Origin of the sequence: Pseudooceanicola antarcticus, assembly GCF_900215355.1 — a bacterium.
Classification (GTDB): Bacteria; Pseudomonadota; Alphaproteobacteria; order Rhodobacterales; family Rhodobacteraceae; genus Pseudooceanicola; species Pseudooceanicola antarcticus.
In genome coordinates this window covers 113240-336796 of the sequence record NZ_OBEA01000003.1, presented here as the reverse complement: position 1 = coordinate 336796, position 223557 = coordinate 113240, and the positions used below count along the sequence as shown (strand labels likewise).

General features: G+C 66.6%; 225 protein-coding genes, 1 tRNA gene, 1 pseudogene and 1 riboswitch (2 of these 228 only partly in view). Of the genes and pseudogenes, 90 read left to right on the top strand and 137 right to left on the bottom strand.

Annotated features, from left to right (window positions below; translation table 11 throughout):
* The 3 genes from CRO50_RS09560 to CRO50_RS09550 all read right to left on the bottom strand — a co-directional run.
* On the bottom strand, positions 1 to 204 hold the start of the coding sequence (locus CRO50_RS09560) for a YadA family autotransporter adhesin (protein WP_097145674.1). Its footprint begins 1407 nt before the window's first position; the window shows 204 of its 1611 coding nt (coding positions 1-204); the start codon lies at positions 202 to 204; its stop codon lies beyond the left edge, outside the window.
* A 169-nt stretch (positions 205 to 373) separates the two neighbouring features.
* The gene (locus tag CRO50_RS09555) at positions 374 to 655 is read right to left on the bottom strand and encodes an FAD assembly factor SdhE (protein WP_097145673.1); all 282 of its coding nucleotides are present in this window, start codon (positions 653 to 655) and stop codon (positions 374 to 376) included.
* On the bottom strand, positions 652 to 1047 hold the full coding sequence (locus tag CRO50_RS09550; RefSeq protein ID WP_097145672.1) for a helix-turn-helix domain-containing protein: 396 nt from the start codon (positions 1045 to 1047) through the stop codon (positions 652 to 654). The genes CRO50_RS09555 and CRO50_RS09550 overlap by 4 nt, the downstream gene beginning before the upstream one ends.
* Before the next feature lie 116 nt (positions 1048 to 1163).
* Between CRO50_RS09550 and CRO50_RS09545 the strand changes: the two genes are divergently transcribed.
* Positions 1164 to 2366 (top strand): pyridoxal phosphate-dependent aminotransferase, encoded by a 1203-nt coding sequence (locus CRO50_RS09545; RefSeq protein ID WP_097145671.1) that lies wholly within the window; start codon positions 1164 to 1166, stop codon positions 2364 to 2366.
* 25 nt (positions 2367 to 2391) lie between these two features.
* On the top strand, positions 2392 to 2805 hold the full coding sequence (locus tag CRO50_RS09540) for a hypothetical protein (protein ID WP_097145670.1): 414 nt from the start codon (positions 2392 to 2394) through the stop codon (positions 2803 to 2805).
* Positions 2806 to 2899: 94 nt separating this feature from the next.
* On the opposite strand, the gene CRO50_RS09535 is transcribed toward CRO50_RS09540, so the two are convergent.
* On the bottom strand, positions 2900 to 4303 hold the full coding sequence (locus CRO50_RS09535) for an MATE family efflux transporter (protein ID WP_097145901.1): 1404 nt from the start codon (positions 4301 to 4303) through the stop codon (positions 2900 to 2902).
* Positions 4304 to 4444: 141 nt separating this feature from the next.
* On the opposite strand from CRO50_RS09535, the gene parE reads away from it, so the two are divergent.
* Genes parE through CRO50_RS09520 form a run of 3 tightly spaced genes read left to right on the top strand, consistent with a single transcriptional unit; the run spans position 4445 to position 7561 of the window.
* Positions 4445 to 6403 (top strand): DNA topoisomerase IV subunit B, encoded by a 1959-nt coding sequence (parE, locus tag CRO50_RS09530; RefSeq protein ID WP_097145669.1) that lies wholly within the window; start codon positions 4445 to 4447, stop codon positions 6401 to 6403.
* Positions 6396 to 7181: a hypothetical protein gene (locus CRO50_RS09525; RefSeq protein ID WP_097145668.1), complete on the top strand. Its 786-nt coding sequence runs from the start codon at positions 6396 to 6398 to the stop codon at positions 7179 to 7181. Before parE ends, CRO50_RS09525 begins: the two co-directional genes overlap by 8 nt.
* A gap of 47 nt (positions 7182 to 7228) precedes the next feature.
* A complete protein-coding gene (locus CRO50_RS09520) occupies positions 7229 to 7561 on the top strand; it encodes an RcnB family protein (protein ID WP_097145667.1) in 333 nt (110 codons plus the stop codon).
* Between the two features lie 100 nt (positions 7562 to 7661).
* Here the strand turns inward: CRO50_RS09520 and CRO50_RS09515 are convergent, their stop codons facing one another.
* The 4 genes from CRO50_RS09515 to CRO50_RS09500 form a co-directional block, all read right to left on the bottom strand.
* The gene (locus CRO50_RS09515; protein ID WP_097145666.1) at positions 7662 to 8345 is read right to left on the bottom strand and encodes an ABC transporter ATP-binding protein; all 684 of its coding nucleotides are present in this window, start codon (positions 8343 to 8345) and stop codon (positions 7662 to 7664) included.
* Positions 8338 to 9624 carry a lipoprotein-releasing ABC transporter permease subunit gene (locus CRO50_RS09510; protein WP_097145665.1) on the bottom strand — a complete coding sequence of 429 codons (1287 nt, stop codon included), beginning with the start codon at positions 9622 to 9624 and terminating at the stop codon, positions 8338 to 8340. The genes CRO50_RS09515 and CRO50_RS09510 overlap by 8 nt, the downstream gene beginning before the upstream one ends.
* A 310-nt stretch (positions 9625 to 9934) precedes the next feature.
* Positions 9935 to 10723, bottom strand: a complete 789-nt coding sequence (locus tag CRO50_RS09505; protein ID WP_097145664.1) for an SseB family protein — start codon at positions 10721 to 10723, stop codon at positions 9935 to 9937.
* Complete coding sequence (locus CRO50_RS09500) at positions 10723 to 11328, bottom strand: uracil-DNA glycosylase family protein (protein WP_232617670.1); 606 nt, start codon at positions 11326 to 11328, stop codon at positions 10723 to 10725. The genes CRO50_RS09505 and CRO50_RS09500 overlap by 1 nt, the downstream gene beginning before the upstream one ends.
* Positions 11329 to 11422: 94 nt before the next feature.
* On the opposite strand from CRO50_RS09500, the gene CRO50_RS09495 reads away from it, so the two are divergent.
* From CRO50_RS09495 to CRO50_RS09475, 5 genes are all read left to right on the top strand, one after another.
* Entirely contained in the window at positions 11423 to 11779 is a 357-nt protein-coding gene (locus CRO50_RS09495; protein ID WP_097145900.1) for an ArsR/SmtB family transcription factor, read from the top strand.
* Positions 11772 to 12803 (top strand): permease, encoded by a 1032-nt coding sequence (locus CRO50_RS09490; RefSeq protein WP_097145662.1) that lies wholly within the window; start codon positions 11772 to 11774, stop codon positions 12801 to 12803. The genes CRO50_RS09495 and CRO50_RS09490 overlap by 8 nt, the downstream gene beginning before the upstream one ends.
* A 274-nt stretch (positions 12804 to 13077) precedes the next feature.
* Entirely contained in the window at positions 13078 to 14343 is a 1266-nt protein-coding gene (locus CRO50_RS09485) for a Na+/H+ antiporter NhaA (RefSeq protein ID WP_097145661.1), read from the top strand.
* Positions 14344 to 14553: 210 nt separating this feature from the next.
* A complete protein-coding gene (locus CRO50_RS09480) occupies positions 14554 to 15213 on the top strand; it encodes an ABC transporter ATP-binding protein (protein WP_097145660.1) in 660 nt (219 codons plus the stop codon).
* Positions 15191 to 17188 carry a KpsE/RkpR family capsule polysaccharide export protein gene (locus CRO50_RS09475; RefSeq protein WP_232617657.1) on the top strand — a complete coding sequence of 666 codons (1998 nt, stop codon included), beginning with the start codon at positions 15191 to 15193 and terminating at the stop codon, positions 17186 to 17188. The genes CRO50_RS09480 and CRO50_RS09475 overlap by 23 nt, the downstream gene beginning before the upstream one ends.
* Positions 17189 to 17338: 150 nt before the next feature.
* Here the strand turns inward: CRO50_RS09475 and CRO50_RS09470 are convergent, their stop codons facing one another.
* The 5 genes from CRO50_RS09470 to CRO50_RS09450 all read right to left on the bottom strand — a co-directional run bounded on the left by CRO50_RS09470 (position 17339) and on the right by CRO50_RS09450 (position 23168).
* On the bottom strand, positions 17339 to 19363 hold the full coding sequence (locus tag CRO50_RS09470; RefSeq protein ID WP_097145659.1) for a M3 family metallopeptidase: 2025 nt from the start codon (positions 19361 to 19363) through the stop codon (positions 17339 to 17341).
* Complete coding sequence (locus CRO50_RS09465; protein WP_097145658.1) at positions 19360 to 20409, bottom strand: HesA/MoeB/ThiF family protein; 1050 nt, start codon at positions 20407 to 20409, stop codon at positions 19360 to 19362. The genes CRO50_RS09470 and CRO50_RS09465 overlap by 4 nt, the downstream gene beginning before the upstream one ends.
* A gap of 2 nt (positions 20410 to 20411) precedes the next feature.
* Complete coding sequence (gene dut / locus CRO50_RS09460) at positions 20412 to 20873, bottom strand: dUTP diphosphatase (RefSeq protein WP_097145657.1); 462 nt, start codon at positions 20871 to 20873, stop codon at positions 20412 to 20414.
* Positions 20874 to 20907: 34 nt separating this feature from the next.
* Positions 20908 to 22107: a bifunctional phosphopantothenoylcysteine decarboxylase/phosphopantothenate--cysteine ligase CoaBC gene (coaBC, locus tag CRO50_RS09455; RefSeq protein WP_097145898.1), complete on the bottom strand. Its 1200-nt coding sequence runs from the start codon at positions 22105 to 22107 to the stop codon at positions 20908 to 20910.
* 182 nt (positions 22108 to 22289) lie between these two features.
* Positions 22290 to 23168, bottom strand: coding sequence for an RNA polymerase factor sigma-32 (locus CRO50_RS09450; RefSeq protein WP_097145656.1), 879 nt, complete (start codon positions 23166 to 23168; stop codon positions 22290 to 22292).
* 145 nt (positions 23169 to 23313) lie between these two features.
* Between CRO50_RS09450 and CRO50_RS09445 the strand changes: the two genes are divergently transcribed.
* The 4 genes from CRO50_RS09445 to CRO50_RS09430 all read left to right on the top strand — a co-directional run bounded on the left by CRO50_RS09445 (position 23314) and on the right by CRO50_RS09430 (position 26948).
* Positions 23314 to 23841, top strand: coding sequence for a bifunctional adenosylcobinamide kinase/adenosylcobinamide-phosphate guanylyltransferase (locus CRO50_RS09445; RefSeq protein ID WP_097145655.1), 528 nt, complete (start codon positions 23314 to 23316; stop codon positions 23839 to 23841).
* A complete protein-coding gene (locus tag CRO50_RS09440; protein ID WP_097145654.1) occupies positions 23838 to 24413 on the top strand; it encodes a histidine phosphatase family protein in 576 nt (191 codons plus the stop codon). The genes CRO50_RS09445 and CRO50_RS09440 overlap by 4 nt, the downstream gene beginning before the upstream one ends.
* Before the next feature lie 76 nt (positions 24414 to 24489).
* Complete coding sequence (locus CRO50_RS09435) at positions 24490 to 25374, top strand: glutathione S-transferase (protein WP_097145653.1); 885 nt, start codon at positions 24490 to 24492, stop codon at positions 25372 to 25374.
* Between the two features lie 65 nt (positions 25375 to 25439).
* Positions 25440 to 26948, top strand: coding sequence for a YifB family Mg chelatase-like AAA ATPase (locus CRO50_RS09430; RefSeq protein WP_097145652.1), 1509 nt, complete (start codon positions 25440 to 25442; stop codon positions 26946 to 26948).
* Here the strand turns inward: CRO50_RS09430 and gshB are convergent.
* The 3 genes from gshB to rsmI form a co-directional block, all read right to left on the bottom strand.
* Complete coding sequence (gene gshB / locus CRO50_RS09425; protein ID WP_097145651.1) at positions 26945 to 27880, bottom strand: glutathione synthase; 936 nt, start codon at positions 27878 to 27880, stop codon at positions 26945 to 26947. The two genes, CRO50_RS09430 and gshB, sit on opposite strands and share 4 nt — an antisense overlap.
* A 68-nt stretch (positions 27881 to 27948) precedes the next feature.
* A complete protein-coding gene (locus tag CRO50_RS09420) occupies positions 27949 to 28350 on the bottom strand; it encodes a YraN family protein (protein ID WP_097145650.1) in 402 nt (133 codons plus the stop codon).
* Positions 28351 to 28361: 11 nt separating this feature from the next.
* Entirely contained in the window at positions 28362 to 29219 is an 858-nt protein-coding gene (rsmI, locus tag CRO50_RS09415) for a 16S rRNA (cytidine(1402)-2'-O)-methyltransferase (RefSeq protein ID WP_097145649.1), read from the bottom strand.
* Positions 29220 to 29323: 104 nt separating this feature from the next.
* On the opposite strand from rsmI, the gene CRO50_RS09410 reads away from it, so the two are divergent.
* The 4 genes from CRO50_RS09410 to CRO50_RS09395 all read left to right on the top strand — a co-directional run bounded on the left by CRO50_RS09410 (position 29324) and on the right by CRO50_RS09395 (position 36570).
* Positions 29324 to 30574: a penicillin-binding protein activator gene (locus tag CRO50_RS09410; protein WP_097145648.1), complete on the top strand. Its 1251-nt coding sequence runs from the start codon at positions 29324 to 29326 to the stop codon at positions 30572 to 30574.
* Positions 30575 to 30646: 72 nt separating this feature from the next.
* Entirely contained in the window at positions 30647 to 33412 is a 2766-nt protein-coding gene (locus CRO50_RS09405) for a [protein-PII] uridylyltransferase (RefSeq protein WP_097145647.1), read from the top strand.
* Positions 33409 to 34965: a murein biosynthesis integral membrane protein MurJ gene (murJ, locus tag CRO50_RS09400; RefSeq protein ID WP_097145646.1), complete on the top strand. Its 1557-nt coding sequence runs from the start codon at positions 33409 to 33411 to the stop codon at positions 34963 to 34965. The genes CRO50_RS09405 and murJ overlap by 4 nt, the downstream gene beginning before the upstream one ends.
* 48 nt (positions 34966 to 35013) lie before the next feature.
* Positions 35014 to 36570 carry a phospholipase D family protein gene (locus CRO50_RS09395; RefSeq protein WP_097145645.1) on the top strand — a complete coding sequence of 519 codons (1557 nt, stop codon included), beginning with the start codon at positions 35014 to 35016 and terminating at the stop codon, positions 36568 to 36570.
* A gap of 1 nt (position 36571) precedes the next feature.
* On the opposite strand, the gene CRO50_RS09390 is transcribed toward CRO50_RS09395, so the two are convergent.
* Entirely contained in the window at positions 36572 to 37264 is a 693-nt protein-coding gene (locus tag CRO50_RS09390) for a rhomboid family intramembrane serine protease (RefSeq protein ID WP_097145644.1), read from the bottom strand.
* 107 nt (positions 37265 to 37371) lie between these two features.
* Here CRO50_RS09390 and trpS point away from each other — a divergent pair, with 107 nt between their 5' ends.
* The 3 genes from trpS to CRO50_RS09375 all read left to right on the top strand — a co-directional run bounded on the left by trpS (position 37372) and on the right by CRO50_RS09375 (position 40178).
* Positions 37372 to 38421, top strand: a complete 1050-nt coding sequence (gene trpS / locus CRO50_RS09385; RefSeq protein ID WP_097145643.1) for a tryptophan--tRNA ligase — start codon at positions 37372 to 37374, stop codon at positions 38419 to 38421.
* 134 nt (positions 38422 to 38555) lie between these two features.
* On the top strand, positions 38556 to 39050 hold the full coding sequence (locus CRO50_RS09380) for a VOC family protein (RefSeq protein WP_097145642.1): 495 nt from the start codon (positions 38556 to 38558) through the stop codon (positions 39048 to 39050).
* 255 nt (positions 39051 to 39305) lie between these two features.
* Positions 39306 to 40178 (top strand): branched-chain amino acid aminotransferase, encoded by an 873-nt coding sequence (locus CRO50_RS09375; RefSeq protein WP_416061073.1) that lies wholly within the window; start codon positions 39306 to 39308, stop codon positions 40176 to 40178.
* Here CRO50_RS09375 and CRO50_RS09370 read toward each other — a convergent pair whose 3' ends face one another.
* Together CRO50_RS09370 and aspS are read right to left on the bottom strand one after the other, a co-directional pair.
* Complete coding sequence (locus CRO50_RS09370; protein ID WP_097145641.1) at positions 40179 to 40889, bottom strand: GNAT family N-acetyltransferase; 711 nt, start codon at positions 40887 to 40889, stop codon at positions 40179 to 40181.
* Positions 40890 to 41036: 147 nt separating this feature from the next.
* Positions 41037 to 42818 carry an aspartate--tRNA ligase gene (aspS, locus tag CRO50_RS09365; protein WP_097145640.1) on the bottom strand — a complete coding sequence of 594 codons (1782 nt, stop codon included), beginning with the start codon at positions 42816 to 42818 and terminating at the stop codon, positions 41037 to 41039.
* A gap of 484 nt (positions 42819 to 43302) precedes the next feature.
* Between aspS and CRO50_RS09360 the strand changes: the two genes are divergently transcribed.
* From CRO50_RS09360 to CRO50_RS09335, 6 genes are all read left to right on the top strand, one after another.
* On the top strand, positions 43303 to 44583 hold the full coding sequence (locus CRO50_RS09360; RefSeq protein WP_097145639.1) for an SAM-dependent methyltransferase: 1281 nt from the start codon (positions 43303 to 43305) through the stop codon (positions 44581 to 44583).
* 246 nt (positions 44584 to 44829) lie between these two features.
* Entirely contained in the window at positions 44830 to 48159 is a 3330-nt protein-coding gene (gene carB, locus CRO50_RS09355; RefSeq protein WP_097145638.1) for a carbamoyl-phosphate synthase large subunit, read from the top strand.
* A 195-nt stretch (positions 48160 to 48354) separates the two neighbouring features.
* Positions 48355 to 48834: a pyridoxamine 5'-phosphate oxidase family protein gene (locus CRO50_RS09350; RefSeq protein ID WP_097145637.1), complete on the top strand. Its 480-nt coding sequence runs from the start codon at positions 48355 to 48357 to the stop codon at positions 48832 to 48834.
* Between the two features lie 78 nt (positions 48835 to 48912).
* A complete protein-coding gene (locus CRO50_RS09345) occupies positions 48913 to 49308 on the top strand; it encodes a GFA family protein (protein ID WP_097145636.1) in 396 nt (131 codons plus the stop codon).
* Between the two features lie 50 nt (positions 49309 to 49358).
* Positions 49359 to 49946, top strand: a complete 588-nt coding sequence (locus tag CRO50_RS09340; RefSeq protein WP_097145635.1) for a thymidine kinase — start codon at positions 49359 to 49361, stop codon at positions 49944 to 49946.
* 110 nt (positions 49947 to 50056) lie between these two features.
* Positions 50057 to 51142, top strand: coding sequence for an alpha/beta hydrolase (locus CRO50_RS09335; RefSeq protein WP_100128031.1), 1086 nt, complete (start codon positions 50057 to 50059; stop codon positions 51140 to 51142).
* A 63-nt stretch (positions 51143 to 51205) separates the two neighbouring features.
* Here CRO50_RS09335 and CRO50_RS09330 read toward each other — a convergent pair whose 3' ends face one another.
* The 12 genes from CRO50_RS09330 to CRO50_RS09275 form a co-directional block, all read right to left on the bottom strand.
* Positions 51206 to 52162 carry a 2-hydroxyacid dehydrogenase gene (locus CRO50_RS09330; RefSeq protein WP_097145633.1) on the bottom strand — a complete coding sequence of 319 codons (957 nt, stop codon included), beginning with the start codon at positions 52160 to 52162 and terminating at the stop codon, positions 51206 to 51208.
* 1 nt (position 52163) lies between these two features.
* Positions 52164 to 52505, bottom strand: coding sequence for a tRNA-binding protein (locus CRO50_RS09325; protein ID WP_097145632.1), 342 nt, complete (start codon positions 52503 to 52505; stop codon positions 52164 to 52166).
* Positions 52498 to 53313 (bottom strand): pyrroline-5-carboxylate reductase, encoded by an 816-nt coding sequence (proC, locus tag CRO50_RS09320; protein ID WP_097145631.1) that lies wholly within the window; start codon positions 53311 to 53313, stop codon positions 52498 to 52500. Before proC ends, CRO50_RS09325 begins: the two co-directional genes overlap by 8 nt.
* A gap of 36 nt (positions 53314 to 53349) precedes the next feature.
* The gene (locus tag CRO50_RS09315; protein ID WP_097145630.1) at positions 53350 to 53850 is read right to left on the bottom strand and encodes a type III secretion system chaperone family protein; all 501 of its coding nucleotides are present in this window, start codon (positions 53848 to 53850) and stop codon (positions 53350 to 53352) included.
* A 296-nt stretch (positions 53851 to 54146) separates the two neighbouring features.
* On the bottom strand, positions 54147 to 55139 hold the full coding sequence (locus CRO50_RS09310; RefSeq protein ID WP_097145629.1) for an energy transducer TonB family protein: 993 nt from the start codon (positions 55137 to 55139) through the stop codon (positions 54147 to 54149).
* Positions 55136 to 55558, bottom strand: coding sequence for an ExbD/TolR family protein (locus CRO50_RS09305; protein WP_232617669.1), 423 nt, complete (start codon positions 55556 to 55558; stop codon positions 55136 to 55138). The genes CRO50_RS09310 and CRO50_RS09305 overlap by 4 nt, the downstream gene beginning before the upstream one ends.
* A 2-nt stretch (positions 55559 to 55560) precedes the next feature.
* Entirely contained in the window at positions 55561 to 55944 is a 384-nt protein-coding gene (locus CRO50_RS09300; protein ID WP_097145628.1) for an ExbD/TolR family protein, read from the bottom strand.
* A 17-nt stretch (positions 55945 to 55961) separates the two neighbouring features.
* Positions 55962 to 56945 carry a MotA/TolQ/ExbB proton channel family protein gene (locus tag CRO50_RS09295; protein WP_097145627.1) on the bottom strand — a complete coding sequence of 328 codons (984 nt, stop codon included), beginning with the start codon at positions 56943 to 56945 and terminating at the stop codon, positions 55962 to 55964.
* A gap of 255 nt (positions 56946 to 57200) precedes the next feature.
* Positions 57201 to 57953 carry an iron ABC transporter ATP-binding protein gene (locus tag CRO50_RS09290; protein ID WP_097145626.1) on the bottom strand — a complete coding sequence of 251 codons (753 nt, stop codon included), beginning with the start codon at positions 57951 to 57953 and terminating at the stop codon, positions 57201 to 57203.
* The gene (locus CRO50_RS09285) at positions 57950 to 58897 is read right to left on the bottom strand and encodes an iron chelate uptake ABC transporter family permease subunit (RefSeq protein WP_097145625.1); all 948 of its coding nucleotides are present in this window, start codon (positions 58895 to 58897) and stop codon (positions 57950 to 57952) included. The genes CRO50_RS09290 and CRO50_RS09285 overlap by 4 nt, the downstream gene beginning before the upstream one ends.
* Positions 58887 to 59813: an ABC transporter permease gene (locus CRO50_RS09280; RefSeq protein WP_097145624.1), complete on the bottom strand. Its 927-nt coding sequence runs from the start codon at positions 59811 to 59813 to the stop codon at positions 58887 to 58889. The genes CRO50_RS09285 and CRO50_RS09280 overlap by 11 nt, the downstream gene beginning before the upstream one ends.
* A 47-nt stretch (positions 59814 to 59860) precedes the next feature.
* A complete protein-coding gene (locus tag CRO50_RS09275; RefSeq protein ID WP_097145623.1) occupies positions 59861 to 60769 on the bottom strand; it encodes a siderophore ABC transporter substrate-binding protein in 909 nt (302 codons plus the stop codon).
* A 140-nt stretch (positions 60770 to 60909) separates the two neighbouring features.
* On the opposite strand from CRO50_RS09275, the gene CRO50_RS09270 reads away from it, so the two are divergent.
* Positions 60910 to 61197: a DUF2218 domain-containing protein gene (locus CRO50_RS09270; protein WP_097145622.1), complete on the top strand. Its 288-nt coding sequence runs from the start codon at positions 60910 to 60912 to the stop codon at positions 61195 to 61197.
* Positions 61198 to 61337: 140 nt separating this feature from the next.
* On the opposite strand, the gene CRO50_RS09265 is transcribed toward CRO50_RS09270, so the two are convergent.
* From CRO50_RS09265 to CRO50_RS09225, 9 genes are all read right to left on the bottom strand, one after another.
* Positions 61338 to 61577, bottom strand: coding sequence for an Lrp/AsnC ligand binding domain-containing protein (locus CRO50_RS09265; RefSeq protein WP_097145621.1), 240 nt, complete (start codon positions 61575 to 61577; stop codon positions 61338 to 61340).
* 168 nt (positions 61578 to 61745) lie between these two features.
* Positions 61746 to 62438: an ABC transporter ATP-binding protein gene (locus tag CRO50_RS09260; RefSeq protein WP_097145620.1), complete on the bottom strand. Its 693-nt coding sequence runs from the start codon at positions 62436 to 62438 to the stop codon at positions 61746 to 61748.
* Complete coding sequence (locus tag CRO50_RS09255) at positions 62438 to 63184, bottom strand: ABC transporter ATP-binding protein (protein ID WP_097145619.1); 747 nt, start codon at positions 63182 to 63184, stop codon at positions 62438 to 62440. The genes CRO50_RS09260 and CRO50_RS09255 overlap by 1 nt, the downstream gene beginning before the upstream one ends.
* The gene (locus CRO50_RS09250) at positions 63177 to 64142 is read right to left on the bottom strand and encodes a branched-chain amino acid ABC transporter permease (RefSeq protein ID WP_097145618.1); all 966 of its coding nucleotides are present in this window, start codon (positions 64140 to 64142) and stop codon (positions 63177 to 63179) included. The genes CRO50_RS09255 and CRO50_RS09250 overlap by 8 nt, the downstream gene beginning before the upstream one ends.
* Complete coding sequence (locus tag CRO50_RS09245; RefSeq protein ID WP_097145617.1) at positions 64139 to 65062, bottom strand: branched-chain amino acid ABC transporter permease; 924 nt, start codon at positions 65060 to 65062, stop codon at positions 64139 to 64141. The genes CRO50_RS09250 and CRO50_RS09245 overlap by 4 nt, the downstream gene beginning before the upstream one ends.
* A 64-nt stretch (positions 65063 to 65126) precedes the next feature.
* Positions 65127 to 66278, bottom strand: a complete 1152-nt coding sequence (locus tag CRO50_RS09240; RefSeq protein ID WP_097145616.1) for an ABC transporter substrate-binding protein — start codon at positions 66276 to 66278, stop codon at positions 65127 to 65129.
* 109 nt (positions 66279 to 66387) lie between these two features.
* On the bottom strand, positions 66388 to 67197 hold the full coding sequence (locus CRO50_RS09235) for an alpha/beta hydrolase (RefSeq protein ID WP_097145615.1): 810 nt from the start codon (positions 67195 to 67197) through the stop codon (positions 66388 to 66390).
* A gap of 219 nt (positions 67198 to 67416) precedes the next feature.
* A complete protein-coding gene (locus tag CRO50_RS09230; RefSeq protein ID WP_097145614.1) occupies positions 67417 to 68802 on the bottom strand; it encodes an aspartate aminotransferase family protein in 1386 nt (461 codons plus the stop codon).
* Positions 68803 to 69311: 509 nt separating this feature from the next.
* Positions 69312 to 69899 (bottom strand): DNA-3-methyladenine glycosylase I, encoded by a 588-nt coding sequence (locus CRO50_RS09225; protein WP_097145613.1) that lies wholly within the window; start codon positions 69897 to 69899, stop codon positions 69312 to 69314.
* Between the two features lie 62 nt (positions 69900 to 69961).
* Here CRO50_RS09225 and CRO50_RS09220 point away from each other — a divergent pair, with 62 nt between their 5' ends.
* From CRO50_RS09220 to phbB, 3 genes are all read left to right on the top strand, one after another.
* Positions 69962 to 70783 carry an EAL domain-containing protein gene (locus tag CRO50_RS09220; RefSeq protein WP_232617656.1) on the top strand — a complete coding sequence of 274 codons (822 nt, stop codon included), beginning with the start codon at positions 69962 to 69964 and terminating at the stop codon, positions 70781 to 70783.
* 155 nt (positions 70784 to 70938) lie between these two features.
* A complete protein-coding gene (locus tag CRO50_RS09215; protein ID WP_097145612.1) occupies positions 70939 to 72114 on the top strand; it encodes an acetyl-CoA C-acetyltransferase in 1176 nt (391 codons plus the stop codon).
* 165 nt (positions 72115 to 72279) lie between these two features.
* Entirely contained in the window at positions 72280 to 73002 is a 723-nt protein-coding gene (gene phbB, locus CRO50_RS09210) for an acetoacetyl-CoA reductase (RefSeq protein ID WP_097145611.1), read from the top strand.
* Between the two features lie 223 nt (positions 73003 to 73225).
* Here the strand turns inward: phbB and CRO50_RS09205 are convergent, their stop codons facing one another.
* The 3 genes from CRO50_RS09205 to CRO50_RS09195 form a co-directional block, all read right to left on the bottom strand.
* The gene (locus CRO50_RS09205; RefSeq protein ID WP_097145610.1) at positions 73226 to 73396 is read right to left on the bottom strand and encodes a YdcH family protein; all 171 of its coding nucleotides are present in this window, start codon (positions 73394 to 73396) and stop codon (positions 73226 to 73228) included.
* 192 nt (positions 73397 to 73588) lie between these two features.
* A complete protein-coding gene (locus CRO50_RS09200) occupies positions 73589 to 74350 on the bottom strand; it encodes a tRNA1(Val) (adenine(37)-N6)-methyltransferase (protein WP_097145609.1) in 762 nt (253 codons plus the stop codon).
* Positions 74347 to 74562, bottom strand: coding sequence for a putative signal transducing protein (locus CRO50_RS09195; RefSeq protein WP_097145894.1), 216 nt, complete (start codon positions 74560 to 74562; stop codon positions 74347 to 74349). The genes CRO50_RS09200 and CRO50_RS09195 overlap by 4 nt, the downstream gene beginning before the upstream one ends.
* 83 nt (positions 74563 to 74645) lie before the next feature.
* On the opposite strand from CRO50_RS09195, the gene CRO50_RS09190 reads away from it, so the two are divergent.
* Positions 74646 to 75641, top strand: coding sequence for a polyprenyl synthetase family protein (locus tag CRO50_RS09190; RefSeq protein WP_179747245.1), 996 nt, complete (start codon positions 74646 to 74648; stop codon positions 75639 to 75641).
* 43 nt (positions 75642 to 75684) lie between these two features.
* On the opposite strand, the gene CRO50_RS09185 is transcribed toward CRO50_RS09190, so the two are convergent.
* The 3 genes from CRO50_RS09185 to CRO50_RS09175 form a co-directional block, all read right to left on the bottom strand.
* Complete coding sequence (locus CRO50_RS09185) at positions 75685 to 76701, bottom strand: hypothetical protein (RefSeq protein ID WP_097145607.1); 1017 nt, start codon at positions 76699 to 76701, stop codon at positions 75685 to 75687.
* A gap of 296 nt (positions 76702 to 76997) precedes the next feature.
* Entirely contained in the window at positions 76998 to 77468 is a 471-nt protein-coding gene (greA, locus tag CRO50_RS09180; protein ID WP_097145606.1) for a transcription elongation factor GreA, read from the bottom strand.
* A gap of 127 nt (positions 77469 to 77595) precedes the next feature.
* Positions 77596 to 77979 carry a VOC family protein gene (locus CRO50_RS09175; RefSeq protein ID WP_179747244.1) on the bottom strand — a complete coding sequence of 128 codons (384 nt, stop codon included), beginning with the start codon at positions 77977 to 77979 and terminating at the stop codon, positions 77596 to 77598.
* A gap of 75 nt (positions 77980 to 78054) precedes the next feature.
* Here CRO50_RS09175 and soxR point away from each other — a divergent pair, with 75 nt between their 5' ends.
* The 5 genes from soxR to CRO50_RS09150 all read left to right on the top strand — a co-directional run bounded on the left by soxR (position 78055) and on the right by CRO50_RS09150 (position 83563).
* Complete coding sequence (soxR, locus tag CRO50_RS09170) at positions 78055 to 78540, top strand: redox-sensitive transcriptional activator SoxR (RefSeq protein ID WP_097145604.1); 486 nt, start codon at positions 78055 to 78057, stop codon at positions 78538 to 78540.
* A gap of 115 nt (positions 78541 to 78655) precedes the next feature.
* A complete protein-coding gene (locus tag CRO50_RS09165) occupies positions 78656 to 80299 on the top strand; it encodes an electron transfer flavoprotein-ubiquinone oxidoreductase (RefSeq protein ID WP_097145603.1) in 1644 nt (547 codons plus the stop codon).
* Between the two features lie 109 nt (positions 80300 to 80408).
* Positions 80409 to 82109: a tetratricopeptide repeat protein gene (locus CRO50_RS09160; RefSeq protein WP_097145602.1), complete on the top strand. Its 1701-nt coding sequence runs from the start codon at positions 80409 to 80411 to the stop codon at positions 82107 to 82109.
* 17 nt (positions 82110 to 82126) lie between these two features.
* Positions 82127 to 82960 (top strand): 4-(cytidine 5'-diphospho)-2-C-methyl-D-erythritol kinase, encoded by an 834-nt coding sequence (locus tag CRO50_RS09155; RefSeq protein ID WP_097145601.1) that lies wholly within the window; start codon positions 82127 to 82129, stop codon positions 82958 to 82960.
* Between the two features lie 129 nt (positions 82961 to 83089).
* Positions 83090 to 83563, top strand: a complete 474-nt coding sequence (locus CRO50_RS09150; RefSeq protein ID WP_179747243.1) for a transglycosylase SLT domain-containing protein — start codon at positions 83090 to 83092, stop codon at positions 83561 to 83563.
* A 22-nt stretch (positions 83564 to 83585) separates the two neighbouring features.
* On the opposite strand, the gene mobA is transcribed toward CRO50_RS09150, so the two are convergent.
* On the bottom strand, positions 83586 to 84197 hold the full coding sequence (gene mobA, locus CRO50_RS09145) for a molybdenum cofactor guanylyltransferase MobA (RefSeq protein ID WP_232617655.1): 612 nt from the start codon (positions 84195 to 84197) through the stop codon (positions 83586 to 83588).
* A 105-nt stretch (positions 84198 to 84302) separates the two neighbouring features.
* Between mobA and CRO50_RS09140 the strand changes: the two genes are divergently transcribed.
* Positions 84303 to 85031: an AzlC family ABC transporter permease gene (locus CRO50_RS09140; RefSeq protein WP_097145599.1), complete on the top strand. Its 729-nt coding sequence runs from the start codon at positions 84303 to 84305 to the stop codon at positions 85029 to 85031.
* Positions 85028 to 85381, top strand: a complete 354-nt coding sequence (locus CRO50_RS09135) for an AzlD domain-containing protein (protein WP_097145598.1) — start codon at positions 85028 to 85030, stop codon at positions 85379 to 85381. Before CRO50_RS09140 ends, CRO50_RS09135 begins: the two co-directional genes overlap by 4 nt.
* A 31-nt stretch (positions 85382 to 85412) precedes the next feature.
* Here CRO50_RS09135 and CRO50_RS09130 read toward each other — a convergent pair whose 3' ends face one another.
* From CRO50_RS09130 to CRO50_RS09110, 5 genes are all read right to left on the bottom strand, one after another.
* On the bottom strand, positions 85413 to 86051 hold the full coding sequence (locus tag CRO50_RS09130; protein WP_143516886.1) for a hypothetical protein: 639 nt from the start codon (positions 86049 to 86051) through the stop codon (positions 85413 to 85415).
* A gap of 67 nt (positions 86052 to 86118) precedes the next feature.
* Entirely contained in the window at positions 86119 to 86253 is a 135-nt protein-coding gene (locus CRO50_RS09125; RefSeq protein WP_097145596.1) for an aa3-type cytochrome c oxidase subunit IV, read from the bottom strand.
* 97 nt (positions 86254 to 86350) lie between these two features.
* Positions 86351 to 86809: a DUF6173 family protein gene (locus tag CRO50_RS09120; protein WP_097145595.1), complete on the bottom strand. Its 459-nt coding sequence runs from the start codon at positions 86807 to 86809 to the stop codon at positions 86351 to 86353.
* 7 nt (positions 86810 to 86816) lie between these two features.
* Positions 86817 to 87854 carry an MBL fold metallo-hydrolase gene (locus tag CRO50_RS09115; protein WP_097145594.1) on the bottom strand — a complete coding sequence of 346 codons (1038 nt, stop codon included), beginning with the start codon at positions 87852 to 87854 and terminating at the stop codon, positions 86817 to 86819.
* A complete protein-coding gene (locus tag CRO50_RS09110) occupies positions 87851 to 89575 on the bottom strand; it encodes an acyl-CoA dehydrogenase (protein ID WP_097145593.1) in 1725 nt (574 codons plus the stop codon). Before CRO50_RS09110 ends, CRO50_RS09115 begins: the two co-directional genes overlap by 4 nt.
* Before the next feature lie 167 nt (positions 89576 to 89742).
* Here CRO50_RS09110 and CRO50_RS09105 point away from each other — a divergent pair, with 167 nt between their 5' ends.
* Positions 89743 to 90690: an L-threonylcarbamoyladenylate synthase gene (locus CRO50_RS09105; RefSeq protein ID WP_097145592.1), complete on the top strand. Its 948-nt coding sequence runs from the start codon at positions 89743 to 89745 to the stop codon at positions 90688 to 90690.
* Here CRO50_RS09105 and CRO50_RS09100 read toward each other — a convergent pair.
* Entirely contained in the window at positions 90687 to 91253 is a 567-nt protein-coding gene (locus tag CRO50_RS09100) for a YqgE/AlgH family protein (RefSeq protein WP_143516885.1), read from the bottom strand. The genes CRO50_RS09105 and CRO50_RS09100 overlap by 4 nt on opposite strands.
* Before the next feature lie 172 nt (positions 91254 to 91425).
* On the opposite strand from CRO50_RS09100, the gene CRO50_RS09095 reads away from it, so the two are divergent.
* On the top strand, positions 91426 to 92244 hold the full coding sequence (locus CRO50_RS09095) for a protein-disulfide reductase DsbD domain-containing protein (protein WP_179747242.1): 819 nt from the start codon (positions 91426 to 91428) through the stop codon (positions 92242 to 92244).
* Positions 92245 to 92269: 25 nt separating this feature from the next.
* Here CRO50_RS09095 and CRO50_RS09090 read toward each other — a convergent pair whose 3' ends face one another.
* From CRO50_RS09090 to CRO50_RS09070, 5 genes are all read right to left on the bottom strand, one after another.
* The gene (locus CRO50_RS09090) at positions 92270 to 95656 is read right to left on the bottom strand and encodes an efflux RND transporter permease subunit (RefSeq protein ID WP_097145589.1); all 3387 of its coding nucleotides are present in this window, start codon (positions 95654 to 95656) and stop codon (positions 92270 to 92272) included.
* A 4-nt stretch (positions 95657 to 95660) separates the two neighbouring features.
* A complete protein-coding gene (locus CRO50_RS09085) occupies positions 95661 to 97139 on the bottom strand; it encodes an efflux RND transporter periplasmic adaptor subunit (RefSeq protein WP_097145588.1) in 1479 nt (492 codons plus the stop codon).
* 96 nt (positions 97140 to 97235) lie between these two features.
* Positions 97236 to 97775 (bottom strand): molybdenum cofactor biosynthesis protein B, encoded by a 540-nt coding sequence (gene moaB, locus CRO50_RS09080; RefSeq protein WP_097145587.1) that lies wholly within the window; start codon positions 97773 to 97775, stop codon positions 97236 to 97238.
* Position 97776: 1 nt separating this feature from the next.
* On the bottom strand, positions 97777 to 98379 hold the full coding sequence (locus CRO50_RS09075; protein ID WP_097145586.1) for a LysE family translocator: 603 nt from the start codon (positions 98377 to 98379) through the stop codon (positions 97777 to 97779).
* A 1-nt stretch (position 98380) separates the two neighbouring features.
* Positions 98381 to 99154, bottom strand: a complete 774-nt coding sequence (locus CRO50_RS09070) for a uracil-DNA glycosylase (protein ID WP_179747241.1) — start codon at positions 99152 to 99154, stop codon at positions 98381 to 98383.
* Positions 99155 to 99301: 147 nt separating this feature from the next.
* Here CRO50_RS09070 and CRO50_RS09065 point away from each other — a divergent pair, with 147 nt between their 5' ends.
* The 4 genes from CRO50_RS09065 (at position 99302) to plsY (ending at position 103177) form a co-directional block, all read left to right on the top strand.
* The gene (locus CRO50_RS09065) at positions 99302 to 100255 is read left to right on the top strand and encodes an aspartate carbamoyltransferase catalytic subunit (protein ID WP_097145584.1); all 954 of its coding nucleotides are present in this window, start codon (positions 99302 to 99304) and stop codon (positions 100253 to 100255) included.
* A 175-nt stretch (positions 100256 to 100430) separates the two neighbouring features.
* Positions 100431 to 101159 carry a hypothetical protein gene (locus tag CRO50_RS09060; protein WP_143516884.1) on the top strand — a complete coding sequence of 243 codons (729 nt, stop codon included), beginning with the start codon at positions 100431 to 100433 and terminating at the stop codon, positions 101157 to 101159.
* A gap of 121 nt (positions 101160 to 101280) precedes the next feature.
* Positions 101281 to 102573, top strand: a complete 1293-nt coding sequence (gene pyrC, locus CRO50_RS09055; RefSeq protein ID WP_097145582.1) for a dihydroorotase — start codon at positions 101281 to 101283, stop codon at positions 102571 to 102573.
* The gene (gene plsY / locus CRO50_RS09050) at positions 102566 to 103177 is read left to right on the top strand and encodes a glycerol-3-phosphate 1-O-acyltransferase PlsY (protein WP_416061078.1); all 612 of its coding nucleotides are present in this window, start codon (positions 102566 to 102568) and stop codon (positions 103175 to 103177) included. The genes pyrC and plsY overlap by 8 nt, the downstream gene beginning before the upstream one ends.
* Before the next feature lie 37 nt (positions 103178 to 103214).
* Here the strand turns inward: plsY and CRO50_RS09045 are convergent, their stop codons facing one another.
* The 5 genes from CRO50_RS09045 to CRO50_RS09025 all read right to left on the bottom strand — a co-directional run bounded on the left by CRO50_RS09045 (position 103215) and on the right by CRO50_RS09025 (position 107155).
* Positions 103215 to 103514, bottom strand: coding sequence for a hypothetical protein (locus CRO50_RS09045; RefSeq protein ID WP_097145580.1), 300 nt, complete (start codon positions 103512 to 103514; stop codon positions 103215 to 103217).
* A gap of 49 nt (positions 103515 to 103563) precedes the next feature.
* Positions 103564 to 104934: a glutamate--cysteine ligase gene (locus CRO50_RS09040; protein ID WP_097145579.1), complete on the bottom strand. Its 1371-nt coding sequence runs from the start codon at positions 104932 to 104934 to the stop codon at positions 103564 to 103566.
* Between the two features lie 93 nt (positions 104935 to 105027).
* Positions 105028 to 105546: a hypothetical protein gene (locus tag CRO50_RS09035; protein WP_097145578.1), complete on the bottom strand. Its 519-nt coding sequence runs from the start codon at positions 105544 to 105546 to the stop codon at positions 105028 to 105030.
* A complete protein-coding gene (locus CRO50_RS09030) occupies positions 105543 to 106409 on the bottom strand; it encodes a GNAT family N-acetyltransferase (protein ID WP_097145577.1) in 867 nt (288 codons plus the stop codon). The genes CRO50_RS09035 and CRO50_RS09030 overlap by 4 nt, the downstream gene beginning before the upstream one ends.
* Entirely contained in the window at positions 106406 to 107155 is a 750-nt protein-coding gene (locus CRO50_RS09025) for a 16S rRNA (uracil(1498)-N(3))-methyltransferase (RefSeq protein WP_097145576.1), read from the bottom strand. Before CRO50_RS09025 ends, CRO50_RS09030 begins: the two co-directional genes overlap by 4 nt.
* A gap of 11 nt (positions 107156 to 107166) precedes the next feature.
* On the opposite strand from CRO50_RS09025, the gene ubiA reads away from it, so the two are divergent.
* From ubiA to CRO50_RS09010, 3 genes are all read left to right on the top strand, one after another.
* Complete coding sequence (ubiA, locus tag CRO50_RS09020) at positions 107167 to 108150, top strand: 4-hydroxybenzoate octaprenyltransferase (protein ID WP_179747240.1); 984 nt, start codon at positions 107167 to 107169, stop codon at positions 108148 to 108150.
* Between the two features lie 60 nt (positions 108151 to 108210).
* Positions 108211 to 110388, top strand: a complete 2178-nt coding sequence (locus CRO50_RS09015; RefSeq protein ID WP_097145575.1) for an OmpA family protein — start codon at positions 108211 to 108213, stop codon at positions 110386 to 110388.
* An 87-nt stretch (positions 110389 to 110475) separates the two neighbouring features.
* Positions 110476 to 110805, top strand: a complete 330-nt coding sequence (locus CRO50_RS09010) for a hypothetical protein (protein WP_097145574.1) — start codon at positions 110476 to 110478, stop codon at positions 110803 to 110805.
* A 179-nt stretch (positions 110806 to 110984) separates the two neighbouring features.
* On the opposite strand, the gene CRO50_RS09005 is transcribed toward CRO50_RS09010, so the two are convergent.
* Genes CRO50_RS09005 through pgsA form a run of 3 tightly spaced genes read right to left on the bottom strand, consistent with a single transcriptional unit; the run spans position 110985 to position 112410 of the window.
* The gene (locus CRO50_RS09005) at positions 110985 to 111443 is read right to left on the bottom strand and encodes a molybdenum cofactor biosynthesis protein MoaE (protein ID WP_097145573.1); all 459 of its coding nucleotides are present in this window, start codon (positions 111441 to 111443) and stop codon (positions 110985 to 110987) included.
* A 2-nt stretch (positions 111444 to 111445) separates the two neighbouring features.
* Positions 111446 to 111691 (bottom strand): molybdopterin converting factor subunit 1, encoded by a 246-nt coding sequence (gene moaD, locus CRO50_RS09000; protein ID WP_097145572.1) that lies wholly within the window; start codon positions 111689 to 111691, stop codon positions 111446 to 111448.
* A 44-nt stretch (positions 111692 to 111735) separates the two neighbouring features.
* Complete coding sequence (gene pgsA / locus CRO50_RS08995) at positions 111736 to 112410, bottom strand: CDP-diacylglycerol--glycerol-3-phosphate 3-phosphatidyltransferase (RefSeq protein WP_097145571.1); 675 nt, start codon at positions 112408 to 112410, stop codon at positions 111736 to 111738.
* Positions 112411 to 112598: 188 nt separating this feature from the next.
* Between pgsA and CRO50_RS08990 the strand changes: the two genes are divergently transcribed.
* The 5 genes from CRO50_RS08990 (at position 112599) to uvrC (ending at position 117589) form a co-directional block, all read left to right on the top strand.
* Positions 112599 to 113399, top strand: a complete 801-nt coding sequence (locus CRO50_RS08990) for a S49 family peptidase (protein WP_097145570.1) — start codon at positions 112599 to 112601, stop codon at positions 113397 to 113399.
* Between the two features lie 28 nt (positions 113400 to 113427).
* Complete coding sequence (locus CRO50_RS08985; RefSeq protein WP_097145569.1) at positions 113428 to 113616, top strand: hypothetical protein; 189 nt, start codon at positions 113428 to 113430, stop codon at positions 113614 to 113616.
* A 7-nt stretch (positions 113617 to 113623) separates the two neighbouring features.
* A complete protein-coding gene (locus CRO50_RS08980; protein ID WP_097145568.1) occupies positions 113624 to 114598 on the top strand; it encodes a calcium/sodium antiporter in 975 nt (324 codons plus the stop codon).
* A gap of 15 nt (positions 114599 to 114613) precedes the next feature.
* A complete protein-coding gene (locus tag CRO50_RS08975) occupies positions 114614 to 115408 on the top strand; it encodes an SDR family oxidoreductase (protein WP_097145567.1) in 795 nt (264 codons plus the stop codon).
* Between the two features lie 288 nt (positions 115409 to 115696).
* Entirely contained in the window at positions 115697 to 117589 is a 1893-nt protein-coding gene (gene uvrC / locus CRO50_RS08970; RefSeq protein ID WP_097145566.1) for an excinuclease ABC subunit UvrC, read from the top strand.
* Between the two features lie 228 nt (positions 117590 to 117817).
* Here uvrC and CRO50_RS08965 read toward each other — a convergent pair whose 3' ends face one another.
* The 3 genes from CRO50_RS08965 to CRO50_RS08955 form a co-directional block, all read right to left on the bottom strand.
* Positions 117818 to 118579, bottom strand: coding sequence for an ABC transporter permease (locus tag CRO50_RS08965; RefSeq protein ID WP_097145565.1), 762 nt, complete (start codon positions 118577 to 118579; stop codon positions 117818 to 117820).
* Positions 118576 to 119508, bottom strand: coding sequence for an ABC transporter ATP-binding protein (locus CRO50_RS08960; protein ID WP_097145564.1), 933 nt, complete (start codon positions 119506 to 119508; stop codon positions 118576 to 118578). Before CRO50_RS08960 ends, CRO50_RS08965 begins: the two co-directional genes overlap by 4 nt.
* A gap of 273 nt (positions 119509 to 119781) precedes the next feature.
* Positions 119782 to 120300 carry an SRPBCC family protein gene (locus CRO50_RS08955; protein WP_097145563.1) on the bottom strand — a complete coding sequence of 173 codons (519 nt, stop codon included), beginning with the start codon at positions 120298 to 120300 and terminating at the stop codon, positions 119782 to 119784.
* Between the two features lie 555 nt (positions 120301 to 120855).
* On the opposite strand from CRO50_RS08955, the gene CRO50_RS08950 reads away from it, so the two are divergent.
* The 3 genes from CRO50_RS08950 (at position 120856) to CRO50_RS08940 (ending at position 122952) form a co-directional block, all read left to right on the top strand.
* The gene (locus CRO50_RS08950; protein WP_097145562.1) at positions 120856 to 121215 is read left to right on the top strand and encodes a hypothetical protein; all 360 of its coding nucleotides are present in this window, start codon (positions 120856 to 120858) and stop codon (positions 121213 to 121215) included.
* A gap of 107 nt (positions 121216 to 121322) precedes the next feature.
* Positions 121323 to 122309: a DUF1775 domain-containing protein gene (locus CRO50_RS08945; RefSeq protein ID WP_097145561.1), complete on the top strand. Its 987-nt coding sequence runs from the start codon at positions 121323 to 121325 to the stop codon at positions 122307 to 122309.
* Between the two features lie 55 nt (positions 122310 to 122364).
* On the top strand, positions 122365 to 122952 hold the full coding sequence (locus tag CRO50_RS08940) for an SCO family protein (protein ID WP_097145560.1): 588 nt from the start codon (positions 122365 to 122367) through the stop codon (positions 122950 to 122952).
* A 37-nt stretch (positions 122953 to 122989) separates the two neighbouring features.
* Here the strand turns inward: CRO50_RS08940 and CRO50_RS08935 are convergent, their stop codons facing one another.
* The 4 genes from CRO50_RS08935 to CRO50_RS08920 form a co-directional block, all read right to left on the bottom strand.
* Positions 122990 to 125434, bottom strand: coding sequence for a GcvT family protein (locus CRO50_RS08935; RefSeq protein ID WP_097145559.1), 2445 nt, complete (start codon positions 125432 to 125434; stop codon positions 122990 to 122992).
* Positions 125435 to 125445: 11 nt separating this feature from the next.
* A complete protein-coding gene (locus CRO50_RS08930) occupies positions 125446 to 125997 on the bottom strand; it encodes a helix-turn-helix domain-containing protein (RefSeq protein WP_097145558.1) in 552 nt (183 codons plus the stop codon).
* Positions 125998 to 126140: 143 nt separating this feature from the next.
* Positions 126141 to 127613 carry a MocR-like pyridoxine biosynthesis transcription factor PdxR gene (gene pdxR / locus CRO50_RS08925; RefSeq protein ID WP_097145557.1) on the bottom strand — a complete coding sequence of 491 codons (1473 nt, stop codon included), beginning with the start codon at positions 127611 to 127613 and terminating at the stop codon, positions 126141 to 126143.
* A gap of 52 nt (positions 127614 to 127665) precedes the next feature.
* Positions 127666 to 129057 carry an aminotransferase family protein gene (locus CRO50_RS08920; protein ID WP_097145556.1) on the bottom strand — a complete coding sequence of 464 codons (1392 nt, stop codon included), beginning with the start codon at positions 129055 to 129057 and terminating at the stop codon, positions 127666 to 127668.
* Between the two features lie 264 nt (positions 129058 to 129321).
* Between CRO50_RS08920 and CRO50_RS08915 the strand changes: the two genes are divergently transcribed.
* The 4 genes from CRO50_RS08915 to CRO50_RS08900 all read left to right on the top strand — a co-directional run bounded on the left by CRO50_RS08915 (position 129322) and on the right by CRO50_RS08900 (position 133741).
* Positions 129322 to 130320 carry a taurine ABC transporter substrate-binding protein gene (locus tag CRO50_RS08915; RefSeq protein WP_232617654.1) on the top strand — a complete coding sequence of 333 codons (999 nt, stop codon included), beginning with the start codon at positions 129322 to 129324 and terminating at the stop codon, positions 130318 to 130320.
* A 74-nt stretch (positions 130321 to 130394) separates the two neighbouring features.
* The gene (locus CRO50_RS08910; RefSeq protein WP_097145554.1) at positions 130395 to 131201 is read left to right on the top strand and encodes an ABC transporter ATP-binding protein; all 807 of its coding nucleotides are present in this window, start codon (positions 130395 to 130397) and stop codon (positions 131199 to 131201) included.
* A complete protein-coding gene (locus tag CRO50_RS08905; protein WP_097145553.1) occupies positions 131198 to 132463 on the top strand; it encodes an ABC transporter permease in 1266 nt (421 codons plus the stop codon). Before CRO50_RS08910 ends, CRO50_RS08905 begins: the two co-directional genes overlap by 4 nt.
* A gap of 171 nt (positions 132464 to 132634) precedes the next feature.
* Positions 132635 to 133741 carry an ROK family protein gene (locus CRO50_RS08900; protein ID WP_179747239.1) on the top strand — a complete coding sequence of 369 codons (1107 nt, stop codon included), beginning with the start codon at positions 132635 to 132637 and terminating at the stop codon, positions 133739 to 133741.
* 47 nt (positions 133742 to 133788) lie between these two features.
* Here CRO50_RS08900 and CRO50_RS08895 read toward each other — a convergent pair whose 3' ends face one another.
* Complete coding sequence (locus tag CRO50_RS08895; protein ID WP_097145551.1) at positions 133789 to 135168, bottom strand: SLC13 family permease; 1380 nt, start codon at positions 135166 to 135168, stop codon at positions 133789 to 133791.
* A gap of 219 nt (positions 135169 to 135387) precedes the next feature.
* Between CRO50_RS08895 and CRO50_RS08890 the strand changes: the two genes are divergently transcribed.
* From CRO50_RS08890 to CRO50_RS08850, 9 genes are all read left to right on the top strand, one after another.
* Positions 135388 to 135867, top strand: coding sequence for an Lrp/AsnC family transcriptional regulator (locus CRO50_RS08890; protein ID WP_097145550.1), 480 nt, complete (start codon positions 135388 to 135390; stop codon positions 135865 to 135867).
* Positions 135868 to 136001: 134 nt separating this feature from the next.
* On the top strand, positions 136002 to 137471 hold the full coding sequence (locus CRO50_RS08885) for an NAD-dependent succinate-semialdehyde dehydrogenase (protein WP_097145549.1): 1470 nt from the start codon (positions 136002 to 136004) through the stop codon (positions 137469 to 137471).
* A gap of 49 nt (positions 137472 to 137520) precedes the next feature.
* Positions 137521 to 138891: an aspartate aminotransferase family protein gene (locus CRO50_RS08880; RefSeq protein WP_097145548.1), complete on the top strand. Its 1371-nt coding sequence runs from the start codon at positions 137521 to 137523 to the stop codon at positions 138889 to 138891.
* Between the two features lie 180 nt (positions 138892 to 139071).
* Positions 139072 to 139165: riboswitch (TPP riboswitch) on the top strand.
* Positions 139166 to 139226: 61 nt separating this feature from the next.
* The gene (gene thiM / locus CRO50_RS08875; RefSeq protein ID WP_097145547.1) at positions 139227 to 140030 is read left to right on the top strand and encodes a hydroxyethylthiazole kinase; all 804 of its coding nucleotides are present in this window, start codon (positions 139227 to 139229) and stop codon (positions 140028 to 140030) included.
* Between the two features lie 14 nt (positions 140031 to 140044).
* Positions 140045 to 140683, top strand: a complete 639-nt coding sequence (thiE, locus tag CRO50_RS08870; protein ID WP_097145546.1) for a thiamine phosphate synthase — start codon at positions 140045 to 140047, stop codon at positions 140681 to 140683.
* Complete coding sequence (thiD, locus tag CRO50_RS08865; RefSeq protein ID WP_097145545.1) at positions 140680 to 141474, top strand: bifunctional hydroxymethylpyrimidine kinase/phosphomethylpyrimidine kinase; 795 nt, start codon at positions 140680 to 140682, stop codon at positions 141472 to 141474. The genes thiE and thiD overlap by 4 nt, the downstream gene beginning before the upstream one ends.
* A gap of 3 nt (positions 141475 to 141477) precedes the next feature.
* Positions 141478 to 142407 carry an ABC transporter substrate-binding protein gene (locus tag CRO50_RS08860; protein ID WP_097145544.1) on the top strand — a complete coding sequence of 310 codons (930 nt, stop codon included), beginning with the start codon at positions 141478 to 141480 and terminating at the stop codon, positions 142405 to 142407.
* Positions 142404 to 143099 carry an ATP-binding cassette domain-containing protein gene (locus CRO50_RS08855; protein ID WP_097145543.1) on the top strand — a complete coding sequence of 232 codons (696 nt, stop codon included), beginning with the start codon at positions 142404 to 142406 and terminating at the stop codon, positions 143097 to 143099. Before CRO50_RS08860 ends, CRO50_RS08855 begins: the two co-directional genes overlap by 4 nt.
* Positions 143096 to 143815, top strand: a complete 720-nt coding sequence (locus CRO50_RS08850) for an ABC transporter permease (protein WP_097145542.1) — start codon at positions 143096 to 143098, stop codon at positions 143813 to 143815. Before CRO50_RS08855 ends, CRO50_RS08850 begins: the two co-directional genes overlap by 4 nt.
* Before the next feature lie 17 nt (positions 143816 to 143832).
* On the opposite strand, the gene CRO50_RS08845 is transcribed toward CRO50_RS08850, so the two are convergent.
* From CRO50_RS08845 to CRO50_RS08830, 4 genes are all read right to left on the bottom strand, one after another.
* On the bottom strand, positions 143833 to 144582 hold the full coding sequence (locus CRO50_RS08845) for a DeoR/GlpR family DNA-binding transcription regulator (RefSeq protein WP_097145541.1): 750 nt from the start codon (positions 144580 to 144582) through the stop codon (positions 143833 to 143835).
* The gene (locus CRO50_RS08840; RefSeq protein ID WP_097145540.1) at positions 144582 to 146267 is read right to left on the bottom strand and encodes an ABC transporter permease subunit; all 1686 of its coding nucleotides are present in this window, start codon (positions 146265 to 146267) and stop codon (positions 144582 to 144584) included. The genes CRO50_RS08845 and CRO50_RS08840 overlap by 1 nt, the downstream gene beginning before the upstream one ends.
* The gene (locus CRO50_RS08835; protein WP_097145539.1) at positions 146264 to 147298 is read right to left on the bottom strand and encodes an ABC transporter ATP-binding protein; all 1035 of its coding nucleotides are present in this window, start codon (positions 147296 to 147298) and stop codon (positions 146264 to 146266) included. The genes CRO50_RS08840 and CRO50_RS08835 overlap by 4 nt, the downstream gene beginning before the upstream one ends.
* An 85-nt stretch (positions 147299 to 147383) precedes the next feature.
* Complete coding sequence (locus tag CRO50_RS08830) at positions 147384 to 148391, bottom strand: ABC transporter substrate-binding protein (RefSeq protein ID WP_097145891.1); 1008 nt, start codon at positions 148389 to 148391, stop codon at positions 147384 to 147386.
* A 215-nt stretch (positions 148392 to 148606) separates the two neighbouring features.
* Between CRO50_RS08830 and hisN the strand changes: the two genes are divergently transcribed.
* The 7 genes from hisN to CRO50_RS20460 all read left to right on the top strand — a co-directional run bounded on the left by hisN (position 148607) and on the right by CRO50_RS20460 (position 157902).
* Positions 148607 to 149413, top strand: coding sequence for a histidinol-phosphatase (gene hisN, locus CRO50_RS08825; RefSeq protein ID WP_097145538.1), 807 nt, complete (start codon positions 148607 to 148609; stop codon positions 149411 to 149413).
* Positions 149414 to 149863: 450 nt separating this feature from the next.
* Positions 149864 to 150406, top strand: a complete 543-nt coding sequence (locus CRO50_RS08820; RefSeq protein WP_097145537.1) for a hypothetical protein — start codon at positions 149864 to 149866, stop codon at positions 150404 to 150406.
* Positions 150403 to 152751 carry a UDP-forming cellulose synthase catalytic subunit gene (gene bcsA / locus CRO50_RS08815; protein WP_097145536.1) on the top strand — a complete coding sequence of 783 codons (2349 nt, stop codon included), beginning with the start codon at positions 150403 to 150405 and terminating at the stop codon, positions 152749 to 152751. The genes CRO50_RS08820 and bcsA overlap by 4 nt, the downstream gene beginning before the upstream one ends.
* A 4-nt stretch (positions 152752 to 152755) precedes the next feature.
* Positions 152756 to 154993, top strand: a complete 2238-nt coding sequence (locus CRO50_RS08810) for a cellulose biosynthesis cyclic di-GMP-binding regulatory protein BcsB (protein ID WP_179747238.1) — start codon at positions 152756 to 152758, stop codon at positions 154991 to 154993.
* A complete protein-coding gene (locus CRO50_RS08805; RefSeq protein ID WP_097145534.1) occupies positions 154990 to 156060 on the top strand; it encodes a family 8 glycosyl hydrolase in 1071 nt (356 codons plus the stop codon). Before CRO50_RS08810 ends, CRO50_RS08805 begins: the two co-directional genes overlap by 4 nt.
* A complete protein-coding gene (locus tag CRO50_RS08800; RefSeq protein ID WP_097145533.1) occupies positions 156057 to 157484 on the top strand; it encodes an outer membrane protein assembly factor BamD in 1428 nt (475 codons plus the stop codon). Before CRO50_RS08805 ends, CRO50_RS08800 begins: the two co-directional genes overlap by 4 nt.
* A gap of 295 nt (positions 157485 to 157779) precedes the next feature.
* Positions 157780 to 157902 (top strand): hypothetical protein, encoded by a 123-nt coding sequence (locus CRO50_RS20460; RefSeq protein WP_269778105.1) that lies wholly within the window; start codon positions 157780 to 157782, stop codon positions 157900 to 157902.
* A gap of 688 nt (positions 157903 to 158590) precedes the next feature.
* Here CRO50_RS20460 and CRO50_RS08795 read toward each other — a convergent pair.
* Together CRO50_RS08795 and CRO50_RS08790 are read right to left on the bottom strand one after the other, a co-directional pair.
* A tRNA-Arg gene (locus tag CRO50_RS08795) sits at positions 158591 to 158667 on the bottom strand.
* Between the two features lie 103 nt (positions 158668 to 158770).
* Positions 158771 to 160174 carry a sensor histidine kinase gene (locus CRO50_RS08790; RefSeq protein WP_097145532.1) on the bottom strand — a complete coding sequence of 468 codons (1404 nt, stop codon included), beginning with the start codon at positions 160172 to 160174 and terminating at the stop codon, positions 158771 to 158773.
* A gap of 347 nt (positions 160175 to 160521) precedes the next feature.
* On the opposite strand from CRO50_RS08790, the gene rpmH reads away from it, so the two are divergent.
* The 4 genes from rpmH (at position 160522) to CRO50_RS08770 (ending at position 162118) form a co-directional block, all read left to right on the top strand.
* The gene (gene rpmH / locus CRO50_RS08785) at positions 160522 to 160656 is read left to right on the top strand and encodes a 50S ribosomal protein L34 (RefSeq protein WP_005980833.1); all 135 of its coding nucleotides are present in this window, start codon (positions 160522 to 160524) and stop codon (positions 160654 to 160656) included.
* A gap of 79 nt (positions 160657 to 160735) precedes the next feature.
* Entirely contained in the window at positions 160736 to 161233 is a 498-nt protein-coding gene (gene rnpA, locus CRO50_RS08780) for a ribonuclease P protein component (RefSeq protein ID WP_097145531.1), read from the top strand.
* The gene (gene yidD, locus CRO50_RS08775) at positions 161230 to 161481 is read left to right on the top strand and encodes a membrane protein insertion efficiency factor YidD (protein WP_097145530.1); all 252 of its coding nucleotides are present in this window, start codon (positions 161230 to 161232) and stop codon (positions 161479 to 161481) included. The genes rnpA and yidD overlap by 4 nt, the downstream gene beginning before the upstream one ends.
* 394 nt (positions 161482 to 161875) lie before the next feature.
* Positions 161876 to 162118 (top strand): hypothetical protein, encoded by a 243-nt coding sequence (locus tag CRO50_RS08770; RefSeq protein WP_097145529.1) that lies wholly within the window; start codon positions 161876 to 161878, stop codon positions 162116 to 162118.
* Between the two features lie 59 nt (positions 162119 to 162177).
* Here the strand turns inward: CRO50_RS08770 and CRO50_RS08765 are convergent, their stop codons facing one another.
* Positions 162178 to 163116: an alpha/beta hydrolase gene (locus tag CRO50_RS08765; protein ID WP_097145528.1), complete on the bottom strand. Its 939-nt coding sequence runs from the start codon at positions 163114 to 163116 to the stop codon at positions 162178 to 162180.
* Positions 163117 to 163202: 86 nt separating this feature from the next.
* On the opposite strand from CRO50_RS08765, the gene ttcA reads away from it, so the two are divergent.
* The 5 genes from ttcA (at position 163203) to yihA (ending at position 169076) form a co-directional block, all read left to right on the top strand.
* Positions 163203 to 164066: a tRNA 2-thiocytidine(32) synthetase TtcA gene (ttcA, locus tag CRO50_RS08760; RefSeq protein WP_097145527.1), complete on the top strand. Its 864-nt coding sequence runs from the start codon at positions 163203 to 163205 to the stop codon at positions 164064 to 164066.
* Between the two features lie 56 nt (positions 164067 to 164122).
* Entirely contained in the window at positions 164123 to 165670 is a 1548-nt protein-coding gene (locus CRO50_RS08755) for a putative bifunctional diguanylate cyclase/phosphodiesterase (RefSeq protein ID WP_097145526.1), read from the top strand.
* 196 nt (positions 165671 to 165866) lie between these two features.
* Complete coding sequence (gene yidC, locus CRO50_RS08750) at positions 165867 to 167684, top strand: membrane protein insertase YidC (RefSeq protein WP_097145525.1); 1818 nt, start codon at positions 165867 to 165869, stop codon at positions 167682 to 167684.
* A 1-nt stretch (position 167685) separates the two neighbouring features.
* A complete protein-coding gene (locus CRO50_RS08745; protein ID WP_097145524.1) occupies positions 167686 to 168423 on the top strand; it encodes an MOSC domain-containing protein in 738 nt (245 codons plus the stop codon).
* Positions 168423 to 169076, top strand: a complete 654-nt coding sequence (yihA, locus tag CRO50_RS08740) for a ribosome biogenesis GTP-binding protein YihA/YsxC (RefSeq protein ID WP_097145523.1) — start codon at positions 168423 to 168425, stop codon at positions 169074 to 169076. Before CRO50_RS08745 ends, yihA begins: the two co-directional genes overlap by 1 nt.
* Before the next feature lie 138 nt (positions 169077 to 169214).
* Here the strand turns inward: yihA and CRO50_RS08735 are convergent, their stop codons facing one another.
* Positions 169215 to 169730, bottom strand: coding sequence for an outer membrane protein (locus CRO50_RS08735; RefSeq protein ID WP_097145522.1), 516 nt, complete (start codon positions 169728 to 169730; stop codon positions 169215 to 169217).
* 100 nt (positions 169731 to 169830) lie between these two features.
* Entirely contained in the window at positions 169831 to 170409 is a 579-nt protein-coding gene (locus CRO50_RS08730; RefSeq protein WP_097145521.1) for an outer membrane protein, read from the bottom strand.
* A gap of 337 nt (positions 170410 to 170746) precedes the next feature.
* Here CRO50_RS08730 and argB point away from each other — a divergent pair, with 337 nt between their 5' ends.
* The 4 genes from argB (at position 170747) to CRO50_RS08710 (ending at position 173842) form a co-directional block, all read left to right on the top strand.
* Entirely contained in the window at positions 170747 to 171613 is an 867-nt protein-coding gene (gene argB, locus CRO50_RS08725) for an acetylglutamate kinase (RefSeq protein WP_097145520.1), read from the top strand.
* Complete coding sequence (locus CRO50_RS08720; protein ID WP_179747237.1) at positions 171603 to 172277, top strand: ferredoxin; 675 nt, start codon at positions 171603 to 171605, stop codon at positions 172275 to 172277. The genes argB and CRO50_RS08720 overlap by 11 nt, the downstream gene beginning before the upstream one ends.
* Positions 172277 to 172771 (top strand): SixA phosphatase family protein, encoded by a 495-nt coding sequence (locus CRO50_RS08715; protein ID WP_097145890.1) that lies wholly within the window; start codon positions 172277 to 172279, stop codon positions 172769 to 172771. Before CRO50_RS08720 ends, CRO50_RS08715 begins: the two co-directional genes overlap by 1 nt.
* Before the next feature lie 327 nt (positions 172772 to 173098).
* Positions 173099 to 173842, top strand: coding sequence for a hypothetical protein (locus CRO50_RS08710; protein ID WP_097145518.1), 744 nt, complete (start codon positions 173099 to 173101; stop codon positions 173840 to 173842).
* Positions 173843 to 173914: 72 nt separating this feature from the next.
* Here CRO50_RS08710 and CRO50_RS08705 read toward each other — a convergent pair whose 3' ends face one another.
* The 18 genes from CRO50_RS08705 to CRO50_RS08620 form a co-directional block, all read right to left on the bottom strand.
* Positions 173915 to 174706, bottom strand: coding sequence for an amino acid ABC transporter ATP-binding protein (locus CRO50_RS08705; RefSeq protein ID WP_097145517.1), 792 nt, complete (start codon positions 174704 to 174706; stop codon positions 173915 to 173917).
* 13 nt (positions 174707 to 174719) lie between these two features.
* Positions 174720 to 176027 (bottom strand): amino acid ABC transporter permease, encoded by a 1308-nt coding sequence (locus tag CRO50_RS08700; RefSeq protein ID WP_097145516.1) that lies wholly within the window; start codon positions 176025 to 176027, stop codon positions 174720 to 174722.
* 1 nt (position 176028) lies between these two features.
* On the bottom strand, positions 176029 to 177186 hold the full coding sequence (locus tag CRO50_RS08695; protein ID WP_416061077.1) for an amino acid ABC transporter permease: 1158 nt from the start codon (positions 177184 to 177186) through the stop codon (positions 176029 to 176031).
* A gap of 225 nt (positions 177187 to 177411) precedes the next feature.
* On the bottom strand, positions 177412 to 178431 hold the full coding sequence (locus CRO50_RS08690) for an amino acid ABC transporter substrate-binding protein (RefSeq protein ID WP_097145514.1): 1020 nt from the start codon (positions 178429 to 178431) through the stop codon (positions 177412 to 177414).
* Positions 178432 to 178655: 224 nt separating this feature from the next.
* Positions 178656 to 179381, bottom strand: a complete 726-nt coding sequence (locus CRO50_RS08685; RefSeq protein WP_097145513.1) for an ATP12 family chaperone protein — start codon at positions 179379 to 179381, stop codon at positions 178656 to 178658.
* The gene (locus CRO50_RS08680; protein ID WP_097145889.1) at positions 179381 to 180055 is read right to left on the bottom strand and encodes an HAD-IA family hydrolase; all 675 of its coding nucleotides are present in this window, start codon (positions 180053 to 180055) and stop codon (positions 179381 to 179383) included. The genes CRO50_RS08685 and CRO50_RS08680 overlap by 1 nt, the downstream gene beginning before the upstream one ends.
* A 4-nt stretch (positions 180056 to 180059) precedes the next feature.
* Positions 180060 to 181112: an RluA family pseudouridine synthase gene (locus tag CRO50_RS08675; protein WP_097145512.1), complete on the bottom strand. Its 1053-nt coding sequence runs from the start codon at positions 181110 to 181112 to the stop codon at positions 180060 to 180062.
* Positions 181109 to 181492, bottom strand: coding sequence for a fluoride efflux transporter CrcB (gene crcB / locus CRO50_RS08670; RefSeq protein WP_097145511.1), 384 nt, complete (start codon positions 181490 to 181492; stop codon positions 181109 to 181111). Before crcB ends, CRO50_RS08675 begins: the two co-directional genes overlap by 4 nt.
* Before the next feature lie 88 nt (positions 181493 to 181580).
* Positions 181581 to 182915 carry a replication-associated recombination protein A gene (locus CRO50_RS08665; protein ID WP_097145510.1) on the bottom strand — a complete coding sequence of 445 codons (1335 nt, stop codon included), beginning with the start codon at positions 182913 to 182915 and terminating at the stop codon, positions 181581 to 181583.
* The gene (locus CRO50_RS08660) at positions 182915 to 184294 is read right to left on the bottom strand and encodes a trypsin-like peptidase domain-containing protein (protein ID WP_416061072.1); all 1380 of its coding nucleotides are present in this window, start codon (positions 184292 to 184294) and stop codon (positions 182915 to 182917) included. Before CRO50_RS08660 ends, CRO50_RS08665 begins: the two co-directional genes overlap by 1 nt.
* Positions 184295 to 184495: 201 nt before the next feature.
* Positions 184496 to 184918: a 50S ribosomal protein L17 gene (gene rplQ, locus CRO50_RS08655; RefSeq protein ID WP_097145508.1), complete on the bottom strand. Its 423-nt coding sequence runs from the start codon at positions 184916 to 184918 to the stop codon at positions 184496 to 184498.
* Positions 184919 to 185210: 292 nt separating this feature from the next.
* Positions 185211 to 186227, bottom strand: coding sequence for a DNA-directed RNA polymerase subunit alpha (locus CRO50_RS08650; RefSeq protein ID WP_097145507.1), 1017 nt, complete (start codon positions 186225 to 186227; stop codon positions 185211 to 185213).
* 114 nt (positions 186228 to 186341) lie between these two features.
* Positions 186342 to 186734, bottom strand: a complete 393-nt coding sequence (gene rpsK / locus CRO50_RS08645) for a 30S ribosomal protein S11 (protein ID WP_097145506.1) — start codon at positions 186732 to 186734, stop codon at positions 186342 to 186344.
* A 15-nt stretch (positions 186735 to 186749) separates the two neighbouring features.
* Positions 186750 to 187118 carry a 30S ribosomal protein S13 gene (rpsM, locus tag CRO50_RS08640; protein WP_097145505.1) on the bottom strand — a complete coding sequence of 123 codons (369 nt, stop codon included), beginning with the start codon at positions 187116 to 187118 and terminating at the stop codon, positions 186750 to 186752.
* A 616-nt stretch (positions 187119 to 187734) separates the two neighbouring features.
* Entirely contained in the window at positions 187735 to 188313 is a 579-nt protein-coding gene (locus CRO50_RS08635; protein WP_097145504.1) for an adenylate kinase, read from the bottom strand.
* Positions 188310 to 189674: a preprotein translocase subunit SecY gene (secY, locus tag CRO50_RS08630; protein ID WP_097145503.1), complete on the bottom strand. Its 1365-nt coding sequence runs from the start codon at positions 189672 to 189674 to the stop codon at positions 188310 to 188312. Before secY ends, CRO50_RS08635 begins: the two co-directional genes overlap by 4 nt.
* A 108-nt stretch (positions 189675 to 189782) precedes the next feature.
* On the bottom strand, positions 189783 to 190253 hold the full coding sequence (rplO, locus tag CRO50_RS08625) for a 50S ribosomal protein L15 (protein WP_097145502.1): 471 nt from the start codon (positions 190251 to 190253) through the stop codon (positions 189783 to 189785).
* 260 nt (positions 190254 to 190513) lie between these two features.
* Positions 190514 to 190759 (bottom strand): hypothetical protein, encoded by a 246-nt coding sequence (locus CRO50_RS08620; RefSeq protein ID WP_097145501.1) that lies wholly within the window; start codon positions 190757 to 190759, stop codon positions 190514 to 190516.
* Positions 190760 to 190970: 211 nt separating this feature from the next.
* On the opposite strand from CRO50_RS08620, the gene CRO50_RS08615 reads away from it, so the two are divergent.
* Positions 190971 to 191525: a hypothetical protein gene (locus CRO50_RS08615; RefSeq protein ID WP_097145500.1), complete on the top strand. Its 555-nt coding sequence runs from the start codon at positions 190971 to 190973 to the stop codon at positions 191523 to 191525.
* Positions 191526 to 191650: 125 nt separating this feature from the next.
* Here the strand turns inward: CRO50_RS08615 and rpmD are convergent, their stop codons facing one another.
* The 36 genes and pseudogenes from rpmD to CRO50_RS08435 form a co-directional block, all read right to left on the bottom strand.
* Positions 191651 to 191836 (bottom strand): 50S ribosomal protein L30, encoded by a 186-nt coding sequence (rpmD, locus tag CRO50_RS08610; RefSeq protein ID WP_097145499.1) that lies wholly within the window; start codon positions 191834 to 191836, stop codon positions 191651 to 191653.
* Between the two features lie 12 nt (positions 191837 to 191848).
* Positions 191849 to 192421 (bottom strand): 30S ribosomal protein S5, encoded by a 573-nt coding sequence (rpsE, locus tag CRO50_RS08605; RefSeq protein WP_097145498.1) that lies wholly within the window; start codon positions 192419 to 192421, stop codon positions 191849 to 191851.
* Positions 192422 to 192639: 218 nt separating this feature from the next.
* Complete coding sequence (gene rplR, locus CRO50_RS08600) at positions 192640 to 192999, bottom strand: 50S ribosomal protein L18 (RefSeq protein ID WP_097145497.1); 360 nt, start codon at positions 192997 to 192999, stop codon at positions 192640 to 192642.
* Between the two features lie 11 nt (positions 193000 to 193010).
* The gene (gene rplF / locus CRO50_RS08595; protein ID WP_097145496.1) at positions 193011 to 193544 is read right to left on the bottom strand and encodes a 50S ribosomal protein L6; all 534 of its coding nucleotides are present in this window, start codon (positions 193542 to 193544) and stop codon (positions 193011 to 193013) included.
* Positions 193545 to 193555: 11 nt separating this feature from the next.
* On the bottom strand, positions 193556 to 193948 hold the full coding sequence (rpsH, locus tag CRO50_RS08590; protein ID WP_097145495.1) for a 30S ribosomal protein S8: 393 nt from the start codon (positions 193946 to 193948) through the stop codon (positions 193556 to 193558).
* A gap of 14 nt (positions 193949 to 193962) precedes the next feature.
* Entirely contained in the window at positions 193963 to 194268 is a 306-nt protein-coding gene (rpsN, locus tag CRO50_RS08585; protein WP_097145494.1) for a 30S ribosomal protein S14, read from the bottom strand.
* A gap of 21 nt (positions 194269 to 194289) precedes the next feature.
* Complete coding sequence (gene rplE, locus CRO50_RS08580) at positions 194290 to 194853, bottom strand: 50S ribosomal protein L5 (protein ID WP_097145493.1); 564 nt, start codon at positions 194851 to 194853, stop codon at positions 194290 to 194292.
* Positions 194846 to 195157: a 50S ribosomal protein L24 gene (gene rplX / locus CRO50_RS08575; RefSeq protein ID WP_097145492.1), complete on the bottom strand. Its 312-nt coding sequence runs from the start codon at positions 195155 to 195157 to the stop codon at positions 194846 to 194848. Before rplX ends, rplE begins: the two co-directional genes overlap by 8 nt.
* Positions 195157 to 195525 carry a 50S ribosomal protein L14 gene (gene rplN / locus CRO50_RS08570; protein WP_005621870.1) on the bottom strand — a complete coding sequence of 123 codons (369 nt, stop codon included), beginning with the start codon at positions 195523 to 195525 and terminating at the stop codon, positions 195157 to 195159. Before rplN ends, rplX begins: the two co-directional genes overlap by 1 nt.
* A 170-nt stretch (positions 195526 to 195695) precedes the next feature.
* Positions 195696 to 195923, bottom strand: a pseudogene (gene rpsQ, locus CRO50_RS08565) (30S ribosomal protein S17); the annotation flags it as partial.
* An 11-nt stretch (positions 195924 to 195934) separates the two neighbouring features.
* A complete protein-coding gene (rpmC, locus tag CRO50_RS08560; protein WP_097145490.1) occupies positions 195935 to 196138 on the bottom strand; it encodes a 50S ribosomal protein L29 in 204 nt (67 codons plus the stop codon).
* A gap of 180 nt (positions 196139 to 196318) precedes the next feature.
* Positions 196319 to 197053: a prephenate dehydrogenase/arogenate dehydrogenase family protein gene (locus CRO50_RS08555; protein WP_097145489.1), complete on the bottom strand. Its 735-nt coding sequence runs from the start codon at positions 197051 to 197053 to the stop codon at positions 196319 to 196321.
* Between the two features lie 194 nt (positions 197054 to 197247).
* The gene (locus CRO50_RS08550) at positions 197248 to 197721 is read right to left on the bottom strand and encodes an acyl-CoA thioesterase (RefSeq protein ID WP_097145488.1); all 474 of its coding nucleotides are present in this window, start codon (positions 197719 to 197721) and stop codon (positions 197248 to 197250) included.
* A gap of 266 nt (positions 197722 to 197987) precedes the next feature.
* Positions 197988 to 198608 carry a 2OG-Fe(II) oxygenase family protein gene (locus tag CRO50_RS08545; protein ID WP_097145487.1) on the bottom strand — a complete coding sequence of 207 codons (621 nt, stop codon included), beginning with the start codon at positions 198606 to 198608 and terminating at the stop codon, positions 197988 to 197990.
* Between the two features lie 193 nt (positions 198609 to 198801).
* The gene (gene rplP / locus CRO50_RS08540; RefSeq protein WP_097145486.1) at positions 198802 to 199215 is read right to left on the bottom strand and encodes a 50S ribosomal protein L16; all 414 of its coding nucleotides are present in this window, start codon (positions 199213 to 199215) and stop codon (positions 198802 to 198804) included.
* A gap of 12 nt (positions 199216 to 199227) precedes the next feature.
* Positions 199228 to 199947: a 30S ribosomal protein S3 gene (rpsC, locus tag CRO50_RS08535; protein ID WP_097145485.1), complete on the bottom strand. Its 720-nt coding sequence runs from the start codon at positions 199945 to 199947 to the stop codon at positions 199228 to 199230.
* Complete coding sequence (rplV, locus tag CRO50_RS08530) at positions 199947 to 200327, bottom strand: 50S ribosomal protein L22 (RefSeq protein WP_097145484.1); 381 nt, start codon at positions 200325 to 200327, stop codon at positions 199947 to 199949. The genes rpsC and rplV overlap by 1 nt, the downstream gene beginning before the upstream one ends.
* Positions 200328 to 200330: 3 nt before the next feature.
* Positions 200331 to 200609 carry a 30S ribosomal protein S19 gene (gene rpsS, locus CRO50_RS08525; protein ID WP_008281873.1) on the bottom strand — a complete coding sequence of 93 codons (279 nt, stop codon included), beginning with the start codon at positions 200607 to 200609 and terminating at the stop codon, positions 200331 to 200333.
* Positions 200610 to 200612: 3 nt separating this feature from the next.
* The gene (rplB, locus tag CRO50_RS08520) at positions 200613 to 201452 is read right to left on the bottom strand and encodes a 50S ribosomal protein L2 (protein WP_097145483.1); all 840 of its coding nucleotides are present in this window, start codon (positions 201450 to 201452) and stop codon (positions 200613 to 200615) included.
* A 325-nt stretch (positions 201453 to 201777) separates the two neighbouring features.
* Positions 201778 to 202515: a hypothetical protein gene (locus tag CRO50_RS08515; RefSeq protein WP_097145482.1), complete on the bottom strand. Its 738-nt coding sequence runs from the start codon at positions 202513 to 202515 to the stop codon at positions 201778 to 201780.
* A gap of 195 nt (positions 202516 to 202710) precedes the next feature.
* A complete protein-coding gene (locus tag CRO50_RS08510; protein ID WP_097145481.1) occupies positions 202711 to 203391 on the bottom strand; it encodes a polyamine aminopropyltransferase in 681 nt (226 codons plus the stop codon).
* A 115-nt stretch (positions 203392 to 203506) separates the two neighbouring features.
* Positions 203507 to 203803 (bottom strand): 50S ribosomal protein L23, encoded by a 297-nt coding sequence (locus CRO50_RS08505; RefSeq protein ID WP_097145480.1) that lies wholly within the window; start codon positions 203801 to 203803, stop codon positions 203507 to 203509.
* The gene (rplD, locus tag CRO50_RS08500; protein ID WP_097145479.1) at positions 203800 to 204417 is read right to left on the bottom strand and encodes a 50S ribosomal protein L4; all 618 of its coding nucleotides are present in this window, start codon (positions 204415 to 204417) and stop codon (positions 203800 to 203802) included. Before rplD ends, CRO50_RS08505 begins: the two co-directional genes overlap by 4 nt.
* Entirely contained in the window at positions 204414 to 205256 is an 843-nt protein-coding gene (rplC, locus tag CRO50_RS08495; RefSeq protein WP_097145478.1) for a 50S ribosomal protein L3, read from the bottom strand. The genes rplD and rplC overlap by 4 nt, the downstream gene beginning before the upstream one ends.
* Positions 205257 to 205270: 14 nt before the next feature.
* Complete coding sequence (gene rpsJ / locus CRO50_RS08490; RefSeq protein ID WP_179747236.1) at positions 205271 to 205597, bottom strand: 30S ribosomal protein S10; 327 nt, start codon at positions 205595 to 205597, stop codon at positions 205271 to 205273.
* A 241-nt stretch (positions 205598 to 205838) separates the two neighbouring features.
* Positions 205839 to 207014: an elongation factor Tu gene (gene tuf, locus CRO50_RS08485; protein WP_097145459.1), complete on the bottom strand. Its 1176-nt coding sequence runs from the start codon at positions 207012 to 207014 to the stop codon at positions 205839 to 205841.
* Between the two features lie 84 nt (positions 207015 to 207098).
* Positions 207099 to 209222 carry an elongation factor G gene (gene fusA / locus CRO50_RS08480; RefSeq protein ID WP_097145477.1) on the bottom strand — a complete coding sequence of 708 codons (2124 nt, stop codon included), beginning with the start codon at positions 209220 to 209222 and terminating at the stop codon, positions 207099 to 207101.
* Between the two features lie 23 nt (positions 209223 to 209245).
* Positions 209246 to 209716: a 30S ribosomal protein S7 gene (gene rpsG, locus CRO50_RS08475; RefSeq protein WP_097145476.1), complete on the bottom strand. Its 471-nt coding sequence runs from the start codon at positions 209714 to 209716 to the stop codon at positions 209246 to 209248.
* 12 nt (positions 209717 to 209728) lie between these two features.
* Positions 209729 to 210100 (bottom strand): 30S ribosomal protein S12, encoded by a 372-nt coding sequence (gene rpsL, locus CRO50_RS08470; protein ID WP_097145475.1) that lies wholly within the window; start codon positions 210098 to 210100, stop codon positions 209729 to 209731.
* 547 nt (positions 210101 to 210647) lie between these two features.
* Positions 210648 to 211487 carry a glycosyltransferase gene (locus tag CRO50_RS08465; protein WP_097145474.1) on the bottom strand — a complete coding sequence of 280 codons (840 nt, stop codon included), beginning with the start codon at positions 211485 to 211487 and terminating at the stop codon, positions 210648 to 210650.
* Positions 211484 to 212389 (bottom strand): DMT family transporter, encoded by a 906-nt coding sequence (locus CRO50_RS08460; RefSeq protein ID WP_097145473.1) that lies wholly within the window; start codon positions 212387 to 212389, stop codon positions 211484 to 211486. Before CRO50_RS08460 ends, CRO50_RS08465 begins: the two co-directional genes overlap by 4 nt.
* Positions 212390 to 212536: 147 nt before the next feature.
* On the bottom strand, positions 212537 to 216766 hold the full coding sequence (rpoC, locus tag CRO50_RS08455; RefSeq protein ID WP_097145472.1) for a DNA-directed RNA polymerase subunit beta': 4230 nt from the start codon (positions 216764 to 216766) through the stop codon (positions 212537 to 212539).
* Positions 216767 to 216845: 79 nt separating this feature from the next.
* Positions 216846 to 220982 carry a DNA-directed RNA polymerase subunit beta gene (rpoB, locus tag CRO50_RS08450; protein ID WP_097145471.1) on the bottom strand — a complete coding sequence of 1379 codons (4137 nt, stop codon included), beginning with the start codon at positions 220980 to 220982 and terminating at the stop codon, positions 216846 to 216848.
* Positions 220983 to 221762: 780 nt separating this feature from the next.
* Entirely contained in the window at positions 221763 to 222143 is a 381-nt protein-coding gene (rplL, locus tag CRO50_RS08445) for a 50S ribosomal protein L7/L12 (RefSeq protein ID WP_097145470.1), read from the bottom strand.
* Positions 222144 to 222215: 72 nt separating this feature from the next.
* Positions 222216 to 222731 carry a 50S ribosomal protein L10 gene (gene rplJ / locus CRO50_RS08440; protein WP_097145469.1) on the bottom strand — a complete coding sequence of 172 codons (516 nt, stop codon included), beginning with the start codon at positions 222729 to 222731 and terminating at the stop codon, positions 222216 to 222218.
* 592 nt (positions 222732 to 223323) lie between these two features.
* Positions 223324 to 223557, bottom strand: partial view of a hypothetical protein gene (locus CRO50_RS08435; protein WP_143516882.1) — the 3' portion only. Its footprint extends 111 nt past the window's final position; only the last 234 of its 345 coding nucleotides appear in the window; its start codon lies beyond the right edge, outside the window; it ends in the stop codon at positions 223324 to 223326.

Below are 223557 nucleotides of genomic sequence, written 5' to 3'. Positions count from 1 at the left end.
GACGGTGTTGTTCCAGCCGCAGACGGTGTTGCGGTCGGAATCATTGGTCAGCGTATTTCCTTCGCCACATACCGAATTCAGGTCCGAGCTCGCGTCGATGGTCGAGCCATTGGCGCCGTCGATATCATTGGCCGCCTGTGCGGCGAGCGGCAGGGACAGGAAAACAAGTGCAGGAATGAGCTGGCTATTTAGCTTGCGGAACATGAAACGTCCTCCCAGGAACAAGATGCCTTGCGGCAGTCACACATTTTCCTAGGGGGGCGGTGCTCCGGGACAAAGAACCATACCCACGCGCATGTATGTTTTGACAGCCACCGGGCCGGGACGTGACCAATTGGCCACGGGAATCAACCCAGGGTTGTTTAGCGCATATTCAACGCTCAGCGATACGGGCGATCATCGGCGCCAGGGCCTCGGGCGGCTCGGCCTGTCCCGAGACCCATTGATAGAGGTCCTGGTCGTTCTGGCTGAGCACCGCATCGTAGAGATCCAGCCCCTCGGCATCGAGCTCTTCGAGCCGGGTCTCGCAGAAGCGCATCAGGATGATGTCCATCTCCTTGATACCCCGCCGCATGGAGCGCATTTTCATGCGCTTCAGTCGGATCTCGCGCGGTTCCCCGTGGGGATAGGTCTCGGAGAGGGAGGCGTCGCTCATGTGCTTTCCTTCAGGGCGTTTCTCAGGCGCTTCTCCAATAGCGCCAGACGGTCGGCCATGCCAGACATCTGGCTGCGGATCTCGCGCATCTCCTGCAAAGCGCCCAGCACGCCGGGATCGATCTGGTTGGCCTCGTCGGGCGGATCGACACCATCGCCCTCGCCCGAGAGCAGCCAGGTCAGCGACACCCCCAGCACGCCGGCCAGCATCTGCAGCTTGTTGGCGCGCGGCTCGGAAATATCCTCTTCCCAGGAACGCAATGTGCCCAGCTTGATGCCAAGTCGCTTGGCAAGCTGGCCCTGGGTCATGCCGGCGGCAGAGCGGGCAGCTTCCACCCGGTCCCCGAAGGTGGCGTTTTCGGCGGAATACCAATCGTCGGATGTCGCGGTCATGGGCTCTCCTTCCCTATGCCCCCTCGGCCCCCCTCGCCGGGACCGTTCATTCTTGCGGGGGGCGCAGGGCAAGCCTAAGACGGGGGACAGCGAAATTCAAACCGGAGCCCGACCCCATGGCCTTCCTTTCCGACACGCTGGCCCGTGTGAAGCCCTCTCCTACCATCATGATGACCAACAAGACGCTGGAGATGAAGGCGGCCGGAAAGGACGTCATCGGCCTCTCGGCGGGCGAACCTGACTTCGACACGCCCGAGAACATCAAGCAGGCGGCCATCGCGGCGATCAATGCCGGCAAGACCAAGTACACCTCGGTCGACGGCATCCCCGAGCTGAAGGAAGCGGTCTGCGCCAAGCTGAAGCGCGACAACGGGCTGGACTACACCCCCGCCCAGGTCACCGTCGGCACCGGCGGCAAGCAGGTGCTCTACAATGCCTTCATGGCGACCCTGAACCCCGGCGACGAGGTCATCATTCCGGCCCCCTACTGGGTCTCCTATCCCGACATGGTGCTTCTCGCTGGTGGCGAGCCGGTGATCGTCGAGGGCCCGCTGGAGAACGGCTTCAAGATCACGCCCGAGGCGCTCGAGGCCGCGATCACCGACAAAACCAAGTGGCTGATCTTCAACTCGCCGTCGAACCCCACCGGCGCGGGCTACACCCGGACCGAGCTGAAGGCGCTGACCGATGTGCTGATGCGCCATCCCCAGGTGCATGTGCTCTCGGATGATATGTACGAACACCTCGTCTACGACGGTTTCGAGTTCTGCACCCCCGCCCAGGTCGAGCCCGGTCTCTACGACCGCACCCTGACCCTGAACGGTGTTTCCAAGGCCTATGCGATGACCGGCTGGCGCATCGGCTACGCGGCGGGCCCGAAGGAGCTGATCGGAGCCATGCGCAAGGTGCAGAGCCAGTCGACCTCGAACCCCTGCTCGATCAGCCAGTGGGCGGCGGTCGAGGCGCTGAACGGGCCGCAGGATTTCATCGCCCCCAACAACGAGCTCTTCAAGAAGCGCCGCGATATCGTGGTCGAGATGCTGAACGCCATCGAGGGCATCACCTGCCCGGTGCCCGATGGTGCCTTCTACGTCTATCCCTCGATCGCCGGGCTGATCGGCAAGACCTCGGCCGGGGGCACGCTGATCGACACCGACGAGGCTTTCGCGACGGCGCTGCTGGCGGAAACCGGCACGGCGGCGGTCTTCGGCGCGGCCTTCGGGCTCAGCCCTAACTTCCGCATCTCCTATGCCACCTCCGAGGCCCAGCTGGTGGATGCCTGCACCCGCATCCAGACCTTCTGCAAGAGCCTCGGCTGAGGGCCATCAGGGAAGGAAGAGAGACATGAGCACAGACCTGCCCCCGTATTTCTTCCGTATCCGCGACAATGGCGCGGCGGTCTTCCGGGTCAGCTCGGAGGATCGCCAGCGGCGGCTCGGGATGGAGCAGATCGCCGTGGCCAATATCCGCAACGGCGACATCAAGCCCCATGGCGACCGCGACCTCGGGCCCGAGGACATCGCCGCGATCCGTACCTGGATGGAAGAGCGCCGCGAGGTCCTGGCAGCGCGCGAGATGGATGACATCTTCCGCGCCGTGGACCACCTGAACCAGACCGCCCACTGGGCCCAGACCAAGGCCAGCGAAGAGGCTCTGGAGGCGGTCACCGACAGCCTGCTCATGGCCATGCACGACCTGCGCCAGGTGCTGGTGCGCAAACGCGCCGACCGGCTTCTCAGGGACCGCAGCCAGGATTGAGCGCCACGGGGCCGCTCCGGCGGCGCCCCATGTTTCCTTAGTTGATCTTCCGGCGCGCGGGCGGGGCACGACGCCCCTGCTCCCGGTGTGCCCCCTAGTCCGAGCCACCCGAGGCGGGCTGCACCGCGCCTTCGGCTTCCAGCGCGGCCCTGGCTGCGGGCACGACACTGCGCCAGAAACGGGTCATCATGCTCACCGCCGCCAGGGTCAGGCCAGCGGCAAGCCCGAGCCAGACGCCGACGCCTCCGATCTCGGTCTGGCTGGACAGATACCAGGCCGCCGGAGCGCCCACGACCCAGTAGCTGATCGCGGCGAAGATCATCGGGCGGCGGGTATCCTGCAGGCCGCGCAGCAGGCCAAGCGCCATGACCTGCAGGGCATCGGTGAGCTGGAAGAGCGCCGCGGCGATCAGGAAGACGCGGCCGACGGCGATGATCTCGTCCCGGCCGGGGGCGTTGGGGTCGAGGAAGAGACCGACCAGAACCTCGGGCACCGCGATGATCACCGCGCTGGTGGTCAGCACCGCCAGCATCGACAGCCCGATGGCCGCCTTCGCCCCGCGCACCAGGTCCGCCATCGCGCCGCGCCCATAGGATTGCCCGGCCCGGATCGTCGCCGCCTGGCTCAACCCGAGGTGGACCATGAAGATCACCGAGGTCACCTGCAGCGCGATCCCATGCGCCGCCAGGGCGGTCTCGCCCAGCCAGCCCATGAAGACAGAGGAGGTGCCGAAGAGCCCCACTTCGGCCACCATGGTCAGCCCGATGGGCCAGCCCAGGCGGAAGACCCGCGCCAGGCTCTCGGGGTCGGATTTCCACAGCCTCTGGAACAGCGCCTGCTCGGGCAGCACCTTCTGCACGTAGCCGCACAGGAAGATCATCGTCGCCAAATGCATCAGCAGCGAGGCAATGGCCGCGCCGGTCACGCCCAGCTCGGGCAGGCCCCAGTTGCCGAAGATCAGCGCGTAGTTCGCTGCCGCATTGATTACCAGCGCCACCAGCATCACCGCCAGCACCACGTGCGAGCGTTCGAGCGCCGAGAGGTAGCTCTTCAGCACCATGGTGGCCAGCGCCGGGAAGATCCCCCAGGCCAGCACGTCCAGGTAATCCCCCGCCAGCGCCGCGATCTCGGGCTTCTGGCCAAGGGCCAGGAAGATCGGCTCGGCCGAAAGCAGGATCGGCAGCGACACGAGCCCGGCGATCACCGAAAGCCACAGCGCCATGCGGGTCAGCCGCCGCGCCTGGGTGGTGTCGCCGCGCGCCTCGGCCCCCGCCACCAGCGGCGGCAGCGCCGAGGCAAAGCCGGAACTTGCCAGAAGCAGCACCAGGAACAGCCCCGAGGCCAGGGTCTGTGCCGCAAGGGCGGTCGGATCGTACCAGCCCAGCATGGCCGTATCGACCAGGCTCAGGGCAATCTGCGCCAGCTGGCTACCCGCCAGCGGCAGGCCCAGCACCAGCACCTGTTTCAGGTGGTGGCCATATGAAAGGGGATAGGTCATCACCATCCCTTAGGCTTCGCCGGGAAATTCGGCAAGGCCCGGACGCGCCGCCGCAGCCATGCGCGCAGGCCCTCTTTTCGCCGCCCCCCCGCACTGACATAATGGCGCGACCAAGAACAACACGAGCAGCCGGGAATCCAGATGTCTGACGATCTACTCAAGGGCGCCGAGCCGCAAACCTACGACGCCTCCTCCATCGAGGTGCTCGAAGGGTTGGAGCCGGTCCGCAAGCGCCCCGGCATGTATATCGGCGGCACCGATGAACGCGCCCTGCACCACATGGTGGCAGAAATCCTCGACAACTCGATGGACGAGGCCGTCGCCGGTCACGCCAACCGCATCGAGGTCGAGCTGCACGAGGATTACTCGCTGACCGTGCGCGACAACGGCCGCGGCATGCCCTTCGACCCGCACCCCAAGTTCCCCGGCAAATCGGCGCTCGAGGTGATCCTCTGCACGCTGCACGCGGGCGGCAAGTTCTCGGGCAAGGCCTACGAGACCTCGGGCGGCCTGCACGGGGTGGGCGCCTCGGTCGTGAACGCTCTGTCGGATTCGATGGTCGTCCAGGTGGCCCGTGACCGCAAGCTGGTCGAACAGCGCTTCTCGCGCGGCATCCCCCTGGGTCCGGTCGAAGAGATCGGTGCCGCCCCCAACCGGCGCGGCACCACCACCACCTTCCACGCCGACGAACAGATCTTCGGCAGCCACCGCTTCAAGCCCGCGCGGCTCTTCAAGTCGATCCGCTCCAAGGCCTACCTGTTCTCGGGTGTCGAGATCCGCTGGAAGACCGCCATCGACGACGGCGTGACCCCCACCGAGGCCACCTTCCACTTCCCCGGCGGCCTGTCGGACTACCTGAAGGAGACGCTGGAAGGCTCGTCCACCTATGCCGACAACCCCTTCGGCGGCCGCGTCGACTTCATGGAGCGTTTCGGAGAGCCGGGCCGCGTCGAATGGGCGATCAACTGGACGCCCACCCGCGACGGCTTCATCCAGTCCTACTGTAACACCGTCCCCACCCCCGAGGGCGGGACCCACGAGGCCGGCTTCTGGGCCGCGATCCTCAAGGGCATCCGCGCCTATGGCGAGCTGGTGAACAACAAGAAGGCCGCCCAGATCACCCGCGAGGACCTGGTGACGGGGGGCTGTGCGCTGGTCTCCTGCTTCATCCGTGAGCCCGAGTTTGTCGGCCAGACCAAGGACCGCCTGGCCACCACCGCCGCGCAGAAGCTGGTCGAGAACGCCGTGCGCGACCACTTCGACAACTGGCTGGCCAGCGACAGCAAGTCCGCCGGCGCGATCCTCGATTTCCTGATCCTGCGCGCCGAAGAGCGCCTGAAGCGCCGGCAGGAGAAAGAGACCCAGCGGAAGTCGGCCACCAAGCGGCTGCGCCTGCCCGGCAAGCTGGCCGATTGCTCGAGCAACACCCGCGAGGGCACCGAGCTCTTCCTGGTCGAGGGCGACTCGGCCGGCGGCTCTGCCAAGATGGCCCGCAACCGCAAGACCCAGGCCCTGCTGCCCCTGCGCGGCAAGATCCTGAACGTGCTGGGCGCGGCCAGCAACAAGATCGGCGCCAACCAGGAGATCGCGGACATGTGCCAGGCGCTTGGCGTCGGCCTCGGCACCAAGTTCAACATCGACGATCTGCGCTACGACAAGATCATCATCATGACCGATGCGGACGTCGACGGCGCCCATATCGCGTCGCTGCTGATGACCTTCTTCTTCACCCAGATGCGGCCGATGATCGACCAGGGCCACCTCTACCTGGCCTGCCCGCCGCTGTTCCGTCTGACGCAGGGCGCGACCCACGTCTACGCCCAGACCGAGGAAGAGCGCGACATCTGGCTGGAAAAGGGCCTGGGCGGACGCGGCAAGATCGACGTCTCGCGCTTCAAGGGCCTTGGCGAGATGGACGCCAAGGACCTGAAGTCGACCACCATGGACCCGGCGACCCGCAAGCTGATCCGGGTGACCATCGACGAGGATGAACCCGGCGAGACCGGCGACCTGGTCGAGCGCCTGATGGGCAAGAAGCCCGAGCTGCGCTTCCAGTACATCCAGGAGAACGCAAGGTTCGTGGAAGAGCTGGATGTGTGAGGGGGAGCGGCGGCCCAAGCGACTAGCGCGTATCGGGTTGCTCTGCACTGCTATCTACATCGTTCTTCTGTTCGGCGGCCTGCCGCTATTGGCATCTTTGGGCATCGTGGAGCTTCTTCCGGGCTCCCCCCTCAAGCTGAATGAAGTTGGGGACTTTCTGGCTGGAGCCTTCGGACCACTGGCGCTCTTCTGGGTGGTGCTGGGCTTCTTCCAGCAGGGGGAAGAGCTGCAGAACAGCGTGGATGCTCTGAACCTTCAGGCGAAGGAGATGCGTGCGTCGGTGGAGCAGCAGAAGGCTATGCTGGAGGTGACGCGGTCAGGTATCGAGCATGAGAAACTGAAGCTCGAGGAAGAACGTGTCCGGATCGAAGAGGCGGCCAAACCGATTTTCAGCATCAGTTTCAGGATGCCCGAGCAGCCCGACCCAAAGGGGACATTTCGTTCTCCAGCTTTTCGCCTCAAAGCTTTCGTGACCCTACACCAATTTCATCTCCACAATGCAGGCGGCGCTGCATCATCCCTTAGCGTGGTGCTAAGAACCGAGACGCAGGAGGTTGCTCAATTCGAAATTGGAGCAATCGCAACCGGCGCCACATCAATAGAAGACTTCCGAGGGGACACGTATGAAGGCAGAAATCTTTTCGCTACAATCACCTACACATTCGGGAATGGCATAAGGGAACGGCAAGAGTTCCACGCCTCATCAGGCTTTGGGAACAACATTGTATTCAAGATGTCCAAGATCGGCGAAACCCAGCGTATCCCCCACCGCCCCTGAAACCACCCCTTCCCTCCCGGCGTTGCCTCCCTAAACAGGAGCCAGCCATGAAACATATCCTCTTCGCCACGCTCACCGCCGTCACCGCCCTCTCGGGGGCCGCGTATGCAAACCCCGGCAACGGGCACAACAACGGCAAGGGCTGGGGCGTCGGCCAGGTGCCCCCCGGCCACCAGAAGAAGATGCGCCAGTTCTACGCCCCCGGAGACCGCCTGCCCGACGGCTACGTCATCATCCGTGACTACGACCGCTTCGGCCTGCGCGCCCCCGAAGAGGGCTACCGCTATGTCCGCTACGACGACGAGGTCTACCAAGTGATGCGAGACACCGCGACGGTGGCCCGCGCCATCGGCATTGTCTCGGACCTGCTCGCCAACTGACCCCGACACCTGGGAAAAGGGCGCGCCCGAAGCCGGACGCGCCCTTGTTCATCACCAGGCTGAAAATACTCTCGCCGAAGGCAAGCCGCGCGACGCGCGGCTATCCGGCCACCAGCCGCCCGTCCTCCATCCGCAACACCCGGTCCATGCGTCCGGCAAGCTCGAGGTTATGGGTGGCGATCAGCGCTCCCATGCCCGTCTCGCGCACCAGCGACATCAGCGCCTCGAAGACCCGCTCCGAGGTGGCGGGATCAAGATTGCCGGTCGGCTCATCCGCCAGCAGCAGCGAGGGGCCGTTGGCCAGCGCCCGGCAGAAGGCCACGCGTTGCTGCTCACCCCCCGAAAGCTCCGCGGGCCGGTGATCGGCGCGGGGCGAAAGATCCACGTGCTCCAGCAGCTCCGCGGCCCGCGCCATGGCGGCCCCGCGCGAGGCGCCTGCGGCCAGCTGCGGCAGGGCGATGTTCTCGGCCGCCGAGAACTCGGGCAGCAGGTGGTGGAACTGGTAGACGAAGCCCAGCTCGTCGCGGCGGATCGCGGTACGGCGGCGGTCCGACAGGCCCGAGACCTCGGTGCCGTTCACCCGCACGGAGCCGCTGTCCGGCGCATCCAGCAGCCCCGCGATATGCAGCAGCGTCGACTTGCCCGAGCCCGAGGGGGCGACCATTGCCACGACCTCTCCCTGCGCGATCTCCAGGGAGGCCTCGCGCAGCACGGTAATCTCGTTGGGCAGACCTGGATTGTAGGTCTTCACCAGGCGATCAAGGCAGAGGACGGGATCACTCATAGCGCAGGGCCTCCACCGGGTTCAGCCGCGCCGCGCGGCGGGCGGGAAAGATCGTCACGCCAAAGGACAGCACCAGCGACAGCGCGACCGAAGAGATCACGTCGCCCAGCTGCAACTTGGCGGGCAGGTTGTAGATGCCGCGCACCGAAGGGTCCCAGACGCCACCGCCCGAGACATAGTTCACCAGGCTGAAGATCGGGTCGATGTAGAGCGCGAAGAGCACCCCCAGCACCAGTCCCACGGCGGTGCCGATGATGCCGGTGAAGGCGCCGCAGATGAAGAAGACCCGCATCACCGCGCCCTCGGTCAGCCCCATGGTGCGCAGGATGCCGATGTCGCGGCCCTTGTTCTTGACCAGCATCACGAGGCCGGAGGTGATGTTGAGCGAGGCGATCAGCACGAGGATCGCCATGATGATGAACATCACGTTGTCCTCGACGGTGAGCGCCCTCAGGAAGGCCCCAGAGGCATCCCGCCAGGTCCAGATCAGCGCCCGGTCCCCGGCGGCAACCAGGATCGGCAGGGCGTATTTGTCAACGTCATCGGGATCCTCGACCATGATCTCGATCTCGTCGGCCACGCCCTCGCGGTTGAAGAAGCTCTGCGCCTCGGCGAAGGGCATGTAGAGCCGGGTTCGGTCGATGTCGTAGCGCCCGGCCGTGAAGACATAGGTGACCTCGTAGACCTTGACGCGGGGCGAGGTCCCGAAGGCGGTCTTCACCCCGTCAGGCGAGATCAGCTTGATCTTGTCGCCCGCCATGACACCCAGCTCGCGTGCCACGCCCGAGCCGATGGCCACGCCCTCCGGGAAACGGGCGATATCGCCCTGGGCCTCGAGCGGCTCGGCGATGCGCGGAATGGCGGCCAGGTCGTCCGCCGCGATACCGAAGACCTCGACACCGGCGTTGCTGCCATTTGCATTGGCCATCAGCTGCGACTTGATCAGCGGGGCGGCGCGGGTCACGCCCTCGACCGCGGCGATCCGCGCCGCGCGCTCTTCGTAATCGGAAATGGCGCGCGACAGGGTGCCATTGGCCTGCGCCTCGGCCGAGTTGAACACCGTCACATGGGCATTGGCGCCCAGGATCGTGTCGACGAACTCGGCCCGGAAGCCCGCCCGCACCGAAAGCGTGGCAATCAGCGCGAAGACCGCCAGCGAGATCCCGACAAGCGAGATCCAGGTCATCACCGAGACCCCGCCCTCGGCCCGCCGCGCGCGCATGTAGCGCCAGGCGATCATCCATTCATAGCGGGCAAACGGCGGGGCGGATCTGCTCAAGTCATCGTTCCTTTGCATGCACCCCTTGCGGGGTCTGGCGGAAGGTGGAGCGGCAGCCCCCTGTCGTCAAGGCTGCCTGCCCCGATTTGGCGCTTTCGCGCCATGCCTCCGGCGGGAGTATTTCCAGCCTGGTGATGCAGCGGGTTCGTCCCCTGACAGGCGGCCTACTTTCCCACTTTGCGCGTGGTACGCCCTTCACGGCGAAGGAGGCCGCCTTTCCGTCGCTGTCCCCCTGCTCATCACCAGGCTGAAAATACTCCGGGGGGAATTGAGCCCGCCAGGGCTCAAGGGGGGCAGAGCCCCCGCCCGCTCACCGCAGGATCGGCGGTTTCTCGGGGTCGCTGCCCGGTGCCGCGCGGGTCAGCTCCTGCGGCTCGGGCGGCTTGGGCAGATCGAAACGCAGGCCCACGCGGGCCAGGGCACCGGCATGGACATCGGAGGCGCGGAAGAACCCCACGTCCATCTGGCCCGCCTCGATGCCCGAGAAGGTCAGCGCCTCGGAGGCGGCGCGGGCCAGGGCCGGCTCCGCGCCGGGGATCGCGTCAATGAAGGCCAGCATGTGCGAGCGCCGTCCGGAGTCATCCTCGGTGCCGGCGAGGAAGGCGCAATCGGCCAGCCCGCGCGCGGTTGCGAGCTTCTGGTCCAGGGCGGTGATCAGCGCCTCGGGCAGGCCGGCGGGCGGGTGGAAGGCCTCGATCTGCGCTTCGACCTCGGAAGGCTCATGGGCGATGGTCTCGGCCAGCCAGGCGACCGCCTCGGGCGGGATCAGGATGGCCGAGGGGGTTTCGAGGTTCACCGCAAGACCGACGCCCTGCCCTGCCAGCTGCTCGACGATGGCACGGCCCGACATGGCCGCATAGGGCGAGGGGCGCGCGGTGAAGGCCGAGAGGCGCTCTTCGCGGTCGAAGACCAGCACGAAGCTCACATCCTCGACGGGAAAGAGCTCGGGCGCGGCGGCATCGCCCTCGGCCTCTCCGGCCAGCAGCAGGAAGAGCTCGCTGTCGGCGAGGCGTTCGTAGAAGCGCAGGCGCGCGTTGTCATCGGCGGGGGCGGCTTCCATCACCGCATGGGCGCGGTCGAGGGGGGTCTCTTCGCTCATCATTCCTTCCCTCGGGAGAGGGCCTTTCGTACCTGTTGGCGCAGGACCGGCAGCAGCTCGGTCTCGAACCATGGGTTGCGCTTCAGCCATGCCGTATTGCGCCAGGAGGGATGAGGCAAGGGGATGACGCCCGGCGGAGCCTCACGCCAGCGCGAGACGGTCTCGGTCAGGGAGGCGCGGGAGCCCATGTGGAAGCGCTGCGAATAGGCGCCGATCATCAGCCGCAGGCGAAGACCCGGTAGGCCCTTCAGCACCTGCGCGTGCCAGGTCTCGGCGCAGAGCTTCGGTGGCGGCAGGTCCGAGCCCCTGGCATCGTAGCCCGGAAAGCAGAAGGCGGCGGGCAGGAAGGCGAGGTTCGCCAGGTCGTAGAACTCCTCTCGCGTGACCCCCATCCAGTCGCGCAGCCGGTCCCCGGAGCGGTCATCGAAGGGGCGCTGCTTCTCATGCGCCTGCAGCCCCGGTGCCTGTCCGGCGATCAGGATGCGGGCGCGCGGGTCCAGCCAGACCACCGGCGCGGGCCCATGCCGGGTGCGGGTGGCGGCAAAGCGCGCGGCGCAGAGGCGGCAGGCGCGGATATCGGAGAGAAGCTCTTGCACCCGCCCAATCTGGGGGCTCTGCCGCCCGGAGGCAACGCGCATTATTTCGATAAATGTCGAAATGACTCGACAGATGGCGGCGAGTCGGTTTATTTCGATGATCATGAAACAATCAGCCACGATACCCGACACGCAAGGCCTCAGCCTCGAGGTTGCCGCTTCGACCTTCGCCGCGCTTGGCAGCGAACAGCGCCTGATGGTGCTGCGCTGTCTGGTGCGGGCGGGGCGCAAGGGGCTGAGGATCGGCGAGCTGGGCGAACGCTCCGGCGTCACCGGCTCGACCCTGACCCACCACCTGAAGATCCTGGCCCAGGCCGGGCTGGTGACGCAGGAGCGCCAGGGGCGCTCGATCCTCTGCGCCGCCGTGGCCTACGAGGACCTGGAGGGTCTGGCGGCCTTCCTTCTGGAAAACTGCTGCGCCGATGCGCAGGACACATGCGGAGAGACCTGCAATGACTGAGATGATCCTGAGCCGCACCCGCCTGCTGGCGGCGCGCCTCGACGGCGCCTGGGTGGCCTTCGTGCTGACCCTGCTGGCCATCGCCCTTGTCGACACCTCCTACCTGCCCGAGGCGCTGCAGCTGACAGCGGGGGCCTTCCTGGGCACCCTGCCCTTCCTGCTCTTTGCCGTGCTGGCGGTGGCCTACATGAAGGCCACCGGCGCCGAGACCCTGCTGGGCCGGGCCTTCGAGGGACGCGAGACGCGGATGATCGTCATGGCGGCCCTGCTGGGCGGGCTCTCGCCCTTCTGCTCCTGCCAGGTGATCCCCTTCATCGCCGCCCTGCTGGCGGTCGGCGCGCCGCTCTCGGCGGTGATGGCCTTCTGGCTCAGCTCTCCGCTGATGGACCCGGCGATGTTCTCGATCACCACGGGCACGCTGGGCCTCGACTTCGCCATCGGCAAGACCGTGGCGGCGGTGGCGCTTGGCCTCTTCGGCGGCGCGGTGGTCATGGCCTTCAAGGGCTCTGCCGTCTTCGCCGATCCGCTGCGCGCGCGGCCCCGCGCCTCTGGCTGCGGCTGCGGCCCGGCGAAGCCCTTCCAGGGCAAACCCGTCTGGCGCTTCTGGAACGAGGCGGCCCGGCGCGAGACCTTCCGCGACACCGCGCTGGAGAACGTCCTCTTCCTGGGCAAGTGGCTGCTGCTGGCCTACCTGCTGGAGGCCGTGATGCTGCGCTACCTGCCGGCCGAATGGATCGCCAGCCTGCTGGGCGGCGAGGGCCTGCAACCCATCGTCCTGGGGGCCATCGTCGGCGCGCCGGCCTATCTGAACGGCTACGCCGCCGTGCCGCTGGTCGACGGACTTCTGTCCCAGGGCATGGCGCCCGGCGCCGCGATGTCCTTCGTCATCGCCGGTGGCGTCAGCTCGATCCCGGCGGCGGTGGCGGTCTGGGCCCTGGTCAAGCCCCGCGTCTTCGCCACCTACCTGGGCTTTGCCATCAGCGGCGCGATCCTGGCCGGTGCCGCCTGGAGCCTCGTCGGCTGAGTTTCTGCCCGTGCGGCCAAGAGCCCCCTTGAAACCTGCAAAGGCAGGGTCCAGCAATAGGCGGGCCCTGCCTTTGCCCCTTCGCCCGCTGCCGAAACCATCGGCGGGTACCGGCGATCTTCGGCAGGTCCCTTGATGAGCATTGGCCCATGGCCGCCTCAAAAGGCGGCGTCAGCAAGGACATTGTGCGGTGGAGGATACCCCCCAGCAGTTGCCCGGACCGGACAAACCCGTTAACCGGACCAAAAGCTTCAGGGACTTGGTGAGGGCCTTCATGTATCGCGTCTGGAATTTCATCACGAATTATTCGCTGCTGCTCATACTCGGCGCGCTTACTGCGCTGATCTGGGCCAATATCGACGCGGACGGCTATCACCACTTCATCCACATGGTGATCTGGGACCACGCGCCCATCGGCGAGGCCCACCTGGCCGCGGACGGAACCGTCGCCTACCGCGAACTTTCGCTGCACTACCTGATCAACGACATGCTGATGGCCTTCTTCTTCGCCATCGCGGCCAAGGAAGTCTGGGAAGCTGTGATCCTGCAGGAGGGCTCCCTGCGCGGCAAGAAGGCGGCGACGCCGCTCTTCGCCACCGCCGGCGGCATGCTGGGCCCGATCGCGGTCTACCTCGGCCTGGCGCTGGTGCTGGGCTCGGACACCTTCGACGCGGTCAAGAACGGCTGGGCGATCCCCACGGCGACCGACATCGCCTTCTCTTACCTGGTGGGCCGCCTGGTCTTCGGCGCGGGCCACCCAGCGGTGCGCTTCCTGCTGCTGCTGGCCATTGCCGATGACGCGGCGGGGCTGATCATCCTGGCGATCTTCTACCCCTCGGGCGAATTGGGTCCGGAGTGGCTGCTGCTGTCGCTCTGCGCCGCCGTCGGGGTCTTCCTGCTCTGCAACTACCTGCCGCGCCGCCTCGACCGGCACAACCAGCTGCGCCCGAACTCGACCTGGATGCGCCGCAAGCTGACCTTCTGGCCCTACCTGATCGCCGCCTGCATCAGCTGGTACGGCTTCATGCGCGCCGGCATCCACCCCGCGCTCGGCCTGCTGCCCATCGTGCCGACGATCCCCCACGCCGACCGCGCCTTCGGGTTCTTCAGCGAGGCCGAAGTCTATCTGAGCGACCTGCTGAACTACATCGAACACGCGCTGAAGCACCCGGTCGAGATCATCCTGTTCTTCTTCGGCCTGATGAACGCGGGCGTCGAGTTCTCCTCGATCTCCGAGCCCACCTGGCTGGTGCTGGCGGGCCTGCTGATCGGCAAGCCCATCGGGATCGTCATCTTCGGCTCGATCGGGGCCCATGTGCTGCGACTGGGTCTGCCCGAGGGGATGCGCACCATCGACCTGCTGGTGGTGGGCTGCGTCGCGGCCATCGGCTTCACCGTGTCGCTCTTCATCGCCTCGGTCGCCTTCGACGCCGGCCCGGTGCAGGATGCCGCCAAGATGGGTGCGCTGTTCAGCTTCGCCGCGGCCGTGATCTCGGTCCTTGCCGGGATCGTCTGCCGGGTCAAAAAGGTAAACGTCTAGTCAGACTTCGGCCGAAATTCGCCCCCGGTCGGGGGCTTCACGACCTCGTAATCCGGCGGCACCCCCGCCGGATTACCCTTTCCGGGTCACATTTTCGCCCGCTTCACTTGGCATGCCATTCGCAAATCCGACATACTGCAGGCAGAGGTCCGTTAACCAAAGCCAAGTAAACAAGCTCGGAATCCTCGGGTAGATCCAGCCGGAGAGCGCATGCTCGAATTCGACAATGTCAGCAAGTCCTTCTGGACCGGCAGCCACTACAAGGTGATCCTGGAAAAGGTCTCCTTCCGGGTGGAGCTTGGCCGGTCGCTGGGAATCCTGGCCCCGAACGGCACCGGCAAGACGACCCTGATCAACATGATGGCCGGTCTCGAGAAACCCGACGAGGGCGAGATCCGGCGCAGTTGCAACGTCTCCTTCCCGCTGGGGTTCATGGGCGGCGTGATCAAGAAACACACCGCCATGGAGAACTCGCGCTACATCGCGCGGCTCTACGGGCTGGACCCCGACTATGTCGAGGCCTTCTGCCGCTGGCTCTGCGGGCTGGGCGAATACTTCGATCAGCCGCTCGGCACCTATTCCTCGGGGATGCGGGCGCGCTTCAGTTTCGCGCTGCTGCTGGCGCTGGACTTCGACATCTACCTCATCGACGAGGGCATGCCGAACTCGACCGATGTCGAGTTCAACCGCAAGGCCGGAGAGATCCTGCGCGAGCGGCTCGAGACGACGACGGTGATCATCGTCTCGCACCAGCCCAAGACGCTGGAAAAATTCGCCCGCGAAGCCGCCGTGCTGCGCGATGGCAAGCTGCATATGTTCGACACCTTGGAAGAAGCGAAACAGCTCTATGACTACGAAACCCAAGGCTAGAAAATTCCGCATCCGGCGCAGCCCCGGTTCCGCTGAGGCGATGTCCGGTGACGCGCATCTGAGCGACGCCCCCGAGGCGGCGGAGGCCCCGCTGCAACTGGGTGATCCGGTGCAGCCCGTGCGCCCGCGCCGCCCCGCGCAGCAGCAGGACATGCCGCGCACCGCCCCGCCCCGCGATGCCCAGCCCCGGCAGGCGGCACCGGAGCGTCCGCAAAGCCTGGCCGAGCGCCGGGCCCAGACCTCGCAGCGCCTGAGCGCGGTGGAAGGCACCAGCCCGACCCGCCGTCCGTCCCAGCCTGAAACGCAACGCCCCGCTCCTCAACGGCCCGCCCCGCAACAGCCGCCCGAGCCCGAAGCAGCCCCCCGTCCCCGCAGGCCCCAGGCCCAAGAGGCGCAGCCCCGGCCCGATCCTCAGCCGCAAGCGCACCCTGCGCCGCAGGCCGGGCAGCCGCAACCCGGCCCGAAACCCGCGCCGCAGCCGCATCCGATGGCCGGCCAGGACCAGGCAGAGCCCGCGCCCCGCGTCGGCGACCTGGATGCGATCCGCAAGGAGGGTCTGACCGGCCGCCAGCTGCGCATGGCGCGACGGGTGGCACAGAAGCACGGGCTGGCACCGACCTCGGATTTCGACGCGGTGCGCCTGCTGCGCGAACGCGGCGTGGACCCCTTCCAGCGGGCCAACATGCTCGAGGTGCTGCCCGAGAACGCCCAGAAGCACGGTACGGCCCCCGAGGCCGGCAAGGTGCAGCTGCCGCAGACCGTGCCCGCCGGGCAGAACGCGCATCTGCCCTCGCCCCATGTCGGCCCCCAGGGCATCGCCCCCTCCGAGCGCCGCCAGCGCGAGATCATGGAGATCCAGCGCGATATCTCGCGCCGCCGCCGCCGCCGCTCGCTGCAACTGCTGGTGCGGCTGGCCTTCTTCGTCATGCTGCCGACGATGCTGGCGGGCTATTACTACTACCGCGTGGCCACGCCGATGTATGCCGCGACCTCAGAGTTCCTGATCCTGCAGGCCGATGCCACCAGCGGCTCGCCCCTCGGCGGGCTCCTCTCGGGCACCCAGTTCGCCACCAACCAGGACAGCATCGCGGTGCAAAGCTACCTGCAATCGAAGGACGCCATGGTGCGCCTCGATGCGGACACAGGCTTTGCCGCGCATTTCTCGCAGGAAAGCATCGACCCGATCCAGCGCCTGCCTGCGGATGCCTCGACCGAGGCCACCTACAAGCTCTACAAGAAATACGTGAAGATCGGCTATGACCCCACCGAGGGCGTCATCAAGATGGAGGTCGCCGCCGCCGACCCGCAGATCGCCGCCGTCTTCTCGACCCAGCTCATCGCCTATGCGGAAGAACGCGTCGACGAACTCTCTCGCCGCAAGCGCGACGACGCGATGAAATCAGCCCGCGAGAGCCTCGAGAAAGCCAAGGAAGAGCGCCGCGCCGCGCAGGAGCGGCTGGTGAAGCTGCAAGAGGGCACCGTGGTCGACCCCGAGGCCGTCATCGGCACCCTGCGGACCCAGATCTCGACCTACGAGATCCAGCTGCAGGAGAAAGAGCTGCAACTGGCCGCGCTGCTGGACAACGCCCGCCCGAACCAGGCCCGCGTGGATGGTGTGCGGTCGGATATCACCCGCCTGAACGAGCTGCTCGCGCGGCTCAACGCCCGCATGACCGAAGCCCGCGGCGACGGTCTTTCGCTGGCCGCGGACACGGCGCAGGTGCAGATGGCCCAGGCCGACCTGGCCACCGCCGATCTCTTCCTGCAATCGGCCCTGCAGAACGAGAAACAGACCGAGCTCGAAGCCAACCGCCAGGTCCGCTACCTGACCACCTCGGTACGGCCCGTGGCCCCGCAGGACCCGAGCTATCCGCGCGCCTTCGAGAACACGATTCTCGTCTTCATGGTGCTTGCCGGGGCCTACCTGATGATCTCGCTCACCGGCGCCATCCTGCGCGAACAGGTCTCCAGCTAGAGCCTGTCGCGGCCCTCGGCGAGAGGCCCACGCCGGTCCGACAGAGCCCGGCCATGTGCATCACCAGGCTGGAAATACTCCGGGGGTGTGGGGGCAGAGCCCCCACCTCCCCCTACGTCTCAGCACGACAACTGCAAGGATGCCTCGGGCTCACTCAGCCGCCAGCCCGCGCCCCTTGAGCAGGGCTTCCGGTCCGGGCATCCGACCACGGAAGCGGGTGTAAAGCTCATCCGCCTCGACCGAGCCGCCCTTGGACAGGATGTTCTCTTCCAGCGATTTCGCCATCTCGGGATCAAAGGCCCCGCCGGCTTCATCGAAGGCCTCGAAGGCGTCGGCATCCATGACCTCGGACCACATGTAGCTGTAGTAGCCAGAGGAATAGCCATCGCCCGAGAAGACATGGGCAAACTGCGGCGTCGCGTGGCGCATCACGATGGCCTGCGGCATGCCGAGCGCGTCCAGCACCTCCTGCTGCTTCTGCATCGGATCGGCAGGCGCCGGACCGTCGTGGAACTCAAGATCCACCAGCGCCGAGGCGATGTATTCGACCGTGGCAAAGCCCATGTCGAAGGTCGCGGCCCCCAGCACCTTCTCCAGCATCTCCTGCGGCATGGCCTCGCCGGTCTCGACGTGGGTGGCAAAGCTCTGCAGCACCTCCGGCACTTCCAGCCAGTGCTCGTAAAGCTGGCTCGGCAGCTCGACGAAATCACGGCTGACCGAGGTGCCCGAGACGCGCTCGTAGGTCACGTCCGAGAGCATCTGGTGCAGCGCATGGCCGAACTCGTGGAAGAGCGTGCGCGCATCGTCGTAGGACAGCAGCGCCGCCTCGCCCTTGCCGGGCTTGGTGAAGTTGCAGACGTTGACCACGATCGGCGCCTGTTCGCGCGGCAGTTTCGCCTGGGCCCGGATCGCCGAACACCATGCGCCCGAGCGCTTGGAGGCGCGGGCGAAGTAATCCCCGATGAAGAGCGCCACGTGTTCCCCGTTGCGGGTCACCTCGAAGTGGCGGCAGTCCGGGTGGTAGCCGGGCAGAGAGACCTCTGCGAACTCCAGCCCGAACAGGCGCTTGGCACAGTCGAAAGCCGCTTCGATCATCCGGTCGAGCTGCAGGTAGGGCTTCAGCGCCGTCTCGTCGATGTCATGCAGCACCTTGCGGCGCTTCTCGGCGTAGTAGCGCCAGTCCCAGGGCTGGAAGGGCAGCGCCTCGCCATCGGCTTCCAGCATCGCCTCCATCTCGGCCTGGTCCGAGAGCGCGGCGGCGCGCGCCGGTTCCCAGACCTGCGTCAGCAGATCGCGGACGCGGGCCGGAGTGCCGGCCATCTCGGTCTCAAGCTTGAACGTGGCGAAGTTTTCGTAGCCCAGCAGCGCCGCGCGTTCCTCGCGCAGCTTGAGGATCTCGGCCACGATGGCGCGGTTGTCGGTCTCGCCGCCCCCCGCACCGCGCGCGGTCCAGGCCTCGAAGGCCTTCTGGCGCAGGGCGCGGTCGGGCGAGAACTGCAAGAAGGGCACGATCAGCGAACGCGAGAGCGTCACCACCGGGCCCGGCAGATCGCGCTCTTCCCCGGCGGCGCGGGCACCGCTGGCCAGGAAGGCGGGCAGCGGCGCCAGGTCGGCCTCGGACAGCTGCATGGTCCAGCTGCGCTCGTCCGCCAGCAGGTTCTGGGTGAAGGCGGTGCCCAGCTCGGCCAGCCGTCCCATGATCTCTTTCATCCGCTTCGCCTTGTCGCCGGTCAGCGCGGCACCGGCGCGCACGAAGCTGCGATGCACGAGGTACAGAAGCCGCGCCTGATCGGCATCGAGGCCCAGCTCGTCGCGGCTCTCCCAGAGCATGGCGATACGGGCGAAGAGGTCCCGGTTGGCGTGAATGTCCGAGAAATGCGCCGCCAGCTTGGGCGAGAACTGCCGTTGCAGCGCCTCGCGGGCGGGGGTGCTGTCGGCACCGGCCAGCGCGAAGAAGGGTGCCAGCACCTTTTCCAGCCCCTCGCCCGAGGCCTCGAGCGCCAGGATCGTGTTCTCGAAACTCGGCGCATCGGCATTGTCGGCGATATCGGCAATCTCGACCTCGTGGGCGGCCAGCGCCGCGTCCAGCGCCGGGGCGAAATCCTCGTCCGAGATCTTGTCGAAGGGCGGCAGGCCAAAGGGCGTGTCCCAGGTCGTCAGCAGCGGGTTGGTCATGGTGTCACCTCGTCAGTTGCGCCGCAGACGGGGCAGCCGGGCCGCCGCTTCAGCGCGATTTTCCTCGTTTCGCCCCAGAGGGCGTCGTAAATCATCATCTCTCCGCGCAGGGCCGCGCCCGCGCCGGTGATCAGCTTCACCGCCTCGCCCGCCATCATCGCGCCGACGACGCCGGGCAGAGGCGCGACCACCCCCGCCTCGGCACAAGAGGGCGCAAGGCCCTCGGCCGGGGCCTCGGGGAAGATGCAGGCATAGCACGGCGCCCCTGACGCCGGGTGAAAGACCGACAGCTGGCCCTCCCATTGCGACAGCGCGCCCGAGACCAGAGGCTTGCCCGCCGCCACGGCGGTGCGGTTCGACAGGTAGCGGGTGTCGAAATTGTCCGAGCCATCGAGGATCAGGTCGTAGTCCGCCAGCAGCTCTGCCGCGATGGCATCGTCGAAACGGCGCTTGTAGGGGCGGATTTCCACGTGGGGGTTCAGCGCCTTGAGGCGGCGGGTGGCGGAAAAGACCTTCGCGTCCCCGACATCGGCATCCCCATGCACCACCTGTCGCTGCAGGTTGGACAGCGAGACCTCGTCGTCATCGACGATGCCGATACGCCCCACCCCGGCGGCGGCCAGGTAGAGCAGCGCGGGCGCGCCCAGGCCCCCGGCACCGATGACCAGAACGCTGGCTTCTTTCAGCTTCTTCTGCCCCGGCCCGCCCAACTCGCGCAGCACGATGTGGCGCGCGTAGCGCGCAAGCTCGGCATCGGAAAAGAGCGGCTGCGGGCCGTCGGGGGCGGGCTCTTCGCGGACGCGGGTCTTCAGCAGCGCCAGCCCGCGCATGTAGCCCAGCACCAGCAGTACGACACCGCCCAGGATCAGCCAGGCCGACAGCGGGCCCCAGGCCTGCGCCAGCACATGGCCCGGCGGCAGCAGCGCCAGCGCGCCGGTGATCAGCGCCCAGAGCGCCGCCAGCACCGCCCCGCGCCTGCCGCGAGAGACATCCAGCCAGCCGCCCGCCAGCCAGATCAGCACGCCGAGAAGAAGCAGCCAGCCCAAGGTCAGCCCCGCCCGGTCGAGCCGAAGCCCCCGGCCCCGCGCGCCGTCTCGTCCAACGTCTCGACCAGGTCGAAATCGGCCTGGATCACCGGGGCCACCAGCATCTGGGCGATGCGGTCGCCATGGGCGATCACGAAGGTCTCGGTGCCTGCGTTCAGCACGATGACCCCAAGCGGGCCGCGATAGTCGCTGTCGATGGTGCCGGGGCTGTTCGGCAGGGTGATGCCATGCTTCAGCGCCAGGCCCGAGCGCGGACGCAGCTGCACCTCGAAGCCCGCCGGAATCGCCAGCCGCAGGCCCGTGGGCACCAGCGTGCGATCACCGGGCTCAAGCGCGATCTCGCCCCGGTCGGGCAGGTTGGCGCGCAGATCAGCCCCCGCCGCGCCGGCGGTCTCGTAGCGCGGCAGCCCCAGCGATTGGTCCGCCCCTTCGTCCCACATGATCCGGATGGAGAGTCTCTGCATGTTCAACCTGTTCATAAGCTCAGTACCAGACGGTTCAGCCCGCCAGCGCGCCCGAGATCTTCGTAGCCAGCCTGCGCGCCACCTCGTCCTTGCCCATGCGCGGCCATTCCTCGGCGCCTGCGTCCGAGATCAGCACAACGGCGTTCTCGGTCCCGCCCATGATGCCGGTGGCGGGGCTGACGTCATTGGCGACGATCCAGTCACAGCCCTTGCGGGCGCGCTTGGCGGTGGCATGGGCCAGCACGTCATCGGTCTCGGCGGCGAAGCCCACAACCAGGCCGGGCCGCCCCTCTTTCATCTGCGAGACCCCGGCAAGGATGTCGGGGTTCTCGGCGAACTCCATCACCGGCAGCACGCCGCCGGGCTGCTTCTTGATCTTCGAGCCGCTTTCGGAAGAGACGCGCCAATCGGCCACGGCGGCGGCGAAGACGGCAGCATCGGCCGGCAGCGCCGCCTCGACGGCCTCCAGCATCTGCCGCGCGGTCTGCACCTGCACCACCTCGACGCCCTCGGGTGGGGGCACATCGGCCGGCCCGGTGACAAAGACCACCTCGGCACCAAGCGCGGCCAGGGCGCGGGCAATCGCGGTCCCCTGGGCGCCGGAAGAGCGGTTGGCGATGTAGCGCACCGGGTCGATGGGCTCATGGGTGGGGCCCGAGGTCACGACGATGCGACGCCCCGACAGCGGCCCCGAGGAGAGCTCGGCCCGCACCGCCTCGACGATGGCCGCAGGTTCGGACATGCGGCCCGGCCCGTATTCGCCACAGGCCATGTCGCCCTCGTCCGGGCCGACCACCCGCACGCCATCGCCCTTCAGCGTGGCCAGGTTGCGCTGCGTCGCGGGGTGATCCCACATCCGCACGTTCATCGCCGGCGCGATCAGCACCGGCGTATCGGTGGCCAGCAACAGGGTCGAGGCCAGGTCATCGGCCAGCCCCTGCGCCATCTTCGCCATCAGGTTGGCGGTGGCCGGGGCCACGACGATCAGGTCAGCCGAGCGCGAAAGCTCGATATGGCCCATCTCGGCCTCGTCGGTCAGATCGAAGAGCTCCTGGTAGACCTTTTCGCCCGCCAGCGCCGAGAGGGTCAGCGGCGTGACGAATTCGCCCGCGGCAGAAGTCATCACCGGAGTCACGGCGGCGCCTTCGGCGCGCAGAAGCCGGATCAGAGCCGGGGTCTTGAAGGCGGCGATCCCGCCCGAGATGATCAGAAGAATGCGCTTGCCTGACAGCATCAAAGCCCCGCCCCTTGCCGCATCGCGGCTACAAACCCTGGCCGCAGCGCGGCCCTTGCGGGCAGGGTAGAACGCGGGCGCGGCGGGCACAAGCTGCGCCGCCACGACCGCATCCGCACATGTGAAAACGGGGCAAGGCCCGCTGGCCTGCCCCGCTTCTCATGCAGGTATCGCGTTTGGCTTCAGTGCAGCAGCGCGCGGGCTTCGGCGGTCTCGCCGTCCAGCTTGCGGCGCATCTTGCTGAAAGCCGCGGCCTCGAGCTGGCGCACGCGCTCTTTCGACAGGCCCAGCTCGCGGCCCAGGCTTTCAAGCGTCCGCGGCGTGTCGCGCAGCTTGCGCTCGGCGACGATCAGACGCTCGCGGTCGTTGAGCTCGGCCATGGCGCCGGCCAGCCAGCGGCGCAGCGCGGAACGGTCATGGCTGTCGGCCACGATCTCTTCGGTGCCGGCGCCATTGTCCACCAGAGTTTCAATCCACTCGCGCCCCTCTTCATCGCTGCTCTGCGTGGCGTTGAGCGAGAAATCGGAACCCGAGAGCCGGCCCTCCATCATCTCGACATCGCGCAGCGGCACGCCGACCTCGGTGGCGATGAGCTGGCGCAGCTGATGGCCGTCCAGCTCGACACCCTGGGCCATGGCCTCGCGCTCAAGCCGTGCCTGAACGCGGCGCATGTTGAAGAAGAGCGACTTCTGGGACGAGGTCGAGCCGGTGCGCACCATGGACCAGTTGCGCATCACGTATTCCTGGATCGACGCCTTGATCCACCACACCGCATAGGTCGAGAAGCGCACCCCGCGGTCGGGGTCGAACTTGTCGGCAGCCTTCATCAGGCCGAGGCCCGCTTCCTGGATCAGCTCGTTCACCGGTGCGCCGTAGCGGCGGTATTTCGAGGCCATGGAGATCGCCAGGCGCATGTAGGCCGTCACCAGCCGGTGCAACGCCGCCGTGTCGCGTTCGTCGCGCCATGCATAGGCCAGCTTCAGCTCGGTTTCGGCATCGAGAAGCTCGGCCTTCATCGCGGTCCGCGAGAGCGTGCTGGTGGTCTGTTCGGTCTGCGCCATTGTGATCCCCTGCTGCCTGTTGCATGGCGGCCCCGTCACCCTGAAAGCTAAGGAGCTCGCTCCTCGGTCCGGCCATGCTTTGACTTGTCGCTATTGGGGGATATACGCGCGGTAGGGCGAATTGGTTCCATTTGCAGGGGGAAAAATGTCCCGAGAGAAGATCCTGGTGCTGGGCGGAGCGGCCTCGGGAAAGTCGGAATTCGCCGAAGAACTGGTCTGCGGATTCGGGGCCGAGCGGCTATATATCGCCAGCGGCCAGGCGCATGACGCTGAAATGGAAGCGAAAATTCAGATCCACCGGGACAGGCGCGGTGCAGGCTGGCAGGTCGTCGAGGCACCGCTTGAAATTGGCGCAGCGCTTGGCGGATCTCTGCCGGTGCTCTTTGACTGCGCAACCATGTGGCTCAGCAACCATCTCTTCGCAGGCAGCGACATGGCGCGGGCCGAGGCGCGGCTGCTGGCCGATATCGCCTCTCATCCCGCGCCGCTGGTGACGGTCAGCAACGAGGTCGGCCAGGGCATCGTGCCCGGCGATGCGCTGTCGCGGCAGTTCCGCGAGGCTCAGGGACGGCTGAACATCGCGCTGGCCCGGCAGGCCGATTGCGTGGTGCAGGTGGTGGCCGGTCTGCCCAATGTGCTGAAGGGTGCCCACCTTCTGGAGGGCAGGACGTGAGCCGCCTCTTCCTGGTCCGCCACGGGCCCACCCATGCCAAGGCGCTCATCGGCTGGACCGACCTGCCCGCCGATCTCTCGGACCGGGCCCGGATCGCCCGGCTGTCGGACTGGCTTCCCGCCAAGGCGCGGCTGGTCTCGTCCGACCTTACCCGTACCCGCACCACCGCCGATGCGCTGGCCACCCCCGACCGGGTGCGCCTGCCCGACGAGCCGGAGCTGAGAGAGCTGCATTTCGGCGATTGGGAGGGGCTGAGCGCCAATGAGGTCGAGGCCCGCGACCCCGAACTTTCCCGCGATTTCTGGACCGACCCCGGCGCCACCCGCCCGCCCGGCGGGGAAAGCTGGCACCAGATGGAGGCCCGCTGCTCTGCCGCGCTGGATCGGCTCATGGCGGCGGGCGGTGACCTGATCGTGGTCTGTCACTTCGCCGTCATCCTGGGCCAGATCGCCCGCCATCGCGGCTGCCCCCCGCGTGAGGTCCTGTCCCAGAAGATCGAGCCGCTCTCTGTGACCCTTGTCCAGCAGGCGCCCTCGGGGATCTCGGTCACGCCGATCAATCACAATCCGTGATGCAAATACGCTCAAATAATCATTTTTCGTGATATAAAGCTCAGGCTATCCTGCCGTCACAACAGCGGAGATCCACATGCCCCACGAGCTATTCATTGCCGCCCGAACCTATTCCAGCTGGTCGCTGCGCGGCTGGCTGATGTTCGAGACTTTCGGCCTGCCGGTCAAGAGCCAGATGGTCGACCTCTACGGCGGCAACCTGCAGGCCCAGCTGGAAGGCCACGGGCTGGCCCCCGCTCGCCTGGTGCCGGTGCTGCGCACCCCCGAAGGCCATGTGCTGGGCGAGACCCTCGCCATGGCCGAACATCTGGCCGAGTACTTCCCCGAGGCCGGCCTCTGGCCCGCCGACCCCGGTGCCCGGATCGCCGCGCGCTGGCTGGTCTCTGAGATGCACGCCGGCTTCACCGCCCTGCGCGGCGCCTGCCCGATGCAGCTGCTCTGTCAGTACCAGGGGTTCGAGCCCTCCGAGGCGGTGCTGGCCGACCTCGCCCGGCTCGACCAGCTCTTTGCCTACGCCGAGACGCAACGCAGTGCCGAGGGGCCCTGGATCATGGGCACCTGGTCGCTTGCCGACTGCTTCTACGCCCCGGTCGCGGCCCGGATCGCGGGCTACGGCCTGCCTGTCTCTCCCCGCCTCGCTGCCTATGCGCAGGCCATGCTCGCCCACCCCGCCTTCCGCCGCTGGCGCGCCCTGGCCCTGACCGAGACCTTCGCCCATGATCCCTACGCCATGGACCTGCCCCGCGGCAGCTGGCCCGGGCCCACGCCCCTGCCTGCCCGCGCGGTCAGCGAAGGCGCTTCGATCAACCAGACCTGCCCCTATTCCGGCAAGCCCGTCACCGATTTGGCCGAGATCGACGGCCGGATCATCGGCTATTGCAACCCGACCTGCCGCGACAAGTCGGTCAATGATGCCGGGGCCTGGCCCGCGACGATGGCGCTGCTCTCGGCTGCGCATTGACCGACGGGCATTAACCAAGCGCTAAGGCCTCGCCTCTTAACCATGTGTGAACCACGGGGGATCACATGGTCAAAAGGACCTATACCGTAGCCTTCCACGGCGCCGAAGCCGCCCCGGTCGAGGTGCAATGCGCGCTCTCGCCCGGTGTGCCGGGGTTTTCCATCGTCGGGCTGCCCGACAAGGCGGTCTCGGAAGCGCGCGAGCGGGTGCGCTCGGCGCTGACCGCCATGCGCATCGCCCTGCCGACCCAGCGGATCACGATCAACCTCTCGCCCGCCGACATGCCCAAGGCGGGCAGCCACTATGACCTGCCGATCGCGCTGGCGATCCTGACGGCGCTGAACGTGCTGCCCGCCGAGGTGGCCGAGGATTACTGCTCGCTTGGCGAGCTTTCGCTGGACGGCTCGATCATTCCCGTGCCCGGCGTCCTGCCTGCCGCCATGGCCGCCGCCGCAGAGGACCGGGGGCTGCTTTGCGCCGCCAGTTCCGCCGGCGAGGCGGCCTGGAGCGCGGCGACCCGTGTCACCGGCGCCCCTTCGCTGAGCGCGCTGGTGCGCCACCTGACCGGAGAGGCCCCGCTGCCCGAGGCCGAGGCGGGCGCCGTCACCCGCCAGCGCGAAACCCCGGATATGCGCGACGTGCGCGGGCAGGAGAAAGCCAAGCGCGCGCTTGAGATCGCTGCCGCAGGGCGCCACCACCTGCTGATGATCGGCCCGCCTGGCGCCGGAAAATCCATGCTGGCCAAGCGCTTGCCCGGCCTGCTGCCGGACCTCGACCCGCGCGAAGCGCTGGAGACCTCCATCGTGCATTCCCTTGCTGGGCTGCTCAACGGGACGATCAGCGCGGCCCCGCCCTTCATCGAGCCGCACCACACGGCATCCACTGCGGCGATCATCGGCGGCGGGCGCGGGGCCCAGCCGGGCGAGATCTCCCTGGCCCACAACGGGGTGCTGTTTCTCGACGAGATGCCCGAGTTCGCGCCTGCGGTGCTCGACACCCTGCGCCAGCCTATGGAGACCGGAGAGGTCACCGTCTCGCGCGCGGCGGCCCATGTGCGCTACCCCTGCCGGGTGCTTCTGGTGGGGGCGGCCAATCCCTGCCGCTGCGGCTTCCTGGCCAATCCCGACCGCGCCTGCTCCCAGGCGCCTAAATGTTCAGAGAAATACATGGGCAAGGTCTCGGGGCCGCTGATGGACCGCTTCGACCTGCGCTTCGAGGTGCCGGAGATGCCGCTTTATGAGCTGGACCTGCCCCCCTCGGGCGACAGTTCCGAGGTGGTCCGCGCGCGGGTCACAAAGGCCCGCGCCAGGCAGGCCGCGCGCCATGCGGAGATGGGGGAAAAGCTGCTTAACGCCGATCTGACCGGTCCGGCGCTGGACCGTTTCGCCGCCCCGGATGACGAGGGGCGCGAGCTGTTGCTGCGCGCGGCAGAGCGATTCGGCCTCTCGGCACGGGGCTATCACCGGGTGCTGCGGGTGGCCCGCACCATTGCAGACCTCGAGGGCAGCGACGCCATTCGCCGCCCCCATATCGCCGAAGCCCTGGCCTATCGCGTACCCGGCCTCGCCGGTTAGGCGCGCTTGGCCTCGATTGCCTGCCAGATCTTCTCGGCGATATTGACGCCGTCGAAGCGCTCCAGCTCCTGGATGCCGGTCGGCGAAGTCACGTTGATCTCGGTCAGCCAGTCCCCGATCACGTCGATACCGACGAAGACCTGGCCCTTTTCCTTCAGCACGGGACCGATGGCGGCGCAGATCTCGAGGTCACGCTCGGAAAGGCCGATCTTCTCGGGACGGCCGCCCACATGCATGTTGGAGCGGGTCTCGCCGGCGGCGGGCACACGGTTGATCGCGCCGACGGGCTCGCCATCCACCAGGATCACCCGCTTGTCGCCCTTGGTCACGGCGGGCAGGTACTTCTGCACGATCAGCGGCTCGCGCGAGAAACCGGTGAAGAGCTCATGCAGGGACGAGAGGTTGCGGTCATCGGGCGTCAGCCGGAAGACCCCGGCCCCGCCGTTGCCATAGAGCGGCTTCAGGATGATATCGCCGTGCTTTTCCTTGAAGGCCCGGATGGTGGCCAGGTCGCGGGCCACGGTGGTGGGCGGGGTCAGCTGCGGGAAGTTCAGCACCAGGAGCTTCTCGGGCGAATTGCGCACCCAGAAGGGATCGTTCACCACCAGCGTCTTGGGATGAATGCGCTCCAGCAGATGGGTCGTGGTGATGTAGAACATGTCGAAGGGCGGGTCCTGGCGCAGCCAGACGACGTCGAAATCGGCCAGGTCCACCTCTTCCTCGGGGCCCAGCACCGCCGGATTGCCCACCACACGCTGGATCTGCATCCGATGGCCCCGCGCCATGATCCGGCCTTCCTGGAAGGAGAGATTCTCGGGCGGGTAGTAGAACAGCTCATGGCCCCGCGCCTGTGCCTCTTCGGCAAGACGGAACGAGCTGTCGGCATTGATGTCGACAGAACCGATGGGGTCCATCTGGAACGCGATTTTCATCTGGGCAGGCCTCCGGCTGATATCACCGCTAGGTGATGACCCATCCCGGCGCGCTCTGCAATGGCTGCTCAGGCGGCCATGCTCACGTTTTCGAGGATCTGCACCATGCCCTGCCCGTCGACCAGCCCCACGTCGATGCGCATTTCAGGCAGGAAACCGGCCGGATCCAGCGCGTGGCTGCCCGCATAGGCTTCGGCGGCGCGCATGATGCGGTGCAATTGCGACCAGCCGATGCGCTGAGCGGCGCCATCAAAGGTCCGGCCCGTCTTCACCTCGACGAAGACCAGCATCCTACCCTCGCGGAAGATCAGGTCGATCTCGGCCCCCGCGCCGCGCCAGCGCTGGCAGAGCAGTTCCGCCCCAAGATCTTCATAGTGCCGGATAACGGCGTCTTCGCCACAAAGGCCGGTCAGGTAGGCGCGCTGGCCACGGTCCACCCGCGGATTGCGGAATTCCAGGATATCGGCCATCGGCGCCCCTTTCAGCCTTTGTTCAGCTTCAGCGCCATCTGGTAGACCTTGCGTCTGGGCAGATCGAAACGGGCCGCGACTTCATCCGCCGCATCCCGCACCGACAGCCGTTCCAGTGCAGCGCTCAGGGAGGTTTCTAGATCAGATTCGCTAACATTCTCGGAATCCCCGCGATCCACCAGCAGCACGATCTCGCCCCGCGGCGGATCGGTCTCGCAGCCCGCGGCCAGTTCCGACAGCGTGCCGCGCCGCACTTCCTCGAAGCGCTTGGTCAGTTCGCGGCAGAGCGCGCCCTGGCGTTCGGGCCCCAGCACCTCGGCGGCGTCGCCCAGCATGGTGGCGATGCGGTTGGGAGATTCGTAGAAGACCAGCGTGGCGCGGGTGTCGCGCAGGTCCATCAGGGCGCTTTTCCGCGCCCCTGCGGCCGAGGGCAGGAAGCCGGCGAAGAGGAAGCGATCCGTCGGCAGCCCGGCGATCGACAGCGCGGTGATTACTGCCGAGGGGCCGGGGGCCGAGGTGATCTCGAGCCCCTCGTCGCGCATCTGCCTTGCCAGGTCGTAGCCCGGATCTGCGATCAGCGGCGTCCCCGCCTCGGAGGCATAGGCCACCGATTTGCCCGCTGCCACCGCCTCCATTAGCCGGGCGCGGATCTTCTGACCCGAGTGATCGTGGTAGGCCAGCAGCGGCCGGTCGCCGAGAGCGATCCCGTGGATATCCATCAGCCGCCGGAGCGAACGCGTGTCCTCTGCCGCCAGCATATCGGCCGAGGCCAGGATATCGAGCGCCCGCAGGGTGATGTCCCGCGCCGAGCCGATGGGAACGGCCACGAGGTAGAGACCCGCCGCCAGTTTTGCGGTTTCGGCATTCATCGCTGGACCCTCTGAACGATAGCTTTATTATTTCGGCATAAGACTTTCACGCCGCGGACGGCCCCCAGGGGCCGGTCGGGGCCGACGGACCCGAGGAGATCCCCATGTTCGCTCTTTTGAGCGCCGCCCGCAAGGCACTGACCAGCCGGGACCAGGCCCCCAATTCCAAAGCTCACCCACGCCCCCTGCGCCGCAGCCGCCGCGCCCTGGTGCTGACCCTGCCCGCGCTGGCGCTGGCCAGCGCCTGCCAGCCGGTCTCGCTTGGCGGCACCGGCCCCAGCATCAACACCTCGAAGCCCGTGCCGGTGGCCCTTCTGGTGCCCAAGGGCTCGGGCAAGTCCGGCGATGCGATCCTCGCCGCCAGCCTGGAAAACGCCGCCCGTCTCGCCGCCTCCGAGCTGAACGGCGTGCAGATCGACCTGCGGGTCTATGACACCCAGGGTAGCGCGGAAGTGACCGCCGGGGTGACCTCCCAGGCGATCAGCGACGGCGCCAAGGTGATCCTCGGCCCGGTCTATGCCGCCAATGCCAATGCCGCAGGCCGCGTCGCCGCCTCGCGCGGGGTCAACGTGCTGGCCTTCTCGAACAACCCCGAGATCGCGGGCGGCAACGTCTTCATCCTGGGCCCGACCTTCCAGAACACCGCCGACCGGCTGACCCGCTATGCGGTCACCCAGGGCAAGAACAACATCGTGCTGGTGCATGGCCAGACCCCCGAGGGCCAGGCCGGGGCCAGCGCGGTGCAAACCGCCGCCCTGCGCAACGGCGCCTCGATCGTCGGCACCGTCCCCTACGAGTTCTCGCAACAGGGCGTTCTGAACGCCCTGCCGGCCGTGCGCGACGCCGCCGGTGGCGGGGCCGAGGCCGGGGGCGCCGATGCGATCTTCCTCACCGCCAATACCGCCGGGGCCCTGCCGCTCTTCACCCAGATGCTGCCCGAGAACGGGCTGGGCGCGGACAAGATCCAGTACATCGGCCTGACCCGCTGGGATATCCCGCCGCAGACGCTGGCCCTGCCCGGTGTCCAGGGCGGCTGGTTCGCCCTGCCCGATCCCGGCCTGACCGCCCAGTTCAACGCCCGCTACACCGCAGCCTATGGCGCAGCCCCCCACCCCATCGGCGGGCTGGCCTTCGACGGCATTGCCGCCATCGGCGCGCTGGTCCGGCAGGGCCGCAGCGATGCGCTCTCCACCTCGGGCTTGACCCAGGGCTCGGGCTTCCAGGGCGTCGGCGGCGTCTTCCGCCTGCTGCCCGATGGCACCAATGAGCGCGGCCTTGCGGTGGCGACGATCCAGGACCAGCAGGTCGTGGTCATCGCCCCGGCACCGCGCAGCTTCTCCGGGGCCGGTTTCTGACCGACCCCGCCCCCCTCTCCGTCACCGCCCTTCCGGGGCGGTGACGGGACGCAGCACCCGAATGGATGCCTCATGGACAAGAACCTGACCCTGCCGGACGATCTCATTCGTCCGGCAAAGGACATTCTGGACCCCCACGCCCTCGCCCGCGAGCTTGAGGAGATCCGGCGCGTCACGCCTGATCCGGCCGAGGCCCGCAAGGCCATCGTGGCGCGGCTGAACGAGGCCCGCAATGCCGGCGCCGAGGTCATCGCCGAGGGTCTCGCGGCCGAGCCCTTCGCCGCCCGCAAGACCACCCGCGCCTATACCTGGCTGACCGATTGCATCCTGCGCGAGGTGCTTGACCAGGCCCGCGCGACGCTGCCCGCCGACCAGGTCTCGGACCTCGGTGACTTCGCCATCTGCGCCGTCGGCGGCTACGGACGGGGCGAGATGGCCACCTTCTCGGACGTGGATCTGCTGTTCCTCACCCGCAAGAGCATCTCTGCCGGGCTGGAAGCGCTGATCGAGGCGATGCTCTACCTGCTCTGGGACCTGCACCTGAAGGTCGGCCATTCCAGCCGCACCATCCGCGAGTGCCTCAAGCTGGGGGCCGAGGATTACACCATCCGCACCGCGCTGATGGAGACCCGCTTCCTGGCCGGGGATGCGCCGCTGGTGGACGAGCTGAACACCAAGCTCTGGTCCGACCTCTTCAAGGGCACCGAGAAGGACTTCATCGAGGCCAAGCTGGAAGAGCGCTACAACCGGCACCAGAAGCAGGGTGGCCAGCGCTATGTGGTCGAACCCAACGTGAAAGAAGGCAAGGGCGGTCTCAGGGACCTGCAATCGCTCTACTGGATCGGCAAATACGTCCATGGCGTGCAGTCGGTGGGCGACCTCGTGCGCCTGGGGCTCTTTACCCGCGAGGAATACCAGACCTTCCAGAAGGCCGAGGATTTCCTCTGGGCCGTGCGCTGCCACCTGCACCTGCTGGCGGGCCGCCCGCAGGATCAGCTGACCTTCGACATGCAGGTCCAGGTGGCCGAACGCATGGGATACCGCGACCGGGGCGGCCGCCGCGGGGTCGAGCATTTCATGCAGGCCTACTTCCGGCAGGCCAATGCCGTCGGCGAGCTGACCCGCATCTTCCTGACCCAGCTCGAGGCCGAGAACGTCAAGGGCGACGCCATGCTCGAGCGCGTCTTCCGCCGCAAGCCGAAGATCGGCGCCCCCTACGAGGTGGTGCATGGCCGCCTGGCCGTGGCGGACGAGGACAGCTTCCTGAAGGACAAGCTGAACATGCTGCGCGTCTTCGACGAGGGCCTGCGCACCGGCATGCTGCTGCACCCCGACGCCATGCGCATGGTCCATGCCAACCTCGACAAGATCGACGATTCGATGCGCGAGGACCCCGAGGCGGCAAAGATCTTCCTGGGCACGCTGCTCAAGCACGGCAACCCCGAACGCGCCCTGCGCCGGATGAACGAGCTGGGCCTGCTGGCCGCCTTCATCCCCGAGTTCGAGCCCATCGTGGCGATGATGCAGTTCAACATGTACCACCACTACACGGTGGACGAGCACACCATCCAATGCATCTCGAACCTGGCCGCCATCGAACATGGCGACCTGCAGGAAGAGCTGCCTGTGGCCTCGACCATCCTCGCCGAGGGGGTCAACCGCCGGGTGCTCTACGTGGCGCTGCTGCTGCATGACATCGGCAAGGGCCGGGAAGAGGAACACGCGGTGTTGGGGGCCAAGATCGCCCGCAAGGTGGCGCCGCGCCTGGGCCTGACGCCCGAGGAATGCGATACCGTCGAATGGCTGGTGCGCTATCACCTGCTGATGTCGGACATGGCGCAGAAACGCGACATCGCCGACCCGCGCACCGTGCGCGACTTCGCCAAGGCCGTGCGAAGCCGCGACCGGCTGGACCTGCTGACCGTGCTCACCGTCTGCGACATCCGCGGCGTCGGCCCCGGCACCTGGAACAACTGGAAGGCGCAGCTTCTGCGCACCCTCTACCACCAGACCCGCAAGGCGCTGGAGACCGGGCTGGAAGAGCTCAACCGCACCCATCGCGGGCAGGAGGCGCAGCGCATGCTGGCCGAGAAGCTCTCGGGCTGGAGCCAGGAGGACATCGACCGCGAGCTGGCGCGCCATTACCCGCCCTATTGGCAGGGCCTGCATGTCTCGACGCAGGAGGCCTTCGCCGAGATGCTGCGCGGCGGGCTGCCGGTGGACGAGATCCGCATCGACCTGAAGGCCGACGAGGATCACGACGCCACGCGGGCGCTCTTTGCCATGGCTGACCATCCGGGCATCTTCGCCCGCCTCTCGGGGGCGCTGGCCCTGGTCGGCGCCAATGTCGTGGATGCCCGCACCTATACCACCGTCGACGGCTACGCCACGGCGGCCTTCTGGGTACAGGATGCCGATGGCGCACCCTACGAGGCCTCGCGCCTGCCGCGGCTGACGCAGATGATCCACAAGATCCTGCGCGGCGAGCTGGTGACCCGCGACGCCATGCAGGACCGCGACCGCATCAAGAAGCGCGAACGCGCCTTCAAGGTCTCGACCTCGGTGGCCTTCGACAACGAGGGCTCCGAGATCTACACGATCATCGAGGTCGACACCCGCGACCGCGCGGGGCTGCTGCATGACCTGACCCGGACGCTGGCGGCGGCCAACGTGCAGATCAGCTCGGCGGTGATTGCCACCTATGGCGAACAGGTGGTGGACACCTTCTACGTCAAGGACATGTTCGGTCTGAAGCTCTTCTCGGAATCGAAGCAGCGCTCGCTCGAGGCGAAACTGCGAGAGGCCATTGCCGCAGGCCAGGAAAGGGCGCGCGCGTGAATCCCATCAGACTGGTCTCGGGTGTCTTCACCGTGGGCCTCTGGACGATGCTCAGCCGGGTGCTGGGGCTGGCGCGGGACATCATCCTGCTCGCCGCCCTCGGCACCGGCCCGGTCTACGAGGCCTTCATCGTCGCCTTCCGGCTGCCCAACATGTTCCGCCGCTTCTTCGCCGAGGGGGCCTTCAACATGGCCTTCGTGCCGATCTTCTCGAAGAAGCTCGAAGCCAGGGACGATCCGCAGCGTTTCATGAACGAGGCCTTCGCGGGTCTCGCCACGGTGCTGATCCTGCTGACCCTGCTGGCACAACTGGCCATGCCCTGGCTGATCCTCGCCCTTGCCTCGGGCTTCGCGGGGGATGAGCAATACCCGCTGGCGGTGATCTTCGGCCGCATCGCCTTCCCCTACATCCTGTTCATATCGCTTGCCGCGCTGCTCTCGGGCGTGCTGAACGCCGCCGGGCGCTTCGCCGCCGCGGCTGCCGCGCCGGTACTGCTGAACGTGCTGCTCGTGGGCACCATGCTTCTGGCACGGCCCCTCGGGCTGGACCTGGGCTATGCGCTGATCTGGGCGGTGCCTGTGGCCGGCGTGGCGCAGCTGGCGCTGCTCTGGCGCGCGGCGAGCCTTGCGGGCTTCCAGGTCCGCCCGGTGCGGCCGCGGCTGACCCCGGACCTGAAGCGCCTCATCCGCGTTGCGATCCCCGCCGCCCTTGCGGGGGGCGTGGTGCAGGTCAACCTGCTGGTGGGTCAGCAGGTGGCCAGCTACTTCGACCGCGCCGTGGGGTGGCTCTTCACCGCCGACCGGCTCTACCAGCTGCCCCTCGGCGTGGTGGGCATCGCCATCGGCATCGTGCTGCTGCCCGACCTCTCGCGCCGCCTGAAGGCCGAGGACACCGCGGGCTCGCGCAATGCGCTGTCGCGCGCGGGCGAGCTGGCGCTGGCGCTCACCCTGCCCTGCGCGGTGGCGCTGATGGTCATTCCGCTGCCCATCGTCTCGGTGCTCTTCGAGCGCGGCGCGGCCCGCCCCGAGGACAGCGCCGCCATCGCCCTGGCGGTTGCCGTCTACGGCGCCGGCCTGCCCGCCTTCGTGCTGCAGAAGGTGCTGCAACCGCTCTACTTCGCCCGAGAGGACACCCGGCGGCCCTTCAACTACGCCCTGCTGGCCATGGTCGCCAATGCGGTGATCGCCATCGGGCTGGCGCCGTTCATCGGCTGGATCGCCTGCGCGCTGGCCACCACGCTGGCCGGCTGGGTCATGCTGGCCGCGCTGCATTTCGGCGCCGGCCACATGGGAGAGGTCGCCCGTTTCGACCCCCGGTTCCGCCGCCGCGCGCCGCGCATCCTTGCCGCCTCGCTGATCATGGGGGCCGGGCTCTGGCCGGCGCGGCTGCTGCTCGCGCCCTGGCTCTCGGCCGATTACATCCGCTACCCGGCGCTGGCCCTGCTCATCGCCCTGGGCTCGGTTCTCTACTTCGCCAGCGGCCAGCTGATCGGCGCTTTCCGGCTGACGGATTTCACCGGCGCCCTGCGTCGCGGAAGATCGCGTGAAACCTGATCGGCCCACCGTGCGTTGAGCTTGCATCCACAGGAGCAAGCGGAGCCAATGGCAAAGGACAAAGATCTCGACCCGCAGCTCTCACTGCTGGTCACCGCCGCCGAGATGTACCCGGCGCTTGAAGAGCTGTGCCTGTCGGCACGGCATGAAGTCCTGCTGTCTTTCCGCATCTTCGACCCCCGCACCCGCCTGCGCAGCCAGTCGGCGCAGGAGCTGGGTCTCGAGACCTGGGCACAGCTGATCGCACGCGTCGCCTCGCGCGGGGTGCGGGTGCGCATGCTGATCGCCGACTTCGACCCGCTCTTTACGGCAGAGCTGCACCGCGCCGCATGGGACAGCGGCACCGGCTTCGGCCAGGCCCTGATGCGCGCCCCGCAACAGCAGAAGGCAAAGGAGTTCTTCGGCGCCCAGGTGCTGGTGGCCGCCCACGAGGCGCGCGCGGCACCGATCTGGAGCCATCTCTTCCGCGGTCCGATCAATGCCGCCCGCAAGGAGCTGCGCAGCTGGCCCGCCGAGCGGTTGACCCCCTTGCAGCATCGCTCGATGGAAACGCTGCACCGCATGCGCCCGGCGACGCTGCACCAGAAGTTCGCCGTGGTCGACGGCAAGCGCGCGATCATCGGCGGCATCGACGTGGACGAACGTCGCTGGGATGACGAGACCCATGACCAGCGCGCCGAAGAGACCTGGCACGATGTCTCGCTCGCGGTGTCGGGGCGGATCTGCCGCGACCTGCTGCGCCATTTCCAGGATTGCTGGCAGCGCGCCATCCGCGCCGGCGCCGCTTCCTTCGCCGCCGAGCCCGACCCCGCCTCCGGCAAGGCCAGGCTTCCCGCGCGCCGGCCCTCGGCCCTTGGCCCGCGCCTCCTGCGCACCCAGTCGGATGGCGCAGAGGGCCGACTGCGCCTTGGTCCAAAGCCGAGGGTGACCGAGCACGAGGACGCCCATCTCGCCGCCTTCGAGACCGCCGAGCGGCTGGTCTACCTGGAAACCCAGTTCTTCCGCCACATGCCCCTGGCCCGCGCGCTGGCCCGCCGCGCCGAACAGAAGCCCGAGCTCAACTGCATCATCGTGCTGCCGACCGAACCCGAACGGGTGATCTTCGACCGCGCCCGCTCGGTCGATGCGCGTCACGAGCAGGCGTTGCAACTGCGCTGCCTGAACACCCTGCGCGCGGGCTTCGGCGACCGGCTGGCGGTTCTGGCCCCCGTCCAGCCGCGCCCGGCGCCGCGCCATACGCCGGGCCCCGTGGCCGGCGCGCCGGTGGTCTACCTGCACTCCAAGGTGACCCTGGTGGATGAACGCGTGGGCATCATCGGCTCGGCCAATCTCAACGGTCGTTCGATGCGATGGGATACCGAGGCCTCGGTGCAGTTCCAGAACCCCGACCAGATCCGCCAGGCCAGGGAACGGCTGATGGCCAGCTGGCTGCGCGGCGCCATCCCCGAGACCGAGGCCACGCAGGCCGCCGCCTGGACCGCGCTGGCCCATGACGAGGCCGCGCGCGCGCCCGAGGACCGGACCAGCTACATCCTGCCCTGGCCCGAGGCCCGCAACCGCCGCTTTGCCCGTCTCTTCCCGCTGCTGCCGGCCGAGATGTTCTAGATCAGCGGTTCTGCAGCTTCTGGCGCAGCCGGGCGAAACCGCCCGGCAGCACCAGCGGTGCCACGGCGAAACCGATGGCGAAGGCCGCCGCCTCGGCGATCCAGGCCATGCCGGTCTCGAAGAAGAGCCCGAAGAGCAGCTGCAGCGCCATCAGGATGCCGATCAGCCGGAAGGCCATGGCCTGGTTCTCTCCGATCGCCCGGTAATAGACCCACATCAGGTAGCTGTAGGCACCAATCATGCCGTAGGTCGCCGGGAAGGCTCCGATCAGCCAGTCCCCCTCGGGCGCGATCAGACCGAAAACCAGCGCGCCGCCGATGGTGGTGACCGCGAAGAGCAGCGCCAGCCCCGGTCCCTTCACCGCCTCGCCGACGAACTTGCCAAGCGCCAGGAACATCACGCAGGCGATGAGCGCCGACTGGAAGGTCGGATGCACGAAGGCGTAGGTGAAGAAGCGCATCAGGTAGCGCGGGTCGAAATCTCCGGTGGCCAGCATGTAATGCAGGAAGCCCGGCGAGAAGGCATAGTCGTTGAGCGCGCCCAGGCGCCAGCCCACGGCCTGCGCCCCGCCGATCAGACCCGTGCTGCCAAGAGAGAAGATTCCCTCGATCCCGATCATCACGATGAAGATCACGACGATCACCGGGGCAACCGGATTGACCGGCGCTTCTTCGGGGATGCGATTGTCCTGCATGGCCTGCCCTCTGCTGCGTGGCGCCCCTTGCCCGGTTGACGCCCTTTCGGGGCATGGGTAAGCCAGCGAGGGCACATTTACCAGTGGCCGCTGACAGGAGTGCGGAGATGTCCGACGCAAGCGCGAACCAGACCACGAAATTCCAGCCCCGAGTGTTCTCGGGTATCCAGCCCTCGGGTGGGCTGACCCTGGGCAACTACCTTGGCGCCATGCGCCGTTTCGTGGATTGGCAAGAGCGCGGGCTGAACGAGGGCTTCGAGACGATCTTCTGCATGGTCGACCTGCATGCGATCACCGTCTGGCAGGATCCCGAGGCCCTGCGTCGCCAGACCCGAGAGCTGGCCGCCGGCTACATCGCCTCGGGCCTCGACCCGGCAAAGGCGATCCTGTTCAACCAGTCCCAGGTGCCCGAGCACACACAACTGGCCTGGATCTTCAACTGCGTCGCCCGCATGGGCTGGATGCAGCGGATGACCCAATGGAAGGACAAGGCGGGCAAGAACCAGCAGAACGCCTCGCTGGGCCTCTTCGCCTATCCCTCGCTTATGGCGGCCGACATCCTGGTCTACCATGCGACCCACGTCCCCGTGGGCGAGGACCAGAAGCAGCATATCGAGCTGACCCGCGACATCGCGATCAAGTTCAACAATGACTACGGCGTCGACTTCTTCCCCGTCACCGAGCCGGTGATCGAGGGCGCGGCCACCCGCGTCATGTCCCTGCGCGACGGCTCGAAGAAGATGTCGAAGTCCGATCCTTCGGACATGGCGCGCATCAACCTGACCGATGACGCCGATGCGATTGCGAACAAGATCCGCAAGGCCCGCACCGACCCCGAGGCCCTGCCCTCCGAGGCCAAGGGCCTGGAGGACCGCCCCGAGGCGCGCAACCTCGTCAACATCTACGCCGCCCTTGCCGGCATGGATGTGGACGCGGTGCTGGCAGAGGTCGGCGGCAAGCAGTTCTCGGAGTTCAAGCCGATGCTGGCCGATGTGGCCGTGGCCCACCTGGCGCCGATCTCCTCCGAGATGGCCCGCCTGATGGAAACCCCGGACGAGATCGACCGCATCATCGGCAATGGCGCCGAGAAGGCCCGCGAGATCGCCGAGCCGATCCTGAAGAAGACCTACGAGATCGTCGGCATGATCCGCTCCTGAGCGGCATCCGGATCGAAAGACAGCAAGGGCGCCTTCGGGCGCCCTTCGCATTTTTGCACATGAGCGGCGCTCTGGTGAGGCTGGTGTGGGCTGACACGCAGGACTAGCTTCGGGTCATTCAAGGAGTTTGTGAAATGACCAATCCAGTCCACCCCGCCACCCGCATCGGTCACGTCCACCTGAGGGTCTCTGACCTGGCGCGCTCCATCGATTTCTACTCGGGTGTGCTCGGCTTCGAGGTGACCCAGCAATACGGTCCCGGCGCGGCCTTCCTCTCGGCTGGCGGCTACCACCACCACATCGGTCTCAACACCTGGGAGAGCCGTGGCGCCACCCCGCCGCCTGCCGGTCACACCGGGCTCTACCACACCGCCTTCCTCTACCCGACCCGCGCCGCCCTGGGCGATGCGCTGCGCCGCGTCTACGACGCCGGCCTGACCCTGGACGGGGCCGCCGATCATGGCGTCAGCGAAGCCATCTACCTGCGCGACCCGGACGACAACGGCGTCGAGCTCTATTGGGACAAGCCCGAGGCGGAATGGCCCCGCCAGCCCGATGGCAGCCTTGCGATGTACAACGCGCCGCTCGATCTGAAGGCACTTCTGGCCGCGGCAGAGGCGTCGGAGTGATCCTGGGCCGCAATTTCACCCGACCTTGATTGCGCTGTCACCGAAGTGTTTCAAAGCGCGGCGAGAGTGGGCTCGAAGACCTGGCTACGCGGGGTTCACCCCCCCGGATCTCGTGTCGGCTACCTTTACTTCAAGACCTTTTCAGCATGAGTCCCCCGACCCCTCCGGGTCGGGGAATTCACCACGGGGCAGCGGCCCCATGACCCTTCCCTATAGCCGGACGATGGCCTATCCCTGACGCACGCAGCGAAGGAGATGCAGATGACCGGCCAGATCCACACCTATTTCGACGGCACATGGCACCAGGGTGACCTGGCGGTGATGAAGGCCGGGGATCACGGCGCCTGGCTGGGCTCGACCGTCTTCGACGGGGCACGGATGTTCGACGGCAAGATGCCCGACCTGCGCCCCCACATGGAGCGCGTGAACCGCTCTGCCGAGGCGATGATGATCGAACCCACGGTCTCGGTCGACGAATGGATCGCCCTGACCCGCGAGGGCCTGACCCGTTTCGACAAGGGCGCTGCGGTCTATATCCGGCCCATGTACTGGGCGCTCATGGGCAATGAGACCGTGGTGCAGCCGGGCTATGGCCTGGGCACCGGCTTCTGCCTGGCGCTGGAAGAGATCCCCATGGCCGCCCCCGAGGCCGCCACGACCCTGGGCAAGACCCGCTTCCGCCGCCCGACGCTGGATTGCGCCGTGACCAATGCCAAGGCGGGCGCGCTCTATCCCAACAATGGCCGCATGCTGGCCGAGGTGCGCGCGCGGGGCTTCGGCAATGCGCTGGTCTGCGACGCCATGGGCAATGTCGCCGAAAGCGCCACCGCCAATGTCTTCGCGGTGCAGGACGGAGAGGTCTTCACCCCGATCCCCAATGGCACCTTCCTGTCGGGCATCACCCGCGCCCGCCACATCGCCAACCTGCGCGCCGATGGCGTGCGCGTGCATGAAACCGTGATGACCTATGCCGATTTCGAGCAGGCGGACGAGGTCTTCCTCTCGGGCAACCTCAACAAGGTCACCCCCGTCACCGCCTTCGAGGACACCACATATGAAGTCGGCCCCATGTCGGCACGCGTGCGCGCGCTCTACTGGGACTGGGCCGCCTCGGACATGGTGCTGTAACTACAGTTCGGGATCGGAGCTGACCCGCACCAGCCGGGTCAGATCCGACAGACGTTCGCGCTGCTGGCCCGCCGCGTCGAAATTGGCCGGGTTCAGCCAGACCGCATAGGCCTCTTTCAGCGCCGGCCAGTCGCTGTCGGTGATGGCAAACCATGCGGTATCGCGGTTGCGGCCCTTCACCACCATGTGCTGGCGGAAGACGCCCTCGTAGCTGAAGCCAAGCCGCTGCGCCGCGCGGCGCGAGGGGATGTTCAGCGCGTTGCACTTCCACTCGTAGCGCCGATACCCGGCTTCGAAGGCCCAGTTCATCATCAGCACCATGGCCTCGGTCGCCGCCACCGTGCCCTGCAGCGCAGGCGCGAAGGCGATGTTGCCGACCTCGACCGAACCCATCTCGGGCACGATGTTCAGGTAGGAGGCCACCCCCACGACCCCCTTCTGACGATCCTCGATGGCCATGAAGCGCACCGGGCCGTCTTCGACCGAGCGCACCCAGCGGTGATATTGCGAGGCCGAGTGAAAGGGCCCGACGGGCATGTAGTCCCAGAGCCAGTCCTGGTCCGCATAGGCGTTGAAAAGCAACGCGGCATGGGCCTCGGCCTTCAGCGGCACCAGGCGTACATGATGCCCCTCAAGCAGCAGATCGCGCGGCGGCGCGACCGGCGGTTGCCAGTTCTCGACCAGCGGGCCCTGGGGGCGATCCTGGCTCATGCTCTGCATCCTTCCGAAGGCTCTGCTTGCCCGGACGATAGGCAATACGCTGCCGGTTGGAAAGGCCCGCCGAAACAGGTCATCGCGCAACGCAAAAGGCCCCCGGATCGCTCCGGGGGCCTTTCGCAAATACGCGGGACGCGCGGCTTATTCCTGCGGGATCACGCGCAGGTTCAGCTCCATCAGCTGTTCCGGCGTGGGCTCGGAGGGCGCGTCCATCATCAGGTCCTCGGCGCGCTGGTTCATCGGGAAGAGGATCACCTCGCGGATGTTGCTCTCTTCCGCCAGCAGCATGACGATACGGTCGATACCGGCCGCGCAACCGCCGTGCGGCGGGGCGCCGTACTGGAAGGCGTTGACCATTCCGCCGAAGCGCTTCAGCACTTCTTCCTTGCCGTAGCCGGCCAGCTCGAAGGCCTTGAACATGATCTCGGGCTTGTGGTTCCGGATCGCGCCCGAAACCAGCTCATAGCCGTTGCAGGCCAGGTCGTACTGGTAGCCCTTGACCGCCAGCGGGTCACCTTCCAGCGCTTCCATGCCACCCTGGGGCATGGAGAAGGGGTTGTGCTCGAAGTCCAGCTTGCCGGTTTCCTCGTCCTTCTCGTAGATCGGGAAGTCGACGATCCAGGCAAAGGCGAAACGGTCCTTGTCGGTCAGGCCCAGCTCTTCGCCGATGACGTTGCGGGCGCGGCCGGCGACGGCCTCGAAGCTCTTGGGCTTGCCGCCCAGGAAGAAGGCCGCGTCGCCGACGCCCAGACCCAGCTGCTGGCGGATCGCCTCGGTGCGCTCGGGGCCGATGTTCTTGGCCAGCGGGCCCGCGGCTTCCATTTCGCCGTCCTTGTCGCGCCAGAAGATGTAGCCCATGCCGGGCAGACCTTCCTTCTGGGCGAAGGCGTTCATGCGGTCGCAGAATTTGCGCGAGCCACCGGTGGGGGCGGGGATGGCGCGGATCTCGGTGCCTTCCTGCTCCAGCAGCTTGGCGAAGATCGCGAAGCCCGAGCCCGCGAAGTGCTCGGAGACCACCTGCATCTCGATCGGGTTACGCAGGTCGGGCTTGTCGGAGCCATACTTCAGCGCCGCGTCGGCATAAGAGATCTGCGGCCACTCGGCAGGCGCGTCGACCTTCTTGCCGCCGCCGAATTCCTCGAAGATCCCCGCCAGCACGGGCGAGATCGTGTCGAAGACATCCTGCTGGGTGACGAAGCTCATCTCCATGTCCAGCTGGTAGAAGTCGGTGGGCGAGCGATCGGCGCGCGGATCCTCGTCGCGGAAGCAGGGCGCGATCTGGAAATACTTGTCGAAGCCCGAGACCATCAGCAGCTGCTTGAACTGCTGCGGGGCCTGCGGCAGGGCGTAGAACTTGCCGGGGTGCAGACGCGAGGGCACCAGGAAGTCACGCGCGCCCTCGGGGGAGGAGGCGGTGATGATCGGGGTCTGGAACTCCTTGAAGTTCAGGTCCCACATGCGCTTGCGGATCGAGCTGACCACGTCAGAGCGCAGCACCATGTTCTTCTGCATCTGCTCGCGGCGCAGGTCCAGGTAGCGATAGCGCAGGCGGGTTTCCTCGGGGTATTCCTGGTCGCCGAAGACCATCAGCGGCAGCTCCTTCGCGGCGCCCAGCACCTCGATGTCGCGCACGAAGACCTCGATCTCGCCAGTGGGCAGCTTGGGGTTCACCAGGCTCTCGTCGCGGGCCTTCACCTCACCGTCGATGCGGATACACCATTCGCTGCGCACCTTCTCGACTTCGGCGAAGGCGGCGCTGTCGGGATCGCAGAGCACCTGGGTGGTGCCGTAGTGGTCGCGCAGGTCGATGAAGAGGATGCCGCCGTGATCTCGCACCCGGTGCACCCAGCCCGAGAGGCGGACGTTTTCGCCCACATTGGCCTTGGTCAGGTCGACGCAGGTGTGGCTGCGGTAGGAATGCATGGGTCTGTCCTCTTTCGTCTCGCGCGGTCTGCCCCGTGCCGGAGGGGCCGGGTTTAGCCTGCGCCGGTTCACACGGAAGCGCGCGGAAAGTCAAGTCGGACAGGGGGTGGAAGGGGTCTCTCGGGGCAGCTGAGCGCCCCGCTGGCGCCACGGCACCCGCCCGCGGCGGCAAATCCATGCGGCCCCGGTCCGGCGCGGGACCCCGGATTAGGCCCCGGCACGCCCCCGGTGCGCGCCCTCGCCGGGGCCCGATCCCGCCTGTTTCCGCCATATCGCACATTTTCCGTGCAGGCCCGTGGGGTCCCCGCAGCATTAACCAATTACTTGTGCAATCATGAACATCCCTGCCGCATACATGCGATTTACATACTTTGTTCACTTCTGCCAAAGTGGTCAGGCGCATGGTCCGGTTACCGGCCCCGGACGCCCCGGCCCCCTCTCCGACCCGCGCGACGTACAGGACCCTTTCGAGGGAGATTATTGAATGTGGGATTCCTTACTGACTTCATTCCTGGACCGGGCCATCCGGAAAGGGCGGCTAGAGGTGACCTTCGCGGACGGCACCTGCAAGACCTTCGGCGGCGGCCCCGGCGGGCCCGAGATCGAGGTGACGCTGAAAGACCCCGACCTGCCGCGCAAGATGATCACCGATATCGAGCTGGCCTTCTGCGAGGGCTACATGGATGGCGATATCGAGCTTGGCAATGACGACCTCTATGGCGTGATCGAACTGGCCATGGTCAACCTGCGCTCGGATGGCGCGCGGCGCGGCGGTGTCCAGCGCGCCGTCTCTACCTCGCGCCGCATCCTGCGCCGGATCGCCCAGTTCAACCCGGTCGGCAAGGCGCAGGAGAACGTGGCGCATCACTACGACCTTTCCGGCGCGCTCTACGATCTCTTCCTCGACGAGGACCGGCAGTATTCCTGCGCCTATTTCGCGCGGCCCGACATGACGCTGGAAGAGGCCCAACTGGCCAAGAAGCATCATATCGCGGGCAAGCTGCGGCTGAAGCCCGGCCTGAAGGTGCTGGACATCGGCTGTGGCTGGGGCGGCATGGCGCTGACGCTGGCCCGCGACTACGGTGTCCGGGTGGTCGGCGTGACCCTGTCGAGGGAACAGCACGCCATCGCCACGCGGCGGGTGAAGGAGGCGGGCCTGGAAGACCAGGTCGATATCCGCCTGCAGGACTACCGCCACGTGGACGAGACCTTCGACCGCGTCGTCTCGGTGGGCATGTTCGAGCACGTGGGCGTGCCGCATTACCGCGAGTACTTCCGCCACGTGAAGCAGTTCCTCGCCCCCGACGGGGTGGCGCTGATCCATACCATCGGGCGCAGCGACCCGCCCGGTGCCACGGCGGCTTTCATCACCAAGTACATCTTCCCCGGCGGCTATGTCCCCGCGCTCTCCGAGGCCAGCGCCGCAATCGAGAAGGAACGGCTGGTGACCTGCGACGTCGAGGTCTGGCGGCTGCACTATGCCGAGACCCTGAAGCATTGGTACGACCGCTTCATGGAGAACGTCGACAAGGCACGCGAGCTCTACGACGAGCGCTTCGTGCGGATGTGGCGGCTCTACCTGATCGCCTCCGAGATGACCTTTCGGATGAATGACCAGGTGGTGTTCCAGTTCCAGCTGGCCCGCGACCAGCAGGCGGTGCCGCTGACGCGCGATTACCTCTACCGCGATGCGGATGCGACCACCGGGGGCCAGGCCTCCCCGAAGGCCGCCACCCCGGAAAGGGCACAATCGGCGGCTGAGTGACGCCGGTGCGGTAACAGGCTAGGGTCGGGGGCGCGCCGCCCCCGCGGCCTGCTGCCGATTCCCAAGCCAGACCAGCGGCACGACGAATGCGCCCCCCGCGGCGCGGAACGTCGCGTGAGCTGGCGAAGGCTTTCGGTCAAGGCAGGCCGATCAGGGGTTGAACCCCAACGCGCGCTGACTATAACGCAGACAATTTTGCGCGGGGATCTCCCCCGCGTCCTATCGCGCTGTCACGAGGTCCCCAGAATGCCTAAGAGAACCGATATCAACTCAATCATGATCATCGGCGCGGGGCCCATCATCATCGGCCAGGCCTGTGAATTCGACTACTCGGGTGCCCAGGCCTGCAAGGCGCTGCGTGAAGAGGGCTACCGGGTGATCCTGGTGAACTCGAACCCCGCCACGATCATGACCGACCCCGGCCTTGCCGACGCGACCTATATCGAGCCGATCACGCCCGAGGTTGTCGCCAAGATCATCGAGAAAGAGCGCCCCGACGCGCTGCTGCCCACCATGGGCGGCCAGACCGGCCTGAACACCGCGCTGGCGCTGGATGACCAGGGCGTGCTCGAGAAATTCGGCGTCGAGCTCATCGGCGCCAACCGCGAAGCCATCGAGATGGCCGAGGACCGCAAGCTCTTCCGCGACGCCATGGACCGCATCGGCCTGGAAAATCCCAAGGCGACCATCGTCACCTCTCCGAAGATGGAGAACGGCAAGCGCGACATCGCCGCCGGCATGAAGGAGGCCATGGAGGCGCTGGAGCACATCGGCCTGCCCGCGATCATCCGCCCTGCCTTCACCCTGGGCGGCACCGGCGGTGGCGTGGCCTACAACCGCGACGACTACGAATATTACTGCCGCTCCGGCATGGAGGCCTCTCCGGTCGGCCAGATCCTGGTCGACGAAAGCCTGCTGGGCTGGAAGGAATACGAGATGGAGGTCGTCCGCGACAAGGCGGACAACGCGATCATCGTCTGCTCGATCGAGAACGTGGACCCGATGGGCGTGCACACCGGCGATTCGATCACCGTGGCCCCGGCGCTGACGCTGACCGACAAGGAATACCAGGCCATGCGCTCGGCCTCGATCGCCGTGCTGCGCGAGATCGGCGTCGAGACCGGCGGCTCCAACGTGCAATGGGCGATCAACCCCGAGGATGGCCGCATGGTCGTCATCGAGATGAACCCCCGCGTGTCCCGCTCTTCCGCGCTGGCCTCCAAGGCCACCGGCTTCCCGATTGCCAAGATCGCCGCCAAGCTGGCGGTCGGCTACACGCTGGACGAGCTGGACAACGACATCACCAAGGTGACGCCGGCCTCCTTCGAGCCGACCATCGACTACGTGGTCACCAAGATCCCGCGTTTCGCCTTCGAGAAGTTCCCCGGCTCCGAGCCGCTGCTGACCACCGCCATGAAGTCGGTGGGCGAGGTCATGGCCATTGGCCGGACCTTCCACGAATCGCTGCAGAAGGCCCTGGCCTCGATGGAGACCGGCCTGACCGGCCTCGACGAGATCGAGATCGAGGGCGTCTCTGCCGATGCCCCCGCCGCAGAGGTCGACCGTGCCGCCGTGGTCAAGGCGCTGTCGCGCCAGACCCCGGACCGTATCCGCGTCATCGCCCAGGCCATGCGCTTCGGCCTGTCGGATGACGAGATCCAGGCCGTCACCGCCTTCGATCCCTGGTTCCTGGCCCGCATCCGCGAGATCATCCGCGCCGAGGCCGAGGTGCAGATGAACGGCCTTCCGCTGACCGAAGAGGGCCTGCGCCGCCTGAAGATGCTGGGCTTCTCGGATGCCCGGCTGGCCAAGCTCTCGGCCCGTGACGAGGACCAGGTGCGCCGCGCCCGGCACAACCTGGGCGTCACCGCCGTCTTCAAGCGCATCGACACCTGCGCCGCCGAGTTCGAGGCCCAGACCCCCTACATGTACTCGACCTACGAAGAGCCCATGATGGGCGAGGTCGAGGACGAGGCACGGCCCTCCGACCGCAAGAAGGTGGTCATCCTGGGTGGCGGTCCGAACCGGATCGGCCAGGGCATCGAGTTCGACTATTGCTGCTGCCACGCCTGCTTCAGCCTGACCGACGCGGGTTACGAGACCATCATGGTCAACTGCAACCCCGAGACGGTCTCGACCGACTACGACACCTCGGATCGCCTCTACTTCGAGCCGCTGACCTTCGAGCACGTGATGGAAATCCTGCGCGTCGAACAGTCCAAGGGCTCGCTGCATGGCGTGATCGTCCAGTTCGGCGGCCAGACGCCCCTGAAGCTGGCCAATGCGCTGGAAGAGGCGGGTATCCCGATCCTGGGCACCACCCCCGACGCCATCGACCTGGCCGAGGACCGCGAGCGCTTCCAGGACCTGGTGAACCGCCTCGACCTGAAGCAGCCGAAGAACGGCATCGCCCATTCCGACACCGAGGCGCTTGAGATCGCCGAGGAAATCGGCTTCCCGCTGGTCATCCGCCCCTCCTACGTGCTGGGTGGCCGCGCCATGGAGATCGTCCGCGAGATGGAGGGCCTGAAGCGCTACATCCGCGACGCCGTGGTCGTCTCGGGCGACAGCCCGGTGCTGCTGGACAGCTACCTGTCCGGTGCCGTCGAGGTCGACGTGGATGCGCTCTGCGACGGCGAGGACGTTCATGTCGCGGGCATCATGCAGCACATCGAAGAGGCCGGCGTCCACTCGGGCGACTCGGCCTGCTCGCTGCCGCCGCATTCCCTGTCGGCCGAGGTCATCGCCGAGCTGAAGCGCCAGTCCCGCGCCCTGGCGCTTGAGCTGGGCGTGGTCGGCCTGATGAACGTGCAGTTCGCGGTGAAGCCCGAGAACGGCGAAGACGTGATCTACCTCATCGAGGTGAACCCCCGTGCCTCGCGGACCGTGCCCTTCGTGGCCAAGGCCGTGAACAGCCCCATCGCCTCCATCGCCGCGCGCGTCATGGCCGGCGAGAAGCTGAAGGACTTCGACCTGGTCGACCCGCAGATCGAAGGCTTCGCGGTGAAGGAAGCCGTGCTGCCCTTCGCCCGCTTCCCCGGCGTCGATACGCTGCTTGGGCCGGAAATGCGCTCCACCGGCGAGGTCATGGGCTATGACCGCAGCTTCGGCCGTGCCTTCCTGAAGGCCCAGATGGGCGCGGGCTCGCACCTGCCGACCGAGGGCCGTATCTTCATCTCGATCCGCGATACCGACAAGGACGCCGAGATGCTGGACGCGGCGCGCATCCTGACCGACCTTGGCTTCGCCCTGGTGGCCACCCGCGGCACCGCCAACTGGCTGACCGATGCGGGCATCGCCTGCGAGACCGTGAACAAGGTCTACGAGGGCCGCCCCAACGTGGTGGACCTGCTGAAGGATGGCGAGATCGCCCTGGTCTTCAACACCACCGAGGGCGCGCAATCGGTGGCCGACTCCCGCGAGATCCGCTCGGTCGCGCTCTACGACAAGATCCCCTACTTCACCACCGCCGCGGGCGCCAAGGCGGCCGTGCAGGCGATGAAGTCGCGGGTCGAGGGCGAGATCGAGGTGACCTCGCTGCAGGAAACCGCCATCGAAACCGCCAAGCGCGGATGAGCCGGGCGCTGCGCATCGCCGCCTTCGCGGCGGTGCTGGCCCTGGCGGGCTGCGGCGTGCCGCTGGTGCCGCTGATCTGATCGGAACGCGCGGGGCGAAAGCTCCGCGCGTTTTGCCTTTGCGCGGGGTCTCGAGCTGGAACATCCACGCCCCCGCCTTCGTTGGGTCTGCAAGATCAAACGAAAGGAAAGCACCATGAAGGACCACGACACCAAGACCGCACAACGTCTCTTCGACCGTCTCGGTGATGTCACCGCGGGCATGCTGATGACCGGCCCGGACACCCATATTCCCATGAGCCACTATGCCGACGCGGACGAGGGCGTCCTGTGGTTCATCAGCGCCGAAGGCACCGCCGCGCACCAGGCCGCCGTGGAAAAGCGCGACAGCCACTTCCTGGTCGCCGACCAGGGCGCCAAGCTCTACGCCGACATCTCGGGCCAGCTTCAGGCCGTGACCGATCCGGCCAAGCTCGACGACCTCTGGTCGCGCGTCGCCGGCGCCTGGTTCGAGGAAGGCCGCGAGGATTCCTCTGTCCGCCTGCTGCGCTTCGTGCCCGCCAAGGCCGAGGTCTGGCTGACCGAAGGTGGCGCGAAATTCCTCTACGAGATCGCCCGCGCCAACGTGACCGGGCACACGCCCGATGTGGGCGAGCACGAGGTGATCACCTTCTGATCCGCTGCAACAGGGCGTAGGGTGGGGACGAACCCACCCTGCGCCACGCGGCGCAGGCCTCGCTGAAAGGAGACCGGGATGGCGCAACACCCCGCAAGCTGCCTTTGCGGCGCCCTTCGCCTTGTGGCCCATGGCGCGCCGCTCAGGGTCGGGCTGTGCCATTGCCTCGACTGCCGCAAGCACCACGGCGCGCTCTTCTATGCCGCCGCCGTCTTCCCGGCGGACCGGGTCGAGATCACCGGCGACTCCCGCGCCTACGAGGGCCGCCACTTCTGCCCAACCTGCGGCTCTTCCGTCTTTGCCCGCACCGGCGACGAGGTAGAGCTGCACCTGGGCGCGCTCGACAGCCCCTCTGTCTTCGCCCCGGATTACGAGCTCTGGACCAGCCGCCGCGAGGCCTGGCTGCCGCCCTTCCCCGTCTCTGCCAGCCATCCGGGCGACCGCCCCGAGGACAGCGGGAAAAGCGGCGCATAGCGACCCGGCAGGCTCTTGCCCCCTGCCCCCGACCCGGCCTATCTACCGCCATGGCCAAGCTCTATTTCCACTACTCCACCATGAACGCGGGCAAGTCGACGATCCTGCTGCAAGCGTCGCACAACTACCGTGAACGCGGCATGGACACCTACCTGCTGACCGCGCAATTCGACAAGCGCGCGGGCGAAGGGCGCATCGGCTCCCGCATCGGGATCGGCGCCGATGCCGATACCTTCGCCGAGGGCGATGACCTCTTCGAGAAGATCCGCGCCCGGCACGCGGCGGCAGCCTTCGCCTGCGTCTTCGTCGACGAGGCGCAGTTCCTCTCCAAGGACCAGGTCTGGCAGCTGGCCCGCGTGGTGGATGACCTGCGCATCCCCATCATGTGCTACGGCCTGCGCGTCGATTTCCGCGGCGAGCTCTTCCCCGGCTCCTCGGCCCTGCTGGCGCTGGCCGACGAGATGCGCGAAGTGCGCACCATCTGCCATTGCGGCAAGAAGGCCACCATGGTGGTGCGGCGCGGCGCCGATGGCCGCGCCCTGCAGGACGGCGCCCAGATCCAGATCGGCGGGAACGAGACCTATGTTTCGCTCTGCCGCCGCCACTGGCGGGCCGAGATGGGCGACACGCCGGTCTGACCCGGCCCGGCCTGATCTTCCGCGACCCAGTCCCCTCCGGGCCTCCGGGCTCCGATTGACCGCTGCCCCCCTCGCGGCCTAGCAAGGGGGGACGCGACGTGGAGACCCCGATGACAGCCCTTTCCAGACGTTCCGAAGCAGGGCTCCTGCCCCTGCTGCGGCCCCTGCTGCTGCTCTGTCTCCTGCTGCTGGCGGGCTGCGCCGCGCGCCCCGGACCCGAGGTGCTGGACCCCCGCCCCGAGACCGAGGCAACCCGTGTCATCCGCATCTATGCCGCCACCAACCGCGCCCTTGCGGGCAGCTTCACGACCCAGCCCGCCTTCGCAACCGCCTATCGCTATTACGATATCTCCGTCCCAGAGGGGGCCAGCGGTGCACAGATCCCCTATCCCGAGGCAGAGCCCGATCCCGCGCGCCAGATGGTGGTGGTCGAAAGCGGCGTCATGGATCGCGCCAGCTTCCTGTCTGCCACGCGCAAGGCCGCCAGACGCGAGGCCGGGGACAGCGGCCAGCTTGGTCTCTATGTCCATGGCTACAACACCCGCTTCCAGGAGGCGCTCTTCCGGCTGGCGCAGATCGCCGCCGAGACCGACAGCACGGTGGCGCCGGTGCTCTTCTCCTGGCCCTCGCGCGGGCGGCCGCTGGACTACGAGGCCGACCGGCAGGCGGCGCTCTTCTCCCGCACTGCGCTGAGCGACCTGGTGACCGGGCTGACCGCCGGCGGCGAGCGGCTGGTGCTCTTCGGCCATTCCATGGGCGGCTTCCTGGTCATGGAGGTGCTGCAGGCGCTGAAGCTCTCGGGCCGTGACGCGGTGCTGGACCGGCTGGAGGTGGTCCTGGCCGCCCCCGATATCGACGTCTTCGTCTTCGCCTCGCAACTCGACACGCTGGGACCGATGGCCCATCCGATCATCGTGCTGACCGCATCGGACGACCGCGCCCTCGGGCTCTCGTCGCGGATCTCGGGCGGCAGGCCCCGCCTTGGCGCCCTGCCCGCCGCGTCACCGATGGTGGCCGCGGCCGCGCGCCGGGCCAATGTGCAGATCATCGACATATCGGCGGTCGAGGCCGACCCCCTGGGCCACCAGCGCTACGTGGGTCTCGTGCAGCTCTATGCCCGGCAGGAGGCCACGCCCCCCGCCCTGCCCGGCGCCTATATCTTCGATGCGATCTCGCGGTCTCTGAAGGCGCCCTGAGAAGGGGCCCAGGGGCCGTGGCGCGCCCCACCCGTGCCCTCGGGCAACAGGTGGGGGGCCGGGTCAGTTGACCTTGTTCGGGCAGTCTTCACCGGCGAAGAAGGCGCGCAGGTTCTCGACCGCCATGGCGCCCATGTCCTCGCGCACGTCGAGACAGGAGGTGCCCAGGTGCGGCAGCAGCACGGCGTTGTCGAAGGCCATCAGCGCCTCGGGCACCAGCGGTTCGTGCTCGTAGACATCCAGGCCGACGGCACCGATGCTGCGCGCTTCGAGCGCGGCGATCAGGGCGGCTTCGTCGACGATATCGCCACGGGCGATGTTGACCAGCACCCCATGCGGCTGCATCGCCCCCAGGACCGAAGCACCGACCAGGTGGTGGGTCTCGGGGCTGGCCGGGGTGGCCACCACAAGGATATCGGCCCAGGCGGCCAGGCCTTCCAGGGTCTCGTGCCGGGTGGCGGGAACCTCGGTCTCCTTCTCGGAGCGGTTGAAGTAGCCCACCTCCATGCCAAAGCCGAAATGGCAGCGCCGTGCCACGGCCTGGCCGATGCGGCCCATGCCGATGACGCCCAGCTTGCGGCCCGTGACATGCAGGCCCAGCATCTGGGTCGGGTGCCAGCCCTCCCATTGCCCCGAGCGCACCAGGCGCTCGGCCTCGCCGGCGCGGCGGCAGGCCATCAGGATCAGCGTCATCGCCACATCCGCCGTGGCATCGGTCACCGCGCCGGGCGTGTTGGTCACCGTGACGCCGTGGTTGCGGCAGGCCTGGGTGTCGATGTGGTTGTAGCCCACCCCGAAGTTGGCCAGGATCTTGCAGCGCGGACGGCCGAAATCCTGCAGGATCTCGGCGCTCACCTGGTCGCCCAGCGTCACCATCATCCCGTCATAGACCGCCAGGCCCGAGCGAATCTCGGCCGGGCTCATCGGGCGGGTGCTGTCGCGGATCTCGACCTCGAAAAGCTGCGAGGCCGCCTCGATGGTGGCAGGCGGCATCGGGCGAGACAGAAGGATACGCTTCATCTCAGTGCATCCGCTGTCCGGGCGCCACGTCCTGGTCGGGGGTGACAAGCACCACGCCGCCCTCGGCATCGGCGACGCCAAGGGTCAGCACCTCGGACATGAAGGGGCCGATCTGGCGCGGCGGGAAGTTCACCACCGCCATGACCATCTTTCCCACCAGGTCCTCCGGCGTGTAATGCGCCGTGATCTGGGCCGAGGTCTTCTTCTCGCCGATCTCGGGGCCGAAATCGATCCAGAGCTTGATGGCCGGCTTGCGGGCCTCGGGGAAGGGTTCGGCGCGCACCACCTTGCCCGCGCGGATGTCGACCTTCAGGAAGTCGTCGAAAGAGATCTCGTCAGCCATTTGCCAGCTCCCGTCCCCGGTCCGCGGCCGCCTTGACCGCGCGTTTCAACAGCGGCGGGAAACCCGCCTCCTCGTCCATCAGCACCTCCAGCGCCGCCTGCGTGGTGCCATTGGGGCTTGTCACGTTGACGCGCAGCTGACCGGGGGTTTCCTCGGCCTCCTCGGCCAGGGCTCCGGCCCCGGCGACGGTGGCCTTGGCCAGCTGCATGGCCAGCTCGGGCGAAAGGCCCTGGGCCTCGCCCGCGGCGGCCAGCGTTTCGATCAAGTGGAAGACATAGGCCGGACCCGAGCCAGAGACGCCGGTCACGGCGTCGATCTGCCCCTCGTCCTCGAGCCGCACCACCTGGCCCACGGCCAGCAGCAGCTCTTCGGCGAGATCCAGCTTGTCGGCGCCCGCATGGGCATTGCCGATGATCGCGGTGATGCCCCGGCCCACTGCGGCGGGGGTGTTGGGCATGGCGCGGATCACCGGGCTCTCGGCCCCGAAGGCCGTCTCGAAGGCCGAAATGGGCGTACCCGCCGCGACCGAGAGATAGAGCGTGTCGCTGTTGCCGAAGCTCTGCAGCCCCGGCAGCGCATCGCCCATCATCTGCGGCTTCACCGCGATCAGCGCCACGGCGGGGGCCTCGGGCAGACCCGCGTTCACATGCACTCCGGTCGATGTCAGCCAGTCGCTGGGATGCGGATCAAGCACCCAGACCGAGCTTGCCGGCAGGCCGCGCTTGAGCCAGCCCGCCAGCATGGCCGAACCCATCTTACCGCATCCAAGCAGGACGAGGCCTTTCTCGGCCACCTTATCCAGAGACATGTTCACCCCTTCGTTCAAGTAACGTCGGGGTACTTGTTACGCGCGCCCGTAGGCCTCTGCAATGGCGACCTCCAGAGCGGCGCGCGGCGGGCGGCCACCCCAGACATTGAGCTGGAAGGCAGGGTAGTAGCGTTCCGCAGACAGCACGGCGGCAGAGATCAGGGTCGAGATCTGCTCGGCCGAGGCGCTCTGTTCGCCGGTCAGCAGCAGGCCGTAGCGATAGACCATCAGCTTCTGTTCGGCCCAGAAGGTGAAGGCCCCGGCCCAGCACTGGTCGTTGACGTGGTTGAGAAGCTCGTAGAGCCCCGGCAGCGCCTCTTCGGGCGGCTCCATGTCGAAGGTACAGACCAGTCGGAGGGTCTCGTCATAGCCGGACCAGGCGAGCGTCACGGAATAGGTCCGCCACTGGCCCTCGACCGCCATGGCGATCTGGTCTTCACCGATACGGTCGAAATCCCATTCGTGATGTTCGGCAAGGGTCTCGACGATGTCGATGGGGTGCAGTTCTTCGGAAATGAAGGTTTCAGACAATGCCATGACGCCACCTCATTTGGATTAGCGGAGGGGGCTGGCAGCGCCCCAAGCGCTAGGTGCCTGCTCTAGAAACGGGGCGATTTCCTCCGTTCCTTACAAGATATGGTGGGCGCGCTTGGTCCCCCTGTAAAGCCAAAACTTGGGGACAACTTCAATTTGTTGTGGAAAGCTCGAAGGCTTCCACCATGGGCTGATATCTCCCGAATGCCGGAAAGCCCTTCCACGTCAGGGCAATACCCCTCGGGGCCGGGGCCTCGGGGATGTGCACAATTTCTGGCCGATTGCCGCCGGCGGCAGATCTAGGAGAAGTCCATGGGCAGGGTGAAACTGTAGCTGGCCTGGCCCAGCCCCTGCGGCGCCGGGGGCAGCTTGCCGGCCCGGCGCACCGCCTCCATCGCCGCCGCATCGAAGGCCTGCTGACCCGAGGACCGCAGCACCGAAGCCCCGAGGATCGCCCCGTCGCGTCCGACGGTCAGCCGCACCACCACCCGGCCCGACTGGCCGCGCATGCCTGAGGGGAAGCGCTTGCGCCGCTCGATGCGCGTGCGGATCCTGGCGCCCCAGACCTGTTGCAGACGCGCCTCCTGCTGGCCGTTGCCGGTCACCACCTGCGCCTTGCCCGCCTTGCCCGCCTGCGCCGCCCCGCCGGAGCCCGCCGCGCGCTGCGTCGTGCCGCCATTGCCGCCCGAGCGGGCCTGCTGCGTCCGCTCGGCGGGCCTTGCCTCGGGCTTGGGGTCCGGCTTCGGGGCGGGTTGCGGCGGCGGGCTGTCGCGCTTCGGCGCTGTCTCGGGCCGCGCGGGCGGGCGCAGGCTGCTCGGCGGCGCCAGCGTTGGCATTCTCTCGGCCAGCGGCTCAGGCCGGGGTTCTTCCGGCGCGGCGCGGGGCCGGTTGGCCAGCGCCTGCACCTGCTGCGGCAGCGCCTCCGGCGCGGGCGGCGGCGGCGGCACCTGCCTGTCGAACTTCGGCACCGTCACCGTATCCGGACTGGCCTCGGCCACCTGCAACTCGGGCAGGACCGGCGGCGGCGCAGCCTCGATCCGCGGACGCGGGACAGGCGGCGCGGAGCGAGGCTCTGCCGACACCGGCGCTTCAGGGTCGAGCTCTGCATCGGGCGGGGTCTCCCAGGCGCGGACCAGCTCCTGCAGGCCCTCGGGCGCGCCCTGCAGCGTCACCAGCGTCTCGCCCCCCGCGCCGCCCGACTGGGCGCCGGTGGCCGGTGCACGCAGCGCAAGGACCAGGTGCAGCCCAAGGGCGAGACCGAGAAAGACAAGGACTTCCGCCAGACGTCTCATTGCTGCGCCACCACCAGCGCCACCTCAGAGAGCCCCGCCTCTGTCAGCGCCTTCAGCAGGCGGGCGACCTCTGCCCCCTCGACACCGGCATCGGCACGCAGGCGGGGCGGGCTGTCTTCGCCCTGCCCCCTTCGTGCCCCGGCGGCGGCGACAAAGGCGGCGATGGCGGCCTCGCCCCGCTGATCCTCATGGCCCACCTCTCCGGCCGCCGACAGGTAGAGCACCGGCATCTCGGGCAGCTCGGTGCCCTCGGGGGCGGTCGGCGGCGCGACCGCGAAGGGCTCCGGCGGAGCGAGGCGAGAGGTCATCAGGAAGAAGATCAGCAGCAGGAAGACCACGTTGATCATCGGCACGATGGATTCCGCGCGCGCGCGGCGCACGGGCGGCGTGAAGGACATCTGTTTCACCGGGGGCTGCATGGTCACTCCACCAGCACCAGTTTCAGGTGCCCCGCAGCGCGCAGCCGCATGGCCAGGTCGACCAGCCTTTGCAGTGCCGCCCCCTCCTGCCCGCGCAGGATCACCGCGTCTTCGGGCGCGGGGGCCAGTTCGGCCAGGGCGGCCACCAGCGCCTCGGGGCTCATCTCCACGCCGTTCAGTTTCACCGCGCCGGGCAACACGTCGACCAGCCGGGGCGCGCCGCGATAGCCCCCGCCGCTCTGCGAGGCCAGCGGCAGCGGCAGCACCTGGTCCATGCCGAAGCGCGAGGCCAGCATGAAGAAGACCAGCAACAGGAAGACCACGTCGATCATCGGCGTCAGAGAGGGTTTGCGCCGCGCGCGCGGGGTATCGTCGAGGAAGGCCATTGCGGAAGGCCCCGGCCCTATTGCGCCGCCAGCGAGGCGAGGCTGCCGCCCCTGCGCTCGCCGGGCAGGTCCGCCACGAAGATCCGCGCCGAGAGGTCCTCAAGGTCATTGCGCAGGCTATCCAGCACGGCCTCGAACCAGGTCAGCGCCGCAGAGGCCGGAATCGCCACGGCCATGCCGGCGGCGGTGGTCAGCAGCGCCTCCCAGATGCCGCCCGCCAGCATCGAGGGATCGGCGCGGCTGCCGGCCTCCTGCAGGGCCTGGAACGCCGCGATCATGCCCATGACGGTGCCCAGCAGACCCAGCAGCGGCGCGATGGTCGAGATCAGCTCGAGCGCCCTCAGGGCCGAGCCCTGCGAGGCCAGCAGGCCACGGGCCACGCGGCTGGTCTCTTCGCGGGCCGCATCCTCGGACAGGCCGAGGCGCGCCTGCATCGCCGCGCGCGTCAACCGGGAGCGCAGCCCCTTGCGCCCCTCGATGGCCGAAAGCGCCGCAGCCGCGTCGCCCGCTTCCCAGGCCTCCACCGCCCGGCGCGACATGCGCCGCGACCATGCGCCGGCCAGCACGAGACGCCAGGCTTTCCACAGGATCAGCGCCACGGTGACGACCGAAAGCGCCGCGATGGCCCAGATCGCCGGGCCGCCGTTGACCAGGAACGCCCTGGCACGGTCGTAGGCCCCGGCAAGACCGGGGCGCGGTGCGGGCGTGGTCTCAGGTGTGGTCTGGGCCGGCAGGGTTTCCGGCAGCGGGGTCGCTGTCTGCGCAGTCTCCGGGGCCTCCACCGCAGGGGTCTGCCCCGCCACGTCGGGCGCGGGGCCCTCCGCAAGCACCGGGGCGCGGTCGGCTTGCGGCAGGACGATACCGCCGCCGGGGGCCTCCTGCGGGACGGCAAGGCCGGGGGAGATATCTCCGCCGAGCTGCGGCGCCTGCTGCGCCAGCGCCGGGTCTTCCACCGTCGTTCCAAGAAGCGCCAAGGCGATCACTGCCTGCCGAATTGCCATCTGGGTCTCCCATCCGCATGGGCCCCTGCGGATGCACCGCGTCCGGGGCGAAACTTCCAGCGCGCCCCTGTCACCGGGGACTGAGAACCCTGTGGCAGAAGCGCGCCTTCACGCCGGTTGGCACCGGGACCTGCGCCGCAGGCCCCGCGATGGCTGTGCCGGTATCTGGCGTGGGCCTACGATAGCTGAGTAATACAGTCAACTATATTCCGAAGACCGCCCCACCCCGGCCCGGATGCGCGCGCCGGGCGCCTGTCAGACCAGCACCACCGGCTGGCCGTCGATCACCGAAACCTCCGCGTCGGTGCCGAAGACATCGCGCAGCAGCGCATCCGTCACCACCTCCGCCGCAGGCCCCTGCGCCGCCACGCGGCCCTCGTGCAGGGCGACGATGCGATCGGCGAAACGGGCGGCATAGTTGATGTCGTGCAGCACGATGACCACGGTCTTGCCGTCCTCGTCCGCCATCTGCCTGAGCAGCCGCATCAGGCTGCGGGCCCCGGCGATGTCGAGGTTGTTCAGCGGCTCGTCCAGCAGCAGGTAATCGGTGTCCTGGGCGAAGGCCATGGCAACGAAGGCCCGCTGGCGCTGCCCGCCCGAGATCTCGTCCAGGAAGCGTGCGCGCATGGGGCCAAGGCCGAACCGCGCGATGGCGGCCTCCACCAGGGCGTGGTCCTCGGGGCCGGGGCGGCCCCGGTGCCAGGGGTAGCGCCCGAAGGCCACCAGCTCCTCGACGCGCAGCCGGGCCGAGACATGGGTGCTCTGGGCCATGATCGCCAGGTGCCGCGCCAGCACGCGGTCACTGACCTTGCCGATCTGCATGTCGTCGATGTGGATCTCTCCCTGCCGCAGCACCTGCAGCCGGGCCATCAGCGACAGCAGGGTGGACTTGCCCGCCCCGTTGGGACCGATCAGCGCGGTGATGCCGCCCTTGGGGATCTCCAGCGAGATGTCATGCAGGATCGGCGCCCCGCCGATCTGGTGCGAGACCTGGTCAACGCGGATCATGCGCGCCTCCGTTTCAGCAGCAGGAAGAGGAAGAGCGCGCCGCCGACCGCCTCGACCACCACCGAGATCGGCGTGGCAAGGCCCAGGACGCGCTCCAGCAGGGTCTGGCCACCCACCAGCACCACCGCCCCGGTCAGCGCGGCAGAGGGCAGCAGGATGGCATGACGCTCGGTCGGGGTGATGACATGGGCCAGCGCGCTGACGATGAGGCCGAAGAAGGCGGCCATGGGCCCGACCAGCGCCGTGGCCGAGGCCACCAGCGTACAGATCAGCACCAGCACCGCCGACTGGCTGCGCCGGGGCGGCTCGCCCAGGCCCAGGGCGACGGTCTCGCCCAGCCCCAGCACATCCAGCCGCGCCCGCATCCGCCAGGCGGCCCAGAGCGCCGGCAGGGTGACCAGGGTGGCCAGCACCAGCAACAGGCCGTCGACGGTGTTGAAACGCGCATAGGTGACCACGGTGACCACCGAAAACTCGACCGGGTCGATCATGCGCTGCACGAAGCCCGTGGCCGAGCGCAGGAAGACCCCGAAGATGATCCCCGTCAGCACGAGCCGCATCATCTCTCCGCGCGCGCCCCGGCGCAGCAGGGTGAACAGGCCAAGCCCCAGCCCCGACATCAGCCCGATGTTCAGCGCGAACAGCAACAGCGCCGGCAAGCCCACGTAGTCGGCCGAGCCCATCATGAAGACCAGCACCGTCTGGATCATGATGAAGAGCTGATCGAAGCCCATGATCGAGGGCGTCAGGATGCGGTTGCCGGTGATGGTCTGGAACAGCACCGTGGCCACCGACAGGCTCGCCCCGACCAGCACCAGCGCCGCCAGCTTCTGCCCCCGGAAGGGCAGCAGGAAGCTCCAGGAGCCCTTGGCGGCAAAGGTCATGTAGACCGCGCAGGCCAGCACCAGCGCCAGCAGAAGCCACAGAAGTCGTCTATGCAGCACGGGCGGGCTCCCGGTAGAGCAGATAGAGGAAGACCGCCGCGCCCAGCAGGCCCACCAGGGTCGAGACCGGGATCTCGTAGGGCGCGCGCAGCACCCGCCCCAGGATATCGGTGCCAAGCACCAGGACCGCACCCGAAAGGGCGGTGACCGGGATGGCGCGGCGCAGGTTGTCGCCCATGCGGCGGGCGACGATATTCGGCACGATCAGGCCGACGAAGGGGATGGCGCCCAGGGTGACCACGACCATCGCCGTGGTGATCGACACCGCCACCAACCCCGCGCCGGTGACCAGCTTGGTGTTCAGCCCCAGCCCCCGCGCCGCGTCCTCGCCAAGGCTCATCACCGTCAGCCGGTCGGCGATGATCCAGCAGGCGGCGGCAGCGCCCCCGGCCAGCCAGAGCAGCTCGTAGCGGCCCGCCAGGACGCCGGACAGCTCTCCGGTCATCCAGGTGCCCACGTATTGCAGCATGTCGGCCTGGAAGGCGATGAAGGTGACCAGCCCGTCGATCAGCCCGCCGTAGATCAGCGCCACCAGCGGCACCAGCAGCGGCAGGGTGGGCGGCAGCGGGCGCAGGATCAGCAACAGGCCCAGCGAGCCCGCCAGCGTGGTCAGCGCGGCAATCGACATCTTGGCCCAGATGGCAGTGGCCGGGAACAGCATGGCGGCGATCAGGATGCCCATGGCCGCCGATTGCCCCGCCCCCGCGGTCATCGGCTCGACGAAGCGGTTGCGTGCAAGGATCTGCATGATCTGCCCCGAGACCGCCAGCGCGGCCCCGGCCAGAATGGCCGCCAGGGTCCGCGGAATACGGCTGACCAGCAGCAGCTGCTGCCCCTCGGGGTCATGCAGGAAGCCACCCAGGCTGACCGGCACCGCGCCGATGAAGAGCGACAGAACGGCGAGCGGCCCCAGCAATGCCAGGGCCGCGAGAGCGAGCGGGATCGCAGGACGTTTCAGGGGATTTACTCCGCCAGCCCGTCGCTGATCTCGGTCAGGGTCGTCAGCATCGAGCCCGCACCGCCGCTCGAGATGTAGATCTCGGGCGCCGAGAGGAAGAGCACGCGGCCCTCTTTCCAGGCCTTGGTGTTATGCACCAGCGGGTTGTCCAGCGTGACCCTGCCGCTCTGCGCATCGGGGTTCACGGCGGTGCCACGGTCGATGACGATCAGCGTATCGGGGTTCACATCGGCGACGAACTCGAACGAGACGGCCTCGCCATGGGTTGCCGCCTCGATGCCCTCGGAGGCCTCGGGCCAGTCCAGTGCGCCGTGCAGCCAGCCGAAGCGCGACCCGGCCCCATAGGTCGAGATCTTCGGGCCGTTGGTCAGCAGGATCAGCGCCTTGCCGCCCTTCTCGGCGACGGCGGCCTTGGCCTCGGCCAGCGCGGTCTCGATGCGGGAGGTCAGCGCGGCGGCCTTCTCCTCTTCGCCCAGCAGGGCGCCATAGGCCTCCAGATGCGCCAGACCGTCGGTGATCGCATCGGCGCCAACGGACATGTTGGCGACCGGGGCGATCTTCGACAGCGCCTCTTTCTGCTTCAGCGAGCGCGCACCGACGATGACCAGATCGGGCTGCATGGCGGCGACGGTCTCGAAGTCGGGCTCGAAAAGGCTGCCAGCGGGCGTGGCATCCGGCACCTGGGCGGCGATATCGGCGACATAGAGCGGCTCGGGCACACCGGCGGGCGCATGGCCCAGGGCCGCGAGCGTGTCGACGGCCGCCATCTCGAAGGCGACGATGGTCCGGGGCGCGGCGGGCAGCTCGAGAGGGCCGTCAACGGTGGCAAGGCTCGCCGGCTCGGCATGGGCGGCAGCGGCGGACAGCGCCGCGGCGGCGATGGCGGACAGGATCGGGGTGTGGAAAAGGCGCATCTAGGGTCTCCGGGTTGCGTTCTCGGACCACTGGCTGCGCCCCTGAGGGTTGGCTGGCGAAGTCGGCCTTGGGGCTACCCGGTTGTCCGGAGCCGGTCAAGGACATACCTTAGTGAAAGAATCAGAGAAAGGTTTCCGCCATGCAGACCGCCACGGCGCACTTCGAGACGGACCAGGGGTCCAAGTACCTGCAGCAACTGCTGAAGCACTTCGCCCACAAGATCGAGGTCAACTACACCGAAACCGAGGGCCGCGCCGCCCTGCCCCCCGGCCCGGCCGAACTGCGCGCCGACGCGACGGGGCTGCACATGCAGGTCAGCGCCGAAAGCGACGAGGGCCTGGACCGCGCCAAGCATATCATCGAGGACCACCTGGTCCGCTTCGCCTTCCGCGAGAACCTCGAGAAACTGGACTGGCAAGAGGCCTAGGCCAACCGCCCCGACTCAGGCCCCTGGCCACCGGCGTGCGCTGAAAGGCGGCAGGCGTCCCACCCTGCGCTCATATCAGAGCGGGCCTCGCAAGCGGCCCAGGGTGGTAGCTATCCCACCTCTCAAGGCCCCTGCCCCGCTCAGAACGCCTTGAAGGTCAGCGTGGTCAGGGTCCGCTCGATCCCCTCGATGCCCTTGAAGCATTCATCGACGAAATAGCCGATGTCCGCATCCTCGGGCGGGTAGACCTTCAGCAGCAGGTCGAAGTCTCCGGAGGTGGAATAGAGCTCCGAGTGGAACTCGCGCAGCAGGATCGCATTGGCCACCGCGTAGGTCGTGCCCGGTTTGCAGCGGAGCTGGATGATGAGCGGCGTGGTCATGACGGTCCTTTCGCGTGATCTTGCGGACCCAGATTGCGACGGACAAGGGACAGGTGCAAGCGGCGAAGGCGGGCTGTGGTGTCGGCGATGCCGGGATATCTCCCACCCTGCGCCCCCGCTCCCAGCGGGGCAGGTCCGTGGGGCGGGGTTCACCCCGCCTCCCGAGGCTCACACGTGCAGGAAGCGGTCCTTCACTCCACCCGCATCGGCCAGAAGATCGGCATTGCTGCCGGTCCAGACCACCTGCCCCTTTTCCAGCACGTAGTGCCGGTCGGCAAAGCGGCTCAGCGCATCGGCGTTCTTGTCGATCACCAGGATCGCCGCGCCCTCGTCGCGGATACGGGTCAGGCAGGACCAGATCTCGTCTCGGATCAGCGGCGCCAGCCCCTCTGTCGCCTCGTCCAGCACCACCAGCCGCGGGTTGGTCATCAGCGCCCGCCCCACGGCCAGCATCTGCTGCTCGCCGCCCGAAAGCTGATCGCCCATGTTGCGCCGCCGTTCCTCGAGGCGGGGAAAGAGCGCCCAGATGGCCCCGAGGTTCCACGGACCGCCGCGCCGCGCCGTGGCCACCAGGTTCTCTTCCACCGTGAGGTTGGGAAAGACCTGCCGCCCCTCGGGCACCAGCCCCAGTCCGGCGCGCGCGCGGGCATGGGACCCCGCCCGCGTCATGTCCCGGCCGTCGATCTCGATCCGCCCCGCGCGCACGGGCAAGAGCCCGAAGAGCGTCGAGACGGTGGTGGTCTTGCCCATGCCGTTACGGCCCATGAGCGTCACGACCTCGCCCGCCGCGACCTCCAGGTTCACCCCGAAAAGCACCTGCGCCGCGCCATAGCCGGCCTCAAGGGAGTCGATCCTCAGCATCAGGCGTCCTCCCCCAGGTAGGCGGCACGGACGGCGGGATCGGCGCGCACGGCCTCGGGCGTGCCTGTGGCCGCGATGGCGCCATAGACCAGCACCGAGATCCGGTCGGCCAGCTGGAAGACCGCATCCATGTCATGTTCGATAAGCACGATGGTCAGCCGCGATTTCAGACGTTGCATCAGGGCGATGAGCCGTTCGGCCTCCTGCCCGCCGGTGCCCGCCAGCGGCTCGTCCAGCAGCAGAAGCCGGGGCTTGGTGGCCAGCGCCACCGCCAGCTCCAGCTGGCGCTGCTCGCCATGGGACAGCGCCGAGGCCAGCACAGCCGCGCGGTCGGCCAGCCCGACCTCCTCGAGCGCGGCGCGGGCCTGGGCATTGGTGATCTCTTCGCCCCCCGCATCGCGCCAGAAGCGGAAGGAAGAGCCCGAGCGCGCCTGCACCGCCAGCGCCACGTTCTCGAGCACCGTCATGCCGGGCAGAAGCGCGGTGATCTGGAAGCTGCGCGCCAGCCCGCGCCGCACCCGCGCGGCCATGTCCAGATGGGTGATGTCCTCTCCGCCGTAAAGCACCTGCCCGCCGTCGGGCGCAAGCTGCCCCGAGAGCTGGGCGATCAGCGTCGTCTTGCCGGCACCATTGGGGCCAATGATGGCATGCAGCTCCCCCTCTCCGACCGACAGGGAAACCCCGTCGGTCACCGCCAGGGCACCGAAATTCTTACGCAGGTCGCGGATCTCCAGCAGCTCAGCCATGCTTGCCTCCGATCCCCAGCCGCTTGGCCAGCCCGGTCAGCCCCTCGGGCGAGAAGAGCACGACCAGCACCAGCGCCAGCCCGAAGCCCAGGCGCCAGTGTTCCGAGAAGGCGGCCAGGACCTCTTCCAGCCCGACGGCCACCAGGGCGCCCGCCATGGCGCCGGTCAGCGTGCCGATGCCGCCGAAGACCAGCATCACGATCATCTCGCCCGAACGGTGCCAGCCCATGTAGGCCGGAGAGACATATTCGGTCAGGTTGGCCAGCAGCACCCCGGCGACAGAGCACAGGCAGCCGGCGATCACATAGGCCACCAGCTGGTAGGGGAAGGGCCTGTAGCCCATGGCCTGCATCCGCAGGCTGTTCTCGCGCGTGCCCTTCAGCACCCGCCCGAAGCGCGACCCTGTCAGCCGGTAGAGCCCGGCATAGACCAGCGCCAGCGCGCCCAGCGTCACGTAGTAAAGCGTCACGTCACCGTCCAGCGACAGCCCCAGCAGGGTCGAGCGCCCCTGCAGCGCCACGCCGTCATCGCCGCCGAGCGAGCCCTGCGAGACGAAGAAGAAATAGGCCATCTGCGCGAAGGCCAGGGTGATCATGATGAAATAGACCCCCCGCGTGCGCAGCGAAATCGCCCCGGTCACCAGCGCGAACGCGGCGGAAAAGACCATGCCCAGCAGGATCTGCGCCAGCAGGTCGGTCACGCCCCAGCGCGCGCCCAAGGCCACCGCATAGGCGCCGAAGCCCAGGTAGGCGGCATGGCCGAAGCTGACCATCGCGCCATAGCCCAGGATCAGGTCGAGCGAGAGCGCGGCGATGGCGAAGACCAGCATGCGGTTGGCAATGACGCTCAGGAACGGGTCGCCGATGGCATGGGCCGCGACGGGCACCAGGGCCATCAGCACAAGGATCGCCAGGGCGGCTTTCAGGCGCGGTGCAATTTGGGGGGCGAAGCGGCTCATTTCGCGCCCCTCCGGCCGAAGAGACCCGTGGGCGAGTAGAACAGAACGGCCGCCATCAGCAGGTAGACCAGCATCGGCGCCAGCATGCGCCCGGTCTGGGCGGCGGCGGAGGGGTCCATCACCATGCGCAGCCAGATCGGCCCGAAGGTGCGGCCCACGGTGTCCACGACCCCCACCAGGATCGCCGCCAGGAAGGCCCCCCGGATCGAGCCCACCCCGCCGATGACGATGACCACGAAGGTCAGGATCAGGATGCTCTCTCCCATGCCGGGATCGACCGAGAGGATCGGCGCGACGATGGCGCCGGCAAAGCCCGCCAGCATGGCACCACCGGCGAAGACCAGCATGAAGAGCCGCGAGATATCGACGCCCAGCGCCGCCACCATGGGCCGGTTCGAGGCGCCCGCCCGCAGCAGCATGCCCGCGCGGGTGTGGTTGATCAGCGCCCAGAGACCCACCGCGCTGGCCAGCCCCGCCGCGATCACCGCGATGCGGTAGACCGGGTACTTCAGCGGCCCGGCCAGCGGCACCGACCCCGACAGCAGCTCCGGCATCTCGACATTCAGCGGCGCCGAGCCCCAGAGGATGCGCACCCCTTCGCTCAGCATCAGGATCAGCCCGAAGGTCGCCAGCACCTGGTCCAGGTGTGATCGGTCGTAAAGCCTTCGGAAAACGAGGAATTCCAGCACCAGCCCGAAGATCAGCGTGGCCGGAAGCGCCAGCATCAGCCCCAGCCAGTAATTGCCCGTCATGCCCGCGAAGGTGGCCATCAGGTAGGCCCCCACCATGTAGAGCACCCCATGCGCCAGGTTGATGAAATCCATGATCCCGAAAACCAGCGTCAGCCCGGCGGCGACAAGGAACAGCAGGATACCGAATTGCGCGCCGTTCAAGAGCTGCAACAGGAAGAGATTGAACACGGGTGGTCTCCGAAAACGAAGGGGCCGGGTCAGACCCGGCCCCCGTTCATCCCCTCAGGGATGGTTACATCTTGCACTGGTCGACATAGGCGTCGGCATAGTCTTCGTAGACCGTCTCGACGATCTGGGTGGCGTATTTGCCATCCTCGCGCTTCACCGCCTCGGCCAGGTAGAAGTTCTGCACCGGGAAGTGGTTGGACGAGAAGCTGAACTCGCCACGCACGGAGGAGAAGTCCGCCGCTTCCAGCGCGCTGCGCAGGGCGTCCATGTCGGTCACGTTGCCCACGGCCTTCACGGCACTGTCGATCAGCATCATCGAATCGTAGCCACCGGCAGCGTAAAGCGCCGGGACATAGTCGTACTTGGTCTCGAAGGCCGCGACGAACTCCTTGGAGGCGGGCACGTCAAGCGAGGGCGACCAGTTGACGCCCGACAGCATGCCAAGCGCCGCGTCCTGCTCTGCGGGCAGGGTGGTCTCGTCGACGGTGAAGGCGGTGAGCAGCGGAATGCCCTTCAGCCCGGCCTGGTCGTACTGCTTGACGAAGTTCACGCCCATGCCGCCCGGCAGGAAGGCATAGACTGCCGAGGGCTGCAGCGCGGCGATCTGCGCCAGTTCGGCCTGGTAGTCGAGCTGGCCCAGCGGCACGTAGAGCTCGGAGGTGACGGTGCCCTCGAAGACCGACTTGAAGCCGTTCAGGCTGTCCTTGCCGGCCTGGTAGTTGGGCGCCAGGATGAAGGCATCGGCCACGCCGGTGTCGTTCATGTGCTTGGCCAGGACGGTGGGCATCTGGTCGTTCTGGTAGGCCACGCCGAAGAGGTTCGGGTGGCAGTTCTCACCGGCGAAGACCGAGGGACCGGCGTTCGGAGACAGCAGGAAGGCGCTCTCGGTGACGGGCCCGGCAATGGCGCCCATGACATTCGAGAAGATCGGGCCGATGACGAATTGCACGCCGTCCCGCTCGACCAGCTCGCGGGCCTTCTGGGCGGCCACATCGGGCTTGCCCTCGGCGTCGACGACGATGATCTCGGTCTCCATGCCGCCGACCATGCCCAGCTGCTCGGCCGCCAGAAGGGCGCCGTCGCGGGCATGCTCGCCCAGCACGGCGGGCGGGCCGGAGGTGGTGGTCAGGATACCGATCTTCAGGGTCTCGGCATGGGCGGCGGGCGCCATGGCGGCGCTCAGCATCAGCGCTGCGGTCAGCTTGGTGCGGTTCATTTCTGTCTCCCCGTTGGCGGAGGGCCGTTTCGGCCCCCTCTCTTGTCGGGGCAGATCAAACCGGGCAATGGCCCGGCTTGCAAGGCAAAACCTGCGCCGGATCCAAAGCCTAGCCCAGGAAGGCCTCGACAAGCGGCGAGGCCGGGGCGGCCAGGCCCTCGACCACATCGAAGTGGTGCCGGCCATTCTCGATCACCCGGCGCGGGGTGCCACCCCAGGCCTCGGACATCAGGCCCGCCTGTCGCAGGAACTCGGGCCGCTCGTCGCCCCCGACCCAAAGCGTGACCTTCACGCCCTCGACGGGCTCGCAGAGCGCGGGGCTCTCGGCGCGGGCCTCGGCCTCGTCCAGGCGCAGCACCTCGTTGAGCGGGCTCAGGCGCAGGGGCCGCAGGTCATGCAGGCCCGAGATCGAGACCACCTGCACGAGCCGCGCCGCCACCTCGGGGGCCAGCGGCCCGCCCTTGCAGGCCATGCGCAGCGCCAGCTGGCCGCCCGCCGAATGGCCGGCGATGCGCAGGGGGCCCGCGACCCGCGCGGCGGCGAAGGCCACCGCCTGCGCCATCTCGCGCGTCATGTCGGAAATCCGCGCCTCGGGCGCCAGCGTGTAAGAGGGCACGGCCATGGCCCAGCCCCGCGCCAGGGCCCCGGCGGCCATATGCGACCAGTGATCCTTCGACAGCTTGTGCCAGTAGCCCCCATGCAGGAAGACCGACAGGCCCTTGGGCCTGCCCACCGGCAGGAAGAGATCCAGCTTCTGCCGCGCCCCCGGCCCGTAGGCCAGGTCGAAAGAGGCGTTCGCGGCCCCCTCGCGGAAGGCCTGCGCATCCTCGGCCCCCTGGGCGATCAGCGCCGCCGCCTCGGGCACATGCCCCATGTTGTCGAAGGCATCGGCCCAGTCGATTCCCGCTTCAATCCCCATGCTCTGCCTCTTGCCCTTATCTGTCCTGCGGCTCTCGGGCGACAAATTGGCCAGAGTGCCCGGCGAAGTAAACTGCGGCCACCGCACCGCGCGCCCTGCCCGCCCGCACTGGCCGCCCACCATGGCCGCCCGCAGGTCAGCCCGAAGCCCGGCCACGAGAAAGCAAAACGCGCCGCCCCGAGGGACGGCGCGCTGAACTTCATCCGCTGCGCGAGGGGCTCAGACCAGCCCTTCGGCCTTGGCCCAATCCAGGGTGCGGTCCAGGGCACGGCCCATGCGCTCGATGATCTGGTTGATCTGGGCCTCGGTGATGATCAGCGGCGGGCAAAGCGCCATGACATCGCCCACGGCACGGCTGATCAGCCCTTCCTCAGCGGCGAAATCGGCGCATTTGGCACCGACCTTGGCGGCCGGATCGAAGGCCGAGGCGGCGGTCTTGGCGGCCACCAGCTCGATCCCGGCGATCAGCCCGGTGCCGCGCACCTCGCCGACCAGCGGGTGATCGTCGAAGGCGGCGTGCAGGCCGCCGATGAAGGCCTCTTCCAGGGCGGCCGCATTGGCCACCAGGCCCTTCTCTTCGATGATCTTCAGGTTCTCCAGCCCCACGGCGGTGGCGACGGGGTGGCCCGAGCCGGTGAAGCCATGGCCGAAGGTGCCGATCTTGGCCGAGTTGTCGGCAATGGCGTCATAGACCGCGTCGGTCACCATGATCGCCGCCAGCGGCATGTAGGACGAGCTGATCTGCTTCGACAGCACCAGGATATCCGGGGTGAAGCCGAATTTCTCGCAGGCGAAGGTGGCGCCGCAACGGCCGAACCCACAGATCACCTCGTCGGCAACCAGCAGGATATCGTGTTTCTTGCAGATGGCGGCGACGCCTTCCCAGTAGCCCTCGGGCGGCACCATGACACCACCGGCACCCATGACCGGCTCGCCGATGAAGGCGGCCACGGTCTCGGGGCCCTCGGCCAGGATGGTATCCTCGATCTCCTTCAGCAGGCGGGCGCAGAAATCGGCCTCGGATTCGCCCTCTTCGGCGAAGCGCCAGTAATGCGGCGTGGTCACATGGGTGACCGGGATCGCCGGCAGGTCGAAATCGCGGTGGTTGCCCGGCAGGCCGGTCAGCGAGCCAGAGGCGATGGTGATGCCGTGATAGGCCTTGTTGCGGGCGATGAACTTCTTCTTCTCGGGGCGGCCGAGGGCGTTGTTCATGTACCAGACCATCTTGATCACGGTATCATTGGCTTCGGAGCCCGAATTGGTGAAGAAGCAGCGGTCGAGCCCCTCGGGGGTCATCTCGGCCAGCTTCTCGGCCAGGCGGATCGAGGGCTCATGCGCCTTGTGGGCGAAGGTGTGGTAATAGGGCAGCGCCTCCATCTGCTTCATGGCGGCGTCCTTCAGGCGGGTTTCCGAGAAACCCACGGCGACCGACCAGAGGCCCGCCATGCCCTCGATATACTCCTTGCCCTTGTCGTCGTAGACATGAACCCCCTCGCCCCGCGTGATGATCATCGGACCATTGGCCTCATGGGCGCGCATGTTGGTATAGGGGTGCATCGAATGGGCGACATCGGCCGCGACCAGAGAGTTCGAGATCTCGTTCATGGGGTTCCCTGTCAGGTTCGGGGCCAAGGCGCCCCAAGGGCACCTGCGCTGGCCGGATGAATGATGGACCGGGGCACGGGATTCGCACGCGCGCCCCCTGTTCTTGGCGCTCATTATATTGAGCAACAGCTATCTTGAGAAGGCCTGTTCGCCGCCAGTCTGGCCCTGTCGGGTGCCGAGGGCAAGGCGGGGGCTCTGCCCCCATCCGCTGCGCGGATCCCCCCGCAGTATTTTCAGCCATCGGATGGGAACAGAGAGCTCCTGCCTCTATCCGACGGCCAAAAATACTGCCGCCGGAGGCATCAGCCGCAGGCTGATATCGGTGAGCGCCAGCGCCGCGACCCTCCGCACGGCCCGTTAACCGGGGCGCCGCACCGCAAGAATACCGACGTGATACCGACGTTGTACCGACGCGATACCGACAGGCAATTTCGCCGCCAAACCCTTGTTAACCCGACCAGACTCCAGCCGATTCGCCGAAAGCCGTGAAACAGCACCGCGCGCGCCGCTCAGCCCGCCTTCATCGCCGCCACGCGGTCGTGGCAATGGCAGCCGGTCAGGTGGTCGTTGACCAGCCCGCAGGCCTCCATGAAGGCATAGACGATGGTGGGCCCGACGAAGCGGAAGCCTTCCCGTTTCAGGTCCTTCGACACCTGCTCCGAGAGCTTGGTGCTGGGCGGGACCTCGGCCTGAGTGGTGTAGCGCGGTTGCAGGGCCACGCCGTCGACATAGCGCCAGAGGTACTGGTCGAAGCCTTCGCGGGCCTCGATCTCGGCCCAGGCGCGGGCATTGCCGATGGTGGCCTCGATCTTGCCCCGGTGGCGGATGATGCCCGGATCCTGCAGCAGCGCCTCGACCTTATCGGGGCCCCAACCCGCCACGGCATGGGGGTCGAACCCCTCGAAGGCGGTGCGGAAATTATCGCGCTTTTTCAATATGGTGATCCAGCTCAGCCCGGCCTGGAATCCGTCGAGGATCAGCTTTTCCCAAAGCGCGCGGCTGTCGCGTTCGGGCACGCCCCATTCCTCGTCGTGGTAGGCGCGGTAGATCGGCTCGGCGCCCGCCCAGGGGCAGCGGCTTGGTTCGGGAAAATTCACGGCTTAACCCCTTCTTGAGACAGCCTCCGCCAAAAGGAGACCCGGTCAGGAATCAGGATGCCATGGGCAGAGGCAAGGTGAAATGGGAAGACATCCCCGCCGGGATGGAAGATCCGCTGACCTGGGCGGTCACCTCGCGGGAGTCAGACACGATCTCGATGGTGGCGCAGGCGCTGGAGGACGGCGATATCGCCCTGGCCTATCAGCCCGTGCTGCGCGCAGGCTCGGACCAGGTCGCCTTCCACGAAGGGCTGATCCGCGTTTTCGATCCCACCGGCCGCATGATCCCCGCCCGTGATTTCATCCCCGCCATCGAGGGGACCGAGCTCGGCCGGCTCATCGACTGCGCCGCGCTGGACATGGGCCTGCGGACCCTCTCCGAGCAGCCCCAGCTGCGGATCGCGGTCAACATGTCGGCGCGCTCTGTCGGCTATCCGCGCTGGACCCGCACGCTTGAGCGCGGCCTGGCCCGCGACCCCACCGCCGGCGAACGCCTGATCCTCGAAATAACCGAGCATTCTGCGATGGTTATCCCAGAGCTCGTGACCTGCTTCATGCGCGACATGCAGGCGCAGGGGGTGTCCTTCGCGCTGGATGATTTCGGCGCGGGACATACGTCCTTCCGCTACCTGAAGGACTTCTTCTTCGACATCCTGAAGATCGACGCGATGTTCACCCGTGGCATCGCCGGCAACCCCGACAACCAGGTCCTGACCCAGGCGCTGCTGGTCATCGCGCGGCAGCTGGACATGTTCACCGTCGCCGAGGCCGTCGAAACCTCTCAGGACGCGGCCTGGCTGGCCGACAACGGCGTCGAATACCTGCAGGGCTTCTTCTTCGGTGCGCCGACGATCCATCCCCCCTGGCAATCGGCGCCCGGCTAGGCACCTGCGACCAAGGTCGCGGCACCTGAAAGTCACACAGGCGGGCGCTCGCCACCCCCCGCCCCCTGCGTCACGCAGGGCCATTGAGACGTTAGGGCATTCGCGTTATCCAGTCCTTAGGGGGCGGCTGCTGCCCCGACAGGTGGAGGACCTACATGACCAATGTCGTAATCGCATCCGCGGCCCGGACGCCCGTCGGATCTTTCCTCGGATCTTTTGCCAATGTCCCGGCGCATGATCTTGGCGCCGCCGTGCTGGCCGAGATCGTCGCCCGCGCGGGCATCGACAAATCCGAGGTCTCCGAGACCATCCTGGGCCAGGTGCTGACCGCGGGCCAGGGCCAGAACCCGGCGCGCCAGGCACATGTGAACGCCGGGCTGCCGATCGAATCCGCCGCCTGGGGCATCAACCAGGTCTGCGGCTCGGGCCTGCGCGCCGTGGCGCTTGGCGCGCAGCACATCATGCTGGGTGACGCCGCAGTGGTCGCCGCCGGCGGCCAGGAGAACATGTCGATGTCTCCCCACGTGGCCAACCTGCGCAACGGCCAGAAGATGGGCGACATGTCCTATATCGACTCGATGATCCGCGACGGCCTCTGGGATGCCTTCAACGGCTACCACATGGGCCAGACCGCCGAGAATGTCGCCAACCAGTGGCAGATCTCGCGCGAGCAGCAGGACGAATTTGCCGTCGCATCGCAGAACAAGGCCGAGGCCGCCCAGAAGGCCGGCAAGTTCGTCGACGAGATCGTCGCCTACACCGTCAAGACCCGCAAGGGCGAGACCGTGGTCGACCAGGACGAATACATCCGCCATGGCGCCACCCTGGAAGCCATGCAGAAGCTGCGTCCGGCCTTCGCCAAGGACGGCTCCGTGACCGCGGCAAATGCCTCAGGCCTCAACGATGGCGCCGCGGCAGTGCTGCTGATGAGCGCCGAGGATGCCGAGAAGCGCGGTATCGAGCCGCTGGCGCGCATCGTCTCTTACGCCACCGCCGGACTCGACCCGTCGATCATGGGCGTCGGCCCCATCCACGCCTCGAAGAAGGCGCTGGAGAAGGCCGGCTGGAAGGCCACCGACCTGGACCTGGTCGAGGCGAACGAGGCCTTCGCCGCCCAGGCCTGCGCGGTCAACAAGGACATGGGCTGGGACCCGTCGATCGTGAACGTGAACGGTGGCGCCATCGCCATCGGCCACCCGATCGGCGCCTCCGGCTGCCGGGTCCTGAACACCCTGCTCTTCGAGATGAAACGGCGCGGGGCGAAGAAGGGCCTCGCCACGCTTTGCATCGGCGGAGGTATGGGCGTCGCCATGTGCGTGGAACGCCCCTGAGCAAAAGAGAATGAGGCGCCTTCGGGCGCCTTATTCAATTCCGTCAACGCCTTAGGCGGAAAAACGCTGCAAAGCGTCGCAAGATGGAAATTTCAGTGAGAACGATTATTGCTCAAACGCATCCACTTATGTAACAAGGTTGCGTAGTAGCGGCGGAGGACAGACATGGCTAGAACAGCTTTGGTCACGGGGGGCACCCGAGGAATCGGTGCGTCCATTTCAAAGGAATTGAAGGCGGCGGGCTACCAGGTAGCCGCGACATTCGCCGGGAACGAGGAGGCCGCGGCGGCATTCACCGCAGAGACCGGCATTCACACCTACAAGTGGAACGTCGCCTCCTATGACGAGAGCAAGGCGGGGATCGAGAAGGTCGAGGCAGAGCTTGGCCCCATCGACACCGTGGTGGCCAATGCCGGCATCACCCGCGACGCGCCCTTCCACAAGATGACACCCGAGCAGTGGAACGAGGTGATCGGCACCAATCTGACCGGCGTCTTCAACACCATCCACCCGATCTGGCCCGGCATGCGTGAGCGCAAGTTCGGCCGGGTCATCGTGATCTCTTCGATCAATGGCCAGAAGGGGCAGTTCGCCCAGGCCAATTACGCCGCCACCAAGGCCGGCGATCTGGGCATCGTGAAGAGCCTGGCCCAGGAGGGCGCGCGCTACGGCATCACCGCCAATGCGATCTGCCCCGGCTATATCGCCACCGAGATGGTCATGGCCGTGCCCGAGAAGGTGCGCGACAGCATCATCGCCCAGATCCCCACGGGTCGCCTGGGCGAGCCGGAAGAGATCGCACGCTGCGTGCGCTTCTTGGCGGACGAGGACGCAGCCTTCCTCAACGGCTCGACGATCTCGGCCAATGGCGGCCAGTTCTTCGTCTGACATCAGAGACTTGAGACAGAAACGCCGGGGCCCTGCCCCGGCGTTTTGCTGTCCGCCCACCGGGGTGGCTGCGCACAGGATACGGCTGTGCAAAGGATACGGGCGACAGGTTCCCCTGCCGCCCGTCTGGCCCGGCTAATACCGGACGATTGTCCCATAGTCTGCGCCGTCGTCGCCGCGCGGCGCCCGCGGGGTCAGATCATGCATTCCCGTTGACCGGCGCCTAGTGCATCTCGGCCAATCGGTTGATTTCTTCCTTCAGTCTCAGCTTCTGCTTCTTCAGCGAAGTGATCTCGAGGTCGGAGACGCCCGGCGCGCGCTGCGCCTCGTCCACGGCCGCCGAGAGGGAGGCGTGTTTCTTCTTCAGCTCTTCGACGTGGGAAGACAAGCTCATCAGGGGACTCCTCTCTGTGTTGCGGTGCCATCAGTGCAGCACACTTTCGCAATTCTGTCACGTTCGTCCGGGCAGATTGCCAAGCCAGAGGTTTACCGGGCGTAAATATGCTGGAATTTACAGGGATATTCCGGGAAAAACGGGCGTGAATCCGCCGATCCCTTTCTGGCAAACACCGCGTTTACCACTTTGTCACCCGAAGATGAGGGGCTCTCCGCCGCGCAGGATGCGACTCGCCTCTGACGTGTAGTCGTCGCGGTCCGAGACATGGGCCGGGGGCGCATGCAGCAGCAGACCCGCATGCAGCCGGAAGGCGGCACGACCGTTCTTGCGCCCGCGCAGCAGGCACAGCTGGCTCTCGCGTCCGGGCCGGGGCAGCAGCGGCTTCAGCTCCAGCGAGCCCAGCCGGGCGGCAAAGGCGCCCATGAGCTCGGGCAGACGCTCGGCGCGGTGGATGAAGGTGACGAAGCCGCCGGGCTTGCAGCGCCGGGCGGCGGCATCGACCCAGATTTCCAGCGGCGTGTCCTCTCCCATGGCGCCCTCGCGTTCGGGCTGCGGCGCGCGGGTCGAGGCATCGCGGCGGAAGTACGGAGGATTGGCGATCACGTGATCGAATTGCGCCTGGCGCAGCGCCTCGGGCATGGCCGAAAGATCGCCCTGGTAGACCGCCATCTCCAGCCCGTTGGCCAGGGCATTGCGCCGGGCCAGCTCGGCATAGCTGTCCTGGCGCTCGAGGCCCGCCAGCCGCAGGCCCGGCACCCGACGCCCGGCACAGAGCGCCGCCGCCCCCGCGCCACAGCCCAGATCCAGAAGGCTTTCGCCCGGACGCGCCGGCACCGAAGCTGCCAGCAGCACCGGATCAACCCCTGCGCGATAGCCTTTCAACGGTTGGTGGAGCACCAGCTTTCCGCCCAGAAAACGGTCGGCACTCAGCGCCTTGAGCGGCCAGCTCACGCGCCGTCCGCCAACCCGTTGTCCCGCATAACCACCTCTGCTTCCACGAAATCTTCGTCGCGGACCATGAGGCGGCGGGGGAAAATTCCAATAGAACCTTCGAGAACGCTCATGTTTACGTCCATTTCAAAGCAGTCTATATCCTCCCCCTGAAGAAGGGCCTTGGCGAAGGCTAGGCGGGTGGGATCGTTACTGCGAAGAAGCTCTCTCATGAGCTCAGCACTAGCCAAACCCCGCCGGGATTTCCAGTTCCTTCGGTCGGCGAGGCCCGACCACTCATTACGGGAGAGCCGGGTTGGATCAAGTCACAGCCAAACCCCATGATGCCCTGGCCAAAGTTCTGCAGGCAGAGCTCGAGGCCACGGGTCAGCTGATCCGGGAACGGATGGAAAGCCGCTACGCACCGCGTATTCCGCAGGTCACGGCGCATCTGGTGGATGCGGGCGGCAAGCGCCTGCGCCCCATGCTGACCCTCGCGGCGGCACGGCTCTGCGGCTATGACGGCCCCTATCACGTCCACCTGGCCGCCACGGTCGAGTTCATCCACACTGCCACCCTGCTGCATGACGACGTGGTCGACGAAAGCGAGCAGCGGCGCGGTCGCCCGACGGCCAACCTGCTGTGGGACAACCAGTCTTCCGTTCTGGTCGGGGATTACCTCTTCGCCCGCGCCTTCCAGATGATGGTCGAACCCGGCAACATGCGGGTGCTCGACATCCTCTCGTCCGCCGCCACCACCATCGCCGAGGGCGAGGTGCTGCAGCTTTCGGCGGCGCAGGATCTGACCACCACGGAAGAGACCTATATCACCATCGTGCGCGGCAAGACCGCGGCGCTCTTCTCGGCGGCGACCGAGTCTGGCGCAGTGCTGGCAGGCGCGCCCGATGACCATGTGCAGGCGCTTTTCACCTATGGCGACGCGCTTGGCATCGCCTTCCAGATGGCCGACGACCTGCTCGACTACCAGGGCGACAGCAGCGCCACCGGCAAGAACGTCGGCGACGATTTCCGCGAGCGCAAGCTGACCCTGCCGGTGATCCGCGCCATCGCGGCCGCCGACGAGGAAGAGCACGCCTTCTGGCACCGCACCATCGGGCGCGGCAAGCAGCAAGAGGGGGATCTGGAGCAGGCGCTGGCGCTCTTCGAGAAGCACGGCACCCTCGAGAGCACCCGCCAGACGGCCCTAGAATGGTCCGCCAAGGCACGCGCGGCCCTGCAGGCGCTGCCCGAAAGCGAGATCCGCGATCTGCTTTCGGATCTGGCCGCCTACGTGGTCGCCCGCCTCAACTGAGGCCGCACGACCGAGGCCCCTCACCAAGACCCCTGCCGGGACTTCAGTCGAAGATCCCGGCGACCCGCCCCAGAAGCATGAAGGCCCGCGCGGTGCGGGTCTCGGCCAGATCCTGGATTTCCTGGTCCGAGGCGGTCTTCTCGAATTCCAGCAACATCTTGTCGAAGCGCCGCAGGAAGTGGTGGCCGGCGTCGCGGAAGATCGGGTCCTGCTTCATGCGGCCCGCCGCCAGCGCCAGAGACGAGCGGTCGCGGATACCGCCGAGCGCGGCGATCTGACGTCCGCGTTCGCCAGCGGCAAAACGGCGCCAGATCTCGGGGCGGACCATGTCGGGGCGCAGGTCGTCCATGTAGATGCCGTCCTGGCTGAGCAGGGTCAGCACGTCCTGCGCCGCCTGGATCAGCAGCGCGGTCTGGCGGTCTTTCAGCGCCTTGCGCAGGGCGGTGAAACCCTCCTCGTCCTCGGCGGTCTCGGGGAAGTTCAGCGCCCGGATGAAATCCTCGCGCAGCAGCGGCGGCGCGGCGGGTTCCGGCGGGGTGTCCAGCGGCAGCGCCTCCTGCCCCTCGTCCTCGCGCGAGGGCGCCGGGGCGATCACGGCGGCGCGCGGCTCTTGCGCCACCGAGTGTTCGCGGATCGAGGTGAAGGTCAGCAGCGCCGTCTCGGTCTTGCGCTGCGCCACGGCGATCTCGTCCAGCTTGCGGGCGATGGTGCTGTCGCCGCCCTTCTGGTTCTGGTTCACATAGGCCTGGCGGATGGCGTCGATGGCGGTGCGCAGCCGGGCGCTTTCCTCGCGCATCACGCGGGCCGAGCGCGCGGCCATGGCGGCCACCCAGACCATCACCACCGGCATCAGCACCGCGAAGACGGTCAGAACCAGGTGCAGCGAGCGGCTGCCGCCCTCACCCGAGCTTTCGTAGAGAAAGAGGAAATAGACCGCGGCGCCGAGCAGCCAGAGCAGGCTGACAATCAGCGCCACCGCCTCGGCGGCGGTCATGCCGGGGCTGCGGGCGCTGTCATAGGCCCCTACCAGGGTCGGCTTGCTCTGCTGGCTGTCACTCATCCCCGCGTTCCGCACCTTGCTTCGGTCACGCCGCCCCGTCTCCGGGGTCTTGCGCTTCGGTCCGGTCTTCTCGACCTCGAACCCGTCCAGCCGGTAAGCCAGCCGCGCCTCGCCCGCCGGGACCAGGATCTTTCCCTGCGGGTTTCCCGGCAGGGGTCCTGTTCGCGCCTGGCTTGGACGGTCCGTCCCGGCCCTGGTCCGGGACCCCGCCGCAGCGGAGCCACCGTTGTCATTCAATCTGCTCAAAAGTCCCGCGCCTTCGTCGAGCGCGGCTGGCCCGCGCTTCCTCGTTCACATTATTCGTAAACGATTTTCAGGACTTCGTAAGACTTTTCACCACCCGGCGTGCGGACTTCGACGGAATCGCCCTCTTCCTTGCCAATCAATGCACGGGCGATCGGAGATTTGATGTTCAGCAGACCGGCTTCGATATTCGCCTCCTGCTCGCCGACAATCTGCCAGGTCTTCTCTTCGTCGGTGTCCTCGTCGACCAGCGTCACCTTGGCGCCGAACTTGATCGAGCCCGACAGGGTCTTCGGGTCGATCACATCCGCCAGGCCGATCACGCCTTCCAGCTCCTTGATGCGGCCCTCGATGAAGCTCTGCTTCTCACGCGCGGAATGGTATTCGGCGTTTTCCGACAGGTCCCCGTGCTCGCGTGCCTCGGCAATCGCCCGGATCACCGAGGGGCGCTCGACGGACTTGAGTTGCTTCAGCTCGGCTTCCAGCTTCTGGTAGCCTGTGCGGGTCATCGGTATCTTTTCCATTCTGCCCTCCACGGCACGTAGAAAGGGGCCGCCGGGGCCCCTTCCACTTTTTCTCATCGTTCCGGATACCTGACCCAATGCCGAGGTCATTTGCAAGCGATTTGCGACAGCCGCGGCGGCGATCAGCTCAGGCCTGATGAGAGGCCACCTCCCATTCGATACCGTCGTGATCGAGGAAGTAGAAACGCCGCCCCGGCGCGTAGTCGCCATGGTTGATCGGCTCGAAACCGGCCTTGGCGACGCGCGCCTCGACCTCGGAGATATCCTCGTCGGTGAAGACTGCCAGATGGTTCAGGCTGGCCTGGGTGCGATAGCGGGCGGCGGGCGGCGCATTGGGGCCGTCGAAGGTGAAGAGCGCGATATAGCTGTCCTCTCCGCCGACGTGGACGGTGCGGCCGGTCTGCATGCCGGCGCCCTGCCAGCGGATCTTCCAGCCGAAGACGTCGCAGAGCCAGGCGGCCGTGGCTTCGGGGTTGTTGACGGTGATATTGGCGTGTTCGAGGCGGATCATGTCCATCGTCCTTGTTCGTTGCTTGACTTGACCCAGTCTCGGGCCTCAACCTTGCTTTAGGGCAAGGAGAAAGAAATGAGCGCGAACAAGACTTTGCGAAGACCCCTGCGAAAGGACGGCCTGACCATCGGCGAGATAGCCGGGCGCACCGGCCTCGCGGTCTCGGCGATCCGCTACTACGAGAGCGAGGGGCTGATCACCCCCTGGCGCAATGACAGCGGGCAGCGCCGCTTCGAGCGGGCGGATATCCGGCGGCTGTCCTTCATCATGATCGCCCAGGGGCTCGGCGCCTCGATCGCCGAGATCCGCGCCCAGCTGGTGCGCCTGCCCAAGGGGCGGACGCCGACTGCGGGGGACTGGCGGCGGCTCTCCGAGCACTACCGCGCCGACCTCGACCGCCGCATCGCCCAGCTTGAGAAGCTGCGCAACGACCTGGATGGCTGCATCGGCTGCGGCTGCCTGTCGCTTGAGCGCTGCTCGCTCTACAATCCGGGCGACCGCGCCGGCGGCAACGGCCCCGGCCCGCGCTATCTGCTGGGAGACAGCCCAGGCCGGGACTGAAAAGTCGCAAATGCCGGACCAATGGTCTGACGTATCGTTGCAATTGACCCTACGGGGTGCGAAGCGATATCGATGCGAAACAATATTGCCTAGCCACGCCGACGGGGAACCCAACATGTCCGAGACGCAACGCGAGAAGATGGAATACGACGTCGTGATCGTCGGGGCGGGTCCCGCCGGTCTGTCTGCTGCCATCCGCCTGAAACAGCTTGATGCCGACCTCGAAGTGGTCGTGCTCGAGAAGGGCTCGGAAGTGGGCGCGCATATCCTGTCGGGCGCCGTGCTGGACCCCTCGGGCCTGGACGCGCTGATCCCCGACTGGAAGGCCAAGGGCGCACCGCTGAACACGCCGGTGAAGGACGACAACTTCTACCTGCTGGGCGAGGCGGGCGAGATCCGCGTGCCCAATTTCCCCATGCCGCCGCTGATGAACAACCACGGCAATTACATCGTCTCGATGGGCAATGTCTGCCGCTGGATGGCCGAACAGGCCGAAGAGCTGGGCGTCGAGGTCTTCCCCGGCATGTCCTGCTCTCAGCTGATCTACGAGGGCGACGTGGTGAAGGGCGTCGTCGCCGGTGAATTCGGCCGCGAGGCCGATGGCTCGGAAGGGCCCGGTTACGAGCCCGGCATGGAGCTGCACGGCAAGTATGTCTTCATCGCCGAAGGCGTGCGCGGCAGCCTGGCGAAAGAGCTGATCGGCAAGTACGAGCTGTCCAAGGGCCATGAGCCGCAGAAGTTCGGCCTGGGCATGAAAGAGATCTGGGAGATCGACCCGGCCAAGCACCGCGAAGGCTCGGTGACCCACACCATGGGCTGGCCGCTGAACTCCAACGCGGGCGGCGGGTCGTTCATCTACCACCTGGAAAACAACCAGGTCTACGTGGGCTTCGTGGTGCACCTGAACTACAAGAACCCGCACCTCTATCCCTACATGGAATTCCAGCGTTTCAAGCACCATCCCATGGTCAAGGACCTGCTGGAGGGCGGCAAGCGCGTGGCCTATGGCGCGCGGGCGATTACCGAGGGCGGCTACCAGTCGATGCCCAAGATGACCGTCCCCGGCGCGGCCCTGCTGGGCTGCTCGGTCGGCATGGTCAACCTGCCGCGCATCAAGGGCAACCACAACGCCATGCTCTCGGGCAAGGCGGCGGCAGAGGCCGCCTATGCGGCGCTGCAGGCGGGTCGTTCCGGCGACGAGCTGACCGACTACGAGACCGAGGTGCGCAAGGGCGCCATCGGCAAGGACCTGAAGAAGGTCCGCAACGTGAAGCCCCTGTGGTCGAAGTACGGCCTGACCGCCTCGCTGGCGCTTGGTGGCATGGACATGTGGACCAACACCTTCGGCTTCTCACTGCTGGGCACCCTCGGCCACGGCAAGAACGACGCCGACGCGACCGAGCCCGCCGCGAAGCACAAGCCCATCGACTACCCCAAGCCCGACGGCAAGCTGAGCTTCGACCGGCTGACCAACGTGGCCTTCGCGGCGACCAATCACGAGGAAAGCCAGCCCTGCCACCTGAAGCTGGCCGATCCCGAGATCCCGCTGAAGGTCAACCTGCCCACCTATGACGGCCCGGCGGCGCGCTACTGCCCCGCAGGCGTATACGAGTACGTGGGCGAAGGCGACGAGAAGCGGTTCCAGATCAACTTCCAGAACTGCGTCCACTGCAAGACCTGCGATATCAAGGACCCGTCCCAGAACATCAACTGGACCACGCCCCAGGGCGGCGACGGGCCCAACTATCCCAATATGTAAACTCGGCGGGAACTTTTCCGCGAGGAGGGGCGTCCACCGGGCGCCCCTCATTGCTTTAGAAACCCGCGCCGCCTAGTCTGGTCCGACGACTGTAAAGAAGGGCCCCGCGATGACCGCCAAGACGCTCGTATCGCTTTCCGCTTTTGCGCTTGCCGCGCTGCTGCCGCTGCCTGTGCTGGCGGCAGATTTCGCCGGCAATTACCTGGCCGCGCGCCAGGCGCGGATGGCCAACGACTTCGACGCGGCGGTGCATTACTACATGCGCGCCCTGGGCGATTCCCCGCGTGAACCGCGACTGCTGGACGGCCTGGTCATGGCCCAGGTCTCGGCCGGGGCGGTGGAAAGCGCCGCCGGTGCCGCCGCACGGCTGGAAGAGCTGGGCGCCGACAGCCAGGTCGCCAACATGGCGCTGCTGGCCGACGAGCTGACCCGAGAGGATTACGATGCGGTAATGACCCGGCTCGACGAGGCGCGCGGCATCGGCCCGCTGGTCGACGGGCTGCTGGCGGCCTGGACCCTGCTGGGCCAGGGCGACATGAGCGCCGCGCTGACCCGTTTCGACGAGGTCGGCGCCGAGCCCGGACTTGGCCGTTTCGCCCGTTACCACAAGGCCCAGGCCCTGGCCTATGTGGGCGATTACGAGGGCGCAGAGGCGCTTTATGCCTCCGAGGACGACCGCCCGGTGCAGATGACCCGCCGCGCCGTGCTCTCGCGCGTCGAGGCGCTGTCGCAGCTGGACCGCAACGACGAGGCGCTGACGCTGCTCGCCAATATCTTCGGCAGTGATCCGGGCGAAGAGATCGCCGCCCTCCGCGACCGCCTGCAGGCCGGAGAGACCCTGCCCTACAGCCATGTCCGCTCGGTCCGCGACGGCGTGGCCGAGGTCTTCTACTCCGTCGCCGCCGCGCTCGAGCAGGAAGCCAGTGAGGCCTATACACTGCTCTATGCCCGCGTCGCCACCGCCCTGCGGCCCGACCACGTCGACGCCATCCTGCTGACCGGCGAGCTTCTCGAGGATCTGGGCCGCCCCGAGCTGGCCACCCGCGCCTATCGCAAGGTGCCCCGCGACGACCCGGCCTTCTACCTGGCCGAGCTGGGCCGCGCCGCCGCCCTGCGCGCCGCGCAGCGCCCCGATGCGGCGCTGGAGGTGCTGGACCAGCTGGCAGAGACCTATCCCGAACTGCCCAAGGTGCAGGCCTCGCGCGGGGATCACTACCGCTGGCAGGGCATGCACTTGGAAGCCGTCCGCGCCTATGACGCGGCGCTCAATCTCTATGGCGACGACGACCCCTCGAAGTGGTTCGTCCTCTATGCCCGTGGCATGAGCCAGGAACGCCTTGGCAGCTGGCCCGAGGCCAAGCGCGACTTTCTCGCCGCGCTGTCGCTCAACCCCGATCAGCCGAACCTGCTGAACTACCTGGGCTACTCGATGGTCGAGAAGCGCGAGGATCTGGATGATGCGCTGGCGATGATCCAGAAGGCGGTCGATATCGACCCGACCTCGGGCTATTTCGTCGACAGCCTGGGCTGGGCGCTCTTCCAGCTGGAGCGCTTCGACGAAGCCGTCGAGCACATGGAACGCGCCGCAGAGCTGATGCCGGTCGATCCGGTGGTCAATGACCACCTTGGCGATGCCTTCTGGATGGTCGGCCGCCAGCGCGAGGCGCAGTTCCAGTGGACCCGCGCACTGTCCTTCGATCCCGAAGAGGCAGAGGCCGCCCGCATTCGCCGCAAGCTGCAGGTCGGGCTGGACGCCGTGCTCTCGGACGAGCACAAGAGCACGGAACAGCTCGCCTCCGATGGCGGCTGAGCCGCGACGGAGCCCCCATGACAGACCCTGAGGCAAAGCCCCTGCTGGCCCCGGCCAAGGTGAACCTTGCGCTGCATGTGACCGGCCGGCGCGACGATGGTTACCACCTGCTCGATTCGCTGGTGGTCTTCGCCGATATCGGCGACCGGGTGCAGGTCACCCCCGCCGGGGAGTGGTCCCTGACCGTCAGCGGCCCCCGCGCCGCAGGCGTGCCGACCGACGAAAGCAACCTCTGCCTGAAGGCCGCCCGTTTCGCAGGCACCCCCGTGGCGATCCACCTGGAGAAGCATCTGCCAAGCGAAGCGGGCATCGGCGGTGGCTCTTCCGATGCCGCCGCGGTGCTGCGCGGGATCGCGGCGCTCGGCACGCCGATCCCCAAGGGGACCGAGCAGCTCGGCGCCGATGTGCCGGTCTGCCTCACCCCGCGCGCGGCCCGGATGCAGGGGGTTGGCGAGCACGTCTCGCCTGTCACCACCCTGCCCCCGCTGCCCGCCCTGCTGGTCAACCCCGGCCGCCCCGTCGCCACGCCCGCTGTCTTCAAGCAGCTGGAAACGCGCGACAATCCCGAAATGGGCCCCCTGCCCGAGCGGCTGAGAGATCCAGAGGAGGCCGCGCTCTACCTGTCGAGCCTGCGCAATGACCTGGAAGGCCCGGCGATGGCGCTGGAGCCGGCCATCGGCGCCGCGCTCTCGGCCCTGGGCGCGCTGCCGCTCTGCCTGCTGGCCCGGATGTCGGGCTCGGGCGCCAGCTGCTTTGCGCTCTTCCCCACCCAGGAGGCGGCGCGCACCGCGGGGCGGATGCTCTCTGCGGCGCACCCCGACTGGTGGGTCTGCGACACGGTCCTGAGCTAGGCCCGCCGCCGCGAGACCCAGCAAAACAAGGGATTTCGGCGTCTTCTCGCCCATGGCGGAACCCCGCTGTTTGAGAATGGTGAACGCTGTCTTAAAGCGGAAGTGTCCGAAACCACCCCGAGCTCCGGCATGCGCCTTCTGACCCGTCTCGCCCTGATCCTTCTCATGCCGCTGGCGGCCTGTGCCACGCCGCAGGACAGCGAAAGCCTCGCCTTCCGCGACCCCGCACCGCTCTATCCCAACGAGACGCCCGAACTGCGCGGGCTGATCGAGAAATATGCCGCCGAATACGAAGTGCCCGTGACGCTGGTGCAGCGGGTCGTGATCCGCGAGAGCACCCACCGGCCCGAGGCGCGCAATGGCCCCTATTGGGGGCTGATGCAGATCCTGCCCGCCACCGCCCGCTCGATGGGCTTCCGAGGCACGGCGCCCGATCTACTGGATGCGGAAACCAACTTGAAATACGCGGTGAAATACCTGCGCGGCGCCTGGTTGCTGTCGGACGGAGACGAGCCGACCGCCGTCAAATGGTACGCCCGTGGCTATTACTTCGAGGCCAAGCGCCAGGACATGCTGGTCGAAACCGGCCTCAGGACCGAGTAACCGGCCCCCCTTCGCCAGACCCTCAGACCCCGGCCAGAAGCGCCTCGGCGCGGGCCAGGTCCTCGGGCGTGTTCACGTTGAAGAAGGGATCGATCCCCGGAGCGGCGAATTCCGCCAGACAGGCGCCCTGCGCCTCGGCCCAGCCCATCATCCGCCTCTGACCGTCATCCAGCGCGCGGCGCAGCGGCCCGCGCAGCGTCACGGGCCAGAGCCCGCAGGTGGGATGCGCCCTGAGCGCGCCCTGGCCATCGCGTGAGGCCGCCAGCACCGGTCCCTCGCAGTCTTCCGCCGCCAACAGCAGGCGAGGCACGAAGTCTCCGGGCAGGAAGGGCGTGTCGGTGGCAACGGTGAAGACCCGTTCCGCACCGAGCCCCGCCGCCCAGTCCATCGCCGTCAGCACCCCGGCCAGCGGGCCGGGATGGCCCGGCAGCGTATCGGGGCAGACCGGCAGGCGCAGACCCGACAGCCTGTCCGGCGCGCCATTGAAGTTCACCGCCAGCTCGGAGACCTGCGGCTCGAGCCGCGCCAGTACATGACCCAGCAGAGGCCGCCCCTTGAGCTGCACCAGCGCCTTGTCGTGGCCCTGCATGCGCCGCGAGAGCCCGCCGGCAAGGATCATGCCCGCCAAAATCATGGGCAGCCCCGCCAGAGGCAGATGGGCATTCCGGAAGTTGCGGAAAAGCGGATGTGCATGGATCTCGGATTGCCTCTTCGGGGGGCGCGCGCTAGCAGACGTCTCATGACATCTTACGCAGACCCTTCGGCACAGGCCAGCACTCGCCCCGTCTTCTTTCAGGGCTTGCGCGATGGTGCCCCCTTCCTTCTGGTCGTCTCTCCCTTCGCCATGCTCTTCGGGGTGGTGGCCACCGAGGCCGGGCTGACGGTCTACGAGGCGCTGGTCTATTCCATCGCCGTGATCGCTGGTGCGTCGCAGTTCGCCTCGTTGCAGCTGCTGCGCGACGGGGCTCCGGTCGTGGTGGCGCTAGTCTCGGCGCTGGCGGTGAACCTGCGGATGGCGATGTATTCGGCCTCGCTGACGCCCTACCTTGGCGACGCGCCGCTGTGGAAGCGCGCCGTGGCCGCCTATTTTCTCGTCGACCAGAGCTATGCCTGTTCGATCGTCGCCTTCGAGAAGCACCGCGAGTGGTCGACGGCGCAGCGCATGGCCTATTTCTTCGGGGTGATCCTGCCGATCTGTCCGATGTGGTATGCGATGACCGTGGTCGGCGCGCTGGTCGGCTCGGCCATCCCGCCCGAGCTGGCGCTGGATTTCGCCCTGCCCATCACCTTCATCGCCATGGTCTCGCCCATGCTGCTGACCAAGGCGCAGATGATGGCGGCCGGTGTCGCCATCCTGCTGGCGCTGGTCTTCGCCGGGCTGCCCTATAACCTGGGCCTGCTGATCGCGGCCCTGGCCGGGATGATGACCGGTGCCGCCCTCGAGAAACGCCTGGAGGACCGCTCATGAGCCCCGAGACCGCGCCCCTCGCCGCCATCGAGACCGCCGATCTGTGGATCGTGATGCTGGGCCTCGGCATCGGCAGCTTCCTACTGCGCTTCGCTTTCCTGGGGCTGGTCGGCAATCGCCAGATGCCGGAATGGCTGCTGCGCCACCTGCGCTACACGCCGGTCGCGGTGCTGCCGGCGCTGGTCGCGCCGCTGGTCGTCTGGCCCTCCGCCACGGGCGGAGACCTCGACCCCGCGCGCCTGACGGCGGCGCTGGTCACACTGGTGCTGGGGGTCTGGCTGCGCCGCACGATGCTGGCGATCCTCGGCGGGCTCGCGGTGCTCTACCTGATGCTCTGGATGCTCGGCTGACGCGACAGGGCGCCGTGACCCTGGCCGGGTCTCAGCTCTCTTCGAGGCTTGCCACCGTGGTGGTGTCGATGCCCAGAACCCCGTTGGCGGGCAGACCGCCCGGCGGGGTGAAATCTTCGTAGTAAACGACCGTCTCGGCCCCTGTCGCCTCGATGAAGCGCTCTTCCAGCTCGTTGGGGTACCAGGTGGGGCGCATGCCCTCGAACCCCGGAAGCTGGGCCAGCAGGTTGGAGGTGTTGCGGGCGCAATGGGCCGCCGGCGCCGCGCCGCTGCGATAGGCCAGGGCAAGCGCCATCGAGGCCACCTCGGGCGAGACCACGACGGTCTGTGTCTCGACCCGGTGGGTGGCGCGCGCATGCATCGAGCGGAAGCCCTGCCAGAAGATCGGGCTGATACCGACCAGCACATCCCCTTCGCGGCGGATCTGCGAATGGCGGAACGAGCCCGCCGGGTCGAAGATCACCCGCTCTTCGGCATTGATCATCAGCGCGGTATGAGAGCCCTTGCCGGTGTCATTGGTGCGGATCGTGATCAGGGTCAGCGAGGGCGGGCCGTCATGCACGTAGTGGCCGCGGGCCACCTCCGGTGCGGGCTGCACGTAATCAGCATTCCGGGGCCCGCAGCCGGCAAGTGTTGCAAGGGCTGCGAGGACAAGAAGCAGACGTGTCATGAGGCGCTCCGCGGTCTCCGCGCCGGGTCAACCCCTCGCGGGGCCCGGTCCAGGCGCGGGCAATGGCTCAGCTGTTGAACAGGGCGAGGAAGATCAGCACGCCGATCGACAGACCGGCCACCCAGGCGCTTGCCTTGATGAAGCCCTCGAAGGTCTTTTCCTGAGTTTCAATTTCCATTTCGCCATGCTTGTGCTCGGCCATCGTGCAGATCCTCCGCGGGTCGTTTCCTATGGCTCGAATACTGCATCATGCCGGGGCTGTCACCTGATTCAGGGACCTCTGCGGCACATGGCCCGTATCACTTGCCGGTCTTTTCCAGATCTGCCCGCAAACGGAAGCCGATGCGTGCAGGTTCAGCATGTTGCGTGACCTTGGGCATGGCCCGCAGGATCACCGAAAGCTGGCTGACATGCTGTACCAGCTGGGTCCGCACGCCATGCGCGTCGGTGCCCGAGAAGGTCACGATATCGGGGTCGAAATAGCCCATGCCCTCGATCCGCAGCACGCCCGCATCACCACCGGCGAATCCCATGGCGACCTCGTGGTCGCTGTCCAGGGTCTCTTCAAACTGCTGGATGTAGAGGATCAACCGCTCGTAGGCCCAGGCGGCGGGGCTCTTCGAGGCCACGGGCTTGTCGATCACGTTCTCGGGCAGCGGTGCTGCGGGTTCCACCCCGTCGGCGCGGGCCTCGTGGCGGCAGGGCAGAATCGAATCCTCCACCGCCTCGGCGCTGGTCGAGATCATCTCTTCTTGCATGCTCGGCCTACCTTCCGCTTTGCCACAGCCAGGCCCCATCCTTGCGCGCCCGGCGAGAGATGTCACCCCTGCGGTGAAGGTAGTTCAGATGCGCCACGGCCTCGGCCATGGCCAGCCCGTAGTTGCCATCGTCGATCTTGCGCATGAAGAGCTGCGGGAAGCATTCGACGGCGGTGCGCGGCATGGCCAGGAAGACCTTCAGCCGTTCCAGCCCAGAGACATGGTTGTCGACCATCTGGCGCAGCCGCACCGGCAGGCCGGTATAGGGCAGCTTGTGCCCGCAGAGCACCAGCTGATCGTCTCGGGCATGTTCCAGCAGGGAGCGGCTGACCTCCAGGAACTCTCCCAGTGGATCGGCCTCGGGTTCGGTCGGATGGACGCCGATATTCGGGCTGATGGACGAGAGCAGCTGATCGCCGCCGATCACCAGGTTGTCGTCACGCGACCACAGGGTGACATGCTCGGGCGCATGCCCCTGCCCCATGCGGATGTCCCAGTCACGGCCCCCGGCACGCAGCACCTCGCCCTCCTGCAGGCGGGTGAAGCCCAGGGGCAGCGGGTGGACGATATCGGCGAAGTTGAAGGGCCGGTCCGCAAGCCGCTTGGCCAGGACGCGCGGGTCCATTCCGGCACGGCGCCAGAAGGCCTCGGCCTGCGGGCTGGGGGTCTCTTCGACATCCAGCAGCAGCATGCGCGCCATGAGGTAGGCGGTGCGCGAGGTCAGATGCTCGGCCCCGCGCTCGATGAACCAGCCGGTCATGCCGATATGGTCGGGGTGGTGATGGGTGGTCAGGACACGCGTCACCGGCTTGCCGCCCAGGGGGCCGGCCAGCAGGGTCTCCCACATGGAGACGGCCTTGGCGGAATGGACGCCGGTGTCGACCAGCGTCCAGCCATCGCCCTCGTCGAGCGCATAGAGGTTCACATGGTTCAGCGCCATCGGCAGCGGCATGCGAATCCACAGGATGCCTTCGGCGATCTCGACCGCATCTCCGGGGGCGGGGGCCTCTTCCCAGGGGAAGCGGATGGCGCCGGGATGGGTCACGCCGAAAGGTCCTCTACGCTGAGCGCGTAGAGATCGGCGGTGCCCACGGTGGCATGGGCCAGCAGGCCCACGTGCTCGGGCAGCAGGCGGCGGATGTAGAACTCGGCCAGGCGCGCACGCGGCCCCTGCCCCCCCTCGGCCTGCGCGGCCTTCAGGTGGAAGTAGCCGCCCAGCACGCGGGCAAAGCCCATCAGGTAGGGCACGGACCCTGCGAAACGCTCGTTCAGATCGCCCTGGGCCAGCATCCACTCGGTGGCCTCGCGCAGGGTCTCGACCGACTGCCAGAGCGGCTCTGCCAGCTCGGGCGCCTCCGCGCGCAGGGTCTCGGCGAAGCCCTCGATCTCGTCGATGAGCGCCATTGCCGCTTCGCCCTTGTCCATCATCTTGCGCGCCACGAGATCCATGGCCTGGATGCCGTTGGTGCCCTCGTAGATCGCCGTGACGCGGACATCGCGGTAGTACTGCGCGGCGCCGGTTTCCTCGATGAAGCCCATGCCGCCATGGACCTGCACGCCCTCTTCGCTGACCCGCATGCCGGTCTCGGTGCCGAAGGCCTTGGCGATCGGGGTCAGGAAGGCAGCGCGGGCGGCCCATTCGGGCGCGCCGGTGGCCGTCGACATGTCCAGCGCCACGGCGCAGCTCAGCGCGATGGCGCGGGCGGTGAAGATATCGGCGCGCATCGAGGCCAGCATGCGGCGCACGTCGGCATGATCGACGATGGTGCCGGTGCCGCCCTTGCCCTCGAGCGGCGTGCGGCCCTGCTTGCGCTCGAGCGAGAACGCCAGCGCCTTCTGGTAGGCGCCCTCGGCAGCGCCGATGCCCTGGATGCCGACACCCAGGCGGGCGTTGTTCATCATCGTGAACATCGCGGCCATGCCCTTGTGCTCTTCACCGACCAGCCAGCCGGTGGCACCGTCGTATTCCATCACCGCGGTCGGGCTGCCATGCAGGCCCATCTTGTGCTCGAGGCTGACCACCCGCAGGCTGTTGGCATCTCCCAGGGAGCCGTCCTCGTTGGGCAGGTACTTGGGCACCATGAAGAGGCTGATGCCCTTGGTGCCAGGTGCGCCGTCAGGCAGGCGGGCCAGCACCAGGTGACAGACATTGCCGCCGAAGTCGTGATCCCCCCAGGAGATATAGATCTTCTGACCCGAGATCGCATAGGTGCCGTCGCCGTTCGGCTCTGCCTTCGAGCGCAGGGCGCCGACGTCAGATCCCGCGGCGGGCTCGGTCAGGTTCATCGTGCCGGTCCATTCGCCGGAGATCAGCTTGGGCAGGTAGATCGCCTTCAGCGCGTCGCTGGCGTGATGCTCCAGCGCCTCGACCTGGCCCTGGGTCAGCAGCGGGTTCAGTCCCAGCGACAGGCAGGAGGCCGAAAGCATGTCGTTCATCGCCGAGGTCAGGGTCAGCGGCAGGCCCATGCCGCCGTGCTCCTCTCCGGCGGACAGGCCCAGCCAGCCACCTTCTGCCAGGGCGCGGAAGCCGTCGGCGAAGCCCTTGGAAGTGCGGACAACGCCGTTCTCCAGCGTCGCCGGGTCCAGGTCGCCCGAGCGGTTCAGCGGCGCCCAAATTTCCTCGGTCAGCTTGCCCAGCTCAGAGAGGATGGCATCCACCGTCTCGGGAGAGGCCTCGGCGAAGCGCTCGGTGGCGGCGATGTCGGCGAAGCCGACCACGTGATCGAAGAGGAAGCGAAAGTCTTCCAGGGGTGCGCGAAACGGCATGAGTTGTTCCTCCCTCGGCGGCTTGGCAAGCACTGGCCCCGGCTGTAGGACAGCGGGGTCCGGGTTGCAAAGGTAACCGCCGGGCGAAGTTCATCAAAGCCAAACGCGGCGTCACAAACCCGGGCCCTGCCCGGCACCCTGCGGCAACCGCCAAGGACCGGAGAGCCATGGCCACCACCCTGAGACTGGGCAGCGACAGTGCCTCCCTCGACCGCGCGGCAAAGCTGCTGCGCGCGGGTCAGCTGGTCGCCATGCCGACCGAGACCGTCTACGGGCTGGCCGGCGACGCGGGATCCGATGCGGCGGTCGAAGCGATCTACGCGGCCAAGGGACGGCCCTCTCACAACCCGCTCATCGCCCATGTGGGCTCGATGCAAATGGCCGAGAGCCTGGCCGAGTTCCCGCCCGAGGCGCTGGCGCTGGCCGCCGCCTTCTGGCCCGGCCCGCTGACCCTCGTGCTGCCGCGCCGCGCTGGCGCCGCCGTGGCGCAGCGGGTCACCGCGGGCCTGCCGACGCTGGCCCTGCGCATGCCCGCCCACCCGGTCGCCCGCGCCCTGATCAACAGCTTCGGAGGCCCCCTCGCCGCGCCCTCCGCCAACCCTTCGGGCCGGATCAGCCCGACCGAGCCCGCCCACGTCCTGGCCGGTCTCGACGGTCGGATCGGCGCGGTGGTCGACGGTGGGGCCTGCAGCGTGGGGCTCGAGTCGACGATCCTCGCGGTGGCTTCCGACGGCCGCGTGCGCCTGCTGCGTCCGGGCAGCATCGGCGCCGAAGAAATCTTTTCCGCCACCGGCCTCATCCTGTCGGAGAACGACCAGGCGGGGATCGAGGCACCAGGCCAGATGCTGTCGCATTACGCCCCGCGCGGCGCGGTTCGGCTGGATGTCACCACCCCCGCCCCCGATGAGACCCTGCTGGGCTTCGGCCCGGTCGAGACGCCCTACAACCTCTCGCCCGCAGGCGAGCTTGCAGAGGCCGCGGCGCGGCTCTTCGCGCTCTTGCATCAGATGGACCAGGACGGGGTGGAGCGGATCGCGGTGTCGCCGATCCCCGAGACGGGCATCGGACGGGCGATCAACGATCGGCTGCGGCGCGCGGCGGCCCCCCGCGACTAGGCGCGGCCGGAGGTGGCCGAAAGCGAGCGCGGGTCGATGCCCTGGGCGGCCATGGCCATGTCCCACTTGCGCTCGTCATCGGTCGAGAAGACCAGCCCCTGCGTCATGTCCCCCACCAGCCAGCCATTGTCGGTGATCTCGGCCTCGAGCTGGCCGGGGGCCCAGCCACAATAGCCAAGCGCCAATAAAGAGACATTGGGCCCGCGCCCCTGGGCAATGTCCTCGAGCACGTCGAGAGAAGCCGTCATGGCGAAATCGGGGTTCACATGCAGGGTCGAGAGCGCCGCGTCGTAATCGGGGCTGTGCAGCACGAAACCGCGCTCCATGTCCACCGGGCCACCGGCATAGACGGGGTTGGGACGGATCGGAACCGAGCAGGGAATGGAGAGCTGGCGGAAGAGGGTCGTCATCGAGACATGGTCGGCGGGCTTGTTCACCACGATCCCCATTGCCCCTTCGGCGGAATGGGCACAGACCACGATGACCGCATGGGAAAAGCGCTCATCCGATAAACCCGGCATGGCAATTAAACCTTTGCCGGTGAGATTGAACTGTCTCGGCAATTTTTCTGCCCCTAAAGACCCGTACAAATCCCCACCTGTAAATCAATTTTGACGCTCGCCCGCGTCATTTGCAACCAAAAAGACGTTGATCAGAAACAGGTTCTCGCGCGGTAAATTACCATTCGCCTCTTTGTGAGTTGGCTTTTGCGCGCTCTGCGGTCATTGATCTGCCATGATCAAATCTGCCACCTGCCTATCTATGTTGCTCTTGGCTCTGGTTCCCGCTGCAGCGCGCCCGCTGGCGGCGAATCCCTACGGCGACGTGGTCTCTGCGCGGGTGCTGGACGGCTGGCGCGAAGCGGACGGCAGCCATGTGGCAGGCCTTGAGCTGACGCTGGAGGATGGCTGGAAGACCTATTGGCGCGTGCCCGGCAGCGCCGGCATTCCGCCGGTCTTCAACTGGGCCGGCTCGGGCAACCTGGAAACCCTCGACATCGTCTGGCCCAGCCCCGAGGTCTGGAACCAGGGCGGAGACCGCAGCTATGTCTACCACGACCGGGTCATCCTGCCCCTGCGCATCACGCCCGAGGACGGAGCGGCGCCGGTGCGGCTGGAGGGAGAGATCTTTCTCGGCGTCTGCAAGAACGTCTGCGTCCCACTCGAGGTGACGATCAGCGCCGAGCTTTCCGCCACCGATCAGAAGACCGATCCGCGCATCGCCGCGGCGCTCGCCGGGCGGCCCTACTCTGCCGCCGAAGGCCGGGTCCGCCGCGCCACCTGCCATGTTTTCCCCGACCCCAAGGGCATGCGGGTCGAAGCGCATCTGCAGATGCCCTCTGCCGGCGGCCGCGAGGTGACGGTGATCGAGGCCCCCTGGCCCGAGCTCATGGTCTCGGATGCGGTGACCCGCCGCGAGGGCGGCACCCTGATCGCCAATGCGCTGATCCATGCTCCGATGTCGGGCGCGCTGCACCTTGATCGCTCGGCGCTGAAGATCACCGTGCTGGGGCAGAGCTACGCGGTAGAGATCGACGGCTGCGAAGCGGGCTGAGAAGCCCGCCCGCAGAGCCAAGGTCTCAGGCCGCGCGCCGCCTGCCCGCAGAGGCCAGTGCCGCGCCCAGGAAGAGCAGCAACACCAGCGCCGCCATCCCCGACAGGAACAGAAGCAGCGCCGCCGCCAGCGGCGGCACCGGCAGCAGCCCGGCCAGCGGCGCGATGAGGCTGCCGGTGACGATCACGTGGCCCATGGTGGCCCCGAGCCAGCCCAGCATAAGCACCACCCCGACGAGCGAGATCACCTGCAGCGCCCCGGCTCTCCGGCTGGAGAGCGCCCGGCGCAGCCCCCGGCGCATGCGCGCCACGTCTTCCTGCATCGCCAGCAGCGCGGGCACCACCAGCAGCACCAGCACCATGCCGAAGCCCAGCCCGTAGACCAGCGTGATCACCGTCGGCATCAGGAACTGCGCCTGGCTGGATTTCTCGTAGAGCAGCGGCGCCAGGCCCAGCACCGTGGTCATGGTGGTCAGCATCACCGGCCGCAGCCGGTCCGCCGCGCCGTCGATGATCGCCGGACGCAGCCCGCGCGTCTCGGCATATTCGTCGATGGTCGAGACCAGCACGATCGAGTCGTTGATGATGATCCCGGTCATGCCCAGCAGACCCACCACCGTGAACATCGACAGCGGCACGTCCCAGATCATGTGGCCGTAGAAGGTCCCCACCAGTCCGAAGGGAATGATCGCCATCACCACCAGCGGCCGGGTCCAGCTGGCAAAGACCCAGGACAATACGAGGTAGATCCCCGCCATCACCATGGTGAAGCCGAAGAGCGCATCGGACATGAAGCGGTCTTCCTGCTCGGACAGGCCGCCCAGGCGGAACTCCACCTGCTGTTCGGCAGCGATGCGGGGCAGGATATCGGTCTCGAGGGTGCGCTGGATCTCTGCCGCGCGGGCCGGGTCATCGTCCGAGATCTCGCCGTTGACCGTCAGCACCCGAAGCCCGTTCTCGCGCCGCACGGTCGAGAAGCCCGAACGGCGCTCGACCTGCACGATATCGGCCAGCGGCACGTAGGCGCCCTCGGGGCTGCGCAGCATCATCCGCTCCAGGAAGTCTGCCGACAGCTCGCTTTCCGGCAGCTCGACGCGGATCGCGGCCGAGCGCGGCCCCACCGGGTAGGTCGCCGCTTCGATGCCGTTCAGCCGGTTGCGCAGCACGCGGCCCAGCTGGTCGACGGTGAAGCCAAGCGCCTGGCCCTGCGGAGTCAGCTCGAGGATCATCTCTTCCTTGTCGTAGGACAGGTTGTCCTCTACCGCCGAGACCTCGGGGTAGCGCAGCACCGCCTGTTGCAGCGCCATCGAGGCCGCCTTCAGCACATCCGCATCGGCGCCGTAGAACTGCACCTCCAGCGAGTCGCCGCCGGGCCCCGAGCCCCAGCCCCGGAAAGAGACGACCTCGGCCAGGGGGTGGGCCTGCACCTCCTGCTGGAGCTGCGCCACGAAGGTATTGCTGGAGTAGGGACGGAAATCGGGCTCGATGAGCTCGATTGTGATCGCCCCCAGCTGGTGCGGGTCCTTGGTGTCCGACCCCGCAAGCGGGCGGCCCGAGTTGCCGCCGATCTCGGCGATCACGTAATCCAGCGGGTTGGTGCCGTGTTCGGCTTCAAGCCGCGCCGCCAGGGCGTTGGTGGCGCGCTGAAGCTCCTGCATCATCGCCAGCGAGTCCTCACGGGTGGCGCCGGGGGCCATCATGAAGTTGCCGGTGACCGAGCCACGCTCAGGCGAGCTGAAGAAGCGCCATTGCAGGTCGCCACGGATGAAGGCCGACATCTGGGTGGCGAAGATCGCCACCACCAGCGCAAGCACCGGGTAGCGGGCCTTGATCACCAGCGCCATCAGCGGGCGGAAGAGGTGCCGCCGCACCCAGGCGAAGCCCCGGTTCACCAGGCGCGAGGGCATGTCGTACCAGCGATCCTCGCCCGAATGGGCCAGGGCGTGGGACATGTGGTTGGGCAGGATCAGGAAGCATTCCACCAGCGAGGCCAGCAGCACCACGATGACGGTGAAGGGGATATCGGCGATCATCTCTCCGAAGCGGCCCTCGATCACCGTCAGGCCGAAAAAGGCGATGATGGTGGTCAGGGTGGCCGAGAAGACCGGCATGGCCATGCGCCGGGCCGCGCTTTCGGCGGCCTCCACCGGGCCCTCGCCCGAGCGGCGCACCCGCGCGTCGGCGTATTCGGCCACCACGATGGCGTCATCCACCACGATGCCCAGGGTGATGATCAGCGCGAAAAGCGAGATCATGTTCAGCGTCAGGCCAGAGACATACATCAGCGCGATGGCGGTCAGCATGGCCACCGGGATACCGGCGGCGACCCAGATCGCGGAGCGCACGTTGAGGAATAGGAACAGCAGCGCCAGCACCAGGCCCAGGCCCATGGCCCCGTTCTCGATCAGGATATCGAGACGCCCCGAGATCTGCTCGGCCCGCGTGCGGATCAGGTCGATCGAGGTGCCCTCGGGCAGGGTGGCCTCCATCTCGGCGGCGACCTCCTCGACGCGGCGCTGGATGTCGATGGCATCGCCCATCTCGTTGCGCGAGACATTGATCGAAATGGCCGGGTTGTCGCCGACGAAATAGGTGCGCTCGCGGTCCACCCCCTCGACCCGGACACGGGCCAGGTCGCCCACAGTCAAGGTCGAGCCATCGGGGTTCGAGCGCAGCACCAGCGCCTCGATCTGGCTGGCCGAGCGTTTCTCGCTGCCGGCCCGGATACGCGCATTGGCCCCGGTCACGTCGCCGGCCGGGTTGGCATCCACCTCTGCGGCGATGACGGCCGAGATATCGGCCATGGTCACGTCATGGGTGATCAGGCTCAGCGAGGGCACCTCGACCACCACGCGCGGCGCGGCGAGGCCCCGGATGGTGGTGCGCGTGACACCCTCGGCGAAAAGGCGGGTGACCAGCTCATCGGCGAAGCGGGCGATCTGGTCGGTGCCCACGGGGCCGGTGATCACCACGTCGGTCACCGTGTCCCACCAGCCTGAGCGGGTGATCTGCGGGTCCTCGGCCTCTTCGGGCAGGGAGGACACCCCGTCGAGCGCCGATTGCACGTCCTCGGCGGCGCGGGCCATGTCCCAGCCGGGCTCGAATTCCAGCGTGATGCTGGCACGTCCCTCGGTCGAGCGGCTCTCGCTCGCCAGCACGCCCTCGACCGCCATCAGCGCCGGATCCAGCAGCTGCACGATGGCGCGATCCACGTCCTCGGCCCCGGCACCGTCCCAGGCGACCGCGACGCGGATGTCATCGACGACGATATCGGGGAAATACTGCGCCCGCATGCGCGGCAGCGCCGCGATGCCCGCCGCCAGCATCAGCACCAGCAGCAGGTTGGCCGCGGTGCGGTGGCGGACGAAGTAGCCAAGGATGCCCTGCGCGGGGCCGGGCGCGTCGCGCATCATGGGATCAGCCTCCGCGCCGGTTTTCGATCCGCTCGATCATCTGCGCCGGCACCTCGGGATTCTCGAGCTGGCTCAGCACGCGGCTGCGGATCTCTTCGGGCATCCGGTCATTGGCGCGCACCATCTCGACCAGCTCGGCGCGGCGCTCGGGCGTGAGAGAGATCATCTGCGCTTCGGGCGTCACCTCGGCCCCTGCGCCACCGGTTTCGGCACCGGGAGCGCGCATGGCACGGACCAGGATGCCGGCCCCCAGCAGAGGCGTGCGCTGCGCCACCACGTCGCGGCCCTCCAGCGCGGCGGCGCGCACCAGCACGTCGTCGCCCTGGCGGCGGATCAGCGGGGCCTCAAGCTCTTCCAGCCGGTTGTCCTCTCCGATGACCAGCACCGTCTCGGCGGCGGAAAGCGCCGTGGCCGGAAGGCGGATCAGGTCGGGGATCGGGGTCTCCTGCACGCGCACGGTGACGAAATCGCCGGGCTTGAGACCGCGCGCCTCCTGCAGGTCGGCCAGCAACAGCCGCCCGGTCTGGCCCTCGGCCACGGCGGCGCTGTCGCGGGTGATCGCCCCCTCTGCCGAGAGCGTGGTGCCGAAGACCTCGAGCGCCACCTCGACGGGCAGGCCGCGCAGGCGTCCGTCCTCGTCCAGCAGGCGGGCATATTGCGGTGTCGAGACGCGGAAAGAGACCTCGAGCGCTGCCGGATCGATCAGCTCGGCCAGGGCTTCGTTGGCAGAGACCAGCCGGCCCTGGACCAGGGTGACACCGGACAGTGTGCCATCGAAGCCCGCGCGCAGCACGGTATCGGCCAGGTCGCGCTCGGCTTCCTGGCTGGCGATGCGGGCACGGGACAGGGCGGTATCGGCGCTGTCGATGCGCGCCTCGGCAGAGGCAAGGGCGTTGCGCGCCGAAAGCACCGCCTGGCGGGCCGAAGAGACGGCGAGCTCGGCGTCTTCCTGGGCGGCGGCAGAGCCCACGCCGCGCTCCATCAGGGTGTTCTGCCGCTCCAGCGCGCGGACGCGCAGCTGCGCCTGGTCCTCGGCGGCGGCAAGGGTGTCACGGGCGATGCCGATGGCACGGTTGGCGTCGCGCACCTCGGCCTCGGCATCGGCAAGATCGGCCTGGGCACGGTCACGCGCCGCCTCGGCCTGGGCCGGGTCGATGCGCAGCAGGAACTGGCCTTCGCGCACCTGCCCCCCCTCGACGAACTCCGGCGCCAGCTCGACCACCTGGCCGCTGGCGGCGGCGCGGATATCCAGCGTGCGGCGGCTCTGCACCTCGCCGAAGACCGTCAGCACCGGAGCGATGGTCTCGGCGCGTGCCTCGACCACGTTCACCGCGAACTCGCGCTCGCGCCCGCGGGGCATGAAGGGCTCGCGGTTCATGCGGACCTCGACCGCGTCGTAGATCAGGCTGCCCGCATAGGTCAGCAGGCCAAGGGTCACCGAAAGAAGGAACAGCCCCATGAGGCTGCGGGTCATAAAGCGCATTGTCGTCTGGATCCGTGAGGCGGAGGTGGCGGGAGTGTCCCCGAGACCCTACCCTATTCCAAGAAACATCTGCGTTACGACTGAAATAATCAGGTTTCAGGTCTTTCGCTGTAGATGCTCATCCAGGCGGGGCATTATTTCAACGAAATTGCAGGGCATGTGCCGGTAATCGAGCTGCTTCACCAGGATCTCGTCCCAGGCATCGCGGCAGGCGCCGGGGCTGCCGGGCAGCGCGAAGAGGTAGGTGCCCCCCGCCACGCCGCCGGTGGCGCGGCTCTGCACGGCAGAGGTGCCGATCTTCTGCATCGAGATGATGGTGAAGACGGTCGAGAAGGCGTCGATCTCCTTCTCGTAGACATCGCGATGCGCCTCGACGGTCACGTCGCGCCCCGTCAGGCCGGTGCCCCCGGTCGAGATCACCACGTCGATCCCCTTGTCGGCCACCCAGGCGGAAAGCTGGTCACGGATCAGGTCGCGCTCGTCGGGCAGGATCTGGCGCGCGGCCAGCACGTGGCCCGCCTTCTCGATGCGCTCGACCAGGGTCCGCCCCGAGCGGTCCTCGGAAAGGCCGCGGCTGTCCGAAACGGTCAGCACGGCGATGCGCACGGGAATGAAGGGACGGTCTGCGGCGGCCATTTCAGCTCCTTTCACCAAGTACCAAGCGCAAGGCCAGAAGGGTGAAGATACCGGCAGAGACACGGCGGAGCCAGACCCCCTGTCCCGACAAGCGGGCCTGCGCCAGCCCGGCCAGCGCCCCGGCCAGACCGTTGACCACGAAGCCCCCCAGCGAGAGCACCGCGCCATAGAGCAGGAACTGTGGCAGCAGCGGCGCCGCGGCGTCGATGAACTGCGGCACGAAGGCCAGGATGAAGAGGATCACCTTGGGATTGGTCAGATTGACCAGCAGCCCGTCACGGAAGGGGCGGGCCGGGCGCAGGTCCGGCCCGGCGGCCTCGGCGCGCAGGATCTGCCAGGCCATCCACAGCAGGTAGCCCGCGCCGATCCAGCGGATCGCCTGCAGCGCGCCGGGATGGGCGGCCACGAGGCTACCGACGCCGAGACCCGCCACCGTGGCATGGATCAGCCCGCCAAGGGCCACGCCGCCACTGGCCCGCCAGGCCGCCGCGGGACCGGCGCGCAGCCCCTGGCCGGCGCAGAACATCATGTCCGCCCCCGGCGTCAGGTTCAGCGCCAGCGAGGCGGGGACGAAGGTCAAGAGCAGCAGCCAGTCGATGGCCATGTCAGAGGGTCTCCAGTTTCGCCTTCAGCGACAGGAGATCCGACCAGGCCTCGCGCTTGGCCTGGGGCTGGCGCAGCAGGTAGGCGGGGTGGGTCATCGGCAGCACAGGCAGGCCGAAGGCCTGGGACCAGCCGCCACGCAGCTTGAGGATGCCGCGTTTGTTCAGCGCCGCCTGGCAGGCGATATTGCCCATGAGCACCAGCACCTTGGGCTGCACCAGCGCCACATGGCGTTGCACGAAGGGCAGCATCATGGCGATCTCTTCGGGCTTGGGGTCACGGTTCTGCGGCGGCCGCCAGGGCAGCACATTGGTGATATAGACCGCCTCTTCGGGCTCTTCGGCAGAGCGCGAGAGGCCGATGGCCTCCAGCATCCGGTCCAGCAGCTGGCCGGCACGCCCGACGAAGGGCCTGCCCTCGCGGTCCTCGTCGCGGCCCGGTGCCTCGCCCAGGATCATCACCCGTGCCGCCGGGTTGCCATCCGAGAAGACCAGGTTGCGCGCGCCGCGCTTCAGCTCGCAATGCTCGTAGGCGGCCATGGCCTCGCGCAGGGCGTCCAGGCTCTCGGCACCCTGGGCGGCCTGACGCGCCATCTCGGCGGCGTCGATCTCCTGCCGCACCACCGGGGCCTCGGGCTGCTGCCTGCGGGCCCTCGGCGCCTCGACGGGCAGGTCGAAGCGATCCACGGGGCTTTCCGCGATGCATTCATCCACGCCCATCTCGACCTGCCATTCCAGCAGGGCACGGGCGAGGTGCCAATCCATCTCAGGAGCCATATCTTGGGGAGGCGTCGATTCCATGCCGCCACCCTATCCCGCCCCCCGGGGACAGGAAAGCGCCTGCGGGACATCCGGAGCTTGGCATTGCCGCCGCCCCGTCCCCCGTCCTATAAGCCCCCAACACCGGCATGGCAGGAGAGCCCCATGAGCTTCAGGCAGCAGCACCTTCTCGGGATCGAGCATCTGGCCCCCGACGAGATCACCACCCTGCTGGACCGGGCCGAGGAATACGTGGCCCTCAACCGCTCTGCCGACAAGCATTCCGAGGCGCTGGCGGGACTTACCCAGATCAACATGTTCTTCGAGAACTCCACCCGCACCCAGGCCAGCTTCGAGCTGGCGGGCAAGCGGCTTGGCGCAGACGTGATGAACATGGCGATGCAGGCCTCCTCGGTGAAGAAGGGCGAGACCCTGATCGACACCGCGCTGACGCTGAACGCCATGCACCCCGACCTGCTGGTGGTGCGTCACCCCAATTCCGGTGCCGTCGACCTGCTGGCGCAGAAGGTGAACTGTGCCGTGCTGAACGCCGGTGACGGCCGCCACGAGCACCCCACCCAGGCGCTGCTCGACGCGCTGACCATCCGCCGTGCCAAGGGCCGGCTGCATCGCCTCAACATCGCCATCTGCGGCGACATCGCCCATAGCCGCGTGGCGCGCTCGAATCTGCTGCTGCTGCACAAGATGGAGAACCGCATCCGCCTCGTCGGTCCGCCGACCCTGGTGCCCGGCGCCTTCGCCGAACTGGGCTGCGAAATCTACGACAGCATGGAAGAGGGTCTGAAGGACGTCGACGTCGTGATGATGCTGCGCCTGCAGAAGGAACGCATGGACGGCGGCTTCATCCCTTCCGAGCGCGAGTATTACCACCGCTACGGGCTGGATGCCGAGAAGCTGGCCCATGCCGCCCCCGATGCCATCGTCATGCACCCCGGCCCGATGAACCGCGGCGTCGAGATCGACGGCACCATCGCCGACGACATCAACCGCAGCGTGATCCGCGACCAGGTCGAGATGGGCGTCGCTGTGCGCATGGCCGCCATGGATCTCTTGGCCCAGAACCTGCGCGCCCGCCGCGCCGCCGAGGCCGCCGCCTGAAGCGAGGGGCCGAACCGGGGGCCTGAGCCTTGCGGATCTGCCCCGTCCGACCCGGCCGCAGCCTGTCCGGGTGCGGGGACGGAGGCTGGACAGCCGCCGCCTGACGCCTAGTTCAAGGGTCAGCTTTGAGCCCGGCCTGCCGCCCTCTCTTTCCCTCACCGGGAAGACCATGCGGGTGAAACGCGGAACCCGCAGCCGCTGCATCGGGTTTGAATGGATAGAAGACACGCGCGAGGTCTTCGCCCAGACCGAAAAGCTCCGCAGCCCGAAGACCGCCCGGGACACCCTGAACGAGAGGCCCGCCATGCCCGCCGATCCTGAAACCACCATCCCCGCCAGCGCCGAGGTGCTGAGCCTCGGCCCCACCGACCGCGATGCGGTCTTCGTGCTGGCCGTCGACCCGGAGGTGCCGCAGATGGCACCGCTTCTGGCGCCGAAACGGCTCAATGGCCAAGCGGGCCGGACGCTGGCCGGTCTGCTGGGGCTTTCGCCCGAGGCCGATGGCGAGCTGGAGTTGGTGAACCCCGAAGACCTGGAGGGCGTGGGCCTTGCGGGCTACCTGGTCGAGGGGCTTGGGCTTGATGCCGCCGCCGTGGCCGGCGACCGCCAGAGACTGGAAGCGCTGACCGCGCCGGCGGTGCTGGTGCGCGGACGGATCGCGGGCCTGGAGGAAAGGGTCCTGCCGCTGCCCCGTGGCCTCAGCCTGGTCGGGCGCTATGGCACCACCTACACACCCATCGGGCTGGCCCCGCTCTCGGCGCGGGCCGCCAGCGGGGTGCTGCCCCCGATCCCCGGCGCCCTGCCTACCGGCTGGCGGCTGCCGCGCGCCTGGCAGGTGGCCCTTTTCATCTTCGGGATGGCCCTTCTGGGGGCGCTCTTCTGGCTGGCCCTGGCGCAGCTCTGACCATTTCCCGCCTACCCCCCCGGCGTCACATGCTTTATAGCCTGCCCGGAACGATCTGAACGTCGATCCGCGTCGCGATCCATGCCAGATCCGCCGAAGACCCGAGCAGCAAGGCCCGCCGATGACCACCACGCTTCTGACCAATGCCATCCTGATCGACCCCGAAGCGGGCACCGAAAGCCCCGGCAGCCTGCTCATCGGCGAGGGGCGCATCCTCGCAACCGGCGCGCGGGCAGAGGCGGCCAAGGCTGATGCGGTGCTGGATTGCGCTGGCAAGTGCCTGGCGCCGGGCATCGTCGACATCGGCGTCAAGGTCTGCGAGCCGGGCGAGCGCCACAAGGAAAGCTTCGGCACCGCCGGGCGCTCGGCGGCGGCAGGCGGCGTGACCACCATCGTCACCCGTCCCGACACCACCCCCGCCATCGACAATCCCGAGACGCTGGAATTCGTCACCCGCCGTGCCCGAGAGGACGCCCCGGTCCGCGTGCTGCCCATGGCCGCACTGACCAAGGCCCGCGAGGGGCGCGAGATGACCGAGATCGGCTTCCTCATGGACGCGGGCGCCGTGGCGTTCACCGATTGTGACCGCGTGGTCACCGACACCAAGGTGCTGCAACGCGCCCTGACCTACGCCAAGGCCCGCGGCGCGCTGGTGCTGGGCCATATCCAGGAGCCGGGCCTGTCGAAAGGCGCCTGCGCCACCTCGGGCAAGTTCGCGGCGCTGAAGGGCCTCTCGGCGGTCTCTCCCATGGCCGAGCGCATGGGCATCGACCGCGATGTCTCGCTGCTCGAGATGACCGGCGCGCGCTACCACTTCGACCAGGTGACCACCGCCCGCGCGCTGCCCGCGCTGGAACGCGCCAAGAAGAACGGGCTGGATGTCACCGCCGGGGTCTCGATCCACCACCTGACACTGAACGAATACGACGTCTCCGACTACCGGACCTTCTTCAAGGTCAAGCCGCCCCTGCGCGCCGAAGAGGACCGCCAGGCGGTGGTCGAGGCCGTGGCCTCGGGCCTGATCGACATCATCAGCTCGATGCACACGCCGCAGGACGAGGAAAGCAAGCGCCTGCCCTTCGAGGAAGCGGCCAGCGGTGCCGTGGCGCTCGAGACGCTGCTTCCGGCGGCCATGCGGCTGGTCCATGCGGGCGACCTGACCCTACCGGTGCTGTTCCGCGCGCTGTCGCTGAACCCCTCGAAACGCCTCGGGCTGGAAACGGGACGCCTGGCGGCTGGCGCGCCTGCGGACCTCGTGCTCTTCGACCCCCATGCGCCCTTCGTGCTGGATCGCTTCAAGCTGCTGTCAAAATCCAAGAACACCCCCTTCGATTCGGCCCGGATGCAGGGCCGCGTGCGCGCCACCTTCGTTGGCGGCGAACAGGTTCACGGAGAGCCCCTGAATGCTGCCTGAGATCACCTCTTCCGCGCTCACGCTGCTCATGGCCGGCGGGCTGGGCTACCTGCTGGGCTCGGTTCCCTTCGGCATCGTCATCGCCCGTCTCTTCGGGCTGGGCGACCTGCGCCAGATCGGCTCGGGCAATATCGGGGCGACCAACGTGCTGCGCACCGGCAACAAGCTGGCGGCGCTGCTGACCCTGGTGCTGGACAGCGGCAAGGGCGCGGCGGCGGTGCTGATCGCCCGCGCGCTGGCCGGAGAGGACGCAGTGCAGCTGGCGGGCTTCGCGGCCTTCCTCGGCCATTGCTTCCCGGTCTGGCTGGGCTTCAGGGGCGGCAAGGGCGTGGCGACCTTCCTGGGCACGCTGCTGGCCTTCTACTTCCCCGCGGGCCTTGCGGCCTGCGCAACCTGGCTGGTGATGGCGCTGGTCTTCCGCATCTCCTCGCTTTCCGCGCTGACGGCGGCGGCGGCGATGCCTGTCTGGCTCTGGGCGCTGGACCGGCCCCAGGCGGTGCTCTGGGCGTTGGCCCTGGCGGTGCTGATCTTCATCCGCCATGCCGCCAATATCCGCCGCCTGCTGAAGGGCGAAGAGCCCCGCATCGGCGGCAAGAAGGGCTGAGACGGCTGCCCGTCCGGGTGCCTCACGCCCGGTGGCCTCAGTCCACCGGGGTGGCGTCCACCAGCTCGACCAGCTTCGTCAGCTTGCGATAGATCCCGGTCAGGGTCAGGGCGCCACCGCCGACAAGGATGATCGTGCCGAAGCCCGCCCCCATCAGGATCGCCGCTTCCACCCAGACATAATTCGGCCGGTCGGGGGCATAGCCGCTGATCCCGAACTGCGAGAGCGATGCATTGTTGGCCACCAGCAGCGTCGTCGCCGCCAGCACGAGCAGCGCCGAGACCCCGCAGATCAGCAGGATCAGGATCTCGAAGGCCCGGATCATGAAATGTCGCATCGTATCCCCTCTTGCCCCTCGCGGGGCCGGAGGCGATCCGGGCCCGCGTTCAGTAGCTGAATTCGCCGAAGATGCGGGAGATATCCCCGCCCCATTCGCCCCTGTATCTTTCCAGAAGCTCGTCCGCCGGCACAAGCCCGCTTTCAATGCTTTCCTTCAGAGCGTTGAGGAAATGTGTCTCATCGGGGATCAGGCCGCCCGCTCCGGGGCGGGCGCGGGCCTTCAGGCCGGCTTCGGCGATCTCGACAACCTGGCGGGCCAGGTCATGCATGTCGATGCCGTCGACCTTGCCCTGCAGACCCTGGTCGGCCGCGGCGACGCGCAGGGCCTCGCGCTGCGGCGCGGTCAAGTCCTTGACCAGATCCCAGGCGGCATCCAGCGCGCCCTGGTCGTACATCAGCCCGACCCAGAAGGCGGGCAGCGCGCAGAGACGGCGCCATGGGCCACCATCGGCGCCGCGCATCTCGATGAATTTCTTCAGCCGCGCCTCGGGGAAGGCGGTGGTCAGATGGTCCGCCCAGTCCGACAGCGTGGGCTTCTCGCCCGGCAGCGCGGGCAGCTCGCCCTTCAGGAAGTCGCGGAAGCTCTGGCCCAGGGCATCGACATACTTGCCGTCGCGGTAGACGAAGTACATCGGCACATCCAGCGCATACTCGGCCCAGGCCTCGAAGCCGAAACCCTCGTCGAAGACGAAGGGCAGCATGCCGGTGCGTGCCGCGTCCATGTGGCGCCAGACCCAGGAACGGTAGGACTTCATCCCGTTGGGCTTGTTCTCGAAGAAGGGCGAATTAGCAAAGAGCGCCGTGGCCACGGGCTGCAGCGCCAGCGCCACGCGCATCTTCTGCACCATGTCCGCTTCCGAGCCGAAATCCAGGTTCACCTGCACGGTGCAGGTGCGCCGCATCATGGTGGTGCCGGTGGTGCCGACGCGGCTCTGGTAGGCATCCATCAGCTTGTAGCGGCCCTTCGGCATGAGGGGCATTTCCTCATGGCTCCAGGTCGGCGCGGCACCGAGGCCAATGAAGCCCACGCCGATCTCGTCGGCGATGCTCTTCACTTCCTTCAGGTGTTCGTTCACCTCGTCGCAGGTCTGGTGGATGGTCTCGAGCGGAGCGCCCGAGAGTTCCAGCGCGCCGCCGGGCTCGAGCGAGACATTGGCGCCATCCTTCTGCAGACCGATCAGCTTGCCGCCCTCTTCCACCGGCGCCCAGCCGTAGCGGTCGCGCAGGCCCGACAGGACCGCGTGGATAGAGCGCTCGCCGTCGTAGGGCAGCGGCTTCAGGCTGTCCTTGCAGTAGCCGAATTTCTCGTGCTCGGTGCCGATGCGCCAGTCTTCGCGGGGCTTGCAGCCCTCCGCGAGGTATTCCGCCAGCTGCTCGTGCCGCTCGATGGGGCCGCCGCCCGATTGGGGGATGGACATGGGAAGGGTCTCCGTCGGCTAACTGGTCGGGTCGTGATCGGGGCGCCCGGCAGGGGCAGGAGAGGTTAGGTCTGGGCCGATTTCAGCCGGGTGTCAATGCAGGCGCAACCGGGCGCGATCCCAGATCACGACAGGGTGAGGTGCCTCCGAGGCGGCGGCGCGCTGCACCTCGCCCACAAGCTTCTGGGTCCTGAGCCCCGGCAGCGCGGCGAAGACATCGAAGAGCGCATCGGCGCCTTCGGCATCCAGCGGGATCAGCAGGTCGGGCTGGCCATGCTGGGCCAGCCGCCAGGAGGGCGGGTTGGTGGCCGTCTCGAGCGTCAGGCGGTGGATCTCGGTCAGGGCGACGGCGCCGCCGGTGAAAGGCCCGAAATAGGCGATCTGGCCCTCGTCCACCTTCACCACGCCGACGCCACCGGCGTCATTGCGGAACCGCGCCCGCTGGATGCCGGCAAAGGTGATCGCGGCCCCGAGAAGCGCCAGCACCCCCGAGAGCCAGGGAATATAGCCATGGGTCGCCACCACGCCCCAGAGGCCAAGCGCGGTCACCGCCACGCCCAGAAGCGCTTCGCGCCAACGGGCGATCTGACCCTGGGCCTCTGGGCGGATCATGCGGAGACCCCGCCGGGAATGGTCAGCACCCGGTCCGGCATGGCGACGCGGTAGTCGCCGATGCGCCGGAAACCGATGCCCTCGTAGGCCCGCGCGGCAGCGGGGTTGGCGGCAAAGAGCAGCGCCAGCCGGGCACCTGACTCCCGCGCCTGCGCCAGCAGCAGCGCGGTGACCCTGCGGCCCAGCCCGCGATTGCGGGTCTCGCGCGGGACGTAGACGCCGCCGACCTGCACCACGTCGGCCACCTCGGCATTGAGCGCCGCCATGGCGACCGGCTGGCCATCCTCGATCATCAGACGGCATGGCGGAGAGCCCGCGATCACATCGCGCGCACGGCGTTCGGCCTCCTCCTGCGCCTCGCCGGGATCGGCGGGGGCGAGACCGGTATCGGCGATGTAGGCGCGGAACCAACGGGTCAGCAGGGCCTCGTCGCCGGGCTCCGGCGCGCGCAGCTTTCCGGGCACCTCCGGCAGATCGGCCAGGTCGAGGCTGTAGAGCGGTTCAACCTCGTTGCGCTCGATCTGCGCCGTCAGCCCGAGCGCGTCCAGATAGGCCCGCGCCTGGCCGGCCTCCCCGGTCAGGCCGCGCATGTGGCGACCGGCGAAATGGGCCGCTGCGGCATCGAAGGCCTCCCGCTCCTGTCCCGGACATTGCAGCATCAGGAAGCCCCGGCCGGAGATCCCGAAGATGGCGCGGATCGGCCCCTCTGCGGGCCAGATCAGGTAATCGCCGGAATAGGGATGCTCGGTCTGCCCCACCCCCTGCGCCGCGATATTGCTGCGCAGGAACATCGAGGTCTCGGGGTGGCGCGACAGGAAGGCCTCCATCGCGGGGATATCGGCGGGCGCGGCTTCGCGGATCATCCCCAGTCCCCCAGGGTCGCCTGCCAGAGCGCCAGCGCCGCCACCGCCGCCGTATCGGCGCGCAGGATGCGGGGGCCAAGCTGGACCGGCCAGGCATTGGGGTGGTTGTGCAGCCGCTTGCGCTCTGCCGGAGAGAACCCGCCCTCGGGCCCGATCAGCACCGCCCAGGGGCCCTTCGGCGCATCCGAGAGCTTGCGCGGCGCCCCGTCGGGCGTGCCATAGGAAGCCTCGGCGAAGGCCTCGTCGCAGAACATCAGCTGGCGGTCCTCGGGCCAGTCCGAAAGCAGGCGGTCAAGGCGGGCGAGGTCATCGACCTCGGCCACGTAGGTGCCGCCGCATTGCTCGGCGGCCTCGACCGCATGGGCCTGCAGGCGGTCACGGCGGATACGCTCGGCATTGGTGAAATCGGTCTGCACGGGACAGATCCGCGCGGCCCCCATCTCGGCGGCCTTCTCGACGATGAAATCGGTGCGCGCCTTCTTGATCGGGGCAAAAAGCAGCCACAGGTCCGGCGGCGCGCCCTGGGGCTTCGACTGGCTGCGGCAGGTCAGCACCCCGCCGCGCTTGCCGGCGCTGGTGACCTCGGCTTGCCACTCTCCGTCACGCCCGTTGAAGAGCGCCACGGCGGCGCCCTCGGTCAGCCGCATCACCCCGAAGAGGTAATGCGCCTGGTCGCGCTCGAGCGGAACGGTTTGCCCTTCCCCCAGCGGGTGCTCTACACAGAGCCTGATCTTCGCCATATCCATGGGACCTACATATGACCAGCGAACCTGCGATGCCAGAGCAAGAGAGCGGCCCGAAGGCGGGCCAGGTCTCGGACGCGGTGAAGGGCAATTGGGTCGACCGGCTAGCCCCCGCCTGGTCCCGCCCCTACCTGCGCCTGTCGCGCGCCGACCGGCCGATCGGCACCTGGCTTCTGCTGCTGCCCTGCTGGTGGAGCCTCTTCCTGGCCATCGCCGCAGGTGGCGACCCGCGCCTGTCGGACCTGTGGATCTTCGCCGGCTGCGGCGCCGGCGCCTGGCTGATGCGCGGCGCGGGCTGCACCTGGAACGACATCACCGACCGCAACTTCGACGGCATGGTCGAGCGCACGCGCTCGCGGCCCATCCCCTCGGGGCAGGTCTCGGTGAAGCAGGCGGTGGCCTGGATGGTGGCGCAGGCGCTGGTGGCCTTCGCGATCCTGCTGACCTTCCCGCCGCTGGCCATCCTGCTGGGGGTGGTCTCGCTGGCGCCGGTCTGCATCTATCCCTTTGCCAAGCGCTTTACCTGGTGGCCGCAGATCTTCCTGGGGCTCGCGTTCAACTGGGGCGCCATCCTGGGCTGGGCGGCACATGCGGAAAGCCTGTCCTGGCCACCCCTGGTGCTCTATCTTGCAGGCATCGGCTGGACGCTGTTCTACGACACCATCTATGCCCACCAGGACAAGGAGGACGACGCTCTGATCGGGGTGAAGTCCACCGCCCGGCTCTTCATGGAGCGCACGCCCGCCTGGCTGGCGCGCTTCCTGGTCGCCACCGTGGCCCTGATGGGTCTGGTGGTGATCGGTGCCCTGCTGCCCCAGGCCAGCCCGCTGGGTCTGGTGCTGGCGCTCATGGGGCCCTGGGCCATGGGGATGCACATGTTCTGGCAGCTCCGGCGCTACGACGACCAGGACATGGACCGGCTACTGATGCTTTTCCGGTCCAATCGGAACGCAGGCCTGCTGCCCTTGCCATTTTTCGCCGCCGCCTTCCTGGTCTGATTGCCAAGGATGACCCGCCCGTCTACAGATCCCTAGAACAGAAACGACCCAAGATAACACATGCGCCTCTCTGCCATCGCCATCCTCGCCGGCTCGTTCCTGGCCGCCGCCGCCGGGAGCCTCGTGGCCGCGGGTTTCGCGGTCAGCATGATCGAGGACAATTCCGAGATCTCCGTGCGCCATGCGCTGGACGACAACGGGTTGAGCTGGGCAGAGGTTGCGGCCGATGGCCTGCAGGTGGTGCTCTCGGGCGTGGCACCGACCGAGGCGCGGCGCTTCTCGGCCAAGTCGGTGGCCAGCACCGTGGTCGATGCCTCGCGGGTGATCGACCGCATGGAGGTGCAGTCGCGCACCGGCATCGCTCCGCCGCGTTTCTCGGTCGAGATTCTGCGCAACGGCCCCGAGCTGTCGCTAATCGGCCTGATCCCCATGCAATACGACCGCGATGGCCTGGTCGAACGCGCCCAGAAGCTGCGCGGCGTCGCGGAGGTCTCTGACCTGCTGCAGACCGCCGATTACCCGGTGCCCGAGGGCTGGGGCGACACGGTGGACTACGCGCTGGACGCGCTGCGCCTGCTGCCGCAGTCGAAGATCTCCCTGACCGCCAATACCGTCTCGATCACCGCGATGAGCCAGAGCACCGAAGAGCGACGCCGGCTGCAATCGGAGCTGACCCGCGACGCCGGCACCGAGATCGCCCTGAACCTCGACATCTCTGCCCCGCGTCCCATCGTGGCCCCCTACACCCTGCGTTTCGTGCTGGACGAGGACGGCGCCCGGTTCGACGCCTGCACCGCCGACACCGAAGCTGCCCGCAAGACCATCCTCGACAGCGCCCGCGCCCTGGGCGCGCCGGCCACCGCCGGCTGCCTGATCGGCCTCGGCGTGCCCTCGTCGGACTGGGCCGATGCCAGCGCCCAGTCGATCCGGGCGCTTGGCCGCCTCGGCGGCGGCACCGTCAGCTTCTCGGATGCCGATATCAGCCTGATCGCCGCCGAGGGGACCGACCCCGCGCTCTTCGACGAGGTCGTGGGCACGCTGGAGAACACCCTCCCCGAGGTCTACGCCCTGCATGCGGTGCTGCCCGAGGTGCCCGATGCCGAGGCCGAAGGCCCGCCCGAGTTCCTCGCCACGCTCAGCCCCGAGGGTCTCTTGCAGATCCGGGGCCGCCTGGGCGACGAGCTGACCAAGCGCGCCGTGGAAAGCCTGGCCCGCGCCCGCTTCGGCTCGGAGAACGTCTATTCCGCCGCCCGCCTCGAAGAAGGCCTGCCCGAGACCTGGCCGCTGCGGGTACTGACCGCGCTCGACGCGCTGTCGCAGCTCTCCAATGGTGCGGTCACCGTGACCCCCGACGAGGTGTCGGTGCGCGGCAATACCGGCAATGCCGAGGCCTCCGACCAGATCGCGCGCCTCCTGGGCGAGAAGCTGGGCAATGCCGAGACCTATGCCATCGAGGTCACCTACCAGGAGAAACTGGACCCGGTCGCCTCGATCCCGACGCCCGAGGAATGCCTGGCCAACCTGCAGGCGATCCAGGACGATGGCGCCAAGATCAACTTCGAGCCGGGCTCGACCAATGTTGCCTCCGACAGCCTGGACCTGCTGGACCAGATGGCCGAGGTACTGAAGGAATGCCCCAACCTGGCGCTTGAGATTGGTGGCCACACCGACAGCCAGGGCCGCGAAGAGATGAACCTCAACCTCAGCCAGCAGCGCGCCCAGGCGATCCTGAACGAGCTGCGCTTGCGCCGGGTGCTGACACGCACCTTCGTCGCCCAGGGCTATGGCGAGAGCCAGCCCATTGCCGACAACGGCACCGAGGAGGGCCGCGAGGCCAACCGCCGCATCGAGTTCCGCCTGATAGACGCCGATGCCGATGCCGATGCGGGGAGCGATGCAGAGGCCGATGAGGGGAAAGAGGACGCCTCGGACGCCAGCGCCGGCTCGGACGGTGCAGAGGCCCTTGAAGAGCAGGACGCAAGCGGCGAAGCTGCGGCAGAGGCGGGCTCGGGGGACGAGGCTGCCGACGGGAACGATACGGCCAGCGCAGAGGAGGCCTCCGAGGCGGACTCCGCGAGCCAGGATGAGGGCACCGAGACCGAAGCGGCTTCGGAAGACGAGGGCTCTGACGCGGCCCCTTCCGAGGACGAGAACACCGCGCCTGCGGATGCTGCCGCCGGGGTTCTGGAAAGCGCCCAGGCCATTGCCGAAGCCGTTGCGGGCACGGGCGGGAATTAATCCGAGCGGGGGCGCTTCTGCCCCGCGCACGGCACAAGACAGGTTGTCGGGCCACGAGAGCCCGGCGCCAGGAACGGGGACAGACGGGTGAACAGGACCGAATTCATCATTGCCACGGCGATCATTCTCTTCGTGGCGTTTTGCCTGGGCTGGTTTGCCTATTGGCTGATCCACCGCTTCACGCGGGTGTCGACGGCTGACGTGGGCGAGCTGGAACGCATGGCCCAGGAGCTGCACGAGGCGGAAGAGACCCGCGACCAGGCCATCACCTATCTGCAGCAGCGCGAGGCCGAGCTGACCAACCAGCTGTCCCAGACCGAGGCCGAGCTCTCGGCGGCCATGGAGGGTCTGCGCGAAGCCCGCCACGAGGCCGAAGAGTTGCGCGCCTACATCGAGCGCACCCACCAGCCGGGCTGACGCCCGCCCGGACGTGGAGGCAGGCGGGGGTTTCGCGCCCGCACCCCCGGTGTAATTTCAGCCGTCGAATGGAAAGAGCCGCGCTTTCACCTGCGCGACCGGGGGCCCTGCCCCCCGCCTGCAAGGGGGCTCGATGCCCCCGCGAAGGCGCCCCCCCCCTCGCCGCGCAGGTTCAGGGGTCAGCGCCAGCGCGACAGGGCGTCTTCGTCCTCGGGCTTGGCCTCGACCCAGCTTTCGCCCGCGTCGGTGCTTTCCTTCTTCCAGAAGGGGGCCCGGCTTTTCAGGAAATCCATGAGAAAGTCGGCCGCCTCGAAGGCCGCACGGCGGCGCGGCGAGGCGGTGGCCACCATCATGATCGGCTCTTCCGGTGCCATGGCACCATAGCGGTGCAGGATCAGCACCGGCCCCAGCTCCCAGCGGGTGGTGGCCTCTTCGGCGATCTTGCGCAGCGCCTTCTCGGTCATGCCGGGGTAATGCTCGATCTCCATCCGCGACAGGCCGCCGGCCAGGTCGCGCACCAACCCGGTGAAGCTGACCACGGCGCCTGCGCCGGCCTGCGCCGCCAGCGGCGTGAAGGCCGAGAGCTCGGCGCCGGGATCGAAGGCTGCCTCCTGGACGCGGATATCCGGGCTGGCCATGTTCAGCCCCCCGTCATCGGCGGGAAGAAGGCCACTTCGCGCACACCGTCCAGGGGGGCATCGAAGTCCGAGAGCTCCTGATCCAGGGCCACGCGGATGGCCTTGAGATCGGAGAAGGCCAGCGCATAGCGCTCTTCACGGGCGGCCAGTTCGGCCACCAGCTCGTTGACCGTCGTGGCATCGGTGCGGACCTGCTCTTTCGGCAGGCCGATCCGTTCCCTGATCCAGGCGAAATAGAGGATCTGCATGGGACCTCGCTCTGAGCTATCCGGGCGGTCGAAGGGCCCTGCCCTCAACCCGCGCTGTCGTCGTCGCGCAGATGCGGGCGGGCCTTCAGGAAGTAATCCGCCCCGGTGATCACGGTCAGCGCCGCGGCGATCCAGATCAACGCCAGACCGGCCCAGCCGGCGAGGTCGTGGATCAGGAAGAGCCCGCGCAGGCCTGCCTCATCCGCATGTTCGCCGGTCAGCATACCCTCGACCATGCCGTTGTCGAGACCGAAGAGCGCCGCGCCAAGGTATTGCTCGGCCAGCCCCTGCACCAGCAGCACCGCGATTGCCACCATCTGCGCCGTGGTCTTCCACTTGGCCAGCTTGGTCACCTTCAGCAGCCCCGCCGTTTCGCCCAGGTATTCGCGCAGCCCCGAGACGAAGACCTCTCGGAATAGGATCAGCGCGGCGGGCAGGATCAGGGCCTCGGACAGGGACGAGACATGGGCCAGCACCATGAGCGCGATCACCACCATCGCCTTGTCGGCAATCGGGTCCAGCATGGCGCCCAGCTTCGAGACCTGGTTCCAGGCCCGCGCCAGCTGGCCGTCGACGTAGTCGGTGAGCGAGGCCAGCACGAAGAGCGCCAGCGCGGCGGCATCGGCAGCGGGTCGCGGCAGCAACAGGAAACACAGCGCCATGCCGGGCGAGGCCAGCAGTCGCAGGATTGTCAGGATATTGGGCAGGGTCATTTGCATGGCTCTCTCCTAGCCTGCCTTTGAACGCTGGGAAAGCAAGATTGCAGCTCTGGGGCCTCTCGGGCGGCGCGTTGCGGCAGTCCGGGGCCCCGAGGTCACGGCGCGGCAACCGGCAGACGAAACGGCAAGGGCGTTTTTGCCGCCGCTGCAGCCTTGCCTGCCGCAGGCCCGCGCCTTACATCCCGAACATGGCTTTCTGGAATCCCTTCGCGAAACGCGGCGCTACCGTCGCGGTCATCAGGCTGAGCGGCATGATCGCTTCCGGTCCCCGCGGCCCGCTGAGCGAGGAGGCCCTGTCCTCCACCATCGAGCGCGCCTTCAAACGCGGCAAACCCGCCGCCGTCGCCCTGTCGATCAACTCTCCCGGCGGCTCGCCGGTGCAGAGCGCGCTGATCGCGGCGCAGATCCGGCGGCTGGCCGAAGAGAAAAAGGTCCCCGTCATCGCCTTCGTCGAGGATGTCGCGGCCTCGGGCGGCTACTGGCTGGCCTGTAGCGCCGACGAGATCCTGGCCGACGAGAGCTCGATCCTGGGCTCGATCGGGGTCATCTCCTCGGGCTTCGGTGCCCATGTCTTCCTGGCCCGCCAGGGGATCGAGCGCCGCGTCTACACCGCCGGCGAAAGCAAGAGCATGCTTGACCCCTTCCAGCCCGAGAAGGAAGAGGATGTCGAGCGCCTGAAGGGCCTGCTGGACGAGATCCACGGCAATTTCATCGCGCAGGTCAAAGGCCGTCGCGGCGACAAGCTTAAATCCGACCCCGAGCTCTTCTCGGGCCGGGTCTGGCTGGGCCGCAGCGCGGTCGAGATGGGCCTGGCCGACGGCATCGGCCACCTGGTGCCCGTGCTGAAGGAGCGCTATGGCAAGGACGTCAAGCTGCGCCGCTACGGCGGCCGCAAGCGGGGCCTGCTGCAACGCATCGGCATGTCCATCCTGGGCGACCCCCTGGCAATGATCGAGGAGCGGGCCGCTTTCGCCCGCTTCGGCCTCTGAGAATGCGTCAACGGGCAGCCCGGACCAGATGATCCTCAAAGTCGTGACCCTCTTCCTTGCGGCCATGGCCGTGCTGGCCATGTTCGGCAAGCTGCGGCTGCCCGGCGGCAAGGGCCTGCGCAAGCCGGGTCAGGCGAAATGTCCCAAATGCGGGCGCCACCGGATCGGCAAGGGGCCCTGCCCCTGCTCCGGCAAACGAAAAGTGAATAGGAGTTAACCCGTAAATGCTCGTCTGGCTCATGGTTGCGCTTGGCCTCGTCATCCTGCTGCTGGCAGGCGACATGCTGGTGCGCGGCGCCGTCAACCTGGCGCTTCGGGTGGGTATCCCCGCCCTGCTGGTCAGCCTGACCATCGTGGCCTTCGGTACCTCGGCGCCCGAGCTCCTGATCTCGCTCAAGGCCGCCGCGCAGGACAAGCCCGGCCTGGCGCTTGGCAACGTGGTGGGCTCGAACACCGCCAATATCCTGCTGGTGCTGGGCATCCCGGCAATCCTGGCGACCATGCACACCGGCACCTGCGAGACCCGCAAGAGCTTCGTGGTGATGATCGGCGGCACGCTGCTGTTCCTGCTCCTGGCCCTGCGCGGCCAGTTCGACCTCCTGTCCGGCGTGGTGCTGCTGTCGGTGCTGGCGCTGATCCTGATGGACCAGGGCCGCGAGGCGCTGCGCCACCGCCGCGACGGTGCCGGTGCGGGCGCCTGCGCTGCCGCGGATGACGACGAGCTGGAAGAGATCGAGGGCGCTGATCCGCACATGCCCTGGTGGAAGGTGATCCTCTACCTCGTTCTGGGCCTCGTGGGCCTGCCCTTCGGTGCCTCGATCCTGGTCGACAGCGCCTCGGAGATCGCCCGCGACTACGGCATCAGCGAAACCGTGATCGGCCTGACCCTCGTGGCGCTCGGCACCTCGCTGCCCGAGCTGGCGACCACGGTCATGGCCGCGCTGCGCCGCCAGGCGGACGTGGCGCTTGGCAATGTCATCGGCTCGAACCTGTTCAACCTGCTGGCCATCATCGGCGTGACCTCGCTCTTTGCGAAGATCCCCGTGGACATGCCCGAGCTGCAGTTCGACTTCGCCGTCATGCTCGGCGCCTCGCTGCTGCTGATCCCCTTCGTGTTCCTGGGCCGTGACATCAATCGGCTCTGGGGCATTGTCCTTTCGGCGCTATATGTCGCCTACGTATTCGTTGTCCTGAGCTGATCCGGAGGTTTCCAGATGTCCCCTGTTCCCGCGAAGAAGGCCCTTGTCACCGGAGCGGGCCGCCGTCTGGGCCGGGCCATGGCCCTGACCCTGGCCGAGGAAGGGCATGACGTTGCCATCCACTACCACGGCTCCGCCGAGGCGGCCGAAGAGGTCGCGGGCCTGATCCGCGGTATGGGGCGCCAGGCGACCACCCTGCAGGCCGACCTGACCAGCGAGGCCGAGGTAGAGCCGCTGATCGGTCTCGCCTCGGAGGCGCTCGGCGGACCGCTGACCTGCCTGATTAACAATGCCTCGGCCTTCGACTACGACAATATCCGCACCGCCAGCCGCGCTTCCTGGGACCGCCACATGGAAGCCAACCTGCGCGCGCCCTTCCTGCTGACCCAGCTCTTCGCCGCCCAGGCCCCCGCCGCCGGCACCGACGAGCGCGGAGAACCGCTGGCCCATGGTCTGGTGGTGCAGATGCTGGATCAACGCGTCCACAAGCTGACGCCCGAGTTCATGTCCTACACGATCTCGAAGCTGGGCCTCTGGGCCTTTACCCAGACCGCGGCGCAGGCGCTTGCTCCCGCAGTACGTGTAAATGCCATCGGTCCCGGTCCGACCCTGCAGGGCGCCCGCCAGAGCGATGCCCATTTCGCCGCACAGCGCCGCAACACGGTGCTGGAGCGCGGCTCCAACGCCGAGGATATCTGCGGCGCGCTGCGCTATTTCCTGGGCGCGAAAGGGGTCACCGGACAGCTGATTTGCACCGATGGCGGACAGCATCTTGGCTGGCGCACCCCGGATGTTCAGGGCGTCGAGTAGTCCCAACCGAGAAGACTTTTGCACCTGTCACAACGCGTTTACAAAGCCGTTACCAAAAGCTTAATGTTTTCAGTCGCTTGACTTAACTCATTAATTTTTTCGAGCAAAATCAATAGCTTGAAAAAGCGCACAAATTTTGGTCAGGTCAAGGAAAGCACCACGAAACAAGGGTTTTTTCCGGGTGTCAAAATCCTATCCCCTGACTTATCCACAGAAAGCGGGGACAGCTTTTCTCTTGTCACGGCGGGTGGAAATTTGCAGCCAGAGTGAGAATCGAGACGGAATCGCATGAGCCAGGAAAATGACATCGAAGAGAGCGAAGCGGCCCCGGCCTCCGGGCTCTCGGGCCATGCGCTGATCGCCTCCTACCTGCCGCTTCTCGACAGCTCTCCCGGCGTCTACCGGATGCTCGATTCCGAAAGCCGGGTGCTTTACGTCGGCAAGGCGCGCAACCTAAAGGCGCGGGTCTCGAACTACGCGCGGCCCTCGGGGCACAGCGGCCGGATCGCCCGGATGATCCGCGAGACCGCGCGGATGATGTTCCTCACCACGCGTACGGAAACCGAAGCGCTGCTGCTGGAACAGAACCTGATCAAGCAGCTGAAACCGCGCTACAACGTGCTGCTGCGCGACGACAAGAGCTTCCCGGATATCCTGGTGGCGAAGGATCATGCCTTCCCCCAGATCCGCAAACATCGCGGCGCGCGCAAGCCCAAGGGCGCCTACTACGGCCCCTTCGCCAGCGCCGGCGCGGTGAACCGGACGCTCAACCAGCTGCAACGGGTCTTCCTGCTGCGCAACTGCACCGACAGCGTCTTCGAGGGTCGCTCGCGGCCCTGCCTGCTCTACCAGATCAAGCGCTGTTCCGCGCCCTGCGTCGGCTACATCTCCGAGGCGGATTACGCCGCCACCGTCGCCGATGCCGAGCGTTTCCTGCAGGGCCGCTCCACGGATGTGCAGGAGAAGCTGGCCGCCGAGATGCAGGCCGCCAGCGACGAGATGGAATTTGAACGCGCCGCGGCCCTGCGGGACCGGATCAAGGCGCTGACCCAGGTGCAGAGCAGCCAGGGCATCAACCCGCGCTCCACCGCCGAGGCCGATATCGTCGCGCTGCACATGGAAGGCGGCCAGGCCTGCGTGCAGGTCTTCTTCATCCGCGCCAACCAGAACTGGGGCAACCAGGATTTCTACCCCCGCGCCGGGGTCGATGTCTCGGAGGCAGAGGTGCTGGAAGCCTTTCTCGGCCAGTTCTACGACACCAAGGAGCCGCCCCGGCAGATCCTGCTGTCACATGGCATCGAGAACGCCGACCTGATGGAAGAAGCCCTCTCCGAGAAGGCCGGCCGCAAGGTCGAGCTCCTGGTCCCGCAACGCGGCGAGAAGGCCGAGCTCATCGCCTCTGCCGCGCGCAACGCGCGCGAAAGCCTGGGCCGCCGCATGGCCGAAAGCGCGACGCAGACGAAGCTGCTGAAAGGCCTGGCCGAGGCCTTCGGCCTCGAGAAGACCCCCGAGCGGGTCGAGGTCTACGACAACTCGCATATCCAGGGCACCAATGCGGTCGGCGGGATGATCGTCGCCGGGCCCGAGGGCTTCCTGAAATCGCAGTACCGCAAGTTCAACATCAAGGGCGAAGACCTGGTGCCGGGCGATGACTTCGGCATGATGAAAGAGGTCCTGACCCGCCGCCTGAAGCGCCTGCTGAAGGAAGACCCAGACCGCCAGAACGGCATGTGGCCGGACCTGCTGCTGATCGACGGCGGCGCGGGCCAGGTCTCGGCGGTGCAGCAGATTCTCGACGAGATGGGCGTGCCCGACCTGCCCATGGTCGGCGTCGCCAAGGGCGTCGACCGCGACCACGGCAAGGAGGAATTCCACCGCCCCGGTCAGCGCCCCTTCGCCCTGAAGATGAACGACCCGGTGCTCTACTTCGTCCAGCGCATGCGTGACGAGGCGCACCGTTTCGCCATCGGCACCCACCGGGCCAAGCGCGCCAAGTCCAACATGGCCAACCCGCTGGACGAGGTGCCCGGCGTCGGCGCCACCCGCAAGCGCGCGCTGCTGGCCCATTTCGGCTCTGCCAAGGCGGTCAGCCGGGCGGGGCTGCAGGACCTGAAGGCCGTCGACGGGATCTCCGACAGCCTGGCAGAAGCCATCTACGACCATTTCCACGCCGGCTCCTGAGGCCGCCTCCGGCGGGAGTATTTTCAGCCTGGTGATGAGGCAGCGCGCGCCCTCCCGAGAGGCTCCTTCCCTTGACCAGGGGCGCTTGATCCCCCTGAAAAAAGTAGGGCGCCCTCGATGGGGCGCCCCTTTCTCATCACCAGGCCAGAAATACTCCGGGGGGAGCGCGCAGCGCGGGGGGCAGAGCCCCCTCCCCTTCCACCTGTCACGGCCGGGTGGCGCGACAGGTCAGTCGCGCAGCCGCCAGCCGGTCTGGAAGATCCGCGCCACGATCAGCAGGCAGATCCCGAAGAAGGCGGCGATGGCCAGCAGGCTCCAGCCCACGGGCACGTCGGCGATGCCGAAGAAGGCCCAGCGGAAGCCCGAGATCAGGTAGAGCACCGGGTTGAACAGTGTCACCTTCTGCCAAAACTCGGGCAGCATGGTCGTCGAGTAGAAGGACCCGCCGAGGAAGACCAGCGGCGTGACGATCAGCAGCGGGACCAGCTGCAGCTGCTCGAAGTTCTTGGCCCAGATGCCGATGATGAAACCCATCAGCGAGAAGGCGAGGCAGGTCAGCACGAGGAAGGCCACCATGGCAAAGGGATGCTGGATCTGGAGGTCGACGAAGACCGCCGCCGTGCCCAGGATCACGGCCCCGATGAACAGCGCCTTGGTCGCTGCGGCCCCGACGAAGCCGATGACGATCTCCAGGAAGTTCACCGGCGCCGAGAGGAGCTCGAAGAAGGTACCGACGAATTTCGGGAAGTAGATCCCGAAGCTGGCGTTGGAGATCGACTGCATGATCACCGACAGCATCACCAGGCCCGGCACGATGAAGGCCGCGTAGGTGACCCCCTCGACCTCCTGGATCCGGGAGCCGATGGCGGCGCCGAAGACGACAAAGTAGAGCGAGGTCGAGATCACCGGAGAGACGAAGCTCTGCAGGATGGTGCGGAAGAACCGCGACATCTCGTTGACGTAGATGGCCTGGATGGCACGCAGGTTCATGTGTCTGCTCCTTCTTCCACGAGGTCGACAAAGATGTCTTCCAGGGAACTCTGGCTGGTGTGCAGGTCTTTCAGCACGATGCCGGCATCGGTGAAGGCCCGCATCAGGCCGGCGATGCCCGTGCGCTCGGCCTGGGTGTCGTAGCTGTAGGTCAGCGCCGTCCCGTCCGCGGAGAGCTGCAGATCATAATCCGACAGGGCGGCGGGCACCTCGGTCAGCGGCTCGCGCAGCTCGACCGTCAGCTCCTTGCGGCCCAGGCGGCTCATCAGGTCGGCGGTCTTTTCGACCATCAGGATCTCGCCGCCGCGGATCACCGCGACGCGGTCGGCCATGGCCTCGGCCTCTTCGATGTAGTGGGTGGTCAGGATGATGGTGACGCCCGCGGCCTTCAGATCGGCCACCACGTCCCACATCTCCTTGCGCAGGGCCACGTCGACGCCCGCGGTCGGTTCGTCGAGGAACAGCACCCGCGGCTCGTGGGCCAGCGCCTTGCCGATCAGCACCCGGCGCTTCATCCCGCCCGAGAGCTCGCGCACGCGGTTGGCGCGCTTGTCCCAGAGCGCCAGCTTGCGCAGCACGTCCTCGACCTTGGCATCGTCACGGGGCTTGCCGAAGAGCCCGCGCGAGAAATGCAGGTTGGCACCGACGTAGGAAAACGGCTCGAGGTTGATTTCCTGCGGCACCAGCCCGATCAGCTCGCGCGCCTGGCGGTACTGCGTCTTGATGTCGAACCCGGCCACGGTGGCCGAGCCCGACGTGGGTTCGGTGATCCCGCACAGCGTCGAGATCAGGGTCGTCTTGCCGGCCCCGTTGGGCCCCAGAAGGGCAAGGATCTCGCCCTCTTCGATATCAAGCGTAACGCCCTTGAGGGCCTCGAAACCCCCGTCATAGACCTTCCGGAGGTCGCGGATCTGAAGGATCGCGGACATTCTCTTCTCCCTGGAGGTGAGGTTTCTGGCGGGCCGGAATGGCCCGCGCGGCGCGGTGTCGCATGCAAGACCGCTTGGCAGAGATAGGTCAGCCACAGCGAGGTTTCACTGTGCCATATCACACATCCGTGTGTTAGCGCCCGCATCAATGCACATGATGGCAGCCGGCCCGGCCCTGTCCGGACCGGGCGACCTCGCCTTGTCAGCGGGTCCGGCCAGCCAGCCCTGACCTGCCGCTCCAGCCCGCCAGCCCCGGCCGGCAAGCCCAGGCGGTCAGCTGCGGCGCAGGCGGCTCAGCCAGCCCTTCTTCTCGGCTTCCGAGGTGGCTTCGCCCTCTTCCGCATCCTCGGCGGGGCCTTCCAACACCTCCTGGAAGCGGGTGAAGAACTGATCCGCCATCTTCTTGGCAAAGCCGTCGATCACCCGAGAGCCGAGTTGCGCCAGCTTGCCGCCGACCTTGGCCTCGACCTGGTAGCTGAGCTCGGTGCCCCCCTCGACCTCGGCCAGGGAGACCTTGGCCAGACCCTTGGCGAAGCCCGCGGCGCCGCCCTTGCCTTCGCCTGAAAGCGTCAGCGCCTCGCCCTCGGTGATCTCGCTGACCGTGACCTTGCCCTTGAAGGTGGCCTTCACCGGGCCGACCTTCTGCACGACGGTGGCCTCGAAACCCTCTTCGGGGGTGCCGGACACATCCTGCGCGCCGGGGACGCATTCCTGCAGAACCTCGGGCGACAGCAATGCCGCAAAGACCGTTGCCTTGTCCGCGGCGATCACGCGGCTGTCACTCATCTCCATCGGGGCACTCCCTGCTTCTCCGACCCCGACGCGACGGGCGCTCGGGGATTGTCCTTGTCGGGCGCAAACTAGTGCAAAGCCCTGGGCATGGAAAGCAGATGCGGCAGATCATGGGGGGGGGAGTGGACCCATAGGGTCCGGACCGACAGAGGGACGTCTGTCGGTCCGGGTCCCGGACAACGTTTGTGGGTAACGCGAAAGTGCGTCCGGGAGCCCATGGTGCCGGGTCGGGGCTTGGTGTGTGTGTGTGTCAGCTGTGCCGACCCGGCTCAAGCGCGCCACACGGTCCTTGCAGGCTTCCCCTCGCGGGGTCTGAAGTGCCGCCTTGGCGCAGAGCCTTCGCCTTCCGGGTCTCCCCGTCAGAGCTTGGCTCCTTGAGGCCCTATGTGCCCGAGTCCGCGCCCATTTTCACCTGACCATCAGGCTCATGCGGCGGAACAAGGGATAGGGGGCCTATCCGAAAGGATAGGTTCGGCAGGTGGCGCTCCTGCGGCAGATCGCTCCAGCCTGCGGCGGGCCCTTCCGCCGTCGCGCGCCGCAGGTTAGAAGAGAGCCATGCTGACCGCGCCCCGCCGCCTTGTCGTTCTTTGCCTGCTGGTGCTGACCCTCGCCTGGGGGGCACTGCTGTCGTCTGCGCATATGGCGCCCTCGGCGGACGAGATCGCGCGCGCCTCCAGCGTGCTGGCACTGGAGCCGGGCAATGGCTCGATCTGTGCCGACGGCACCGAGGCGCAACATGCGCATCACTGCCCCTTCTGCCATGCCCTGCCCGAGAGCCCGGCCCTTGGCATCGCGCCTGCCGTCTCGCGCATGGTCTTCGCCCTGGCGGGCCCGGCCCTGCGCCTTGCCCCGGTGCCCGCGGCCCCGCCGCGCCGCGCCAACACCCCACGCGCTCCCCCCCTGTTCCTGGCCTGAAACCGCTGACCGGCACCGACCGGCAGCATCACGCCGCGCCCCAGGGCGCCACGACCCATAGGCACGACGGCCCGTAGCGGCCCCCCGTGCAGGAACAGAGACCTGATATGAAAACCACCATTCTGACCGCGCTTGCCCTCACCACCGCCATGGCAGGCTCCGCCTCGGCCCATGCCACGCTGGATCAGCGCAGCGCCACGCTGGGCGAGACCACCAAGATCAGCCTGCGCGTGCCCCATGGCTGCGAAGGCGAGGCGACCCATACCGTCCGCCTGACCATCCCCGAGGGCTTCTACAACGTGAAGCCGATGCCCAAGGCGGGCTGGGAGCTGAGCACCACCACCGGCGCCTATGCGACGCCCTACATGAACCACGGCACCAAGATGACCGAGGGCGTGCGCGAAGTGACCTGGAGCGGCGGCCACCTGGAAGACGGCTGGTACGATGAATTCACCGTGCGCGGCAGCTTCGCCAATGCCGAGACGGGCAGCACGCTCTATTTCCCCGCGGTGCAGGAATGCGCCAACGGGGTGGCCGACTGGACCGATACCTCCGGCGGCGAGGTGGCGAACCCCGCCCCCAAGCTGCAGCTGGTGGCCGGTGACGCGATGGCCCATGACCACGCGGGCCACGGTGCCCACGCGGGCCATGCCATGGAGGCAGAGGCGGGCCCCGTCACCCTGGGGGCGCTGACCCTCTCGGATGGCTTCTCGCGCGCGACGCTGCCCAATGCCCCTGTCGGCGGCGGCTTCCTGACCATCACCAACAACGGCGACAGCGCCGACCGCCTGATCGCCGTCGAAACCGCGGTTGCGGGCCATTCCGAGATCCACGAGATGGCCATGGAAGGCGACGTGATGCGCATGCGAGAGCTCGAAGACGGGCTCGAGATCCCCGCCGGCGAAACCATCGAGCTGAAGCCCGGCGGTTTCCACCTGATGTTCATGAAGCTGCAACAGCCGCTGGTCGAGGGCGAGACGGTTGACGTCACCCTGACCTTCGAGACCGCCGGCACCGTGACCCTGCCGCTGGCCATCGGCGCGCCGAATGCCAAGACCCATGGCCATGGCGACCACGAGCACATGGACCACTAAGACCCCTCCCGGCCCTGCATCTCGCAGGGCCGCCACTCAGACAGGAGTACCCAAGATGAGCAGAAAGGGCCTGATGCTGGCGCTCTGGGGCCTCGTTGCCCTGGCGATCCTCGCCTTTGCCGCCCTCAAGGTGATCCAGCCGATGCTGAACCGTACCCTGGCCGACGAGCTGGGCCGCGGCGACTACGAGCTGCAGATGACCGATGGTGGCACCTTCACCGAAGACAGCCTGAAGGGCGCCTATACGGCGGTGTTCTTCGGCTTCACCCATTGCCCCGAGGTCTGCCCCACCACCCTGGGCGACATTGCCACCTGGCAGGAAGACCTGGGCGAGGACAAGCAGCTGCGCGTCTACTTCGTCACCGTCGACCCCGAGCGGGACGACGTCGACACCCTGCGCGACTATGTCTCCTGGGCGCCGGGCGTCACCGGCGTCTCGGGCTCGCGGGACGAGATCGACGAGGCGATCAAGGCCTTCCGGGTCTATGCCCGGCAGGTGGAGCTGGAAGATGGCGACTACACCATGGACCATTCGGCCTCGGTGCTGCTCTTCGACCAAAAGGGCCGCTTCTTCGAGCCGATCGGCTACCAGGAAGACTACGACCGGGTGATCGACAAGATCCGCCGCATGCAGGCGAGCTGAGATAAAGGGGGGCGGTCTTCGGACCGCCCCTTCTCGTTCAGAGCTTCACCCGCTCCGACGTCGGGTCATGGAAGGGCCGCAGGCTGGCCTCTGCCCGCACCCGGCGCCCCGCCACGTCGATCTCGTAGCGAGATCCCAGCAGCTCTTCCACGCTCTGCCCGGCACAGGGGACATAGCCCATCCCAAGCGCCGCCCCCAGGTGGTGGCCATAGGCCCCCGAGGTCAAATGGCTGACCACTTGACCATCCCGCAGCACCGGCTCTGCGTGGTAGAGCAGCGGTTCGGGCTCGGAGAGCTTGAACTGCACCAGACGCATCGAAAGCCCCACGTCCTTCTTGCGCAGCACCGCCTCGCGGCCGATGAAATCGGGCTTGGCGGTCTTCACCGCAAAGCCCAGGCCGGCCTCAAGCACATGATCCTCGCAGGTGATGTCGTGGCCGAAGTGGCGATAGCCCTTCTCCATGCGGCAACTGTCCATCATGTGCAGCCCGCAGAGCTTCGCGCCGACCAGGCGACCGGCCCGGTGGATTTCCTCGAAGACATGCCCGGCCATGTCGGAGGAGACGTAGATCTCCCACCCCAGCTCGCCGACGTAGGTGACGCGATGCGCGCGGGCCAGGGCCATGCCGATCTCGATCTCGCGGGCCTGGCCGAAGGGGTGGGCCGTGTTCCCGAGATCCGCCCGAGAGATCAGGCCGAGGAGGTCGCGCGCCTTGGGGCCCATGACGGCAATCACCGCCTCGCCCGCGGTGACATCGGTCAGCGTGACGCGCCGGTCGCCCAGATGGCGGCGCATATGGGCCATGTCGGCCTGCACCGTCGCCGCCGGGGTGACCACCAGATAGGCGGTTTCCGACAGCCGCGTGATGGTCAAATCGGCCTCGATCCCGCCGCGCGAATTGAGGAACTGGGTGTAGACGATCTTGCCCGCCGCCACATCCATCTGCCCGCCCGCGACATGATTCAGGAAGGCGCAGGCCTCCGGCCCCTCGACGCGGATCTTCCCGAAGGAGGACATGTCGTAGATCCCCACCCCCTCGCGCACCGCGCGGTGCTCCTGGGCGACATTGGTGAACCAAGAGGGGCGCTGCCAGCTGTAGTCGTAGACCGGCTCCTGTCCGGGTTTGGCGAACCAGTTGGCGCGCTCCCATCCGGCGAACTCCCCGAAGACCGCGCCCATGGCCGTCAGGTGGGAATGCAGCGGCGACCGCCGCACCCCCCGTGCCGTGGCTTTCTGCCGGAAGGGGAAGTGATCGGCATAGAGCAGCCCGAGCGTCTCTTTCGAGCGTTCCGCCAGGTAGGTCCGGTTGCCCTGGAAGGGCTGCATCCGGGCGATATCCACATCGCCAAGGTCAAAGGGCTTCTCGCCCGCATCCATCCATTCTGCCAGCGCCTTGCCGGCGCCGCCCGCCGACTGGATTCCGATGGAGTTGAACCCCGCCGCAACCCAGACATTGTCCATCTCGGGCGCCTGGCCCAAGTGATAGGCATCATCGGGGGTAAAGCTCTCGGGGCCGTTGAAGAAGGTATGGATGCCCGCCTCGGCCAGCATGGGCATGCGGGTGATCGCGGCCTCCATGATGGGCTCGAAGTGCTCGAAGTCCTCGGGCAGCTGGTCGAACTCGAAATCCTCGGGGATGCCGTCCAGGGCCCAGGGCTTGGCGACGGGCTCAAACGCCCCGAGAAGGATCTTGCCCGCATCTTCCTTGTAGTAGGCGCATTCGTCGGGCACGCGCAGGGTGGGCAGCTGGCCCAGACCCTCGATGGTGTCGGTGACAAGGTAGAAATGCTCGCAGGCCTGCAGGGGGACGTTGACGCCCAGCATGCGGCCGACCTCCCGACCCCACATGCCAGCACAGTTGACCACGTGGTCGCAGGAGATGTGCCCCTGCTCTCCCTCGGCTTCCCAATCCACCCCGGTGATGCGGCGGCCCTGCCGGGCCACGCCGGTGACCTTCACCCGCTCCAGCACCTGCGCGCCGCGCATCTTCGCGCCCTTGGCCAGCGCCAGCGCGATGTTCGCCGGGTCGCCCTGCCCGTCCTTCGGCAGATAGACCCCCGCCGTCGCGCCCTCGATGTTCACATGCGGATACATCGCCTTCACATCCTGTGGCGAGATCGCCTCGGCCTCGACGCCGAAGGCACGCGCCATGGCGGCCTGGCGCAGGATCTCTTCCCGCCGCGCCTCGGTCAGCGCCAGGGTGATCGAGCCATTGCGGCGGAACCCCGTCGCCACGCCCGTCTCGGCCTCAAGCCCGCCGTAGAGCTCCTGAGAGTACTTCGCCAGCCGCGTCATGTTCTTCGACGAGCGCAACTGCGCGATCAGCCCGGCGGCATGCCAGGTAGTGCCCGAGGTCAGCTGCTTGCGCTCCAGCAGCACCACGTCGCGCCAGCCCTGCAATGTCAGGTGATAGGCGACGGAACAGCCGATGACTCCGCCGCCGATGATGACGACGCGGGCGGACTTGGGGGGAAGGGCCATGGAAGGAACTTTCAGTAGACGGGAGGCGAGATGACCCAGACCGCCACGGCGGGCGCATCATAGGGATTGAACCAGCGGAAGCTCTGCCTGCGGATGCGGAAGCTGTCGCCTTCGGAGACGGTGAAGGGTTGATCGTCCAGCTCGATATCCAGCTGGCCCGAGACCAGGTAGGCGACCTCCTGGGTGGGTCGGCGGATCAGCTCATCGCCCTCGGTGCGGGGCAGGAAGACCGAGTGGATGACCTCGAAACTGTCGGTCAGATCGGGAGAGATCAGGGTCTCGATCAGCCCCTGTTCGGGATCGCCCATCTTGCGGCGGGCATGGGCGCGCACGATCCGGCCGCGCTCGGCCTCGGGCGCATCGGGCGCGCCGAAGAGCAACGACAGCGGCACCTCGAAGGTATCGGCCAGCTTGCGCAGGTCGGACATGCGGGGCTGCGACTTGTCGCGCTCGACCTGGCTGAGCCAGCCGGTGGAGCGGCCGACGCGGAACGAGAGTTCTTCAAGCGTCATGCCACGGGCAAGGCGCAGGGCGCGGATGTCCTGTCCAAGGGTATCGGGCATGGCTCCCTCCTGAAATGAAGAATCTACGCAATTCTTCACGCACACAAATGAAGAATCCAAGACATTTTTCATTTCCCGCCGAGGCGCAGGAAAAAGCTGCCCCTGCAGTGCTGCGAAAACGGGCGAAGGTCAGGTGAGAGGGCTCAGGCGCGGGCCAGTTCTTCCGTCGCGCGGGCGATCAGCTCGATCCCCTGCGGGATGCGATTGCTGGCAATCGAGGAATAGGCCAGCCGGTAGAAATTCTGGTTCGGCTCTTCGGGGTTGAAGAAGGCCTGTCCGGGCTCGATCAACACCGAATCCTCGCGTAGGCGCAGCGCCAGCGCGGTGGTGCTGACCCCCGCGGGCGCGCGCAGCCAGAAAGAGGAGCCCCCCGACAGCCCCGGCGTCGCCAGCTCAAGCCCGTTCTCCTCGATCGCCTTTTCCATCACCGCCCGACGGCGCGAGAAGGCATCGCCCATGCGGGTCAGCTGGGCATCGAAATGCCCCAGCGACAGGAAGTAGGCCATGGTGCGCTGCACGTGGCCGGGCGGGTGGCGCATGATATAGGCCCTGAGCGAGCGCGCCTGGCGGATGAAGGGCTCTGGCGCCACAAGGTAGCCCATGCGCAGACCCGGAAAGAGCGTCTTCGAGAACGATCCCACGTAGATCACGCAGCCGGTGCGGTCCTGGGCCTTCAGCGCCGGCGTGGGCGCGCGCAGCGAGGGCAGCTCGAACTCGTAGTCATCCTCGATGATGATGAAGTTTTCCTCGCGCGCACGGCGCAAGAGCTCGCGTCGCCGCGCAATGGGCATGGTGACGCTGGTCGGGCAATGGTGGCTGGCGGTGGTGCAGACCACGTCGGCGCCATGGGGGATCGCCTCGGGTGGCAGGCCGTCCTGGTCGACCTCGGCAAAGACGGTGCGGCAGCCGACCTGGCGCAGCAGGTCACGCAGGCCCGCGTAGCCAGGGTTCTCCATCACGGCGGTCTTCTCGGGCGAGAGCAGCAGCTGGGTGGCGAACCAGAGCGCGTTCTGCGCGCCCATGGTCAGCAGCACCTCCTCGGGGCGGGCCGAGATCCCCCGGCGGGGCAGCAGCTGGCGGCGCAGGTATTCGATCAGCACCGGGTCGTCGCGCTCGTAGTAATCCGTCGTCAGCGACTCGAAGTCCTTGCGGCCAAGGGCGTTCAGAGCGCAGAGCCGCCAGTTCTGGTGGTCGAAGAGCCGGGGGTCGCTCTGGCCGTAGATGAAGGGGAAATGGTAATTGCGCCAGTCCGAGGGGCGGACCAGTTCCGAGGGCGGCGCGAAGGGGTTGGCGATCACGCTGTCCCAGTCCACCGCGTCCTCGGGGTCGGGCGGCGGCGGGCGGAACTGCGGCAGGCGCGGGGCCGTGTCGGACACGAAGTAGCCCGAACGGTCGCGCGAGACCAGATAACCGTTTGCGACCAGCTCGTTATAGGCCAGCGACACGGTGATCCGCGCCACCTTCAGGTGCTTGGCGAAAGCGCGGGTCGAGGGCATCTTCTCGCCCGCCTGGAAACGCCCAGAGAGGATCGAATCCGCCACCAGCCCCTGGATCTGCTGTTGCAGGGTGCGTTCGCTGTCGGGGTCCAGGAAGAGGGTTTCGGTGGGTATGGCCATGGTGTCCTCGGGGCTGCCCCAGCCTAGGCGGCAGGGACTCCGGGGAAAAGCCCTAGCCCAGCACCCTGGTCAAGGCCTGATCGAGGGTCGAGGTGATCTCGTCGATCTCATCGGCGCTGACGCAGAGCGATGGTGCCAAGCAGAGCGTGTTGTTTAGCCCCTGCATCGCGCGGGCGGTGCTGCCGATCAGCACTCCGCGCGCCTGGCACTCGGCCAGCACCCGTTGCACCTGCGCCTCGGCCAGCGGCGCGCGCGTGCTCCGGTCCGCCACCAGCTCGGCCCCGCAGAACAGGCCCTTGCCCCGCACATCACCGATTGCCGCGTGGTTTTCCTGCAATGCCCGCAGGTTATCCATCAGCCGGTCGCCCATGTTGCGGGTGTTTTCCAACAGGTTCTCTTCCTCGATGATCGCCATGTTCTCGAGCGCCGCGGCCGGACCCGCCGTGCAACCGGCATAGGTCGAGATATCGCGGAAGTGGCTCATCTCGTCCTCGGGCGCATCCTTGAAGGTGTCGAATACCTCTTCGGTGGTGACCAGGCAGGCCACGGCGGCATAGCCCGAGGCCACCCCCTTCGCCATGGTGACGAAATCGGGTTTCAAGCCGTAATGCTGGTAGCCGAACCAGGTGCCGGTGCGACCCAGGCCACAGACCACCTCGTCCAGATGCAGCAGGATGTCGTACTTGGCGCAGATCTGCTGCACGCGCTCCCAGTAGCCCATGGGCGGGGTGATGACGCCGCCACCGGCGGTGATCGGTTCCAGACAGAGGGCGCCGATGGTGTCTGGGCCCTCGCGCAGGATGACCTCTTCGATGGCATCGGCAGCGCGTTCACCATAGCTGCCCGCATGATCGCCCTCGCCCCACTGGGCGCGGTATTCCAGGCAATGGGGCACCTCGACGAAACCGGGGGTGAAGGGGCCGTAGTCGCGCACCCGCTGGCCCTGCCCGCAGGCCGAAAGCGCGGTGATCGAGGCGCCGTGGTAATCGCGTTCCCGGAACAGGATCTTGCTCTTGCGCCCGCCATGCCGCTTCACCGCGATCTGGCGGATCATCTTCCAGGCCTTCTCGTTCACCTCGGTGCCGGAATTGCCGTAGTAGACCCGGCTCATCCCCGGCATCCTGCTGATCAGTTTCTCGGCAAACTGCGCCCCCGGAACCGAGCCGGTGGTCTGGGCGAAGAAGTTCATCTCGGTCAGCGCATGGGCCACGGCCTGGGCGATGCGGGCCCGGCCATAGCCCACGTTGACCGTCCAGACACCGCCCGAGACCCCATCCAGGAACTGCCGCCCCTCGGCATCCCAGACGCGCAGCCCCTGCCCCTTCACGAAGACCCGAGGGTCCCTTGTTTCAAAGGGCTTGTGCTGGGTCAGGTGGTGCCAGACATGGGCGCGGTCCGCGGCAACGGCGGCCGCATTTGGGTTGGCAGGCAGGTCGAGGGTCATGACGGATTCCTTCTGGTGCGAGAGGGGGATGCTGCAGTGCGGCGGGGTGGTTCCCGGAATGAAATGCACGGAAAAGAGACGCGCGATAGGGCCAGAACAGCGGTTGCCATGAATCCAGTTTGCGTCGGTGATTGCCCCCCGCCGAGGGCCCCGTAACGCTGACCGGGATAGACCGGCCGATCGCCCGCCGGACACCGCCCGAAGGGCGGGCCGGAGGGCCAGGACAAGGCCGGAGATCACGACAACATGGAGAAGGATCAGATCATGAAAACCAACAAGCTGCTGTCCGGCGCAGCCTTCCTCGGCGCCCTCATGAGCGCCAATGCCGCCTTTGCCCAGGAAGAGATCACCGTGGGCTATTTCCTCGAATGGCCGATGCCCTTTGAATACGCCAAGGCCACCGGCATGTACGACGAAGCGCTCGGCATGACCGTCAACTGGGTGTCCTTCGACGCCGGCACCGCGATGTCGGCCGCCATGGCCTCGGGCGATGTGCAGATCTCGGTCAGCCAGGGCGTGCCGCCCTTCGTCGTTGCGGCCTCCGCCGGCCAGAGCCTGGTTGCCGCCGACATCGCCGTCTCCTACGCCGAGAACGACAACTGCGTCGTCGCCGAGACCCTCGAGATCGACAAGACCTCGGCCATGGAGCTGGAAGGCAAGAAGGTCGGCGTGCCGATCGGCACCGCCGCCCACTACGGCTTCCTCAAGCAGATGGACCACTTCGGCGTCGACATCACCACCATGGACATCGTCGACATGGCCCCCGCCGATGGCGCTGCCGCCTTCGCCCAGGGTTCGCTCGACATGGTCTGCGGCTGGGGTGGCGCGCTGCGCCGCATGAAAGAGCATGGCAACGTGCTGCTGACCGGCGCCGAGAAGGAAGAACTGGGCATCCTGGTCTTCGACGTGACCTCGACCACCGCCGATTTCGCCGCTGAATCCGGCGACGTGCTGACCAAGTTCCTGGCCGTCACCGCCGAAGCCAACGCCATGTGGGCGGAAGGCTCGATGAAGGACGAGATGCTGGAAGTCATCGCCAAGGACGCCGGCATGGATGTCGACGCCACGGCCGAGACCCTGGCCACCTTCGAATTCCCCACCGTGGAAGAGCAGCTTTCGGCCAAGTGGATGGGCGGCGGCGTCCAGGAGTTCATGCTGGGCGTGGCCCAGGTGTTCAAGGACGCAGGCTCCATCCCCGCGTCGCTCGACAGCTACGAAGACACGGTCGATGCCAGCTTCCTCGAAGCGCTCGACGGCATGTGATCCATGCCGGGAAGGCGCGCCTTGCGCCTTCCCACCCCCTGTTCACACCACATTGCGAAGGGAAGGTGCCTTCAATGGATGGCCTTCACATAGAGAATATCTCGATGCGCTTCGACCTGCCCAACGGGACCTCGGTCCAGGCGTTGAAGAACGTGTCGATGGACATCAAGACCGGCGAGATGGTCTCGATCCTGGGGCCTTCGGGCTGTGGCAAGACCACGCTTCTGAACATCGTCGCCGGTTTCCTGGCCCCCACCGAGGGCGCCGTGAAGCTGGGCGAGAAGGCCGTCGCGGGCCCCGGCCCCGAGCGCGGCATGGTGTTCCAGAAGGGCGCTCTCTTTGAATGGATGTCGGTGCGCAAGAACGTCGAGTTCGGCCCGCGCATGAAGGGCATGCCCAAGGCAGAGCGCGACAAGATCACCGATCACCTGCTCGAGACCGTCGGCCTGCAGGACTTCAAGGAAAAGGCCGTCTACGAGCTTTCGGGTGGCATGCAGCAGCGCGTGGCCCTTGCCCGCTGCCTGGCCAACGAGCCCGATGTCATCCTGATGGACGAACCGCTGGGTGCGCTGGACGCACTGACCCGCGAGAAGATGCAGGGCCTGGTGCTGAAGCTCTGGAAAGAGACCGGAAAGACCGTGATCCTGATCACCCATTCGGTGGAAGAAGCGCTTCTGCTTGGTGAGCGGCTGATCGTCATGGCCCCGCGTCCGGGCCGCATCCACAAGGAATACCAGTTGCCCTTCGCCGAGCGCGGCGTCAACGCGGACCTGCGCGAAGTGAAGAAAAGCGAAGGTTTCCAGGAAACCCGGGACGAGATCCTGTCGATGATCTGGGAAATGGAAGAAGAGATCATGGGTCGATCGGAGGACGCGGCATGACCGGCTGGATCGTCCTTTTCGCCTATATCGCGCTCTTCACCCTGGGCTATTTCGTCGTCCGCCTGGCCAAATGGCTGGGCCGGCCGAACCGCGACTTCACCTCGCTCAAGACCGTCACTTTCGGGGATGAAAGCGCCATCCGTCCCGACCGGGCGGCCTCGTTCATCTCGGTGCTGGTGATCTTCCTGATCTGGGGCGCCTTCACCGGCTCCAAGTGGGTGCCCTTCCACGTCCCCGGCCCCTTCACCGGCGATGCCGTCTTCAGCTACACCGCCCAGGATGCCTCGGGCGCCCGTGACGAGGGCACCGTGACGGTGCGCGTCCACGAAGTCGGCCTGGATGCCGATGATCCCGAGGTCGAGCCCGGCGACGGCTTTGCCAAGAACGACGTGGATACCGTCGGCGCCTGGCGCTCGACCCTGATCCGCGCCACCTCGAACGACGAGGGCGAAGAGGTGAACGTGGTGGCCGTCGAAGGCCAGCCGATCGCACCGGGCGAGACCGTCAAGGTCCCCGATGGCGAAGTCACCATGACCGCCAAGGGCTCTCTCAACTTCCAGCCTGCCAAGGGTCTGCAGATGGAGCCGATCTGGATGCCGCCGCCCGAAGACGTGCTCAAGCGCTTCAAGGAGATCGCCACCGAGGGCTATCAGAACTTCACCCTGTGGCAGCACCTGGGTTCGTCGCTGATGCGCGTGCTGGCGGGCTTCTTCCTGGGCTCCATCGTCGGTATCCCGCTGGGCTACGCCATGGGTCTCTCGGGCTGGTTCCGCGGCTGGTTCGATCCCATCGTCGAGTTCATGCGTCCGGTGCCGCCGCTGGCGCTGATCCCGCTGGTGATCATCTGGTTCGGCATCTGGGAGACCGGCAAGATCGTCCTGCTGTTCCTCGCCGCGCTCTGGGTGATGACCATCGCGGCACGGGCGGGCGTTTCCGGCGTCAACATCTCGAAGGTCCATGCGGCCTATTCGCTGGGGGCCTCGAAGCGGCAGCTGCTGATGCATGTGATCCTGCCCAACTCCCTGCCCGAGATCTTCACCGGCGCGCGGGTGGCCATGGGCGTCTGCTGGGGCACCGTCGTCGCGGCCGAACTGGTCGCGGCACAGAAGGGCGCGGGCATGATGATCATCGCCGCCTCGAAGTTCCAGCTGACCGATATCGTGCTGATGGGGATCATCCTGATCGGCATCATCGGCTATGGCATCGACATCCTGATGCGCCTGGCCGAGCGCTTCCTTGTGCCCTGGAAGGGCCGCGTCTGAATACGCCTCCAGGCCCGCAAGACGCCTCGAGACCTGCAAGACAGGGGTCCGGTTCTGCCGGGCCCCTTTTTGCTTCCGGCGGCAGCCGCGATGTTTCCGCAATTGCGCTCGTGCCGAAGTGACGCTTCGGAGTCTCTTCCGTTGCGTCATCCACGGGGCTACCAAATCTCCATGTTTCCACGTTTCTCATTGCCTCTGTCCGGTATTCAGAAAGACATCCTGCGCCGCCTTGCCCTTGAAGGCCCCCTCAAGCGTGCCGGCCTGATCGCCGACACCGGCCTCTCGGCGCAGACCATCATGCGGGCCATTGCCCCCCTGCGCGACGCAGACGTCGTGTCGGAAACCCCGATCCGCATCGGAGAGCGCGGCCAGCCCGCGCGGGAGCTGCGGCTCAGGCCGGGACGGCTGTGCCTGCTGGGGGTCAGCGTCTCGGAGTTCGAGGTGAGCGTGAAGCTGCGCGACCTGGCCGGGGCGATCTTCTACCGCGAACGCGAACGCGGGGCCTATGGCGATCCCGAGCTGGCGATGCAGACCCTGGGGCTGATGCTGGCCCAGGCCCGCGCCGCGCTGCCGCCGGGGTCCGATTGCATCGGCACCGGCATCGCCGCCCAGGGCTACATGGTGGAAGCCGGCCGTCGGGTGGCCGCGCGCGGCGGCATCACGGACTGGATCGCGCTCGACCTCATGGGCCGCATCGAAGAGATGACCGGCCTGCCCACCACCCTCGAGAACGACTCCCGCGCGCTGGCGCTCTGGGTGCAGGACAACCTGCCCGAACTGCCGCAGGAGGCCTTCTTCCTGCACCTCTCTTCGGGCATCGGCGGCGGGCAGGTCAGCGGCGGCCGACTGGTGCGCGGCGCCTGGGGCAATGCCGGCTCGGTCGGCGGCCTCATTCCGCGCGGACCCGACCGCCCCTCGGAGACCCGCATCCGCGCCGCCTTCGGGGTCGAGACCTGGGACGAGCTGCCGGGTATTCCGCCCAGGAAGCGGCAAGAAGGCATGGAGTGGCTGACCCGCGCGGCCGCGCAGCTTTCCCCGGCGCTTCAGGCCGTGGCCTCGCTCATCGACCCGGAGGTGATCTACATCGTCTGCCCCCTGCCTGACGAGATCGCCGAGGCGCTGATCGCGCGGGTCTCGCTGCTCTCAGAGGCCCGGCGCTCTACCCTGAAGGATCTGCCGCCCGACAAGCTGCGCCTGCCCCGGCTGGCGCATTGGCCCTCGGTCGAGCCCGATATCGCCGCCTGCGCCATCGCCCGCGACGCAGCGCTCGGGCGCTAGCCCCGCGCCGTCTGGGCGGGCCGCAGGCGCGGGGCCGGGGCGGGCCGTCAGATCCAGCCCAGGAGCTGCCACCAGAAGAAGGCCAGCGGGGTCAGCACCAGCAGGCTTACCGCCGCCAACGCCAGCAGGATCTTCAGCAGCGGCTTCACGCTTTCACCGGACAGGCCCATGGCCACCAGCAGGGGAGGCGCCTGGTAGGGGAAGAAGACCGTCGAGAACCCGATGACCTGGGTCATGATCACCGCATCCAGCGGCAGGCCCGTCAGCTCGCTCAGCTCTCCGGCCAGCACGGTCAGCACGGCGGGCACTCCGGGGATGGTGGTGAAGATCCCTGTCACCGCCCCCAGCCCCACCAGAGAGGCGAAATTGGCGAAGTCATGGCCCTGGGCCAGCGGCAGGATGCCCGTCAGCCAATGCGCCATCACCGGGCCGAGGCCGCTTTCGGTCACCACCACGCCCAGGCTCAGCGCCCCGGCAATGAAGAGCAGCGTGCCGAAGTCCATCGCCTGCTTGAAGGCCGGCCCGTCGAGGAAACCTATGCGCGGCATCAGGATGATGCAGGAGGCCGCCATGCCGATCCAGGCGGGGCTGATCCCGTGCAGCGTGTCGGTCAGCCAGAGCCCCAGGGTCGCCACCAGCAGCAGCACCAGCCAGCGCTGGCGCGCGGGATCCGACCTCACGCTGGTGTCGAGCTCTGGCGTGGCGCCGGGCTCGATCCGAGCGGGGAAGAAACGCAGCACCAGCCAAACGATGACCGGCGCCTTGACCAGCCCCAGCACCGGGAAGTGCAGCGCCAGGTAGCTGGCATAGGCCAGCCGCACGTCGTAAAGCCGCTCTGCCGCGCCCGCCAGCACCAGGTTGGGGATATTGCCCGGCAGCACGCCGAAGCCCGGCATATGGGTGCCGAAGGCGATGATCAGCGCGATGCCGATCCGCCCGTTCGAGCCCCGCCCGAAGCCCAGCCGGTCGGCCAGCGCCATGCCCACGGGCACCATCACCACCGCGCGCCCCACCGAAGAGGGCATGAGAAAGCTCAGCACGATGCAGAGGCCCATCAGGCCACCCAGAAGCGCCGGGTAGCTGTGGCTCAGCCGCGGCCCCAGCCCCTCGGCCAGCCGCGTGCCGAGGCCGACGCTGCGGATCGCCTCTCCGATGGTGAAGCCCGAGATCACCAGCCACATGGCCTGCGAGGAAAACCCCGAAAAGGCCTCGGCGGGGGCCGCGAGCCCGGCGATGATCACCACGGTCAGGAACAGCAGGCTGGCGGCATAGCCCGGCACCAGCGCCGTACCCCAGAGGCTGAGCGTCACCAGCACCGCGGCCAGGGTCTGCGCCTGCAATGCGGTAAGCCCCGGCACCCCCGCCAGCACCAATGCCAGGGCCAGCAGGGCCACCAGCCCGACAAGCGCTTCCTTCAGATATCTCATTCCGCCATCCCCGCGCCCCATGCTCGGGCGCCTTCACCTGCTTGCCGGGCAATTCTAGGCCGCGACCGCCCGGCTTGCCATCGCCAGTTGGCCGATCCCGCCCGTCACATGGCCGCACCGCCCGGAAAGACCCTTTGCCCTTCAAAGACCTGCGGCTCTGTGCGATGGAGAGGGGCCTTTCGGGGTTTCGACGCCCCATCCCTTTCTTGCGGATCACATATGCATGCACTGGACGAGCGCGACCTGGCCATCCTGAAGGCGGTCGCCGCCAATGGACGGATCACCAAGGTCGAGCTGGCCGAGCGCATCGGCCTCTCGCCCTCGCCCGCCTGGACGCGGCTGAAGCGGCTGGAAGCGGCCGGGCTGATCGAGGGCTACGGCGCGCGGCTGAACCTGCGCAAGCTGGGCCCCTCGGTCACCGTCTTCGTTGCCGCCGAGCTGGGCGAGCACAACGCCGCCTCCTTCCAGGGCTTCGAGAAGGCCATGCAGAGCTGGGACGAGGTCGTCGCCTGCTGGGCCCTTGGCGGCGGCTTCGACTACCTGCTGCAGATCGTCACCCGCGATATCGAAAGCTACCAGGCGCTGATCGACCACATGCTGGAAGCCCGCATCGGCCTGGCCCGCTACTTCACCTATATCGTGACCAAGCCCGTGAAGGGCCCCGAGCTGCCGCCGCTCGACCTGCTCTTCGGCGACTGACGGACCGGCCCACAGGCCAAACGGGCTGTCGCGGGCGCGCCTCGGGGCTCTTTGGTCCGTGAGGGCGGCCAACTTCGGTCTCACCTGCCGCGACAAGCTGCGATCCTGCCCTTGAACAGAAGGGAGCTCGCACCATGCATATCTCTGACATCTCCGGCACCATCGCCGAAAGCCTGCTGATCCACCGCCGGTCCCATATCGGCGGCAAATGGGTCGAGGCCGAGGGCGGCGCCAGTTTCGCCGTGACCAACCCCGCCGACGGACAGCTCCTGTGCAAGGTCGCCCGGCTGAGCGCCGACGAGGCCACCCAGGCGGTGGATGCCGCCCATGCCGCCTTCCCGGCCTGGGCCGCCACCCTGCCCCAGGACCGCGCCCGCATCCTGCGCCGCTGGCATGACCTGGTGCTGGCGCACCGCGAAGAGCTGGCCCGCATCATGGTGCTGGAACAGGGCAAGCCGCTCTCGGAAGCGCGCGGGGAAATCGACTATGGCGCCGGCTTCATCGAGTTCTACGCCGAAGAGACCAAGCGCCCCAACATCGAGGGCGTCACCAGCCACCTGCCCGATGCCGAGGTCGAGATCTGGCGCGAGCCGCTTGGCGTCGCAGCCCTCGTGACGCCGTGGAACTTCCCCTCGGCCATGGTGACCCGCAAGGCCGCCGCCGCGCTGGCCGCGGGTTGCACCGTGGTCGTCCATCCCTCCGCCGAAACGCCGCTTTCGGCGCTGGCGCTGGCCGAGCTGGCCCAGCAGGCCGGGCTGCCCGATGGCGTCTTCAACGTGATCACCGGTCACGCCCCCGAGATCGTCGGGCGCTGGATGGAAGACAAGCGCGTCCGGGCGCTTTCATTCACCGGCTCGACCGAGGTCGGGCGGCTGCTCTATCGTCAGTCCGCCGAGACGGTGAAACGGCTGGTGCTGGAACTGGGCGGCCATGCGCCCTTCATCGTCTTCGCCGATGCCGATCTGGATCGCGCGGTTTCGGAAGCCATCAAGGCCAAGTTCGCCACCTCCGGGCAGGATTGCCTGGGCGCCAACCGCTTCCTGGTCGAGCGCCCGGTCTACGAGGAATTCTGCCGGCGCTTCACCGAGGCCACCAAGGCGCTGACCCTCGGCACCGGCATGGAAGATCCCGACATCGGCCCGCTGATGAACGAAGGCGCAGTGGCCAAGCAGGAAAGCCATGTGGCCGATGCGGTCGCCAAGGGCGCGAAACTGCTGACCGGCGGCAAGCGCGACGAGCTGGGTCCGCTCTTCTACCAGCCCACGGTGCTGGCCGACGTGCCCGCCGAGGCGCTAATCATGAGCGAAGAGACCTTCGGCCCCGTCGCCGCCATCGCCCCCTTCGACACCGAGGACGAGGCGCTCTCCCGCGCCAATGCCACCGAATACGGCCTCGTGGCCTATGTCCACACGCTGGACCCGCGCCGCATCTACCGGCTCTCGCGCGGGCTTGAGTTCGGCATGGTCGCCGTCAACCGCACCAAGGTCACCGGCGCGCCCATTCCCTTCGGCGGCATGAAGCAATCCGGCGTCGGCCGCGAAGGCGCCCGCCAGGGCCTCGAGGCCTTCACCGAGGTCAAGTACATCTGCCGCGACTGGGCCTGAGGCCCGGCGCGCGCATCTCCCCAACAGGCAAAGAACCAAAGAGGACACCATGCTGAAGAACACGCAACTTGAAGACTGGGACCGCGAGAACTTCTTCCACCCCTCCACCCACCTGGCCGAATTCGCCCGTGGCAACCTGGCACAGCGGGTCATCACCACCGCCTCGGGCTGCCATATCGAGGACAGCGCGGGCAATCGCCTGCTGGATGGTTTCGCCGGTCTCTACTGCGTGAACGTCGGCTATGGCCGCCCCGAGATCGCCGATGCCATCGCCGCCCAGGCGCGCGAGCTGGCCTATTACCACGCCTACGTGGGGCACGGCACCGAGGCCTCGATCACCCTGTCGAAGATGATCCTCGACCGCGCGCCCGAGGGCATGTCCAAGGTCTACTTCGGCCTCGGCGGTTCGGATGCGAACGAGACCAACGTCAAGCTGGTCTGGTACTACAACAACATCCGTGGCCTGCCCGAGAAGAAGAAGATCATCTCGCGCTGGCGCGGCTACCATGGCTCGGGCCTGATGACCGGCTCGCTGACGGGCCTCGAGGCCTTCCAGAAGAAGTTCGACCTGCCGCTGGACCGGGTGCTGCACACCGACGCGCCCTATTACTTCCGCCGCAAGGACCTGGACCAGTCCGAGGCCGATTTCGTCGCCCAATGCGTGGCCTCGCTGGAAGAGCTGATCGCCCGTGAGGGCGCCGACACCATCGCCGCCTTCATCGGCGAACCGGCGCTTGGCACCGGCGGCCTCGTGCCCCCGCCCGCAGGCTACTGGCCTGCGATCCAGGAAGTGCTGGACCGCCACGACATCCTGCTGATCGCCGACGAGGTGGTCACCGGCTTCGGGCGTCTGGGCTCGATGTTCGGCTCGGATCACTACGGCATGCGCCCCGACCTGATCACCATCGCCAAGGGCCTGACCTCGGCCTATGCGCCGCTTTCGGGCTCCATCGTGGGCGACAAGATGTGGAAGGTGCTGGAGCAGGGCACTGACGAGAATGGCCCGATCGGCCACGGCTGGACCTACTCGGCCCACCCCATCGGCGCGGCCGCCGGTGTCGCCAACCTGAAGCTCATCGACGAGCTGGACCTGGTCTCCACCGCGGGCAAGGTCGGCGCCTACCTGAAGGGCGCTCTGAACGATGCCCTGGGCGATCATGCCAATGTCGGCGATATCCGGGGCGAGGGCCTGCTCTGCGCCGTGGAGCTGGTGGAAGACCGTGACAGCCGCAGCTTCTTCGATCCCAAGAAGGGCGTCGGCGCGGCGGTCAATGCGGCGCTTCTCAGCCGTGGGGTGATCAGCCGGGCCATGCCGCAGGGCGACATCCTGGGCTTCGCCCCGCCCTTCTGTCTGAGCGAATCCGAGGCAGACGAGATCGCCGGCAAGCTGGCCGAAGCGGTCCGCGAGGTGCTGGGCTGAGCGCCCCTGGCAGGCGGCTTGCGCCGCCCGCCAGCGCCTGAAGCAAGTCTACCGCCAAAGATAACATAATGAATGCAGTCACTTGACAGGACCCTCGGCGCCCGGCGCGCCGGGGGTCCTTGCATGTCTGGCCCCGAAGAACGCCTCTGGACATCCGCCCCGGCGTGGCGTTACCCCTAGGCCATCCGACAGGGGCGTCCGCGCAGCGGGCTGAGAAGCACCCTTTGAACCTGAACCAGATCATGCTGGCGTAGGAAGTCGCGGAACCCCCTCCTGCCACGGGTCCCTCCCGTCGTGGGAGGTGACCCGTCATCCCGCGCCCCAAGGAGCCCGGAATGACCGATTGGGGAACCCCGCTTACCGACATGCGCAAGGCTGCACCGCTGGTGCAATGCATGACCAACTATGTCTCGATGAACATTATGGCCAATGTGCTGCTGGCCGCAGGGGCCTCGCCCGCCATGGTTCATGCCGAGGAAGAGGCCGCCGAATTCGCCGGCATCACCAGCGCGCTGGCGATCAACATCGGCACCTTCTCGGGGCACTGGCTGCGCGCCATGGAGGCCTCGGCCAGGGTCGCGGGCGAACGCGGCATCCCCTGGGTGCTGGACCCGGTCGCCGTCGGCGCCACCAGCTTCCGCAACCAGGGCTCGACCGCGCTGCTCAAGCTCTCTCCGACGATCATCAAGGGCAATGCCTCCGAGGTGATCGCCCTGGCGGGGATCGGGGCGGGTATCTCTGCCAAGGGCAAGGGCGCGGACGCGGTACACGGGGTCGAAGCCGCCATCGAACCGGCCATCGAGCTGGCGCGGCAGAGCGGTGCGGTGGTGGTCGCCACGGGCCCGGTCGATTTCGTCACCGACGGCAGCACCCACTACCGGATCGCCAACGGCCATGCCCTGATGCCCAAGGTCACGGCGCTCGGCTGTGCCCTGGGCGGCATCATGGGCGCCTTCGCCGCCAGCGGCACGCCGCTGCTGCAGGGCACCGTCTCGGCGCTGGCCTACTACGGTCTGGCAGGCGAGCTGGCCGCCGAGGGCGCTGAAGGTCCAGGCAGCTTTGCCCTGCGCTTCGTCGATGCGCTTTCACAGATCGACGCCGAGATGCTCTCGGAGCGGGCGCAGGTCACCTCCGCATGAGCGGGGACCGACCCATGGGCCGGGAACGGGACCGGGACCGGGCCTCGCGCCTGGTCCCCGGTGTCTACTTCGTCACCCCGGATGGCGCCGACGAAGCGCTCGTGCTGGCTGCCATGCGCGGAGGAGCGGCGATGATCCAGCTGCGCGACAAGCGCGCCACGGATGCCGAACTGACCGCGCGCGCGCGCCGCCTGCTGCCTGCCCTGCGCGCGGCGGGCTTGCCGCTGATCATCAACGACCGGCTCGAGGTGGCGCTGGCCGCCGGGGCCGACGGTCTGCATATCGGCCAGGGCGACGGCGATCCCGCCGAGGCGCTGGCAGCCCTCGCCCCCGGCCAGATGCTGGGCCTTTCGGTCGAGGCCCTGGCCCATCTGTCCGCCATGCCGGCTGGGGTCGATCACATCGGCGCGGGCCCGGTGCGCTCGACCGCCACCAAGCCCGACCATGCGCCCCCCATCGGCTTCGACGGCCTGGCCGAGATCACCCGCGCCGCCCCCGTGCCCACCGTGGCCATCGGCGGGCTGAAAGAGGCCGATGTGGTCGCCGCCCGCATGGCGGGCTGCGCCGGCATCGCCGTGGTCAGCGCCATCTCGGAGGACCATGACCCCGAGGGCGCCACCCGCGCGCTGGTCCGGGCCTGGAGGCAAGGATGATTCCCAACGTGCTCTCCATCGCCGGCTCCGATCCCTCGGGCGGGGCCGGTATCCAGGCGGATCTGAAGGCGATCTCGGCCAATGGCGGCTACGCCATGGCCGTGCTCACCGCGCTGACGGCGCAGAACACCCAAGGGGTGCGCGCCGCGCAGCTGCTGGAGCCCGCCTTCATCCGCGCCCAGCTCGACGCGATCTTCGAGGATATCGAGGTCCACGCGGTGAAGATCGGCATGCTGGGCAGCGCCGCCATCACCCGCTGCGTCGCCGAGGCGCTGGCCGGGCGCGGCCTGCCGGTGGTGCTGGATCCAGTGATGGTCGCCAAGTCCGGCGACCGGCTGCTGGCGGCCGAAGCGGTGCAGGCGCTGCACGCGCTCTTCCCGCTGGCCACCGTCATCACCCCCAACCTGCCCGAGGCCGCCGACCTGCTGGGCTGCGAGGAGGCGCGCTCTCGGCCCCGGATGGAGACCCAGGCGCAGGCGCTGCGCGATCTGGGGGCGGGGGCGGTGCTGCTGAAGGGCGGCCACCTGTCGCAGGACGACAGCCCGGACCTGCTCAGCCACCCCGGTGGCACGCTCTGGATCGAGGGCCCGCGCCTGCCGGGCCGCGCCGCCCATGGCACCGGCTGCACGCTCTCGTCAGCCCTGGCCACCCAGCTGGCCCTTGGCCATCCGCTGCCCGAGGCCTGCCAGAGGGCCAAGGATTACATCTCTGGCGCCATCGCCGGTGCCGACCGCCTGCGGGTGGGACAGGGCCACGGCCCCACCGACCATTTCTTCGCCCATAGGAGCTGACCCATGCGCAAGCTGCTGACATCCCTCGCCCTCTCCATCCTCCCCCTGCCCGTCCTGGCAGAGCCCTTCTCGGTGATGCTGGACTGGTTCGTGAACCCCGACCACGGCCCGATCATTGTCGCCCAGGAGCGCGGCTATTTCGACGAGGCGGGACTGGAGGTGCAAATCATCGCCCCCGCAGATCCCGCCGATCCGCCGAAGATGGTGGCAGCGGGTCAGGTCGACATGGCGATCTCCTACCAGCCGCAGCTCTACCTTCAGCATGACGCGGGCCTGCCGGTCGCCCGTGTCGGCACTCTGATCGACAGCCCGCTCTACTGCGTCATGGTCGATGCCTCGGGCCCGGTGGAGAGCCTGGCCGATCTGAAAGGCAAGCGGGTCGGCTTCTCGGTCGCCGGGATCGAGGAGGCGCTGCTGCACCGCATGCTCCGCCACAACGGGGTCGCGCCCTCGGAAGTCACCCAGATCAACGTCAACTTCTCGCTCACCCCGGCGCTGGTCGCGGGCCAGGTCGAGGCGGTCTCGGGTGCCTTCCGCAACTTCGAGCTGCACCAGATGAGCGGTGTCGGCGCAGAGGGCCGCTGTTTCCTGCCCGAGGAGAACGGCGTGCCCGCCTATGACGAGCTGATCTACCTGTCCCACGCAGAGGCGGTGGAGGACCCGCGCATCGCCCGCTTCCTGGCAGCCACCGCCCGCGCGGCGGCCGAGATCGCCGCCGACCCCGAGGCGGGATGGGAGGACTTCAAGGGCCATGCGGCAGAGCTGGACGACCGGCTGAACCGCCTCGCCTGGCAGGACAGCTATCCGCATTTCGCCGCCGACCCCGGCGCGCTGGACGCCGACCGCTACGCAAGGTTCGGCGCCTACATGGTCGAGATGGGCCTGATCGAGGACGCCCCCGAGGTGTCCGAGATCGCGGTGGCGGTGGAGTGAGCCCCCACGGTCTGGGCGGCACGGTCCGGCTTGGCGGGCGGGTGCTGCTGCGCGATGCGGCGCTGCGGCTCGCCCCCGGCTGGACCTGCCTGCTCGGTCCCTCGGGCGCGGGCAAGTCGACGCTGCTGCGCCTTCTGGCCGGGCTGGAGGTCTCTGCCCGGCTGGAAGGCTGGCGCGAGGTGCCCGAGCGCATCGGCTGGATGGCACAGCGCGATCTCCTGCAGGAGCGGCTGAGCCTTTCGGCCAATGTGCAGCTCATGGCCCGGCTGCGCGGGCAGGCGCCCGACCCGGCGCGCGCCGCAGAGCTACTGGCCTCGGTCGGGCTGGCGGGGCGCGACGAGGCCCGCCCGGCAGAGCTTTCCGGCGGCGAGCGGCAGCGGGTCGCGCTGGCCCGCGCGCTTTTCGACGAGGCCCCGCTGGTGCTGCTGGACGAGCCCTTCTCGGCCCTCGACCCCGCCCGCCGCGCCGCCATGCAGACCCTGGCCCACACCGCCCTGCGCGGTCGGCAGGTGCTGATGGTCACCCATGATCCCGCCGAGGCCCTGCGCCTTGGCGATCGCATCTACCTGCTGCGGGATCAGCGGCTCGAGCCCCTGCCGCCGCTCGCCCCGCCACATCCCCGCCCCATGGGCGATACCGAGCTGGCCCTGGCCGCCGCCGCGCTTCTGGCCCGGTTGAGCGAGGCGGCATGATAAGGCGCGCGCTGCCCCTCCTGCTGCCGCTGCTGCTCTGGCAGGCGCTGACGCTCTCGGGGCAGGTGCCGCCCTATATCCTGCCCGCGCCCCTGGCGGTGGCAGAGGCGCTGGTGGCGGATAGGGCCCTGCTCTGGACCCATCTACTGGTCACCCTTTCAGAGGTCCTGATGGGCCTGGGCATCGGCCTTCTGCTGGGCGGGGGCGTGGCGATGACCACCAGCCTCTCGCCCCGGTTCGAGCGCCTCTCGCGCCCTGCCCTGGTGGCCTCGCAGGCGCTGCCGGTCTTCGTGCTGGCGCCGGTGCTGACCTTGTGGATGGGCTATGGCCCCGCGCCCAAGGTGGCGATGACGGTTCTTCTGGTGTTCTTCCCGGTGGCCTCGGGGCTGCGCGACGGGCTGGCCTCGACCCCGGCTGAGGTGCTGGACCTGGCGCGGCTGTCGGAGGCCTCGCCGTGGCGCGCGCTGCTCTGGCTGCGCCTGCCCCATGCCCTGCCGCATCTCGGCGCGGGGCTGCGGATCGCCGTGACCTATGCCCCCACGGGGGCGGTGATCGGCGAATGGGTCGGGGCCTCGAAGGGACTGGGCTACCTGATGTTGATGTCCAATGCCCGCATGCGGATCGAGCTGCTCTTTGCCGCGCTGATCCTGATCGTGGCGATGACGCTTGTGCTGAACCTCACTATGGACCGGCTGCTGCGCCGGCTCAGGATGTAGGCCCGAAAGCGCGGTCTTCAGACCACCTCCACCCCGGCGCCCCGGAACTGCTCCAGCAGGGTCTCGGGGGCGGCGCGGTTGGTGACCAGGGTGCCGATCTCTGCGGCCTCCCAGGACCTGACGCGGCTGGTTGCTCCCAGCTTGGTGTGATGGGCAAGCACCACCGTATGCCGAGCCTGCGCCGCCATGGCGATGGAGATCTCGGCCTCTTGCAGATCGTAGAAGAAGGCGCCCTTCGCCGGGTGCAGCGCCACGGGGGCCGAAAAGCAGAGATCCACCTGGAAGCGGCGGATCTCGGAAAGGGTCAGCTCTCCCATCGTTGCGGGTACATCGGCGGCGATCCTGCCGCCCAGCAGAAGCACATCCAGCCCGCCCGCCTGCAAGGTGGTGGCCACGTCGAGAGAATTGGTGACCACGGAAACGCCAGGCACCTTGGCCAGCTCGCGCGCGAACACCGCCGTGGTCGAGCCCGCGTCCACCATGATCGACTGCCCCGGCTGGATCAGCCCGACGGCCTTCTTGGCGATCTCGGATTTCGCCCGCACCTGGGTCGCCATGCGCTGGCTGAAGGGATCCTCCGTCCGGGCCTCTGGCAGGACGGCCCCGCCATGGACGCGGGCCACCTTGCCGATCTCTTCCAGGTCGACCAGGTCGCGGCGCACGGTTTCGCGCGACACGCCCAGCATGCCTGCCAGGTCATTGGCGCTGACCTGCTGGTTGGCGGCCAGCATCGACAGAATCCTCTGGTGGCGCTCCTTTGCCCACATCAGGCCATCCCCTTGCTTCGGTTGCCACGCTGCATCAGCGCCAGAATGGCCTTCATGGAGAGGATGGCAAGACAGACAACCGCCATGACGCAGGTCGAGAAGGCCGCCGCCTGCGAAGTCAGCCCGGCATCGTCCAGCCGCATGATCGTCACGGCGGCGACGCTCAGCTCGGGCGTGGTCAGGAAGACCACCGCCGAGAGCGTGACCATGGAGCGCATGAAGAGGAAGAAGAAGACCGAGACCAGCATCGGCGCGATGAAGGGGGCGACGATATCTCGGGCGGTGCGCCCGAGGCCCGCGCCGAGGCTGCCGGCGGCCTCTTCCAGTGCCGGGGGCAGCTGGCGGAAGCCGGTCATAACCGTCAGGAAGGCCTGGGTATGGTAGTGGTAGAAGTTGACGATCCCGATCAGCGCCGCCGTGCCATAGAGCAGGTAGAGCGGCGTCGCGGTCGAATTGAAGGTCAGGATGTAGGCCAGGCCCAGCACCATCCCCGGCACCGCCGCGGGCATCGCGGCCAGCGCCTGGATCGGCTGGGCAAGCGCCTGCGGCAGCCGCCTGAGGCCGAGACCCAGCAGGAAGACGCCAATGGTGCCCCCCGCCGCCGCCGCGAGAGAGATCACGATGGTCATCCAGAGCGAGGAATATCCGCCTGCCAGGGTGATGTCGTAGTGCTTGGGCGACAGCGACATGTTGTAGGGCCAGAGGGTGACGAAGCTGGCATAGACCACGATGCCGATCACCGCGACGATACAGGCGCAGATCAGCAGCGACAGTGCCGCCATGCCGAGATCGCGCAGCGGCGCGAAATCCGGGCGATAGGGCACCTGCCCGGTCATCTGGTTGGCCTGCTGGCGTTTCATGGCCTGGCGCTCGATGGCGTAGGAAAGCACCGTGGGCAGCAGCAGCATGATCCCCACCACGGCCCCCATGTTGAAATTCCTCTGGCCCACCACCTGGCTGTAGATTTCTGTGGCAAGGACAGAGTAATCCCCGCCGATCACCGCGGCGTTGCCGAAGTCGGTGATGGTGATGGTGAAGCAGACGAAGCCCGCGTTCAGGATGCCGAAGCGCGCCGAGGGGATCGTCAGGTCGCGGAACTGCCGCCAGGGCGAGGCCCCCATGACATCGGCGGCCTCGTAGGTGCGCGCATCCAGCAGCACCAGCGCCGCGCCGATGATCATCACCGCCTGCGGCAGCGCATAGAGCGTATTGGCGATCAGCAGACCCCAGAAGCCGTAGATGTCGATCTCGACCCCGATGGCCCGGCTGATGACGCCGTTGCGGCCCAGAAGGAAGATCAGGCCCAGGGCCTGCACCAGCGAGGGCGCCAGCAGCGGCAGAACGATGATGCCGCGGATCAGCCACTTGCCCGGAAAGGCACAGCGATAGAGCCCCTGGGCGATGATGAAGCCGAGAAGCACGCTCAGCAGGGTCGTCGCCCCGCCCATGACGAGCGAATGCCGCGTCGCGCGCCAGAACCCCGAAGAGCCCAGCACCTCGACGTAATTGCCCAGGCCATAGCTGTCTCCGACCGTGATCGAGCGCAGGAAGACGATCAGCATCGGATAGGCGAAGAACAGCACCAGCCCCAGAAGCGGCAGGCCCACGCAGGCCAGGGTCAGCAGCCGGTCGGCATCGAAGGGCGCGCGTCTGGACCGCGCCGGGGTCCCCTCCTGCAGGCTCATGCCTGGGCCGCCTTGGGTGCGGAGGCATCGTCCAGGACCCAGGTGCAGGCGTCCGGCGCGACGCTCAGCGCCACGCGCTGGCCCGTGCGGCAGGGGTTCGAGCCATGGGTCTCGACGGTCAGCAGCCCGATGGGGCTCTCGACCTCGAGTCGGCGCAGGTTGCCGAGGAAACTGATGTTGCGCACCCTGGCCGCGCCATCTTCTGCCGGCGTGAGGTCGATCTGCTCGGGGCGGATGCAGGCCAGCTGCGCGCCCTTGGCCGCGGGCCGGCTTGCCAGCAGGTCGGGAAAGAGCACAGAGACCTCTTCGGGCCTGAGCAGGTTGCTGATGCCCATGAACTCGGCCACGAATCGGGTGGCTGGGCGGTGGTAGAGATCCTCGGGCGTGCCCGCCTGCACCACGATACCGTGGTTCATGCAGATGATCTTGTCGGCCAGCGCCAGCGCCTCTTCCTGGTCATGGGTGACCATCAGCGTCGGAATGCCGAGGGAGCGCTGCACATGGCGGATCTCGTCGCGCAGCTCTGCGCGCACCTTGGCGTCGAGCGCCGAGAGCGGCTCGTCCAGCAGCAGCACGCGGGGATTGACCGCGATGGCCCGCGCCAGGGCGATGCGTTGTTGTTGCCCACCCGACAGCTGGCCAGGCAACTTCTGCGCGACCTGGGGCAGCTTCACCAGCTCCAGCAGCTCTGCGACGCGGGCGGCGATATCGCCCCTGGCGGTGCCACGGATCTTCAGCCCGTAGCCGATGTTCTCGGCCACCGTCATGTTGGGAAAGAGCGAATAGGACTGGAAGACGATGCCGAAGCCGCGCTTGCGCGCCGGCAGCTCGGAGAGGTTTGCGCCCTCCAGGGTGATCTCGCCGCCGTCGAGTTCGGCCAGGCCGGCGATCAGCCGCAGAAGCGTGGTCTTGCCGCAGCCCGAGGGGCCTAGCAGGCAGACGAACTCGCCCTTCTCGATCCCGATCGAGACGCGATCTAGCGCAGTGAATTGGCCGTAGGTCTTGGTGGCATCGCGGACGGTCAGGTACATTGGGTCTTGCTTTCCTTGGGCGCGCAGGTGGCCCGCGACCGCCTGCAAGGGGTCGGGGCGGCCGGGGCCGCCCCGATGTCCGGCCTCAGCGGCCGAACTTCTCTTTCCACTCGGCCTTCACGGCGGTCTGGTCGGCGGCGGCCTTCACGAAGTCCACCTCGGCCAGCACGGTCGAGATATCGGCGGGCAGACCGGCGGCCTCGGCCGCGGCAGAGGCATCGACACCCGGCACGGTGATCAGGGCCTTGTACTCCTGGTAGAGAGCGATGGCCTCATCGGACATGGTCCAGTCAAGGAAGGCCTTGGCGCCCTCGGGGTTGTCGGTGCTGGCCATCAGGCCAGAGGCCTCGAGCTCATAGCCCACGCCACCTTCGGGGAAGACCATGGCCAGGGGGTAGCCCTCTTCGATCGACTGCATGGCGGTGAAGGCCAGCGAGATGCCGACGGTATATTCGCCGACGCGCGCCGACTTGCAGGGCTTGGAGCCCGAAGAGGTGTATTGCGCCATGTTGGGATCGACCGCTTCCAGCTGCGCCCAGCCAGCCTCGGCGCCCATGCTTTGCAGCACGGCGTTCACGTGCAGGTAGCCGGTGCCCGAGGAGTTGGGGTCGGGCATCAGCACCTCGCCCTCGAAGGCCGGGTCTTCCAGGTCGGCCCAGCTGGTCGGCATGGTCAGGCCCTTTTCTTCCAGCCGCGCGGTGTTCACGCAGAAGGCGCCCATGTAGCCGATGGGGGCGAACCACTTGCCATCCGCATCGCGGAAGGTCTCGGGCAGCACGTCGACGCCCTTGGCCGCGTAGGGTTCCAGCATCTCGAGGATCTGGGGATCCATCATGGCGCTGACCGCCCAGCCCCAGATCACGTCGGCCTGCGGGTTGCCCGCCTCGGCCAGCAGCCGCGCGCCCAGCTTGCCGGTGGACAGGCGCAGCACGTTGATCTCGGTGTCGGGCATCGCCGCCTGCGCCGCCTCGACATAGGCCGCGATCTCTTCTTCCTCGAGCGCGGTATAGACCGTCAGCTCATCGGCCAGCACAGGGGCCGCGACGGCGAGGGCCGCAATGGATAGTGCAGTGGTCGGAATCCAGTTTTTCATGATCATCTCCTTGTTGGTCCACATCCTTGTCCGGATCTACGCCCGGTCGTCCGCGGGCCTTGAAGAGACCCGACCCGTTGCTGCCCGAACGCGAGGAATACCCGACGTCAGTTTGGGGCAATATGTGTAGTCTTGCACTTTTGTGGCATTTGTCTACAGATAAATACCAGGGCGGGCATCCGCAGCCTGCGCGCTCCCGGAACTGAGGAATTTCCATGCAGACCACTACGCCCCTCCCCGAAACGGACCGCCTGGCGGACTTCGCCGCCAGCCTTGCGGATACCACCGACGCCATGGCCATGACCTACTTCCGCAAGCCGCTGGATATCGAGGCCAAGGCCGACGATTCGCCCGTGACGCAGGCTGATCGCGCCATCGAGGCCGAGATGCGGACGCATATTTCCAAGGCTTTTCCGACCCATGGCATCCTTGGTGAAGAGCATGAGGACGCCCGCCTCGACGCAGAACGGATCTGGGTCATCGACCCGATCGACGGCACCAAGAGCTTTCTCTCCGGCATGCCCAGCTTCGGCACGCTGATTGCCTGTCTTTCAGGCGGCGTGCCCGATGTCGGGGTGATCTCGATCCCGCCCACGGGCGAACGCTGGACCGGCCAGAGCGGTGCGCCCTCGCGGTTCAACGGCGTGCCCTGCCGCACCAGCGGGCGGCAGAACCTGGGTGAGGCGATACTCTATACCACCAGCCCCGACAGCTTCGACGCCGCCGGACTGGCGCATTTCGAGGCACTCTCGAAGAAAGTGGCGATGCGGCGCTTCGGCGGCGATTGCTATGCCTATGGCCTTCTGGCCTCGGGACATGTGGATCTGCTGTTCGAGATGAACCTGCATCCCTACGACTACATGGCGCTTGTGCCGGTCATCGAAGGCGCGGGTGGCGTGATCACCGACTGGGACGGCCAGCCGCTGACCCTGGCCTCCGAGGGCAAGGTCATCGCAGCCGCCAGCGCCGAGTTGCATGCCCAGGCCCTGGCCGTGCTGGGCCACGGCAAGCCCCAGGGCTGACGGCCCGCCCCCACGCCCGGCTGGTGCCCGCGCGGCACCACCGGGTCGGCCTGCCCGAGCTGCCCGCGCCCGTTCGCCCTGAACAGGGGGGCCAACCTGCGCCGCTTCGGGACAGCGGGCGCCATAGCGCCTTGGTCCGGCCGGGCACAATTCCAAGGCAATTTCGCAAGCTGCAACTCTCTGGCTTCATCGCTCGTTGCTAACGTCGAAGATGCTACATATAGTCATGACAACAGACATAAATTTATCCGGGCCCGGCAGGTGTCGATCCCAGCAGGCAAGCTGCCTCACGCAGATTTCGGTGCCAGTTTGACACGTTTCATCTTCAGCCCAACTGACAGCCGGCCTACCCCGAGACGTCGCGTTGCGCTTGCGAGCATATTCCTGCTCTTCCTCGCGTCCTGTAGTGCTGTGCCTGACCTCTTCCCGACCCCGCAAGGGGCCCAGGAGGTGACTTCCTTCCGGCAGCAATCGCTCTCTGAGTCCTGGATCGGTTTCGACAAGATCCAGCTGGTTCTCGAGCGCCGCGAAAAGAACGTGACCGAGCAGCGCATCCTGCTGCCCAACCGTACCGCCATGCGCGGAGAGAACGTCATGCTGCTGCGCGCAGACAGATCCCCCCTGGTCCTGAACACGCGTTTCCAACCCGACGCGCTGCTGGAGCTTGCCGGTGGAACGCCCTACCCCTTCGGCGCCTTTGACACGCTGACACTGCGCACGATCGAAGACGGCTTCGGCAGCATGAGCTGGGCGCGCTGGACCAACAACGCGGGCCTGACCTGCGTCCTTGCTTTCCGGCGCGTGGACAAGACCATGAGAACGCTCGCGGCCAATGCCAACGTCATGGATATCCTGCTGCGCAACTGCATCAATGGCGACGAGGAAACCGCCCTGGCGCCGATTGGCGCGGATGCGGTGCGTTTCGCCACGACAAGCACCGCGCCCTCGGCAGCGCCGCGCATGCTTTCTCCGCTGGCGGCGCCGCGACCATGAGCAGGAATTCCTCTTCCCTTTCGGCGGTACGGCTCCTGTTGCTCTGCACCTGGGCCATTCTCGCGGTTCCGCTGTTCTTCCTTGCCTCGGTCCCGATCTCGGTTGGCACGCAGGGGCTGCTGGCCCTGGTGACGTCCGCGCTGATCTACGGGCTCAAACCCTTCGTCGGGTTCAAGATCTCCATTCGGGTCATCGTGATGTCGGTCGCGGGCGTTTTCGTCCTGCGCTACTGGCTGTGGCGCCTGTTCGAGACGCTGCCCGCGCTCGACGATCCGGTGTCCCTTGCGGCGGCGCTTGTGCTCTTCGCGGCCGAGACCTTCACCGTCATCGTGTTCTTCCTGACGGCATTCATCACCTCCGATCCGGTCACCCACGCCAAGCCCCAGCCGATCAAGCTGAGCGAAGCGCCCAGCGTCGACATCCTGGTGCCCAGCTACGATGAAAGCCCCGAGCTGCTGGCGGTGACGCTGGCGGCGGCAAAGCGGATCACCTACCCGGACGACAAGAAGACCGTGGTGCTCTGCGATGACGGGGGCACCGACCAGCGCTGCAACAGCGACGACCCCGAGAGGGCCGCCGCGGCGAAGGAACGCCGGGCAACCCTGCAGGCGCTCTGCGCAGAGCTGGGGGTGGTCTACACGACCAGGGCAAGGAACGAACACGCCAAGGCGGGCAATCTCAACGCGGCGCTTCAGAAACTGACCGGCGAGCTGGTGCTGATCCTGGACGCCGACCACGTGCCCACGCCCGAGTTCCTGGCCCGCACCGTCGGCTACTTCGCCGAGAACCCGCGCCTGTTCCTGGTCCAGACCCCGCACTTCTTCACCAACCGGGACCCGATCGAGCGCAACCTGGCCCTGCCCGAACACTGCCCCTCGGAAAACGAGATGTTCTATTCCGAGATCCACCGAGGTCTCGACCGCATGGGCGGCGCCTTCTTCTGCGGCTCCGCCGCCCTGCTGCGCCGCCGTGCACTGGATGAAGTCGGCGGCATCTCGGGCGAGACGATCACCGAGGATGCCGAAACCGCGCTGGATATCCATTCGCGCGGCTGGGAAAGCCTGTACCTGGATCACGCGATGATCGCGGGCCTCCAGCCCGAGACCTTCGCCTCTTTCATCCAGCAGCGCGGTCGCTGGGCCACCGGCATGATCCAGATGCTGATCCTGAAGAACCCGATGTTCCGGTCGGGCCTCTCGTTCGCGCAGCGCCTGTGCTACGTCAATTCGATGAGCTTCTGGCTGTTCCCGCTGATCCGGATGATCTTCCTGCTCAGCCCCCTGCTCTATCTCTTCTTCGGGCTCGAGATCTTCGTCGTCGATGCCAACGAGGTCTTCGTCTACATCCTGCCCTACCTGCTGATCGGGTTCATGGTGCAGAACGCGCTCTTCTCGAACGTGCGATGGCCGCAGATATCCGAGGTCTACGAGATCGCGCAGACCCCCTATATCCTTTCGGCGCTGATAGAGACGGTGCGCAATCCGCGTGGCGCGACCTTCAAGGTGACCGCCAAGGATGGCACGCTGGAACATGCCTTCCTGTCTCCGATCTATCGCCCGCTGACCCTTCTGGTGGCACTCCTGCTGGCCGGGTTGCTGGCCGGGGCCTACCGCTGGTACGCCTTCCCCGGTGACCGGGCCGTCGTGCAGATCGTGGGGGCCTGGGCGCTCTACAACTTCATGCTGGCGGCCTATGCGCTGCGGGCCGTCTTCGAGCGGCCCCGTCGCCTCACCCGGCCCCGGACCGCGATCTCGACGCCGGCGCGGATAAGCCTGGCCGCCGATGCTGCCGGGCCGTCGCATGAGGCGACGATCGTCGCGGCCAGTCCCGAGGCGATCCAGCTCAAGCTGGCCGAGGGGGCGCCGGCCGGCTGGAACGATCTCGCCATGGGCACTGAAGTCTCGCTGCTTCCGGTGCTGCCCGAGACGCCCGACCTGGAAGTCGCCCTGCCGCTGACCCTTTCCGCGCTGCGTCGAGGTGTCGACGGCACGGTGCTGACCTTCGATGTCCCGCCCGAGCAGATGATCCCCGCCGCCCGCCTGACCGCCCAGGTCGTCTATGGAGACAGCCGGCGCTGGCAGTTCTTCCGCAAGGTCCATCCCCAGGGCAGCACCCTGGTCGCGGGCCTGCTCTACGTCCTGATGAAAAGCGCGCTGTCCATGCCGCAGACCATCTACGACTTCGCCCGCGAACTGACCCTGCGCAGTGCCGAACCTGCCGCGGACGACACCGTCTTCGCCGATGCCTTCACGAAGTCTTCGACGGAAACCGCTGGCACCCCTGCACCACTGGTCGCAGGCGGGACCGCCGCCAAGGCGGATGACTACCTCCGGTACGAGGATTAGGGTCATGGTGCAGAAAACCGCAAAGCTCCTCGCCCTGCTTCCCGCGCTGATGCTTCAGACCGGCCCGTCCGGTGCCCAGCAGATCCTGCTGGACGATATTCCGCCCTCGCAGCAGCAGGCGAATGACCCAGGCGTGACACCGGCCCCCGAACCGGCGGCCCGCGCCAGCGACCGCCAGTTCGCCATACCCCAGGAGCCCGCCTCTGCCGCCCCCGAAGCCCCGCGGGAGATCCTGCTGCCTCTGCGCCCGCGCAGCCCGCAGGGCGGGCAGACCGTGGGCCACCGTCTGGAGGGCGAGTTCCCCCGGGAAAGCTTCTGGTTGTTCCTGCCCCGCGCGGTTGACGGCGCCACGCTGGACATCGCGACCCTGAGTTCGATCAACCTGCTTCCCGGCCGGTCCCAGGCGACGGTCGAGGTCAACGGCACCCCGATCGGCAAGGTCGACCTGACCCATTTTGCCTCCGCCGGCACCACCCCCGTGGCAGTGCCCGACGGGCTGCTGAAAGCCGGACGCAACCGGGTGGATCTTCGGCTGGAGCAGGTGCACCGGGTGATGTGCGGGCCCGAGGCCTCTTTCGGGCTCTGGACCGATGTCATCGCCCACAAGAGTGGCATCACCCTGCCCGCCTCGGAGCTTGGGAACGACCCGCTCGGCTTCATGGCGGCGGCCTCGGCCCAGCTGGCCCAGGGCAAGACCTTCCATCTGTCGAACGCCAATCCGGCGCGTGTCATCAATGCCTCTCCCTCGACGGCGCAGGTGGAACGGCTGTTCGGCGGCCTCCCCCCGCGGCTGACGGTCGGGGATTACTACACGGTCGCCGACGAGCAGCCGCAACTGGCGCGGGTGACCGCGCTGCCCGAAGAGCTGTCGGTTCCGGACATGCCTGTTTTCCGCCGCGGCGGGGATGGCGCGATCGTGCTGATGACCAACAGCGGAGAGGCCCAGTCCATCGCCACGCTGCTGTCCGACGCCCTCGGAGACGCCCACAAGGAAGATCCGATCCCCCGCCTGGAGCCCGGCAAGCCCCGTTCGCTTGCCGATCTCGGCATCGAGACCATCGAGGGGCGCGGACACTATATCCGCAAGTCGGTATCGTTCCGGCTGGACTGGGACTGGCTGCTACTGGCCTCGCAGCGCGCCCAGATGCGTCTCGACTACGCCTACGACCGGGACCTGCCCCAGGGGGCCCTGATGCTGGTCAAGATCAATGACCAGACCATCCGCCTGTTGCCCCTGGACGAGCAGGGCGAGGCCGGGCAGCGTCTGGACCCGCTGCTGATCTCCTTCCCCGCCAACATCCTTCAGCCGGGCGTCAACGAAATCTCCTTCGAGGCCCTGGTGCCGGGAGAGCCCGCTGACGCCGCCTGCATTCCCCGCGACGCGCCGGCCTTCCGTATCTTCGACACCACCAACCTGGATGTGCCCGAAAGCCCCCGGATGAGCCTGCCCCGCATCGACCGGACGCTGGCGTCCATCGACATCGCCCAGGTCTCGCTGAGCGAGGCCGCGGCGCAGACGCTGCCTCTGGGGGTGCTGGCACAGATCGCCTCGATCTTCGCCGACGACGACAGCTCTGCGCGCGGGCCGGATCAGCCGCCGCGCAATGGAGCCCTGCGGATCGGCATCCCTTCGGACCTGGCCCGGATTTCCGGCGACATCGTCAGCAAGAACGTGTCGCAGCTGGAAGAGGTGCTGCTGTCGCCGCCGCAGACCGAGGGACAGGGGCAAGACCCCTGGGCCAGGATCACACCCGAGGGCTGGTGGACCATCTTCCTGGATCGGGAGAAGGCCGCGGAAAGACTGCGCGAGCTGCGCGGCAAGATCTCGTCCCTGTGGCGCGGTCCCGAATCCGACCTGGACAGCTGGCTGCTGAACAGATCCGCAGAGGCGATGCTGCTTCAGCCCCGGATGGACGACCCCGACACCCTCTGGCTGGTGGTGCGCCCCAACACCGACCACGACCGCCTGGTCGCCTCGCTGGTCGAGATGCACAACAGCTCGGACGGGCCGAAGGGGCAGGTCTCCCTGTTCGGCTACAACGGCAGATGGGACGTCTGGAGTTCGGGCGACCGCCCGCTCACCCTGATGGAACCGCTCAGCCCGTCCAATGCCCGCGCGGTGGTTGGCAACTTCGTCACCCTCGAGCCGGGCCGCTACATCGCCCCTCTTTTCCTGCTGGCCATTCTATGCGCATTCTCGGCGATAGGCCTGCTGATCGCTGGCCGACGGAGACAGAAATGAACCGGCGCCGCTTACTTTCTGGATTTGCCGCCATTGCCGGACTGGTCGGCGGCGGGGCTACCCTGGCGCAAGAGACCGGGGCGGACGCAAAGCTGCAGGACGTCTGGGAGGCCTGGCGCAGCGCCAACCTGGACGCTACGGGCCGGGTCATCGACCAGTTCCAGCGCGGTGCCAGCCATTCCGAAGGCCAGGGCTACGGCATGTTGCTGGCCGCGACTGTCGGCGACAGGCGCAGCTTCGAGGCCATGGAGACCTGGACCCTCCGCAACCTGGCGATCCGCGCCGACAACCTGATGGCCTGGCGCTGGTTCCCCGACGAGGCGGTGCAGGTGCCCGACCTGAACAACGCCAGCGACGGCGATCTCTTCCGTGCCTGGGCCCTGCTGCGCGCCGCGCAACGCTTCGGCGTCCCGGAATTCCGCGAGACCGCGGGCCAGATCGTCAGGGATCTTGCGGCCTCCTGCATCGCCCCCCATCCCGGCGGCCCAGGCCTGGACCCCTTGCTGCTGCCCGGCGCCGAGGGTTTCACGACCGAGGCGGGCTTCATCTACAATCCCTGCTACGCCATGCCGCTGGCAATGACCGAACTGGCCACCGCCTTCGACACCCCGAGCCTGGCGCGCGCGGCGCGTGGCGCGGTCGAGGTCAGCCGCGCGCTGGCCCAGGGCGGCGTGGTGCCGGACTGGGTCGAGATGACGGCTGAGGGCCCGCGTGCGGCCGAGGGCTTTTCCTTCGATGCCGGCTACGAGGCGATGCGTATCCCGCTCTACCTCATCTGGTCCGGTCTCTCTGATCACCCCGCCATCCAACGCTATGCCGAGGCACAGCAGCGGGTGAGCGGCGACGCGGTCGCAACCGTGATCGCGCGGGAAAGCGGCGCTGCGCTCTCGACCAGCTCTGATCCGGGCTACAAGTCGATCGCGGCGCTGACCATCTGCGCCGCCCGCCGCGACGTGGGCTCCGACATCCCGCCCTTCTCGGCCAATTCGCCCTATTATCCCGCTACGCTTCAGCTCTTCGCGATGATCGCACAGATCGAGGCCTCTCCGATGTGTATCCCGATATGAAACGACTTCAGCAAGCAGGGCGCGCGCTGACGGTCGCCTGCAGTTTCCTTGTCTCTCCCGCCTTGGCGCAGGCGCCCAGCGATGCCGATCTCCAGGCCCTGCGCTTCTACCTGTCGGAAGAGAACGAGCAGGCCGTCAACTCCGAGCTGCGCCGCCTCCAACTTCAGTATCCCGACTGGGTGGTCCCGGAAGACCTGGGGCAGCTGGAACAGGGCGTCCCAGGAGAGCGGATCGACAGCATCTACCGTCAGATAGCGGCCGGGGAGTTCGCCGAGGCCCGCGCCAGCATCGAGAGCCTCAGCCGGACATATCCCAGCTGGACCCCCTCGCCCGAGCTGCTTGCAACATTGGCCACGGGCGAGGACCAGGCCAATTTCGAGGCCGCCGTGGAAGCCGGCAATGCCCAGGTCGCCATTCGCATCGCCCGAGAGAACCCCGCTCTGCTGCGCTGCGAACGGGTCAACAACGCCTGGCTTCTGGCCGAGCAATACGAGGCGACAGGCGCTGCCGACGCCGCCATAGGTGTCTACACCGGCATCGCCCGCAGCTGTGTCGATCCAGACATCCTCGTCGCCACGCTGGAAAAATCCGCCGCGACGGCCAGCCTGGAGCAACTGGGCCAGATCGCCGACCTGGCGCGTGGCCAGTCCCCCGCCACCGCAGAGCGCCTCACCGCCGTCGAAGAGCGCCTGCGGGCCGGCATCCTTGCGGCGCGCAACGCAAGCGCGCCCACAGAGGGTGCCCCTGCGGCGCAGACCGCCTTGCCTGCCGGTGTTGCGCCCGATGTCAGCCTGCGTCCGATCAGCCGCGGCCAGGCCGCCCCGAAGCCGCGCCCCGCCACCGGCAGCGCCCCGAAAGCCCCCGCCGCCGCGCCTGCCGCCCCCGGCGCTGCAGTCGCGGCAGCGCAACGCGGCGACTGGGCGGGCTGCCTTGCGCGCACGGCAAACGCGCGCAGCGCCGCCGGCGTCGCGCAACGTGGCTGGTGCGCCCTGAATGCCGACCGCCCCATGCAGGCCCTCGCCGATTTCACCGAGGCGGCGCAGCGGGGCGGCAGCGCCAGCGCCCGCCGGGATGCGCGCTACGGCCAGGCCATCACCATGCTCGAGCTGGACATGATCGACCAGGCGGCAGCCATTGCCGCCGCCACCCACTTCACGGCCGAGCAACGGCTGGAAATCGAGAGCCTCATCCTCGACAAGCGTGGGGTGGCCGCCTACGAGCGGCGCGACTATGCCAGCGCCATCGCCTACTTCGACGAGCTGGAGCGCATAACCGGCGTGGTGCGCCGCGATCTGGCGATCCTGAGGGGCTATGCCTACCTGAACTCCGGTCAGAGAGCCCGCGCGAAGGAAGAATTCCAGCGGCTCCACGATCAGTTCGCGACCCAAGCCACGAAACGCGCGCTTTCCGACGCCCTGCGGTGATTCCCCGCGTGTGAGATTTCGCCGGACACCGAAGATCCGTTTCGGAAAGAGATCGGAAGCCAGCCCGAACAAGGCGAAATCAAGGCAGGATTCAGGCCCGATTCCGGTGGCTTAGAGACTTTTCCTGACACGACCTATCCATTGGAGTAGGTGCTCCCAGCCTTTGTCGACGGAACGCGCCGCGAGGGATATCCCCGTCTCCCATTCACGCCCCTGCCTAACCCTCTGCCAGTCTGCCTGAGAGTGGTTAACCCAGATATTGGTTAACTCACACTTTCACAGAAGGGACAGTGACATGAGCAAGACCGAAATCGAACTCGCCTCGCAGGAAAAGAGCCGCAACTGGGTCCGCGCACAGGTCCTCGAATTGCTTGCTGGTGTCGCAATCTTCGTCACCGTCATCCACTACTTCGCCTGACAGGTCCCCGGTCGGGGCACCAGGGCCAGGCCGCATGGCCGGTAGATGACCAAGGTCGCCAATGCGGCGGCCAGGATGAAGACCTTAGGGCAGCCCGGTTGCCCGTGGTCCCCCGGCACCAGCCCTAGAGCCTGCCAAACCGGATCGGAACGCCCCCTTGGAGGGGCGGTTCAGCCCCCCATGATCATGATACGCCACCAGGGTCTTTCGCCGCGTGCGGCCAGAGAGACAGGTGCGAATCCTCTCAACACCTCGAAGACGCAATCGGCATCATCGCCGTGCAGGTGGTCTCGACATCATCTTTGCGAATATGCGCTCTGCGCGGCGCCAGCCCCGGTGGCCTTCCAGCGCTTGCAGAGCGCCCCATGAGGCCCCTCCCGTCATCGGGTGACCCAACCCTTGCAAGAGCGCGGCACAGTGGCTCAGCCGGGCCTGTGCAGCCTCTGGCGCCCAAGGCCGAGTGCACGTGGCACCGGGGAACACCATACCGCTGATTTCAAGGAAAATGGCGCCGCACCCAAGCGGCGCATGGCAATACCGAAGCCCCGTCTCCAGGGCGAAGCCAAGCGCTTCGACAGGACTGCAGGGCTGCGAAAGATCACTTTGGAAACAAGACGTTCAACTCAGCCGAAGCCGAGTGTCTACCTGGGCGACTAACCCAATGTTCTCAAAGCTGGATAGGGGAAAGTGGCGCACCGGGGAGGATTCGAACCCCCGACCCCTTGATTCGTAGTCAAGTACTCTATCCAGCTGAGCTACCGGTGCGTCGTGGGGGGCGATGTACCCCGCAGGTCTGGGTGATGCAAGCCGAAAAACGAAAAAATCTCACCATCTCCGGATGACGCCGGGACACCCTCTGCCCGACCCCCTATTGGGCGGCCATGGAGAGGGCCTCGATCTCCTTGGGCAGCCGGATCACGAAGGTCGTGCCACTGTCCCCGGTGTGCTCCAGCTCGATCACGCCGCCGTGGCCGCGCACCAGTTCGGCGGCGATGGCGAGACCCAGGCCGCTGCCACCCTTGCGGGCGCCGCCGCTGAAGGGCGTGAAGAGGTGATCTCGTGCCTTGGGCGGCAGACCGGGGCCGGTATCCGAGACGCGGATCAGCCAGTGGCTGTCGGTCTCCTCACCGGCGACGGCGATCTCACCCTCGCGGCCCGAGGACTCTATGGCCTGCCGGGCGTTGCGCACCAAGTTGCCCAGGACGCGGTAGAGCTGCTCGGGATCGGCGCGCAGGCGCAGGCTGGCGGGGATATCCTCGGCGAAGGAGATCTGGTGCTCTCCGACCGCAAGACGCTCTCCGTCGATCACGTCGCCCACCACATCGGCCAGGGCCAGGATGGTCAGCCGCGGGGCGGGCTCTTCCGCGCGTCCGAAGGCCAGCGTCGATTCGCACAGGTTCACCGCGCGGGCGACCGAATTCACCACCTTCGGGGCCAGGCGCTTCACCGTCGGGTCCTGAGAGCTTTCCAGGCGATCTGCGAAAAGCTGGGTCGAGGTCAGGATATTGCGCAGGTCGTGACTGATCTTGGCCACGGCCGAGCCAAGCTGGGCTAGGCGCTCTTTCTGCCGCAGGGCGCCGGTGAGCTGGGTCTCGAGCTCCTGCAGGGCCTCTTCGGCCTCACGCAGGTCAGAGACCGAGGCGGAGGGGGTGATGATGCGGCGGTTGTCCTCGGGGTCCTCGGCATAGTCGCGCATCCGCATGATTACCCGCTTCATCGGCTGGAGAATCAGGTAGCGCATGGCGATGAAGAGCAGCAGGGCTGTCGAAACCGAGAAGAGGGTCGAGATCAGCACCATGTAGCGTGCGTAATCCACCATGGCCTCGCGCAGCGGCATGGTGGGCATGGTAACTTCGATCAGCAGGCCGGCTTCGCGCACCGGGTTGCCGATGACCCGGATCACGTGGTCTTCGCGCTGAAACAGCGTCTGGACCGCCTCGCGCACCAGCTCCGCCAGAGAGGGGTCGCGCAGGTCGAAGGTCTCGTAGACCTCCGAGGGCACGGGAGAGGAGAGCACCAGTTGCCGCGCCTCGTCCCGCAGCAGCACGACGTTGTAGACGCCGGCGTTGCGCAGCAGCTCCTGTTCGAGGTCCTCGGTGATCATGTCTCCGCCGGCCAGCTGCGCCAGAGAGGCGATCTGGGCCCGTTCCAGGCGCGATGTCAGGTAGTCCTGCCGGAAGCGCGCCACCGAGGGCGCAAGGATCAGCACCTCGGCCAGGATCACGAATATCCCGGTCAAGATAAGCAGTCGCCCGGAAAGAGATCGCGACATGATGGGCGGCCACCTCCGTGCCGGATCGCGGCAGGCGCCGCGGAGTTGCGTTCACATTCATGTAATCCTACGCTCGGGAAAGACAATTGCACAGGGGGCGCAGCCCGCCCGGTTCGCAGCGAAGCGCCGGGGGTGACGCAGCGGCCTTGGCCTATCCGCCCCATGGGGCCAACTTGCGTTTGACAAGCCCGCCAAGCATTCCTATAGACCGGGTTCCGAACAACCACGGGGCCGGGCCGATTCCCGGAGCCAACCCGTGCAGCTTCGCGCAGACCGGCCCGTCCGGCGGCGCGGCGATTGAACAGAAACCCCGGTCGCCACCGCGGGATAGAAACGGAGACGGAGCGATGAAACGCACCTACCAACCTTCGAACCTGGTCCGCAAGCGGCGCCACGGTTTCCGCGCGCGCATGGCCACCAAGGCCGGCCGCAAGATCCTCAACGCCCGCCGCGCACGCGGCCGGAAGTCGCTGAGCGCCTGATCCCGGTCCGGCGCGTTTCGACGCGCCGATCCGAAGGGCCCCAGGGCCCAAGGCAGCGACCCCCGAGGTTCTGGAAGACATGACACCGCCGACTGTCCCGCCCGCATCCGCCGACAAGGCCACGGGGGCAAGGACGTCGGCGGTTTCGTCGTGCCCGGATACCCCCCTGCCCAAGCTGACCATCCTCAGCAAACGCTCTGAATTCCTTGCCGCCGCGCGGGCCCGCCGCCAGCCCGGAGGCTCTCTCATGCTGCAGGCCCGACGCCGCGCCGAGACCGAGCCGGTCGAACCGGCGCAGATTCGCGTGGGCTTCACCTGCTCGAAGAAGGTCGGCAATGCCGTGGCCCGCAACCGCGCCAAGCGCCGCCTGCGCGAAGCCGCCCGCGCCGTTCTGCCGCGCCTTGGCCACCCCGGCTGGGACTACGTGCTGATCGGCCGCCACGAGAGCACCGCCGCCCGCCCCTTCGAGCTGCTCATCGCCGACCTGGAAAAGGCCGTCACACGGCTGCACGAGGACCGGGTGCCGAAGCCGCCCCGCGAGGCAGGCGCCAAGTCCCCGGCGAAGGCCCAGCCATGAAACCCGGCGCCTGGCTGCTCTCGCTGCCGATCCGCGCCTACCGGCTGATCTTCTCTCCCTGGGTCGGGCACAACTGCCGCTACGACCCCACATGCTCGGCCTATATCCTTGAAGCGCTTGAGAAACACGGCGCCCTGCGGGGGTTCTGGCTGTCGGTGAAACGGGTCTCTCGCTGCCATCCCTGGGGCGGCATGGGCGTGGACGACGTGCCAGAGCCCAAGCCCCGGCGGGATCGGAACGAGCCCTGAGGGGCTGTTGCCCTCAGGACCCACCCCGCCTTTTCTGACCACATTCCCGGATTGAGGCTTGGCGCGGCCGCCGCCGCGGGGTACCCCCTGCGGCATCGCGCCACATCAGACAGAGGAGGGGCAACATGAACACATTTGCACATCTCCTTCTGACCGAGGCGCGACGAACCTGGCAGGCCTTTACCGCCAGCTAAACTGCGCTCAGGGACGGCCCGGCCTGCGACACGCGGCCGCTTTCCCTTCATCCCGCATCCCAACCTGACAGACCGACCTGCCTGCGCCCGAGGCCCGGACTCCGTTCCGGCCCAGGCGACCCGTCGCATCGGCTCGGGCGCCCGGCTGTCATCCCCTATCCACAACGAAAGGACCGGACCGCTCGCGGCCGGATGACACCATGCAAACCACGAACCACCTTTCCGCCTCCGGGCATGACCTTGACACCCAGGACCTGCGCGCCGCGCTTGAGCCGATCATCCGCCTGCACGGCCTGCGCCGTGTGCTGCTGACCGCGCTCTTCGCCCGCAAGCCGCGCAAGCGCCGTCAGCCAGAGGCCCGGGAGCTCTCGGCGCATATCCAACGAGACATCGGCCTGGGGCCGGCGCATACGCCCCCGCCCCCGGTGGAGTTCATGCGGTAGAAACCCCGGTCGGCCTTCGGGCCGACCGCACCCGCCCGGGGCGCATGACAAACCCGGTTTCAGACCAGGACCAGGTTGCCGAGGCTGCCCTGCGCCCGGCCGGGGATCTCGTGCCGGTCGATTTCGCCCTGCATGGTCAGCAGCACGTCGCGCAGGAAACGCTCGTCGTGGAAGTACCAGGTATGAGAGGCATTCTTCAGCCCGGCGAAACGCGCCTTGTTGGCGTCGAAGTAATTGCCCACGTTGACATTCACCGCGCTCGCCGGCGCGGTCTCGGGCAGGCCGATCCGCCCCACCCTTGGCGCCACGCCGACGCGCTTGACGTTCGACAGGCTCAGCGCCGCGTCGAAGGGATTGAAGTAATTGGTCAGCCGCACGCAGTGGCGGTAGAGAGATCCCGCCTTGCCGCCCTCGGCCATGGACCCGGCCGAAACATCGCCCGAGATCAGCATCACCTGGCTGACCGACCAGGAATGCGCCGCCACGCGGGGCCGGTCATCGGCATCGTCAAAGGCCTCGCGGGTGACGAAGGCCCCCATGGAATGGGCCAGGATATGCAGGTTGATCCGACAATCGGGCCGCTGCGCCTGGGCGAAGGCGGCAATGCCTTCCCTCACCATGCGCAGGGCGGTGATCTTGGCATCCTCGCGGTCTTCCAGGTAGTTCAGCGCCTGGTCCGCACAGGGCCAGTCGAACGAGATCACCACGCCCTCGAACCCCAGCGCCGCGAGGCTCGACTTCAGCAGCCGGTGACGCTCGATCATCACGTCCTGCGGGGTGTTGAAGCCATGCACATACATCAGGATGTCGCCGCGCGGCAGCTCGTCCTGGGGACCGTGGCGGGATTCCTGGATCACCGCCTCGATCCAGGCTTTCTTCTTTATCTTGTGATCAGGCACAGGCTGCTGGTTCTCGGGCACCGCCAGAAAGCGGCTGCCGCCCGGTTCATCGCTGAAACCCCCGCCAGAGAGGCCGCGGACGCAAAAAACATAGTCCACTGTCGTTCTCCAATCGCTTTTGTTAAATACCGCCAGCATATGCTTTGCGCCCAGGGGGGCCAAAGCCTTCTTTCAGGGCCTTCCGCATGTTCGACGATCAAGACGAGATCCATCCGCTCTTCCAGGGCGCGCCGCAGAGCACCGAGTACAAGAAGCTGCGCAAGCGGATCGTCCGCCAGACCCGCGAGGCGATCGAGCAATACGGCATGATCGAACCCGGCGCGCGCTGGCTGGTCTGCCTGTCGGGCGGCAAGGACAGCTACACCCTGCTGGCCGTCCTCTACGAGCTGAAGTGGCGCGGCCTGCTGCCGGTCGAGCTGCTGGCCTGCAACCTCGACCAGGGCCAGCCCGGCTTCCCGGCCACCGTTCTACCCGAGTTCCTGGAAAAGATGGGCGTGCCCCATCGCATCGAGTACCAGGACACCTATTCCATCGTCATGGACAAGATCCCCCAGGGCCGCACCTTCTGCGCCCTCTGCTCGCGGCTGCGGCGCGGCAATCTCTACCGTATCGCGCGGGAAGAGGGCTGCTCGGCCGTGGTGCTGGGCCATCACCGCGACGACATCCTCGAGACCTTTTTCATGAACCTCTTCCACGGCGGGCGGCTGGCCACCATGCCGCCGAAGCTGGTCAATGAAGAGGGCGATCTCTTCCTCTATCGTCCGCTTGCCCACGTGGCCGAGGTGGATTGCGAAAAGTTCGCCACGGCAATGAATTACCCGATCATTCCCTGCGACCTCTGCGGCAGCCAGGACGGGCTGCAGCGCCAGCAGGTGAAGCAGATCCTCGATGGCTGGGAGAAGAACTCTCCCGGTCGGCGGCAGGTCATGTTCCGGGCGCTGATGAACGCCCGGCCCTCGCATCTGCTGGACCCGAAGCTGTTTGATTTCGCCGGGCTTGAGCTGGGCGGGAAGCCCCAGGAAGAAGACTCGATTCCGAAGCTGCGTTAAGCGGCTATTGAACTTATGGCCCTAGCGTCATCCCGGTTACGATTGGGATGACCGCCATGCCGGCCTTCAACGGGTATGATTACGCAAGGGTCCGGGGACGGATGCGCCGGGCCCTTGCGGGACCGCAGATCGCAGCAATCCTGCCGGCGATCTGCCTGACCGGCTTCTGGATCGCGGGCGAGGCCGCGCTGGTGCTTGGCGCGCTGCTGCTGCCGGTGCTCTACGTGCTTGCCGGCTCCGAGGCAGAGCGCGCGCCGCCCGCCGCCGCGCCCCGCGATGCGGTGACCGGCCTGCCCCTGCGCGACACGCTGGAACGGGTGCTCGACCATGCCCTGCGCGGGACCGAACCCGGATCGGGCAAGACCGCCTGCCTGATCCTGCGCATCGACGAATTCAACGCCTTCCGCGACCGCTACGGGCAATCCGCTGCGGACGATGCGCAACATCGAATCGCCGGACGGCTGCATGGCGCCCTGCGCGACGGGGACGTGGTCTGCAAGATGGGCGAGGCCTGCTATGGCATCGCTCTCGGCCCGGTCATGCTGCTGGATCTCGAAGCCGTGATCCAGCTCTGCACCAGGCTGCAGGGCGCGGTGGAAGAGCCGCTGGCGCTGGACGCCACCACCGTCTACCTCTCGGGTTCCATCGGGTTCTGCCTGGGCACCCGCAGCCCGCTGCCCACCGGGGCCTCGCTGATCGCCGCCGGCCAGGCCGCGCTGCGCGAGGCGGCCCGTTTCGCCCCCTCGGCGATCCGGTCATTCTCTACCGAGATGCAAAAGCACCGCCAGGGCGGAAACCTCTCGGGCAGCGAATTGGCCAATGCCCTGGAAAACAACCAGATCCTGCCCTTCTTCCAGCCCCAGGTCTCGACCGATACGGGGCTGGTGACGGGGTTCGAGGCACTGGCGCGCTGGTGCCACCCGGAACGCGGGATGATCCCGCCGGGGGACTTCCTGCCACTGGTGCAAGAGAGCGGCCTGATGGAACGGCTGGGCGACAAGATGCTGGTGCAATCGCTGATCGCCCTGCGTCGCTGGGACGAGGCCGGGGTGAACGTGCCGCAGATCGGGGTCAATTTCGCCACCGACGAGCTGATGAACCCGCAGCTGGTGGAAAAGGTCCGCTGGCAACTCGACCGGTACGGGCTGGACCCCCAACGCCTTGCCGTCGAGGTGCTCGAGACGGTGGTCGCCACCTCTCCGGATGATGTGATCTCTCGCAATATCAATGGGCTGGCCAACATGGGCTGCAGCATCGACCTTGATGATTTCGGCACCGGCCATGCCTCAATATCCTCGATCCGCCGCTTCTCGGTCGCGCGGCTGAAGATCGACCGCAGCTTCGTGATGAAGGTCGACCGCGATATCGAGCAGCAGCGCATGGTCGCTGCCATCCTGACCATGGCGGAACGGCTTGGCCTGTCGACCCTGGCCGAAGGGGTCGAAACCCCCGGCGAACACGCCATGCTGGGCCAGTTGGGCTGCGAACACGTGCAGGGGTTCGAGATCGCCCGCCCCATGCCCTTCGAGCAGACCGTGGAATGGGTGCGCGCCTATCATGACGGTCTGATCGAGGCACCGAAGTTCGGCCGCCGCTCGGGCTGAACCGCTCGGAGGGTGGGCGGTCGGGCCCGCCCCGCAACAGGCAGCCACCCCCGCGCGCAACGCGTCGTCCGGGCCCCGCCGGGGCCTGCAATCATGGGTCTGGGACGCTTAGCCCCTTGACCTTTCGGTCCCTGACGGGTTGAACCCCCCAAGACCGAATTCCAAGTATTGCAAAGACCAAAGGTGGCGCAGCGCGATGGACGATCAGAACAAGAACCTCATCCTGGCCACGGTGCTCAGCTTCATCGTTGTCCTCGTCTGGTTCCTCCTCTTCCCGCCCCAGGAACAGGCCCCCGTCACGGACGGCTCTGTGGAACAGACCCAGGTTGAGAGCGTCGGCACCGATGGCGCCATGTCCCCGGCGGGCACGACCGCAGCCGCGGCCGACACCCCGGCGATCGACGCAGGCCCCGCCGCAGAAGCGCCCCGCATCCGGATCGAGACCCCCAGCCTGGAAGGCTCGATCTCGCTGGCCGGTGGCCGCATCGACGACCTGCAGCTCACCGACTACAAGGTCTCGCTGGACGAGGATTCCGCCGATGTCACCCTGTTCCGCCCGCAGGGCGAGCCGGGCGGCTACTATGCCCTCTACGGCTGGGTTGGCGGCACCAACATCGACGCGGTGCCCGGCGCCGACACGGTCTGGAGCCTCGAATCCGGTGACGTGCTGACGCCCGAGACCCCGGTCACCCTGGCCTGGGACAACGGCGCCGGCCAGATCTTCCGTCAGACCTACGCGGTGGACGACAAGTTCATGTTCACCGTCAGCCAGTCCATCGAGAACACCGGCGAGGCAACCGTCGCCCTGCGCCCCTACGGCCTGCTGCGTCGCCACGGCGAACCGGCGGACCTGCAGAACTTCTTCGTGGTGCACGAAGGCCTGGTGCGCATGTCCGACGGCGAGCTCGAAGAGCAGGGCTATGACGACATGGTCGACTTCGACGTCGACCCGCGCGAAGGCACCCCGGCCGAACGTATCGACGTCTCTGAAAGCGGCTGGGTCGGCTTCACCGAGCACTACTGGATGGCGACCCTGATTCCCGGCGACCGCCCCTTCCGCTCGACCGCGAAGTATTACCCCAGCCCCGATGTCTACCAGACCGAGGCCGTGCTCTCCGGCGTCGAAGCCACCCCCGGCGAGACCATCGAGATCACCACCCAGCTCTTCGCCGGCGCCAAGGAAGGCGAGACCATCAAGGATTACGAGGATGCCGGCGTCACCCGCTTCTTCGACTCCATCGACTGGGGCTGGTTCTTCTTCCTGACCAAGCCGATCTTCTGGCTGATCCACTGGCTGCACAGCTTCATCGGCAACATGGGCTGGTCGATCATCGCCATGACGATCTTCCTCAAGGCGCTCCTCTTCCCGCTGGCCTACAAGTCCTACGCCTCGATGGCGAAGATGAAGGAACTGCAGCCCCGCATGGAAGAGCTGAAGGCCAAGGCCGGTGACGACCGCCAGAAGCTGCAGAAAGAGATGATGGAGCTCTACAAGAAGGAAAAGGTGAACCCCGCTGCGGGCTGCCTGCCGATCCTTCTGCAGATCCCGATCTTCTTCTCGCTCTACAAGGTGATCTTCGTCACGCTGGAACTGCGCCACGAGGCATGGGTCGGCTGGATCAAGGACCTTTCGGCCCCCGATCCCACCTCGATCGTGAACCTCTTCGGCGCCCTGCCCTGGGATGCCTTCCCGCCGGAAAGCTTCCTGGCGATCCTGAACCTGGGCGTGCTGCCGATCCTGCTGGGCATCTCGATGTGGCTGCAGCAGAAACTGAACCCGGCACCCGCCGATCCCGCGCAGCAGATGATCTTCGCCTGGATGCCCTGGGTCTTCATGTTCATGCTCGGCAACTTTGCCTCGGGCCTGGTGCTCTACTGGATCACCAACAACACGATCACCTTCATCCAGCAGTACCTGATCATGCGCAGCCACGGGTTCAAACCCGATGTCTTTGGCAATATCCGCAAGTCCTTCTCTCGCAAGACGGCCGCGGCGACCAAGGGCAAGGACTGACATGAGACGCGTTGCGCAGATCTGGCGCCATCCGATCAAGGGAATCGGGGCCGAGCTGCTGCAGCAGATCGCCCTGACCCCGGATCGCCCGCTGCCGGGCGACCGGGCCTGGGCCCTGCTGACCGGCGAGGCGCAGGATACCGGCGCATGGCAGAGCTGTCGCAATTTCGCCCGGGGCTGCTTCGGCCCCGAGCTCATGGCGATCACCGCCCGCAGCCTGGCGGATGGCCGCATCGCGCTGGACCATCCCAAGGCGGGCGAGATCGAGATCGACCCGGCCACAGACAGCGACGCGCTGGTGGCTTGGCTTTCTCCGCTCTGGCCGGAAGAGCGCCCTGCCCTGGGCCGGCTCATCGCCGCGCCGGATGAGGGCATGTCGGATGGCCCTTATGCCTGTGTCTCGATCCTGGGCCGCGCCTCGCTCGGCGCGCTCTCCGAGGCCTGCGGAACCCAGCTTGACCCACGCCGTTTTCGTGGCAACCTGTGGGTGAAGGGGCTTGAGCCCTGGGAAGAGCTGGACTGGCCGGGGCGGCGTCTTCGGATTGGCGAGGCCGAGCTGGAGGTTGTCGAGCGGATCGACCGCTGCCGTGCAACCCAGGTGAACCCCGAGACCGGCGAAGAGGACGTGCAGACCCTGCGCATCCTGCGCCGTACCTGGGGCCATATCGACTTCGGCGTGAAAGCGCGGGTCATCACGGGCGGAGAGATCGCGCTCGATTCAGAAATCGAGGTGTTGTGATGGAAATGTTGCCCTTCCCCCTTGCCGAAGAGCCGGATGAACTGGCCTCGGAGACCGGGCGCAAGCTCTTTGCCGGGCCGGTGGACTTCCTCAAGGGCGTGGTGGCCATGGATGGCCTGCCCGAGGCCGACCGGGTCGAGGTCTGCTTCGCCGGACGCTCGAACGTCGGCAAGTCCAGCCTGATCAACGCGCTGACCGGCCGCAAGGGCATCGCCCGCGCCTCGAACACGCCGGGGCGAACGCAAGAGATCAACTTCTTCACCCTCGGGGAAGAGCGCTACCTCGTCGACCTGCCCGGCTATGGCTATGCCAATGCGCCGCTGGCGGTGGTCGAGAAATGGCAGCGCCTGCTGAAGCAATACCTGCAGGGCCGTCAGACCCTGCGCCGCGCCTTCGTGCTGATCGACGCCCGGCACGGGGTGAAGGCCGTCGACGAAGAGATCATGAAGCTGCTCGACAGCGCTGCCGTGACCTTCCAATGCGTGCTGACCAAGGCCGACAAGGTGAAGCTGAATGACCGCGAACGGGTCCTCAACCAGGTCCGCGGCGCTCTGGCCAAACACCCCGCTGCCTTCCCCGAGCTGGTTCTGACCTCCTCCGAGAAGGGCGATGGCATCGCCAGCCTGCGCAGCATCATCGCCGGGCTCGACTGAGCCGGGCGCGCGGTGCCTGGCGTCCCCTGGACAGTCTGAGCTTCCACAAGCCTGAATGAAATGCGATCGGCCCCGAAGCTCGGGACCGATCCGCCGGGTCTGGGCTGCGCCCTGCCCTTCAGCGGGGCCAGGCGAGTCTCAGAACATGTAGTTGAGGCGCGCGGTCAGCGTGTTCACCGAGACGTCGCGCCCCGCCCCGTCCACATCGGTGAACCCGTGGTGCAGCAACTCCGCGCCGAGGGTGACCGCGTCGCTCATATGGGTCTCGACCCCGAGGCCCAGAACATAGCCCATGTCGCTGCCGAAATCGGCCCGCGCCTGGGCCACACCGCCGACCGCGTAGTAGTGGACACCCCGGCGCAGCACGCCGGCGCGGCTCTTGAGGCGGGTGATCCGGTCGATACGGCCGGCTGCGGTGTCGATATCACTGTCGGCCACTTCGACCTCGGCCCCCAGCAGAAGCCCGCCGCGGCGGCTGTTCACGCCGGCGTTGAGACTGCGCAGCATGTCCGTGTCGGAAGAGGTGGCAACCCCGAGGGAGGCGCCGACATAGGGACCTTCCCAGAGATCCCGCGCTTCGGTCGGGCGCCCGGCCAGAGCAAGGCAGATCGCCAGAAGGATCGGGAAGAGGATATGTCGGTGCGTGTGTTCCATCACCGACAAAACACGCGAAAAGGCCTAAAAGTTCATTTAATCCCAAAGAAAAAGGTCCGGGCACCTGGCCCGGACCTTTCCCGTCGCTCTGTTCAGGGGATCAGAAGCGGTAGTTCACGCGGGCCGCGAGGGTGCCTGCGTTGACGTCCGTGCCGGAGTCGTTGAAGTTGTCGAACTCGTGGTACAGGTATTCTGCACCGACCGAGACGGTCTCGGTGACCTTGTAGTCGGCGCCGACACCGTAGACGAGGCCGTTGTCATCGCCGAGCGAGGTGTTGGCATAGGCCGCACCGACCACGCCGTAGATCAGCGCGGGACCTGCGTCATAGCCGGCCTTCAGCTTGAGGCGGGTCATGGAATCCAGGTCGGCACCCCCCAGGATGCCATCTTCGGCGCCGGTGTAGTCGACTTCACCACCCAGCACGAAGCTGCCGAAGTCATAGTCGTAACCAGCCTGGACACCATAGACGGTGCCGTCGCCGTCGGTACCACCGGCATCGACGTCACCATAGCCCAGCTGGCCACCGACGTAGCCGCCGGTCCAGTCGGTGCCTGCGGTGTAGACGGGCGCCGGGGCGGTGACCACGGGCTCTGCGGGGGTCTCGGTGTAGGAACCTGCGAGGGCGGGACCTGCGACGGCTGCCACCGCCACTGCTGCGATCATCGTGTTGCGAAACATTGTTGTCTCCTTCGTTTCCTTTTGCCGGGTGGGGGATACACCGCGGCCCTGTGATCTTGTTGGGCACAGGGGACACAACGGGTTCCCCCGCTGCGTCCTCGGCGCACTAACTGGTGAGAATCGGAGAAAGTTCCATGGGTCACGACACGACCCCAAGGGTATCGGCCAGAAGGCGCGAAAGCGGCCCTCCGCACCCGGCAATTCCCCGCTGGCCCGCTCAAGAGCCTGGCAAACCCGCGTGAGCCTCCCTTGAAACTGCCTCGGCGCAGCCCATCGGACGCCGGGCTTGGCAGCGCGTGGCACAGCGCGTATCAAGCCTGCAAACGAGGACGCAGAGATGAAGAAGCAGACAGCCATGAACCGAGACTGGATCGCCACCGCCCGGACGCTTTCAGAGGCCCTGCCCTATCTGCAGCGCTACGAAGGTGCGATCGTCGTTGTCAAATTCGGCGGCCACGCCATGACCGATGCCGAGGGGCTGCGCACATTCGCGCGCGATATCGTGCTGATGCGTCAGGTCGGCGTGAACCCGGTGATCGTCCATGGCGGTGGCCCGATGATCAACGAGATGCTCGACAAGCTGCAGGTCAAATCGGACTTCGTGCGCGGCAAGCGGGTCACCGACGAGGCCACGATGGATGTGGTCGAGATGGTGCTCTCTGGCCAGGTCAACAAGCGCATCGTCGCCGCCATCAACGAGCAGGGCGGCAAGGGCGTGGGGCTTTCGGGCAAGGATGCCAACCTGATGGTCTGCCGCCAGGACGACCCCGAGCTCGGCCTCGTCGGCACCCCGGACGAGATGGACACCACCATCCTGCACTCGATGTTCCGCAGTGACATCATCCCCGTCATCGCCCCCATCGGCATGGGCCGCGAGGGCCAGACCTTCAACGTCAACGGCGACACCGCCGCAGGTGCCATCGCCGGGGCCCTGCGCGCCGACCGGCTGCTGCTGCTGACCGATGTGGCTGGCGTCAAGGACGGCAGCGGCGAAGTCGTCACCGCCCTGACCGCCCAGCAGATCCGCGACATGACCGCCGATGGCACCATTGCCGGTGGCATGATCCCCAAGACCCAGACCGCCCTGGACGCCATCGAGCGCGGCGTGCGGGCGGTGGTGATCCTCGACGGCCGTGCGCCCAATGCGGTGCTGCTGGAGCTCTTCACCGAACATGGCGCGGGCTCTCTCATCCGTGCCGAGTGAGGCGCCGGATCTCGCGGCCCTCGAAGAGGCGGCACGGGACCGCCTGCTGACCATCTCCTGCGGGTTGGGTTCCGCCGCCTGCGCGGCGCTCGAGGATCTGCCCCAGGGCACCCGCAGCCTGCTGCTGCTCTCTCCCCTCGAGCCCGCCTTCTGGCCCGGCTTCACCGCCAGCCCGGAATGGCAGGACGGCGGCGCTGACCCGATGGACCGCTGGTCGCGCCGGGTCATCGGCACCTGGGCCCGCGAGCTGGGTGCAGAGCCGCTCTTTCCCTTCGGCGGCCCGCCGTTCCAGCCCTTCCTGTCATGGGCGCTGGCCTCCGGCGCGCTGCATGGCTCTCCGGTGGGGATGCTGGTGCATCGGGGGATGGGGCTCTTTGCCTCCTTCCGCGGCGCGCTGGCGCTGCCCTGGGAGGTGAGCTTTCCCGACCCAGCCCCGCGCCCCTGCGACAGCTGCGACGCCCCCTGCGCCACCAGTTGCCCGGTTGGCGCCCTCGGCGCCTCGGGCTACGATGTGGCGCGCTGCAAGGCGCATCTGGCACGCCCCGAAGGCCGGGACTGTCTGGAGGGCGGATGCCTGGCCCGCCGCGCCTGCCCCGCAGGGCGGACCGGCAGCAGGCTGGCCGCGCATTCGGCCTACCACATGCGGCAATTCCTGGGGGCATGATGACCCGCCGACTGATCCTGATGCGCCACGCCAAGAGCTCCTGGACCGACCCCAGGCAGACGGACCATGCGCGCCCCCTGAACGAGCGCGGCAAGGAAAGCGCCGCGGCGCTCGGCGACTGGCTGCACGCGCAGAGCTACCTGCCCGACCAGGCACTGGTCAGCAGCGCAGAACGCACGCAGCAGACCTTCGCGGGCCTTGCCCTGCCCCTCACGCCGGTGCTGGACGACGGGCTCTATCACGCGGGATCTCTGCGCATGCTTGCCGCGCTGCGGGCGGCGACCGGGCGGACGGTGCTCATGATCGGCCATAATCCCGGCATTGCCGAATTCGCGCGGGACCTCGTCGGATCCCCGCCCGACCACGGGCGCTTCAGGGACTACCCGACCGGAGCCACGCTGGTGGCCGACTTCGCGGTCGAGAGCTGGGCGCAGATTACGCCGGGCACGGCACAGGTGGTCGACTTCATCGTCCCGAGAGAGCTGACCGCCTAGCAAAAGCCCGACCTGCCGGGTCTGCGTGAGATGCGACGCCCGCCCGCCGTGGCCTATGTGGCAGCGACAGGTCGCTGCACAGCCTCTGACCCTCACGATTGTCGCCATGGTTTTCACCTGGGCCGCGAGAGCGCTGAACCTTCGCTGGAGCGCATGTTGGTCTGCGCGGAAGACCCTTCCGGCGCCGAACGGGGCATTTGCCGCCCCGACGCCCGGTCCCGCGCCGGTTGCAGATTTCAGGCCAGCTTTTCGCAGAATCTGGCATGATACCCGGAATTTCATCGATGCCTTTACAGACCAAGCCATTACGAACCGGAGGATCGCCGGATGCCAACCGAAGATCGCAATGAATTTGTACAGCACAGCCTTTTCACCGCCAAATGGGCCGCTCTCGGCCTCTGCCTCGTCCTCTTGCTGAAACTGGCGGAGATGCTGGGCATCCCGCTGCAGAACTTCAAGGCCGGGGATATCGAGGTCAGCCTGGGCGACGACGGCGAGGAAATCGAGATCAGCGAAGTCCTTGCCAAGAATACCCAGTCGATCCAGCGCAACCAGAGCACCCTGGCCGACAATGTCGGGTCACTGAAGCTCCTGCAGGCGCAGGTCTCTGCGCTGGAGGCGGCGCTGGACCAGATGAGCGAGGGCGCCAGCCAGTCCCTGCGGACCGAGCTGAACATTCCCGCCGATCAGAAGGTGGACATCGAGCAGGGTGCCTCCGAGAAGCCCGTGCTGGACCTTGGCACCAACCAGGGCGTGGGCGTCATCTGGCTGGGCTCCTACGTCGACGGAGCCTGGGTCGACACGCTGCTGGCCGATCCGGCGCAACTGCCGCCACCGGACCAGCTGGTGGCCAGCAACCAGCCCTTCAGCCTGACCGGCAACGTCAACGTCCGCCAGAGCCTGCCCCGGCCGGTGAACGAAGGCTACTTCTCGGATATCTCGGTCATCGGTGTCGCCACCGCGGGCACCGATATCGAGGTCATCAGTCAGCCCGTGCGTTACGACCGCGAAACCGGACCGCAGTACTGGGCCAAGGTGCGCACCACCTTCGAGACCTTCCTGACCGAGTGAGCGGAACGCGAAAGGCCCCGCGCGATGGCGGGGCCTTCCTGCAATCCGCGGGACCGTGGTCCCGGCAGGGTCTCAGTGACCCAGGATCTGGCTGAGGAACAGCTTCGTGCGTTCCGAGCGCGGGTTGTTGAAGAACTCTTCCGGCTCGTTCTGTTCGACGATCTGGCCCTGGTCCATGAAGATCACCCGGTTGGCGACCTGACGCGCGAAGCCCATCTCGTGGGTCACGCAGAGCATGGTCATGCCTTCCTCGGCGAGCTGGATCATGGTGTCCAGCACCTCCTTGATCATCTCGGGATCGAGCGCCGAGGTGGGTTCATCGAAGAGCATGATGCGCGGCTTCATGCAGAGCGAGCGGGCGATGGCCACACGCTGCTGCTGACCACCCGAAAGCTGGCCGGGGTACTTGTTGGCCTGGTCCGGGATCTTCACCTTTTCCAGGAAGTACATCGCCGTTTCGATGGCTTCCTTCTTCGGCGTCTTGCGCACCCAGATCGGCGCCAGGGTGCAGTTCTCGAGGATCGTCAGATGCGGGAAGAGGTTGAAGTGCTGGAAGCACATGCCGACCTCGGAGCGCACCTTGTCGATGTTCTTCAGGTCCGAGGTCAGCTCGGTCCCGTCGACGATGATCTTGCCCGACTGGTGCTCTTCCAGGCGGTTGATGCAGCGGATCATCGTGGACTTGCCCGACCCAGAGGGGCCCGCGATGACGATGCGTTCGCCCTTGTTCACGGTCAGGTTGATGTCCCGCAGAACGTGGAACGAACCGTACCACTTGTTCATGTTGGAGATCTCGATCGCGACCTCGTCCGAGACCTTCATGGCCGAGGTGTTCACGGGCGTTTCGACAGCAGTATTGGTCATTTTGACTTACTCCTCAGTGGTGCCCGGTCTGAAGCTTGCGCTCCAGATACATCGAGTAGCGGGACATGGAGAAACAGAAGATGAAGAAGACGGCACCGATGAAGATGAACAGCTCCCAGTAGACACCGTTCCAGGCGGTGTCGGCGCGGATCGCATTGGCCAGACCCAGCGGGTCGATGAGGCCGATGATCGACACCAGCGTCGTGTCCTTGAACACGCCGATGAAGGTCGAGACGATACCGGGGATCGAGATCTTCAGGGCCTGGGGCATGATGATCAGGCGCTGTGCCTTCCAGTAGTCGAGGCCAAGCGCATCGGCGGCTTCGTACTGGCCACTGGGCAGGGCCGCGAGGCCCCCGCGGATCACCTCGGCCATGTAGGCAGAGGCAAACAGAGTCACCATGATCATCACCCGCAGGATGATGTCGAAGTTGGTGCCCGGCGGCAGGAAGATGTTCAGCAGCACCGAGGCCACGAAGAGCAGCGTGATCAGCGGCACGCCGCGGATGAACTCGATGAAGCAGACACAGAGCACCTTGACCAGCGGCAGGTCACTGCGGCGGCCAAGGGCCAGCACGATCCCGATGGGAAGCGAGCAGCCGATGGCCGTGACGCCGATGGTGACCGACAGCATGAAGCCACCGAAGTTCCGCGAAGGCACGGGCTCCAGCGGCAGCAGCGGCACCAGAGAGGCGATGCCATTGGCGACCGGGGCCGCCAGGAAGATCCACCACAGGACCGCCACCACTGCGGCGACGAAGAGCGAGATCCCGGCATTGGCGACCTTCATCATCGCCGCGAAGACGGCGTAGCCGATGCCGAAACCAGCGGCGACCATGAGCGGCATCCAGATGCTGCCGCCCCAGAGCAGCCAGGGCATCAGGAAGGGGAAGGCGGCCGAGAAGTACAGCAGCTTGGGCGGGAAGTAATCGGTGTAGAGCACCGGGCCCAGGGCCAACAGCAGCAGGATCAGCGTCAGGATCGGACGCCAGTAGAGCTCGGAGGGATAGAAGCCGAAGAGCAGCTGCAGCCAGCGCTCACGAATCACCCCCCAGCAGGCGCCCTCGTGCCCGGCAAGGATCTCGCGGCATTCGGTCAGCGAGGTGGAATACCAGGTCGGCGAGAAGAACCAGGGCAGAAGCCCCGAGAGCAGGTAGAAGACGAAGGCCAGCGAAAGCACCGTCAGCAGGCTGTTCTTCCAGCCATTGAACAGGTTGCTTCGCGCCCAGCCAACCGGCCCCACGATCGAGGACGGCGGCTCTTGCTGCTCCAGCATGGTTTCACGGACAAAGAGGACCGTTTCTGCGTGTGTATCGCTCATATCAACGCTCCACCAATTTCTTGCGCTCGTTGTAGACGTTCATCACACCCGAGATGATCAGCGAGATCACCAGGTAAACGAGCATGCCCAGAAGCACGGTCTCAAGCTCTCGTCCGGTCTGGTTCAGGGTGATCCCCATCAGCGTGCCGGTGATGTCCATGTAGCCCACGGCGATCGCCAGCGACGAGTTCTTGGTCAGGTTGAGATACTGCGAGATCAGCGGCGGGATGATCACCCGCAGCGCCTGGGGCAGGATGACCAGGTTCATGATCCGGTTGGACCTGAGGCCAAGCGCCGCGGCAGCTTCGGTCTGACCCTTCGAGATGGCCAGGATGCCGGCACGCACGTTCTCGGCGATGAAGGCCGCGGTATAGAGCGACAGCGCCAGCCAGAGGGCGATCAGCGAGTTCCGCATATGGGTGCCGCCCTGGAAGTTGAAGCCTTTCAGCGCCGGGTAGCCCAGGTGGAAGCCCAGCAGGATCAGCAGGAGGACGACCGGCAGCACGATCACCGCGGTCTGCACATGCCAGGTCCGCGGACGCACGCCGGTGGCTTCCTGCGTCGCATCCGCCTTGCGGCCGATCCGCTTGGCCACCCAGAAGGAGCCGATGAGCACCACGATGATGGCGACCAGGTCGAGGCTGATGCCGAAGGCACCGAAGACCGACAGGTCACCGATCCCGCGCGAGAAGAGCGGCTCGGGCACGTAGACGCCACGGTTGGTGAAGGCGACCGTATCGAAGAGCTTCATCGTCGCCTCGGGGGTGTCCCCCCGGAAGTCGCGCGGCGAGGGCAGGCTCTCGATCAGGATGGCCATGGCCAGGACGATCCACATCAGCACGGGCACGTTGCGGAACATCTCGACATAGACGGTCATCAGGCGGGCGACGAGCCAGTTGCTCGACAGGCGCAGCACGCCCACGATGACCCCGATGATGGTGGCGGTGACACAGCCGAGGACAGCGACCAGAAGCGTGTTCAGCAGCCCGACGAAGGCTGCGCGCAAATGGGTGTCCTGGTTGTCGTATTCGATCAGGCGCTGGTTGATGTCGTAACCGGCGGGCGTGTTCAGGAAGCCGAAATCGACCTCCTTGCCCAGGTCGTGCAGGTTCTGGACCGTGTTGTTCGTCAGCCAGCCGAGCAACGTCAGAACGGCGATGAGCGCGATGATCTGGAATGTGTAGGACCGGTAACGCGTGTCGTAGACAAGCATGGATAGCTTGAACGACTCCGCCGGCGGATCAGTAAGCGTCGTCATTGTGAATCTTCCCCGTGTCCGGCCAGTTCTTTAAAGGCGTCTTCGCGCGAGGCCGGGTCAGTCCCTTTTCGGGACATGATATGGAGGAGGGGCGCAGCCTAGGCCGCGCCCCTCCCCGTTCAGATCTTAGCGGAACGGCGGCACGTAGAGCAGGCCACCGTCGGTGTAGAGGGCGTTCAGGCCACGAGCGAGACCGATCGGGGTGTTCTCGCCGATGTTCTTCTCGAAGAGTTCACCGTAGTTGCCGCCAGCCTTGATGGCTTTCACGGCCCAGTCGGCTTCGAGGCCGAGCATCGCGCCCAGCTCGCCTTCGGTGCCGAGCAGACGGTTGATCTCCGGGTTGTCGGTGGGAGCTGCTGCCAGCTCTTCGACGTTGGCGGAGGTCACGCCGTATTCTTCGGCCGCGATCAGGGCGTTCAGGGTCCAGCGAGCGATATCGCCCCACTCGTCATCGCCATGGCGAACGAGCGGACCGAGCGGCTCTTTCGAGATGATCTCGGGCAGAACTGCGTAGTCGCCGGGGTTCTCGAAGGTGGCGCGGGTCGCTGCCAGGCCGGAGGCGTCGGTGGTGTAGACGTCGCAGGCACCGGCCAGGAACTGCTGCTGAGCTTCGGCATTGGTTTCGATCGGAACCGGCTCGTAGCTGATGTTGTTCACACGGAAGAAGTCCGCGAGGTTCAGCTCGGTGGTGGTGCCGGTCTGGATGCAGACGGTCGCGCCGTCCAGTTCCTTGGCCGAGGACACGCCCAGCTCCTTGGGAACCATGAAGCCCTGACCATCGTAGTAGTTCACGCCTACGAAGGTGAACTTGAGGTCCACGTCGCGGGAGAAGGTCCAGGTGGTGTTACGGGCCAGCAGATCGATCTCGCCGGAGGCCAGCGCGGTGAAGCGGGTCTTGCCGGTGGTCGGAACGAATTCGACGGCGGTCGGGTCGCCCAGAACGGCTGCGGCAACGGCGCGGCAGACGCCGACATCGAAGCCTTCCCACTCGCCGTTCGCGTCGGGGGCGGCGAAGCCCACGAGGCCGGTGGTGACGCCGCAGTTCAGCTTGCCGGCGGCTTTCACGTCATCGACGGTGGCTGCGCCAGCAACACCGGCGGCCAGGCCGGCAACGGTCAGCGCGCCAAGAAATACGGATTTTTTCATGTTTACCTCTTCCTGATGGTCCGCCTTGTCCACTACGGCGGTTCTCCGACCGTAGCGGGCCGGGGACGAAAGCGCTAAGGGTGCTCCCCCTTAACAGTGCCTAAACACTGAGCGGATTCATCGCAGCCGGTCAAGCCATTCATCACGAAAAGCGAACGTAGGATGTCGCGCCGGAACCTGGGCGACGTTGCGGAAGGCGAGTAAATATTGGGCGCAGCGCTGGCTCAACTGCGTCCGGAATCCTGCGCCAAAAGCGACATAAAACGGCGCGCATCGTCAAAAGCGGCCTTTTTCAGGGCCGCCACCTCGCGTGCCTCGTCATCGACGCCCCATTGCTCTTCCTGCCAAGTCTCGTCGAGGCGGGAGATCTCCCAGAGGCGGTCTCCGGTCCAATTGGTCAAAAATGAGGCAAAGCCCAGCACCAGAGAGCCCGAGATCGCCACCAGGTCATGGAAAGCGGCCAGCTCGAAGGGGTCGAGCGCATGGACGCGGCTGCGCAGCGTCTCAAGGGCGACGGGGTCCTGGGGGGCGTGCAGAATCCCCTGGCGCGGTGCCAGGCGCGCGCCCAGCTCGGAGGCGGCCCAATCCAGCACCGGGTCCCATTCCCGGTTCTGCCGGTCCACCAGTTCCGCCGGGCTGTCGGCGCGGTAGCAGAGCAGGTCGGCATCACCGTAGGCGGCCAGCATCTCGGCCACGTCGGCGTGCTGATGGGTCACCTTGTCGATGGCCGAATTGGCGGTCCGGGTGAGCGGCATGATGGTGGGATCGACGACCTCCGTCTGCACCGCCCATTCGCCAGCCAAAGCTTGTGCGAGCGGCTCTGAGGGCACAACGAGGGGGGCCTTGGCGGGGGTGCGCACGGGGCGTCCGTCGAGCTCGACGGTGTAGCCGCCGGTGGCGGGCACCGCTCGGGCCTCGGTCCAGAAGACGCGGGGTTTCCAGTCGCTCATCACTTCTCTCCGGTCAGCCGATCAATGGCCGCGGCAAGGCCCTGGGGGGTCTCGACACTGGCGGTGGCCTGGCTCAGTTCCGACAGCGGATGATAGCCCCAGCCGACGGCGATCGAGGCGATGCCCGCCGCCCTGGCCATGTCGATATCGTAACGGGTGTCGCCGATCATCACGGCCCTCTCCGGCGCCACGCCGGTCTCGGCCAGGGCGGTGAGAATCATCGACGGATTGGGTTTTGAGGGATGATCGTCAGCCACTTGGATCGACTGAAAATATCCCCGCATTTCATGCACATCCAGCAGAGCTTCCAGCCCGCGGCGGGATTTTCCGGTGGCCACGGCCAAAAGCGTCTCGGGCTCCTGCGACAGGCGCTGAACCAGCGCGCGCATGCCGGGAAAGAGCGGCGAATGCTCAGGCCCGGCGGCCAGGCGATTCTGCTGGTAGGCGCGCTTGTAGACCTCGACCAGCCGCGCATGGGTGCTTGGGGGCACCTCGGGCGCCAGCAGGGGCATCGCCTCTGCCAGCGAAAGACCGATGATTCGCTTGATCTCGTCGCGCGAGGGCAGCGTCAGCTCGACCTCGTCGAAGGCGACGGCCATGGCGGCGCGGATCTCTCCGAGCGAATCGGAGAGCGTGCCATCGACGTCGAATATCACCAGTCTCAGGTCGGACATCTGCTTACCCCAGCGGTTCATCCAGATCGAACGGGTCCTTGCGCACCGAGCCCTCGGACCAGCCGAAGTGATCCCAGGAGCGCTTCATGTGGTCGGGCAGCGGTGCCTCGAGCTCTACCGGCTTGCCGGTGAAGGGATGGGTGAAGCGCAGCAGGCGGGCGTGCAGGTGCAGCTTGCGGCTGACCTCCCCGCCCAATTGCGCACCCCAGCCGTCGCCAAGGTTCTCCTGGCTGGAACCACCATATTTGCCATCGCCGATCATCGGGTGGCCGATCTCGGCCATATGGGCGCGCAGCTGGTGCGTGCGCCCGGTGACCGGCACCAGGCCGACCCAGGCCGCCCGCTGACCCAGCCGCCACAGGACCGAGTAATCGGACACGGCGCGCTTGGCACCGGGCGTGGTGTCGATGTCGCGGGGATGGACGCAGAGCATCTTCTCGCCCTCACCGCCCGAGCCATGGCCAGGCGCCTTCACCAGGCCGAACTTGATCGTGCCCATGTAGGGGGTCGGCACACCGGCCACCAGCGCCCAGTAGATCTTGCGCGTCTCGCGCGACCGGAAGGCGCCGGTCAGCTTCGCGGCGGCCTCTCGGGTGCGGGCCAGCAGCAGCAGGCCCGAGGTATCCTTGTCGAGACGATGCACCAGGCGGGGCTTCTCGTCGTAGCCGAACTTCAGCGCCTCCGAGAGGCCGTCCACGTGGCGCGTCTGCTTCGAGCCGCCCTGCACAGGCAGGCCCGGCGGCTTGTTCAGGGCGATGATATGGTCGTCCTTCCACAGCACCGCATCCATCATCATCTGCGCATCCGCATCCGAGATCTTCGCAGCCGCCTTCGGCGCCGGGGCCTCGCCCTCGGGGATCGGCGGCACGCGCAGCACCTGGCCCGGCGCCAGCCGCGTATTGGACTTCACCCGCCCGCCATCAAGGCGCAGCTCGCCCTTGCGGCACATCTTCTCGATCCGGCCCTGAGTCAGCTGCGGGAAGGTCCGCCGCATCCAGCGGTCCAGCCGCATGTCGGCATCGCCTGCCGGGATCTCGATCTGCTGTACACTGCTCATGCCAGTATCCCCCGCATCGCATAGGTTCCCGCGACGATCGCCGCCAGCGAGATGATGACCGACAGGCCCACGTAAAGCGCCGCCAGCCCGGCCTGCCCGCGCTCGAAGAGCGTCAGCGCCTCCAGCGAGAAGGACGAGAAGGTGGTGAAGCCACCCAGGATGCCCGTCGCCAGGAAGGGGTTCCAGCCGGTCAGGCCCTTGTGGCCAATATAGACCACCAGCGCCCCCATCAGGAAGGAGCCCAGGATGTTCGCCGTCAGCACCCCCAGCGGGATCGGCAGCGAGGGTCCCGCAAGACGCAGGATCGCCACCCCGGACAGGTAACGGAGCGAGGCACCTATGGCGCCCCCGGCAGCAACTTTAAGCAGTGTCAGAAACATCCGGCGTCTCTCGCTTGCGCGCCCCCCAATGTCAAGCTTTACAGGGTTCAAGCCGGTTTGCACCCTGCGTCGGGCACAGGCGGCCGGATCAGGTCCCCGGGTTTCCGGCCCGCTTGGCCCGCAACCGGGCGAAGTACTCCAATCGCTTCTTCAGGTCCCGCTCGAAACCGCGCTCGACGGGCTGGTAGTAGTCCGGCCGCTTCATCCCCTCGGGGAAGTAGTTCTGCCCCGAGAACCCGTCCTCGGCATCGTGGTCATAGGCATAATCCGCGCCATAGCCCTGCCCCGCCATGAACTTGGTCGGCGCATTGAGGATATGTTTCGGCGGCATGACCGAGCCCGTCTTCCGCGCCTCGGCACGGGCGGCGAGATAGGCCATCTCGGTGGAGTTCGACTTGGGTGCCAGGGCCAGGTAGATCACCGCATTGGCCAGCGCCTGCTCGCCCTCGGGGCTGCCCAGCCGTTCGTAGACCTGCCAGGCATCCAGGCAGATGGTCTGCGCCTGCGGATCGGCCAGGCCGATGTCCTCGACCGACATGCGGGTGATGCGGCGCGCCAGATAGCGCGGGTCCTCGCCGCCCTCCAGCATCCGGCAGAACCAGTAGAGCGCCGCATCCGGGTCGCTGCCGCGCACGGATTTGTGCAGCGCCGAGATCAGGTTGTAATGCTCATCCCCGGACTTGTCGTATTTCGCCGCCCGCCGCATCAGGCGCTTGGCCAGCTGCTCGGGGTCGAGCGGCTTGTCGACCTTCCAGGCGGCCACCTGCTCGACCAGGTTCAGGAAGGCCCGGCCATCACCATCGGCCATGCCAAGCAGCGCCTCGCGGGCCTCGGTATCGAGCGGCAGCTTGCGGTCCAGCGCGGTCTCGGCACGCTGCGCCAGCAGCTCGAGATCCTCAAGGCTGAGGCGCTCCAGCACCATCACCTGGGCGCGCGACAGAAGCGCGGCGTTGAGCTCGAAGCTGGGGTTCTCGGTGGTGGCGCCGACCAGGAGGATCGTGCCGTCTTCCATGTGCGGCAGGAAGCCGTCCTGCTGCGCCTTGTTGAAGCGGTGGATCTCGTCGACGAAGAGCAGCGTCCCCTGCCCCATGCGGCGGCGCTGGCGGGCGGCCTCGAAGACCTTCTTCAGATCCGCCACGCCCGAGAAGATCGCGGAAATCTGCACGAAATGCAGATCGGTCTCATGGGCCAGTAGTCGCGCCATGGTGGTCTTGCCGGTGCCCGGCGGCCCCCAGAAGATGAGAGAGCTGAGCGCGCCCGAGGCCAGCATCACGGTCAGCGGGGCGTCTGGGCCGATGACCTGCCTCTGACCGATGACCTCGGCCAGGCTCTGCGGGCGCAGCCGGTCGGCCAGCGGGCGGGGGCCTGCTGCGGTGTCGGACGCCTCGCCGGGCGCGGGATCGCTGTCGAAGAGATCCGCCATCAGAGCCGGAACCGCATGGAGAGCAGCTTGCCCTCGCGTTGCACCGAAAGCGCCAGCATGCCGCGTGCATCGTCAAGCGCCCGCAGCGCCTCGGCCGAGGTGGTCACGGGCGCGCCGTTCACCGCCTCGATCACATCGAGCGCCCGCAGCCCGGCACGCAGACCGATGCTGCCGGGGTCGGTGATCAATGCGCCCTGGGTATCAGGAGCAAGCCCCGCCTCGGCGATCACCGCCGGGTTGACCGTGACCAGCGCCAGGCCGGGGATCGGGCTGCGCTGTCCGGTGACGCGCGGGTCGCGCGGCGGCTCTTCCGGGGCGGTCGTCATCTGGACCTCGATATCCCTGGTCTTTCCATCCCGCAGCCGGGTCACCTGCACGCTATTGCCCAGCCCCGCGACGGTCATGCGGAAGATCATCTCGGGCGGCGAGGCCACGGGCTGCCCCCCGACGGCCAGGATCACGTCGCCCACCCGGAAACCGGCATCGCGGAACGGAGAGGCGGGGTGCAGTTCGGTGATGGCGATACCCTCGGGGCGGGTGAGACCGAAGTGGTCGGCCATGTCCGCATCCACCGCCTGCCCGGTCATCCCGGCCCAGGGTCGCTGGAAGTGCTCTGCGCCGCGCCGGGCCTGGGACAGGAACTCTTTCACCAGCCCTGCGGGGATGGCGAAACCGATTCCGTTCGAGCCGCCTGAGCGGCTGAGGATCGAGGTATTCACGCCAATGAGCTGCCCCGACACGTCGATCAGCGCGCCGCCCGAATTGCCCGGATTGATCGGCGCATCGGTCTGGATGAAATAGCCCCGCTCGTTGCCCGTCGCCGTGCCCGAACGCGCCAGCCCCGAGACGATGCCAGAGCTGACGGTCTGACCGACCCCGAAGGGATTGCCGATGGCCAGCACCAGCTCGCCCACTTCCACCGTGTCGCTGTCGCGCAGGGCCAGGTGGGGCATGTCGCTGGCGTTATCCAGCTTCAGAATCGCCAGATCCGAAGAGGCATCGGCCAGCAGCACCTCCGCGTTGAACTCGCGCCGGTCGTTCAGCACCACGCGGATCTCATCCGCCTGGCCCACCACGTGGTAGTTGGACACCACGTAGCCGTCATCGGACAGGATCACGCCGGAGCCCAGGGAGTTCTGCACCCGCGGGCGGGAGGGCGCGAAGTTGCGGAAGAACTCGGAAAACACCGGGTCATTGGCGAAGGGCGAGGCGCGGCTTTCGACGATCCGCCGGGCGTAGATATTGACCACGGCGGGGGTGGCCTCCTTCACCAGCGGCGCGAAGCTGAGAGAGATTTGGGCCTTGCTCTGCGGCACCTCGGCCGCGACGGGCAGCGCCATCGAGAAAGAGAGCATCAGGGTGGCGAGTAGTCGAAACACCTGGGGGCCTTTCCTGCGTCGGTCGTCAGGGTCCAGATATGCGGAGGTGGGGCGCGGAAGGCAAGGTGCGCGGGGTCACGGGGTCGTGCGGCCTGGGGCCGGGCATCGCAATGCGCAGCTGGCGGGCAGGGCCAACCCCATGGCACAAAAAGAAAAAGCCCCGCCGAAGCGGGGCCTTTGAAACTGTCGAAGGCTGCGGGATTATTCCGCGGCTTCTTCGGCCTCGACGCGGGCCTTGTCGGCTGCGCCCTTGGCGTCGACGTCACGGTCGACGAATTCGATGATCGCCATCGGTGCCATGTCGCCGTAGCGGAAGCCGGCCTTCATGATACGGATGTAGCCACCCTGACGCTCGGCGTAGCGCGGGCCGAGAACGTCGAAGAGCTTCTGGACCAGGGCGTCCTGCTTCAGCTTGGACGCGGCCTGACGGCGGGCGTGCAGATCGTCACCGCCACGCTTGGCGAGCGTGATCAGCTTCTCGACGATCGGGCGCAGTTCCTTGGCCTTGGGCAGGGTGGTCTTGATCTGCTCATGTTCGATGAGCGAGCCGGCCATGTTTGCCCACAGAGCCTTGCGGTGCTCGTGGGTACGGTTCAGGCGGCGGTAACCTTTTGCGTGACGCATATGTCTTACTCCTAGGTGCCCTCTACGGGCTGTTTTGCTTTGTCCGGCCGGCGATGCGTGTCACCGACTCTCCTTGGGGCCTTTGCGGTGGCCCGGTCCGTGCGGGGCTGATAGCCCCAAAACCCTGTAAGTGCAACGTCTGTAACGCGTCGGTACAACGTCGGTATCACGTCGGTGCCGGGCGTACGTTGCCCCGTTTCGTTAGCCTTTGGTTAACGAGGCCGGGAGGGCCTTCAAGACGCAAGGCGGGGAAATCCCCGCCCTGCGCAATTCTCTCTGCCGAAGCCCTGGATCAGAAGTGATCTTCGAACTTCTTGGCCAGGTCTTCGATGTTGTCCGGCGGCCAATCCTCGACGTCCATGCCGAGGTGCAGGCCCATGCCCGAAAGCACTTCCTTGATCTCGTTCAGGGACTTGCGGCCGAAGTTCGGGGTGCGGAGCATCTCGGCTTCGGTCTTCTGGATCAGGTCGCCGATGTAGACGATGTTGTCGTTCTTCAGGCAGTTTGCCGAACGGACCGAGAGCTCGAGCTCGTCGACCTTCTTCAGCAGCAGCGGGTTGAACTCCAGACCGTCGTCCTCGTCCTGGCGGCCGGCGGACTCGGGCTCTTCGAAGTTCACGAAGATCGACAGCTGGTCCTGCAGGATGCGGGCGGCATAGGCCACGGCATCATCCGGCGTGATCGAGCCGTCGGTTTCCACCTTCAGCGTCAGCTTGTCATAGTCCAGCACCTGGCCCTCACGGGTGGGCTGCACATCGTAGGAGACCTTCTTGATCGGCGAGTAGATCGCGTCGATCGGGATCAGGCCAATCGGGGCGTCTTCCGGCTTGTTGCGGTCGGCGGGGACATAGCCCTTGCCGGTGTTCACAGTCAGCTCCATGAACAGGTCCGCGCCTTCGTCGAGGTGGCAGATCACGTGATCCTTGTTCAGGATCTCGATACCCGCGGTCTCGGCGATTTCGCCGGCGGTGACGGCGCCCGGACCCTTGGCCGAGATCGACACGCGCTTGGGGCCTTCGACTTCCATGCGCAGGGCGACGCCCTTCAGGTTCAGCACGATGTCGGTGACGTCTTCACGCACACCGGCAACGCTCGAGAACTCGTGCAGCACGTTGTCGATCTGGACGGAAGTGATGGCCGCGCCCTGCAGCGAGGACATCAGCACGCGACGCAGCGCGTTGCCGAGCGTCAGGCCGAAGCCCCGCTCGAGCGGTTCGGCGACGACGGTCGCCTGGCGCGCGGGATCGTTGCCCGGTTTGACGTCAAGCTGGGTCGGCTTGATCAGTTCGGCCCAATTCTTGTGGATCATGCGTGTCTCCTCAATTCCTGTCCCGGCCCCATGTCCGAAGGCCGGCACGCCCGAGGTTCAAAAGACGAAAGAGAGGCCGCGCCAAGGCGCGACCCCCCGAAATGGTATGTCCGATCAGACGCGACGACGCTTCGGCGGACGGCAGCCGTTGTGCGCGATCGGGGTCACGTCGCGGATCGACGTGATGTTGAAGCCGACGGCAGCCAGCGCACGCAGCGCGGATTCACGACCCGAACCGGGGCCCTGCACTTCGACTTCGAGGGTCTTCACACCATGTTCCTGCGCCTTCTTGCCTGCATCTTCTGCAGCCATCTGAGCGGCGTAGGGGGTCGATTTCCGCGAACCCTTGAAGCCCATGGTGCCGGCAGACGACCAGGAAATGGCGTTGCCCTGCACGTCAGAGATCAGGATCTTGGTGTTGTTGAAGCTGGAGTTCACATGTGCGACGCCAGCTGCGATGTTCTTGGAGACCTTTTTCTTGGCCCCACGACGGGTATCACGTGCCATATCTGTGCGCTCCCCTTACTTCTTCTTGCCGGCAATGGCCTTTGCGGGGCCTTTGCGGGTACGAGCATTGGTGTGGGTACGCTGACCGCGAACCGGCAGGTTACGGCGGTGACGCAGACCGCGGTAGCAGCCGAGGTCCATCAGGCGCTTGATGTTCATCTGAACTTCGCGGCGCAGGTCGCCTTCCACGGTGTAGTTGGCGTCGATATGCTCACGGATGGAGAGCACTTCGGCGTCGGACAGCTCGTTCACGCGACGGGTAGCGTCGATGTTCACAGCTTCGCAGATGGCCTTGGCCGATGCGGGGCCGATACCGGTGATGTAGGTGAGGGCGATGGGAACCCGCTTTGCAGTCGGGATGTTAACGCCGGCGATACGTGCCAATGGTCACTTTCCTTTGGTTGCGGTTCCGTAGCTCCAGAACCTTTTTTCACAACAGGATGGCCCGAGGTACTGAGACCTTGGACCATGTCTGAATTCGCTCCCCCCGCGAGACGTGTCAAGAATCGACACAAGACCGGGGATAGGGCTGCGTATTTTGTATTGCGCGGAGGGTCAACCCATTTTTCACGGTTACGTCAGAGCCCGCCGGTTCGTCTACCGGCAGCTCGGACATGGGTCCGTAAGGGCGGGAATGCGCCCGAGAGGCTGTACCCTCAAACTAGCTTGTCCGCCCGCCGCGATCAAGGCCACGGATCGGCGTCACCGGCGGTGCAAAGCCGAAACATGACACCCAGGGGAGCCGAACCGCTGACGGCCCCGCGCGCCGGCTGCCCTGGCCGCTGACATAGACGATCCGGAACAATCACTTGCAGAGGGGCCGGCCAATGCTGGGGGCGGGATGCGGAATAATCAGGCTGCGATCACCCCATTCTGGCCCAAGGCGAAGAAAGGGAGGCGCATGGCCCCTGCCCCGCGCTGCAGATCCCGCGCCGCGCCAGGCCCGACAGAAAAAGGGCGCCCCGAGGGGCGCCCTTCATCAATCACTGTCCAGACGGTCTCAGTTGTCGAGGATCGCGCCGATCGAGGCCTTGACGACCTCCATCGAGGCCAGCCCGTCGACCCGCTTCAGCAGGCCCTTGGCATGGTAGTAGCCAAGCAGCGGAGAGGTCTTCTTGTAGTATTCCATCAGGCGCTTCTTGAGGCTTTCCTCATTGTCGTCCGCACGGGCGTCGCCACCTGCGGCGACGGCCTCCTTGGCGCGGTTGACGATGCGGTCCACCAGGACTTCGTCACGAACGCGAAGTTCGATGGCGCAATCCAGTTTCTGACCCATCTCGGCCAGCAGCGCTTCCAGGGCATCAGCCTGGGCCAGGGTGCGCGGGAAACCGTCGAAGATGAAACCGCCCTTCTGGGGCCCTTCCAGCTTCTCGCGGATCAGGCCGATGACGATCTCGTCGGTGACGAGTTCGCCGCGGTCCATGACGTCAGCGACGACCTTTCCCATTTCGGTGCCCGAGGTACGGGCCTCGCGCAGCATGTCCCCGGTCGAGAGCTGGATCATGTCCCGCTCCTTCACCAGCATGCCAGCTTGAGTGCCTTTACCGGCTCCCGGCGGTCCAAGCAGAATAATATTCATCGACGTGCAGCTCCTCCCTTGCGTGCCCGGCGCTTACCTTTACCGCGCAGCTGCGATTTTTCAATCAGGCCCTCGTACTGGTGGGCCAGAAGATGCGATTGCACCTGCTGAATCGTGTCCATGGTCACGGAAACGACGATCAGCACCGATGTGCCGCCGAAATAGAAGGGCACGGCGAACTGGTTCCGCAGGATTTCGGGCATGATGCAGACCAATGCCAGATAGCCGGAACCAAGGACCAGGACGCGGTTGACGACATACTCGAGGAACTCGGCGGTCTTCTTGCCAGGGCGGATGCCCGGCACGAAGCCGTTCTGGTTCTTCAGGTTGTCGGCCACATCATCGGTCTTGAACGCCACGTTGTGGGTGTAGAAGTAGGCGAAGAAGACGATCATCGCCACGAAGAACAGCAGGTAGAGCGGCTGACCGGGGCCGAAGTAGGCCAGGATGGTCGACATCACCGGGCCGGTATCGGTGCCCGAGAAGGTCGCCAGGGTGGTCGGCAGCAGCAGCAGCGAGCTGGCGAAGATCGCCGGGATCACGCCTGCGGGGTTCACCTTGATCGGCAGGTGCGAAGAGCCGCCGTCATAGACCTTCATGCCCACCTGGCGGCGGGGGTACTGGATATGGATCTTGCGCAGGGCGCGCTCCATGAAGACCACGAAGGCAATGACCGCGATGACCATGACGATCACGCCGATGATCACGGCCGGGCTGATGGCGCCCGAACGACCCGAGGCAAAGAACTGCGCCAGGGCGGCGGGGACCTCGGCGATGATGCCGACGAAGATGATCAGCGAGATGCCGTTGCCGACGCCGCGCGCGGTGATCTGCTCGCCCAGCCACATCATGAACATCGTGCCACCCACCAGGGTGATCACGGCTTCGAGGCGGAAGAAGAGACCGGGATCGGACGCAAGATCGCCGGCTTCCAGCGACACGGCCAGGCCATAGGCCTGCAGCGTGGCCAGCAGCACGGTGCCGTAGCGGGTGTACTGGTTGATCTTCTTGCGGCCCTGCTCGCCCTCTTTCTTCAGCTGCTCGAGCGCCGGCACCATGGCCGTCATGAGCTGCACGATGATCGAGGCAGAGATATAGGGCATGATGCCGAGGGCGAAGATACCCATCCGGCCGAGGGCGCCGCCGGTGAACATCGACAGCATGCCGCCGATCCCCTGGCCCGCGCCTTCCATGAACTCGCGCAGCGCGGCACCGTCGATTCCGGGAACCGGAATATACGTGCCGAGCCGGCAGATGATCAGCAACCCGATGGTGAAGAGGATGCGCTTGCGCAACTCCGTGGCCTTGCCGAGTGCGGCCCAGGAGGTGTTGGCAGCCATCTGTTCTGCTGCAGATACCATATGGCTCTCTTTCTTGGCAGAGCGCCGCCGAAGCCATTTCCAGGCTCGGCGGCGCTCGATGAGAAATGACGTGGCAAGATGTAAGCCGCCGACCGGCGGCTCACAACCTTATTCCGCGGAAGCGGCAGCCACCTTCAGCGAGCCACCGGCCTTTTCGACGGCCTCGATGGCCGACTTGGAGGCACCGGTGACTTCGATGGTCACGGCAGAGGTGATCTCGCCCTTGGCCAGAACGCGGATGCCGTCCAGCTTGCGACGGACCAGGCCGGATGCGACCAGCACGTCCTCGGTCACGGGCGCCTTGGCGTCGATCTTGCCGGCTTCGATGAAGGCGGCGATCAGGCCCAGGTTGATGACGGCGAATTTCTTGCGGTTCGGCTTGTTGAAGCCACGCTTGGGCAGACGCTGGTAGAGGGGCATCTGGCCGCCCTCGTAGCCCTTGATGGCCACGCCGGAACGGGATTTCTGACCCTTGATACCACGGCCACCCATCTTGCCCTTGCCGGAGCCCGGACCACGGCCAACACGCGTGCGTTTCGGGGATGCGCCCGGATTGTCGCGGAGTTCGTTCAGTTTCATTGCGCTTCTCCTTGCCGGAAACACCCCCGAAGCGGATGGGATGAACACGGCTTTTCTTGGTTGCTTTTCACGCGACCCGATTCTGATAGCCGGGCCACCGGGCGCGTATACGGGGAAGCCCTGCGCGATGCAAGGCTCGCGGCATCTTCCACGCCCGCCCGCAGGCAGCAGCTGAGGCTTTATGTCACAGCCCTGTCATGGGTGCCCCGCGGCCCCCCTCGGGGCCTTCTTCGCCCTTCGCCACCCTGGCCGACTCGGCCCTAGCAGCGCGCCTCCAGCGCATTGCTTCCGTCCGCGGCGCGCACGCCGACGCTGAAGGGGCTCTGGTTGTTGCAGATCGTCAGGGTCAGATCCGCCTTGCCGATCGCGCCGCGCTGGCTGCTTACGCCGACCCCCACGGTGCCGTGCACCTCACCCGCCATGGGGCGGGGCGCCGGATCGGGCCGGGGTGGGGCCGCACAGGCGGACAGGAGCAGGCAGCTCAGCAGTATCGCGGTTCGGGGCATCGGGGTCTCCTGCAATGCGGGGACGCTGATACGGGGCCCGGCGCGGGTCAAGCCCGGAGCGAGGGGCCATGGCATCTGGGCGTCGCGCCGCCTGTGGCGCATTTGCAAAGATGGCAGATGAAATACGCCGCGATTTACATTCCCATTAACAGGGTACGCGCTTTGCCAAAAGAATGGCCCATTAAAGAAATTGACCCACAAGGATTAATACATGCCCCAGGTTCGCCGCCCTGCCCTTCTTTCCCTGCTGCTGACCCTCTGCCTCATGCTGGCCGGCCCCGCCACGGCGGGCTCGGTCGAGATCCTGCTGAAGAACAGGGGGAAGGAGCCGGTGCAGGTCTTCTCTGCGATCATGGAACCCTCTGCCGGCGGCATGCGCATGGTGATCGAGGGCTGGACCCTGGTGCCCGGCAAGCGCACCCGCAAGATCAAGAGCACCAGCAACACCGCCCGCTTTGCCATCGGCTTCGTGACCGAGGGCGGTTTCCATCCGCTGGCCCTGGAAGGCGGCAACGAGTTCAGCACCGGCTTTCCCATGATGGTGCCGGTGAAACCCGGCCAGGACTTCAAGATCACCTATACCGATCCGAACACGCGCTTCCCCGAAGGCTATGTGGCAGCCGCGGTCTCTGAACCGATGAAGGTGCCGGCCAACGGGCGCTACCAGTTCAACCTGAACATCAACTTCGACAGGGGCGAGTTCGAGCCGGTGCCCTTCCTCGACCCAAATGCCCGGCCGATCCGCGACATGATGCAGTTCAGGTAAGGCGGGACGCACCGCCATCTCCGTGACGGCGCGCGGGCCAGCTGGGTAGCCCCGCCCCCGAATGCAAAACGCCCCGGCCTTGCGACCGGGGCGTTTCGTCATTTCACTGTCCGTGAAGGGAGGCCTCAGGCCTTCTCTTCGACGATCTCCACCAGGTGGGGGATCTTGCGGATCATGCCGCGGACCGAGGGGGTGTCCTCGAGCTCACGGGTGCGGTGCATCTTGTTCAGACCCAGGCCGATCAGCGTCTGACGCTGGATGGCGGGGCGACGGATCGGAGAGCCGATCTGCTTGACGACGATGGTTGCCATGTTGAAACCTCCTTACGCCTCTTCTGCGACCTGCGAGGAAGCGGCGGGCGCTTCGTCACGGGACGGCAGGATGTCGGCGACCTTCTTGCCACGACGCTGAGCCACCTGACGCGGGGAAGATTCCTTGGTCAGGCCGTCCAGGGTGGCGCGGATCATGTTGTAGGGGTTCTGCGAACCGATCGACTTGGCGACCACGTCTTGGATGCCGAGCATCTCGAACACGGCACGCATCGGACCACCGGCGATGATACCAGTACCCTGGGGAGCGGTACGCATGACGACCTTGCCGGCACCGTGACGACCTTCGATGTCGTGGTGCAGGGTGCGGCCCTCTTTCAGGGGAACGCGGATCATCTGACGCTTGGCTTGCTCGGTGGCCTTGCGGATGGCCTCGGGGACCTCCTTGGCCTTGCCCTTGCCGAAGCCGACGCGGCCCTTCTGATCGCCCACGACGACGAGCGCGGCGAAGCCGAAACGCTTACCGCCCTTGACGGTCTTGGACACACGGTTGATCGCTACCAGGCGATCTGCGAATTCCGGTGCTTCGTCGCGGTCGCGGCGGCCCCGGTTGTCATCTCTTGCCATGAGGCAATTCCTTCACTTCTGGGCGTGTCCACTGACCGCCCTGGTTATCCAATCCAGGTGAGGCGCGAGCTGATCGGCGTCTCCCGGATCATCGGGGCTTCGCGGGGAAACCCTCTCTCGAGTGGCGAGGTGACCCCCGCCCTACGAAGACGTCCGCCCCGAGAGGCGAACGTCGAAAGCTTGAAACCGTAGGGCGGGGTTGCACCCCGCCGCCACGATCAGATCTTCAGGCCGCCTTCGCGGGCTGCGTCTGCCAGGGCCTTGATCGAGCCGTGGAACAGGAAACCGCCACGGTCGAAATAGGCTTCTTCGACACCGGCCTTCTTGGCACGCTCGGCAATCGCCGCGCCGACCTTGGTGGCCGCCTCGACGTTGTTCTTGCCGACGAAGCCCAGATCCTTCTCCATGGAGGAGGCTGCAGCCAGGGTCACGCCCTGCACGTCGTCGATCAGCTGAACGCTGATGTTCTTGTTCGAACGGTGCACCGACAGGCGCACACGGCCTGCGTTGACCTTGCGAAGCTTGTTCCGGACGCGCAGACGGCGCTTCAGAAACAGGGTACGTTTCGTATTTGCCATTTGTCTGGTCCTTACTTCTTCTTACCTTCCTTGCGGAAGATAAATTCGTCCTTGTACTTGATACCCTTGCCTTTGTACGGCTCGGGCTTGCGCCATTCGCGGATGTTCGCCGCGACCTGGCCCACAAGCTGCGGATCGGTGCCTTCGATGATGATCTCCGTCGGCTTCGGAGTGGTCACAGTGACCCCTGCCGGAACCGGGAAGTCGACGTCATGGGACAGGCCCAGGTTCAGCTTGACCGACTGGCCCTGCGCCTGTGCACGATAACCCACACCGTTGATCTCCAGCTCTTTCTTGAAGCCGGTGGTGACGCCGGTGACCATGTTGGCCACACGGGTACGCGACATGCCCCACTGCTGGCGCGCGCGCTTCGAGGTGCCGCGCGGGGTGACGGTGACAGCGTTGTCTTCGACAACGATGTTCACATCATCCGTAGCGGTGAAGCTGTGCGTGCCCTTCGGGCCCTTCACTTCGACGGTCTGACCCGAGACACTGGCGGTAACGCCAGAGGGCAGCTCGACCGGTTTCTTACCAATACGAGACATTCCAGACCTCCTTAGAAGACCGTGCAGAGAACTTCGCCACCAACATTGTTGGAGCGAGCCGCTGCATCGGACATGACGCCCTTGGGCGTGGAGACAATCGACACACCCAGGCCCTGACGGACCTGCGGGATGTCCTTGACGCCCATGTAAACGCGACGGCCGGGGGTCGAAACCCGCTTCAGTTCGCGAATGACAGGTGCGCCTTCGTAGTACTTCAGGCTGATTTCCAGGGTCGGGTGACCGTTGGCATCAGTGCCCTTCTCGTAGCCGCGGATGTAGCCTTCGTCAGCCAGCACGTCCAGGACCCAGCCACGCAGTTTGGATGCGGGGGTGGAGACGGTGGACTTGCCGCGCAGCGACGAGTTGCGGATCCGGGTGAGCATATCGCCGATAGGATCGTTCATAATCTATGCCCTCCTTACCAGCTCGATTTCACGAGGCCGGGAACGTAACCGTTCGAGCCAAGTTCGCGCAGCATGATACGGGACACCTTCAGCTTACGGTAGTAAGCGTGGGGACGGCCGGTCAGCTGGCAGCGGTTGTGCAGACGGGTCGCGGAAGAGTTCCGCGGCAGTTCTGCAAGCTTCAGGGTGGCGCGGAAACGCTCTTCCATCGGCTTGTCCTGGTCGTAGATGACCTCTTTCAGTGCAGCGCGCTTGGCAGCGTACTGGGCAACCAGACGCTCCCGCTTCTTCTCGCGCTCGATCATGGATTTTTTAGCCATATCTAAATCTCCCTCGCGCGATCAGCTGTTGAAGGGCATGTTGAAAGCTTTCAACAGCGCCTTGGCTTCTGCGTCGGTGGCGGCGGTGGTGCCGATGACGATATCGATGCCCCAGACTTCATCGACCTTGTCGAAGTTGATCTCGGGGAAAACGATGTGTTCCTTGATGCCCATGGCGTAGTTGCCGCGACCATCGAACGACTTGCCGGGCACGCCGCGGAAGTCGCGGATACGGGGCATGGCGATCGTGATCAGGCGATCGAGGAATTCGTACATGCGGTCGCCACGCAGGGTGACCTTGGCGCCAAGCGGCATGTCTTCACGGACGCGGAAGCCAGCGATGGACTTCTTTGCCTTGGTGATGAGAGCCTTCTGGCCGGCGATCTGGGTCAGGTCTTCCTGAGCCGACTTCGCCTTCTTGGAGTCCTTAACGGCCTCCGCACCACAACCGATGTTCAGAACGATCTTGTCCAGACGCGGGATCTGCATGTCGTTCTTGTAGCCGAATTCTTCCTTCAGGGCGGCACGGATGCTGTCCTTGTAGGCGGCCTTCAGGCGCGGGGTGTAGTTCGCGGTATCAAGCATCGATCACGTCCCCCGTGGTCTTGGCGTAACGAACCTTCTTGTCGCCTTCAACTTTGAAGCCGACGCGGGTCGCCTTGCCGTTGGCATCGACGATAGCCAGGTTCGAGAGAGCGATCGGCAGAGCCTTGGGCAGACGGCCGCCCTGGCTTTGCTGGGTCGCACGGGTGTGGCGGACGGCCATGTTCAGGCCTTCGACAACGGCTTTGCCTGCCTTCGGATCAACCGAGGAGATCTCGCCGGTCTTGCCCTTGTCCTTGCCGGACAGGACGATGACCTTGTCGCCTTTTTTGAGTTTCGCAGCCATCAGAGCACCTCCGGAGCCAGCGAAATGATTTTCATGAAGTTCTTGGCGCGCAGCTCGCGAACAACCGGTCCGAAGATACGCGTACCAACGGGTTCGTTGTTGTTGTTGAGGATGACGGCGGCGTTGCGATCGAAACGGATCGCGGTGCCGTCTTCGCGACGGACTTCCTTGGCGGTGCGCACGACGACGGCCTTACGGACGTCACCTTTCTTCACGCGGCCGCGCGGGATGGCTTCCTTGACGGAGACGACAATGATGTCGCCGACCGAAGCGTACTTACGCTTGGAACCACCCAGGACCTTGATGCACTGAACTCGGCGTGCGCCGGAGTTGTCAGCGACATCCAGATTGGTCTGCATCTGGATCATGTGGTTTCTCCCGACCTTTGGGGGTTGTTCTGGTTAGACCCCCCAGGGTTTCGACGGGAGGCCGGGGCTCAGTTAGCCGCGGCCTCGTGCTCTGCATGACGCTCTGCATCCAGCTTCTGCTGGAGCTTGGCGTGCTCTTCGCGCTCGATACGATCGGCTTCGATCATCTCGGCGGTCATCACTTCCCAGCGCTTGGTCTTGGACTTGGGGGCGCATTCACGAATGCGGACCATGTCGCCAACCTTGAACTGGTTGTTCTCATCGTGAGCCCGGTACTTCTTGGACTTACGGATGGTCTTCTTCAGAACCGGGTGCGTGAAGCGACGTTCGACGGACACGGTAACGGTCTGGGCATTGGCGTCAGAGGTGACGGTGCCACGAAGGATACGTTTGGGCATTCGAAAGCTCCTTATTCGCCAGCTGCTTCAGCAGCTTTTTCGTTCAGAACGGTCAGCACGCGGGCCGCGTCACGACGGGCCTTACGCATCTGCGCAGCGTTCTCGAGCTGGCCGGTGGCCTGCTGGAAACGAAGGTTGAATTGGGCTTTCTTCAGCTCGGCCAGCTCTTCACGGAGCTGATCCGGAGTCTTCTCGCGAAGCTCGTTGGCGCTCATGGGCGCTTCCTTTCCTTCCTTGCACCGGCGGGCCCCCCAGGGGGTAACCCGCGAATCCGGTGGGTTATGTAGAACAATGAGCGCTGCCAATACGCCCGAACGCCCTGCGGGTCAACACAGAAAGGGCAAAAAGCCCGAAGCCGGGACGTGGCGTCCCCGAGTGCAGCCCCCGGGGCGGTCCTACGGGCGATCCTGCGCGGGCGTCTCCTCGGCCAAGGCCCGGGCCAGCCTGGCGCGCAGGGGGCCCAGGTGCCGGTTGGCGCCGGTCACCGCCTCGTACACGTCGGGCGCATCCCCTGTCACCATGGAAAGCGCCTCCATCATCAGCTCGAAGGAGCGCGTCCGGATGCGCGGCGTGGGTCCCATCCCCGCCATGGCGCGGCCCAGCAGATGCGTCAGCCCCTGGCTGAGCGCCGCCTGGGCGTCATGTTCTTCGGGACTGGCGATGATGACCCGCAGCCCGTGCCGGCCCCGCAGATGTGCCGCCAGCCGCCGCCAGCCCTGCCCCCTGAGCGGACAGAGCACCAGCTGCGCCCCGGCAATCCCCCGCGCCGCGCTCGCCGGGCCGAACATGGGATGAGAGCCGATCAGCTCCACCGCCTCGGGCAGCAGGGATCGCATCAGCCGCGCTGGTTCTTCCTTCACCGAACAGGTGTCGATCACCAGCTGACCTGGCCGCAGGAGCGGTGCCAACTGCCGCAGCAAGCCTGGCAGCGCCGCCAGCGGCACGGCCAGCAGCAGGATATCGGCGCGCGCCGCCTCCTCCGGCGGCACGCTCGGGTAGCCCGCCGCCACGACCTCGGCCTGCCGCGCCGGATCGCAGATGACAAGGGAGGTCTCGGTAGCCAGCAGCGGGGCCAGCAGGCGGCCAAAGGCGCCGAAACCGAAGAGAGCAAGGGATGGGGGGCGTGACATGGGTCCTGATCCTGAGAGAGAGGAGGCCAGGGTCCGGTGTCGTGCGAGGGGGTCCGGTCTACCGCTGGCTTGGGTGCAGCGGAGACAAGGTGACGGGTCCGCTGTTAATACAGCGGGTAATAGGCTTGAGCGATAAAGGCGGCCTGATGCGTCATGCCCTTGGGGTAGCCGGGGCGGGCGCGGGGGTCAAGGGCTCAGCCCTCGACCGCGCGCTTCATCTCTTCGGCGAACTCGCGGCGCAGCTTCTTGCGGATCTTCGCGGCGCTCAGGCGCTTCTCTTCCTCTTCGGTCAGCACCTGCAGCTCGGGCACCTCGACCGGGCTGCCCTGGTCATCCACGGCCACCATTGTGAAGTAGCACGAATTGGTGTGCCGCGAGCGGCCCGAGCGGATCTCCTGCGCCTCCACCCGGATACCGATCTCCATCGAGGTGCGGCCGGCGTAGTTGACGCTGGCGCGGAAGGTCACCAGCTCGCCCACGTTGATCGGTTCCTTGAACATCACCTGGTCGACCGAGAGCGTCACCGCATACTGGCGCGAAAAGCGCGAGGCACAGGAGAAGGCCACGCGGTCGAGCAGGTTCAGCAGCGCCCCGCCGTGCACCTTGCCGCTGAAGTTGGCCATGTCGGGGGTCATCAGGACGGTCATGTCCAGCTTGCGGGGGTCCATGGGGTGCTCCGGTCTTGCTTGCTGTCCCCATATTCGGGGCTTCCCCCGCGGGGTCCAGAGCAGAGCGCCGCCACAAGTCCCCGCGCGTGCGGAGTGTGACAATTCCGGGCATCGCTGCCCGCCGCTGGCGAAGCTCGCGGTAAGGCGCAGGGTGGGTGCGACGCTCCACCGGAGGTTTTGCCCCTTCGGGGATCGGCGGCCTGGGGCTCCGCCCGTTCGCACCTCAAACTCTCCCCCGGAGAGTTTGCCCCTTCGGGGATCGGTGCTCACACCCATTTATAGTTGAAGCTGACCGAGATCCGCTCGTCCTCGGCCATGTTCATCGGCACCTCGTGGCGCAGCCAGCTTTCCCACAGCAGCACGTCACCCACCGAGGGTTTGACGTAGATGAAGGGCTTCAGCTCTTCCCGCGCGCCCTTGGCCCGCGTCGGCGCCGCCATCATCATCGGCAACCGCGGGTCCTCGAGCTTCAGCGCCGAGGTCCCCTCGGGCATCGCCACGTAGGTGGTCCCCGAGATCACCGAATGCGGATGGATATGAGAGCTGTGCGTGCCGCCCTCGGGCAGGATGTTGATCCACAGATCCTCGAGCTCCAGCTTGCCCTCGCCCAGCTCGAACTCCAGGTCCTTGGCAAAGGCCGCCACATGCAGATCCAGCGCCGCCTTCACATCAGCAAAGATCGGAAAGCGCCAGGGCAGATCCGTAAGCGAGGCATAGGAGGTGTAACCGGGATAGTCATTGGCCTCGCACCACTCCTGGCCGGCCTCGTCATCCTCTGCAATGGAATAGCAGGAGGTCTCAAGCTCCTCCGCATCCACGCCCGGCCCCAGCTCGTTCAGGGCAGCGCGATAGAGACGAGTGGCAAAGAGCGAACGGATATCGGACATGGGACAGCCTCGGCAGCTAGGGGTTTCCCCGCCGCCATAGCGCGGCGCCCCGGTCAAGAAAAGCCTCTGCGCCACGCCAGAGCCGGAACCGGCACCTATAAGGGCCTTTCCACCGCGCGCCCAAAAGAAAACCCCCGGCGCATCCGCACCGGGGGTTTCCATTTTCGTAGGGCGGGAGAGATCCCGCCTCCGCTTACCAGTCTTCGCGAACGACGATACGGGTCTTCACGGGCAGTTTCATCGACGCCAGGCGCAGGGCCTCGCGTGCGACGCCCTCGGAGACACCGTCGATCTCGAACATGATCCGGCCGGGCTTGACCTTGCAGGCCCAGTAGTCGACCGAACCCTTACCCTTACCCATACGAACTTCGACGGGCTTCGAGGTGACAGGGGTGTCCGGGAAGATACGGATCCAGACACGGCCCTGACGCTTCATGTGGCGCGTCATGGCACGACGGGCTGCTTCGATCTGACGTGCAGTCACACGCTCGGGCTGGGTGGCCTTGAGGCCATAGGTCCCGAAGTTCAGGTCGGAGCCGCCTTTTGCCTGGCCGTGAATCCGGCCCTTGTGCATCTTGCGGAATTTTGTGCGTTTCGGTTGAAGCATCTTTCTGTCTCCTTACCGGTCGCGATCGCGGCGGCCACCGGCGCCACGAGGGGCCGGACCGTCCTGCAGTTCCTGCGCCTTGCGGTCGCGGGCCTGCGGATCGTGCTCCATGATCTCGCCTTTGAAGATCCAGACCTTGATCCCGATGATACCATAGGGGGTCATTGCTTCGGCGTGCGCATAGTCGATGTCGGCGCGCAGGGTGTGCAGGGGCACACGACCTTCGCGGTACCACTCGGTACGTGCGATCTCGGCACCGCCCAGACGGCCGGCGACGTTCACGCGGATACCCAGCGAGCCCATGCGCATGGCGTTCTGAACCGAACGCTTCATGGCACGACGGAAGGAGACACGACGCTCGAGCTGCTGAGCGATGGACTCGGCAACCAGCATGGCGTCCAGTTCCGGCTTGCGGACTTCGACGATGTTCAGGTGCAGCTCGGAGTCGGTCATCTTGGCCAGCTTCTTGCGAAGCACCTCGATGTCCGCACCCTTCTTGCCGATGATCACGCCCGGACGCGCGGTGTGAATGGTCACACGGCACTTCTTGTGGGGGCGCTCGATGATCACGCGGGCAATGCCGGCCTGCTTGCACTCGGTTTTGATGAACTCACGGATCTTGACGTCTTCCAGGAGAAGATCACCGAAATCCTTGGTGTCGGCGTACCAGCGGCTATCCCAGGTGCGGTTGACCTGGAGGCGCATGCCGATCGGATTGACTTTCTGACCCATTAGGCTTGCTCCTCGACCTGACGCACCTTGATGGTGATTTCCGAGAACGGCTTCATGATCTTGCCATAACGGCCACGTGCCCGCGGACGGCCACGCTTCATCACGAGGTTCTTGCCGACCCATGCTTCGGCGACGACCAGTTCGTCGACGTCCAGGCCGTGGTTGTTCTCGGCATTGGCGATGGCGGACTGAAGGCACTTCTTCACGTCCTGCGCGATACGCTTCTTCGAGAAGGTCAGGTCGTTAAGAGCCTTGTCCACCTTCTTGCCGCGGATCAGCGCTGCCACCAGGTTCAGTTTCTGCGGGCTGGTGCGAAGCATGCGCAGTTTTGCCATTGCTTCGTTGTCTGCCACGCGGCGGGGATTTTTTTCCTGACCCATGACTTACTTCCGCTTCGCTTTTTTGTCAGCCGCGTGACCGTAGTAGGTACGGGTCGGAGAGTATTCACCGAACTTCTGGCCGATCATGTCTTCGGAGACGTTGACGGGGATGTGCTTGTGGCCGTTGTACACACCGAACGTCAGACCCACGAATTGGGGCAGGATCGTCGAGCGACGCGACCAGATCTTGATAACTTCGTTACGACCGCTTTCGCGTGCCGCTTCGGCCTTCTTCAGGACGTAAGCGTCAACGAAGGGGCCTTTCCAAACAGAACGTGCCATATGTTAGCGACCCTTCTTCTTCGCGTGACGGCTACGGATGATGTACTTGTCCGTGGCCTTGTTCTTGCGGGTTTTCGCACCCTTGGTGGGCTTACCCCAGGGGGTAACGGGGTGACGGCCACCAGAGGTACGGCCTTCACCACCACCGTGGGGGTGGTCGATCGGGTTCATGACAACACCACGGACCGACGGACGAATGCCCTTGTGGCGCATGCGGCCGGCTTTACCGTAGTTCTGGTTGGAGTTGTCGGGGTTCGAGACCGCGCCGACGGTGGCCAGGCATTCCTGGCGGACCATGCGCAGTTCGCCCGAGCTGAGGCGGATCTGGGCGTAGCCACCGTCACGGCCGACGAACTGGGCGTAGGTGCCCGCGGCGCGTGCGATCTGGCCACCCTTGCCGGGCTTCAGCTCGATGTTGTGAACGATGGTACCGATGGGCAGGCCCGAGAAGGGCATTGCGTTACCGGGCTTGATGTCGGCCTTGGCCGAAGCAACCACCTTGTCGCCGACAGCCAGACGCTGCGGAGCAAGGATGTAGGCTTTTTCACCATCGACATACTGGATCAGCGCGATGAACGCGGTGCGGTTCGGGTCATATTCGATCCGCAGGACGACGCCTTCGACGTCGAACTTTGCACGTTTGAAATCGACGATCCGGTAGAGGCGCTTAGCGCCACCGCCACGACGGCGGGAGGTGATACGTCCGGTGTTGTTCCGGCCGCCCGACTTCGTCAGACCCTCGGTGAGGGCTTTGACGGGGCGTCCTTTGTACAGCTCCGAACGGTCGATCAGCACCAGCCCGCGCTGGCCCGGCGTCGTCGGCTTATACGACTTGAGTGCCATGCTTTCTGTCTTCCGTTTAGCAAGCGCCGCCTTCGTTTGGCCCGGTGTTTAGTCGGGTCCGGACCACGTCGGGCGGCTATGTAGTGGGTATTTGCCGGGCGGTTGGAAGTACCGCCGCTGACAGACTACCCGGAGTTACAGGGCCCCGAAGGTCCCCAGGCTTCAAACACCCGAAGGCCCCGGAGCGAATCCGGGGCCGTCAGGATTGGGCGCGTATAGCAAGGTGGGGGTGGGGTGGCAAGGGGCAGCCTATAGAACCGCCTCAATCAAGGCACGACCTCAGCGAGGAGCGCCAGATCACCCAAGGAGGCCAGCCAAGAGCCCCCTACTCCGCAGCCCTTTCATCCGCTCCGAACTTAATCTTCGGAAAGTCGTTCGGAAACTTTGAGTGGGCCGCATCCGCAAACTTCTGCACCGCTTCAGTCGTAAAGGGCAAGTCCTGCTCCAATTGCTCACAAACCCCCGCGAGCAAACGATTCAATTGCGCACCACGAGTTTCAAAGCCAGAACGATAGCCTTCAGGTATGATGTCATGCGCAACAGGGCCATCATACTGTCTTTCAAAACCTGAAATGCTGTCTAGCCAGTCCTGAAGCGCAAGGTATTGAATCGTATATAGTCGGTATATTTCGTGAATGTTGGCTGCACGCTGCTCAACTAGGGTTGCCATTTCAAGAATCTGGAAATTCTCCTTAGTTTGGAGAAACCGCAGTTCGGATGAACGAATTCTGTCGGGCTCAAGGAGCTTGCCAGCCACCGGTCCGATATTGAGGAAGGCATCGACCTCGGTGACACCATCTTCCTCTGCTTGCTTGAAATGCGCCTTAATCTGTTGATCAATATTGGCAAGTAAATTGGCCCACTGACACAGTTTATGGAAGGCAGATGTTGCCTCCCCAGCGGAACGCTTTCGGTCAATATCATCTTGACGCTTCCTCTCAGCGACACGCCCTAGCCAGAAAGAGAGGAGGGCCGCTAGCAGAGTTGCAAATCCACCGACCAAAGCCCCAGCCAGACCTGACCAATCCAGCCCCAAGGCATCTAAGGACGCTATCAACGGCAAATTCGGTAACTCCGGTGAAGATTGTGAGAACGGGGGTTGGTGCCATCCAACACAAGCTCATCAGCTAATCCCTAGAATAGCAAGGCTGGCTACTATTGCGCCCCAAACTTCTTGGCGCCAGCGCACTGTAGACTCCCTCCCCTCATCGGCCGTCAGCGGCGAGTCTCCCTAACTGAACAATTGGACAGGCCCCCCTCACCGCCCTTTCCGCACCCCCGTCCACACGGTATGCCGAGCCCCCCTCTTCGTCCGTCCGGCCCTGACCCCCTCTTCCTTCACATCGAAGTTCGCCCGTGCAAAGCGCTTGGCGAACCCTCTACTCGGATGCGCCGACCAGACCGACAGCACGCCGTGGATCGTCAGCGACCGGTGCGCCGCCGCCAGCCCGCTCTCTCCGTAAAGCACGTCATTGCCGTCCCGCGTCAGCCCGTCCGGGCCGTTGTCCACGTCCAGCAGGATCATGTCCCAGCCGGCGGTGACCGAGGCGATCTCCTCCGCTACGTCGCCAGCGCGCAGCTCAACGCGGGGGTCCGAAAGGCAGTCTCCGAAGACCTCCGCCATATCATCGCGCGCCCAGCCGATCAGCTCGGGCACAACCTCTGACACGACGATCTGCGCGTCCGGCGGGGCCAGCTCCTGGGCGGCGCGCAGGGTGAAGCCCATGCCGAGCCCTCCGATCAACACCCGGGGTGCCGGGCGGGCGCCGAGGCGGTCGAAGGAGAGTGTCGACAGCGCGATCTCGGACCCGCCGAGGCGCGAGTTCATCAGCTCGTTGCCATCGCCGAGGCGGATGGAATACTCGGTCCCGCGCCGGAAGAGGCGCAGGATGTCGCCTTCGGGCGCGCGCGCCGTGGCCAGTTCTTCCCAGGGGATCATGGGTGCCTCCGTTCAGGCAGCGGGCCAGACGCGGCCTGCCAAAGGAAAAGCCCCCCGCCTTGCAGCGAGGGGCCATGTCACTTGCCGTAGGGTGGGAGCTAACCCACCGCCACGATCACAGACCGGTGGTCACGTCGATCGTGTTGCCCTCTTCGAGGGTCACATAGGCCTTCTTGACGTCCTTGCGCTTGCCAAGGGTGCCACGGAAGCGCTTGACCTTGCCCTTGGTGACGGTCGTGTTGACGGCCTTCACCTTGACATTGAAGAGAGCCTCGACGGCTTCCTTGATCATCGGCTTGTTGGCGTCGATCGAGACTTCGAAGACGACGGCGTTGGCTTCGGAAGCCATGGTCGCTTTCTCGGTGATGATCGGCTTGCGGATCACGTCGTAATGTTCTGCCTTGGCACTCATTTCAGGCGAGCCTCCAGAGCTTCGACAGCCGACTTGGTGAGCACCAGGGTGTCACGCTTCAGGATGTCGTACACGTTTGCACCCATCGTCGGCAGGATATCCAGGCCTTCGATGTTGGCGGCGGCGCGGGCGAAGCCCTCATTGACGGCGGCGCCGTCGATGATCAGAGCGCGCTTCCAGCCCAGGTTTGCAACCTGCTTGGCCAGTGCGGCGGTCTTGCCCTCGGACTCGGCGTTCTCGATGATGACCAGCGAGCCGGACTTCACCTTGGCCGAAAGGGCGTGCTTCAGACCCAGCTTGCGGAACTTCTTCGTCAGGTCGTGGCCATGGCTACGCGGGGTCGGGCCCTTGTAGATACCACCCTTGCGGAAGATAGGCGCCTTGCGGGAGCCGTGGCGTGCGCCGCCGGTGCCCTTCTGGCGATAGATCTTCTTGGTCGAGTAGGACACTTCCGAACGGCCGAGGACCTTGTGGGTCCCTGCCTGTGCCTTGTTACGCTGCCAGCGGACAACGCGGTGCAGGATGTCTGCACGGGGCTCCAGGCCGAAGATCTCGTCGCCGAGATCGACAGAACCGGCAGCCGAGCCGTCCAGTTTGATCACGTCGAGTTTCATTCGTCGCCTTCCTTCTTCTCGGCCTCAATGTCGGCCTCGGCCTCTTTGAGAGCGGCTTCCTCAGCGGCGGCTGCTTCGGCTGCGGCTGCCTCTTCGGCGGCCTTGGCTTCGGCTTCTGCGGCGGCGGCGGCTTCTTCAGCCAGACGCTTGGCTTCCTCGGCGGCGGACTTCAGGGCGGCCGGCAGAATGGCGTTCTCGGGGAACGGCTTCTTGACGGCGTCCTTGACGGTCACCCAGCCACCCTTGGAGCCGGGAACGGCGCCCTTGATGAAGACCAGGCCACGCTCGCTGTCGGTCTTGACGACCTGCAGGTTCTGCGTGGTGACGCGGACGGCACCCATGTGGCCCGCCATCTTCTTGCCCTTGAACACCTTGCCGGGGTCCTGACACTGGCCGGTGGAGCCGTGCGAACGGTGGCTGATCGACACGCCGTGGGTGGCGCGCAGGCCGCCGAAGTTGTGGCGCTTCATGCCACCGGCGAAACCTTTACCGATCGAGGTGCCCGACACGTCGACGAACTGACCTTCGAAGTAATGGTCGGCGGTGATTTCCTCACCGACGCCGATCAGGTTGTCGGGGTCCACGCGGAACTCGGCAACCTTGCGCTTGGGCTCGACGTTGGCCGCGGCGAAGTGGCCACGCATTGCTTGGCTGGTGCGCTTGGCCTTGGCGGTGCCGGCGCCCAGCTGGACGGCGGTGTAGCCATGGTCGTCAGAGGTACGCTGAGCCACAACCTGGAGGTTCTCCAGTTGCAGGACAGTAACGGGGATCTGCTTGCCGTCTTCCATGAAGAGACGGGTCATGCCGACCTTTTTAGCGATGATACCGGAACGGAGCATCAGTTGGACCCTCCTTAAACCTTGATCTCGACATCCACGCCGGCGGCGAGGTCGAGCTTCATCAGCGCGTCCACCGTCTGCGGGGTCGGATCCACGATATCCAGGAGCCGCTTGTGGGTGCGGATCTCGAACTGGTCGCGGGATTTCTTGTCAACGTGAGGGCCACGGAGAACCGTGAACTTCTCGATCTTGTTGGGCAGCGGGATCGGGCCACGGACGGTTGCGCCGGTGCGCTTCGCCGTGTTCAGGATTTCCTGCGTGCTGGAATCCAGAACGCGGTAATCGAATGCCTTCAGCCGAATGCGAATGGTTTGGCTCATTTTGATAGCCTTTCGCGGCATTGGAGTTGATAGGACGAACAGGGCTCTTCCCTGTCCCTCGTCGAACCCTACGGCGGACCCTGAAAAAACAGGGCGGCCCGCCGTTTGGAATTGGCGCGGGATAGTCGCTTCCGGACGTGCTGTCCAGAGGCTTTTTCCCTTTCTGGACCGATAAGAGAGACGGCGGGGTTTTCCCCCGCCGTTTCAATCGGTTGCGATGGCAGGGTGGGATCTCTCCCACCCTACGCAGTCGCGCAGTCGATTACTCGACGATCTTCGAGACGACGCCGGAGCCGACGGTACGGCCACCTTCGCGGATAGCGAAGCGCAGACCATCTTCCATGGCGATCGGAGCGATCAGTTCCACGGCGAACTTCAGGTTGTCGCCGGGCATGACCATCTCGGTGCCCTCGGGAAGGGTCACGGTGCCGGTCACGTCGGTGGTCCGGAAGTAGAACTGCGGACGGTAGTTCGCGAAGAACGGCGTGTGACGGCCACCTTCGTCTTTGGTCAGGATGTAGACCTCGGCTTCGAACTTGGTGTGCGGCTTCACGGAACCCGGCTTGCAGAGAACCTGGCCACGCTCAACGCCTTCACGGTCGATACCGCGCAGCAGGGCGCCGATGTTGTCGCCGGCTTCACCACGGTCCAGCAGCTTGCGGAACATTTCCACACCGGTGCAGGTCGTCTTCTTGGTGTCGCGGATACCAACGATTTCCAGTTCGTCGCCGACGTTCACGACGCCACGCTCGACACGGCCGGTCACAACGGTACCGCGGCCGGAGATCGAGAACACGTCTTCGATCGGCATCAGGAAGGGCTGGTCAACGGCACGTGCCGGCTGCGGGATGTACTCATCCACGGCGGCCATCAGTTCCTTGATCTTGTTCTCGCCGATCTCGGGGTCACGGCCTTCCATTGCGGCCAGAGCCGAACCTGCGATGACGGGGATGTCGTCGCCGGGGAAGTCGTAAGCCGACAGCAGTTCGCGGATTTCCATCTCGACGAGCTCGAGCAGCTCTTCGTCGTCGACCTGGTCAACCTTGTTCATGAACACGACCATGGCGGGGATACCCACCTGGCGGCCCAGCAGGATGTGCTCGCGGGTCTGCGGCATCGGGCCGTCAGCTGCGTTCACAACCAGGATCGCGCCGTCCATCTGGGCAGCACCGGTGATCATGTTCTTCACGTAGTCGGCGTGGCCGGGGCAGTCGACGTGCGCGTAGTGACGGTTCTCGGTCTCGTATTCCACGTGGGCGGTCGAGATGGTGATACCGCGAGCCTTCTCTTCCGGCGCGCCGTCGATCTGGTCGTAGGCGCGGAAGTCACCGAAGTACTTCGTGATCGCCGCCGTCAGCGTCGTCTTGCCGTGGTCAACGTGACCGATCGTGCCGATGTTGCAGTGCGGTTTGCCGCGCTCAAACTTTTCCTTTGCCATGATGGCCTCCTAGTCTTTCTGGCGGTGCGTACAGGCACGCACCCTACAAGTGGGTAGGGCGCGGGGTTCCCCCCGCACCGCTGCTTATGCGTATTTCGCCTGGATCTCGTCAGAGATGTTCTGCGGGACCGGGTCGTAGTGGTCGAACTGCATCGTGAACTGCGCGCGGCCCGAGGACATGGAGCGCAGGTTGTTGATGTAGCCGAACATGTTGGCCAGCGGGACGAAAGCGTCGATGGCCACGGCGTTGCCACGGGGCTCCTGACCGGAGACCTGGCCACGACGGGAGGTCAGGTCGCCGATGATCGAACCGGTGTATTCTTCCGGGGTGATCACTTCGACCTTCATCATCGGTTCCAGCAGCTTGGCGCCAGCTTTGCGCATGCCTTCACGCATGCACATACGGGCGGCAATCTCGAATGCCAGGACCGAGGAGTCGACGTCGTGGAACTTGCCGTCGATCAGCTGAACCTTGAAGTCGATGACCGGGAAGCCAGCCAGCGGACCGGAGTCCATGACCGAGTTGATCCCCTTTTCGACGCCCGGAATGTATTCCTTGGGCACCGAACCACCGACGATCTTGGACTCGAAGGAGTAACCTTCGCCCGGCTCGGTCGGCGAGATGATCAGCTTCACTTCACCGAACTGACCCGAACCACCCGACTGCTTCTTGTGGGTGTAGGTGTGCTCGACCTCGTGAGAGATGGTCTCACGATAAGCAACCTGCGGGGCACCGATGTTGGCTTCGACCTTGAATTCGCGCTTCAGGCGGTCGACCAGGATGTCCAGGTGAAGTTCGCCCATGCCCTTCATGATGGTCTGACCGGACTCGAGGTCGGTCTCGACGCGGAAGGAGGGGTCTTCAGCTGCCAGACGGGCGAGGCCGGCCGACATCTTTTCCTGGTCGTTCTTGGTCTTCGGCTCAACCGCGATCTCGATGACGGGATCGGGGAAGGTCATGGTTTCCAGAACCACCTGGGCGTTGGCTGCGCAGAGCGTGTCGCCGGTGGTGGTTTCCTTCAGACCTGCCAGCGCGATGATGTCGCCGGCGAATGCCTCTTCGATCTCTTCACGGTCGTTGGAGTGCATCATCATCATACGACCGATGCGCTCTTTCTTGCCCTTGGTCGAGTTGACGATCGAATCGCCCTTCTTCAGCACGCCGGAGTAGATCCGGGTGAAGGTCAGGGAGCCAACGAAGGGGTCGTTCATGATCTTGAACGCCAGGCCAGCGAAGGGTGCCGAGTCATCTGCCGAACGGGCGATGTTACGGGTTTCCGTTTCATCGTCCGGCGAGAAGCCCATGTAGGCAGGCACGTCGAGGGGGCCGGGCAGGAAGTCGATCACGGCGTTCAGCAGGGGCTGGACGCCCTTGTTCTTGAACGCGGAACCGCCCAGGACCGGAACGAAGGACAGCGACAGCGTGCCCTTGCGGATCAGCTTCCGCAGGGTCGGCACGTCGGGCTCTTCGCCTTCCAGGTAGGCTTCCATCGCGTCGTCGTCCATTTCGACGGCGTTCTCGATCATGTTGGCGCGCCATTCGTCGGCCAGATCTTTCAGCTCGTCACGGATCGGCTGGCGAACCCAGCCGGCGCCCAGGTCGTCGCCCTTCCACACCCATTCTTCCATGGTGATCAGGTCGATGGTGCCTTCCAGCTGGTCCTCTGCACCGATCGGCATGCCGACGGGAACGGGGGTCGCACCGGTGCGGTCCTTGATCATCTTCACGCAGTTGAAGAAGTCGGCGCCGATCTTGTCCATCTTGTTGACGAAGACGATACGCGGAACCTTGTAGCGGTCAGCCTGACGCCACACGGTCTCGGTCTGCGGCTCAACGCCGGCGTTACCGTCCAGAAGGCAGACCGCACCGTCGAGAACCGCCAGCGAACGCTCGACTTCGATGGTGAAGTCGACGTGGCCGGGGGTGTCGATGATGTTGAAGCGGAACTTCGTGTCGGACGTGCCATCCGCGGTGGGATCTTCCTGCCACTGCCAGAAAGTGGTGGTCGCAGCGGACGTGATCGTGATCCCGCGCTCCTGCTCCTGCTCCATCCAGTCCATGGTGGCGGCGCCATCGTGGACTTCGCCGATCTTGTGGGAGCGGCCGGTGTAGTAGAGGATACGCTCGGTCGTGGTGGTCTTGCCGGCATCGATGTGGGCCATGATGCCGAAGTTACGATACCGTTCGAGCGGATAGTCGCGTGCCATGGTAAGTCTGCCTTCCTGAGGGTTTACCAGCGGTAGTGGCTGAACGCTTTGTTGGCGTCGGCCATCTTGTGGGTGTCTTCGCGCTTCTTCACGGCGGAACCGCGAGAGTTGACGGCGTCCAGGAGTTCGCCTGCGAGGCGCTCTTCCATGGTGTTCTCGTTGCGCGAACGCGAAGCGGTGATCAGCCAGCGGATCGCCAGGGCTTCACGACGCTCGGGGCGCACTTCGACGGGCACCTGGTAGGTGGCACCACCGACGCGGCGCGAACGCACTTCGACGGAGGGTTTGATGTTGTCCAGGGCTTCGTGGAAGATTTCCACGGGAGCGCGCTTGACCTTGGATTCGATGCGGTCGAGAGCGTTGTAGACGATCTTCTCGGCAGCAGATTTCTTGCCATCGATCATGAGGTTGTTCATGAACTTGGTCAGGACGCGATCGCCATACTTGGCGTCGGGCAGGATTTCGCGCTTCTCGGCAGCGTGACGACGGGACATTCTCTAATCCTCTTACTTCGGACGCTTCGCGCCGTACTTGGAGCGACGCTGTTTACGGTCTTTGACGCCATGGGTATCCAGCACACCGCGCAGGATGTGGTAGCGAACGCCCGGAAGGTCCTTCACTCGGCCGCCACGGATCAGGACAACGGAGTGCTCCTGAAGGTTGTGGGATTCGCCGGGGATGTAGGAAATCACCTCGTAGCCGTTGGTCAGGCGCACCTTGGCAACCTTACGCATAGCCGAGTTCGGCTTCTTCGGGGTGGTGGTGTACACGCGGGTGCAGACGCCACGCTTCTGCGGGCACTGCTCCAGGTGCATCGACTTGGAACGTTTCACTTTGGGCTGCCGCGGCTTGCGGATCAGCTGCTGGATCGTAGGCATAGGGTTATTTTCCCATCTCTAACACTAGTGTTGCATGAAGGACCGTGCCCCATGCGGTTGTTTATGTGATCCTCGACGCGTCCGCCGGGACCGGGTGATCTTTTTCCGCCGTGGCGGAAATGCTTTTCCGGGGTTCGGCCCCGGCCTCTCGTCGGGCGCTCGGCCCTGGTCAGGGGCGATGTGCGCGCAACGTAAAAAACCGCATCCGACCCCACGTACACGGGGATCGACGCGGTGGGTTTTCCAGAGGATCGGGGATCGCTCCCGGATCTTGACCACGTATATCTGGAAGCAAAGGGGCGGCCCCCTCGCCTGATTGCTGGCGCGTATAGGGGGAGTCGGGGGGGTTGTCAACATTGGGTGAAGCCCGAAGGCCTGCGCGGCAAGGCTTTGACGCTGCGGCGGACTTGCACCGGGCGGGTGGCCATGACCCCGCCTCCGGATGGCGGCATTCAGGCCGTGGAGGGGGCTCTGCCCCCGTCAGCCTGACGGCTGCCTCCCCCGGAGTACTTTCAGCCTGGTGATGAGTGCAAGGGGGACTTCGGGCTCAGGTCAGGGCCCTCGTGGCCCAGCTCTGCGCCAGCTGGCCGGCGTCGAGGCCAAAGCGCTCTGCCAGCAGGGTTTCCGGCCCCGTCTGCCCCCCTGCCCCGCGGCCAAGGCCCGGCAGCCGGCGCTCGAGGCGACTGTCGTTGCTCTCGTGGCTGCCGCGCAGGAACATCACCGGCTCGGGCAGGGTCAGCGCCGGCATGCGACCCCAGAGGCGGCGGTGGTTGTAGTCCTGGATCGAGCGGCTGGAGCGCGGCCCGAAGAAGACCACCAGCGCCGGGGCCCAGAACTCGGCCTGTACGGCGCTCAGGGTGAGGCCTGTGGCGCCACCCGTGTCCAGCACGAGCCCCCCGTTGAAGTCGAGCGCAGCGCGCTTGCGGGCCCGCCACAGCGGGCGCAGGGGGGCAAAGCCCGCGCGGGCCTCGGCGATGAAGTCGCTTGCCAGGCCGTCATCGTCATCGATGGTGAATTCCCCGACCGCGCGGGCCTCGGGGTCGCGCGCCTCCTGCATCGCCGCGCGGCAGAGCGCGCCATGGGGCAGCCCCTCGGGCCGGGCCAGCGGGCGGATCTGAGGCACCGCCGAGACCGCCTGCAGCAGCCGTGTCTTCCAGGGGTCCGGCAGCCCTTCGCCATAGATCAGCAGCACGGTGAAATCCGGGTCCGTCTGGGCGGCCAGGGTGGGCAGGCAGATCTCTTCAAAGAACCAGAAGCGCAGGGCCAGGCGGGCGGGATCGTAGAGCCGGGCCCTGTTGGCCCCGAGATCCGCCGCGCTGCCTTCGAACCCGTCCCCTCCGGTGGGATAGGAGAAACGGCACAGGCCCAGCATCTGGATGTGGCTCATGGGCGGGTGGAAACCTCTGGCAGTTCTTCGGGCGTCACGGGCGCGCGGCCCAGCTTGTGCTCACGGTAGAGCATGAAGAGCCCCGAGGCCACGACGATTGCCGCGCCCACCAGGGTCAGCACCTCTGGCCATTCGTCGAAGAGCACCAGCCCCAGCACCAGCGCGAAGAGCAGCGAGGTGTAGCGGAAGGGCGAGACGAAGGCGACCTCGCCGATGCGCATGGCCTGGATGATCGAGACATAGGAGGTGAGCACCAGCGCCGCCGCTGCCACGGTCAGGGCCAGGGTCCAGCCGGGCATGGGCACCCAGGGCGTGCCCAGCCCCACCAGGAGGTAGGTCAGCATGACCAGCGTCGAGGTGAAGAAGGTCACGGTCATTGCCGGCACCTCGGGCGAGAGGCGGCGGGTCGAGAGGTCGCGCAGCGTGATGAAGAGCACCGAGATCAGCACGTAGACCGAGTAGATGTCAAAGCCCTCCGTCCCCGGACGCAGGATCAGCAGCACGCCGAGGAAGCCCACGAGGATCGCCGTGATCCGCCGCCAGCCGACGCTTTCGCCGAGGAAAAGCGCGGCTGCAAGGGTCACGACGAAGGGCGCCGATTGCAGGATCGCCACGAGGTTGGCGAAGGGCATGTGGATCAGCCCCTCGAGGTAGAAATAGGCCGCCCCCGCCTCTCCGATGGCGCGCAGCAGCACCAGCAGCCAGTCACGGCGCGCGAGGCGGAAGGCACCGCGGGTGCGGGTCAGCACGAAGGCCAGCGCGGTCGAGGTGATGGCGTTGCGCAGCACGATGATCTGGGCCAGCGGGACCACCATGGCCACCGCCTTGATCGCCACGTCGTTGAAGGAAAGGAATGCCAGCGAGCCCATCATCAGCAGCGCGGCCTTGAAGTTGTCGGTCATCTGGTGCCTCGGATCATTTGCCTTGCAATGACGCGGGGCGCGGCAAAAGGCAATGACCCAGGGGCAGCCACCGCCCGGACATGCAAAAGGCCCCCGCAAGGGGGGCCTTCGCAATTTTCGTCAGGCAATGGCCGTGGCCGTGCTTGATCAGAGATCGCTTTCCGGGGTCTCGACCAGGTCGGAGTCGACCTCGGCCTCGGCCACCGGGGCTGCCAGGCGCGCGGCCTGTTCGGCCTCTTCGCGGCGGGCATCCAGCACCACGTTGTCGCGGTCGTTGGCGATCCGGCTGACACGCTGGGTTGCCCCACCGGTACCGGCCGGGATCAGACGACCCACGATGACGTTCTCCTTCAGGCCGACCAGCTTGTCGCGCTTGCCCTGGACCGAAGCCTCGGTAAGCACGCGGGTGGTCTCCTGGAAGGAGGCCGCCGAGATGAAGGAGCGGGTCTGCAGCGAGGCCTTGGTGATCCCGAGCAGGATCGGCTGGCCGGACGCCGGGCGCAGGCCCTTCTCTTCCGCCTTGGCATTGGCTTCGTCGAACTCGACCTTGTCGACGTGCTCGCCCTTCAGCAGCGTGGTCTGGCCGCTGTCGAGGATCTCCCACTTCTGCAGCATCTGGCGAACGATCACTTCGACATGCTTGTCGTTGATCTTCACGCCCTGCAGTCGGTAGACGTCCTGCACTTCGTCGATCATGTAGTTCGCCAGCGCTTCGACACCCATGATGGCAAGGATGTCATGCGGCGCCGGGTTGCCGTCCATGATGTAGTCGCCCTTCTGAACGAAGTCGCCCTCGGTGACCGGGATGTGCTTGCCCTTGGGCACCATGTATTCCACGGGCTCCAGGCTTTCATCCGCGGGCTCGATCGAGATGCGGCGCTTGTTCTTGTAGTCGCGACCGAAGCGGACGTAACCGTCGATCTCGGCGATGATGGCGTGGTCCTTCGGACGACGCGCCTCGAAGAGTTCGGCCACACGCGGCAGACCACCGGTAATGTCCTTCGTCTTCGCACCTTCGCGCGGGATACGGGCGACAACGTCACCGGCCTTGATCTCCTGGCCCTCTTCGACCGAGAGGATCGCGTCCACCGACATCGGGTAGCTGACCGGGTTGCCCGCATCGTTGCGGACCGGTTCGCCATCCTCGCCGATCACGAAGATCTCGGGCTTCAGCTCGTTGCCCTTCGGCGCGGTGCGCCAGTCGGAAACGATCTTCTGGGTCATGCCGGTCGCATCATCGGTCTCGTCACGCACGGAGATACCGGTGATCAGGTCGGTCAGGCGTGCCTTACCGGCCTTCTCTGCGATGATCGGCAGGGTGTAGGGATCCCATTCGAACAGCTTGTCGCCGCGGGCAACCTTCTGGCCTTCCTTGACGAAGAGCTTGGTGCCGTAGCCCAGCTTGTGGCTGGAGCGTTCCTCACCGTGCTCATCCATGATGCGCAGCTTCATGTTCCGGCCCATGACGAGGGTCTCGCCATTGGCGTTGTCCAGAACCTGCGTGTGCTCGAATTCGATCACGCCATCGGTGGAGGCTTCCAGGAAGGACTGCTGGCCACCCTGGGCAACGCCGCCGATGTGGAAGGTCCGCATGGTCAGCTGGGTGCCGGGTTCACCGATCGACTGGGCAGCGATGATGCCGACAGCTTCGCCGATGTTCACCTGGGTACCGCGCGCAAGGTCACGGCCGTAGCAGGCGGCACAGACACCGTCTTCGGCTTCACAGGTCAGCGGCGAGCGGATGCGCATCTGGGGCACGCTGGCCTCTTCGATGGTGTCCGCCATGCGCTCGTCGATGAGCTGGCCCTGCTTGACGAGGATCTCGTCGGTGCCGGGACGCAGCACGTCGTCGGCCGCGACACGACCCAGGATACGCTCGCCGATGGTGGCGACGATCTCGCCGTCGTTGACCGCGTTGCCCACGGTGATCGCGCGCTCGGTGCCGCAATCGGGCTCACGCACGATGCAGTCCTGGGCCACGTCCACCAGACGACGGGTCAGGTAACCCGAGTTCGCCGTCTTCAGAGCGGTATCCGACAGACCCTTACGGGCACCGTGGGTCGAGTTGAAGTACTCGAGCACGGTCAGGCCTTCCTTGAAGTTCGAGATGATCGGGGTCTCGATGATGTCGCCGTTCGGCTTCGCCATCAGGCCGCGCATCCCGCCCAGCTGTTTCATCTGCGTGACCGAGCCACGGGCACCGGAGTGGGCCATCATGTAGACCGAGTTGATCTCGCCCTCGGCACCATCAGCCGTCCGCGGAACGGAGGAGATGGTGGTCATCATGGCTTCGGTGACCTTGTCGTTACACTTCGACCAGGCATCAACGACCTTGTTGTACTTTTCGCCCTGAGTGATCAGGCCGTCCATGTACTGCTGTTCAAAGTCCTTCACCTGCTCGCGGGTCTCGTCGACGATCTCCCACTTGTTGTCGGGGATCACCATGTCGGCCTTGCCGAAGGAGATACCGGCGCGGAAGGCCTCCTTGAAGCCCATCGACATGATCTGGTCACAGAAGATGACCGACTCCTTCTGACCGCAATAGCGGTAGACGGTGTCGATGACGCGCTGAACGTCCTTCTTCCGCAGCAGCTGGTTGACCAGCTCGAACGGTGCCTTGGCGTTCATCGGCAGCAGGGCGCCAAGACGCACGCGACCGGGGGTGGTCTCGTAGCGCTTGTAGACCTCGTTGCCTTCTTCGTCGATCTGCATGATCCGCGCGGTGATCTTGGCGTGCAGGTGCACTTCACCGGTGTCCAGCGCGTACTGAACTTCGTCGATCGAGGAGAAGACCATGCCCTCACCCTTCATGCCTTCGCGGGCAATCGAGGTGTAGTAGAGGCCAAGGATCATATCCTGCGAGGGAACGATGATCGGCGCGCCGTTGGCGGGCGACAGCACGTTGTTGGTCGACATCATCAGCACGCGCGCTTCCAGCTGGGCTTCCAGCGAGAGCGGCACGTGGACGGCCATCTGGTCACCGTCGAAGTCGGCGTTGAACGCCGAGCAGACGAGCGGGTGCAGCTGGATCGCCTTGCCTTCGATCAGCGTGGGTTCGAAGGCCTGGATGCCCAGACGGTGCAGCGTGGGCGCGCGGTTCAGCAGAACCGGGTGCTCGCGGATGACCTCGTCGAGGATATCCCAAACCTCGGGGCGCTCTTTCTCGACCAGCTTCTTCGCCTGCTTCACGGTGCTGGACAGGCCCTTGGCCTCCAGGCGCGAGTAGATGAAGGGCTTGAAGAGCTCGAGCGCCATCTTCTTGGGAAGACCACACTGGTGCAGCTTCAGTTCCGGGCCGGTCACGATGACCGAACGGCCGGAGAAGTCGACGCGCTTACCCAGAAGGTTCTGACGGAAGCGACCGTGCTTGCCCTTCAGCATGTCGGACAGCGACTTCAGCGGACGCTTGTTGGCGCCGGTGATGACGCGGCCGCGACGGCCGTTGTCGAAGAGCGCATCGACGGATTCCTGCAGCATACGCTTTTCGTTACGCACGATGATATCGGGCGCACGCAGGTCGATCAGACGCTTCAGACGGTTGTTCCGGTTGATCACGCGGCGGTACAGGTCGTTCAGGTCGGAGGTCGCGAAGCGGCCACCGTCCAGCGGCACCAGCGGACGCAGTTCCGGCGGAATGACCGGGATCACGGTCATGATCATCCACTCGGGACGGTTGCCCGACTCGAGGAAGGACTCGACGACCTTCAGACGCTTGATGATCTTCTTGGGCTTCAGTTCGCCGGTGGCTTCGGCCAGGTCGGCACGCAGCTGCTCGGCTTCCGATTCCAGGTCGATCTGGCTCAGCATGTCGCGGATGGCCTCGGCACCGATGTTCGCCGTGAAGGCGTCCATGCCGTAGGTATCCTGGGCGTCCATGTACTCTTCTTCGGTCAGCATCTGGCCATAGGTCAGATCCGTCAGACCGGGTTCGATCACGACGTAGTTCTCGAAGTAGAGCACGCGTTCCAGATCACGCAGGGTCATGTCCAGCATCAGGCCGATGCGCGAGGGCAGCGACTTGAGGAACCAGATATGCGCGACCGGAGCGGCCAGCTCGATGTGGCCCATGCGCTCGCGGCGGACCTTCTGCAGCGTGACTTCCACGCCGCATTTCTCGCAGACGACGCCGCGATACTTCATCCGCTTGTACTTGCCGCAGAGGCACTCGTAGTCCTTGATCGGCCCGAAGATACGGGCACAGAACAGGCCGTCGCGCTCGGGCTTGTAGGTCCGGTAGTTGATGGTTTCCGGCTTTTTGATCTCGCCGTAGGACCACGACAGGATCCGTTCGGGAGACGCCAGCGACACCTTGATCTCGTCGAATGCCTTCGGCGGGGTCAGCGGGTTGAACGGATTGTTGGTCAGTTCCTGGTTCATTTGTCTTTCCTCATAGAGGGAGCAGTAGGAGAGGCGTGGGCGGGGAGGGTCCCCGCCCTAACGAAGGCGCTGAGCCCTGTTATTCCTCGTCCTCCGCATCCAGGAGTTCCATGTTCAGGCCGAGGCCGCGGACTTCCTTCACGAGAACGTTGAAGCTCTCGGGCACGCCGGCCTCGAAGTTGTCCTCGCCCTTGACGATGCTCTCGTAGACCTTGGTCCGGCCGGCAACGTCATCCGACTTCACCGTCAGCATCTCCTGCAGGGTGTAGGCGGCGCCATAGGCTTCCAGGGCCCAGACCTCCATCTCACCGAAGCGCTGACCGCCGAACTGCGCCTTACCACCAAGCGGCTGCTGGGTGACCAGCGAGTACGGGCCGGTGGAACGGGCGTGGATCTTGTCGTCGACCAGGTGGTGCAGCTTCAGCAGGTACTTGAAGCCCACGGTGACCTTGCGCGAGAACTGCTCGCCCGTGCGGCCGTCGAAGAGCACGGACTGGCCGCTCTCGTCGAAGCCCGCGCGGCTGAGCGCGTCGTTGATGTCGGCTTCCTTGGCACCGTCGAAGACCGGCGTTGCAACCGGCACACCGCCAGTGACATTGCCTGCCGCTTCCAGCAGCTGGTCCTCTTCCATGCCGGCAATGCCTTCTTCGTAGACATCATCGCCATAGGCCAGGCGCATCGCGTCACGCACCGGGGTCAGGTCACCGCTGCGGCGGTAGTCCTGCAGGGCCTCGTCCACCTTAAGACCAAGCGCGCGCTGCGCCCAGCCGGTGTGGGTTTCGAGGATCTGACCGACGTTCATACGCGAAGGCACACCCAGCGGGTTCAGACAGAAGTCGACGGGGGTACCGTCTGCCAGGAACGGCATGTCTTCCATCGGCACCACGCGCGAGACGACACCCTTGTTGCCGTGACGGCCGGCCATCTTGTCGCCCGGCTGAAGCTTGCGCTTCACGGCGATGAAGACCTTGACCATCTTCATCACACCCGGCGGCAGGTCGTCGCCACGGCGCACCTTCTCGACCTTGTCCTCGAAACGGGCGTCCAGGGCGCGCTTCTGCACCTCGTACTGCTCGTTCAGGGCCTCGACGATCTGGGCTTCCTTGTCGTCTTCCAGCGCCAGCTGCCACCACTGACCACGCGAGAGCTGCGACAGCAGGTCCTCGGTGATCTCGGAGCCGGCCTTGACGCCCTTCGGACCCTTCACCGCGGTCTTGCCGAGGATCATGTCCTTGAGACGCGCGTAGATGTTGCGGTCGAGGATCGCCAGCTCGTCGTCGCGGTCACGCGACAGGCGTTCGACTTCCTCACGCTCGATCTGCAGCGCACGTTCGTCCTTCTCGACGCCGTGACGGTTGAAGACGCGAACCTCTACAACCGTACCGTAATCGCCCGGCTTCACCCGCAGCGAGGTATCGCGCACGTCGGAAGCCTTCTCGCCGAAGATGGCGCGCAGAAGCTTTTCTTCCGGCGTCATCGGGCTCTCGCCCTTCGGAGTGATCTTGCCGACCAGGATGTCGCCCGGCTCCACATCGGCACCGATGTAGACGATGCCCGCCTCGTCGAGGTTGCGCAGGGCTTCCTCGCCGACGTTGGGGATGTCGCGGGTGATCTCTTCCGGCCCGAGCTTGGTGTCACGGGCGGCGACTTCGAATTCCTCGATGTGGATCGAGGTGAAGACGTCGTCACGTGCGATACGCTCGGAGATCAGGATGGAGTCTTCGTAGTTGTAGCCATTCCAGGGCATGAAGGCGACGACGATGTTCTTGCCGAGCGCCAGTTCACCCATGTCGGTGGACGGGCCGTCGGCGATCACTTCGCCCTTGGTCACCTTGTCACCCACCTTCACCAGCGGACGCTGGTTGATGGCGGTGTTCTGGTTCGAGCGCTGGAACTTGCGCATCCGGTAGATGTCGACGCCGGCATCGCCCAGCTCGAGATCCTCGGTGGCGCGAATCACGATACGCTGTGCATCGACCTGGTCGATGATACCGGCCCGCTTGGCCTGGATCGCCGCACCGGAGTCGATGGCGACCTTGCCTTCGATACCCGTACCGACAACCGGCGCCTCGGCGCGCAGCAGCGGAACCGCCTGACGCTGCATGTTCGCACCCATCAGGGCGCGGTTAGCATCGTCGTTTTCCAGGTAGGGAATGAGCGAGGCACCGACAGAGACCAGCTGCTTCGGCGAAACGTCGATCAGGTCGACGGCTTCGGTCGGGGTCAGCGTGTATTCACCAGCCTGACGGGTGTTGACCATCTCGTTGGTGAAACGGCCCTCTTCGTCGAGCGAGGCGTTGGCCTGGGCCACAACGTGACGCTGCTCTTCCGTTGCGGACATGTAGTGGACCTCGTCGGTCACCTGCTTGTCCTTGACGGTGCGGTAGGGGGTCTCGATGAAGCCGTACTTGTTCACGCGGGCGAAGGTCGCCAGCGAGTTGATCAGGCCGATGTTCGGGCCTTCCGGCGTTTCAATCGGGCACATCCGGCCGTAGTGCGTGGCGTGAACGTCGCGCACTTCGAAGCCTGCGCGTTCGCGGGTCAGGCCGCCCGGTCCAAGCGCCGACAGACGACGCTTGTGCGTCACTTCCGACAGCGGGTTGGTCTGGTCCATGAACTGCGACAGCTGCGAAGAGCCGAAGAATTCGCGGACGGCAGCCGCCGCCGGCTTGGCGTTGATCAGGTCCTGCGGCATCACCGTGTCGATCTCGACGCTGGACATGCGCTCCTTGATGGCGCGCTCCATGCGCAGCAGGCCGACGCGGTACTGGTTTTCCATCAGCTCGCCGACGGAACGGACGCGACGGTTGCCCAGGTGGTCGATGTCGTCGATCTCGCCCTTGCCGTCACGCAGCTCGACCAGGGCCTTGATGCACTGGACGATGTCCTCGCGGTCGAGGGTCCGCTGGGTGTCGGGCTTTTCGAGCGCCAGACGCATGTTCATCTTCACGCGACCAACGGCCGAGAGGTCGTAGCGCTCGCTGTCGAAGAACAGGGTGTCGAAGAGCGACGAAGCCGCTTCGACGGTCGGCGGCTCGCCGGGACGCATCACGCGGTAGATGTCCATGAGCGCGCTCTCGCGGTTCATGTTCTTGTCCGCCGCCATGGTGTTGCGCATGTAGGGACCGACATTGATGTTGTCGATGTCCAGCACGGGGATCTCGGTGAAGCCTGCGTCCAGCAGATCCTTCAGCGTACCGCCGATGATCTCGCCTTCCTTGTCGTATTCCACGGTCAGCTCGTCACCGGCTTCCACGTAGATGGCGCCGTTGTCCTCGTTGATCATGTCACGGGCGACGAACTTGCCGACGATACGGTCGTGCGGCACCAGCAGGCTGGTGACGGAGCCCTCGTCAATCAGCTTCTTGACGGCGCGCGGGGTGATCTTCTTGCCGGCCTCGGCGATCACTTCGCCGGAATCGGCGTCGACCAGGTCGTAGGTCGGGCGGGTGCCACGCACGCGCTCGGGGAAGAACTTGGTCACCCAGCCCTGGCCGCGACGGTAGGTGTAATCCACCGTGTTGTAATAGGCGTCCATGATCGCTTCCTGGTCGAGACCCAGGGCGTAGAGGAGCGTGGTGACGGGCAGCTTGCGGCGACGGTCGATGCGGGCGAACACGATGTCCTTGGCGTCGAACTCGAAGTCCAGCCAGGAGCCGCGGTAGGGGATGATCCGGCAGGCGAAGAGAAGCTTGCCCGAGGAATGGGTCTTGCCCTTGTCGTGGTCGAAGAACACGCCGGGCGAGCGGTGCATCTGGGACACGATCACGCGCTCGGTGCCGTTCACGATGAACGTACCGTTCGGGGTCATCAGGGGCATGTCGCCCATGAAGACGTCCTGTTCCTTGATGTCCTTGACCGACTTGGCCCCGGTATCCTCGTCGATATCAAAGACGATCAGGCGCAGGGTAACCTTCAGCGGCGCGCTGTAGGTCATGTCGCGCTGCATGCATTCTTCAACGTCGTACTTGGGCTTCTCCAGCTCGTACTTGACGAACTCCAGAACCGCGGTCTCGTTGAAATCCTTGATCGGGAAGACCGACTGGAAGACACCCTTGATGCCTTCGCCATCCATCGGGTCAAGCTGGTCGCCAGACTTCAGGAAGAGTTCGTAAGAGCTTTTCTGAACCTCGATAAGGTTCGGCATTTCAAGGACTTCGCGAATCTTGCCGTAGTATTTGCGAAGACGTTTCTGACCAAGATAGGTCTGAGCCATGACGGACGTCACCTTTCGTTTCTCAAGCGGGAACGAGCGCCGTCGGGGCTCCGGCACTGCGCCCTTTCGAAACAGGGGGTTCGGATCAATGCCCGGCTACCGGCCCAATGGTAGCCTCCCGATCCGTGAACCTCGCCTTGGGAAGGACTTGCAACCAAGCCCTTTCCAAGAAGGGTCCCCTAGACAGTTTTGGCCGGATGCGGACTTGCCTTCATCCAGCCTGGTATTCAAAAGCCGCCGGGAGCGGCCTCCTGGGTCGCCCCTGCGGGACGGACCTATGTCAAAGCCCCTCACGCGGCGGGGCCGTCGAACAGCGGGCACAGGCAAATCCGGTAAGGTCTCGACCCAAGTCCTGGAAATCAGGGCAGGTTTGGTGCCTGCGTGAGTTCATCCGACGATCTGGGGGGAGACGATGAAGTGGATCTGCGCGGAACCTCACTGACAATGCACAAGCGGCCGGCCCGAATCGCACGGGTCCAGCTGAACTTCGCAGATAGGACAACACGCGCCCAAGCGCAATGGGCTGTCAGGGAGAAAGCGTAGATTACCGGGGCGCAAAGAACGTCACCCGCCGGCAAGAGGCCAGGCGCGCAGCACCGGTTGCCTCAGTCCAGCCTACCCCGTTCGGGCCGGATCGCACAGCAGGATTATGCGACAGGGATTACCAAATCCCTCACATCACACCTGAGTGAAGCCGCCCTGCCCTGTCACGGGCAGCCCGCGAGACGGAAAAGGGCGCCCCGAAGGACGCCCTTTCCATAATCCTGGCGAAAGCCTGGATTACTTGACTTCGACCTCGGCGCCAGCTGCTTCCAGCTTGCCCTTGATCTCTTCGGCTTCGTCCTTGGACACGCCTTCCTTGACAGCCTTGCCGCCAGCTTCGACCAGCTCCTTGGCTTCTTTCAGGCCCAGGCCGGTGATGCCGCGGACTTCCTTGATCACGTTGATCTTGGAGGCGCCTGCCGACTTCAGGATGACGTCGAACTCGGTCTTTTCTTCTTCAGCTGCGCCGGCGTCGCCGCCTGCGGGGCCAGCCATCATCACAGCGCCGCCAGCGGCGGGCTCGATGCCGTACTCATCCTTCAGGATGGTTTTCAGTTCTTGTGCTTCGAGCAGGGTCAGACCCACGATCTCTTCTGCCAGTTTCTTCAGATCAGCCATTTGACTTCTTTCCGTATCTCTAGATGTGTTCCAACGTGCGGGAGATATTCCCTACGCCGGGCTCTCTGTTGCTTACGCCGCAGCCTTGTCCTCGATCGTGGACAGGATGGAGGCGATATTGGAAGCAGGCGCGCCAATGGCACCGGCGATGTTGGAAGCGGGTGCGCCAATGCAGCCGACGATGGAAGCGATGAGCTCCTCGCGGGACGGCATTTTCGACACGGCTTCGACACCGGCACGGTCCAGAGCGTTCTCACCCATTGCGCCGCCGAGAATTTCGAACTTCTTGTTCTCTTTGGCGAAATCTTCCGCGACCTTCGCAGCTGCGACAGGGTCCTCGGAATAGGTCAGAACGGTCATGCCCGACAGGAATTCGGCCATGCTTTCGCAGGGCTTGCCTTCCAGGGCGATCTTGGCGAGCCTGTTCTTGGCGACGCGGACGCTGGCATCGGCTTCACGAGCCTTTGCGCGCAGCGACTGCATCTCAGCAACCGTGAGACCGGTGTAGTGGGCAACCACCACAACGCCAGAGCTTTCGAAGATCTGGCCGAGTTCCTCGACCACTTTCTCTTTCTGGGCTCTATCCACAGTTTCACTCCAATCAGGGAGGTGTGACCCTCCGGCTCAGTTCTGCCGGTACAAACGTCCCGGCAAGCGGGTCCGTAACGGGTCCGTCCAAGGTCGCCCCGGGGAGCCGCATGCGAGCGGGCCCGAAGAAATCTGGTTCTTTCCCGTCTCAGGCAGGAATTATGAAAGGCCTATCCCCTTCACCCACCGTCTCGGACGAATCGTCGGGGCAGCCGAATCCCGGTTACCCTGACAGAGCGGGCTTCTAGGGCCTTTGCGCAGAGATGTGAAGAGATAAAATGCCCCCGGCAAGCAACCCTGCCCGCGCATCCGCCCTTCGGCCCCCGACCGGACCTCCGCCCAGCGATACATAGCCAAGGCGTCGCGGTCAGGACCACAGCCGAACCCTCTCACGAAATGGGGATGTCAGTCAGATGAGCAAGAGCAAATCCGCACGCGCGGGGTGCCCCGGAGATATCGCCGGGCCAGCCCGACGGGCGGAACTGGCACCGCCCCCAATGAAAGACGCCGGGCCAATGGCCCGGCGTCTTCACGTCTATGCTCCGCGGTTGAGGTCGCCCGCTCTTCGGCTAGCCGAGGACGGGCGCCCTGATCATCCGCCGTAGGTGATGCTGACAAGCAGGCCAATGTTCGGCAGCCCGTTCACCACGAGGGGCTGCCCGTTCACCGTCACTGCGCCAGTAGCGGAGACGGCAACCGTAACCGACTTGCCGCCGATCGTGGTCGTGGTGGTCGTGCCCGGGGAGACACTCACAACGGCAGAGCCGAGCTGAGTGCCGGTCGACGTGACAGTCGTAACCGTCACGGCGGTCGATCCGGAAGTGGT

Coding starts and splice junctions, on each gene's coding strand:
- CRO50_RS09555 (WP_097145673.1), bottom strand. CDS start 655: ATGAGCGACGCCTCCCTCTCCGAGACCTATCCCCACGGGGAACCGCGC.
- CRO50_RS09550 (WP_097145672.1), bottom strand. CDS start 1,047: ATGACCGCGACATCCGACGATTGGTATTCCGCCGAAAACGCCACCTTC.
- CRO50_RS09545 (WP_097145671.1), top strand. CDS start 1,164: ATGGCCTTCCTTTCCGACACGCTGGCCCGTGTGAAGCCCTCTCCTACC.
- CRO50_RS09540 (WP_097145670.1), top strand. CDS start 2,392: ATGAGCACAGACCTGCCCCCGTATTTCTTCCGTATCCGCGACAATGGC.
- CRO50_RS09535 (WP_097145901.1), bottom strand. CDS start 4,303: ATGACCTATCCCCTTTCATATGGCCACCACCTGAAACAGGTGCTGGTG.
- parE (WP_097145669.1), top strand. CDS start 4,445: ATGTCTGACGATCTACTCAAGGGCGCCGAGCCGCAAACCTACGACGCC.
- CRO50_RS09525 (WP_097145668.1), top strand. CDS start 6,396: ATGTGTGAGGGGGAGCGGCGGCCCAAGCGACTAGCGCGTATCGGGTTG.
- CRO50_RS09520 (WP_097145667.1), top strand. CDS start 7,229: ATGAAACATATCCTCTTCGCCACGCTCACCGCCGTCACCGCCCTCTCG.
- CRO50_RS09515 (WP_097145666.1), bottom strand. CDS start 8,345: ATGAGTGATCCCGTCCTCTGCCTTGATCGCCTGGTGAAGACCTACAAT.
- CRO50_RS09505 (WP_097145664.1), bottom strand. CDS start 10,723: ATGAGCGAAGAGACCCCCCTCGACCGCGCCCATGCGGTGATGGAAGCC.
- CRO50_RS09495 (WP_097145900.1), top strand. CDS start 11,423: ATGAAACAATCAGCCACGATACCCGACACGCAAGGCCTCAGCCTCGAG.
- CRO50_RS09490 (WP_097145662.1), top strand. CDS start 11,772: ATGACTGAGATGATCCTGAGCCGCACCCGCCTGCTGGCGGCGCGCCTC.
- CRO50_RS09485 (WP_097145661.1), top strand. CDS start 13,078: ATGTATCGCGTCTGGAATTTCATCACGAATTATTCGCTGCTGCTCATA.
- CRO50_RS09480 (WP_097145660.1), top strand. CDS start 14,554: ATGCTCGAATTCGACAATGTCAGCAAGTCCTTCTGGACCGGCAGCCAC.
- CRO50_RS09475 (WP_232617657.1), top strand. CDS start 15,191: ATGACTACGAAACCCAAGGCTAGAAAATTCCGCATCCGGCGCAGCCCC.
- CRO50_RS09470 (WP_097145659.1), bottom strand. CDS start 19,363: ATGACCAACCCGCTGCTGACGACCTGGGACACGCCCTTTGGCCTGCCG.
- dut (WP_097145657.1), bottom strand. CDS start 20,873: ATGCAGAGACTCTCCATCCGGATCATGTGGGACGAAGGGGCGGACCAA.
- coaBC (WP_097145898.1), bottom strand. CDS start 22,107: ATGCTGTCAGGCAAGCGCATTCTTCTGATCATCTCGGGCGGGATCGCC.
- CRO50_RS09450 (WP_097145656.1), bottom strand. CDS start 23,168: ATGGCGCAGACCGAACAGACCACCAGCACGCTCTCGCGGACCGCGATG.
- CRO50_RS09445 (WP_097145655.1), top strand. CDS start 23,314: ATGTCCCGAGAGAAGATCCTGGTGCTGGGCGGAGCGGCCTCGGGAAAG.
- CRO50_RS09435 (WP_097145653.1), top strand. CDS start 24,490: ATGCCCCACGAGCTATTCATTGCCGCCCGAACCTATTCCAGCTGGTCG.
- CRO50_RS09430 (WP_097145652.1), top strand. CDS start 25,440: ATGGTCAAAAGGACCTATACCGTAGCCTTCCACGGCGCCGAAGCCGCC.
- gshB (WP_097145651.1), bottom strand. CDS start 27,880: ATGAAAATCGCGTTCCAGATGGACCCCATCGGTTCTGTCGACATCAAT.
- CRO50_RS09420 (WP_097145650.1), bottom strand. CDS start 28,350: ATGGCCGATATCCTGGAATTCCGCAATCCGCGGGTGGACCGTGGCCAG.
- rsmI (WP_097145649.1), bottom strand. CDS start 29,219: ATGAATGCCGAAACCGCAAAACTGGCGGCGGGTCTCTACCTCGTGGCC.
- CRO50_RS09410 (WP_097145648.1), top strand. CDS start 29,324: ATGTTCGCTCTTTTGAGCGCCGCCCGCAAGGCACTGACCAGCCGGGAC.
- CRO50_RS09405 (WP_097145647.1), top strand. CDS start 30,647: ATGGACAAGAACCTGACCCTGCCGGACGATCTCATTCGTCCGGCAAAG.
- CRO50_RS09395 (WP_097145645.1), top strand. CDS start 35,014: ATGGCAAAGGACAAAGATCTCGACCCGCAGCTCTCACTGCTGGTCACC.
- CRO50_RS09390 (WP_097145644.1), bottom strand. CDS start 37,264: ATGCAGGACAATCGCATCCCCGAAGAAGCGCCGGTCAATCCGGTTGCC.
- trpS (WP_097145643.1), top strand. CDS start 37,372: ATGTCCGACGCAAGCGCGAACCAGACCACGAAATTCCAGCCCCGAGTG.
- CRO50_RS09380 (WP_097145642.1), top strand. CDS start 38,556: ATGACCAATCCAGTCCACCCCGCCACCCGCATCGGTCACGTCCACCTG.
- CRO50_RS09375 (WP_416061073.1), top strand. CDS start 39,306: ATGCAGATGACCGGCCAGATCCACACCTATTTCGACGGCACATGGCAC.
- CRO50_RS09370 (WP_097145641.1), bottom strand. CDS start 40,889: ATGAGCCAGGATCGCCCCCAGGGCCCGCTGGTCGAGAACTGGCAACCG.
- aspS (WP_097145640.1), bottom strand. CDS start 42,818: ATGCATTCCTACCGCAGCCACACCTGCGTCGACCTGACCAAGGCCAAT.
- CRO50_RS09360 (WP_097145639.1), top strand. CDS start 43,303: ATGTGGGATTCCTTACTGACTTCATTCCTGGACCGGGCCATCCGGAAA.
- carB (WP_097145638.1), top strand. CDS start 44,830: ATGCCTAAGAGAACCGATATCAACTCAATCATGATCATCGGCGCGGGG.
- CRO50_RS09350 (WP_097145637.1), top strand. CDS start 48,355: ATGAAGGACCACGACACCAAGACCGCACAACGTCTCTTCGACCGTCTC.
- CRO50_RS09345 (WP_097145636.1), top strand. CDS start 48,913: ATGGCGCAACACCCCGCAAGCTGCCTTTGCGGCGCCCTTCGCCTTGTG.
- CRO50_RS09340 (WP_097145635.1), top strand. CDS start 49,359: ATGGCCAAGCTCTATTTCCACTACTCCACCATGAACGCGGGCAAGTCG.
- CRO50_RS09335 (WP_100128031.1), top strand. CDS start 50,057: ATGACAGCCCTTTCCAGACGTTCCGAAGCAGGGCTCCTGCCCCTGCTG.
- CRO50_RS09330 (WP_097145633.1), bottom strand. CDS start 52,162: ATGAAGCGTATCCTTCTGTCTCGCCCGATGCCGCCTGCCACCATCGAG.
- CRO50_RS09325 (WP_097145632.1), bottom strand. CDS start 52,505: ATGGCTGACGAGATCTCTTTCGACGACTTCCTGAAGGTCGACATCCGC.
- proC (WP_097145631.1), bottom strand. CDS start 53,313: ATGTCTCTGGATAAGGTGGCCGAGAAAGGCCTCGTCCTGCTTGGATGC.
- CRO50_RS09315 (WP_097145630.1), bottom strand. CDS start 53,850: ATGGCATTGTCTGAAACCTTCATTTCCGAAGAACTGCACCCCATCGAC.
- CRO50_RS09310 (WP_097145629.1), bottom strand. CDS start 55,139: ATGAGACGTCTGGCGGAAGTCCTTGTCTTTCTCGGTCTCGCCCTTGGG.
- CRO50_RS09305 (WP_232617669.1), bottom strand. CDS start 55,558: ATGCAGCCCCCGGTGAAACAGATGTCCTTCACGCCGCCCGTGCGCCGC.
- CRO50_RS09300 (WP_097145628.1), bottom strand. CDS start 55,944: ATGGCCTTCCTCGACGATACCCCGCGCGCGCGGCGCAAACCCTCTCTG.
- CRO50_RS09295 (WP_097145627.1), bottom strand. CDS start 56,945: ATGGCAATTCGGCAGGCAGTGATCGCCTTGGCGCTTCTTGGAACGACG.
- CRO50_RS09290 (WP_097145626.1), bottom strand. CDS start 57,953: ATGATCCGCGTTGACCAGGTCTCGCACCAGATCGGCGGGGCGCCGATC.
- CRO50_RS09275 (WP_097145623.1), bottom strand. CDS start 60,769: ATGCGCCTTTTCCACACCCCGATCCTGTCCGCCATCGCCGCCGCGGCG.
- CRO50_RS09270 (WP_097145622.1), top strand. CDS start 60,910: ATGCAGACCGCCACGGCGCACTTCGAGACGGACCAGGGGTCCAAGTAC.
- CRO50_RS09265 (WP_097145621.1), bottom strand. CDS start 61,577: ATGACCACGCCGCTCATCATCCAGCTCCGCTGCAAACCGGGCACGACC.
- CRO50_RS09260 (WP_097145620.1), bottom strand. CDS start 62,438: ATGCTGAGGATCGACTCCCTTGAGGCCGGCTATGGCGCGGCGCAGGTG.
- CRO50_RS09255 (WP_097145619.1), bottom strand. CDS start 63,184: ATGGCTGAGCTGCTGGAGATCCGCGACCTGCGTAAGAATTTCGGTGCC.
- CRO50_RS09250 (WP_097145618.1), bottom strand. CDS start 64,142: ATGAGCCGCTTCGCCCCCCAAATTGCACCGCGCCTGAAAGCCGCCCTG.
- CRO50_RS09240 (WP_097145616.1), bottom strand. CDS start 66,278: ATGAACCGCACCAAGCTGACCGCAGCGCTGATGCTGAGCGCCGCCATG.
- CRO50_RS09235 (WP_097145615.1), bottom strand. CDS start 67,197: ATGGGGATTGAAGCGGGAATCGACTGGGCCGATGCCTTCGACAACATG.
- CRO50_RS09230 (WP_097145614.1), bottom strand. CDS start 68,802: ATGAACGAGATCTCGAACTCTCTGGTCGCGGCCGATGTCGCCCATTCG.
- CRO50_RS09220 (WP_232617656.1), top strand. CDS start 69,962: ATGGGCAGAGGCAAGGTGAAATGGGAAGACATCCCCGCCGGGATGGAA.
- CRO50_RS09215 (WP_097145612.1), top strand. CDS start 70,939: ATGACCAATGTCGTAATCGCATCCGCGGCCCGGACGCCCGTCGGATCT.
- phbB (WP_097145611.1), top strand. CDS start 72,280: ATGGCTAGAACAGCTTTGGTCACGGGGGGCACCCGAGGAATCGGTGCG.
- CRO50_RS09205 (WP_097145610.1), bottom strand. CDS start 73,396: ATGAGCTTGTCTTCCCACGTCGAAGAGCTGAAGAAGAAACACGCCTCC.
- CRO50_RS09195 (WP_097145894.1), bottom strand. CDS start 74,562: ATGAGAGAGCTTCTTCGCAGTAACGATCCCACCCGCCTAGCCTTCGCC.
- CRO50_RS09185 (WP_097145607.1), bottom strand. CDS start 76,701: ATGAGTGACAGCCAGCAGAGCAAGCCGACCCTGGTAGGGGCCTATGAC.
- greA (WP_097145606.1), bottom strand. CDS start 77,468: ATGGAAAAGATACCGATGACCCGCACAGGCTACCAGAAGCTGGAAGCC.
- CRO50_RS09175 (WP_179747244.1), bottom strand. CDS start 77,979: ATGATCCGCCTCGAACACGCCAATATCACCGTCAACAACCCCGAAGCC.
- soxR (WP_097145604.1), top strand. CDS start 78,055: ATGAGCGCGAACAAGACTTTGCGAAGACCCCTGCGAAAGGACGGCCTG.
- CRO50_RS09165 (WP_097145603.1), top strand. CDS start 78,656: ATGTCCGAGACGCAACGCGAGAAGATGGAATACGACGTCGTGATCGTC.
- CRO50_RS09160 (WP_097145602.1), top strand. CDS start 80,409: ATGACCGCCAAGACGCTCGTATCGCTTTCCGCTTTTGCGCTTGCCGCG.
- CRO50_RS09155 (WP_097145601.1), top strand. CDS start 82,127: ATGACAGACCCTGAGGCAAAGCCCCTGCTGGCCCCGGCCAAGGTGAAC.
- CRO50_RS09150 (WP_179747243.1), top strand. CDS start 83,090: ATGCGCCTTCTGACCCGTCTCGCCCTGATCCTTCTCATGCCGCTGGCG.
- mobA (WP_232617655.1), bottom strand. CDS start 84,197: ATGATTTTGGCGGGCATGATCCTTGCCGGCGGGCTCTCGCGGCGCATG.
- CRO50_RS09140 (WP_097145599.1), top strand. CDS start 84,303: ATGACATCTTACGCAGACCCTTCGGCACAGGCCAGCACTCGCCCCGTC.
- CRO50_RS09135 (WP_097145598.1), top strand. CDS start 85,028: ATGAGCCCCGAGACCGCGCCCCTCGCCGCCATCGAGACCGCCGATCTG.
- CRO50_RS09130 (WP_143516886.1), bottom strand. CDS start 86,051: ATGACACGTCTGCTTCTTGTCCTCGCAGCCCTTGCAACACTTGCCGGC.
- CRO50_RS09125 (WP_097145596.1), bottom strand. CDS start 86,253: ATGGCCGAGCACAAGCATGGCGAAATGGAAATTGAAACTCAGGAAAAG.
- CRO50_RS09120 (WP_097145595.1), bottom strand. CDS start 86,809: ATGCAAGAAGAGATGATCTCGACCAGCGCCGAGGCGGTGGAGGATTCG.
- CRO50_RS09110 (WP_097145593.1), bottom strand. CDS start 89,575: ATGCCGTTTCGCGCACCCCTGGAAGACTTTCGCTTCCTCTTCGATCAC.
- CRO50_RS09105 (WP_097145592.1), top strand. CDS start 89,743: ATGGCCACCACCCTGAGACTGGGCAGCGACAGTGCCTCCCTCGACCGC.
- CRO50_RS09095 (WP_179747242.1), top strand. CDS start 91,426: ATGATCAAATCTGCCACCTGCCTATCTATGTTGCTCTTGGCTCTGGTT.
- CRO50_RS09090 (WP_097145589.1), bottom strand. CDS start 95,656: ATGATGCGCGACGCGCCCGGCCCCGCGCAGGGCATCCTTGGCTACTTC.
- CRO50_RS09085 (WP_097145588.1), bottom strand. CDS start 97,139: ATGCGCTTTATGACCCGCAGCCTCATGGGGCTGTTCCTTCTTTCGGTG.
- moaB (WP_097145587.1), bottom strand. CDS start 97,775: ATGGCCGCCGCAGACCGTCCCTTCATTCCCGTGCGCATCGCCGTGCTG.
- CRO50_RS09075 (WP_097145586.1), bottom strand. CDS start 98,379: ATGGCCATCGACTGGCTGCTGCTCTTGACCTTCGTCCCCGCCTCGCTG.
- CRO50_RS09070 (WP_179747241.1), bottom strand. CDS start 99,154: ATGGCTCCTGAGATGGATTGGCACCTCGCCCGTGCCCTGCTGGAATGG.
- CRO50_RS09065 (WP_097145584.1), top strand. CDS start 99,302: ATGAGCTTCAGGCAGCAGCACCTTCTCGGGATCGAGCATCTGGCCCCC.
- pyrC (WP_097145582.1), top strand. CDS start 101,281: ATGACCACCACGCTTCTGACCAATGCCATCCTGATCGACCCCGAAGCG.
- CRO50_RS09045 (WP_097145580.1), bottom strand. CDS start 103,514: ATGCGACATTTCATGATCCGGGCCTTCGAGATCCTGATCCTGCTGATC.
- CRO50_RS09040 (WP_097145579.1), bottom strand. CDS start 104,934: ATGTCCATCCCCCAATCGGGCGGCGGCCCCATCGAGCGGCACGAGCAG.
- CRO50_RS09035 (WP_097145578.1), bottom strand. CDS start 105,546: ATGATCCGCCCAGAGGCCCAGGGTCAGATCGCCCGTTGGCGCGAAGCG.
- CRO50_RS09030 (WP_097145577.1), bottom strand. CDS start 106,409: ATGATCCGCGAAGCCGCGCCCGCCGATATCCCCGCGATGGAGGCCTTC.
- CRO50_RS09025 (WP_097145576.1), bottom strand. CDS start 107,155: ATGGATATGGCGAAGATCAGGCTCTGTGTAGAGCACCCGCTGGGGGAA.
- ubiA (WP_179747240.1), top strand. CDS start 107,167: ATGACCAGCGAACCTGCGATGCCAGAGCAAGAGAGCGGCCCGAAGGCG.
- CRO50_RS09015 (WP_097145575.1), top strand. CDS start 108,211: ATGCGCCTCTCTGCCATCGCCATCCTCGCCGGCTCGTTCCTGGCCGCC.
- CRO50_RS09005 (WP_097145573.1), bottom strand. CDS start 111,443: ATGGCCAGCCCGGATATCCGCGTCCAGGAGGCAGCCTTCGATCCCGGC.
- moaD (WP_097145572.1), bottom strand. CDS start 111,691: ATGCAGATCCTCTATTTCGCCTGGATCAGGGAACGGATCGGCCTGCCG.
- pgsA (WP_097145571.1), bottom strand. CDS start 112,410: ATGCAAATGACCCTGCCCAATATCCTGACAATCCTGCGACTGCTGGCC.
- CRO50_RS08990 (WP_097145570.1), top strand. CDS start 112,599: ATGGCTTTCTGGAATCCCTTCGCGAAACGCGGCGCTACCGTCGCGGTC.
- CRO50_RS08985 (WP_097145569.1), top strand. CDS start 113,428: ATGATCCTCAAAGTCGTGACCCTCTTCCTTGCGGCCATGGCCGTGCTG.
- CRO50_RS08980 (WP_097145568.1), top strand. CDS start 113,624: ATGCTCGTCTGGCTCATGGTTGCGCTTGGCCTCGTCATCCTGCTGCTG.
- CRO50_RS08975 (WP_097145567.1), top strand. CDS start 114,614: ATGTCCCCTGTTCCCGCGAAGAAGGCCCTTGTCACCGGAGCGGGCCGC.
- uvrC (WP_097145566.1), top strand. CDS start 115,697: ATGAGCCAGGAAAATGACATCGAAGAGAGCGAAGCGGCCCCGGCCTCC.
- CRO50_RS08965 (WP_097145565.1), bottom strand. CDS start 118,579: ATGAACCTGCGTGCCATCCAGGCCATCTACGTCAACGAGATGTCGCGG.
- CRO50_RS08960 (WP_097145564.1), bottom strand. CDS start 119,508: ATGTCCGCGATCCTTCAGATCCGCGACCTCCGGAAGGTCTATGACGGG.
- CRO50_RS08955 (WP_097145563.1), bottom strand. CDS start 120,300: ATGGAGATGAGTGACAGCCGCGTGATCGCCGCGGACAAGGCAACGGTC.
- CRO50_RS08950 (WP_097145562.1), top strand. CDS start 120,856: ATGCTGACCGCGCCCCGCCGCCTTGTCGTTCTTTGCCTGCTGGTGCTG.
- CRO50_RS08945 (WP_097145561.1), top strand. CDS start 121,323: ATGAAAACCACCATTCTGACCGCGCTTGCCCTCACCACCGCCATGGCA.
- CRO50_RS08940 (WP_097145560.1), top strand. CDS start 122,365: ATGAGCAGAAAGGGCCTGATGCTGGCGCTCTGGGGCCTCGTTGCCCTG.
- CRO50_RS08935 (WP_097145559.1), bottom strand. CDS start 125,434: ATGGCCCTTCCCCCCAAGTCCGCCCGCGTCGTCATCATCGGCGGCGGA.
- CRO50_RS08930 (WP_097145558.1), bottom strand. CDS start 125,997: ATGCCCGATACCCTTGGACAGGACATCCGCGCCCTGCGCCTTGCCCGT.
- pdxR (WP_097145557.1), bottom strand. CDS start 127,613: ATGGCCATACCCACCGAAACCCTCTTCCTGGACCCCGACAGCGAACGC.
- CRO50_RS08920 (WP_097145556.1), bottom strand. CDS start 129,057: ATGACCCTCGACCTGCCTGCCAACCCAAATGCGGCCGCCGTTGCCGCG.
- CRO50_RS08915 (WP_232617654.1), top strand. CDS start 129,322: ATGAAAACCAACAAGCTGCTGTCCGGCGCAGCCTTCCTCGGCGCCCTC.
- CRO50_RS08910 (WP_097145554.1), top strand. CDS start 130,395: ATGGATGGCCTTCACATAGAGAATATCTCGATGCGCTTCGACCTGCCC.
- CRO50_RS08905 (WP_097145553.1), top strand. CDS start 131,198: ATGACCGGCTGGATCGTCCTTTTCGCCTATATCGCGCTCTTCACCCTG.
- CRO50_RS08900 (WP_179747239.1), top strand. CDS start 132,635: ATGTTTCCACGTTTCTCATTGCCTCTGTCCGGTATTCAGAAAGACATC.
- CRO50_RS08895 (WP_097145551.1), bottom strand. CDS start 135,168: ATGAGATATCTGAAGGAAGCGCTTGTCGGGCTGGTGGCCCTGCTGGCC.
- CRO50_RS08890 (WP_097145550.1), top strand. CDS start 135,388: ATGCATGCACTGGACGAGCGCGACCTGGCCATCCTGAAGGCGGTCGCC.
- CRO50_RS08885 (WP_097145549.1), top strand. CDS start 136,002: ATGCATATCTCTGACATCTCCGGCACCATCGCCGAAAGCCTGCTGATC.
- CRO50_RS08880 (WP_097145548.1), top strand. CDS start 137,521: ATGCTGAAGAACACGCAACTTGAAGACTGGGACCGCGAGAACTTCTTC.
- thiM (WP_097145547.1), top strand. CDS start 139,227: ATGACCGATTGGGGAACCCCGCTTACCGACATGCGCAAGGCTGCACCG.
- thiE (WP_097145546.1), top strand. CDS start 140,045: ATGGGCCGGGAACGGGACCGGGACCGGGCCTCGCGCCTGGTCCCCGGT.
- thiD (WP_097145545.1), top strand. CDS start 140,680: ATGATTCCCAACGTGCTCTCCATCGCCGGCTCCGATCCCTCGGGCGGG.
- CRO50_RS08860 (WP_097145544.1), top strand. CDS start 141,478: ATGCGCAAGCTGCTGACATCCCTCGCCCTCTCCATCCTCCCCCTGCCC.
- CRO50_RS08850 (WP_097145542.1), top strand. CDS start 143,096: ATGATAAGGCGCGCGCTGCCCCTCCTGCTGCCGCTGCTGCTCTGGCAG.
- CRO50_RS08845 (WP_097145541.1), bottom strand. CDS start 144,582: ATGTGGGCAAAGGAGCGCCACCAGAGGATTCTGTCGATGCTGGCCGCC.
- CRO50_RS08840 (WP_097145540.1), bottom strand. CDS start 146,267: ATGAGCCTGCAGGAGGGGACCCCGGCGCGGTCCAGACGCGCGCCCTTC.
- CRO50_RS08835 (WP_097145539.1), bottom strand. CDS start 147,298: ATGTACCTGACCGTCCGCGATGCCACCAAGACCTACGGCCAATTCACT.
- CRO50_RS08830 (WP_097145891.1), bottom strand. CDS start 148,391: ATGAAAAACTGGATTCCGACCACTGCACTATCCATTGCGGCCCTCGCC.
- hisN (WP_097145538.1), top strand. CDS start 148,607: ATGCAGACCACTACGCCCCTCCCCGAAACGGACCGCCTGGCGGACTTC.
- bcsA (WP_097145536.1), top strand. CDS start 150,403: ATGAGCAGGAATTCCTCTTCCCTTTCGGCGGTACGGCTCCTGTTGCTC.
- CRO50_RS08810 (WP_179747238.1), top strand. CDS start 152,756: ATGGTGCAGAAAACCGCAAAGCTCCTCGCCCTGCTTCCCGCGCTGATG.
- CRO50_RS08805 (WP_097145534.1), top strand. CDS start 154,990: ATGAACCGGCGCCGCTTACTTTCTGGATTTGCCGCCATTGCCGGACTG.
- CRO50_RS08800 (WP_097145533.1), top strand. CDS start 156,057: ATGAAACGACTTCAGCAAGCAGGGCGCGCGCTGACGGTCGCCTGCAGT.
- CRO50_RS20460 (WP_269778105.1), top strand. CDS start 157,780: ATGAGCAAGACCGAAATCGAACTCGCCTCGCAGGAAAAGAGCCGCAAC.
- CRO50_RS08790 (WP_097145532.1), bottom strand. CDS start 160,174: ATGTCGCGATCTCTTTCCGGGCGACTGCTTATCTTGACCGGGATATTC.
- rpmH (WP_005980833.1), top strand. CDS start 160,522: ATGAAACGCACCTACCAACCTTCGAACCTGGTCCGCAAGCGGCGCCAC.
- rnpA (WP_097145531.1), top strand. CDS start 160,736: ATGACACCGCCGACTGTCCCGCCCGCATCCGCCGACAAGGCCACGGGG.
- yidD (WP_097145530.1), top strand. CDS start 161,230: ATGAAACCCGGCGCCTGGCTGCTCTCGCTGCCGATCCGCGCCTACCGG.
- CRO50_RS08770 (WP_097145529.1), top strand. CDS start 161,876: ATGCAAACCACGAACCACCTTTCCGCCTCCGGGCATGACCTTGACACC.
- ttcA (WP_097145527.1), top strand. CDS start 163,203: ATGTTCGACGATCAAGACGAGATCCATCCGCTCTTCCAGGGCGCGCCG.
- CRO50_RS08755 (WP_097145526.1), top strand. CDS start 164,123: ATGCCGGCCTTCAACGGGTATGATTACGCAAGGGTCCGGGGACGGATG.
- yidC (WP_097145525.1), top strand. CDS start 165,867: ATGGACGATCAGAACAAGAACCTCATCCTGGCCACGGTGCTCAGCTTC.
- CRO50_RS08745 (WP_097145524.1), top strand. CDS start 167,686: ATGAGACGCGTTGCGCAGATCTGGCGCCATCCGATCAAGGGAATCGGG.
- yihA (WP_097145523.1), top strand. CDS start 168,423: ATGGAAATGTTGCCCTTCCCCCTTGCCGAAGAGCCGGATGAACTGGCC.
- CRO50_RS08735 (WP_097145522.1), bottom strand. CDS start 169,730: ATGGAACACACGCACCGACATATCCTCTTCCCGATCCTTCTGGCGATC.
- CRO50_RS08730 (WP_097145521.1), bottom strand. CDS start 170,409: ATGTTTCGCAACACGATGATCGCAGCAGTGGCGGTGGCAGCCGTCGCA.
- argB (WP_097145520.1), top strand. CDS start 170,747: ATGAAGAAGCAGACAGCCATGAACCGAGACTGGATCGCCACCGCCCGG.
- CRO50_RS08715 (WP_097145890.1), top strand. CDS start 172,277: ATGACCCGCCGACTGATCCTGATGCGCCACGCCAAGAGCTCCTGGACC.
- CRO50_RS08710 (WP_097145518.1), top strand. CDS start 173,099: ATGCCAACCGAAGATCGCAATGAATTTGTACAGCACAGCCTTTTCACC.
- CRO50_RS08705 (WP_097145517.1), bottom strand. CDS start 174,706: ATGACCAATACTGCTGTCGAAACGCCCGTGAACACCTCGGCCATGAAG.
- CRO50_RS08700 (WP_097145516.1), bottom strand. CDS start 176,027: ATGAGCGATACACACGCAGAAACGGTCCTCTTTGTCCGTGAAACCATG.
- CRO50_RS08690 (WP_097145514.1), bottom strand. CDS start 178,431: ATGAAAAAATCCGTATTTCTTGGCGCGCTGACCGTTGCCGGCCTGGCC.
- CRO50_RS08685 (WP_097145513.1), bottom strand. CDS start 179,381: ATGAGCGACTGGAAACCCCGCGTCTTCTGGACCGAGGCCCGAGCGGTG.
- CRO50_RS08680 (WP_097145889.1), bottom strand. CDS start 180,055: ATGTCCGACCTGAGACTGGTGATATTCGACGTCGATGGCACGCTCTCC.
- CRO50_RS08675 (WP_097145512.1), bottom strand. CDS start 181,112: ATGAGCAGTGTACAGCAGATCGAGATCCCGGCAGGCGATGCCGACATG.
- crcB (WP_097145511.1), bottom strand. CDS start 181,492: ATGTTTCTGACACTGCTTAAAGTTGCTGCCGGGGGCGCCATAGGTGCC.
- CRO50_RS08665 (WP_097145510.1), bottom strand. CDS start 182,915: ATGGCGGATCTCTTCGACAGCGATCCCGCGCCCGGCGAGGCGTCCGAC.
- rplQ (WP_097145508.1), bottom strand. CDS start 184,918: ATGCGTCACGCAAAAGGTTACCGCCGCCTGAACCGTACCCACGAGCAC.
- CRO50_RS08650 (WP_097145507.1), bottom strand. CDS start 186,227: ATGATCCACAAGAATTGGGCCGAACTGATCAAGCCGACCCAGCTTGAC.
- rpsK (WP_097145506.1), bottom strand. CDS start 186,734: ATGGCACGTGATACCCGTCGTGGGGCCAAGAAAAAGGTCTCCAAGAAC.
- CRO50_RS08635 (WP_097145504.1), bottom strand. CDS start 188,313: ATGAATATTATTCTGCTTGGACCGCCGGGAGCCGGTAAAGGCACTCAA.
- secY (WP_097145503.1), bottom strand. CDS start 189,674: ATGGTATCTGCAGCAGAACAGATGGCTGCCAACACCTCCTGGGCCGCA.
- rplO (WP_097145502.1), bottom strand. CDS start 190,253: ATGAAACTGAACGAACTCCGCGACAATCCGGGCGCATCCCCGAAACGC.
- CRO50_RS08620 (WP_097145501.1), bottom strand. CDS start 190,759: ATGCCCCGAACCGCGATACTGCTGAGCTGCCTGCTCCTGTCCGCCTGT.
- CRO50_RS08615 (WP_097145500.1), top strand. CDS start 190,971: ATGCCCCAGGTTCGCCGCCCTGCCCTTCTTTCCCTGCTGCTGACCCTC.
- rpmD (WP_097145499.1), bottom strand. CDS start 191,836: ATGGCAACCATCGTCGTCAAGCAGATCGGCTCTCCGATCCGTCGCCCC.
- rpsE (WP_097145498.1), bottom strand. CDS start 192,421: ATGGCAAGAGATGACAACCGGGGCCGCCGCGACCGCGACGAAGCACCG.
- rplR (WP_097145497.1), bottom strand. CDS start 192,999: ATGGCAAATACGAAACGTACCCTGTTTCTGAAGCGCCGTCTGCGCGTC.
- rplF (WP_097145496.1), bottom strand. CDS start 193,544: ATGTCTCGTATTGGTAAGAAACCGGTCGAGCTGCCCTCTGGCGTTACC.
- rpsH (WP_097145495.1), bottom strand. CDS start 193,948: ATGAACGATCCTATCGGCGATATGCTCACCCGGATCCGCAACTCGTCG.
- rpsN (WP_097145494.1), bottom strand. CDS start 194,268: ATGGCTAAAAAATCCATGATCGAGCGCGAGAAGAAGCGGGAGCGTCTG.
- rplE (WP_097145493.1), bottom strand. CDS start 194,853: ATGCTTGATACCGCGAACTACACCCCGCGCCTGAAGGCCGCCTACAAG.
- rplX (WP_097145492.1), bottom strand. CDS start 195,157: ATGGCTGCGAAACTCAAAAAAGGCGACAAGGTCATCGTCCTGTCCGGC.
- rplN (WP_005621870.1), bottom strand. CDS start 195,525: ATGATCCAGATGCAGACCAATCTGGATGTCGCTGACAACTCCGGCGCA.
- rpmC (WP_097145490.1), bottom strand. CDS start 196,138: ATGAGCGCCAACGAGCTTCGCGAGAAGACTCCGGATCAGCTCCGTGAA.
- CRO50_RS08555 (WP_097145489.1), bottom strand. CDS start 197,053: ATGTCACGCCCCCCATCCCTTGCTCTCTTCGGTTTCGGCGCCTTTGGC.
- CRO50_RS08550 (WP_097145488.1), bottom strand. CDS start 197,721: ATGGACCCCCGCAAGCTGGACATGACCGTCCTGATGACCCCCGACATG.
- CRO50_RS08545 (WP_097145487.1), bottom strand. CDS start 198,608: ATGTCCGATATCCGTTCGCTCTTTGCCACTCGTCTCTATCGCGCTGCC.
- rplP (WP_097145486.1), bottom strand. CDS start 199,215: ATGCTTCAACCGAAACGCACAAAATTCCGCAAGATGCACAAGGGCCGG.
- rpsC (WP_097145485.1), bottom strand. CDS start 199,947: ATGGGTCAGAAAGTCAATCCGATCGGCATGCGCCTCCAGGTCAACCGC.
- rplV (WP_097145484.1), bottom strand. CDS start 200,327: ATGGGTCAGGAAAAAAATCCCCGCCGCGTGGCAGACAACGAAGCAATG.
- rpsS (WP_008281873.1), bottom strand. CDS start 200,609: ATGGCACGTTCTGTTTGGAAAGGCCCCTTCGTTGACGCTTACGTCCTG.
- rplB (WP_097145483.1), bottom strand. CDS start 201,452: ATGGCACTCAAGTCGTATAAGCCGACGACGCCGGGCCAGCGCGGGCTG.
- CRO50_RS08510 (WP_097145481.1), bottom strand. CDS start 203,391: ATGATCCCCTGGGAAGAACTGGCCACGGCGCGCGCGCCCGAAGGCGAC.
- CRO50_RS08505 (WP_097145480.1), bottom strand. CDS start 203,803: ATGAGTGCCAAGGCAGAACATTACGACGTGATCCGCAAGCCGATCATC.
- rplD (WP_097145479.1), bottom strand. CDS start 204,417: ATGAAACTCGACGTGATCAAACTGGACGGCTCGGCTGCCGGTTCTGTC.
- rplC (WP_097145478.1), bottom strand. CDS start 205,256: ATGCTCCGTTCCGGTATCATCGCTAAAAAGGTCGGCATGACCCGTCTC.
- rpsJ (WP_179747236.1), bottom strand. CDS start 205,597: ATGCCGCGAAAGGCTATCAAAATGAGCCAAACCATTCGCATTCGGCTG.
- tuf (WP_097145459.1), bottom strand. CDS start 207,014: ATGGCAAAGGAAAAGTTTGAGCGCGGCAAACCGCACTGCAACATCGGC.
- fusA (WP_097145477.1), bottom strand. CDS start 209,222: ATGGCACGCGACTATCCGCTCGAACGGTATCGTAACTTCGGCATCATG.
- rpsG (WP_097145476.1), bottom strand. CDS start 209,716: ATGTCCCGTCGTCACGCTGCCGAGAAGCGCGAAATCCTGCCCGACGCC.
- rpsL (WP_097145475.1), bottom strand. CDS start 210,100: ATGCCTACGATCCAGCAGCTGATCCGCAAGCCGCGGCAGCCCAAAGTG.
- CRO50_RS08465 (WP_097145474.1), bottom strand. CDS start 211,487: ATGAGCCACATCCAGATGCTGGGCCTGTGCCGTTTCTCCTATCCCACC.
- CRO50_RS08460 (WP_097145473.1), bottom strand. CDS start 212,389: ATGACCGACAACTTCAAGGCCGCGCTGCTGATGATGGGCTCGCTGGCA.
- rpoC (WP_097145472.1), bottom strand. CDS start 216,766: ATGAACCAGGAACTGACCAACAATCCGTTCAACCCGCTGACCCCGCCG.
- rpoB (WP_097145471.1), bottom strand. CDS start 220,982: ATGGCTCAGACCTATCTTGGTCAGAAACGTCTTCGCAAATACTACGGC.
- rplL (WP_097145470.1), bottom strand. CDS start 222,143: ATGGCTGATCTGAAGAAACTGGCAGAAGAGATCGTGGGTCTGACCCTG.